General features: G+C 72.4%; 214 protein-coding genes, 2 tRNA genes and 2 pseudogenes (1 of these 218 cut by a window edge). 96 read left to right on the plus strand and 122 right to left on the minus strand.

Going from position 1 to position 226,346, the window contains the following annotated elements; all coding sequences use genetic code 11:
- The 4 genes from P696_RS43730 to ctaC form a co-directional block, all read right to left on the minus strand.
- Window positions 1-1,030, minus strand: the 5' portion of a protein-coding gene (locus tag P696_RS43730) for a L,D-transpeptidase (protein ID WP_245627576.1). The gene continues 263 nt to the left of window position 1, outside the view; the window shows 1,030 of its 1,293 coding nt (coding positions 1-1,030); its start codon is at window positions 1,028-1,030; its stop codon lies beyond the left edge, outside the window.
- 330 nt (window positions 1,031-1,360) lie between these two features.
- Entirely contained in the window at window positions 1,361-1,771 is a 411-nt protein-coding gene (locus P696_RS0106650; protein WP_026411715.1) for a cytochrome c oxidase subunit 4, read from the minus strand.
- Window positions 1,772-1,774: 3 nt separating this feature from the next.
- Window positions 1,775-3,418 carry an aa3-type cytochrome oxidase subunit I gene (ctaD, locus tag P696_RS43735; RefSeq protein ID WP_245627577.1) on the minus strand — a complete coding sequence of 548 codons (1,644 nt, stop codon included), beginning with the start codon at window positions 3,416-3,418 and terminating at the stop codon, window positions 1,775-1,777.
- Window positions 3,419-3,492: 74 nt separating this feature from the next.
- On the minus strand, window positions 3,493-4,320 hold the full coding sequence (ctaC, locus tag P696_RS0106660) for an aa3-type cytochrome oxidase subunit II (protein WP_483756975.1): 828 nt from the start codon (window positions 4,318-4,320) through the stop codon (window positions 3,493-3,495).
- 237 nt (window positions 4,321-4,557) lie between these two features.
- Here ctaC and P696_RS0106665 point away from each other — a divergent pair, with 237 nt between their 5' ends.
- Window positions 4,558-5,700 carry a cysteine desulfurase family protein gene (locus P696_RS0106665; RefSeq protein WP_034483355.1) on the plus strand — a complete coding sequence of 381 codons (1,143 nt, stop codon included), beginning with the start codon at window positions 4,558-4,560 and terminating at the stop codon, window positions 5,698-5,700.
- Between the two features lie 40 nt (window positions 5,701-5,740).
- Window positions 5,741-6,058, plus strand: coding sequence for a sulfurtransferase TusA family protein (locus P696_RS57915; RefSeq protein WP_084336894.1), 318 nt, complete (start codon window positions 5,741-5,743; stop codon window positions 6,056-6,058).
- A 61-nt stretch (window positions 6,059-6,119) separates the two neighbouring features.
- Here P696_RS57915 and P696_RS0106675 read toward each other — a convergent pair whose 3' ends face one another.
- Window positions 6,120-7,094 carry a carbohydrate kinase family protein gene (locus P696_RS0106675; RefSeq protein WP_026411719.1) on the minus strand — a complete coding sequence of 325 codons (975 nt, stop codon included), beginning with the start codon at window positions 7,092-7,094 and terminating at the stop codon, window positions 6,120-6,122.
- Between the two features lie 347 nt (window positions 7,095-7,441).
- Window positions 7,442-7,804, minus strand: coding sequence for a HesB/IscA family protein (locus tag P696_RS0106680; RefSeq protein WP_026411720.1), 363 nt, complete (start codon window positions 7,802-7,804; stop codon window positions 7,442-7,444).
- A 259-nt stretch (window positions 7,805-8,063) separates the two neighbouring features.
- Between P696_RS0106680 and nadA the strand changes: the two genes are divergently transcribed.
- On the plus strand, window positions 8,064-9,218 hold the full coding sequence (nadA, locus tag P696_RS0106685; protein WP_026411721.1) for a quinolinate synthase NadA: 1,155 nt from the start codon (window positions 8,064-8,066) through the stop codon (window positions 9,216-9,218).
- A gap of 103 nt (window positions 9,219-9,321) precedes the next feature.
- On the opposite strand, the gene P696_RS43740 is transcribed toward nadA, so the two are convergent.
- From P696_RS43740 to P696_RS0106710, 5 genes are all read right to left on the minus strand, one after another.
- A complete protein-coding gene (locus P696_RS43740) occupies window positions 9,322-10,089 on the minus strand; it encodes a maleylpyruvate isomerase family mycothiol-dependent enzyme (RefSeq protein WP_051466982.1) in 768 nt (255 codons plus the stop codon).
- 177 nt (window positions 10,090-10,266) lie between these two features.
- Complete coding sequence (gene pspAB, locus P696_RS0106695) at window positions 10,267-10,836, minus strand: PspA-associated protein PspAB (RefSeq protein WP_026411722.1); 570 nt, start codon at window positions 10,834-10,836, stop codon at window positions 10,267-10,269.
- A complete protein-coding gene (gene htpX, locus P696_RS0106700; RefSeq protein WP_026411723.1) occupies window positions 10,836-11,753 on the minus strand; it encodes a zinc metalloprotease HtpX in 918 nt (305 codons plus the stop codon). Before htpX ends, pspAB begins: the two co-directional genes overlap by 1 nt.
- An 83-nt stretch (window positions 11,754-11,836) precedes the next feature.
- Entirely contained in the window at window positions 11,837-12,115 is a 279-nt protein-coding gene (pspAA, locus tag P696_RS0106705) for a PspA-associated protein PspAA (RefSeq protein WP_026411724.1), read from the minus strand.
- Window positions 12,112-12,942, minus strand: a complete 831-nt coding sequence (locus tag P696_RS0106710; RefSeq protein ID WP_034483356.1) for a PspA/IM30 family protein — start codon at window positions 12,940-12,942, stop codon at window positions 12,112-12,114. Before P696_RS0106710 ends, pspAA begins: the two co-directional genes overlap by 4 nt.
- A gap of 133 nt (window positions 12,943-13,075) precedes the next feature.
- Between P696_RS0106710 and P696_RS0106715 the strand changes: the two genes are divergently transcribed.
- Both P696_RS0106715 and P696_RS0106720 read left to right on the plus strand, forming a co-directional pair.
- Entirely contained in the window at window positions 13,076-13,663 is a 588-nt protein-coding gene (locus P696_RS0106715; RefSeq protein ID WP_026411726.1) for a DUF3043 domain-containing protein, read from the plus strand.
- Between the two features lie 69 nt (window positions 13,664-13,732).
- On the plus strand, window positions 13,733-14,734 hold the full coding sequence (locus P696_RS0106720) for an aldo/keto reductase family protein (RefSeq protein ID WP_026411727.1): 1,002 nt from the start codon (window positions 13,733-13,735) through the stop codon (window positions 14,732-14,734).
- Between the two features lie 319 nt (window positions 14,735-15,053).
- Here P696_RS0106720 and P696_RS0106725 read toward each other — a convergent pair whose 3' ends face one another.
- Entirely contained in the window at window positions 15,054-15,248 is a 195-nt protein-coding gene (locus tag P696_RS0106725) for a hypothetical protein (protein ID WP_026411728.1), read from the minus strand.
- Window positions 15,249-15,533: 285 nt separating this feature from the next.
- Between P696_RS0106725 and P696_RS0106730 the strand changes: the two genes are divergently transcribed.
- The 8 genes from P696_RS0106730 to P696_RS43750 all read left to right on the plus strand — a co-directional run bounded on the left by P696_RS0106730 (window position 15,534) and on the right by P696_RS43750 (window position 23,269).
- Entirely contained in the window at window positions 15,534-16,271 is a 738-nt protein-coding gene (locus P696_RS0106730) for a bifunctional adenosylcobinamide kinase/adenosylcobinamide-phosphate guanylyltransferase (RefSeq protein WP_245627536.1), read from the plus strand.
- Window positions 16,268-17,029, plus strand: a complete 762-nt coding sequence (locus P696_RS43745) for an adenosylcobinamide-GDP ribazoletransferase (protein ID WP_034483359.1) — start codon at window positions 16,268-16,270, stop codon at window positions 17,027-17,029. The genes P696_RS0106730 and P696_RS43745 overlap by 4 nt, the downstream gene beginning before the upstream one ends.
- A 59-nt stretch (window positions 17,030-17,088) precedes the next feature.
- The gene (locus P696_RS0106740) at window positions 17,089-18,558 is read left to right on the plus strand and encodes a leucyl aminopeptidase (protein ID WP_026411730.1); all 1,470 of its coding nucleotides are present in this window, start codon (window positions 17,089-17,091) and stop codon (window positions 18,556-18,558) included.
- Window positions 18,559-18,705: 147 nt separating this feature from the next.
- Window positions 18,706-20,097, plus strand: a complete 1,392-nt coding sequence (gene lpdA / locus P696_RS0106745; RefSeq protein WP_026411731.1) for a dihydrolipoyl dehydrogenase — start codon at window positions 18,706-18,708, stop codon at window positions 20,095-20,097.
- A gap of 46 nt (window positions 20,098-20,143) precedes the next feature.
- Complete coding sequence (gene sucB / locus P696_RS0106750; RefSeq protein ID WP_026411732.1) at window positions 20,144-21,595, plus strand: 2-oxoglutarate dehydrogenase, E2 component, dihydrolipoamide succinyltransferase; 1,452 nt, start codon at window positions 20,144-20,146, stop codon at window positions 21,593-21,595.
- Between the two features lie 158 nt (window positions 21,596-21,753).
- A complete protein-coding gene (locus P696_RS0106755; protein WP_026411733.1) occupies window positions 21,754-22,152 on the plus strand; it encodes a hypothetical protein in 399 nt (132 codons plus the stop codon).
- A complete protein-coding gene (locus P696_RS0106760) occupies window positions 22,152-22,487 on the plus strand; it encodes a PadR family transcriptional regulator (protein WP_026411734.1) in 336 nt (111 codons plus the stop codon). Before P696_RS0106755 ends, P696_RS0106760 begins: the two co-directional genes overlap by 1 nt.
- Window positions 22,484-23,269, plus strand: coding sequence for a hypothetical protein (locus P696_RS43750; RefSeq protein WP_051466986.1), 786 nt, complete (start codon window positions 22,484-22,486; stop codon window positions 23,267-23,269). The genes P696_RS0106760 and P696_RS43750 overlap by 4 nt, the downstream gene beginning before the upstream one ends.
- A gap of 23 nt (window positions 23,270-23,292) precedes the next feature.
- Here P696_RS43750 and P696_RS0106770 read toward each other — a convergent pair whose 3' ends face one another.
- Complete coding sequence (locus P696_RS0106770) at window positions 23,293-23,595, minus strand: hypothetical protein (protein ID WP_026411735.1); 303 nt, start codon at window positions 23,593-23,595, stop codon at window positions 23,293-23,295.
- A gap of 81 nt (window positions 23,596-23,676) precedes the next feature.
- On the opposite strand from P696_RS0106770, the gene P696_RS43755 reads away from it, so the two are divergent.
- The 3 genes from P696_RS43755 (at window position 23,677) to lipB (ending at window position 26,180) form a co-directional block, all read left to right on the plus strand.
- A complete protein-coding gene (locus tag P696_RS43755; RefSeq protein WP_051466988.1) occupies window positions 23,677-24,591 on the plus strand; it encodes a TIGR01777 family oxidoreductase in 915 nt (304 codons plus the stop codon).
- 26 nt (window positions 24,592-24,617) lie between these two features.
- Window positions 24,618-25,355 carry a Type 1 glutamine amidotransferase-like domain-containing protein gene (locus P696_RS0106780; RefSeq protein WP_026411736.1) on the plus strand — a complete coding sequence of 246 codons (738 nt, stop codon included), beginning with the start codon at window positions 24,618-24,620 and terminating at the stop codon, window positions 25,353-25,355.
- A 156-nt stretch (window positions 25,356-25,511) separates the two neighbouring features.
- Window positions 25,512-26,180: a lipoyl(octanoyl) transferase LipB gene (lipB, locus tag P696_RS0106785; protein ID WP_034483757.1), complete on the plus strand. Its 669-nt coding sequence runs from the start codon at window positions 25,512-25,514 to the stop codon at window positions 26,178-26,180.
- A gap of 18 nt (window positions 26,181-26,198) precedes the next feature.
- On the opposite strand, the gene P696_RS0106790 is transcribed toward lipB, so the two are convergent.
- A complete protein-coding gene (locus P696_RS0106790; RefSeq protein WP_245627537.1) occupies window positions 26,199-26,657 on the minus strand; it encodes a DUF1877 family protein in 459 nt (152 codons plus the stop codon).
- A gap of 243 nt (window positions 26,658-26,900) precedes the next feature.
- Here P696_RS0106790 and lipA point away from each other — a divergent pair, with 243 nt between their 5' ends.
- Both lipA and P696_RS0106800 read left to right on the plus strand, forming a co-directional pair.
- Window positions 26,901-27,830 carry a lipoyl synthase gene (gene lipA, locus P696_RS0106795; RefSeq protein ID WP_026411739.1) on the plus strand — a complete coding sequence of 310 codons (930 nt, stop codon included), beginning with the start codon at window positions 26,901-26,903 and terminating at the stop codon, window positions 27,828-27,830.
- A gap of 23 nt (window positions 27,831-27,853) precedes the next feature.
- Window positions 27,854-28,549: a DUF4191 domain-containing protein gene (locus P696_RS0106800; protein ID WP_026411740.1), complete on the plus strand. Its 696-nt coding sequence runs from the start codon at window positions 27,854-27,856 to the stop codon at window positions 28,547-28,549.
- 183 nt (window positions 28,550-28,732) lie between these two features.
- Here P696_RS0106800 and P696_RS0106805 read toward each other — a convergent pair whose 3' ends face one another.
- Window positions 28,733-29,218, minus strand: coding sequence for an RDD family protein (locus P696_RS0106805; protein WP_026411741.1), 486 nt, complete (start codon window positions 29,216-29,218; stop codon window positions 28,733-28,735).
- Between the two features lie 177 nt (window positions 29,219-29,395).
- On the opposite strand from P696_RS0106805, the gene glnA reads away from it, so the two are divergent.
- Window positions 29,396-30,820, plus strand: coding sequence for a type I glutamate--ammonia ligase (glnA, locus tag P696_RS0106810; protein ID WP_026411742.1), 1,425 nt, complete (start codon window positions 29,396-29,398; stop codon window positions 30,818-30,820).
- 131 nt (window positions 30,821-30,951) lie between these two features.
- Window positions 30,952-31,356 carry an OsmC family protein gene (locus P696_RS0106815; protein WP_026411743.1) on the plus strand — a complete coding sequence of 135 codons (405 nt, stop codon included), beginning with the start codon at window positions 30,952-30,954 and terminating at the stop codon, window positions 31,354-31,356.
- 80 nt (window positions 31,357-31,436) lie between these two features.
- Here P696_RS0106815 and P696_RS0106820 read toward each other — a convergent pair whose 3' ends face one another.
- The gene (locus tag P696_RS0106820) at window positions 31,437-32,906 is read right to left on the minus strand and encodes an alpha/beta hydrolase (RefSeq protein ID WP_051466991.1); all 1,470 of its coding nucleotides are present in this window, start codon (window positions 32,904-32,906) and stop codon (window positions 31,437-31,439) included.
- 339 nt (window positions 32,907-33,245) lie between these two features.
- Between P696_RS0106820 and P696_RS43760 the strand changes: the two genes are divergently transcribed.
- The gene (locus P696_RS43760) at window positions 33,246-34,217 is read left to right on the plus strand and encodes a phosphatase PAP2 family protein (protein WP_084336900.1); all 972 of its coding nucleotides are present in this window, start codon (window positions 33,246-33,248) and stop codon (window positions 34,215-34,217) included.
- Between the two features lie 12 nt (window positions 34,218-34,229).
- Window positions 34,230-35,054: a phosphatase PAP2 family protein gene (locus P696_RS43765; protein ID WP_051466993.1), complete on the plus strand. Its 825-nt coding sequence runs from the start codon at window positions 34,230-34,232 to the stop codon at window positions 35,052-35,054.
- A gap of 30 nt (window positions 35,055-35,084) precedes the next feature.
- On the opposite strand, the gene P696_RS43770 is transcribed toward P696_RS43765, so the two are convergent.
- Window positions 35,085-38,450: a bifunctional [glutamine synthetase] adenylyltransferase/[glutamine synthetase]-adenylyl-L-tyrosine phosphorylase gene (locus P696_RS43770; protein WP_245627538.1), complete on the minus strand. Its 3,366-nt coding sequence runs from the start codon at window positions 38,448-38,450 to the stop codon at window positions 35,085-35,087.
- Between the two features lie 155 nt (window positions 38,451-38,605).
- On the opposite strand from P696_RS43770, the gene P696_RS0106840 reads away from it, so the two are divergent.
- On the plus strand, window positions 38,606-40,066 hold the full coding sequence (locus P696_RS0106840) for an FG-GAP-like repeat-containing protein (RefSeq protein ID WP_084336904.1): 1,461 nt from the start codon (window positions 38,606-38,608) through the stop codon (window positions 40,064-40,066).
- 95 nt (window positions 40,067-40,161) lie between these two features.
- Here the strand turns inward: P696_RS0106840 and P696_RS0106845 are convergent, their stop codons facing one another.
- The 5 genes from P696_RS0106845 to P696_RS0106865 all read right to left on the minus strand — a co-directional run bounded on the left by P696_RS0106845 (window position 40,162) and on the right by P696_RS0106865 (window position 45,155).
- Window positions 40,162-41,523, minus strand: a complete 1,362-nt coding sequence (locus tag P696_RS0106845) for a glutamine synthetase family protein (protein ID WP_026411746.1) — start codon at window positions 41,521-41,523, stop codon at window positions 40,162-40,164.
- 366 nt (window positions 41,524-41,889) lie between these two features.
- On the minus strand, window positions 41,890-42,654 hold the full coding sequence (locus tag P696_RS43775) for an amino acid ABC transporter ATP-binding protein (protein ID WP_034483364.1): 765 nt from the start codon (window positions 42,652-42,654) through the stop codon (window positions 41,890-41,892).
- Window positions 42,651-43,487, minus strand: coding sequence for an amino acid ABC transporter permease (locus tag P696_RS43780; protein ID WP_051466995.1), 837 nt, complete (start codon window positions 43,485-43,487; stop codon window positions 42,651-42,653). Before P696_RS43780 ends, P696_RS43775 begins: the two co-directional genes overlap by 4 nt.
- Window position 43,488: 1 nt before the next feature.
- The gene (locus tag P696_RS0106860) at window positions 43,489-44,292 is read right to left on the minus strand and encodes an ABC transporter substrate-binding protein (RefSeq protein WP_026411747.1); all 804 of its coding nucleotides are present in this window, start codon (window positions 44,290-44,292) and stop codon (window positions 43,489-43,491) included.
- 53 nt (window positions 44,293-44,345) lie between these two features.
- Window positions 44,346-45,155 (minus strand): ABC transporter substrate-binding protein, encoded by an 810-nt coding sequence (locus tag P696_RS0106865; protein ID WP_026411748.1) that lies wholly within the window; start codon window positions 45,153-45,155, stop codon window positions 44,346-44,348.
- A 196-nt stretch (window positions 45,156-45,351) separates the two neighbouring features.
- On the opposite strand from P696_RS0106865, the gene P696_RS43785 reads away from it, so the two are divergent.
- A complete protein-coding gene (locus P696_RS43785) occupies window positions 45,352-46,389 on the plus strand; it encodes a terpene synthase family protein (protein ID WP_211245648.1) in 1,038 nt (345 codons plus the stop codon).
- A 16-nt stretch (window positions 46,390-46,405) separates the two neighbouring features.
- Here the strand turns inward: P696_RS43785 and P696_RS0106875 are convergent, their stop codons facing one another.
- Window positions 46,406-47,389: an ArsR/SmtB family transcription factor gene (locus P696_RS0106875; protein WP_026411749.1), complete on the minus strand. Its 984-nt coding sequence runs from the start codon at window positions 47,387-47,389 to the stop codon at window positions 46,406-46,408.
- Window positions 47,390-47,459: 70 nt separating this feature from the next.
- Between P696_RS0106875 and P696_RS43790 the strand changes: the two genes are divergently transcribed.
- Together P696_RS43790 and P696_RS0106885 are read left to right on the plus strand one after the other, a co-directional pair.
- Window positions 47,460-48,770 carry an MDR family MFS transporter gene (locus tag P696_RS43790; protein ID WP_245627539.1) on the plus strand — a complete coding sequence of 437 codons (1,311 nt, stop codon included), beginning with the start codon at window positions 47,460-47,462 and terminating at the stop codon, window positions 48,768-48,770.
- Window positions 48,771-48,846: 76 nt separating this feature from the next.
- Window positions 48,847-50,634, plus strand: coding sequence for an NAD+ synthase (locus P696_RS0106885; RefSeq protein WP_026411750.1), 1,788 nt, complete (start codon window positions 48,847-48,849; stop codon window positions 50,632-50,634).
- Between the two features lie 99 nt (window positions 50,635-50,733).
- Here the strand turns inward: P696_RS0106885 and P696_RS0106890 are convergent, their stop codons facing one another.
- From P696_RS0106890 to P696_RS0106900, 3 genes are all read right to left on the minus strand, one after another.
- Window positions 50,734-52,821: a SpoIIE family protein phosphatase gene (locus P696_RS0106890; protein WP_026411751.1), complete on the minus strand. Its 2,088-nt coding sequence runs from the start codon at window positions 52,819-52,821 to the stop codon at window positions 50,734-50,736.
- A gap of 136 nt (window positions 52,822-52,957) precedes the next feature.
- Entirely contained in the window at window positions 52,958-53,587 is a 630-nt protein-coding gene (locus P696_RS0106895; protein WP_026411752.1) for a TetR/AcrR family transcriptional regulator, read from the minus strand.
- 14 nt (window positions 53,588-53,601) lie between these two features.
- A complete protein-coding gene (locus tag P696_RS0106900) occupies window positions 53,602-55,200 on the minus strand; it encodes an MFS transporter (RefSeq protein ID WP_026411753.1) in 1,599 nt (532 codons plus the stop codon).
- 267 nt (window positions 55,201-55,467) lie between these two features.
- Here P696_RS0106900 and panB point away from each other — a divergent pair, with 267 nt between their 5' ends.
- Window positions 55,468-56,340: a 3-methyl-2-oxobutanoate hydroxymethyltransferase gene (gene panB / locus P696_RS0106905; protein WP_051466997.1), complete on the plus strand. Its 873-nt coding sequence runs from the start codon at window positions 55,468-55,470 to the stop codon at window positions 56,338-56,340.
- 24 nt (window positions 56,341-56,364) lie between these two features.
- Here panB and P696_RS0106910 read toward each other — a convergent pair whose 3' ends face one another.
- The 3 genes from P696_RS0106910 to npdG all read right to left on the minus strand — a co-directional run bounded on the left by P696_RS0106910 (window position 56,365) and on the right by npdG (window position 58,542).
- Entirely contained in the window at window positions 56,365-57,111 is a 747-nt protein-coding gene (locus tag P696_RS0106910; protein WP_026411755.1) for a hypothetical protein, read from the minus strand.
- 49 nt (window positions 57,112-57,160) lie between these two features.
- Window positions 57,161-57,526, minus strand: a complete 366-nt coding sequence (locus P696_RS0106915) for a hypothetical protein (RefSeq protein ID WP_157429545.1) — start codon at window positions 57,524-57,526, stop codon at window positions 57,161-57,163.
- Between the two features lie 314 nt (window positions 57,527-57,840).
- On the minus strand, window positions 57,841-58,542 hold the full coding sequence (gene npdG / locus P696_RS0106920) for an NADPH-dependent F420 reductase (protein ID WP_026411757.1): 702 nt from the start codon (window positions 58,540-58,542) through the stop codon (window positions 57,841-57,843).
- Window positions 58,543-58,641: 99 nt separating this feature from the next.
- Here npdG and P696_RS0106925 point away from each other — a divergent pair, with 99 nt between their 5' ends.
- Complete coding sequence (locus P696_RS0106925) at window positions 58,642-59,229, plus strand: hypothetical protein (protein WP_026411758.1); 588 nt, start codon at window positions 58,642-58,644, stop codon at window positions 59,227-59,229.
- 47 nt (window positions 59,230-59,276) lie between these two features.
- On the opposite strand, the gene P696_RS0106930 is transcribed toward P696_RS0106925, so the two are convergent.
- Window positions 59,277-59,462: a hypothetical protein gene (locus P696_RS0106930; RefSeq protein WP_026411759.1), complete on the minus strand. Its 186-nt coding sequence runs from the start codon at window positions 59,460-59,462 to the stop codon at window positions 59,277-59,279.
- A gap of 65 nt (window positions 59,463-59,527) precedes the next feature.
- Between P696_RS0106930 and map the strand changes: the two genes are divergently transcribed.
- Window positions 59,528-60,379 (plus strand): type I methionyl aminopeptidase, encoded by an 852-nt coding sequence (gene map, locus P696_RS0106935; protein ID WP_026411760.1) that lies wholly within the window; start codon window positions 59,528-59,530, stop codon window positions 60,377-60,379.
- A 154-nt stretch (window positions 60,380-60,533) separates the two neighbouring features.
- Window positions 60,534-61,151 (plus strand): ComEA family DNA-binding protein, encoded by a 618-nt coding sequence (locus P696_RS0106940; protein ID WP_245627579.1) that lies wholly within the window; start codon window positions 60,534-60,536, stop codon window positions 61,149-61,151.
- A 36-nt stretch (window positions 61,152-61,187) separates the two neighbouring features.
- Here P696_RS0106940 and P696_RS0106945 read toward each other — a convergent pair whose 3' ends face one another.
- Entirely contained in the window at window positions 61,188-61,811 is a 624-nt protein-coding gene (locus P696_RS0106945) for an NAD(P)-dependent oxidoreductase (protein WP_026411762.1), read from the minus strand.
- A gap of 80 nt (window positions 61,812-61,891) precedes the next feature.
- On the opposite strand from P696_RS0106945, the gene P696_RS43800 reads away from it, so the two are divergent.
- Both P696_RS43800 and P696_RS0106955 read left to right on the plus strand, forming a co-directional pair.
- Window positions 61,892-62,299 (plus strand): winged helix-turn-helix transcriptional regulator, encoded by a 408-nt coding sequence (locus P696_RS43800; protein ID WP_051466999.1) that lies wholly within the window; start codon window positions 61,892-61,894, stop codon window positions 62,297-62,299.
- A gap of 165 nt (window positions 62,300-62,464) precedes the next feature.
- On the plus strand, window positions 62,465-63,181 hold the full coding sequence (locus P696_RS0106955) for a metal-dependent hydrolase (RefSeq protein ID WP_211245649.1): 717 nt from the start codon (window positions 62,465-62,467) through the stop codon (window positions 63,179-63,181).
- A 28-nt stretch (window positions 63,182-63,209) separates the two neighbouring features.
- On the opposite strand, the gene P696_RS52105 is transcribed toward P696_RS0106955, so the two are convergent.
- Genes P696_RS52105 through P696_RS0106970 form a run of 3 tightly spaced genes read right to left on the minus strand, consistent with a single transcriptional unit; the run spans window position 63,210 to window position 66,000 of the window.
- The gene (locus P696_RS52105) at window positions 63,210-63,755 is read right to left on the minus strand and encodes a GerMN domain-containing protein (RefSeq protein WP_051467001.1); all 546 of its coding nucleotides are present in this window, start codon (window positions 63,753-63,755) and stop codon (window positions 63,210-63,212) included.
- Window positions 63,752-65,329, minus strand: coding sequence for a sensor histidine kinase (locus P696_RS0106965; RefSeq protein ID WP_084336908.1), 1,578 nt, complete (start codon window positions 65,327-65,329; stop codon window positions 63,752-63,754). The genes P696_RS52105 and P696_RS0106965 overlap by 4 nt, the downstream gene beginning before the upstream one ends.
- Entirely contained in the window at window positions 65,326-66,000 is a 675-nt protein-coding gene (locus tag P696_RS0106970) for a response regulator transcription factor (RefSeq protein WP_026411765.1), read from the minus strand. Before P696_RS0106970 ends, P696_RS0106965 begins: the two co-directional genes overlap by 4 nt.
- 101 nt (window positions 66,001-66,101) lie before the next feature.
- Here P696_RS0106970 and P696_RS43810 point away from each other — a divergent pair, with 101 nt between their 5' ends.
- Window positions 66,102-67,856, plus strand: coding sequence for a hypothetical protein (locus P696_RS43810; RefSeq protein ID WP_051467003.1), 1,755 nt, complete (start codon window positions 66,102-66,104; stop codon window positions 67,854-67,856).
- A 72-nt stretch (window positions 67,857-67,928) separates the two neighbouring features.
- On the opposite strand, the gene P696_RS0106980 is transcribed toward P696_RS43810, so the two are convergent.
- The gene (locus P696_RS0106980; RefSeq protein WP_026411766.1) at window positions 67,929-69,029 is read right to left on the minus strand and encodes a baeRF3 domain-containing protein; all 1,101 of its coding nucleotides are present in this window, start codon (window positions 69,027-69,029) and stop codon (window positions 67,929-67,931) included.
- 210 nt (window positions 69,030-69,239) lie between these two features.
- Between P696_RS0106980 and P696_RS0106985 the strand changes: the two genes are divergently transcribed.
- Window positions 69,240-70,352 (plus strand): S1C family serine protease, encoded by a 1,113-nt coding sequence (locus P696_RS0106985; protein ID WP_084336910.1) that lies wholly within the window; start codon window positions 69,240-69,242, stop codon window positions 70,350-70,352.
- A gap of 51 nt (window positions 70,353-70,403) precedes the next feature.
- On the opposite strand, the gene P696_RS0106990 is transcribed toward P696_RS0106985, so the two are convergent.
- The 7 genes from P696_RS0106990 to P696_RS0107020 form a co-directional block, all read right to left on the minus strand.
- Window positions 70,404-71,102 carry a response regulator gene (locus P696_RS0106990; protein ID WP_211245650.1) on the minus strand — a complete coding sequence of 233 codons (699 nt, stop codon included), beginning with the start codon at window positions 71,100-71,102 and terminating at the stop codon, window positions 70,404-70,406.
- Window positions 71,060-72,292: a sensor histidine kinase gene (locus tag P696_RS0106995; RefSeq protein ID WP_034483373.1), complete on the minus strand. Its 1,233-nt coding sequence runs from the start codon at window positions 72,290-72,292 to the stop codon at window positions 71,060-71,062. Before P696_RS0106995 ends, P696_RS0106990 begins: the two co-directional genes overlap by 43 nt.
- Window positions 72,293-72,374: 82 nt before the next feature.
- Window positions 72,375-74,405: a bifunctional copper resistance protein CopD/cytochrome c oxidase assembly protein gene (locus P696_RS0107000; RefSeq protein WP_034483377.1), complete on the minus strand. Its 2,031-nt coding sequence runs from the start codon at window positions 74,403-74,405 to the stop codon at window positions 72,375-72,377.
- Between the two features lie 6 nt (window positions 74,406-74,411).
- Entirely contained in the window at window positions 74,412-75,017 is a 606-nt protein-coding gene (locus tag P696_RS52110) for a copper resistance CopC family protein (RefSeq protein ID WP_051467006.1), read from the minus strand.
- A gap of 164 nt (window positions 75,018-75,181) precedes the next feature.
- A complete protein-coding gene (locus P696_RS0107010) occupies window positions 75,182-76,870 on the minus strand; it encodes an AMP-binding protein (protein WP_026411771.1) in 1,689 nt (562 codons plus the stop codon).
- 60 nt (window positions 76,871-76,930) lie between these two features.
- Window positions 76,931-78,364: a DUF5685 family protein gene (locus P696_RS0107015; RefSeq protein WP_026411772.1), complete on the minus strand. Its 1,434-nt coding sequence runs from the start codon at window positions 78,362-78,364 to the stop codon at window positions 76,931-76,933.
- 133 nt (window positions 78,365-78,497) lie between these two features.
- A complete protein-coding gene (locus P696_RS0107020) occupies window positions 78,498-79,820 on the minus strand; it encodes a helix-turn-helix domain-containing protein (RefSeq protein ID WP_026411773.1) in 1,323 nt (440 codons plus the stop codon).
- A gap of 231 nt (window positions 79,821-80,051) precedes the next feature.
- Between P696_RS0107020 and uraH the strand changes: the two genes are divergently transcribed.
- The 9 genes from uraH to P696_RS43820 all read left to right on the plus strand — a co-directional run bounded on the left by uraH (window position 80,052) and on the right by P696_RS43820 (window position 89,264).
- A complete protein-coding gene (gene uraH / locus P696_RS0107025; RefSeq protein WP_026411774.1) occupies window positions 80,052-80,447 on the plus strand; it encodes a hydroxyisourate hydrolase in 396 nt (131 codons plus the stop codon).
- Between the two features lie 150 nt (window positions 80,448-80,597).
- Window positions 80,598-82,034 carry an NCS2 family permease gene (locus P696_RS0107030; RefSeq protein ID WP_026411775.1) on the plus strand — a complete coding sequence of 479 codons (1,437 nt, stop codon included), beginning with the start codon at window positions 80,598-80,600 and terminating at the stop codon, window positions 82,032-82,034.
- 73 nt (window positions 82,035-82,107) lie between these two features.
- Window positions 82,108-83,331: a glycerate kinase gene (locus P696_RS0107035; RefSeq protein WP_245627540.1), complete on the plus strand. Its 1,224-nt coding sequence runs from the start codon at window positions 82,108-82,110 to the stop codon at window positions 83,329-83,331.
- Window positions 83,332-83,471: 140 nt separating this feature from the next.
- Window positions 83,472-84,587, plus strand: a complete 1,116-nt coding sequence (gene ald / locus P696_RS0107040) for an alanine dehydrogenase (protein WP_026411777.1) — start codon at window positions 83,472-83,474, stop codon at window positions 84,585-84,587.
- A gap of 230 nt (window positions 84,588-84,817) precedes the next feature.
- The gene (locus tag P696_RS0107045) at window positions 84,818-85,261 is read left to right on the plus strand and encodes an RrF2 family transcriptional regulator (protein WP_026411778.1); all 444 of its coding nucleotides are present in this window, start codon (window positions 84,818-84,820) and stop codon (window positions 85,259-85,261) included.
- A 76-nt stretch (window positions 85,262-85,337) separates the two neighbouring features.
- The gene (locus tag P696_RS0107050; RefSeq protein WP_026411779.1) at window positions 85,338-86,528 is read left to right on the plus strand and encodes a globin domain-containing protein; all 1,191 of its coding nucleotides are present in this window, start codon (window positions 85,338-85,340) and stop codon (window positions 86,526-86,528) included.
- A 16-nt stretch (window positions 86,529-86,544) separates the two neighbouring features.
- A complete protein-coding gene (locus tag P696_RS0107055; RefSeq protein WP_026411780.1) occupies window positions 86,545-87,135 on the plus strand; it encodes a histidine phosphatase family protein in 591 nt (196 codons plus the stop codon).
- Window positions 87,136-87,216: 81 nt separating this feature from the next.
- A complete protein-coding gene (locus P696_RS0107060; RefSeq protein ID WP_026411781.1) occupies window positions 87,217-87,516 on the plus strand; it encodes a metal-sensitive transcriptional regulator in 300 nt (99 codons plus the stop codon).
- A gap of 140 nt (window positions 87,517-87,656) precedes the next feature.
- Entirely contained in the window at window positions 87,657-89,264 is a 1,608-nt protein-coding gene (locus tag P696_RS43820) for a DHA2 family efflux MFS transporter permease subunit (RefSeq protein ID WP_084336914.1), read from the plus strand.
- Between the two features lie 32 nt (window positions 89,265-89,296).
- On the opposite strand, the gene P696_RS0107070 is transcribed toward P696_RS43820, so the two are convergent.
- From P696_RS0107070 to ggt, 3 genes are all read right to left on the minus strand, one after another.
- Window positions 89,297-90,232 carry an oxygenase MpaB family protein gene (locus P696_RS0107070; protein ID WP_245627541.1) on the minus strand — a complete coding sequence of 312 codons (936 nt, stop codon included), beginning with the start codon at window positions 90,230-90,232 and terminating at the stop codon, window positions 89,297-89,299.
- Between the two features lie 158 nt (window positions 90,233-90,390).
- Entirely contained in the window at window positions 90,391-90,738 is a 348-nt protein-coding gene (gene cutA, locus P696_RS0107075; protein ID WP_026411783.1) for a divalent-cation tolerance protein CutA, read from the minus strand.
- Window positions 90,739-90,785: 47 nt separating this feature from the next.
- Entirely contained in the window at window positions 90,786-92,693 is a 1,908-nt protein-coding gene (gene ggt, locus P696_RS43825; RefSeq protein ID WP_245627542.1) for a gamma-glutamyltransferase, read from the minus strand.
- Between the two features lie 316 nt (window positions 92,694-93,009).
- On the opposite strand from ggt, the gene P696_RS0107085 reads away from it, so the two are divergent.
- The gene (locus P696_RS0107085) at window positions 93,010-95,214 is read left to right on the plus strand and encodes an APC family permease (protein ID WP_026411784.1); all 2,205 of its coding nucleotides are present in this window, start codon (window positions 93,010-93,012) and stop codon (window positions 95,212-95,214) included.
- Between the two features lie 113 nt (window positions 95,215-95,327).
- Here P696_RS0107085 and P696_RS0107090 read toward each other — a convergent pair whose 3' ends face one another.
- The 3 genes from P696_RS0107090 to P696_RS0107100 are packed head-to-tail and all read right to left on the minus strand — an operon-like array spanning window position 95,328 to window position 96,435.
- Window positions 95,328-95,609 carry a hypothetical protein gene (locus P696_RS0107090; protein WP_157429546.1) on the minus strand — a complete coding sequence of 94 codons (282 nt, stop codon included), beginning with the start codon at window positions 95,607-95,609 and terminating at the stop codon, window positions 95,328-95,330.
- Between the two features lie 38 nt (window positions 95,610-95,647).
- A complete protein-coding gene (locus P696_RS43830; protein WP_051467008.1) occupies window positions 95,648-96,124 on the minus strand; it encodes an ATP-binding protein in 477 nt (158 codons plus the stop codon).
- On the minus strand, window positions 96,124-96,435 hold the full coding sequence (locus tag P696_RS0107100) for a hypothetical protein (RefSeq protein ID WP_026411786.1): 312 nt from the start codon (window positions 96,433-96,435) through the stop codon (window positions 96,124-96,126). Before P696_RS0107100 ends, P696_RS43830 begins: the two co-directional genes overlap by 1 nt.
- Window positions 96,436-96,727: 292 nt before the next feature.
- Between P696_RS0107100 and P696_RS0107105 the strand changes: the two genes are divergently transcribed.
- The 3 genes from P696_RS0107105 (at window position 96,728) to P696_RS0107110 (ending at window position 98,099) form a co-directional block, all read left to right on the plus strand.
- Window positions 96,728-97,582 (plus strand): helix-turn-helix domain-containing protein, encoded by an 855-nt coding sequence (locus P696_RS0107105; protein ID WP_026411787.1) that lies wholly within the window; start codon window positions 96,728-96,730, stop codon window positions 97,580-97,582.
- 18 nt (window positions 97,583-97,600) lie between these two features.
- Window positions 97,601-97,804 carry a DUF397 domain-containing protein gene (locus P696_RS54035; RefSeq protein WP_084336920.1) on the plus strand — a complete coding sequence of 68 codons (204 nt, stop codon included), beginning with the start codon at window positions 97,601-97,603 and terminating at the stop codon, window positions 97,802-97,804.
- 88 nt (window positions 97,805-97,892) lie between these two features.
- Entirely contained in the window at window positions 97,893-98,099 is a 207-nt protein-coding gene (locus P696_RS0107110; protein ID WP_026411788.1) for a DUF397 domain-containing protein, read from the plus strand.
- Here P696_RS0107110 and P696_RS57335 read toward each other — a convergent pair.
- Window positions 98,074-99,072: a DUF6082 family protein gene (locus P696_RS57335; RefSeq protein WP_281174924.1), complete on the minus strand. Its 999-nt coding sequence runs from the start codon at window positions 99,070-99,072 to the stop codon at window positions 98,074-98,076. The genes P696_RS0107110 and P696_RS57335 overlap by 26 nt on opposite strands.
- A gap of 301 nt (window positions 99,073-99,373) precedes the next feature.
- On the opposite strand from P696_RS57335, the gene P696_RS0107120 reads away from it, so the two are divergent.
- Window positions 99,374-99,730 (plus strand): hypothetical protein, encoded by a 357-nt coding sequence (locus P696_RS0107120; protein WP_026411790.1) that lies wholly within the window; start codon window positions 99,374-99,376, stop codon window positions 99,728-99,730.
- Window positions 99,731-99,833: 103 nt separating this feature from the next.
- On the opposite strand, the gene P696_RS0107125 is transcribed toward P696_RS0107120, so the two are convergent.
- From P696_RS0107125 to P696_RS57345, 8 genes are all read right to left on the minus strand, one after another.
- Window positions 99,834-100,982 carry a methyltransferase domain-containing protein gene (locus P696_RS0107125; protein WP_064743915.1) on the minus strand — a complete coding sequence of 383 codons (1,149 nt, stop codon included), beginning with the start codon at window positions 100,980-100,982 and terminating at the stop codon, window positions 99,834-99,836.
- A gap of 149 nt (window positions 100,983-101,131) precedes the next feature.
- Window positions 101,132-101,383, minus strand: a complete 252-nt coding sequence (locus tag P696_RS0107130) for a hypothetical protein (RefSeq protein WP_026411792.1) — start codon at window positions 101,381-101,383, stop codon at window positions 101,132-101,134.
- 167 nt (window positions 101,384-101,550) lie between these two features.
- On the minus strand, window positions 101,551-102,201 hold the full coding sequence (locus P696_RS0107135; protein ID WP_026411793.1) for a response regulator: 651 nt from the start codon (window positions 102,199-102,201) through the stop codon (window positions 101,551-101,553).
- The gene (locus tag P696_RS43835) at window positions 102,198-103,370 is read right to left on the minus strand and encodes a sensor histidine kinase (protein ID WP_170026335.1); all 1,173 of its coding nucleotides are present in this window, start codon (window positions 103,368-103,370) and stop codon (window positions 102,198-102,200) included. Before P696_RS43835 ends, P696_RS0107135 begins: the two co-directional genes overlap by 4 nt.
- 19 nt (window positions 103,371-103,389) lie before the next feature.
- Window positions 103,390-105,891, minus strand: coding sequence for an ABC transporter permease (locus P696_RS0107145; protein ID WP_051467010.1), 2,502 nt, complete (start codon window positions 105,889-105,891; stop codon window positions 103,390-103,392).
- Window positions 105,888-106,658, minus strand: a complete 771-nt coding sequence (locus tag P696_RS0107150; protein ID WP_051467011.1) for an ABC transporter ATP-binding protein — start codon at window positions 106,656-106,658, stop codon at window positions 105,888-105,890. Before P696_RS0107150 ends, P696_RS0107145 begins: the two co-directional genes overlap by 4 nt.
- A gap of 151 nt (window positions 106,659-106,809) precedes the next feature.
- Window positions 106,810-107,160, minus strand: a complete 351-nt coding sequence (locus tag P696_RS57340) for a VOC family protein (protein ID WP_245627543.1) — start codon at window positions 107,158-107,160, stop codon at window positions 106,810-106,812.
- Between the two features lie 122 nt (window positions 107,161-107,282).
- Entirely contained in the window at window positions 107,283-107,738 is a 456-nt protein-coding gene (locus tag P696_RS57345) for a helix-turn-helix domain-containing protein (RefSeq protein ID WP_245627544.1), read from the minus strand.
- 105 nt (window positions 107,739-107,843) lie between these two features.
- Here P696_RS57345 and P696_RS0107165 point away from each other — a divergent pair, with 105 nt between their 5' ends.
- Window positions 107,844-108,647 (plus strand): nucleotidyltransferase domain-containing protein, encoded by an 804-nt coding sequence (locus P696_RS0107165; RefSeq protein WP_026411797.1) that lies wholly within the window; start codon window positions 107,844-107,846, stop codon window positions 108,645-108,647.
- 201 nt (window positions 108,648-108,848) lie between these two features.
- Window positions 108,849-109,184 carry a hypothetical protein gene (locus P696_RS0107170; RefSeq protein WP_026411798.1) on the plus strand — a complete coding sequence of 112 codons (336 nt, stop codon included), beginning with the start codon at window positions 108,849-108,851 and terminating at the stop codon, window positions 109,182-109,184.
- 55 nt (window positions 109,185-109,239) lie between these two features.
- Here the strand turns inward: P696_RS0107170 and P696_RS0107175 are convergent, their stop codons facing one another.
- The 3 genes from P696_RS0107175 to P696_RS55700 form a co-directional block, all read right to left on the minus strand.
- Window positions 109,240-109,917: a peptidase inhibitor family I36 protein gene (locus tag P696_RS0107175; protein WP_157429548.1), complete on the minus strand. Its 678-nt coding sequence runs from the start codon at window positions 109,915-109,917 to the stop codon at window positions 109,240-109,242.
- 106 nt (window positions 109,918-110,023) lie between these two features.
- A complete protein-coding gene (locus tag P696_RS0107180) occupies window positions 110,024-110,536 on the minus strand; it encodes a hypothetical protein (protein WP_211245651.1) in 513 nt (170 codons plus the stop codon).
- Window positions 110,533-110,673, minus strand: a complete 141-nt coding sequence (locus tag P696_RS55700) for a hypothetical protein (RefSeq protein WP_157429549.1) — start codon at window positions 110,671-110,673, stop codon at window positions 110,533-110,535. The genes P696_RS0107180 and P696_RS55700 overlap by 4 nt, the downstream gene beginning before the upstream one ends.
- A 235-nt stretch (window positions 110,674-110,908) precedes the next feature.
- Here P696_RS55700 and P696_RS0107190 point away from each other — a divergent pair, with 235 nt between their 5' ends.
- Entirely contained in the window at window positions 110,909-111,868 is a 960-nt protein-coding gene (locus P696_RS0107190; protein ID WP_026411801.1) for an ATP-binding protein, read from the plus strand.
- Window positions 111,869-111,974: 106 nt separating this feature from the next.
- Here the strand turns inward: P696_RS0107190 and P696_RS0107195 are convergent, their stop codons facing one another.
- Window positions 111,975-112,361, minus strand: a complete 387-nt coding sequence (locus P696_RS0107195) for an SCO5389 family protein (protein WP_026411802.1) — start codon at window positions 112,359-112,361, stop codon at window positions 111,975-111,977.
- A gap of 247 nt (window positions 112,362-112,608) precedes the next feature.
- Between P696_RS0107195 and P696_RS43845 the strand changes: the two genes are divergently transcribed.
- Complete coding sequence (locus P696_RS43845) at window positions 112,609-114,294, plus strand: AMP-binding protein (protein ID WP_051467013.1); 1,686 nt, start codon at window positions 112,609-112,611, stop codon at window positions 114,292-114,294.
- Here the strand turns inward: P696_RS43845 and P696_RS0107205 are convergent.
- Entirely contained in the window at window positions 114,272-115,351 is a 1,080-nt protein-coding gene (locus P696_RS0107205) for a bifunctional NAD(P)H-dependent oxidoreductase/GNAT family N-acetyltransferase (RefSeq protein WP_084336924.1), read from the minus strand. The genes P696_RS43845 and P696_RS0107205 overlap by 23 nt on opposite strands.
- Before the next feature lie 31 nt (window positions 115,352-115,382).
- Between P696_RS0107205 and P696_RS0107210 the strand changes: the two genes are divergently transcribed.
- A complete protein-coding gene (locus P696_RS0107210) occupies window positions 115,383-115,853 on the plus strand; it encodes a MarR family winged helix-turn-helix transcriptional regulator (protein WP_026411804.1) in 471 nt (156 codons plus the stop codon).
- Between the two features lie 59 nt (window positions 115,854-115,912).
- On the opposite strand, the gene P696_RS0107215 is transcribed toward P696_RS0107210, so the two are convergent.
- The 4 genes from P696_RS0107215 to P696_RS0107230 all read right to left on the minus strand — a co-directional run bounded on the left by P696_RS0107215 (window position 115,913) and on the right by P696_RS0107230 (window position 119,928).
- Entirely contained in the window at window positions 115,913-116,857 is a 945-nt protein-coding gene (locus P696_RS0107215; protein WP_211245652.1) for an ABC transporter substrate-binding protein, read from the minus strand.
- A gap of 17 nt (window positions 116,858-116,874) precedes the next feature.
- Window positions 116,875-117,732 (minus strand): ABC transporter ATP-binding protein, encoded by an 858-nt coding sequence (locus tag P696_RS0107220; protein WP_051467014.1) that lies wholly within the window; start codon window positions 117,730-117,732, stop codon window positions 116,875-116,877.
- Window positions 117,729-118,766 carry a FecCD family ABC transporter permease gene (locus P696_RS0107225; RefSeq protein WP_026411807.1) on the minus strand — a complete coding sequence of 346 codons (1,038 nt, stop codon included), beginning with the start codon at window positions 118,764-118,766 and terminating at the stop codon, window positions 117,729-117,731. Before P696_RS0107225 ends, P696_RS0107220 begins: the two co-directional genes overlap by 4 nt.
- A gap of 166 nt (window positions 118,767-118,932) precedes the next feature.
- A complete protein-coding gene (locus P696_RS0107230; protein WP_211245653.1) occupies window positions 118,933-119,928 on the minus strand; it encodes a FecCD family ABC transporter permease in 996 nt (331 codons plus the stop codon).
- Window positions 119,929-120,121: 193 nt separating this feature from the next.
- Between P696_RS0107230 and P696_RS0107235 the strand changes: the two genes are divergently transcribed.
- The 5 genes from P696_RS0107235 to P696_RS52115 all read left to right on the plus strand — a co-directional run bounded on the left by P696_RS0107235 (window position 120,122) and on the right by P696_RS52115 (window position 125,500).
- Window positions 120,122-120,943: an NUDIX hydrolase gene (locus P696_RS0107235; RefSeq protein ID WP_026411809.1), complete on the plus strand. Its 822-nt coding sequence runs from the start codon at window positions 120,122-120,124 to the stop codon at window positions 120,941-120,943.
- Complete coding sequence (locus P696_RS0107240; RefSeq protein WP_026411810.1) at window positions 120,940-121,947, plus strand: molecular chaperone DnaJ; 1,008 nt, start codon at window positions 120,940-120,942, stop codon at window positions 121,945-121,947. The genes P696_RS0107235 and P696_RS0107240 overlap by 4 nt, the downstream gene beginning before the upstream one ends.
- On the plus strand, window positions 121,940-122,914 hold the full coding sequence (locus tag P696_RS0107245) for a hypothetical protein (protein ID WP_026411811.1): 975 nt from the start codon (window positions 121,940-121,942) through the stop codon (window positions 122,912-122,914). Before P696_RS0107240 ends, P696_RS0107245 begins: the two co-directional genes overlap by 8 nt.
- The gene (locus P696_RS43850; protein WP_051467015.1) at window positions 122,914-124,329 is read left to right on the plus strand and encodes an adenylosuccinate synthetase; all 1,416 of its coding nucleotides are present in this window, start codon (window positions 122,914-122,916) and stop codon (window positions 124,327-124,329) included. Before P696_RS0107245 ends, P696_RS43850 begins: the two co-directional genes overlap by 1 nt.
- Window positions 124,330-124,441: 112 nt before the next feature.
- On the plus strand, window positions 124,442-125,500 hold the full coding sequence (locus P696_RS52115) for a neutral zinc metallopeptidase (RefSeq protein WP_051467016.1): 1,059 nt from the start codon (window positions 124,442-124,444) through the stop codon (window positions 125,498-125,500).
- Between the two features lie 38 nt (window positions 125,501-125,538).
- Here the strand turns inward: P696_RS52115 and P696_RS0107260 are convergent, their stop codons facing one another.
- Entirely contained in the window at window positions 125,539-125,925 is a 387-nt protein-coding gene (locus tag P696_RS0107260; protein WP_026411812.1) for a DUF7715 family protein, read from the minus strand.
- Between the two features lie 153 nt (window positions 125,926-126,078).
- Here P696_RS0107260 and P696_RS0107265 point away from each other — a divergent pair, with 153 nt between their 5' ends.
- Window positions 126,079-126,885 carry an SAM-dependent methyltransferase gene (locus P696_RS0107265; protein WP_051467145.1) on the plus strand — a complete coding sequence of 269 codons (807 nt, stop codon included), beginning with the start codon at window positions 126,079-126,081 and terminating at the stop codon, window positions 126,883-126,885.
- Between the two features lie 44 nt (window positions 126,886-126,929).
- Window positions 126,930-128,780, plus strand: a complete 1,851-nt coding sequence (locus tag P696_RS43860; protein WP_157429550.1) for a translation initiation factor IF-2 — start codon at window positions 126,930-126,932, stop codon at window positions 128,778-128,780.
- On the opposite strand, the gene P696_RS0107275 is transcribed toward P696_RS43860, so the two are convergent.
- A complete protein-coding gene (locus P696_RS0107275; RefSeq protein ID WP_026411814.1) occupies window positions 128,777-130,846 on the minus strand; it encodes a tetratricopeptide repeat protein in 2,070 nt (689 codons plus the stop codon). The genes P696_RS43860 and P696_RS0107275 overlap by 4 nt on opposite strands.
- A gap of 80 nt (window positions 130,847-130,926) precedes the next feature.
- Window positions 130,927-132,321: an MFS transporter gene (locus P696_RS0107280; protein ID WP_026411815.1), complete on the minus strand. Its 1,395-nt coding sequence runs from the start codon at window positions 132,319-132,321 to the stop codon at window positions 130,927-130,929.
- 127 nt (window positions 132,322-132,448) lie between these two features.
- Between P696_RS0107280 and P696_RS0107285 the strand changes: the two genes are divergently transcribed.
- Window positions 132,449-133,024: a TetR/AcrR family transcriptional regulator gene (locus tag P696_RS0107285; RefSeq protein WP_026411816.1), complete on the plus strand. Its 576-nt coding sequence runs from the start codon at window positions 132,449-132,451 to the stop codon at window positions 133,022-133,024.
- A 64-nt stretch (window positions 133,025-133,088) separates the two neighbouring features.
- On the opposite strand, the gene P696_RS0107290 is transcribed toward P696_RS0107285, so the two are convergent.
- From P696_RS0107290 to P696_RS43870, 4 genes are all read right to left on the minus strand, one after another.
- Window positions 133,089-133,514 carry a hypothetical protein gene (locus P696_RS0107290; RefSeq protein WP_051467019.1) on the minus strand — a complete coding sequence of 142 codons (426 nt, stop codon included), beginning with the start codon at window positions 133,512-133,514 and terminating at the stop codon, window positions 133,089-133,091.
- Window positions 133,515-133,610: 96 nt separating this feature from the next.
- Window positions 133,611-134,468, minus strand: coding sequence for an ABC transporter permease (locus P696_RS0107295; protein WP_026411818.1), 858 nt, complete (start codon window positions 134,466-134,468; stop codon window positions 133,611-133,613).
- A complete protein-coding gene (locus P696_RS43865) occupies window positions 134,465-135,427 on the minus strand; it encodes an ABC transporter ATP-binding protein (RefSeq protein ID WP_034483383.1) in 963 nt (320 codons plus the stop codon). The genes P696_RS0107295 and P696_RS43865 overlap by 4 nt, the downstream gene beginning before the upstream one ends.
- Window positions 135,420-138,191 carry a bifunctional YncE family protein/alkaline phosphatase family protein gene (locus tag P696_RS43870; protein WP_051467020.1) on the minus strand — a complete coding sequence of 924 codons (2,772 nt, stop codon included), beginning with the start codon at window positions 138,189-138,191 and terminating at the stop codon, window positions 135,420-135,422. The genes P696_RS43865 and P696_RS43870 overlap by 8 nt, the downstream gene beginning before the upstream one ends.
- 174 nt (window positions 138,192-138,365) lie before the next feature.
- Here P696_RS43870 and P696_RS52120 point away from each other — a divergent pair, with 174 nt between their 5' ends.
- Both P696_RS52120 and argG read left to right on the plus strand, forming a co-directional pair.
- Window positions 138,366-140,474, plus strand: a complete 2,109-nt coding sequence (locus P696_RS52120) for a WD40 repeat domain-containing serine/threonine protein kinase (RefSeq protein WP_051467021.1) — start codon at window positions 138,366-138,368, stop codon at window positions 140,472-140,474.
- Window positions 140,475-140,572: 98 nt separating this feature from the next.
- Window positions 140,573-142,012, plus strand: coding sequence for an argininosuccinate synthase (gene argG, locus P696_RS0107315; protein WP_026411819.1), 1,440 nt, complete (start codon window positions 140,573-140,575; stop codon window positions 142,010-142,012).
- 185 nt (window positions 142,013-142,197) lie between these two features.
- Here the strand turns inward: argG and P696_RS0107320 are convergent, their stop codons facing one another.
- Complete coding sequence (locus P696_RS0107320; protein ID WP_026411820.1) at window positions 142,198-143,193, minus strand: helix-turn-helix domain-containing protein; 996 nt, start codon at window positions 143,191-143,193, stop codon at window positions 142,198-142,200.
- A gap of 163 nt (window positions 143,194-143,356) precedes the next feature.
- Between P696_RS0107320 and P696_RS0107325 the strand changes: the two genes are divergently transcribed.
- The 4 genes from P696_RS0107325 to P696_RS0107340 all read left to right on the plus strand — a co-directional run bounded on the left by P696_RS0107325 (window position 143,357) and on the right by P696_RS0107340 (window position 150,341).
- Window positions 143,357-147,055 (plus strand): S8 family serine peptidase, encoded by a 3,699-nt coding sequence (locus P696_RS0107325; RefSeq protein WP_026411821.1) that lies wholly within the window; start codon window positions 143,357-143,359, stop codon window positions 147,053-147,055.
- Between the two features lie 250 nt (window positions 147,056-147,305).
- A complete protein-coding gene (locus P696_RS0107330) occupies window positions 147,306-147,674 on the plus strand; it encodes a DUF6542 domain-containing protein (protein ID WP_026411822.1) in 369 nt (122 codons plus the stop codon).
- Between the two features lie 379 nt (window positions 147,675-148,053).
- A complete protein-coding gene (locus tag P696_RS0107335) occupies window positions 148,054-149,505 on the plus strand; it encodes an LCP family protein (RefSeq protein ID WP_026411823.1) in 1,452 nt (483 codons plus the stop codon).
- An 86-nt stretch (window positions 149,506-149,591) separates the two neighbouring features.
- Window positions 149,592-150,341 (plus strand): DUF3109 family protein, encoded by a 750-nt coding sequence (locus P696_RS0107340; protein WP_026411824.1) that lies wholly within the window; start codon window positions 149,592-149,594, stop codon window positions 150,339-150,341.
- A gap of 17 nt (window positions 150,342-150,358) precedes the next feature.
- On the opposite strand, the gene P696_RS0107345 is transcribed toward P696_RS0107340, so the two are convergent.
- A complete protein-coding gene (locus tag P696_RS0107345; protein WP_026411825.1) occupies window positions 150,359-151,474 on the minus strand; it encodes a zinc-binding dehydrogenase in 1,116 nt (371 codons plus the stop codon).
- A gap of 53 nt (window positions 151,475-151,527) precedes the next feature.
- Window positions 151,528-151,827, minus strand: a complete 300-nt coding sequence (locus P696_RS0107350; RefSeq protein WP_026411826.1) for a hypothetical protein — start codon at window positions 151,825-151,827, stop codon at window positions 151,528-151,530.
- Window positions 151,828-151,975: 148 nt separating this feature from the next.
- Here P696_RS0107350 and P696_RS0107355 point away from each other — a divergent pair, with 148 nt between their 5' ends.
- On the plus strand, window positions 151,976-152,272 hold the full coding sequence (locus P696_RS0107355) for a MazG-like family protein (protein WP_026411827.1): 297 nt from the start codon (window positions 151,976-151,978) through the stop codon (window positions 152,270-152,272).
- A 118-nt stretch (window positions 152,273-152,390) separates the two neighbouring features.
- Window positions 152,391-153,566, plus strand: a complete 1,176-nt coding sequence (locus P696_RS0107360) for an NAD(P)/FAD-dependent oxidoreductase (RefSeq protein WP_026411828.1) — start codon at window positions 152,391-152,393, stop codon at window positions 153,564-153,566.
- A gap of 70 nt (window positions 153,567-153,636) precedes the next feature.
- Here the strand turns inward: P696_RS0107360 and P696_RS0107365 are convergent, their stop codons facing one another.
- A complete protein-coding gene (locus tag P696_RS0107365; protein ID WP_245627545.1) occupies window positions 153,637-155,112 on the minus strand; it encodes an MFS transporter in 1,476 nt (491 codons plus the stop codon).
- Window positions 155,113-155,274: 162 nt separating this feature from the next.
- On the opposite strand from P696_RS0107365, the gene P696_RS43880 reads away from it, so the two are divergent.
- The 4 genes from P696_RS43880 to P696_RS0107385 all read left to right on the plus strand — a co-directional run bounded on the left by P696_RS43880 (window position 155,275) and on the right by P696_RS0107385 (window position 158,568).
- Window positions 155,275-156,126 carry a TetR/AcrR family transcriptional regulator gene (locus tag P696_RS43880; RefSeq protein ID WP_245627546.1) on the plus strand — a complete coding sequence of 284 codons (852 nt, stop codon included), beginning with the start codon at window positions 155,275-155,277 and terminating at the stop codon, window positions 156,124-156,126.
- A gap of 153 nt (window positions 156,127-156,279) precedes the next feature.
- A complete protein-coding gene (locus P696_RS0107375; protein ID WP_026411830.1) occupies window positions 156,280-156,636 on the plus strand; it encodes a hypothetical protein in 357 nt (118 codons plus the stop codon).
- 44 nt (window positions 156,637-156,680) lie between these two features.
- The gene (locus P696_RS0107380; protein WP_026411831.1) at window positions 156,681-157,388 is read left to right on the plus strand and encodes a GntR family transcriptional regulator; all 708 of its coding nucleotides are present in this window, start codon (window positions 156,681-156,683) and stop codon (window positions 157,386-157,388) included.
- 31 nt (window positions 157,389-157,419) lie between these two features.
- The gene (locus P696_RS0107385) at window positions 157,420-158,568 is read left to right on the plus strand and encodes an acyl-CoA dehydrogenase family protein (protein WP_026411832.1); all 1,149 of its coding nucleotides are present in this window, start codon (window positions 157,420-157,422) and stop codon (window positions 158,566-158,568) included.
- A gap of 144 nt (window positions 158,569-158,712) precedes the next feature.
- Here P696_RS0107385 and P696_RS0107390 read toward each other — a convergent pair whose 3' ends face one another.
- Together P696_RS0107390 and P696_RS43885 are read right to left on the minus strand one after the other, a co-directional pair.
- A complete protein-coding gene (locus P696_RS0107390) occupies window positions 158,713-160,077 on the minus strand; it encodes an FtsX-like permease family protein (RefSeq protein ID WP_170026337.1) in 1,365 nt (454 codons plus the stop codon).
- Between the two features lie 117 nt (window positions 160,078-160,194).
- Window positions 160,195-160,902 (minus strand): PhzF family phenazine biosynthesis protein, encoded by a 708-nt coding sequence (locus tag P696_RS43885; RefSeq protein WP_051467022.1) that lies wholly within the window; start codon window positions 160,900-160,902, stop codon window positions 160,195-160,197.
- Window positions 160,903-160,989: 87 nt separating this feature from the next.
- Between P696_RS43885 and P696_RS0107400 the strand changes: the two genes are divergently transcribed.
- Together P696_RS0107400 and P696_RS0107405 are read left to right on the plus strand one after the other, a co-directional pair.
- Window positions 160,990-161,934 (plus strand): TIGR01777 family oxidoreductase, encoded by a 945-nt coding sequence (locus P696_RS0107400; protein WP_026411834.1) that lies wholly within the window; start codon window positions 160,990-160,992, stop codon window positions 161,932-161,934.
- Window positions 161,935-162,007: 73 nt separating this feature from the next.
- Window positions 162,008-162,775, plus strand: coding sequence for an SDR family oxidoreductase (locus P696_RS0107405; protein ID WP_026411835.1), 768 nt, complete (start codon window positions 162,008-162,010; stop codon window positions 162,773-162,775).
- A 92-nt stretch (window positions 162,776-162,867) separates the two neighbouring features.
- On the opposite strand, the gene P696_RS0107410 is transcribed toward P696_RS0107405, so the two are convergent.
- A complete protein-coding gene (locus P696_RS0107410) occupies window positions 162,868-163,701 on the minus strand; it encodes an alpha/beta fold hydrolase (protein ID WP_026411836.1) in 834 nt (277 codons plus the stop codon).
- Window positions 163,702-164,137: 436 nt separating this feature from the next.
- Here P696_RS0107410 and abc-f point away from each other — a divergent pair, with 436 nt between their 5' ends.
- The 5 genes from abc-f (at window position 164,138) to P696_RS0107435 (ending at window position 169,665) form a co-directional block, all read left to right on the plus strand.
- Window positions 164,138-165,772: a ribosomal protection-like ABC-F family protein gene (gene abc-f, locus P696_RS0107415; RefSeq protein WP_026411837.1), complete on the plus strand. Its 1,635-nt coding sequence runs from the start codon at window positions 164,138-164,140 to the stop codon at window positions 165,770-165,772.
- Window positions 165,773-165,922: 150 nt separating this feature from the next.
- Complete coding sequence (locus tag P696_RS0107420; RefSeq protein ID WP_245627547.1) at window positions 165,923-167,041, plus strand: sensor histidine kinase; 1,119 nt, start codon at window positions 165,923-165,925, stop codon at window positions 167,039-167,041.
- The gene (locus P696_RS0107425; protein WP_026411839.1) at window positions 167,038-167,688 is read left to right on the plus strand and encodes a response regulator; all 651 of its coding nucleotides are present in this window, start codon (window positions 167,038-167,040) and stop codon (window positions 167,686-167,688) included. The genes P696_RS0107420 and P696_RS0107425 overlap by 4 nt, the downstream gene beginning before the upstream one ends.
- Before the next feature lie 88 nt (window positions 167,689-167,776).
- Window positions 167,777-168,643 (plus strand): ABC transporter ATP-binding protein, encoded by an 867-nt coding sequence (locus tag P696_RS0107430; protein WP_034483389.1) that lies wholly within the window; start codon window positions 167,777-167,779, stop codon window positions 168,641-168,643.
- On the plus strand, window positions 168,640-169,665 hold the full coding sequence (locus P696_RS0107435; protein WP_026411841.1) for an ABC transporter permease subunit: 1,026 nt from the start codon (window positions 168,640-168,642) through the stop codon (window positions 169,663-169,665). The genes P696_RS0107430 and P696_RS0107435 overlap by 4 nt, the downstream gene beginning before the upstream one ends.
- A 22-nt stretch (window positions 169,666-169,687) precedes the next feature.
- On the opposite strand, the gene iolD is transcribed toward P696_RS0107435, so the two are convergent.
- The 6 genes from iolD to P696_RS0107465 are packed head-to-tail and all read right to left on the minus strand — an operon-like array spanning window position 169,688 to window position 176,093.
- Window positions 169,688-171,517, minus strand: a complete 1,830-nt coding sequence (gene iolD / locus P696_RS0107440; protein ID WP_051467023.1) for a 3D-(3,5/4)-trihydroxycyclohexane-1,2-dione acylhydrolase (decyclizing) — start codon at window positions 171,515-171,517, stop codon at window positions 169,688-169,690.
- On the minus strand, window positions 171,514-172,374 hold the full coding sequence (gene iolB, locus P696_RS43890) for a 5-deoxy-glucuronate isomerase (protein ID WP_034483391.1): 861 nt from the start codon (window positions 172,372-172,374) through the stop codon (window positions 171,514-171,516). The genes iolD and iolB overlap by 4 nt, the downstream gene beginning before the upstream one ends.
- Entirely contained in the window at window positions 172,371-173,261 is an 891-nt protein-coding gene (locus P696_RS0107450) for a Cgl0159 family (beta/alpha)8-fold protein (RefSeq protein ID WP_034483394.1), read from the minus strand. The genes iolB and P696_RS0107450 overlap by 4 nt, the downstream gene beginning before the upstream one ends.
- Entirely contained in the window at window positions 173,258-174,208 is a 951-nt protein-coding gene (iolC, locus tag P696_RS0107455) for a 5-dehydro-2-deoxygluconokinase (RefSeq protein WP_051467151.1), read from the minus strand. The genes P696_RS0107450 and iolC overlap by 4 nt, the downstream gene beginning before the upstream one ends.
- 17 nt (window positions 174,209-174,225) lie before the next feature.
- The gene (locus P696_RS0107460; protein WP_026411845.1) at window positions 174,226-175,104 is read right to left on the minus strand and encodes a TIM barrel protein; all 879 of its coding nucleotides are present in this window, start codon (window positions 175,102-175,104) and stop codon (window positions 174,226-174,228) included.
- Window positions 175,101-176,093, minus strand: coding sequence for a Gfo/Idh/MocA family protein (locus tag P696_RS0107465; protein ID WP_026411846.1), 993 nt, complete (start codon window positions 176,091-176,093; stop codon window positions 175,101-175,103). The genes P696_RS0107460 and P696_RS0107465 overlap by 4 nt, the downstream gene beginning before the upstream one ends.
- Before the next feature lie 178 nt (window positions 176,094-176,271).
- On the opposite strand from P696_RS0107465, the gene P696_RS0107470 reads away from it, so the two are divergent.
- Window positions 176,272-176,994 carry a GntR family transcriptional regulator gene (locus tag P696_RS0107470; protein ID WP_170026339.1) on the plus strand — a complete coding sequence of 241 codons (723 nt, stop codon included), beginning with the start codon at window positions 176,272-176,274 and terminating at the stop codon, window positions 176,992-176,994.
- Window positions 176,995-177,174: 180 nt separating this feature from the next.
- On the opposite strand, the gene P696_RS0107475 is transcribed toward P696_RS0107470, so the two are convergent.
- From P696_RS0107475 to P696_RS0107515, 9 genes are all read right to left on the minus strand, one after another.
- Complete coding sequence (locus P696_RS0107475; RefSeq protein ID WP_026411848.1) at window positions 177,175-179,856, minus strand: sugar-binding protein; 2,682 nt, start codon at window positions 179,854-179,856, stop codon at window positions 177,175-177,177.
- Window positions 179,857-179,877: 21 nt separating this feature from the next.
- A complete protein-coding gene (locus P696_RS0107480; RefSeq protein WP_026411849.1) occupies window positions 179,878-180,669 on the minus strand; it encodes a carbohydrate ABC transporter permease in 792 nt (263 codons plus the stop codon).
- Entirely contained in the window at window positions 180,666-181,640 is a 975-nt protein-coding gene (locus P696_RS0107485; protein ID WP_084336938.1) for a carbohydrate ABC transporter permease, read from the minus strand. Before P696_RS0107485 ends, P696_RS0107480 begins: the two co-directional genes overlap by 4 nt.
- A 92-nt stretch (window positions 181,641-181,732) precedes the next feature.
- A complete protein-coding gene (locus tag P696_RS43895) occupies window positions 181,733-183,091 on the minus strand; it encodes an extracellular solute-binding protein (protein WP_034483396.1) in 1,359 nt (452 codons plus the stop codon).
- A 160-nt stretch (window positions 183,092-183,251) separates the two neighbouring features.
- The gene (locus tag P696_RS43900; protein WP_084336940.1) at window positions 183,252-184,451 is read right to left on the minus strand and encodes a carbohydrate kinase family protein; all 1,200 of its coding nucleotides are present in this window, start codon (window positions 184,449-184,451) and stop codon (window positions 183,252-183,254) included.
- 106 nt (window positions 184,452-184,557) lie between these two features.
- Window positions 184,558-185,682 (minus strand): glycoside hydrolase family 76 protein, encoded by a 1,125-nt coding sequence (locus P696_RS0107500; RefSeq protein WP_026411851.1) that lies wholly within the window; start codon window positions 185,680-185,682, stop codon window positions 184,558-184,560.
- Window positions 185,679-187,049, minus strand: a complete 1,371-nt coding sequence (locus tag P696_RS0107505) for a 6-phospho-beta-glucosidase (RefSeq protein ID WP_026411852.1) — start codon at window positions 187,047-187,049, stop codon at window positions 185,679-185,681. Before P696_RS0107505 ends, P696_RS0107500 begins: the two co-directional genes overlap by 4 nt.
- Complete coding sequence (locus P696_RS0107510; protein WP_026411853.1) at window positions 187,046-187,810, minus strand: DeoR/GlpR family DNA-binding transcription regulator; 765 nt, start codon at window positions 187,808-187,810, stop codon at window positions 187,046-187,048. The genes P696_RS0107505 and P696_RS0107510 overlap by 4 nt, the downstream gene beginning before the upstream one ends.
- A gap of 663 nt (window positions 187,811-188,473) precedes the next feature.
- Window positions 188,474-188,547: transfer RNA gene (locus P696_RS0107515), tRNA-Ile, on the minus strand.
- A 156-nt stretch (window positions 188,548-188,703) separates the two neighbouring features.
- Here P696_RS0107515 and P696_RS0107520 point away from each other — a divergent pair.
- The 5 genes from P696_RS0107520 to P696_RS0107540 all read left to right on the plus strand — a co-directional run bounded on the left by P696_RS0107520 (window position 188,704) and on the right by P696_RS0107540 (window position 194,600).
- Window positions 188,704-189,387: an LppX_LprAFG lipoprotein gene (locus P696_RS0107520; protein WP_034483399.1), complete on the plus strand. Its 684-nt coding sequence runs from the start codon at window positions 188,704-188,706 to the stop codon at window positions 189,385-189,387.
- Window positions 189,384-190,958 (plus strand): MFS transporter, encoded by a 1,575-nt coding sequence (locus P696_RS43905; protein ID WP_245627548.1) that lies wholly within the window; start codon window positions 189,384-189,386, stop codon window positions 190,956-190,958. The genes P696_RS0107520 and P696_RS43905 overlap by 4 nt, the downstream gene beginning before the upstream one ends.
- Window positions 190,959-191,234: 276 nt before the next feature.
- On the plus strand, window positions 191,235-192,266 hold the full coding sequence (locus P696_RS0107530) for an alpha/beta hydrolase (RefSeq protein ID WP_245627549.1): 1,032 nt from the start codon (window positions 191,235-191,237) through the stop codon (window positions 192,264-192,266).
- A 99-nt stretch (window positions 192,267-192,365) separates the two neighbouring features.
- The gene (locus P696_RS0107535) at window positions 192,366-193,733 is read left to right on the plus strand and encodes a WS/DGAT/MGAT family O-acyltransferase (protein ID WP_034483402.1); all 1,368 of its coding nucleotides are present in this window, start codon (window positions 192,366-192,368) and stop codon (window positions 193,731-193,733) included.
- A 216-nt stretch (window positions 193,734-193,949) separates the two neighbouring features.
- On the plus strand, window positions 193,950-194,600 hold the full coding sequence (locus P696_RS0107540) for an Rv1733c family protein (protein WP_026411857.1): 651 nt from the start codon (window positions 193,950-193,952) through the stop codon (window positions 194,598-194,600).
- Between the two features lie 81 nt (window positions 194,601-194,681).
- Here the strand turns inward: P696_RS0107540 and P696_RS43910 are convergent, their stop codons facing one another.
- From P696_RS43910 to P696_RS43915, 5 genes are all read right to left on the minus strand, one after another.
- The gene (locus P696_RS43910; RefSeq protein ID WP_051467025.1) at window positions 194,682-195,197 is read right to left on the minus strand and encodes a MarR family winged helix-turn-helix transcriptional regulator; all 516 of its coding nucleotides are present in this window, start codon (window positions 195,195-195,197) and stop codon (window positions 194,682-194,684) included.
- A complete protein-coding gene (locus tag P696_RS0107550; RefSeq protein ID WP_026411858.1) occupies window positions 195,194-196,696 on the minus strand; it encodes an MFS transporter in 1,503 nt (500 codons plus the stop codon). Before P696_RS0107550 ends, P696_RS43910 begins: the two co-directional genes overlap by 4 nt.
- Window positions 196,697-196,774: 78 nt before the next feature.
- Entirely contained in the window at window positions 196,775-197,599 is an 825-nt protein-coding gene (locus P696_RS0107555; RefSeq protein ID WP_026411859.1) for an ABC transporter ATP-binding protein, read from the minus strand.
- A complete protein-coding gene (locus P696_RS0107560; RefSeq protein ID WP_084336942.1) occupies window positions 197,596-198,663 on the minus strand; it encodes a FecCD family ABC transporter permease in 1,068 nt (355 codons plus the stop codon). The genes P696_RS0107555 and P696_RS0107560 overlap by 4 nt, the downstream gene beginning before the upstream one ends.
- Entirely contained in the window at window positions 198,660-199,646 is a 987-nt protein-coding gene (locus P696_RS43915) for a FecCD family ABC transporter permease (RefSeq protein WP_051467026.1), read from the minus strand. Before P696_RS43915 ends, P696_RS0107560 begins: the two co-directional genes overlap by 4 nt.
- Window positions 199,647-199,768: 122 nt before the next feature.
- Between P696_RS43915 and P696_RS0107570 the strand changes: the two genes are divergently transcribed.
- Together P696_RS0107570 and P696_RS0107575 are read left to right on the plus strand one after the other, a co-directional pair.
- Window positions 199,769-200,797 (plus strand): ABC transporter substrate-binding protein, encoded by a 1,029-nt coding sequence (locus tag P696_RS0107570; protein ID WP_026411861.1) that lies wholly within the window; start codon window positions 199,769-199,771, stop codon window positions 200,795-200,797.
- 4 nt (window positions 200,798-200,801) lie between these two features.
- Complete coding sequence (locus P696_RS0107575) at window positions 200,802-201,599, plus strand: siderophore-interacting protein (RefSeq protein ID WP_026411862.1); 798 nt, start codon at window positions 200,802-200,804, stop codon at window positions 201,597-201,599.
- Window positions 201,600-201,655: 56 nt separating this feature from the next.
- Here P696_RS0107575 and P696_RS43920 read toward each other — a convergent pair whose 3' ends face one another.
- Window positions 201,656-202,666 (minus strand): WD40 repeat domain-containing protein, encoded by a 1,011-nt coding sequence (locus tag P696_RS43920; RefSeq protein ID WP_026411863.1) that lies wholly within the window; start codon window positions 202,664-202,666, stop codon window positions 201,656-201,658.
- A gap of 102 nt (window positions 202,667-202,768) precedes the next feature.
- Here P696_RS43920 and P696_RS0107585 point away from each other — a divergent pair, with 102 nt between their 5' ends.
- The gene (locus P696_RS0107585; RefSeq protein ID WP_026411864.1) at window positions 202,769-203,326 is read left to right on the plus strand and encodes a GNAT family N-acetyltransferase; all 558 of its coding nucleotides are present in this window, start codon (window positions 202,769-202,771) and stop codon (window positions 203,324-203,326) included.
- Here P696_RS0107585 and P696_RS52125 read toward each other — a convergent pair.
- A complete protein-coding gene (locus tag P696_RS52125) occupies window positions 203,321-203,761 on the minus strand; it encodes a hypothetical protein (RefSeq protein ID WP_157429552.1) in 441 nt (146 codons plus the stop codon). The two genes, P696_RS0107585 and P696_RS52125, sit on opposite strands and share 6 nt — an antisense overlap.
- A 165-nt stretch (window positions 203,762-203,926) precedes the next feature.
- Here P696_RS52125 and P696_RS52130 point away from each other — a divergent pair, with 165 nt between their 5' ends.
- Window positions 203,927-204,319: a hypothetical protein gene (locus tag P696_RS52130; RefSeq protein ID WP_051467028.1), complete on the plus strand. Its 393-nt coding sequence runs from the start codon at window positions 203,927-203,929 to the stop codon at window positions 204,317-204,319.
- Window positions 204,320-204,383: 64 nt separating this feature from the next.
- On the opposite strand, the gene P696_RS43940 is transcribed toward P696_RS52130, so the two are convergent.
- The 4 genes and pseudogenes from P696_RS43940 to P696_RS57920 all read right to left on the minus strand — a co-directional run.
- Window positions 204,384-204,653 (minus strand): DUF397 domain-containing protein, encoded by a 270-nt coding sequence (locus P696_RS43940; protein WP_342669002.1) that lies wholly within the window; start codon window positions 204,651-204,653, stop codon window positions 204,384-204,386.
- A gap of 149 nt (window positions 204,654-204,802) precedes the next feature.
- Complete coding sequence (locus P696_RS0107605) at window positions 204,803-205,072, minus strand: DUF397 domain-containing protein (RefSeq protein WP_064743917.1); 270 nt, start codon at window positions 205,070-205,072, stop codon at window positions 204,803-204,805.
- Window positions 205,035-205,664: a DUF5753 domain-containing protein gene (locus P696_RS0107610; protein WP_245627580.1), complete on the minus strand. Its 630-nt coding sequence runs from the start codon at window positions 205,662-205,664 to the stop codon at window positions 205,035-205,037. Before P696_RS0107610 ends, P696_RS0107605 begins: the two co-directional genes overlap by 38 nt.
- Window positions 205,665-205,712: 48 nt before the next feature.
- Window positions 205,713-205,892: pseudogene (locus tag P696_RS57920) on the minus strand (helix-turn-helix transcriptional regulator); the annotation flags it as partial.
- A gap of 189 nt (window positions 205,893-206,081) precedes the next feature.
- Between P696_RS57920 and P696_RS43945 the strand changes: the two are divergent.
- Together P696_RS43945 and P696_RS43950 are read left to right on the plus strand one after the other, a co-directional pair.
- Complete coding sequence (locus tag P696_RS43945; protein WP_157429553.1) at window positions 206,082-206,282, plus strand: hypothetical protein; 201 nt, start codon at window positions 206,082-206,084, stop codon at window positions 206,280-206,282.
- Complete coding sequence (locus tag P696_RS43950; RefSeq protein ID WP_034483411.1) at window positions 206,279-206,884, plus strand: hypothetical protein; 606 nt, start codon at window positions 206,279-206,281, stop codon at window positions 206,882-206,884. The genes P696_RS43945 and P696_RS43950 overlap by 4 nt, the downstream gene beginning before the upstream one ends.
- Window positions 206,885-206,938: 54 nt before the next feature.
- Here P696_RS43950 and P696_RS0107625 read toward each other — a convergent pair whose 3' ends face one another.
- Complete coding sequence (locus P696_RS0107625; protein ID WP_026411867.1) at window positions 206,939-207,175, minus strand: hypothetical protein; 237 nt, start codon at window positions 207,173-207,175, stop codon at window positions 206,939-206,941.
- 292 nt (window positions 207,176-207,467) lie between these two features.
- Between P696_RS0107625 and P696_RS0107630 the strand changes: the two genes are divergently transcribed.
- Window positions 207,468-208,505, plus strand: a complete 1,038-nt coding sequence (locus P696_RS0107630) for a TolB family protein (protein WP_026411868.1) — start codon at window positions 207,468-207,470, stop codon at window positions 208,503-208,505.
- 95 nt (window positions 208,506-208,600) lie between these two features.
- Window positions 208,601-210,229, plus strand: coding sequence for a long-chain fatty acid--CoA ligase (locus P696_RS0107635; RefSeq protein WP_245627550.1), 1,629 nt, complete (start codon window positions 208,601-208,603; stop codon window positions 210,227-210,229).
- A 16-nt stretch (window positions 210,230-210,245) separates the two neighbouring features.
- On the opposite strand, the gene P696_RS43955 is transcribed toward P696_RS0107635, so the two are convergent.
- On the minus strand, window positions 210,246-210,827 hold the full coding sequence (locus tag P696_RS43955) for a TetR/AcrR family transcriptional regulator (RefSeq protein ID WP_034483414.1): 582 nt from the start codon (window positions 210,825-210,827) through the stop codon (window positions 210,246-210,248).
- Window positions 210,824-211,396, minus strand: coding sequence for a TetR/AcrR family transcriptional regulator (locus tag P696_RS43960; RefSeq protein ID WP_034483416.1), 573 nt, complete (start codon window positions 211,394-211,396; stop codon window positions 210,824-210,826). Before P696_RS43960 ends, P696_RS43955 begins: the two co-directional genes overlap by 4 nt.
- A 117-nt stretch (window positions 211,397-211,513) precedes the next feature.
- Here P696_RS43960 and P696_RS43965 point away from each other — a divergent pair, with 117 nt between their 5' ends.
- Entirely contained in the window at window positions 211,514-212,953 is a 1,440-nt protein-coding gene (locus P696_RS43965) for an MFS transporter (protein WP_051467029.1), read from the plus strand.
- Between the two features lie 4 nt (window positions 212,954-212,957).
- On the opposite strand, the gene P696_RS57925 is transcribed toward P696_RS43965, so the two are convergent.
- The 4 genes and pseudogenes from P696_RS57925 to P696_RS0107665 form a co-directional block, all read right to left on the minus strand.
- Entirely contained in the window at window positions 212,958-213,500 is a 543-nt protein-coding gene (locus P696_RS57925; RefSeq protein ID WP_026411870.1) for a hypothetical protein, read from the minus strand.
- A 258-nt stretch (window positions 213,501-213,758) separates the two neighbouring features.
- Window positions 213,759-213,854, minus strand: a pseudogene (locus tag P696_RS59215) (DUF2510 domain-containing protein); the annotation flags it as partial.
- A 51-nt stretch (window positions 213,855-213,905) separates the two neighbouring features.
- A complete protein-coding gene (locus tag P696_RS0107660; protein ID WP_026411871.1) occupies window positions 213,906-214,889 on the minus strand; it encodes a phosphodiester glycosidase family protein in 984 nt (327 codons plus the stop codon).
- A 119-nt stretch (window positions 214,890-215,008) separates the two neighbouring features.
- Window positions 215,009-215,084: transfer RNA gene (locus P696_RS0107665), tRNA-Asn, on the minus strand.
- 153 nt (window positions 215,085-215,237) lie between these two features.
- Between P696_RS0107665 and P696_RS52135 the strand changes: the two genes are divergently transcribed.
- Window positions 215,238-215,645, plus strand: coding sequence for a hypothetical protein (locus P696_RS52135; RefSeq protein ID WP_051467031.1), 408 nt, complete (start codon window positions 215,238-215,240; stop codon window positions 215,643-215,645).
- 28 nt (window positions 215,646-215,673) lie between these two features.
- On the opposite strand, the gene P696_RS0107675 is transcribed toward P696_RS52135, so the two are convergent.
- The 9 genes from P696_RS0107675 to dnaG form a co-directional block, all read right to left on the minus strand.
- Window positions 215,674-216,174: a hypothetical protein gene (locus tag P696_RS0107675; RefSeq protein ID WP_026411872.1), complete on the minus strand. Its 501-nt coding sequence runs from the start codon at window positions 216,172-216,174 to the stop codon at window positions 215,674-215,676.
- Window positions 216,175-216,206: 32 nt separating this feature from the next.
- Window positions 216,207-217,535: an MGH1-like glycoside hydrolase domain-containing protein gene (locus P696_RS0107680; RefSeq protein WP_026411873.1), complete on the minus strand. Its 1,329-nt coding sequence runs from the start codon at window positions 217,533-217,535 to the stop codon at window positions 216,207-216,209.
- A 116-nt stretch (window positions 217,536-217,651) separates the two neighbouring features.
- Window positions 217,652-218,866 carry a DUF475 domain-containing protein gene (locus tag P696_RS43975; protein WP_084336950.1) on the minus strand — a complete coding sequence of 405 codons (1,215 nt, stop codon included), beginning with the start codon at window positions 218,864-218,866 and terminating at the stop codon, window positions 217,652-217,654.
- 115 nt (window positions 218,867-218,981) lie between these two features.
- On the minus strand, window positions 218,982-219,548 hold the full coding sequence (locus P696_RS0107690; RefSeq protein ID WP_026411874.1) for a TerD family protein: 567 nt from the start codon (window positions 219,546-219,548) through the stop codon (window positions 218,982-218,984).
- Between the two features lie 191 nt (window positions 219,549-219,739).
- Window positions 219,740-221,038: an iron uptake transporter deferrochelatase/peroxidase subunit gene (efeB, locus tag P696_RS0107695; RefSeq protein ID WP_026411875.1), complete on the minus strand. Its 1,299-nt coding sequence runs from the start codon at window positions 221,036-221,038 to the stop codon at window positions 219,740-219,742.
- Window positions 221,035-222,180: an iron uptake system protein EfeO gene (gene efeO / locus P696_RS0107700; RefSeq protein ID WP_026411876.1), complete on the minus strand. Its 1,146-nt coding sequence runs from the start codon at window positions 222,178-222,180 to the stop codon at window positions 221,035-221,037. Before efeO ends, efeB begins: the two co-directional genes overlap by 4 nt.
- A 123-nt stretch (window positions 222,181-222,303) precedes the next feature.
- Entirely contained in the window at window positions 222,304-222,771 is a 468-nt protein-coding gene (locus P696_RS0107705) for a YbjQ family protein (RefSeq protein WP_026411877.1), read from the minus strand.
- Window positions 222,772-222,936: 165 nt separating this feature from the next.
- Entirely contained in the window at window positions 222,937-224,082 is a 1,146-nt protein-coding gene (gene rpoD / locus P696_RS0107710) for an RNA polymerase sigma factor RpoD (RefSeq protein ID WP_026411878.1), read from the minus strand.
- Window positions 224,083-224,159: 77 nt separating this feature from the next.
- Entirely contained in the window at window positions 224,160-226,334 is a 2,175-nt protein-coding gene (gene dnaG / locus P696_RS57930; protein WP_026411879.1) for a DNA primase, read from the minus strand.
- Between the last annotated feature and the right edge of the window lie 12 nt (window positions 226,335-226,346).

Below are 226,346 nucleotides of genomic sequence, written 5' to 3' on the forward strand. Positions count from 1 at the left end.
TCTTCCACGACTCCTGCCAGAAACCCCACCCGTTGTCGGGCTCCAGCTCGCGGGACGTGCCGGTGACCCGCACCGGGTCGCCGCGGTAGGACAGGTTGTAGAACCAGCGCGCGTTCTCCGGGCTGGCGTTCACACAGCCGTGGCTGACGTTCGAGTTGCCCTGGTCCCCCACCGACCACGGCGCGCTGTGCACGTACTCGCCGCTGTTGGAGATCCGGACGGCCGCGTACACCGTCTCCCGGTAGTACCCCGGGCACCCCGGCCCGCACCCCGTCGTCGCGGAGTCCATGATAACCGGGTCGTCCTTCTCCATGGTGAGGTGCACGCCGTTGGTGGTCGTGTACTTCTCCACCCCGCCCCGGCCCATGCTCACCGGGATCGTCCGGACGAGCCGTCCGTTCCGCCGCACGGACATCATGTGCGTGACGGCGCTCGCCTTGCTGATGTGGGAGTCGCCGACGCGGAAGTCGGCCCTGACGTCCTTGGCGCCCCACAGGCCCTTCCCGGCCCGGACCCCGGTCAGGTGCGCGCGGAACGACACCTTGGTGTGGGCGGGCCAGTACTCCCTGGTGCGGAACACGACGGTCTGGTCGTCGAACCAGTGCCACGCGCCCTCGACCGGCTTCGCCGACCTCACCTCGAAGGAACGCTCCACCGCCGCCCGGTCACCGACACCCTGCTCGAACCGCAGGACGATCGGGATCCCCACCCCGACGGTCTCCTTGTCGTAGGGCGCCTCGAGCGCCGCGTCCAGGGTCTTCTTCACCTTCGCGGTGCTGAAGTCGCTGGTGACCGTCCGGGTCCTGCCGTCACGGCCGAGCCCGGTCGCGGTGACGGTGTAGCTGCTGTCCGGGGCGAGCGTCCAGCGCGCCTTCCAGCGCGTCCGGTCGGCGCTCAGGTCGCCCTCGACCGGCGCCCCCCTGTGCGTGACGGTCACGTTCTCGACCGTCCCCCGGTCCGCGGCGACCTGGATCACCGAGTCCGGGCGAAGCCCGTCGCCGCCGTTCGCCGGTGAGACGTCCAGCCGCACCGCGTTCAAGTTGAGATCCGTACCGCCGCCGTCCGAGCAACCCGCCGGTCCGGTGACGGCGAGCGCGGCACACGCCACCGTTCCTCCGACGAGCTCCAGTGTGGCCCGGCGGCGCCGGCCCGTTTGTACAAGCCTGCCGACCCGCACCGTAACCCCCGCATGTCACTGTCCGTATACGATCTTGTCCATAGAGTGTCGTACCCCGGACGACGCTCATTATGTAAGGGCCTGTGCCTGCGAAATCGCAGGCACAGGCCCCTTTGAAGATCGCTTTACCGGAACCGAGCCCCGGGTCGCGTGACCGGCGCGGCCGGTCGTGTTATCGGCGGGTCAGTGGGCGAAGTGGCCCCGGTAGTACTCGAAGACCAGGCCGACGGTCGACAGCAGCAGGCCGGCGACGCCGAGCAGCACCATCCACCAGCCGAACACCATGCCCATCGAGGTGAGCGCGGCCGAACCACCGATGTACAGCGGCCACCACGAGTGCGGGCTGAAGAAGCCCAGCTCGCCGGCGGCGTCCGCGATCTCACCCTCCGGGTCGTCCTCGTACAGCGGGCCGCCGTTGGCGCCCTCGAGACGACGGATGGTGAAGTGGACGTAGAACCCGATCAGCCCCGACAGGCCGACCGCGAGGGCCAGCGCCGTGGTGCCGGTCCAGTCCTTCGACCAGAGCCAGTAGACGACGTCGGTGGCGAGGAAGAAGACCGCACACCCGTAGAACATGAACGCCTGAACGCGCATCGGCTACTCCTCCGTTTCCTTGGCCTGCCCGGCGGCCGGCTCTTCCTTGGCGAGAGCCACCCTGCTGGACATATTGACCGGCTCGCCCTTCGCACCCACGTGCGGGTGGTGCAGGTCGAACGCCGGACGCTCGGAACGGATCTTCGGGATCGAGTTGAAGTTGTGCCGCGGCGGCGGGCACGTGGTCGCCCACTCCAGGGACGAGCCGTAGCCCCACGGGTCGTCGACCTCCACCCGCTTGCCCTTCTTCCACGTGATGTACACGTTGTAGAAGAACGGCAGCATGGAGGCGCCCAGGATGAACGAGAAGATCGTCGAGACCTGGTTCAGGCCCGTGAACTCGCTGGCGTAGTCGGCGTACCGGCGCGGCATGCCCTCGGCGCCCAGCCAGTGCTGGACCAGGAACGTGCCGTGGAAACCGACGAACAGCAGCCAGAAGTGAATCTTGCCGAGCCGCTCGTTCAGCATCTTGCCGGTGAACTTCGGCCACCAGAAGTAGAAGCCCGCGAACATCGCGAACACGACCGTGCCGAACACCACGTAGTGGAAGTGCGCCACCACGAAGTAGGAGTCCGACAGCTGGAAGTCCATCGGCGGGGACGCCAGGATGACGCCGGTCAGACCACCGAAAAGGAAGGTGACCAGGAAGCCCAGCGACCACAGCATCGGCGTCTCGAACGTGAGTTGCCCCCGCCAGATCGTTCCGACCCAGTTGAAGAACTTCACACCCGTCGGGACGGCGATGAGGAACGTCATGAACGAGAAGAACGGCAGCAGCACCTGCCCGGTCACGAACATGTGGTGCGCCCACACCGTGATCGACAGACCCGCGATCGAGATGGTCGCGAACACCAGGCCGATGTAACCGAACACCGGCTTACGGCTGAACACCGGGAGGATCTCGGTCACGATGCCGAAGAAGGGCAAGGCGATGATGTACACCTCCGGATGGCCGAAGAACCAGAAGAGGTGCTGCCAGAGCAGCGCGCCACCGTGCGAGGCGTCGAACACGTGCGCGCCGAACTTGCGGTCGGCCTCCAGGGCCAGCAGCGCCGCGGCCAGGACCGGGAACGCCAGCAGGACCAGGATCGAGGTCAGCAGGATGTTCCAGACGAAGATCGGCATCCGGAACATCGTCATGCCGGGGGCCCGCATGCACAGGATCGTGGTGATGAAGTTGACCGCGCCCATGATCGTGCCGAAGCCCGACATGGCCAGGCCCATCACCCACATGTCGCCGCCGATGCCCGGCGAGCGGACGGCGTCCGACAGCGGGGAGTAGGCGAACCAGCCGAAGCTGGCCGCGCCGCCCGGGGTGAGGAAGCCCGCGAGGGCGATCAGCGACCCGAACAGGAACAGCCAGTACGCCAGCATGTTCATGCGCGGGAACGCGACGTCCGGCGCGCCGATCTGCAGCGGCATGATCACGTTGGCGAAGCCCGCGAACAGCGGCGTCGCGAACATCAGCAGCATGACCGTGCCGTGCATGGTGAACAGCTGGTTGAACTGCTCGTTGCTCACCAGCTGCAGGCCCGGCTTGTACAGCTCCCCGCGCATGACCAGCGCGAGGACTCCGCCGATGAGGAACATCACGAACGAGGTGATCAGGTACAGGTACCCGATCTTCTTGTGGTCGGTCGTCGACATCCAGTCGGCGACCAGACGACCCTTGCGGGTCCTACCCGCGGCGACCGTCGCGGTCGGCGCGTGGGTGATCGCGGTCACTTCACACCCCCCGCGGCCTTGGCCTTCTGGCCGGCGAGCCACGTGTTGTATTGGTCGGGCGAGACCACCTGGAGCTGGAACAGCATCCGGCTGTGGTCGACGCCGCAGAGCTCGGCGCAGCGGCCCTCATAGGTGCCCTGCTTGCGAGCGGTGAACTCGAACTCGTTGGTGTAGCCCGGCATGACGTCCTTCTTGTACAGGAGCGCCGGAACCCAGAACGAGTGGATGACGTCGTTGGCGTGCAGCCGCACGCGGATCGTCCGGTCCGAGGGGACGACCATGACGGGCTTGGCGCCCGACGGGGCGTTCGGAGCGACCGGGGTGCCGACCACCGAGGCGACGGTCTTCTCCTGACCGGCCGCCTTCTCCTTGTAGTCGAACTGCCAGCTCCACTGGAAGCCCGTCACGTCGACCGTGACCGCCGGGTTCTTGGTGGTCTTCTCGACGTACGACTCGTCGCGCGCGGTGAAGTAGAACAGCACACCGATGATCACGAACGGCACGGCCGTGTACAGGATCTCGATCGGCATGTTGTAGCGGACCTGCGGCGGCAGGTCGTCGGAGCGCTTGCGGTGGAACAGCACCGCCCAGATGATCAGGCCCCAGACGACGGCGCCCACCGAGAACGCAGCGATCCAGGAGCCCTGCCAGAGCTTCAGCATGCGCTCGGCCTGGTCGCTGATCGGCTCGGGCATACCCAGGCGGGACGCCTGACCGCTGCACGCGGTTGCGGACAGCGCCAGCAGACCTAGCGCGCCGGCGCTTTTGATTGCGCGGCGACTGCGCACAGGCGTACGCCGCTCCCCAGAGCGGGTCGGACTCACGGAATGCCTTCCCCACGGATGAGAGCCCAGGGAACTCCCGGGCGGTGAGATCAGTTGTTACACGTTTGGGGGACACACTAGCGCGAGGGTCCGGGAGTCCCCTCCCGGGGTGCCCGGTTAGTGTTCTGGCGTGGCCCGAGCATGTGCTGACCGACCCCTCGTCCGCTCCGGACGGGAGATTCCGGTGTCCGGCGCCGTCCAGACGGCGCGCCCCCCGCTGCGCGACCGGTGCGCGCCATGAGCGGCGGCTACTTCGACGCGGCGTCGGCCGAGCCGCTCCACCCCGCCGGACGATCGGCGCTGATCAGCGCCCTGGACTCGGCCTGGGCCGACCCGGCGCGACTCTACGGCGCGGCGCGCTCGGCCCGACTGGAACTCGACCGCGCCCGCGCGCGCGTGGCGGCCGTCCTCGGCGTCCGCGCCGACGAGGTGGCCTTCACGACGTCCGGTACCCAGGCGGCGCACCTGGGAATCCTCGGCTCCCTGCGGTCACGTCGGCGTGTCGGACGGCACCTGGTGGTGAGCGCCGTCGAGCACTCCAGCGTCCTGCACGCCGCCGAGGCCCACGAGCGGGACGGCGGCGAGACCACGGTCGTCGGCGTGGACGAGACCGGCCGCGTCGACCCGGCCGAGTTCGCCGCCGCGCTCCGCCCCGACACCGCGCTCGCCTGCCTCCAGTCCGCGAACCACGAGGTCGGAACCCTCCAGCCGGTCGCCGAGGCGGCCGAGGCGTGCCGCGCGGCCAAGATCCCGCTGCTGGTGGACGCGGCCCAGTCGATCGGCCGGACGCCCGTCCCGGACGGCTGGTCGCTCCTCACCGCGTCCGCGCACAAATGGGGCGGGCCGCCCGGCGTGGGCGTCCTGGTCGTCCGGAAGGGCACGCGCTGGCGCTCCCCCATGCCCGACGACGAACGCGAGGGACGCCGCGTCCCCGGCTTCGAGAACGTCCCGGCGATCGTCGGCGCCGCCGCCGCGCTCGAGGCGTTCGCCGCCGACATGTCCGAGGAGGCCGCCCGGCTGTCCGAACTGGTCACCATGATCAGGGAACGGGTGCCCGCGACGGTGCCCGACGTCCAGGTCGTCGGCGACCCCGTCCGGCGCCTGCCGCACCTGGTCACGTTCTCGTGCCTCTACGTGGAGGGCGAGGCGCTCCTGACCGAACTGGACAGGCTCGGTTTCGCCGTCTCGTCCGGCAGCTCCTGCACGGCCGATACGCTGCGTCCGAGCCATGTTCTGGAGGCGATGGGCGTGATTACGCACGGGAACGTCCGGGTATCGCTGCCGCGGGGCGCGGAGCCGTCCGCCGTGGAGCGGTTCCTCGCCGTCCTGCCGGACGCCGTGGCCCGCCTGCGCGCGGCCGCCGGGGTGACCGGCGCATGACCCCCATGTTCACCGCGAGGACGGGAAGGCGGACGCGCCGATGAGGTTCCGAGGTCGTTCGCGCAAGGACGAGGCGCCCCCGCAGGACACCGTCCCGCCGCCCCCCGCCGCGCCGCCCGGCGCCACTCCCCCGCTCCTGGTGATCGACGCCCTGGGCCGCAAGTGCCCCATCCCGATCATCATGCTCGCCGAGCGCATCCGCGAGATCCCGGTCGGCCAGATCATCGCCGTCCTGGCCGACGACCCCGCCGCGCACACCGACATCCCGGCGTGGTGCCGCATGAAGTCCCAGGAGTTCGTCTGGGAGGAGACCCTCCCCCAGGGCGGCTGGGGCTTCCACGTCCGCCGTTCCTACTAGAAAGCGGCGTGCCGCGCCCCCTGGAGGAGAGTCGCGGCACACCGCCTCGGCACGGCCGCGCTCAGGCGAGGTGGACGGCCACCTCGGCGGCGGCGTCCTCGCCGTAGGCGCCGGAGAAGCGGGCCAGGAAGCGCTCCCTGACGACCGTGTACTCCTGGCCGCCGGGCACCTCGAGGGCGTGGGCGGCGATCAGGTTGCCGACCTGGGCGGCGCGCTCGAGCGGCAGGCCCCAGGCGGTGGCGGTCAGGAAACCGGCGCGGAACGCGTCACCGCCGCCGGTCGGGTCGACGACCTTGTCCACGACGACGCCGGGGACGTGCAGCCCCTCCTCGCCCTTGCGGTCGATCACGGTGCCCTTGGCGCCGAGGGTGGTGATGCGGACGCCGACCCGGTCCAGGATCTCGGCGTCGGACCAGCCGGTCTTCTCCTCGCAGAGGGCCTTCTCGTACTCGTTGGTGAACAGGTACGCGGCGCCGTCGAGGAGGCGGCGGACGTCGAGGCCGTCCATCCGGGCGAGCTGCTGGGACGGGTCGGCGGCGAACGCGATGCCGCGGGTGCGGCACTCGTCGCTGTGCCGGAGCATGGCCTCCGGGTCGTTCGGGCTGACCAGGACCAGGTCCAGCCCGCCGACGCGCTCGGCGACCGGCCGCAGCTCGATCTCGCGGGCCTCGCTCATCGCGCCGGTGTAGAAGCTGGCGATCTGGTTCTGGTCCTGGTCGGTGGTGCACAGGAAGCGCGCGGTGTGGTGCAGCTCGGAGATGCGCACCGAACCGCAGTCGACGCCGTGCCGCTCCAGCCACGAGCGGTAGTCGGCGAAGTCGTCGCCCGCCGAGCCGACCAGGTAGGAGGTCAGGCCGAGGCTGCCCATGCCGAAGCAGATGTTGGCCGCGACGCCGCCGCGGCGGATCTCCAGCTCGTCCACCAGGAACGAGAGCGACACCCGGTCGAGCTGATCGGGCATCAGCTGGTCGGTGAAGCGACCCGGGAAGGTCATCAGATGGTCGGTCGCGATGGAGCCAGTTACGGCGATGCGCACGGCGTCGCTCTCCTCGTGGTGTGGCGTCCGGCTTGTCACCGGCTGTAGGACAACCCCAAGAGGCTACTTCCCGCGGCGGCGGGGCGCGCAACCGAAGCGACCCGTCCGGACGGGGTCACGCGAACGGGACGCGCGGGACCCGTGTGATGGGCGGGCGAAGGGCGCGCCAGAGCCACGCCAGGGACGCGCCGAGGAGGCACGGGGGACGTGAGGGAACCCGTGTGGCGGACGTGAGAGGACCCCGTGCGGACATGCGGAAGGGCCCGTACGGACATGCGGAAGGGCCGGTGCGGGCATGCGGAAGGGCCGGTGCGGTCGATCACCGCACCGGCCCTTCGAGGCACGTTCTAGTTGAACGAGTCGCCGCAGGCGCAGGAGCCCGAGGCGTTGGGGTTGTCGATCGTGAAGCCCTGCTTCTCGATGCTGTCGACGAAGTCGATCGTGGCGCCGGTCAGGTACGGGGCGCTCATCCGGTCCACCCGGACGTTGAGGCCCTCGAACTCCTGGACCATGTCGCCGTCCATCTCGCGCTCGTCGAAGAACAGCTGGTAGATCAGGCCCGAGCAGCCGCCCGGCTGGACCGCGACGCGCAGGGCGAGGTCGTCGCGCCCCTCCTGCTCCAGCAGGCCCTTCGCCTTCTCGGCCGCGGCGTCGGTCAGCACGACGCCCTGCTGCGTGGTCTCCTGCGTGGTCTCGCCCGAAACCGTCATGTGATGTGCTCCCGGGTCTCACTGCGCCGCCGAGGCGACGGTTCACTTCACCAGTTCATGGAGGACGGCCGGCGGAACCGCCTCGGCGCTTCCGCAGACTCCTGTTCTGAGGAACAACGTACCTCGGCTCATGCCCATTCCATCTCCGGCCAGTCATTCGCGGCGAGACCTCGCTCACACCCGGGTCGCACCGGGCCCCGGGTGTGCGACCATTAGTCGTCAAAGCGACGATAAGGTCCGTCGCAGGAGGGAGCATCCCGTGACCACCCCCGTACGCGATCTTCCGTTGCTGCTGCTCGGCACGGGTTCCGACCCCGCCAGCGAGCGCGGCGTGGACTGTCCCGGCGAGCTGCCGCCCGCGTCCGACCCCGAGCTGGTGGAGCGCGCCCGCGCCGCCAAGGCCGCGCTCGGCGACGAGGTGTTCGTGCTCGGCCACCACTACCAGCGGGACGAGGTGATCGAGTTCGCGGACGTCACCGGGGACTCCTTCAAGCTCGCCCAGCAGGCCGCGGCCCGGCCGGACGCCCCGTACGTCGTGTTCTGCGGCGTGCACTTCATGGCCGAGTCCGCCGACATCCTGACCGCCGCGCACCAGCAGGTCGTCCTGCCGGACCTGGCGGCGGGCTGCTCGATGGCCGACATGGCCACCTTCGACCAGGTCGAGGAGTGCTGGGAGGTGCTGGAGGACGCCGGGATCGCCGATGACGTCGTCCCGGTGACCTACATGAACTCCTCCGCCGACATCAAGGCGTTCGTCGGACGCCACGGCGGCGTGGTCTGCACCTCGTCCAACGCCAAGCGCGCGCTGGACTGGGCCTACAGCAGGGGTTCGAAGGTGCTGTTCCTTCCAGACCAGCACCTCGGGCGCAACACGGCCGTCCTGGAGATGGGCTTCTCCCTGGACGACTGCGTCGTCTACAGCCCGCACCGTCCCGAGGGCGGCCTGAGCGGGCAGCAACTCCGGGACGCCCGGATGATCCTCTGGCGTGGGCACTGCTCGGTGCACGGCCGGTTCAGCCTCGACTCGGTGGAGGACGTCCGGCGCCGGGTGCCCGGCGTGAACGTCCTCGTGCACCCCGAGTGCAAGCACGAGGTGGTCACCAACGCCGACCAGATCGGCTCGACCGAGTACATCATCCGGGCGATCGAGAACGCCCCGTCCGGGTCGTCCTGGGCGGTCGGGACCGAGCTGAACCTCGTCCGGCGGCTGGCGAACGCCCACCCGGACAAGAACGTGATGTTCCTCGACAAGACGGTCTGCTTCTGCTCGACCATGAACCGCATCGACCTGCCGCACCTGGTGTGGTCGCTGGAGTCCCTGGCGCGCGGCGAGGTCGTCAACCGGATCGCGGTGGACCCGGACACCGCCCACTACGCCCGCGTCGCCCTCGACCAGATGCTCGCACTCCCCTAACCCAGGCTGGCGCGCCCCTGGCGCGCGTGATCTCGACGGCCACCGGCAACGGGCCGGTGGCCGTCCGCGTCTCCCCGGACGGATCAGGGGCGCGCAGGACGGGTCAGATCTCGGAGTTCTCCACCCAGAAGGCCAGCAGGTCGCGGTCGCCCGCGACCGAGATGCCGGGATCGCCGGTCCTGCGGCGTCCCCAGAGGAAGAGGAACAGCTCGGACGCGTCCGCCCGGACGGCCGCGTCGGCGTGCACGTCGTCGGACGTGCTGGAGCGCCGCGAGCCGAAGCGGTCCTTGTCGAGCCCGACCGTCCAGCGGTCTCCGGTGTCGGCGGCGGTGAAGGCGAGCGTCGCGCCGTCCCCACGCAGGTTCTCGACCTTCGGCGCGAACGGCGTCGCGTACGGCAGGATCGCCAGCATCTCGTCGACGCCGTCGGCGGCCTCATCGGCGGACAGCGAGAAGTCGCGTCCCAGGGCGAGGTGCAGGTCGGCGCGGTGGACGGCGGCCTCGAAGGTCATCCGGCGCGACCAGAACCGGGCGTGCTGGTCTTCGCCCCAGGACCACATCCGCGCGTCGGGATCGGACGCCCGCAGGGCCGCGACCAGCGCGGCGCCGCCCTCGGCGAACCAGGAAACCAGGTCGGCGTCGGCCTCGGGCACCTCGTCGGCGTGCCGCCGGGGGCTGCTCGCCCGCGGCGAGAGCGTGCGGACCAGGCGCTCCGCCCAGCGCTGCGTGACGCCGAGGTGATGGGCGAGGTCACGGACCGTCCAGCCGGGGCAGGACGGCACCGGCGCCCCCGGATCCGCGTCCCGCAGCGCCGCCGTGAAGGCGGCGACCTCCCGCTCGGTCGCGTCGCAATACCGCTCGTGCGTCCACATGGCGTCCTCCGGAGAAGGAACGGATCGGATGAACCGGATCAGGCGGGCGGAGCGCGTGGGGCGGATCAGGCGGAGCCCATCGGACGGGACGGGCCGGGGCCGGGCGGTGTCAGAGGGCGGGCGGTGTCAGAGGGCGGATGGCGTCGAAACTCGGGTGGTGCCGAGGGGCGGACGGCGTCAGAGGCCGGGGGCTCCCCAGACCGCGAACCAGCGGCCGAGGTCGTCCTCGAACTTCAGGTCGGCGCCGACCGCGCCGCGCGCCTGGATCTCCAGGGCGTTGTCGCGGCGGTCGCCGGGCAGCGGCGCGAACGGGTAGAACGTGCCGCGCTTGTACAGGTAGACGAGCGCGAGGCGCTGGCCGTCCGGGCCCTTGAAGCCGACCAGGGAGCACAGCAGGTGCGGGCCGAAGCCTCCCGCCTCCAGCGTCGAGTTGATCGCGTGGAGGTCGGTGACCAGGCCGGGCAGGTCGTCCGGGCTGTGCCTGCAGAGCAGCCAGGTGTAGCCGAAGGAGTCCTGGCTGGCCTCGACCTCCGGGGTGTCGCCGGAGTTCAGCAGCTCCACCGCGTCCTTCTGGAGCTGGGCGAACGCGCCGCCCTCGGCGGCCCGGAAGCACACCGAGCCGAGCCCGGTGGGGGTGAACCCGGCCGCCGCCTCCAGGGTGACGGCGGCGGTGGTGAGGCCGAACAGCGCGTCGAGATCCGGTTTGACCGGCTTGGACCGTCCGAGCAGGGTGTCCAGGAACCCCATCACACTCCCCTGCTGAGCTCGCCGGAGATCTTGTTGAGCTGCTCGAGCCGCTTCTCCAGCGTGGGGTGCGTGGAGAACAGCTGCGAGACGCTGAAGCCCTTGCCGAACGCCGGGGTGAAGAAGAAGGCGTTGAACGGCTGGGCGGCGCGCAGGTCGTTGGTCGGGATCCGGGCGATCTCGCCGGTGACCTTGGTGAGCGCGCTGGCCAGCGCGGACGGGCGGCCGGTGAGCAGCGCGGCGGCGCGGTCGGCCGACAGCTCCCGGTACCGCGACAGGGCGCGGGTGAGCAGGAAGCTGATCGCGTAGGCGACGGCGCTGACCGCGACCACGGCCATCAGCATCACGGCGGCGTTGTTGTCGTTGTTACGGCGGTTGAACCCGCCCCACAGGCCGAACTCCAGCCCGATCCGGGTGAGCAGGCCGGCGCAGATGCCGAGGAAGGAGGCGATCGTCATGACCGCCACGTCCTTGTGCGCGACGTGGGCCATCTCGTGCGCGAGCACGCCCTCGAGTTCCACCGGGTCGAGCCGGCGCAGCAGCCCGGTGGTCACGCAGACGACCGCGTTCTTCTGGTTGCGGCCGGTGGCGAAGGCGTTCGGCACGTCGGTGTCGGCGATCGCGACCCGCGGCTTGGGCGAGTCGGACATCGCGCAGATGCGGTCGATCACACCGTGCAGCTCGGGGGCCTCCTCCGGGGAGACCTCGCGGGCGTGCATCGCGAACGTGGTGATCTTGTCGGAGAAGAAGTACTGGACGAACAGGAAGACCAGCGCGATCACCAGTCCGATGGCGCCCAGCTTCGGAGAAATAACGAAGAACGCCGTCACGAACGCGACGTAGACCAGCCCCAGCAGGAACATCGTCACGAGCATGCGCGACGTCAACCCCCGGTCGGAGGCGTAACGCGTGCGGGCCATCTCTCCTCTTCTCCCATCCCCTGTGGTTCTCACCGGTACAACGTCCGGACCCCGACGTTTGTGCCGGGGACCGGCACGCCGCACTAGTCGGGGATGAGCCCCTCGTCGCCGAGCATGGCGCTCACCTCGTCGATGCTGGCGTCGGCCGGCGGCAGGATCAGCTCCGACGGCTCGAGGCTGTCGGCGGGCAGCGCCTTGCCGACCTTGCGGACGTTCTCCAGCAGGCCGTGCAGGGCGCTGCGGAACTCGTCCTCGTTCCCCGACTCGATCGCCGACTCCAGCGCGTCGTCGAGGCTGTTCAGGACGGCCAGGTCGTCGTTCGAGACGTCGAGCTGGCCCTCGCCCATGATGCGGACGATCACTGGTGGCCTCCAGGCTGCTGCGGCCACTGGCCCTGGGGCTGGGCCTGCGGCTGGGCCTGGGGGGCGGCCTGCGGGCTCTGCTGCTGCGCGGGACCGGCCTGGCCGGAGTTCAGCTGCTTGGGCGCGGGACCCTGGCCGAGTTCGGCCTTCAGCGCCTCCAGCTCGGCGTCGACGCCGGTGGTGGCGCCCATGCGGTCGAGCTCGGCCTGGATGTCGTCCCGGGGGCCGGAGAAGTCCTCGAGCGCGCCGGACGCCAGGAGCTCGTCGATCGCCCCGGCGCGGGCCTTCATGTTCTCGGTCTTCTCCTCGGCGCGCTGGATCGCGAGGCCGACGTCACCCATCTCCTCGGAGATGCCGGAGAACGCCTCGTTGATCTTGGTCTGCGCCTCGGCCGCCGTGTAGGTGGCCTTGATCGTCTCCTTGCGGGTGCGGAAGGAGTCGACCTTCGCCTGCAGCCGCTGCGAGGCGAGGGTGAGCTTCTCCTCCTCACCCTGGAGCTGCTGGTACTGCGCCCGCAGGCCGGCGAGCTCGGAGTCCAGGCCGCCGCGGCGCGTCAGCGCCTCGCGGGCCAGGTCCTCACGGCCGACCTGGAGGGCCTTGCGGCCCTGGTCGGTCAGCTTGCTCTGCTGCTGCTCCAGCTGGTTGATCTGGAGCTCCAGGCGCTTGCGCGAGGTCGCGACGTCCGCCACGCCCCGCCGGACCTTCTGCAGCATCTCCAGCTGACGCTGGTAGGAGTAGTCCAGGGTCTCCCGAGGATCCTCCATCTTGTCCAGGGCTTTGTTCGCCTTGGACTTGAAGATCATCGACATTCGCTTCATCACGCTCATCGCGCGGCGCCGGTCCCTTCGTGCTGGCTGGCCCGGTCAATACCGGGCTCAATGACCACTGCTGGGGTTCTTATCACCCTACGCGTTAACGCGCGAGGCAGCCACGATGTTCGCAGCCGGTAGGCTGAGTTCCGTGTTCCGACGTCGTACGCAGGATGCCCCTGAGGCTCCTCCCGAAGTAGTGGCCAAGCCGGGGGGCAAGGGCCGTCCCACGCCCAAGCGCAAGGAGGCCGAGAAGCGGCGGCGCCAGCCGATCACCGCGCCCGCCAACCGCAAGGAGGCGTACAAGCGACTCCGCGACAAGCAGTCGACCGACCGCGCCAAGGCCCGCGAGGGCATGGCCAAGGGCGACGAGAAGTACCTCCTCAAGCGCGACAAGGGCGCCGTCCGCCGGATGGCCCGCAACTACGTCGACTCGCGCCGCACGGTCGGCTCGTACCTGATGTACCTGCTGCTGGCGCTGGTCGTGCTGAACTTCCTGCCGATCCCGGCCGTCCGGCTGGCGATGCTGTTCGCGCCGCCGGTGCTGCTGCTCGTGGTGTTCGTCGAGGGCCTCCTCCTCGCGCGCGGCGTGAACAAGCTGGCCGCCGAGCGCCACCCGGACGACGACCGCAAGGGCCTCGGCCTGTACGCGGCGATGCGCGCCATGCAGATCCGGCGGCTCCGCGTCCCCGCGCCCCAGGTCCAGATCGGCGACACCAGCTGGAAGGACAAGGCCTGACCGGGCCGGGCCCTTCGCGGGCGAACTGCGGAGTGCCCGGAGACCGGGCGCGTCGTAGGGTTCCAGATCATGGAGTTCCGACGCCTCGGCCGCAGCGGCCTCAAGATCAGCGAAATCGCCTACGGTAACTGGCTCACCCACGGCTCCCAGGTCGAGGAGGACGCCGCGCGCGCCTGCGTGGCGGCGGCCCTCGACGAGGGCGTGACCACCTTCGACACCGCCGACGTGTACGCCGGGACGCGGGCCGAGGAGGTCCTCGGCCGGGCCCTGAAGGGCCAGCGCCGCGAGGGCCTGGAGATCTTCACCAAGGTCTACTGGCCGACGGGGCCCGGCCAGAACGACCGCGGCCTGTCGCGCAAGCACGTCTTCGAGTCGATCCACGCCTCCCTGAAGCGGCTCCAGACCGACTACGTGGACCTCTACCAGGCCCACCGGTTCGACTACGAGACCCCGCTCGAGGAGACCCTCCGGGCCTTCGACGACCTCGTCCGGCAGGGCAAGGTGCTCTACGTCGGCGTGTCGGAGTGGCGCGCGGAGGAGATCGAGCGCGCCCTCAAGATCGCCGACGAGATGGGCTTCGACCGGATCGTGTCCAGCCAGCCGCAGTACAACATGCTGTGGCGGGTCATCGAGCCCGAGGTCGTCCCGCTGTGCGAACGCGAGGGCATCGGGCAGATCGTCTGGTCCCCGATCGCCCAGGGCGCCCTCACCGGCAAGTACCTCCCGGGCCAGGCCGCCCCCGCCGGCTCCCGCGCCACCGACGACAAGGGCGGCGCGCGCATGATCTCCGAGTTCGTGCGGGACGACGTCCTGCGCCGCATCCAGGAGCTGAAGCCCATCGCGGACGAACTCGGCCTCACCATGGCCCAGCTCGCCATCGCCTGGACCCTCCAGAACCCCAACGTGTCCGCCGCGATCGTCGGCGCGTCCCGCCCCGAACAGGTCCGGGACAACGTGAAGGCCGCGGGCGTGAAACTGGACACCGACGTCCTCAAGCGCATCGACGAGGCCCTCGCCCCCGTCATCGAACGCGACCCCGCGAAGACGGTGAGCCCGAAGACGCGGCCGTAACCCTGTGGGGGGGCGACCCCCCACACCCCCCGCGCCCTCGGGGAAGACCTCCTCGCTTCGCTGCGGGGCCATCCCTCCGGGGTGCTTTTGCGCGCCGCCTCCGCTAGCGCTCCGGCGGCGCGCAAAAGCATGGCAAACCCCCACACCTTCCGTAGGTGTGGGGGTTCGGCACAACCTCCACGGGGCTGGAGCCCTCGCTCACGTTGGGCCCATTACTGGCCCCTGCTCAGAGGGCCCGCAGTACGCACCTTGACCTGCGGAGAGCGGGGCCCTCGGGCTTGCCGGAGTCCGTGGGCGTTCCAGGTGGGCCCTCAGGTGTTCAGGTGGGGTCTTCGAGGCTCATGGTGTAGATGGTGTCTTCGCCGTCGAGGAGGACGACCTTTTCGACGCCTTCGGTGCGGAGGTCGCGCCAGTGTTCGCCGAGCCAGGTCTCGGCGGCGGCCTGGGTGCTGAAGGTCTCCTCCGCGCCGATCCGGTTTCCGCCGGACTTCTCCAGCTGCCAGTTCCACGCCATCGTCACTGCCCTTTCGCCGCTTCGACCTGCCCGGTAGCGGTGAGCGTAACCGGTCGGGCCCATAAGGTCGTGGGCAGGATGAAGATCGAACTGCCTGGAAGCGGGGGGCCGCAGGGCTGGCCCGCGCCTGATTGCCGTTGTGCCTCCTGCGCGCGGGCGCGCGCGGCCGGGGTGTCGCTGGAGCCCACGCGTGTGGTCATCAATGGCGTGCCCTTGGAGGACTGTCCGCGTTTCGCCGTGCCGGGGGGCTGGGATGTCCATGTTCCCTTCGGGGAGCGGGTGCTGGTGTCCGGTGGGCCCGGGCAGCGGCCGGAGGCCGCGCCTGGCGTGGTCTACTCCGCGGCGCTGCTCGACCTCGTGGGGTGTCCGGACCACCTGGGGTGGCTTCGGCGTGAGGGGGCGGTGTCGGACGACACGGACGTCCGGGCCATCTACGTGGATCACCGGGTCGGTTCGCCTGGTGAGCTCGAGCGGCGGCTGGCGTTCTGGACGTCCTCGTCCTCCGGGCCTCATCGGACGTTGCTGCTCGGCGGGTCGCGGTCGGGGAAGTCGGCTGAGGCCGAACTGCGGCTGATGGCGCATCCGGACGTGACGTACGTGGCCACTGGGGTCGGTGACGCGTCCGATGCGGAGTGGACGGCCCGGATCGAGGCGCATCGGCGGCGGCGTCCGGACTGGTGGGAGACCTTGGAGACGTCCGACCTCGCGGACGCGTTGGCGTCCGCGACGGGTGCGGTGCTGGTGGACGGCGTCGGGTCCTGGGTGGCGGCGGTCATGACGGAGACGGACGCCTGGGACGAGCCGTCCCGTGTCCAGGGACGGATCGAGGAGCTGGTCGCGGCGTGGCGCGGGACGTCCGCGCGGGTGGTCGCGGTCAGCGACGAGGTGGGGATGTCCCTGGTGCCGACGACACCCGTGGGACGGGCGTTCCGTGATGTCCTCGGGAGTGTGAACCAGCGGCTGGCGGCGGAGTCCGAGGACGTCGCGCTGGTCGTCGCGGGCCGCGTCATGGAGCTTCCGTGAGCTGGGGCGCGGGGGCGCGGCTGGCCGTGACGCTGCTCAGCGTCGTCCCGCTGCGGGCCGAGCGGGTGGACCGGGAGGCCGCACGGCGGGCGATGGTGCTCGCGCCCGCGGTGGGAGTGATCGTCGGCGGCGGCTCGGCGGTCGCGCTGGTCGTCGCGGACGGGCTCGGGTTCAGCGGGCTGCTCGGCGCGGCGCTGGCCGTGGCGGTGGGCGCGGCGCTGACCCGCGCTCTGCACCTGGACGGCCTGGCCGACCTCGCGGACGGTCTCGGCAGCCGCAAGCCCGCCGAGGGCGCGCTGGAGATCATGAAGAAGTCGGACATCGGGCCGTTCGGCGTGGCCACGCTGGTCCTGACGCTTTTCGTCCAGGTCGCGGCGCTGTCGTCGGCGCCCGTGCCGTGGGCGTCCGCGCTGGTCGCGGGGGTCGCCGGACGGCTCGCGCTGCCATGGGCGTGCCGGGCCCGGGTGCCGTCGGCGCGTCCGGGCGGGCTGGGCTCGCTCGTCGCGGGGTCGGTGTCGGTCAAGGCCGCCGTGGCGGTCACGGTCGTGGTCGTGGCGGCGTCCGCAGGGCTCGGTCTCGAGGCGGACGGGCCCGTCGGCGCGGCGCGGGCCGGGGCCGCGGTGCTGGTCGCGCTGGCGGTCGCGCTGGCGACACTGCGACACGCCGTCCGGAGGCTCGGCGGGGTCACCGGGGACGTCCTGGGCGCGCTCGTCGAGGTCGCGACGACGGCCGCCCTGGTGACGCAGGCCGTCCGATGAGGGCAATGCTTGATCCAAAAGGGCGAAACCGGTCACCTGGAGGATTAACATCGGTGGACGTGACGACCATCAGTCTTGACAGCGTAGTCCTGACCGCCCTCGACGCCGACGCGATCGTCGTCGGCGTCCATCCGGCCGAGGACGGCGTCCGTCCGGCCGGCGCCGACGACCTCGACACCGCCCTCTCCGGGCGGCTCGCCGACTCCCTTGCGGCGCTGGGCGCCACCGGCAAGGCCGGTGAGGTCGTCAAGCTGCCGACCCTGGGCGCCCTGCCCGCCGCCCTCATCGTGGCCGTCGGCCTCGGCGACTCCGCCGACGCCGAGGGCCTGCGCCGGGCCGCCGGCTCCGCGCTCCGCGCGCTGGCGGGCAAGAGCAAGGTCGCGGTGGCGCTGCCCGCGACGTCCGCCGACGAGGTCGAGGCCGTGGCGCTGGGCGCGCTGCTCGGCAACTACGGCTTCGCCAACTACCGCACGTCCGAGAAGCCCGGCCCGGTCGAGGAGATCGTGGTCGTCGGCTCCGGCGACGACGCGCCGGTGCGGCGCGCCGAGACCCTGGCCTCGGCGATCTTCCTGGTCCGCGACCTGGTGAACACCCCGCCGTCCGACCTGTCCCCCGAGGACTTCGCCGGCGTGGCCACCAAGGTCGCCGCCGAGGGCGGCCTCGGCATCGAGGTGCTGGACGAGAAGGCCCTGGTGGACGGCGGCTACGGCGGCATCGTGGGCGTCGGGCAGGGCTCGGCGAACCCGCCGCGCCTGGTCCGCCTCGCCTACACCCACCCGGAGGCGTCCAAGACCCTCGCGCTGGTCGGCAAGGGCATCACCTTCGACTCGGGCGGCCTCTCGCTGAAGCCCGCCGAGGGCATGGACTGGATGAAGTCCGACATGGGCGGCGCCGCCGCCGTGCTGGGCGCGCTCGCCGCGATCGCCGAGCTGAAGCCGGCCGTGAACGTCGTCGGCTACCTCGCGCTCGCCGAGAACATGCCGTCCGGCACCGCGCAGCGCCCGTCCGACGTGCTGACCGTCTACGGCGGCAAGACCGTCGAGGTGCTGAACACCGACGCCGAGGGCCGCCTGGTGATGGCCGACCCGATCGTCCGGTCCGGCGAGGACGAGCCCGACCTGCTGATCGACATCGCCACCCTGACCGGCGCCCAGCTCGTCGCGCTCGGCACCCGGACGACGGGAGTCATGGCCAACGACGACGACGTCCGTGAGAAGGTGGTGGCGGCGGCCGTCCGCACCGGCGAGCCCTCCTGGGGCATGCCGCTGCCGGAGGAGCTCCGCAAGGGCCTCGACTCCGCGGTCGCCGACATCGCCAACATCAGCGGCGAGCGCTGGGGCGGCATGCTCGTCGCGGGCGTCTTCCTGAAGGAGTTCGTGCCGGACGGCGTCCGCTGGGCGCACCTCGACATCGCCGGCCCGTCCTACAACAAGGGCGAGCCCCACGGCTACACGCCGAAGGCGGGCACCGGCGCGGCCGTGCGCACGCTGGTCGCGGTCGCCGAGGACATGGCCGCCGGCGAGCTCTGACGTGTTTCACCGCCGGGCGGACCCCGACCGGGCCCGCCCGGCGCACAAGGGAATAGGTTTTCCCTGGCGGCGGGGCGTCACCCCGTGCCGCCGCCGGGTGCGCGAGGCACACCAGCCGTAGGCGCGTAGGGCGGAAAGGGAGCGACATTGGCTGACAGCGGCCCCTTCGACATCGTGGTCCTGGGAGGCGGGAGCGGCGGCTACGCGTGCGCGTTGCGCGCGTCCGAGCTCGGCATGAGCGTGGCGCTGGTCGAGCGCGACAGGCTCGGCGGCACCTGCCTGAACCGCGGCTGCATCCCCACCAAGGCACTGCTGCACGCGGCGGAGATCGCCGACCAGACGCGCGAGGCCGCGACGTACGGCGTCAAGGCCGACTTCGTCGGCATCGACATCGACGGCGTCCACGCCTACAAGGACAAGGTCGTCTCCGGGACGGTCAAGGGCCTCACCGGGCTCATCAAGGCGCGCGGGATCGAGGTCGTCGAGGGCGAGGGGCGGCTCGCGTCCCCGACGTCGGTCGAGGTCCGCGCCGCCGACGGCTCCACCCGGACGCTGGAGGGACGGCACGTCCTGCTGGCCACCGGCTCCGCCCCGCGCACGCTGCCGGGCCTCGAGGTGGACGGCGAGAAGGTCATCTTCAGCGACCAGGCCCTGACGCTCGGACGCGTCCCGTCGTCGGTGGTGATCCTCGGCGGCGGTGTGATCGGCGTCGAGTTCGCCAGCGTCTGGCGCTCCTTCGGGGCCGAGGTCACCATCGTGGAGGCTCTCCCCCACCTGCTGCCGCTGGAGGAGGAGAGCAGCTCCAAGCGCCTGGAGCGCGCCTTCCGCAAGCGTGGCATCAAGTACGAGCTGGGCGTCCGTTTCCAGGGGGTCAAGGGCACCGAGGCGGGCGTTTCGGTCACCCTGGAGAACGGTAGGACCCTGGACGCCGAGCTGCTGCTCGTCGCGGTCGGCCGCGCGCCGGTCTCGTCCGGGCTCGGGTTCGAGGAGGCCGGGGTCGAGCTGGAGCGCGGCTTCGTCAAGGTGGACGGGCTGTGCCGCACGTCGGTGCCGTCCGTCTCGGCTGTCGGCGACCTGGTCGACACCCCGCAGCTGGCGCACGTCGGCTTCGCCGAGGGCATCCTCGTCGCCGAGCGGCTGGGCGGGCTCGACCCGGCCCCGATCGACTACGACGGCGTGCCCCGCATCACCTACTCCGACCCCGAGGTGGCCTCCGTGGGCATCACCTCGAAGGTCGCCGCCGAACGCGGGTACGAGATCGACGAGGCGGTCTACGACCTGGCGGGCAACCCCAAGAGCAAGATCCTCGGAACGCAGGGCGAGGTGCGGGTGATCGCCGAGCGCGGCGGTCGCGTGCTCGGCCTGTCCATGGTCGGCGCGCGGGTCGGCGAGCTGATCACCGAGGGGCAGCTGATCTACAACTGGGAGGCCCTGCCGAGCGAGGTCGCCCAGCTCATCCATCCGCATCCGACCCAGTCCGAGGCGGTCGGCGAGGCGCACATGATGCTCGCCGGCAAGCCACTGCACGTGCACGGCTGAACTGCCGCGCCGGGAATATGAGATCTCGAAGGAGTATCTGAGAGCCATGCCGGTCTCCGTCACCATGCCCCAGCTCGGCGAGAGCGTCACCGAGGGCACCGTCACCCGCTGGCTGAAGAAGGAGGGCGAGCGCGTCGAGACCGACGAGCCGCTTCTCGAAGTCTCGACCGACAAGGTCGACACCGAGATCCCCTCTCCCGCGTCCGGCATCCTGACCAGCATCACCGTCGCCGAGGACGAGACCGTCGAGGTCGGCGCCGAGCTCGCGGTCATCGGCGACGAGGGCGACGCCCCCGCCGCCGCGCCCGCGGCCGCGCCCGTCGCCGACACGGCCCCGGCCCCGGCGCCCGAGCCCAAGCCCGAGCCGGCTCCGGCCCCCGCGCCGCAGGCTCAGGCCCCGCAGGGCCCGCCGCCCGCCGCGTGGCCGCCGCCCGCGCCGCAGCAGCCCGCAGCCCCGGCGCCCGCGCCCGAGCCCGCCCCGGCCGCGCAGGCCCCCGCCGCCCCGCAGGCCGCTCCGGCCGCGGAGGGCGCGGGCACCGACGGCCCGTACGTCACGCCGCTGGTGCGCAAGCTCGCCACCGAGCACGGCGTCGACCTGGGCTCGGTCAAGGGCACCGGCGTCGGCGGCCGGATCCGCAAGCAGGACGTCCTGGAGGCGGCCCGCACCGCCCGTGAGGCCGCCGCCGCCCCGGCTCCCGCCGCCGCGCCGTCGTCCACCCAGGCCCGTCCGGCGGCCCCGGCCCCGGTGTCGTTCGCGGCTCCGGCCGAGCAGCTCGCGCTGCGCGGCAAGACCGAGAAGATGTCCCGGATCCGGCAGACCATCGCCCGCCGCATGGTCGAGTCGCTCCAGGTCTCGGCGCAGCTCACCACCGTCGTCGAGGTGGACCTCACCAAGGTCGCGCGGCTGCGCGGGCTGGCGAAGGCCGACTTCGAGTCGCGCGAGGGCGTGAAGCTGACCTTCATGCCGTTCTTCGCGCTGGCCGCCATCGAGGCGCTCAAGCAGCACCCGAAGGTGAACGCGGTCATCAACGGCGACGAGGTCACCTACCACGACGTGGAGAACCTCGGCTTCGCCGTGGACGTCCCGGAGCGCGGCCTGATGGTCCCGGTCATCCACAACGCGGGCCAGCTGAACCTGGGCGGCCTCGCGCAGCGGATCGCCGACCTGGCCGACCGCACCCGCACCAACCGGGTGAGCCCGGACGAGCTGTCCGGCGGCACGTTCACGCTGACCAACACCGGCAGCCGCGGCGCGCTGTTCGACACGCCGATCCTGAACCAGCCGCAGGTCGGCATGCTCGGCACCGGCGCGGTCGTGAAGCGCCCGGCTGTCATCGACGACCCGGAGCTGGGCGAGGTCATCGCCGTCCGGTCCATCGCCTACCTGGCGCTGACCTACGACCACCGGCTCATCGACGGCGCGGACGCGGCCCGCTTCCTGGGCACCATGAAGCACCGTCTGGAGGAGGGCAACTTCGAGGCCGAGCTCGGCCTCTGACGCGCTCTTCCCCGCCTTCCGGCAGGCTCGAAGCCCGCCGTCCCGGTTCCGGGACGGCGGGCTTCGCCGTTTCCGAACCTCGGGCCGCTACATAGGTTGCGTTCCTAACTAGGTGGCCTTATCGTCTAGGTGGCCACGACGACCTCCAGGGAGCGAGCATGAACGGACCGTCCGCCGGGAACCGGCCCCCGAGCGTGGGGAGCGCGGCCGTGCTGCCGCTGCTGGGCATGTGGATCGTCCTCGGCGCCACGCTGTTCCACGGGCCGGTCGCGGCCGTGATCACGGGCGGCGGGACGGTGGCGGCGGCGGTCGTGCTCCACCGGACGGTCCGGCGGGCGGACGAGTCGCTGCGGCGGACCGTCCGGCGCGCCGCGTTCCGCGCGTGCGCCGCGGGTCTGGCGGTGTTCGCGGTCGCCGGGGCCGTCTACGCGGCGGGCGCGGCGACCGGCGGGGGCGACGCCTCGGCGACCGCCTCCGGGGTGTTCGCCGGGCTCGGCGCGGTCGTGCTCGTCATCGCCGCCACGCTCGTCGCGGCGACACGGGCCGGACGCCGCTGATGGCCGCCGACCGGCGCGCGAACTGGCTGAAGGGCGTTCTCGACCTGGCCGTCCTGGCCTGCCTGCGGCACGGCGAGAGCTACGGCTACGAGCTCGCCAGGGCCCTGGACGCGGCGGGCCTGGGCCAGATCAAGGGCGGCACCCTGTACCCGGTCCTGAACCGGCTGGAGGAGGCCGGTCTCGTCGAGGCCGAGTACCGGGTCGCCGAACGGGGCCCCGGACGCCGCTACTACCGCCTGACGGACGCGGGACGGGCGGCCCTCACCGAGCAGGGCGCGTCCTGGCTGGGCTTCCACGAGGCCGTCCGGACGCTGCTCACGGGAGGCGGGGCGTGACCTACTTCGAGGAGCTGGCGGACGGCCTGCGGCGGCTCGGCGTCGCCGAGGACCGGATCGGGCCGCTGGTCGACGAGCTGTCCGGCCACGTCGCCGAGTCGGGCGCGGACCCGGAGGAGGAGTTCGGCCCGGCCGTGCGGTTCGCGGCGGAGTTCGCCGAGGGCGCGGGCGGCGGGGCCGCGGCGGACGGCCCGGCGGCGGACGCCGAGCGCTGGGTCTGGTCGGCGGACGCGTCGGTCGACCAGGCGATGATGAACCGGTTCGGCGCGCAGGGCTGGGAGATCGAGCGGGTCGACCACCTCGGCCGCTTCGTCAGCCGCCGCGACCTGGCGTCCCCCACGCAGTGGGAGTACCGGCGGGACGTCGTGGACCGCCGCGAGCGCGCCGCGCACGCCGAGGCGCTCGCGCCGGACGGCTGGGAGCCCTGCGGCCACTGGCTGTTCCTGGCGTACTCCAAGCGTCCGCTCGCCGCCGTCGCCGGGCCCGCCGCCGACATCGAGACGCCGGCCGGACGTCCCGGGCGGAGTTACTACTTCACGCGCGAACTGTGGGTCCCGCTGGCCGTCTCCGCCGCATGCCTGGGCGTCGCGGGCGGCCTCCTCGCCGTCGCGTTCACGACCGGCGGCGGCGGAAACGCTCTCCGGGGCATGCTCTTCGGCCTGCCCGTCGGCCTCGTCCTCGGCGGCGTCGGCGCGTTCGTGGCCTACCGCAGGAAGCGCGCCGAATACGCACGCGCTTCCCGCCGTCCGCACGAATCCCGGCGTCCACGCGAAGGCGCCTGACCCGCGCGGGCGCCCCGGTCGGGTCAGTTCTTGCGGTCGGAGAGAACGTAGGCGGAGCCCGCCGACACGGCCGCGACGCTCAGGACGGACGGCCACGCACCGATCTTCTTGGCCAGGGGGTGCGAGCCGCCGAAGCCCGCCAGGTAGACGGTGAGCAGCGCGGCGGTGCCCTTGGGGCCCGCGGTCTTGTGCCACTCGCGCGCGCAATAGGCCCCCGCCGCGGCGAGGACGGCGCCGCCGAGCGGACGGCGGCGGGTGAAGCGGGCGGCGGCGTAACCGCCGACGAGACCGGTGGCGGCCACGGCCGCGGTGGGGATCTTTGCCATGCCACGGAGGTTATCGCCGCTCCGACCACGCCGGGACCTCGGGCGTGCTCTATAAGAAGCCCGCCTGGCTAGGGTGGGTCCATGAAGGTCGCGGTGACGGGCGCTTCGGGATTCGTCGGCTCCGCCCTCGTCCGCTCGCTGGCGGACGACGGGCACGCGGTGGTCCGGCTGGTGCGGCGCGAGCCGTCCGGCCCGGACGAGCGGCGCTGGGACCCGTCCGGCGGTCCCGTGGACCTGGCGGGCGTCGACGCGGTCGTCCACCTCGCGGGCGCGGGCATCGGCGACCGGCCCTGGACGCCCCGGTACCGCCGCACGATCCTGCTGAGCCGCGTGCAGGGCACCTCGACGATCGCGCGGGCCGTCGCGAAGGCGGAGGTCCCGGTGCTGGTGTCGGGGTCGGCGATGGGCTTCTACGGCGACACGGGCGATCGCGAGGTCGACGAGGAATCGCCCAGCGGCGCGGGCTTCCTCGCCGGGGTCGTCCGGGCCTGGGAGGACGCAGCAGCCCCGGCCTCCCGCGCGGGCGCGCGAGTGGCGTTCGCGCGCACGACGCACGTCCTGGGCGCGAGCGGCGGACTGCTGGGCAAGCTCCTGCCCCTGTACAAGCTGGGCCTCGGCGGACGGCTCGGATCGGGCCGCCAGTACTGGAGCTGGATCTCCCTCACGGACGAGGTCGCGGCGCTGCGCTTCCTGATCGACACCGACCTGTCCGGGCCGGTGAACCTGGCGTCGCCGAACCCGGTCACCAACGCCGAGTTCACGCGGGCGCTCGGGCGGGCCCTGCACCGGCCCACTCCCCTGCCCGTCCCGGCGTTCGCCCTGCGCACGGTGCTGCCGGGGTTCGCGGCCGAGGCGATCCTGCCGGGGCAGCGGGTCGTCCCGAGGCGGCTCACCGAAGCCGGTTTCCATCACACCGACCCCGAACTGGGCGCGGCCTTGCCAAGAATCTTCAAAAACACGTCCCGCGACGATCGCGGGCCTTACGGTGATCGTTGACGCGCGTCCACTGGGAGGGGCAGTAGATGAGCACCGACGGCCAGCCGCACATCCTCGCGATCGGCGGCGGAAGCTTCGTCCGGGACGACCGGGGCGGCATCGCGCCGAGCCCGCTGCTCCGCTACGCCTGCGACCTGACCGGGCAGGACCGGCCGCGGCTGTGCTTCCTGACCACCGCGATGGGCGACTCCGCGGAGATCATCGCCCGGTTCTACGCGGCGTTCGCCACACTCGACGCCGAGGTCAGCCACCTGGCGCTGTTCCCGATGCCGAATGTCGCCGACATGCGCGAGCACCTGCTCTCGCAGGACCTGATCTACGTCAGCGGCGGCAGCGTGGCCAACCTCATGGCACTGTGGCAGGTGCACGGCCTCGGGGAGATCATGCGCGAGGCGTGGCACGAGGGCGTGGTGCTGTCCGGGCAGAGCGCCGGGGCGCTGTGCTGGCACATGGGCGGCAACACCGACTCGTTCGGGCCGGAGCTGCGGGCGTTCACCGGCGGGCTCGGCCTGCTGCCCTACTCCTGCGGCGTCCACTACGACAGCGAGCCGCAGCGGCGTCCGCTGCTCCAGCGGCTGGTCGGCGAGGGCGCGCTGCCCGGCGGTTACGCGGCGGACGAGGACACGGCGCTGCACTACGTCGGCACCGAGTTCGTCCAGGCCGTCACGTTCACCGACGGCAAGGGCGCCTACCGGATCGACGCGGACGGCCCGGGCCGGGTCAAGGAGACCCCGATCGACCCCCGGCTCCTGACCCGCGAGTAGGGACATAGGCTGGCCGTCGTGAGCGATGTTGACGTACGTGGCGCCGCCCGTGACACCGACCGTCCCGCCGAGCCCCTCCCCTCAGGTGAGCGTTCCCCCGCCCCGGCGGTCGCGGACGGTCCGGCGGCGGCCCTTCCCGCATTCGACATCGACGCGCTGACCGTCGTCCACGCCGGGTTCGGCACCGCGGCCGTGGACTACGAGGCGGGCTGGGACCTCCAGCGCCGCACCCACGCGCGCCGCGCGGACGGTGAGATCGGCGACACCGTCCTGCTTCTGGAGCACCGGCCGGTGTACACCGCGGGCAAGCGCACCGAGCCGCTGGACCGCCCGTTCGGCGACCCCGGAGCGCCGGTCGTCGAGGTGGACCGCGGCGGCAAGATCACCTGGCACGGGCCGGGGCAGCTGACCGGGTACCCGATCCTGCGGCTGCCCGACCCGGTGGACGTGCTCGCCTACGTCCGGCTGCTCGAGCGCATGATGATGGCCGTCTGCGCCGAGTTCGGCCTGGCCACGACCACCGTCGAGGGACGTAGCGGCCTCTGGGTGCCGGGCGCTCCGGACCGCAAGATCGGTTCCATCGGGATCCGGGTCTCGCGCGGCGTGACCATGCACGGCTTCATGCTCAACTGCGACTGCGACATGTCATGGTTCGACCGGATCGTCCCGTGCGGCATCCGGGACGCCGGCTCCACCAGCCTCAGCGCCGAGGTCGGCCGCCCGGTGACCGTCGCCGAGATCGTCCCGCTGGTCGAACGGCACCTGGGCGACCTGCTCGGCGCGGACGAGGTGCTGCACCGCACCACCGCCCAGCTCTCGGTCTAGGACCTGGCCGAGCCCCGGCTAGGAGTGGTCGCGGAGGACCTTGAAGACGGCTTGGCCCTCGCCCGCCGCCGTCCGGAAGAAATCGGACAGGCGTGCGTAGGCGGGGGCCAGCCGGGCCCCGGGGTCCGGGAGGTCCGCGCCCTGGACGCCCGCCTCCCTCATCGCCGCCGCGTTCATACGACCGGAAAGCGACGCGAAACCCACGGTGTCGAGGTGCGCGGCGGCGGCCTTGACCCGGTCCGGGGCCAGGTAGATCACATCCGCGCCGCTCGCGTCGGCGCCGTCCTCGGTCAGCAGCCGCCCGCCGCACACCACGTCCGCCTCGGGTTGGCGTCCCTCCCACGCGTCGCCGGTCAGCGCCCAGTGCAGAACCTGCCAGTCGCCGCCGAGATCGAGACCGCGGCCGTCCCGCGGGCCGCCCGGCGCGCCGAACAGCGCGGCCGCGATCCGCGCGGGGTCGCTCTCCCCCTCGACCACGGGCGGCACCCTCAGATACGACAACGCGAGACCCACGGCGGTCCTACTCTCCACGTGCGATTCGTGCGACAACAGGCAGTCACCTTAAGAGATCCACAGCTACACAGGGTGGAAACACGAGAATCCTCTTCAGGAGAGCTTGCGCACCTTTCACCGTCGTTCCGCCGCCCCGGGCGGACCGGCCGGGGACGGCCGGGGGCGGCCGGGGTGCGGGCCCCGGAGATCGGCACGTACCCTGTGGGGGTGACGACGGCGACACCCGAGGGGCGCAAGCTCCTCCGCATCGAGGTACGGAACAGCCAGACCCCCATCGAGCGCAAGCCGGACTGGATCAAGACCCGGCTGAAGATGGGCCCGCAGTACCGCGAGCTGACCCAGCTGGTGAAGTCCGAGGGTCTGCACACGGTCTGCCAGGAGGCGGGCTGTCCCAACATCTTCGAATGCTGGGAGGACCGCGAGGCCACCTTCCTCATCGGCGGCGACCAGTGCACGCGGCGCTGCGACTTCTGCCAGATCGACACCGGCAAGCCCGCCGAGTTCGACCGGGACGAGCCGCGCCGGGTCGCCGAGTCCGTGGCGACCATGGAGCTGCGGTACGCGACCGTCACCGGCGTCGCCCGCGACGACCTGGAGGACGGCGGGGCCTGGCTGTACGCCGAGACCGTCCGGCAGATCCACGCGGCCGTCCCCGGCTGCGGCGTCGAGCTGCTGATCCCCGACTTCAACGCCGACCCGGACCAGCTCGCCGAGGTGTTCTCGTCGCGGCCGGAGGTCCTGGCGCACAACGTCGAGACCGTCCCGCGGATCTTCAAGCGGATCCGCCCCGGTTTCCGGTACGAGCGGTCGCTGGAGGTCATCACCCGGGCCCGCGAGGACGGCCTGGTCACCAAGTCGAACCTCATCCTCGGCATGGGCGAGACCCGCGAGGAGGTCTCCGAGGCCCTGCGCGACCTGCACGAGGCGGGCTGCGAGCTGATCACGATCACCCAGTACCTGCGTCCGTCGCCGCGGCACCACCCGGTCGAGCGCTGGGTGAAGCCGGAGGAGTTCGTCGAGCTGTCCGCCGAGGCGGAGGAGATCGGGTTCGCCGGAGTCATGTCCGGCCCGCTCGTCCGGTCGAGCTACCGGGCCGGGCGGCTCTACAAGCAGGCCATCGAGGCGCGAGAGCGCTGACCGCGACCATTATCCTTAGGAACATGTCGAAGAAGCCCACGGACGGGGCCCAGGAGCGTCCGGGCCGCCTCAAGCAGATCCGCATGGTCGCCCAGGTCCTCCACCAGGCGAACCCCAAGGCCCTCCCGATCGTTTTCGCCTCGGCGCTCGCGACGCTGGTCGTCGTCATCGCCGTGGGCTGGCTCGTCGGCAGCCTGTGGTTCTTCGTCCCGCTGGCCGTCCTGGCGGCGGTCGCGGTCGGCATGATCGTGTTCGGCCAGCTCGCGCAGCGCGCCCAGTACTCGGTGATCGCCGGGCAGCCGGGCGCGGCGGCGGCGGTGCTGAAGAACGTGCGCGGCGGCTGGACGGTCACCGAGGCCGTGTCCGGCAACCGCAACCTGGACATGGTGCACCGGGCGGTCGGCCGTCCCGGCGTCGTGATCGTCTCGGAGGGCCCGCGCAGCCGCGTCGGCCAGCTGCTCGGCGCGGAGAAGAAGCGCATCTCGCGCGCCGTGCCGTCCGTCCCGATCTATGACATCCAGGTCGGGGACGAAGAGGGTCAGATCCCGGTGGACAAGCTCCAGCGGCACCTGATGAAGCTGCCCCGCAACCTGACCAAGGCGCAGGTCAACGACGTGAACAGCCGTCTGGCGGCGCTCCCCCGCGCGATGCAGATGCCGAAGGGCCCGATGCCCAAGGGCGCCCGCATGCCGAAGGGCCCGAAGCCGAAGACGCGCTGACCGGCCCCTGGGCCGTCTCGCGGCGGCCACCCCTCATCAGTAACGGGAGGGCTCCCCATGCCGGGGAGCCCTCCCGTTTTTCCTGTGTCCGAGTTGTTCTGACTTCGGGCGGTCCTGTGGTTCGCCTCGGCCCGCGGTGTCCTCTGCTCGCGTCGTGTCGCGTCGTGCCGTGGTCGCGGGCGGTCAGGCGCGGACGACGACGGTGTTGGAGGCGCGGTCGTGGAGGCCGCGGTGGTCGCGGTCCCAGAGCAGGGCGGGGACGACGAGGACGAGCAGGACCGTCCGGGCGAGGGACCAGCCGAAACCGATCGGACGGCCGTCCAGCCGTGCGACGCGCAACCCCACCAGGCGCTTGCCGATGGTCGTGCCGAGCGTGGCGGTGAGCAGCCACACCATCAGCGCGAACACGGCGGTGTTGGCGAGCGACCGGGTCGCGGGGCTCCAGTCCAGGGCCGAGGCGAGCGCGGCGCCGACCAGGGCTCCGGCGAGCAGGTCCAGCAGGAGGGCGACGACGCGCCGCCCGTAGGTCGCGACCGAGCCGGGCCCGTCCTTGGGCAGCCCCAACCGGGCCCCCGGCGTGCCGAGGTCGACCCCGGCGGACGCCGCGCCGCCGAGCCACGTCTGCGTCCACCTGGGGCTTGTGGACTCCCGCTGCTTACCGCTTGCCATGGCTCTACGCTATCCGGTTCCCGGACCCGCCCGGATGCGGGTCGGGGCGGGCGGATTAGGGTGGGGTGACGGACATCACCCAGTGAGCCGTAACACACTCGAAACACATGGGACACGGCCGGGAAACGGCCCGTTGAGACTCTTCCGGAAGCTCGAGAACGCCCCCAAGGAGGCTGGATGTTCGGCAGCGCCAAAGAGGTCCTGGACTTCATCGACCGCGAAGGCGTCCGCTTCGTGGACTGCCGGTTCGTGGACCTGCCCGGGAAGATGCAGCACTTCACGTTCCCGGTGGAGAGCTTCGGCGAGAACGTCTTCACCGACGGGCTGATGTTCGACGGCTCGTCCGTCCGCGGCTTCCAGGAGATCCACGAGTCCGACATGCTGCTGCTCCCGGACCCGGGCACGGCGGTGCTCGACCCGTTCCGGCAGCACAAGACGCTCGTCCTCAACTTCTTCGTGCACGACCCGCTGACCGGCGAGCCCTACAGCCGCGACCCGCGCAACGTGGCGCGGAAGGCGCAGGACTACCTGCGCGGCACCGGCATCGCCGACACCTGCTACTTCGGTCCCGAGGCCGAGTTCTACATCTTCGACGACGTCCGGTTCGAGACGAAGGCGAACGCGGGCTACTACTACCTCGACTCGGTCGAGGGCGCCTGGAACACCGGACGCGAGGAGGCGGCGGGGAACCTGGGCGCCAAGCCCCCGTACAAGGGCGGCTACTTCCCCGTCCCGCCGATGGACCACTTCACCGACCTGCGGTCGGAGATGGTCGAGCAGCTGCTGCGGTCGGGCATCCACGTGGAGATGCAGCACCACGAGGTCGGCACGGCGGGCCAGTCGGAGATCGACTTCCGCTTCGACACGCTGCTGAAGACGGCCGACCAGCTGATGCTCTACAAATACATCGTGAAGAGCGTCGCGCGGGCGGCTGGCAAGACCGTCACCTTCATGCCGAAGCCCATCTTCGGCGACAACGGCTCGGGCATGCACTGCCACCAGTCGCTGTGGAAGGACGGGTCGCCGCTGTTCTACGACGAGGTCGGCTACGCGGGCCTGTCCGACAGCGCCCGGCACTACATCGGCGGCCTGCTCCGGCACGCGCCGTCCCTGCTCGCCTTCACCAACCCGACGGTGAACTCCTACCACCGGCTGGTGCCGGGCTTCGAGGCCCCGGTGAACCTGGTGTACTCGCAGCGCAACCGGTCCGCGTGCATCCGCATCCCGATCACCGGCTCGAACCCGAAGGCCAAGCGCGTCGAGTTCCGCGTGCCCGACCCGTCCTGCAACCCCTACCTGGCGTTCTCCGCGATGCTCATGGCGGGCCTGGACGGCATCAAGAACAAGATCGAGCCCGCCGAGCCGGTGGACAAGGACCTCTACGAGCTTCCGCCGGAGGAGGCCCGCGCGATTCCGCAGGTCCCGGGCTCGCTGGAGGCCGTCCTGTCCGCGCTGGAGGCCGACCACGAGTACCTGCTGGAGGGCGGCGTCTTCACCCCGGACCTCATCGAGACCTACGTCGCGATGAAGTACGAGCACGAGATCGACCCGATCCGCCTGCGCCCGCACCCGCACGAGTTCGAGCTGTACTACGACGTGTAGGCCGACGGCGTCCTGATTCTTCTGTGACGTCTGGTTCGTCGTAGTTTTAGCGATACGGAGCGCCCCCGGGAACTTCTCGGGGGCGCTCCGTGTTGTGATGGACGAACGGTGCGACGATCAAGGAGAACGCCATGGCCGAGGTGCGGGTCGAGCGGACGGCGGACGGCGGCTTCGTCGGGACGAACGGGCGCGGCGCGTCCGTGCCGATCGGGGGCGCCGACCAGGACGGGGTGTTCTCGCCGGTCGAGCTGCTGCTGGTCGCGCTGGCCGGGTGCGAGCTGGTCACGGTCGAGCCGCTGACCGCCAAGCGCGGGCACCGGATGGTGAAGCTCGCCGCCGACGTGAAGGCCGACAAGGTCGAGACCAGCAAGCTCGGCACGATCACCGTCACCTACGACGTCGAACTGCCCGAAGGGGACGACGAGGCCGCCGAGGTGCTGCAGGCCGTCGCCAAGCGGGTGCACGAGAAGTACTGCACGGTCGGGAACGCTCTCAAGGAGCCGATGACCGTCGAGCAGGTCGTCCCGGTCCAATAGCCACCCGGGGTGAGTGAACGCCCATGGGCGGGTGAGCGAAGGCTCTCCGTCCATGGGCGTTCCTCGTTCCAGGGGGTGGTTCAGGTGCATCTCGTGCCGTTCTTCGGGACCTTGCCGTCCAGGAGGTAGGCGTCCACGGTGTTCACGACGCAGCGGTTTCCGGTCAGGTAGGCGGTGTGGCCCTGGCCTCGGAGGCTGAGGAGGACGGCCTTCCCGCCGATCTCCCGCGTGAGCGCGGGGGCCCAGGCGTACGGGGTGGCCGGGTCGCCCTCGTTGCCGACGACGACGATGGGCGCGGCGGACGGCGCGGACACCTCGTTCCCCGCCTCGTCGCCCTTGTAGGGCCAGCCGGTGCAGGTGAGCAGGCCCCAGGCGAGGCCCGGACCGAAGATCGGCGAGGCGTTGCGGAACCGGGGCAGCTCGTGCCGGACGTCCGCGACGGTCGCGCGCCCGGTGGTGTCGGCGCAGCTGATGGCGGTGTTGGCGGCGAGGAGGTTGGCGTAGTGGCCGTCCTCACCGCGGCCGTTCTGCAGGTCGGCGAGGGCGAGCAGGAGGGTGCCGTCGCCCTTGGCCGCGTCGGCGAGGGCCCGCGCGAGGATCTTCCAGGTCGTCTGGTCGTAGAGGGCGGCGGAGATGCCGGTCACCCCGAGGTTCTGGGTGAGCGGCCTCGCCGGTTGGCCGGTTCGGAGGGGGTGGTCGTCCAGGCCGTCCGCGAACCTCTGGACGGAGGCGAGGACGGTGCTCCTGTTCCGGCCCATCGGGCAGGAGGCGGCTCCGAGGCCGGCGCAGTACGAGGCGAAGTTCCCGAGGGCGCGCTGGAAGGCGGCGGCCTGCTGGAGCGACAGGTCGACCGCGCCGATCTTGGTGTCCACGGCGCCGTCCAGGACGAGGCGTCCGACGTTCCCAGGGAGCTGGTGGGCGTTGTTCGCGCCGAGCTGGGTGCCGTAGGAGAGGCCGAAGTAGTGCAGTCTCGCGTCGCCGAGGACGGCGCGGATGACGTCCATGTCGCGGGCGGCGGGCGCGGTTCCGACGTGGGGCAGGAGTGCGCCGGAGTGCTTCTCGCACGCGCGCGTGAAGGCGGCGTCCATGTCCTCGACGGTCTTGACCTCGGCGGCGTCGTCCGGGGACGAGTCGAGCGCGAGGAACCTGTCGAGTTCGGCGTCGTCCAGGCAGGTGACGGCGGTGCTCTGGCCGACGCCCCGGGGGTCGAAGCCGACGAGGTCGTAGCGTCCGGCGAGGTCCTGGAACCGTCCGGCGGACTCGGCGAGGGACTCGGTGCCGGAGGCGCCGGGCCCGCCGAAGTTGAAGAGCAGCGAGCCGATGTGGTGGGCCCGGTCGGTGGCGGCGAACCTGAGCAGGGCGAGATCGATGGTCCTACCGCCCGGCTTGGCGTAGTCGAGCGGCACCCTGACCGAGGCGCACTGCGGCGTGCCGGTCCGTCCGGTGGTGAGCGGGGGGTTCGTGGACAGCCCGGTGCAGGGTCCCCAGGAGGGGCGCTGGCGGGTGATGGAGGCGGGCAGCCCGGAGAGGAACGAGACGCCGCGTGTCATACCTGAGACCGTCTCGGACGATGGCCTGGACGGTCCCCGACCCCCGCATCCGGCCGGGCCGGAAACGGTCAGAACGACGGCGATTGCCACCCTGGCATGCCTCAGTGGCCCCGTATGCAACATTCGTCCCCCCGGTCGTTCCGCGGGGGGCGATCCATGATCTACCCGTGGCCTCCTATGCTGACTCCCGATCTCGTCGAGTTCACGCCATCTCCGGGTGCTAGGGGGACTCACCCTGAAGTCCGGATTTCCCCGCCGGGGCGTACTACTCAAGACTGAGATGAAGACCCTTCGTCGCGGTGATCTCAAACAGGTGGCCGCGCGGCAAAGATAGGTAGCATGGCCCAAACCGCCCCAGCAGCTCCCCGCGGCCAGACCGAGGAGTCCGACACCCCCACCGCGCGTGTCCCGCTCCCCCGGCAGGAACCGTCGGACGAGGTCCGCCGTCCCGCCGGCCGCGTCGTCCGGTTCGCACGCGCCGTGCGCACGTTCTCCGGCTCCCCCTCCGCGCCCCCGCTCTGGCGCGAGCTCGCGCTGATCGCCCTGTTCTACACGGCCTACACGCTGACCCGGATCATCCTGGTCCAGGACGGCACCGGCCCGGCGTTCCGGCACGCGCAGGACATCCTGTCCCTGGAGCGGTCGCTCGGCATCGACGTGGAGCTCGACCTCAACCGGTGGCTGCTGGACGTGACGTGGCTGGCCAAGGCCGCGAACCTGTTCTACATGAGCATGCACTTCGTGGTGACGCTGAGCCTGGTGGTGTGGCTCTACCGGTACCGGCCGCTGGAGTACCGGTGGCTGCGCGCGGCGGTGATGATCGCGACCGGGCTGGCGCTGATCGGGTTCTGGCTGTACCCGCTGGCCCCGCCGCGCTTCCTCGGCAGCGTCGGGTTCATCGACCCGGTGACCGCGCTGCACTCGGTGGGGCTGTACTCGGGCGACTCGTCCGGGGCGATGACCAACCAGTACGCGGCGATGCCGTCGATGCACGCGGGCTGGTCGCTGTGGTGCGGGTTCGTGCTCGTCCGGCTGGGCACGCAGAAGTGGGTCAAGGCGCTGGGCGTGGCCTACCCGGTGACGACCGTGCTGGTGATCCTCTCCACCGCGAACCACTACATCCTGGACGCGGTGATCGGGAGCGGGCTGATCGTCGGATCGCTGGCGCTGTCCTGGCTGCTGTACCGGCGCACCCCGGAGTCCCTGCTGCGGGCGGGCGAACGGGTGCGGAGCAGGGCGCGGACGGGTCGCACGAGGGTAATGGTTCGTATTCGGACCGTGGCCGGTGCCAGGTCGGCGGAGCGTGTCTGAGATGCTCGGTCCATGGCCAGGACGGCGGACCTCTCCGGGACCGGTCCGGGCCCGGCCGGGGATCCCGGCCCGGGCGCCCGGGCCGCCAGGCCGCGGCTGTGGGCCGAGCTCGCGATCGTCCTGATCTGCTACGTCGCCTACGAGTTCATCCGCAACCTGGTCCCCACCGAGCGCGCGCTCGCCCTCCAGCACGGCCATGAGCTGCTGAACGCCGAGGCCCTGGGCGGCATGGACGTCGAGTACTCGCTGAACCGGCTGTTCCTCGCCCACTCCTGGCTCGCCGTCCCGGCGAACTACTTCTACGCGACCATGCACTTCATCATGACGATCGGGGTGCTGGTCTGGCTCTACTGGCGGCATCCGGGCACCTACCGGATGCACCGCGCCGCGTTGTTCTTCCTCACGCTGATCGGGCTGCTCGGCTTCTGGCTCTACCCGCTGGCGCCGCCGCGAATGCTGGCGGGCTTCACCGACACCGTGATCACCTTCGGCACCTGGGGCATCTACACCACGGGCCCGACCGCCTCGGTCTCCAACCAGTTCGCGGCGATGCCGTCCATGCACACCGCCTGGTCGCTGTGGTGCGCCGCCGCGATCATCGCCATCAGCCGCCGCCGCTGGGCGGTCGTCCTGGCCGCCCTCTACCCGGTCGCGACCATCATGGTGATCATGGGCACCGCCAACCACTACCTGCTGGACGCCGTGGGCGGCGCGACGGCCTCGGCCCTGGGCCTGGTCCTGGCCTACGGCGGCGCCCGCGTCCTGCTCCCCTGGTTCAGGCGCTCCCCGGCGCAGGAGGAGTACGGCTGGCCCGGCGGGCCCGGCCCTCGCCCCTAGCCTTGGCACGTTCCAGGACGCCGGGAGGCGTCAGGACGCGCCGTAGAAGGCGCGTTCCACGACGGCGCGGGCGCGGCGGGCGTGCCGGTGGTAGTCCTCCAGCAGGTCGCCCGCGGCCGGATAACCGAGGACCTGCGCGACGGCGCTGCGCTCGTGGTGGTGGTCGGTCGGCAGCAGATCGGACGGACGGCCCCTGACCAGCACGATCGCGGCCCGGATCCGGGTCGCCAGGCACCACGCCTCGGCGAGCTCGGCGGCGTCGCCGGAGTCGAGGAGGCGGGCCTCGACGGCGGCGTCCAGCGCGGCGAGGGTGCGGGTGGTGCGCAGGGCGGGGATCTCGTAGGCGTGCCGGAGCTGGATCAGCTGGGCCACCCACTCCACGTCGGACAGGCCACCGGGGCCGAGCTTGAGGTGGAGCCGGCGGTCCACGCCGCGCGGCAGCCGCTCGGACTCCATCCGGGCCTTGAGCCGCCGGATCTGCCGGACGGCGTCCTCCTTCACGCCGTCCTCGGGCCAGCGGACGGGGTCGATCACCTCGCGGAAGCGCTCCCGCAGGGCGGGGTCCCCGACCAGCGGGTCGGCGCGGAGCAGCGCCTGGCTCTCCCACGGCTCCGACCAGCGGGCGTAGTAGGCGGCGTAGGACGCGAGGCTGCGGACGAGCGGCCCGGCCTTGCCCTCGGGACGCAGGTCCGGGTCGATCCTGACCGGCGGGTCGGCGGCGGGCAGGGCGAGCAGCCGCCGGAGCTCCTCGGCGACCGCGGACGCGGCGGACGCGGCGTCCCGGTCGTCCGCGCCGGGCCTCGGGTCGTGCACGAACATCACGTCCGCGTCGCTGCCGTAGCCGAGCTCGTGCCCGCCGAACCGGCCCATCGCGACGACCGCCATCGCGGTCGGCAGCGGGCCGCGCCGCTCCGCCTCGACCTTGCCGACCGCCGCGTCCAGGGCGGCCTCGATCGTGACGGAGGTGATGTCGGTGAGCGCCTCGCCGACCGCGCCCGGCTCGAGCGTGCCGAGCAGGTCGGCGACCGACACGCGGAACAGCTCCCTCCGCCGGACGGCCCGGACCGCCGTCACCGCGTCCTCCACCGACACCCCGCCCGGGCGGCGGCGGACGGCGGCGAGGGCCTCGGTGCGCAGGGACGCCGCGGGCCGCGGCCTCAGCTCGCTGTCGCGGCCGAGCATCGCGACGGCCTCGGGGGCGCGGAGCAGCAGGTCGGTGGCGTACCGGCTGGCCCCGAGGACGTGCGCCATGCGTTCGGCCACGGTCACGTCGTCGCGGAGCAGCCGCAGGTACCAGGGGGTCGTGCCGAGGGCGTCGCTGACCTGGCGGAAGCCGAGCAGGCCCGCGTCCGGGTCGGGGGCGTCGGCGAACCAGCCGAGCATGACAGGGAGCAGCGTCCGCTGGATGGCGGCGCGGCGGGACACCCCGGCGGTGAGGGCCTGGAGGTGCCGGAGCGCGCCGGACGGGTCGCCGTAGCCGAGTGCCTCCAGGCGGACGCGGGCGGCGTCCGGGGTGAGGCGGGCCTCCTCCTCGGGCAGGCGCGCGACGGCCTGCAGGAGCGGCCGGTAGAACAGCTTCTCGTGGATGCGGCGGACCTCGCGCGCGTGCCGCCGCCACAGCGTGGTGAACTCCCCCACCGGGTCGGTGCGCAGGCCGAGGGCGCGGCCGAGACGGCGCAGGTCGGCGGGGTCGTCCGGGACCAGGTGGGTGCGGCGCAGCCGGTGCAGCTGCACGAGGTGCTCGACGCGGCGCAGGAACCGGTAGGCGGACGCGAGCGCGGCGGCGTCGTCGCGTCCGACGTAGCCGCCGCGGGACAGCTCGGCGAGCGCGTCGAGGGTCCCGCGGGCGCGCAGCGACTCGTCCGACCTGCCGTGGACGAGCTGGAGCAGCTGGACGGAGAACTCGACGTCGCGCAGCCCGCCCGGCCCCAGCTTGAGCTGCCGTCCGGCCTCGGCGGTACGGCGGTTCAGGTCGGTCTCGACGCGACGGCGCATGGCCTGGACGTCCTCCACGAAGCTCACTCCCTCGGCCGCGTGCCACACGATCGGCCCCATCGTGCCGGCGTACCGCGCGCCCAGCTCGCCGTCCCCGGCGACCGGACGGGCCTTCAGCAGCGCCTGGAACTCCCAGGTCTTGGCCCAGCGCTCGTAGTAGGCGCGGTGGCTGGCGAGCGTCCTGACCAGGGGCCCGGCCTTGCCCTCGGGACGGAGCGCCGCGTCCACCTCCCACAGCGCGCCCTCGGGGGTGCTCGCCGAGCACGCCCGCATGGTCGCGGCGGCGAGCCGCGTCGCGGTGCGCAGTGCGGCGTCCTCCGGATGCCCGTCGCGCGCCTCCGCCACGAAGATCACGTCCACGTCGCTGACGTAGTTCAGCTCGCGTCCGCCGCACTTGCCCATGCCGATCACGGCCAGGCGGCACGTGTCGTGCCCGGGGACCTCCGCGCGGGCGATCGCCAGCCCGGCCGCGAGGGCGGCGGACGCGAGGTCCGCCAGCCTGGCCGCGACCTCGGCGACGTCCAGCTCCCCGGTCAGGTCGCGCCCGGCGAGCATGAGCACCCGCCTGCGGTAGGCGACCCGCAGCGCCACCAGCGTCCGCGTCGAGGCGTCCCGCGCCACCGGCTCGTCCGCCTCGGGATCCGCTCCCACCGCCCTCAGGAACTCGGCCCGCGCCGCCGCCCCGATCCCGTGAGCCAACGCGTCCACTTTCTCCGCATACGCCCGCTTAGCCCCGTCCGCGCCATCCGCGCCATCCGCGCCATCCGCATCCGACGCGCCCGGCGCGCCTTCCACGCGCTGCGCGCCTTGCGCGTCCTTCGCACCCGGCGCGACCTGCGCGCCCCTCGCGTCCTCCGCGCCCGGCGTGGGCTGTGCTGCGCGCTGGGCGTCTTTCGCGTCCGCGCCGTCGTTCGCATGCCGGGCGGCCCGGGGGTGGTCTTCGCCCTGCGCGACCTCGGTGGCCTGTGCGGGTTCCGCGGGGGCCTCCGGCTTCGGGTGGTCGGCGCCGGGCGGGGTATCGGGGGGCGGTTCCGGGTCGTCCGAGGAGCGGCGGAGGGCGCGCCAGTGGGACGGGTGGCGGGCGAGGTGGTCGGCCAGCGCGGACGAGACGCCGAGGACGGCCAGGAGGCGTTCGCGGACGGTCGGGTCGGTGGCCAGGGCGGTCGCGAGGGCGGCGGCCTCGCCGAGCCGTTCGGCACCGGTGAGCAGGGCGAGCAGGCCGCGCAGGGCGAGGTCGGGGTCGGCGGTGGCGCCCAGGTCGTCCAGGAGCTCGGCCGTGACCGCGGGCCCCGCCTCGGCGAGCAGGCGTTCGGCCCCGGCGGGGTCGTCGAAGCCCAGCCGGGCCAGCCTGGTCGGCAGCGAGGGTGAGGGACGGCGGTCACGTGCGCTCGGCGTGCTCACCCGACCACCGTAATCCGACGGGGCCGCCTGAGCACGGAGAGCCATCCAAGATCACGAATCGGCCACGGCGTGAACCGAAGTCGATCTTGAATCGACTCACAGGTCGGGGGCACACACCGTTTCCCCGAATTCCCACCGTTCCCGGAGGAACACTCATGAGAAGACGCACTCTCGCCGTGGTCGGCTCCCTGGCCGCCGGAGCCGTGGCGGCCGGATCCGCCGTGGCGCTCACCGTGGGGGACACCTCCCATGTCTCGGCGGCGCAGGTCGCGGACACATCGGCGCGCAAGCCCGCGAGGCCCGGCGATTTAAACGGTGACGGACGCCGCGACCTCATCCTTCCGAACGAGAGCGCGGAGGACGGCAGCGGCCACAACGGGCGGGTCGTCATCGTGCCCGTCGGCCCGCGCGGTCCGCTCACCGCCCAGCGTGACCTCGTGACCCGCGGACGCGCCGGGCTGCCCGCCCAGCCCGACCGGAAGGAGACCTTCGGCGAACACGAGGCCAGCGCCGACTTCGACCGCGACGGGTATGCCGATCTCGCCGTGAGCACCACGTCCGGCGACGGGAAGAGCACCGGCGTGCTGGTGTTCTACGGCGGCCCGAAGGGCCTGACGGGCAGGCACGTCCTGCTCCCCGGCCCGGAGGTCGGGGCGATGGCCATCGGGGACTTCGACGGCAACGGCAGGCCCGACCTGGCCGTCGTGGAACTCGACGCGGCGAGGGCCGACCACTACTACCACTACCGGCTCTACGCCAACGTCGGCTCGGTCGCGGTGAAGCCGACGGTCACCAAGATCAACAAGTTGACGGCGGCCGACATCGCGGGCTTCAGGGCCGTGGCGGCCGACGTCAACGGCGACGGTAAGGCCGACCTCGCCCTGACCTTCACGTCGCTGTACGAGCGCGGCGGGCGCGGGCCCGCCTTCGGGGAGGTCCGGTACGGCACCGCCAAGGGGCTCGGCGCGCCGCACCGCTTCGCCACGGGCTGGACGGAGCGCAGCATCGCCGCCGGAGACATCAACGGCGACCACCGCGCCGATCTCGTCGTCCGCCGCTACACAGGGAAGAAGCCCGCGCAGATCAGCGTCCTCTACGGCGGGAAGACCGGGCTGAGCAAGCCCGTGTCGTTCTCCAAGGACACGCCGGGCGTGCCGGGCAAGGGCTCGGCCGACGACGACTTCGCTCACGAGGCGATCGCCGTCGGCGATCTCAACGGCGACGGACTCGGGGACGTCGCGGTCGGCGCCCCCAGGACTCCGATCGGCAAGCTCCACGAGACGGGTGCGGTCACCGTGCTCTACGGCACGCGCAAGGGCCTCACCGGCAAGGGAGCGCGCTCGATCAACCTGTCCCTCCCCGGGGCGCCCGACCGTCCGAGGACCGAGGACTACTTCGGCGGCGCCGTCGTCATCCAGGACCTGAACGGCGACGGCAGGCCGGACCTGGTCGTCGGAGCGGGCAACCACCCCGCCCCCAAGCCCGTCTACCGTGGGGCGATCTTCGCCTTCCCCGGCGGCAAGGGCGGCCCGCTGCTCAAGGGCAGCACCTGGATCACCCCGCAGACCCTGAACGTCAAGGAGGAGATCCAGCTCGGCGAACGCATCATGCCGTGACCCGGCATGAGGGCGTGCTGAGAAGGCACTGAGAAAAGGTGGTGGCCGGGAGCCCGGACGGGCTCCCGGCCACCCCGAACGGCCGGGCGAACGTCCTACAGGACGGGCATCAGGCGCTTGCGTTCGAACTCGGTGACCTGGCGGCGGTACTCCTCCCACTCCTGGCGCTTGTTGCGCAGGAAGAAGTCGAAGACGTGCTCGCCGAGGACGTCCGCCATCAGCTCGCTGCGCTCCATCGCGCGGATCGCCTCGTCCAGGCTCTGCGGAAGCGGCTCGATGCCCATCGCGCGGCGTTCGGCCGAGGTCAGCGCCCACACGTCGTCCTCGGCGCCGGGGGGCAGCTCGTAGCCCTCCTCGATGCCCTTCAGGCCAGCGCCGAGGATCGCCGCGAACGCCAGGTAGGGGTTGGCGGCGGTGTCCAGGGAGCGGAACTCGACGCGGGTCGAGTGGCCCTTGGCGGGCTTGTACATGGGGACGCGGATCAGCGCGGACCGGTTGTTGTGGCCCCAGCAGATGTAGGACGGGGCCTCGCCGCCCGCGCCCGCCGAGAAGCCGACGCCGCCCCACAGCCGCTTGTAGGAGTTCACCCACTGGTTGCAGACGGCGGTGATCTCGGCGGAGTGCCGCAGGACGCCCGCGATGAACGCGCGGCCGACCTTGGAGAGCTGGAACTCGGCGCCCGGCTCGTAGAAGGCGTTCCTGTCGCCCTCGAACAGCGACATGTGGGTGTGCATGCCCGAGCCGGGGTGCTCGGTGAACGGCTTGGGCATGAACGAGGCGTAGACGCCCTGCTCGAGGGCGACCTCCTTCATGACCAGCCGGAACGTCATGATGTTGTCGGCGGTGGTGAGCGCGTCGGCGTACCGCAGGTCGATCTCCTGCTGGCCGGGGGCGCCCTCGTGGTGGCTGAACTCCACCGAGATGCCCATCGACTCCAGCATCATGATCGCGTTGCGCCGGAAGTCGTGCGCGGCGCTGTGCGGGGTGTGGTCGAAGTAGCCGCCCTGGTCCACCGGCACGGGCTCGCGGCCGTCCTCGGGACGGTTCTGGAGCAGGAAGAACTCGATCTCGGGATGGGTGTAGAAGGTGAACCCGAGGTCGGCGGCGCGGGCCAGCGCCCGCTTGAGCACGAAGCGCGGGTCGGCGAAGCTCGGCGTGCCGTCCGGCATGAGGATGTCGCAGAACATCCGGCCGGCGCCGGGCGTCTCGCTGCGCCATGGCAGGATCTGGAAGGTGGACGGGTCGGGCTTGGCGATCATGTCGGCCTCGTAGACCCGGGCGAAGCCCTCGATCGCCGAGCCGTCGAAGCCGATGCCCTCGCCGAACGCCCCCTCCAGCTCGGCGGGCGCGACGGCGACGGACTTCAGGAAGCCGAGCACGTCGGTGAACCACAGCCGGATGAAGCGGATGTCCCGCTCCTCCAGCGTGCGGAGCACGAACTCCTGCTGTCGGTCCAAAGCCCTCTCCCTCGTGCGACGCCGTCCCCGGCAGGCGGTGGTGGACACCGGGTCCGGCACTTTGCAGTATGACCGGCCGCTGTTACCGCGACGTTACGTCGCGGGGGCGCCCCGGCGGGGGCTTACCCAGCGAAAACGCCACCGATGCGAGCATTCTCGAGCGTCACGGACATGGTGCCCCGCGCCGCCAACTCTGCCACATCGGGGACGAACGGAACACGCCGACGTCTCCGCACCTCATGCTTACCCGCGTTTACCTGACGCTTACCCTAGCCCCCGGCCAACGCCCAGGTCGGGGGCCTGTTCCACGGGTTCCTCGGACCCCGCGGGATTCGCGGGGATCCGCCCCGGTTCGTTCGCCCGGGTTCAGACGTCCACTTCGCCGACCCGGGCCGCCGCCGGATCCAGGACGCGGGCGAGGAAGGTCCGGGTGCGCTCGTGCTCCGGACTCGCGATCACCCGGTCCGGCGGGCCCTGCTCGACCACGACGCCGCCGTCCATGAACACCACCCGGTCGGCGACCTCGCGGGCGAAGCTCATCTCGTGCGTGACCACGACCATGGTCATGCCCTCGTCCGCGAGACCGCGCATGACGCCGAGGACGTCCCCGACCAGCTCGGGGTCCAGCGCGGACGTCGGCTCGTCGAACAGCATGACGGCCGGGTCCATGGCGAGCGCGCGGGCGATCGCCACGCGCTGCTGCTGGCCGCCGGACAGCTTCTCCGGGTACTCCTCCACCTTGTCGGCCAGGCCGACCCGCTCCAGGTTCGCGCGGGCGACCCGCTCGGCCTCGGCCCTGTCCCGCCTCAGCACCTTGCGCTGAGCGACCGTCACGTTCCCGAGGACGGTCAGGTGCGGGAACAGGTTGAACGACTGGAACACCATGCCGATGCGCCGACGCGCGGCGTCGATGTCGACGTCGGGGTCGGTGAGCTCGACGCCGTCCACCGTGATCGTCCCGCCGGACGGCTCCTCCAGCAGGTTCACGCAGCGCAGCAGGGTGGACTTGCCCGAGCCGGACGGCCCGATCACGCACACCACCTCGCCGGACTCGATGCTGAGGTCGATGCCGCGCAGGACCTCCAGCTCCCCGAACGTCTTGCGGAGGTCCCTGATCTCGATCGCGCTCATCGCCGTCCCCGCTTCTGCCGTGCCTCCAGCCGCCGGGCCAGGTAGCCGAGCGGGATCGTGATCAGCAGGTAGCAGAGGCCCGCGACCAGGATCGGGGTGGTGTTGCCGAGCTGGCTCGCCGCGTCCCGGCCGAACTTGGTGAGCTCCCGCTGGCTGAGGAGTACGCCGAGGAACAGCGCCAACGACGAGTCCTTGAACAGCAGCACCAGCTCGTTGGTCAGGGGCGGGATGACAACCCGGAGCGCCTGCGGGATGACGATCGTCCGCATCGCGCGGAACTGCGACATGCCGAGCGAGCGCGCCGCCTCGGTCTGCCCGCGCGGCACCGCCTCGATGCCCGCCCGGATCGTCTCGGCCATGTACGCCGCCGCCACCAGGCCGAGCGACACCGCCGCCTGCCCGTACACGCCGCCGGGCAGTTCGAAGCCGGGGAACGCGAGCGGGATCCCGGTGCCGACGAAGATGAAGATCAGCAGCGCCGGCAGGCCCCGGAAGACCTCGATGTAGGCCATCGCGAACCAGCGGAACGGCAGTGCCGACGACAGCCGCATCAACGCGATGACCAGCCCGCCGACGAGGCCGAGCACGAACCCGCTCACCGTGAAGGCCACCGTGTTGCGCAGGCCGATCGTGATGATGTCCGGGAACAGGTCCCTGGCGACCGACCAGTTGAGGAAGTTGATGTGCAGGGCGTGCCAGTCGGCCAGCGCGATCGCAAGCCCGACGGCGATGACGAAGACGCCGTACTCGCCGCCGAGGACGAGCCGCCTGCGGCGCCTGCGGGTCAGCCCGCCGCCGCGCGCGGCGGCGGCGGGCTCGGAGGTGGACGCCACGTCAGTGCCCCTCGGGCATGGGCCCGATCCACTTTTCGTAGATCGCCTTGTAGGAGCCGTCCGTGCGGGCCTGGGCGATGACGGAGTCGATGACGTCCTTCAGCCCGGTGTTCTTGTCCTTGCGGACGGCGAAGCCGTACTGCTCGCCGGTGTTGTAGTTGCCGTCGATGGCGTAGGCGGAGTTCGCCGGGTCCTTCAGCCAGCCCTGCACGACCGGGTAGTCCTCGACGATGACGTCGACCTTGCCGGTGCGCAGGCCGTTGAGCAGCGCCGCCGAGTCGTCGAACGAGACCGAGTCGATCTTCGCGGCGTGCACGAACTCCTCGCCGGTGGTGGACGCCTGCGTGCCGACCTTCACCTTCTTCAGGTCGTCGACGGACGCGAACGCGGCGCCCTTCTTGCCCATGGCCGCCTGGGTGGCGTCGAAGTAGGGCTTGGTGAAGTCGATGAACTTCGCGCGCTCGGGCTTGATCGTCATGCCGGCGGCGGCGACGTCGCACTTGCCCGCGTTCAGGGCCGCGCCGGTCTTGATGGTCTCGAACGGGGTGTCCACGACCTTCTGGGTGACACCGAGCTTCTTGGCGACCAGGTCCATCACGTCGACGTCGAAGCCGACGACCTTGCCGTCCTTCACGAACTGGAACGGCGGGTACGGCAGGTGCGTGCAGGTCGTGAGCTGACCCTTCTTGACCAGCTTGGCGCCCTGCACCGTCACGCCGTCGCCGCCGCCGCAGGCCGAGGCCGTGGCGAGCACCGTGACGGCGACCGCCACGAGCGCCGAGAGTCGGGGAATGCGTCCGGACACGTGATCCTCCAGGGGGTTTCTGATGCACGTGGAGACGATTTCTACCATGGTCGTCACCGCCGGACGCCAGGTGACCGGCCGATCCACTTCTCGTAGAGGCGCTGGTAGGAGCCGTCCGCGCGGGCCGCGTCGAGGGTCTGGTCGATCGTCTGGACGAGCGCGGGGTCGCTGTTCCTGGTCACCATGAACCCGTACTGCTCGCCCGTTCCGAACCGTCCGCGGGCCGTGAACGCGGCGTTGGCGGGGTCGCGGAGCCAGCGGAGGGCGGTCGGATGGTCCGCGACGACGACGTCCACCCGGCGCGTGCGCAGGCCGTCGAGCAGCGCGTCCGGGGTCTTGTACGAGACGGTGTCGAGTTCGGCGTCGCGCAGGTAGCGCTCGCCTCCCGTGAGCCCCAGGGTCCCGACGCGGACGTGCGCCGACTTGAGCGCGGCGGGGCTGGTGAGGGCGCGTCCCTTGCGTCCGACGACCATCTGGTAGACGTCGAAGTACGGCTTGGAGAAGCCGATCTCGGCGGCGCGCGCCTGGGTGATCGTCATGGCCGCCGCCACGACGTCGCAGCGGGTCGCGGTGAGCGCCGAGCCGGACTGCATCGGGTCGTAGGCGGTCTCCCGGACGTTCAGCGGCACGCCGAGCCGCTTGCCGACGAGCCCCATCAGGTCCATGTCGAAGCCGACGACCTTCCCGTCGCGGCGCTCCTCGAAGGGCGGGTTCGGGACGTGCGTGCAGACGGTGAGCCGGGTCCGGTCGACCAGCGCCACGCCCTTCACCTCGCCCTCGCGCACGCCGCAGCCGGCGGCGAGGGACGCCGCGAGGACCACGGCGGCGACCGGAGAGAGGCGGGAGAGGGGACGTCGGATCACGCTCTGCTCCTTGTGCGCAAGGGGTTTCGACCGACTATCCCACGCCCGCGCCCCGCCTCGGGCGGCCTGCCGACCCCGCCGCGAACGGCCTGCCCGCCCCGCCCGGGGACGGCCTGGAGCGGAGCGTCCCGTTTCCGAGATTTGACGTGGCGGTCGTCCGGCCGCGGCACCGATGATCACTAGCGTGGGGCGGACCGTGGACGTTCCAACGCTGCTGTCGCTGACCGAACGGGTGGAATCGCTGGCCGCCCCGTCCGGCGTGCATCCGGGCGCGTCGCCGCTCGGCGCGCGGCTGGACGGCTGGACCCGCGCGCAGGGCCTGGTGCTAGGCGATCCGGACACCTCGCCGCTCGGCCGGGCCCGCTGCGACCGGCTCGCCGCGCGACTGTTCGCGACCGCCGACATCGACCGTGTCGAGCTGTTCGGGCACTGGCTGACCTGGACGTTCGCACTCGACGACACGCTCGACCGGCCGCCGATGTCGGCGAGCGCGACCGCCGTCTGCGCCCTGTACGACGACCTGCTGCGAGCGCTGCGGCGCGGCGCCGCCCTGCCCGGCGCCCGTCCACTGGAGAACGCGCTCGTGGAGCTGTGGCGGCGGACGTCGCCGCGCATGAGTTCGCGCTGGCGACGCCGGTTCCTGGTGCATCTGGAGGTGCACCGGACGGCGTGCGCCGAGGAGGCGGTGAACCGGCGCACCGGGCAAACCCCCACACTGCGGGGATACGCCGCGGGACGGCGCGGCGCGTGCGGGCCCCACCTGTTCGACCTGGTCGAGACGGTGCTCGGGGTGGAGCTTCCGCCCCGTGTCCTGGACTCCCCGCCCTGGACGGCCCTGACCGAGGCCACCGCCGACGTGGTGGCCTGGTGCAACGACCTGGCGTCCTTCCGGCGCGAGCAGGCGGACGGCGACGCGCACAACCTCGTCGCGGTGGCGGCCGACGCCCACGGCCTGACGGATGAGCAGGCCGCGTCCTGGACGGTCGAACGGCTCGTCCAGCGGGCCGCCGACCAGGCCGAGGCCGGACGCCTCCTGTCCGAGGCGCTGGACCGGCTCGCGCTGCCCGAGCCGGATCGGGCCGCGACCGCGCGGGTCGCGTCCGTGCTCCTGAACGCGCCGCGCGCCCATCTGGACTGGCTCGTCGAGTCCGGCCGCTACGACCTGCCGCACCCCGACGTCCACCGCCCGCCGCGCCGCCAGCTGGGCCTCCGGGACATCCTGGCGAGCCGCTGACCTCCGGAGACGGGGGTCAGACGATGCGGGCCAGGTCGTCGCCCATCGGGGTGCGGACGTAGACGACCCGGCGGCCCATGCGGTGGCCCGTCACGAGGTCGCAGGAACGCAGCACGGAGAGGTGCTGGCTGACCGCGCCGGGGGTGACGCCGAGGCGGCGGGCGAGCTCGGTGGTCGAGGACGGGGCGTCCAGCGCGTGCAGGATCTCCGCCCGGACGCGTCCGACCAGGGCGCCGAGCGAGCCCGCGCGCGGGCCCGGACGGGTCTCCCACACCGTGGCGACGCCGGACACCGGGTAACTCAGCATCGCCTGGTAGGGCGGCGGGAGGACCTGGACGCGCGGCCAGGTGAACACGCTCGGCACGAGCAGCAGGCCCCGGCCGTCCAGGCCGCCGTGGAAGGTCCACGGCCGGTCGATACGCAGGATGCCGTTGTCCCATTCGACGGTCTCGTGGAGGTCGGCGAACACGCCCGCCGCGCCGCGCTCGCTGAGGGCGCGGGAGCGGCGCAGGACGTCCCCCTCCAGCAGTTCGCGGATGCGGCCCCAGAACGGCCGGACCGCCGCCCGCCAGAACGCGTCGAGCTGGTCGGCGACCGCCGTGAGGGTCGCGTCCGGGTCGGCGACCAGGCGCGTGAGGGCGGGCCCCCCGGGGGCGATCGGGTACAGCGACCCCTCGGTGCCCGACCAGGCGAGCTCGTCGACGACGACGTCGCGCGGGGTGGCACGGATCGTCGCCAGCTCGGCGTCGAAGTCCGGCAGCGGGGTGGTGGGCGGCGGGGTGAGGAAGTCGGCGACGTAGCCGGTGGCGGGCACCAGGGCGCGCAGCAGGTCCAGGTCGAGCCCGGCGAGGCGGGGCCGGACGGCGCGCAGCCACGGCAGGTGCAGGGCGCGCCGGGACGGGTCGGCGAGCACCCGCAGCGCCCCGACCGCCTCCCATGCGGGCGAGAACGCGAACCGGACGCGGGCGGCGTCGTCCGGGGTGAACACGAACCGGATCATCGCCCCTCCGACCTTTTAGCCCAGCCTAAATGAATGTCCTGACCGGTTCGGCGGCCCGACCATCGTCAGCGTGACCACGCTCGACGAATCCCTGCGCGAACCCCCGCTCTCCGCTCCCCCGAACCGGCTCGGCTCCTTCTTCGCCACCCGCCTCGGCGGCCTGCCGCGCGCCTTCTGGGCGCTGTGGACGGGCACGCTGATCAACCGGCTCGGCACGATGGTCGAGCCGTTCCTCGGCCTGTACCTCACCACCGCGCGCGGGCTGTCGCTGGCGCAGGCGGGCGCGGTGATGACCGTCCTCGGGGCGGGCTCGCTCGGCGGCCAGTTCCTCGGCGGGCTGCTCGCCGACCGCATCGGACGGCGGCGGACGCTGCTGCTGTCCACGTTCGGCACCGGCGCGGCGATGCTCGCCCTCGGGTACGCGCAGGGCATCCTCGCGCTGGTCGCGGCGGCGGCGCTGCTCGGGCTGCTGATCGACATGTTCCGGCCCGCGTCCCAGGCGATGGTCGCCGACATCGTCCCGGCGGACGACCGGGCGCGCGCGTTCGGCCTCAACTTCTGGGCGGTGAACCTCGGCTGGGCGATCGCGATGGTGTCGGCCGGGACGCTCGCCCGCACCGGGTTCCACACCCTGTTCTGGATCAACGCCGCCACGGCCACCGCGTTCGGGATCCTGGTCTGGCGCGCGGTCCCGGAGACGCGTCCTTCGGTTCCCGGCACGGGTGCGGACACAGGTGCGGACGCGGCGCCGCGCGGCGGGATGCTGGACGTGCTGCGCGACCGGGTCATGATCGGCTACACCTTCACGGCGATGGCGTACGTGTTCGTCCTGCTGCAGTCGATGTCGACGATGCCGCTGGCGATGCGCGAGCAGGGCCTCGGAGCCGGCACCTACGGCTGGGTCATCGCGCTCAACGGCCTGGTGATCATCACCGTCCAGCCGCTGGTGAGCGCGTGGCTGACGCGGCGCGACCACTCGCTGGTGCTGGCCGCGGGCATGGCGATCGTGGCGGTCGGGATCGGCGCCACCGCGCTGGCGTCCGAGCCGTGGCAGTACGCGGTCATCGTGGTGTTCTGGTCGTTCGGCGAGATCATCGCCGCGTCCGTGCTGCAGGCGATCGTGGCCGGGCTGTCCCCCGAGCACCTGCGCGGACGCTACAGCGGGCTGTACGGGCTCTCCTGGTCCGGCGGGTTCATGCTGGCGCCGCTCGGCGGGACGCAGCTGCTCGGCCTCGGCGGCCCGGCGCTGATGTGGCCGGCCTGCGGGGCGCTCGGGCTCGTGGCGGCCGTCGGGCAGCTTGCCCTCACCCCCGCCATCCGGAGGCGGACGGCCCCCGCCCCGGCCTCTGCTCCGGCCACCGCTCCGGCCGCCGCCTCTTGACCCCGGAGGGCTATTATCGTCATAGTGACGATACCCGGTCGGTGATCGGGATCCGGCGACCTCCTAGGGTGGAGACGTGGCACAGCTCAGGATCGCGCTCGCGCAGGTGAACCCGACCGTCGGCGACCTCGGCGGCAACGCCGCGCTGATCGTCGACTGGACCCGGCGCGCCCGGGACGCGGGCGCGCACCTGGTCGCGTTCCCGGAGATGGCCCTCACCGGCTACCCGGTCGAGGACCTCGCGCTCCGCTCGTCGTTCGTCGACGCGTCCCGCGACGCCCTGGAGCGGCTCGCCCGGCGGCTGGCGGACGAGGGCCTCGGCGACCTGCCCGTGGTCGTCGGCTACCTCGACCGCCGGACGGACGGCCCCGTCCGTCCCGGGCAGCCCGCCGGATCCCCGCTGGACGGCGCGGCCTGGCTGCACGGCGGCGAGGTGCTCGTCCGCTCGGCCAAGCACCACCTGCCGAACTACGGCGTGTTCGACGAGTACCGCATCTTCGTGCGCGGCGACACGCTGCCGGTCGTCCGGGTGAACGGCGTGGACGTCGCGACCGTCGTCTGCGAGGACCTCTGGCAGGACGGCGGCCCGGTCAGCGTCACCGGCGCCGCCGGGGCGGGCCTGCTGCTGGCCGTCAACGCGTCCCCCTACGAGCGGGCCAAGCAGGACACCCGGCTCGACCTGTGCGCCCGCCGCGCCCGCGAGGCGGGCTGCGCGCTCGCCTACGTCAACATGGTCGGCGGCCAGGACGAGCTGGTCTTCGACGGCGACTCGGTCGTCGTCGGCGCGGACGGCGCGCTGCTCGCCCGCGCGCCGCAGTTCACCGAGCACCTCCTCGTCTCCGACCTCGATCTTCCCGCCGCCGACCCGGCCGCCGAGCCCGGCCGCGAGCCGGTCGACGCCCTGGACGGCACGACCATCACCGTCGAGCGGCTCGTCCTGTCCGGCGAGCCCGCGCCCGCCTCCCCGGCCCGTCCGCTGGAGGTCGCCGAGCGGCTGGACGACCTCGGCGAGGTGTACGCGGCGCTGGTCACCGGCACCCGCGACTACGTCCGCAAGAACGGGTTCCGCTCGGTCATCATCGGCCTGTCCGGCGGCATCGACTCGGCGCTGGTCACCACCATCGCCTCCGACGCCATCGGCCCGGAGAACGTGCACGCCGTCCTGCTGCCGAGCCGCTACTCGTCCGAGCACTCGGTCACCGACGCCGAGGAGCTGGTCAAGCGGCAGGGCGTGCACTCCCGGATCGTCCCGATCCGCGGCATGGTGGACGCGTTCGAGGCCGAGCTCGACCTGCACGGCCTCGCGTCGGAGAACCTGCAGGCCCGGATCCGCGCCAACATCTGGATGGGCCTGTCGAACGAGCACGGCCACCTCGTGCTGACCGGCGGCAACAAGAGCGAGCTCGCGACCGGCTACTCCACCCTCTACGGCGACTCGGCGGGAGGCTTCGGCCCCATCAAGGACCTGGTCAAGACCATGGTCTGGGCGCTGGCCCGGTGGCGGGACGAGCAGGTCGGGTCGGACCTGCCGTTCCTGCACCCGTTCGAGGAGCCGCCGATCCCCGACGCGATCATCGTCAAGGAGCCGTCCGCCGAGCTGCGCCCGGACCAGCGGGACTCCGACTCCCTGCCGCCCTACGACGTCCTCGACCCGCTGCTGGTCGACTACGTCGAGCGCGACATGGGCCGCGACCGGCTGATCGCGGCCGGCCACGACCCTGACCTGGTCGACCGCGTCATCCGCCTCACCGACCTCGCCGAGTACAAGCGCCGCCAGTACCCGCCGGGCCCGAAGGTCACCCCGAAGAACTTCGGCCGCGACCGCCGCCTGCCCATCACCAACCGCTGGCGCGAGAACCCGTAAGCCGCAGGACGCGGGCTGAGCCTGTGACCCGCAGGTCACGGGCTCAGCCGTGTCCCGCGGTCGGCGCCCGCGGCGGTCACGTGGCTTTCGAGCCGCGCCCTAGCGGTGGTGGTTCTCGCCGGGCCAGCTGGGGATCGGCTCGTCCGGCTCGGGCGGGACGCCGGGGACGACCTGCTCGCACCAGACGACCTTGCCCGCCTGGGTGCGGCGGGTGCCCCACCGGTGCGCGAGCTGGCTGACGACCAGCAGGCCGCGGCCGTTCTCGTCGTCGTCGAGGGCGTGGCGCAGGCGCGGCAGCGCGGCCGAGCGGTCCAGCACCTCCAGGGTGAGGGTGCGCTCGAGCAGCAGCCGCAGCTCGATGCCGCCCGGCGCGTAGCGGAGCGCGTTGGTGACCAGCTCGGACGCGAGCAGCTCGGTGGTGTAGACGAGGTCGGACAGGCCCCACTCGGTCAGCTTGCTGCACACCAGCCCGCGCGCCCGGCGGACGGACGCGGGGTCGGTCGGCAGCGGCCAGGACGCCATCCGGTCGGCGGGCATCCGGTGCAGCCGGGCCAGCAGGACGGCGATGTCGTCGCGGTGCTCGTCGGCGTACACGCCCGCGAGGGTGGCCTTGGCCAGGTCCTCCATCGGGCGGCCGACGGTCTCGGCGGTGAACAGCGAGCGGAGCCGGGCCAGGCCGTCGTCGATGTCGCGGCCCCGGTTCTCCACCAGGCCGTCGGTGTAGATGACGAAGACCGAGCCGTCCTCGACGGCGAACTCGCGGCTCTCGATGGCCGCGCCGCCGACCACGCCGAGCGGCGGCGCGGGCGGCACCTCCAGGTAGGCGTTCGCGCCGTCCGGGGCGGCCAGCAGCGGCGGCAGGTGCCCGGCGGACGCGACCTCCAGCTTTCCGGTCGTCGCGTCGTACACGGCGTACACGCAGGTGGCGAAGTGCGGCTCCTGCTCGCCGAGCTCGATCATCAGCTCGTGCATGACGTGCAGCGCGTCGGCGGGCGGCAGCTCGAGGTTGGCGAGGGTGTGCAGGGCGGTGCGCAGCCGTCCCATGGTGACCGCGGCGCGCACGCCGTGCCCGGCGACGTCCCCGACGATGAGGGCGACGCGCGCGCCGGGCAGCGCGATCGACTCGTACCAGTCGCCGCCGACCTCGACGAGCTTGCTGCCGGGCAGGTAGCGGTGCCGGACCTCGACGGTCGCGGGCGCGGACAGCCGGTTCGGCAGCAGGCTGCGCTGCAGCGCGAGGGCCGTGGCGCGCTCGCGGCTGAACAGCCGGGCGTTGTCGATGACGATGGCGGCGCGGGCGGCGAACTCCATGCCGATCTCGACGTCGTAGGCGTCGAAGCGGCGGTGGCCGCCGACGCGGGTGCAGGCGATGAAGCCGAGCAGCGTGTCCCGGGCGATCATCGGCAGCAGCACCATCGACACGTCCGATAGCAGGTGCCCGACCGGGTTGCGCCGCCACTTCTCGGCGATGGCGCCCGCGTCCCTGCGCTCGACGTGCCGCAGCAGGACGGGCCGGGCGGTGTCGAGCACCTCGCGGTAGGGCGTGCCCTCGGGGAACACCAGGACCTCGCCGACCGGGAACGTCGCCGTCCAGGCGGGGTCCTCGTCCTCGGAGGCGACCGAGATGCGGCGCATCACCGCCGAGCCGGTCTCCTCGTGCACCTCGTCCGCCGCGACCAGGCTCTCCAGGATCAGCACGGACGACACGTTGCAGTAGTGCGGGACGACGACGTCGACGATGCCCTTGGCGGTCTGGTCCAGGTCGAGGGACTGGCCGAACCGGGTGAGCGCGTCGTCCATCAGCGCGCGGCGCATGAGGGACGGGTCCTGGAAGCGCTCGCTGGGCGGCAGCGCGACCCGGACGTACAGCAGCCCGGCGGTGCCGTCGCCGACCATGGGCTGCGCGGTGACGACCGCGTCGACGCCGCGGCCGTCGGCGTGCCGCGCGGTGAGCACGGCCGTGCGCTCCTGCCCGGCGGCGGCGGCCTCGAGCAGCCCCTCGAGCTCGGCCTTGGCGTCGTCGGCGACCAGGTCGGTCGCCGGACGCCCGATCAGTCCGCCCGGGTCATGGCCGAGGACGGCCGGGCAGTTGGGTCCGCACTGGACGATCACGCGGTCGGCGTCGAAGCCGAGCACCAGTGTGCGGGACGGGGAATCGCCGACGGGCGCGTCGCCCCGTGGCGCCATGACGGATCTCACCTGACGCTCCAGTCAGCCGGTCCTGCATCCACTCCCCCAGCCCAGTATGGAGCATGCATGCCGGGGTTTGGGAGAAGATCACGGCCTGCGCGACGAAAACGGCATGGAAAAACAGACTTCCCAGTCAATCCGCCGAAATACCTCGGAGGATGGTGTCCACCAGCTGCTCGGCGAACCCGTCCGGCAAGGGCTCCGGAGGCTTGTGGAACGAGAAGGCGCCGACGAGCATCGCCACCGCCACGTTCACGTCGACGTCGCGCCGGACCTCGCCGCGCTCGACGCCGCGCCGCAGCACGTCGCAGTACACCTCGCGGCGCGGGTTCATGACGTCCTGCCGGTAGCGGGCGTACAGCCCGGGGTACTTCTCCGCGCCGCCGACCACGTTCCAGAAGCATCGGGACGCCTTGAACCCGCGCTCGACCGACATGTGCCGGGCGAGCGTGAGCAGGTCGTCCCGGACGCCGGTGCCGGGCAGCTCGGGCAGCGGCCCCTTGAGCGAGCTCAGGGCGCCGACGATCAGCGCCTCCTTGTTGGGCCAGCGCCGGTAGATGGTCGTCTTGGCGACGCCCGCGCGGGCGGCCACGGCCTCCATCGACACGCCGTCGACGCCGGACTCCTCGGCCAGCAGGTCGATCGTCGCGTCCAGGATCGCCTTCTCGGCGCGCTCGCTGCGGGGGCGGCCCGGGCGCGCTGCGCCCGGGCGGCTCTCGTCGGTCTCCGCCGGCCGCCGCGCGGTCGGCTTACTCTCGGTCATCGCGGTTCACATTCTCACACGCCGGCCCGCTCCTGGTTCCCGTCCGCCGGTTCGGCCGTCGCGTCCTCGGACGCGGCGGGCGAACCGGCGACGAGTTCGTCCTCGACGGCGGCGCGGCCCGGCATCCAGCGCAGCACGACCAGCGCGCTGACCAGCGCGATCAGGGCCGCCGCGCCCGCGGCGACGTGCACCGCGTGGACGAACGCCTCGTCGGCGGGGCCGATCAGGGCCCGGGCGCCGGGGATGACCGCGCCCGCCTGGTGCGCGCCCGCGATCGACTGGCCGACGGCCTCGCGCGCCGACTCGGGCAGCGCGGTCAGCCTGTCCCGCAGGTCCGAGCGGTAGATCGAGGAGATCACCGAGCCGAGGACGGCCACGCCGAGCGCGACCGCGACCTGGCGGGCGGTGTTGTTGAGCGCGGAGCCCGCGCCCGCCTTCTCCCGCGGCAGCGCCGACATGACGGCCTCGGTCGCGGGCGGCATGACGTTCGCCATGCCCGCGCCCTGCACGAAGAAGATCACCCCGAGCACCCAGAGCGGGGTGTCGACGCCGAGGAACTGGTAGCCGAGCAGGGCCCCGGTCACCGCGAGCAGGCCGACGGTGCAGACCATCTTGGCCCCGAACCGGCGCACCATGGACGCGCTGCGCGGGGAGAACAGCAGCTGCGCGACCGCGAACGGCATGACCATCGCGCCCGACTCGAGCGGGCTCAGCCCGCGCACGGACTGCATGTAGAAGTTGGAGAAGAAGAACACGCCGCCCGCGGAGAAGAAGCACAGCGCGATCGCGGCCACCGACGCCGACAGGCGCGGGTCGCGGAACAGCCGGACGTCGAACGCGGGGTGCTCGGTGCGGGCCTCGTGCCAGACGAACGCGGCCAGGACCAGGAAGCCGAGCGCGATCGGCGCCAGCACGTCCACCGCGGTCCACTGGCCCTTGTCGCCGCCGCGGATGATGCCGTAGGACAGCGCGACCAGGCCGATGATCGACAGCAGCACGCCGAACGGGTCGAGACCGCCGCGCTCGGGGTTGCGGGACTCCGGCACGAGGAACACGATCGCCGCCGCGCCCGCGACGATGACCGGGACGTTGATCAGGAAGACCGAGCCCCACCAGAAGTGGGCCAGCAGGAGGCCGCCGGTGATCGGGCCGATCGCGACGCCGAGGCCGACCGCGCCCGCCCACAGGGCGATGGCGCGCGGGCGCTCCTTCGGCTCGAACACGTTGGTGATGATGGACAGCGTCTGCGGCATGACCGCGGCCCCGCCGAGGCCCATCAGCGCGCGGGCCCAGATCAGCTGGGTCGGGGACTGCGCGTAGGCCGAGGCGAGCGAGGCGATCGCGAAGATCACCATGCCGCCGAGCAGCACCCGCTTGCGGCCGAGCCGGTCGCCGAGCACCCCGAAGGTGAACAGCAGCCCGGCGAACACCAGCGTGTAGGAGTTGATCGACCACTCGAGCTGGCTCTGGGTGGCGCCGAGGCCCTCGTGCGGGTCGGCGATGGTCTTGAGGGCGACGTTCAGGATGGTGTTGTCCAGGACCACGACGAGCAGGCTGACCGTCAGCACGCCGAGGACGTACCAGCGTCGCCGCTGGATGGTCTGGGGATCCACGGAACTCCTTGGAGGGATCGCTTGGGGAGGCGGGAAGAAAATTGCGCTACGGAGGCGTTGCGCAATGAGCGTACGCCGGAGAATTCAGATACGCAACCGTAGCGTTTCGAAATGCTCCCCCCGCACGTTCCGGAGGGGGAACCGGGCATCGCGGCAGGAACGGGAATCGGCGGGGGTTCCGTGGCCGTTGTTCTGGTGGGATCATCGGTCCCGTCCGGGTACGCCACCGTGGCGCCTCGAGACTGGAGGTACACCGTGTCTTCTGACGTGTCCGCTTCCACGCCGAAGTCCCCCGCTGGACAGCAGGGATCCGCCCAGCCGACCGCTCTGTACGGCGGCAAGGGCACCCGACGGGTGACCGTGCGCGACATCGCCGCCGCCAAGGCCCGGCATGAGAAGTGGCCCATGCTCACCGCCTACGACGCCCTCAGCGCGCGCGTCTTCGACGAGGCGGGCATCCCCGTCCTTCTCGTCGGCGACTCGGCCGCGATGGTCGTCTACGGCTACGACTCCACCATCCCCGTCACCGTGGACGACCTCGTTCCGCTGGCCGCCGCGGTCGTCCGCGGGGCCAAGCGCGCGATGGTGGTCGCCGACCTTCCGTTCGGGTCCTACCAGGCGAGCGTCCCCGAGGCGCTCGCGAGCGCGGCCCGGTTCATGAAGGAGGCGAACGTCCAGGCCATCAAGGTCGAGGGCGGGCGCCGGATCCTGCCGCAGGTCGAGGCCATGGTCGCGGCCGGGATCCCCGTCATGGGCCACCTCGGCCTCACCCCGCAGTCGGTGAACGCCTTCGGCGGCTACCGGGTGCAGGGCCGCGGCGAGGACGGCGAGCAGCTGCTGGCCGACGCCAAGGCGCTCGAGGCCGCGGGCGCGTTCTCGGTCGTCCTGGAGTGCGTCCCGGACGAGCTGGCCCGCCGGGTCACCGCCGCGCTGTCCATCCCGACGGTCGGGATCGGCGCGGGCGAGGGCACCGACGCACAGGTCCTGGTCTGGCAGGACATGGCCGGGCTCACTCCCCACACCGCCAAGTTCGTGAAGAAGTACGCCGACCTCTACTCCGTCCTCGGGGACGCTGCGCGCGAGTATGCCGAAGAGGTCGTCGCGGGCGCCTTCCCGACGCCCGAGTACAGCTACAAGTAAGCCGTCCGGCCCTCGGTCGGACTGTCAGGCCCTGTCGGCGCCCGTCTCAGTGCGGGCCTCGGCGGGGCCTTGGCCGTTGTCGGGCGTCCGCGGCGCGGGGATGCCGGGCCGCTCCTCGCCCGCCTGGTCGCCCTCGTCGCGGATCTCCTTGTGGAGGGTGCGGACGGCGGCGTCCAGGACGTCCGGACCGGCCACGTTCATCAGCAGCAGGCCGAGGTTGAGCGTCTTCTGGCCGTCCGACATGTCACTGCCCGCGAGCGCGTCCACGGCGGTGCGCAGGTCGGCCTGGTCCTCGGCGGAGACGTTCTGCAGCAGGCCCAGGCAGTAGGTCGGCAGCGCCAGCCGGGCACGGGGGAACGAGACGCCCTCCATGATGCGGCCGACGTCCTGCGCGCGGCTGCGCGCCTGCACCCGGTCGACGCCCCGGTCGGCGGCGGCGAGCAGCGAGGTCAGCAGGGTGGACGGGCCGACGGCGACGTCCTCGTCCCCGACCCGGACGGTGAACACCGCGCTGCGGAAGATCATCATCGAGCCGAGGCTGGCGGCCAGCACCTGCGCGGCGCCGAGCATCTGCGGCGACTTCACCCCGAACTCCCAGTGGAAGGTGCGCAGGAGCAGCAGCGAACCGGCGCCCGCGGCCCCGTTGATCAGCACGTACGCCCAGGTGCTCGGCACCCGGACCAGCGTGATCGGACGGTCCCGGTACCGGCTCACCAGTTCGGCGACGCCGACCAGGCAGGCGAGCGCGACCGTGATCAGGTACCCGGTCACCGGCCGTCCCCCGTCCGCGCTCCACCGGCGACGATCGCGCGGCGGACGCTCACCGGTCCCCGGGGGGCGCGAGGCGGACGATCTCGTCGATCTCGCGTTCCACCGTCACCAGGCCCCGGTCGCGCAGGCTCTCCACGGCGTCGGCGATCTCCAGCAGCCCGAGCCCGGTGCCGTGCTGGAGCTGCTCCAGCGACTGCGGGCGTCCGGCGGCGCCGAGCCGCGCCAGGACGCGGCGGCACACGTCCGGCAGGTCGGTGTCGTCGGGGTCCGGGTCGCCGCCTCGTCCGGTGACGGGACCGCCGCCTCCGGGATCCGGGGTCGCGCGCGACGCGGTGCCTCCGTAACCGGTGTCGAGCGGGCGTCCGGGCGGACGCAGGAAGGCGCTCCACGGGTCGGCCGACCGGATCTGCCTCATCTTCACCTGCCCTGTAGTACGGCGATCATAGGACGCGGCCCGTCCACGGCGGAACCACCGCAGCACATCCCAGGATGCCCGCGCCACACCGCTTTCCGCGCCGTCTTCGGCACGGTGCCGGTCAGAGTCGGCCACCCGTCCACGTCAGCACTTGGACGTCCGTGCGTCAGCTACCGCTCCAGTGACTCTCCCCATGTCCGCATCGCGCCGCGTGGGCCGCCCCCTCCCCCATCTCCACGGAACGCGACCGCGGCAGCGCCGACGGTCACGTTCCGTGAACGGGGGACGGGGTTCGGGAAGGTGGGAACGCGGGGTCAGACGTCGGTGACGCGCAGGCCCGCGTGCGCCTTGTAGCGGCGGTTGATGGAGATCAGGTTCGCGGTGAACGCCTCGACCTGGCGGGCGTTGCGGAGCCGTCCGCCGTACACGCCGCGCATGCCGGGGATGCGTCCGGCGAGGGCCTGGACGGTGTCGGTGGCCGCGCGGTCGTCGCCGAGGACCAGGACGTCCAGCTCGGTCTCGTCCACCTCGGGGTCGAGCAGCAGGACGGCCGACACGTGGTGGAAGGCGGCGACGACGCGGACGCCCTCGGTGTTCTGCAGGACGGCGGCGGCCTGCTCGGCGGCGCTGCCCTCCTCCACCGCGAGCGCGAACGCGCCCTTCTTGTCGAACCCGAGGGGGTTCACGCAGTCCACCACGATCTTGCCCGCGAGGGCGTCGCGCAGGGACGACAGGAGGTCCCTGTGGCCGTCGTAGGGGACGGCCACGATCACCACGTCCGACCCGGACGCGGCCTCGGCGTTCGCCGCGCCCTGGATCCCCAGGTCCGCGCCGAGGTCGGCGGCGGCCTGCCGCGCGCGCTCGGCGCTGCGCGAGCCGAGGGTGACCTTGTGTCCGGCGAGCGCGAACCGGCGGGCCAGGCCCTTGCCCTGGTCCCCGGTCCCGCCGAGGATCCCGATGCTCAGTCCGGAGACGTCGGGCAGGTCATGGGGGCTCTTCTTCGGCTGATCAGTCATGGCGTCGAGTCTGCCAAACCGGGCGGACCCCTCCGCGCACGGACCCGTCCCGTCCGAAACCGCGCGTCCCGGCCCGGTTCTTGGGCCACGATGGAACGCATGGACGCCGAGCACGTCATGATGCTGCGCGAGGTGCTGGCCGCGACCGGATGGCTGGAGCGCACCGGGGAGTTCGGACGGGCGCTGCGGGTCAGCGCGCGCACCCCCGGCGGGCTGCTGCTGGTCGGCACCCCCACGGGCGAGCCCTGGCACCTCGCCGCCCACCTGGACGACGAGAGCAGCCTGAACGCGCTGCCGGGCCTGTCCCCCACGCTCGTCCGCTGGTCCCCGCCCGCGGACGCGCCCGCGCACCTCGCCGTGGGCCTGGAGCGGATCGAGGACGCCGGACGGGGCGAGACCCTCCTCGTCGTCGCCGAGGACGAGGCGCCGGTCCCGCTGCTGGAGCGGGTCGACGACGCCCGCCGCGTCGGGGCCACGATCCTCGCCCTGGACGGCGGCGACCGCGAGCTCCAGGGTCTCGCGCACGAGGGCCTGACCATTCCGTCCGCCGATCCCCTGGTGAGCTTCGACGGTGCCCAGCACCTGGTCAGCGCCGCCGCCGGGCAGGACCTCACCCGTCCCCGCCGCGGCCTCCGCGACCGCCTCGCCCGCCTCCTCGACGCCGTCACCGGCCCCGTCATCGACTGACCCGGCCGACAGCCGGCGCGAACCGGCCGGCCGCCGGTCCGCGTCGGTCAGTCGTCGTCCTGGGCGTCCCAGGCCTTGTTGCGCTCGCGGGCCTCGGCCAGGGCTCCCGCGGCCTCGGCCTCGGTGGCGTAGGGGCCCATGCGGTCCTTGTCGGGGCAACCGGGGCCGTGCTCGACGCGCAGGTGCTTCAGGCAGAACCACCAGGCGTCGTCGATGTCCTTCTTCGCGTTCATGTGCCCTCCCTTTCGATCACGCCTCTGGAGTCGTCCCCCGCCGGGGCTGACTACACTCGCTGACCATGACGACCCACCTCCTCCGGCCCGGCCGTGTCTCGCCCATGCGCAAGGTACCCGCGAACATCCACCGTCCGGAGTACGTGGGCAAGAAGACCCCGAAGACGGGCGAGCCGGACGTCAAGACGCCGGAGACCATCGAGCGGATGCGGGTGGCGGCGAAGATCGCGGCGCGGGCGCTGGAGGAGGTCGGCAAGAACGTCCGGCCGGGGATCACCACCGACGAGCTGGACGTGATCGGGCACGAGTACATGCTCGACCACGGGGCCTACCCGTCCACGCTCGGGTACCGCGGGTACCCCAAGTCGCTGTGCACCTCGATCAACGAGGTGATCTGCCACGGCATCCCGGACGACACCGAGCTGCGCGACGGCGACATCGTCAACGTGGACATCACCGCGTTCGTGGACGGCGTGCACGGCGACACCGACGCGACGTTCCTGGTCGGGGACGTGGACGAGGAGGCGCGGCTGCTGGTCGAGCGCACCCACGAGGCCATGATGCGCGGGATCCGGGCCGTCCGGCCGGGACGCGCGATCAACGTGATCGGACGGGTGATCGAGTCCTACGCCAAGCGGTTCGGGTACGGGGTCGTCCGCGACTTCACCGGGCACGGCATCGGCACCACCTTCCACTCGGGCCTGGTCGTCCCGCACTACGACGACCCGGCCGCGACGACCGTGATGCAGCCCGGCATGACGTTCACGATCGAGCCGATGCTCACCCTCGGCACCCCCGAGTGGGACATGTGGCCGGACGGCTGGACCGTCCTCACCAAGGACCGCAAGCGGACGGCGCAGTTCGAGCACACCCTCCTCGTGACCGACGACGGCCATGAGATCCTGACGCTGCCGTAGCCGGAATCCGGGAAGCACGTCACAGAGGACGCTCCACCGCGGAGGCATCCGTCGCCGGACGTCCGGGAAGAGCTCCCTCATGAACGCTCCCGCACCGTACGAACCTCCGCGAGTGCCGTCGGACAGCATGCCGCCCGGGAGGGCGGCGTTGAGCGTGACATGGGCGGCGCTGCCGTTCCTGACGCTGGGCTACGCGACCCCGTTCACCTTCGCGGCGGCGGCGCTGTGGCGCCGGCGGATGCACCTGGTGTGGGCGACCGTGGTGTACAGCGGCCTGTTCGCGGGGCTGCTGCTGATCGCGCCGAACCTCAAGAGCGACGGCGGGGCGCAGCGGGCCGCGGGCATCCTGATGTCGGTGCTGGCGCTCGTGGGCTGCGGGCACGCGTTCCTGGTGCGGCGCCAGGTGTTCGATCCGGACGGCCTGTCCGGCGTCGGGAACGACGCGGTGGTGGAGCGGGTCCGGCAGCAGCGGCTGCTGCGCGCCAAGGCCCGCGACCTGGCCGCGCACGATCCGGGACTCGCGCGGGAGCTGCGGATCGGCCGTCCGGACCTGCCCCGCCAGTTCCACGACGGCGGCCTGGTCGACGTCAACCACGCCCCGCCCGAGGCCCTGACCATGCTGCCCGGCATCACCCCCGAGCTGGCCGGACGGATCGAACGGGCGCGGGCCGAGACCGGCGGCTTCGTCTCCGCCGAGGAGCTGTCCGCCGTGGCGGGCCTCCCCCCGGCGATCACCGGCGAGCTGTCCGAGTTCGCCATCTTCATCCGCTGACCGGCCGAACACCCGGGGACGCTCGCGGACCGGCGCTCAGTAGGCGACGGTGATGCGGCGGCCGACGGCCTTGGGATCCTCCAGCTCGTCCACGAGGGCGACGGCGTAGTCCTCGGCGCTGATGCGGCTGTTGCCGTCGGCGTCGGAGAGGAGCTGGTCGCCGCCGAGGCGGAACGTGCCGGTGCGCTCCCCGGGGCCGATCTCGGCGGCCGGGGAGATGTAGGTCCAGTCGAGGTCGCCCGCCTCTTCGCGAACGGCGTCGAGGAGGGCCCCCTGCGCGAGGGCCTCATTCTTGTAGAGCGCGGGGAAGTCCGGGCTGTCCACGAGGCGCTGTCCGGGCGCGATCTCCAGGCTGCCCGCGCCGCCGACGATCACCACGCGCCGCACCCCCGCCTTCCGGGCCGCGGCGAGGACGCCGCGTCCGTCGGCGAGCAGCGGGGCGACGGTCTCCGAGCCGTCGCGCGGCGGGGCCACGGCGACGACGATCGCGTCGTGCCCGGCGGCGAGCTTCGCGATCGCGTCGGCGTCGCTCGCCTGGGCCCGCGCCGTGCCGTCCTTGCCGCTGCGGGTCACCCCGGTGACCTCGTGGTTCCGGGCGCGCGCCTCGGCGGCGACGCGGGAACCGACCATGCCGGTGGACCCGACGATCAGGATCTTCATGCTTGTCTCCCTTCGACGTGGCGTACGGTATCCATCGGATACTGGTTACTACAACGATCCATAGGTACCCTTTGGAAACCATGAAGGACTCCATGCGTCCCGGGGACGCCTTCGACCCGTCCTGCCCGACCCGGATGGTGCTCGACCGGATCGGCGACAAATGGTCGGTGCTGATCGTGCTGACCCTGCTGGACGGACCGCGGCGGTTCACCCAGCTGCGCGACCGGATCGGCGGCGTCACCCCCAAGGTCCTTACCCACACGTTGCGCGGGATGGAACATGACGGTCTTCTCGTCCGCCGGGTGTTCGCCGAGGTCCCGCCGCGCGTCGAGTACGAGCTGACCCCGCTCGGGCACTCCCTGCGGGAGCCGATCCAGGCCGTCGCCGACTGGGCCGAGGCCCACGTCCAGCAGGTCATGGCCGCCCGCGACCGGCACGACGACGACACCACCGGCCGGACGCCCGCCGAGAGCGCCGCCACGCGGTGAACCTGCGGGGTTCCGGCTTGGCGCTGGAACGGCCGCCGGGTCGGGGGGATGCTGGACGGAACGGGCAGGCGCGACCTTCGGCGTGCCGCCCGCTAAAACGATCACTAACGGGATAGTGTCCCGCCGTACCTGGCAAGACGGGACGGACGGGGCGGGGATGCGCGCATGATGGGGCACACGCACGCGCTGAGCGGGGCACTGGCATGGCTGGCCGTCGTCCCCGTGCTGGGGCGGACGGACCTGATGCACCAGTACGCGTTCCACCTCGACACCAAACAGCTCGCGGCCGGGACGATCGTGGCGGCGGGGGCCGGGCTGCTGCCCGACATCGACCACCACAACGGGCGCATCGCCAACACGCTCGGCCCGCCGTCGCAGCACTTCTGCAAGTGGGTCGGGAAGATCTCCGGCGGGCACCGGCACGGCACCCACTCGATCCTGTTCGCGGTCGGGATGGGCTGGGGCATCGACTGGCTCGCGTCCCACCAGCGCTACGCCTGGTGGGCGGTGCTGTTCATCATCGTGGGCTTCGGGCTGCGGGGCATCGGCCTGGACTTCGAGGGCAAGGAGCCGCAGTCCGCGCTCGCCGACTGCGCGCTAGCCGCCATCGCCGTCTGGTGGATGCACGACCTGAACATGGACTTCGTCGGGTGGGCGATCACGGTCGGCTGCCTCGCGCACATCATCGGCGACTGCCTGACACCCCAGGGGTGCCCGGTGCTGTGGCCGATACCCTGGCGGGTCGCCGTACCGGTCGTGCCGAAGACGAACGGCAAGGTCGAGCACGCCGTCATCGTCCCGCTGCTGATCCTGGGGACGGCGATCCTGGCCGTCCGGTCGGCGCTCGGGGACACCGCGACGCAATGGCTGAACAAGGGTTGACCGGCGGCGTCGGCGGCGGGCTGGTCTCTCAGTTCGCCATGAGGTCGGCGAACTCGTCGCACTTGTAGCGGGTCGCCATCTCCTTGAACAGGTCGTCCACCTTGCGGGAGTCCTCGGGACCGGTGCCGCCCTTCTCCCGGACCCTCACGGCGATCGGGTAGTCGAGCCTGACCTGCTTGATGCCGGGGGCGGCGTTGGCGGTGCAGACCACCTGGCCGAGCAGCAGCCGCGGCCAGCGCACGTTCGCCCTGTTGACGCGGACGGTCAGCAGGCCGCTGGAGTCGTAGGCCATCAGCGTGACGCCGCCGGGCAGGAGCGTCCGGTAGCCCAGCTGCCGTTCGGCGTCGGTGGGCGCGACGGTGAGCTGCTGGAGGCCGAGGTACGGCTGGTTCAGCAGGCCCGGACGGGAGACCCGCGCCAGCCTGTCGCCCCTGACCAGGTAGACCGCGACCGGGTTGGGTTGCGCGGTCGGCCGGGGGATGTCGCCCGCGCCGACCGGACCCGTCGGGCGGACGCCGCAACCGGTCAGCGCGAGCAGGACGCCCAGGCCCGCGAGAAGGCATCTCGGTCTCATGCCTCGTCCTCCTCGTCCGCCGAGGGCAGCCACAGGGTGAAGACGGCGCCGCCGTCCGGTCCGTTGGCGACCGCCAGCATGCCTCCGTGCAGACCGGCGTTCTCCAGCGCGATGGACAGGCCGAGCCCGCTGCCCTCGCTGCGGGACCGGGCCGCCTCCGCCTTGACGAACCGGTTGAAGACCAGGGGAAGCAGGTCCTCCGGGATGCCGGGGCCCGCGTCGGTCACGGTCAGCTCCACGCCGTCCTGCTCGGGCCGGAACGCCACGCTCACCGGCGGGCCGCCGTGCCGCAGCGCGTTGCCGACCAGGTTCGCCACGATCACGTCCAGCCGCCGGGGGTCGAGCCGGACGATCAGGTCCGCCGGGCCGTCCACGGCGACCTCGCCGGTCCAGCCGCGCGCGTCCAGGGTCGCCTCGACGGCGTGGGCGACCACCACGTCGTCCAGGACGAGCGCGGCGGCCCCGGCGTCGAACCGGCTGATCTCGATGAGGCGCTCGACGAGCGCGCCCAGCCGCCGGGTCTCGACCGCGACCAGCCGGGCGGCGTCGTCGCCCTCCTCGGCGAGGATCTCGGCCATCGCGACCATCGAGGTCAGCGGGGTGCGCAGCTCGTGCGAGACGTCCGCGACGAACCGGCGGGACGCGGCGTCCTTGGCGCGCAGCTCGCCGACCATGTGCTCCAGCTGGTCGGCCGTCCGGTTGAAGGTGCGGACGAGGTCGGTCAGCTCGTCCCGTCCGCGCTCGCCGATCCGGGTGGAGAAGTCGCCCTCGCCCAGGGCGCGCGCGGCCCGGCCGAGGACCCGGACCGGACGCAGCACGCCGCGCGTCGCGGCGAGGGCCATCGTGAGCGCCAGCAGCACCGCGAACCCGTCCGCGATGAGCAGCGCGCGGGTGAACTGGGCGAGTTCGGTCTCCTCGCGCCGCAGGCTGACCGACACGAACACCAGCGGACGTTTCTGGCCCTCCTGTTCCCTCTGCTCGGGCTGCGCGGCCAGCATTCCGATCAGCAGGTAGGCGTGGCCGCGCACCCGGACGCGCTGGAAGACCGTCTCCGAGAGCATGCGGTAGGAGAACATCACGCTCACCGGGACGCCCACGCCCGCCGCCGCGGCGTTCCGGACGCGGTCGTCCAGCGCGGCCGGCTGGTAGGCGGGCAGGTTCATCACCCACACCCGACGCTCGGAGGTGTAGAGCGCGGCGAGGAGCTGCTGCCGGACGAGCTCCTCGCCGCCCGGGGGCGTGGTGACCGGGACGTAGCGCGCGACGGTCTGCCGGATCTCGATGATCTCGGTGTCCTGGACGCGCTCCAGCAGGGCCCGGCGGACGAGCACGTAGGAGATCCCGGACGCCAGCAGGGCGGCGACCAGCGCCACCGCCACGAACGCGGCGGCGAGGCGGGTGCGCAGGCCCATCGGGCGGAGCCGCATCGTGTATCGCGCCGAGTACCCCCTGAGCAGGCGCACCGCGCGCGCCACCGGACGGGGGACCACCCGGCGCGCCGCACGGGCCGCCAGGCGGCGCGGCGAGCCCGCCTTCGGAATGCGCGCCTTCAGGGAGCGCGGCGGGCGGGTCACGGGGCGGTGAAGCGGTAGCCGAAGCCTCGGACGGTCTGTATGAGGCGGGGGTCGGCGGGCTCGTCCTCGATCTTGGCTCGGACGCGCTGGACGCAGGCGTCGACGAGCCGGGAGTCGCCGGGATAGGTGTGCTCCCAGACGGCGGCGAGCAGGTGCTGGCGGGTCATGGCCTGCCCCGGACGGCGGGTCAGCTCCAGCAGCAGCCGCAGCTCGGTCGGGGTGAGCCGGACGTCCTGCCCGGCCTTGGTGACCTTGAGCGCGGAGCGGTCGACGACCAGGTCGCCGTAGGCGGACCGGTCGGTGTGGGACTGCTCGGCGCGACGCAGGACGGCCCGGATCCGGGCGTCCAGGACGCGCGGCTCGACGGGCTTGGTGACGTAGTCGTCCGCGCCCGCCTCGAGGCCGAGGACCACGTCCAGGTCGTCGCCGCGCGCGGTGAGCAGGATGACCGGGAGGGTGTCGTCGCGGCGGATGCGCCGGCAGACCTCGATGCCGTCGACGCCGGGGAGCATGACGTCCAGCACGGCGATCTCGGGCCTGCGGGCGCGCAGCGCGTCGAGACCGTCCTCGCCGGTCGCGCGCGCGGTGACCGAGTGCCCGAGGCGGCTCAGGGCCAGCTCCAGCGCGGCGCGGGCGGAGGGGTCGTCTTCCACGAAGAGAATGCTCGCCACGTCACCATTATCCGTCCTTGTCGATCTTCAACCTCCTTGTGTCACGAAATCCAGACATCACACGAACATGATCACAACGGTCCGCCGGAACGGTGGGCCGTATGTCCCAGGTCATCGCACCCCCGGCCCCGTCCGCCCCACGGGCCGCCGCCGCACCCCGCCGCGACCCGCTGCCGTGGCTGCTGCTGTTCGGCGCCGTCGCGCAGGTCGTGCTGCGCCTCTGGCTGGCCCGCGCCCGCACCGGCCCGGTCGCCGACCCGGACGAGACCAGCTACCTCGCGATCGCCCGGTGGCTGGCCGGCGGACCCGGTGCCGACCTCTCGGGCAACACGTTCTACCAGGCCGGATATCCGGTGCTGCTGAGCCCGCTGCACTGGTTCACCGACGCCCCGGGAACCGTCTACACCGGCGTCATCGTCATCAACGCGCTGGTCGGGGCGGCGCTGTTCCCGATGGGGTACGCGGCGCTGCGCCGGTTCGGCGCCCGGCGACGCGCGGCCCTGCCGCTGTCGTTCGCGGCGTCGCTGCTGCCCGCGTCGACGTTTTTCGGAATGTTCGCCCTGACGGACGCACTGCTGCCCACGCTGATGCTCGGCTGGCTGCTGCTGCTCGACCGGTTCGTCCGGACGCGGCGTCCCGTGGACGGCGCGCTGGCGAGCCTGGTGGCCGTGTACGCGTGCTTCACGCACTCGCGCGGCGAGATCGTGCTGGCCGTCCACCTTCTGGCCCTGCTGGCGACCCGTCCGCGCGCGATGTGGGCGGGGCTGGTCACGACGGCGGGCGGGTACCTGGCGGCGTCCTCGGTCAACGACGCGCTGCGGCGCTCGTTCTACCCGGACGGCGCGCGGGACATGGCGGGTCTTCTCCAGGAGCGGCTGACCGGCGCGTCCGGGCAGGCGTGGTCGCTGTCGGGGATGTCCGGGCAGATCTGGTACCTGGTCGTCGGGACGTGGGGGCTGGCCGGGATCGGGCTCGTCGCGACGTTCGCGGCGCTCGCCCGCAAGGAGACGCGGCTGATGGCCGGGGTGCTGCTGACGACCACGTTCGGCGTCGCGTACGCGTCGGAGGCGGCGCTGCCGGACGAGCACCGCGTCGGGAACTTCGCCTACGGCCGGTACCTGGCGATGCTGGCGCTGGTGTACGTCCTGATCGCGCTCGCGGTGCTGACGAGGGCGTCGGCGCGGAACGCCGTGCGGGCGTCGCTGGCGGGCTTCCTCATCGCCGCCGAGGCGGGCGCGACGGTGCTGCTGTACGCGGGCGCGCGGTTGCGGACGCACCAGTTCATCGGGTTCGACTTCCCGGAGACGAACTTCCTCACCCAGGACCGGACGCAGTTCCGGCTCGTCCTCGCGACGCTCATCGCCACCGGGCTGCTCGCGGTGCTGGTCGCGTCGCGCCTGTTCGGCGGCGCGCGGACGGTCGCGCTCGTCCTGCTCGCGGTGAACACGGCGGCGATGGTGCACATCATGGGCGACGGGAAGCGCGTGTTCCCGCCGCCGCCGCTGCCCGCCGCTTCCGAGCGCGGTGGCGTGGTCGCCGACCGCTCGCTGAACTGGGTGGCGCGGACGAAGCTGACCAATCCGGTGTGGTGGACGCGGATCGGCTGGATCGACGCGGCCCACCAGGCGCCGGGGCCCGGCGTCTGCACGGTCGTCGTGCCACCCGGGACGGACGGGACGCCGCCCGAACAGACCTGGCCCCGCCATCCGGCGGGCTGGCTCACGCGCACGGGCGGCGCGGGCACGGCCCGGTGGGTCGCCTGGTACGACCCGCGCTGCGGAACCGCCACCGCCGATCCCGGGCCCGCGTCGGGCCGTCCCGGAACCGTCCGGACCTCGCTCAAAGCGCCACGCTGACGGCTAGGACGGTCCCTCTGAACGGACGAGCCCGCCCCGGAGACTTCGGGGCGGGCTCGGTCCGTTTCCGATTCAGAACCTGGTGACCAGGGCGATGCGGTCGTGGTCGACGAGGAAGCCGTCGGAGACGAAGGTGACCTCGCCGCCGTAGTCCAGCTGGGCCTCGATGAGGTTGTCGACGACGTCGTCGACGACGCCCTCGCCCTTGACGTAACCGGGGCTGGTGTCGTCCAGCGGGTCGATCACGCCGTCCGCGCCCCGCAGGCCGGGCAGGTGGTAGCCGCGCTCGACGACCAGGTGCTCGCCGCGGCCCTCCTTCACCAGCGACAGCACCTCCTTGACGCCCGCCGCGTACCGCTTCAGGCCGCGCGCGGCCTCCAGCTCGGTGAGCACGCCGACCTCACGCAGGTCCTCGTAGGCGTGCAGGACGGGCCGGGCCAGGTCCATCAGGACCGAGGCGGGCGCGTCCTCGTAGGCGCCGTCGATCCGTCCGGCGACGGTGAGCTTGCCACCCGCCTCCTCGTCGAACCACGCCTGGGCGCGGACGACGCCCGCGATGATGACCGGACGGCGGTCCCGCGCGTTGATCTTCTCCAGCGCCTCCACGGTCCGCCGGACGAACAGCTGGTGCGGGGCGTTGGCGTCGCGGATGCTCGGTGGCGCCGCCTTGCCGACGACCGCCTCGTCGAGGCTCTCCGGCGACATCGGGAAGCCCTCGCGCTCGACCTGCGTGAGCGTCTCGCCGCGTCCGTCCCACAGCCGGGTCCTGTTGTCGGACAGGACGAGCAGCCAGTAGCGGGTGCGGCGGGTGAAGGCGGCGACGAGGTCGCGCGTCGCGAAGGTGGTGTCCAGCACCACACGCTCCTCGACCGGCTGGTCGATCGTGAAGGTGTGCACCTCCCCGCCCGGAGCGGCGAACAGGACCAGGCCCTCCTCGGCGTCGGCCGGGTCGAGGCCCTGCACGGCCTTCTCCAGGCCGTCGTAGAGCGCGTGCGCCTCCTGGGACGGCACCTCCGGGTCGTCCCGGAGCCGCCGCTTCACCTCGGCCAGCAGGTTGCGGAGCCGGATGGGGTCCTGCTGGTTGTCCGGCGCCCGGCGGTTGGTCGGCATGAGGACCGACACCGCCGGGTACGAGCGTGGCCTGCGCAGTTCGGACAGTGTGGCAGCGTCCATGATCCCCCGATCGACGCGATGTGAGCTTGCCTGTGCCTCTTTTCTAACGAACCGCAGGTAAACCAGGTATAAGCGGCACATCATGATCCCGTCGTGTCAAGCGCGGGACAGTCTCCGATCAACCGCGGATCAACTCTCGGTACCGGCTCCACGCCCCACGGTCACGGCCCTTCCGGGCGGGGGACAACCCCTCCGGGAGGTCGGTACGCAATGCAGATCAACGGCAAAGGACGGGCGGGGACGGCCGTGGGGGCGCTCACGGCGGCCGGGGTGCTGGTGCTCGCCTCGTGCAGCGGCGGCAACGACATCGGCAACGGCGGCGGGGAACGGGAGAACGGCCGGGGCGGGAACGAGGCGACCAGCCCGCCCTCGACCGTGTCGGCGGGGAACGCCGCGTCCGAGGTCGAGGCGCAGTACGAGAAGGTCGTCCGGACCGTCCTGCCGGCGGTGGTGCAGATCACCACGGACACGGGCGAGGGCTCCGGCGTCGTGTACGACTCCAGCGGCGACATCGTGACCAACGCGCACGTGGTCGCGGGCGCGCACAGGATCCAGGTGACCGCGGCGTCCGGCGGCAAGACCCTGGACGCGAAGCTCGTCGGCCAGTTCGCGCCGGACGACATCGCCGTGGTGAAGGTGAGCGGCGGGTCGCTGCGTCCGGCGAGGTTCGGCGACTCGAACAAGCTGAGGATCGGTCAGATGGTGCTCGCGATGGGCAACCCGCTGGGACTGTCCGGGAGCGTCACCCAGGGCATCGTGTCGCAGCTCAACCGCGAGGTGTCCACCAGGCGGGAGGGCGCGTTCCCGGGCGCGACCATCGGGGACGCCATCCAGACCAGCGCCGCCATCAACCCGGGCAACTCCGGCGGCGCGCTGGTCACGCTGAACGGCGAGGTGATCGGGATCCCGACCGCCGCCGCGTCCGACCCGCAGATGGGCGGCTCGGCGGTCGGCATCGGGTTCGCCACGCCGTCCGGCACCGTCCAGCGGATCGCGCCGCAGCTCATCAGGGACGGCAGGGTCACCAACTCCGGACGGGCCGCGCTCGGCGTGATGGTCCGCACGATCATCGACCCGACCAGCCTCCAGCAGACCGCCGTGGGCGTGGTCAGCGTGACCCGGGGCTCGGGCGCGGACAAGGCCGGGATCGTCCCCGGCGACCTGATTCTGCAGGTCAACGGCACCGCCACGCCGAGCCAGACCGAACTGGCCGAGGTCCTCGCCAAGCTGAAGCCCGGCGACACGGCCAAGGTGGAGGTGCAGACCGCCGACGGCTCCAAGAAGTCGGTGGACGTCACGCTCGGCGAACTCCCCGGCTCCTGACCTCGCGGCCCGCTCGGCGAGTTCCCTGCTCCTGGCGGTGTGGTCGGCGGGTTACGCGCCCGGGGAGATGAAGCCGGTCTCGTAGGCGAGGATGACGGCCTGCGTGCGGTCGCGCGCCTGCAGCTTCGCCAGGACGTTCCCCACGTGCGTCTTCACCGTCTGCGGGCTCACGTACAGCTCGGCCGCGATCTCGGCGTTGGAGTGGCCCCGCGCGACCAGGCGCAGGACGTCCGCCTCGCGCTCGGTGAGCCGCGCGTGCCAGTCCGCGCCGCCGCCCGGCCCGCCGCCGGGCGCGTGCTCGGCGGCCAGCGTGCGGATCGCGCTCGGGAACAGCAGGCTCTCGCCGTGCACCACGGTCCGGATCGCCTGGAGGATCTCCTCCGGGCGCGTCCGCTTGAGCAGGAAGCCGTCCGCGCCGGCCTTCAGCGCGTCGTAGACGTACTCGTCGTTCTCGAACGTCGTCACGACGATGATCTTGGGCGGGGTCCCGCCCGCCGCGAGCAGCCGCCGGGTCGCCTGGATGCCGTCCAGGCGGGGCATCCGGACGTCCATCAGGACCACGTCCGGGGCGGTCCGGGCGACCGCGTCCGGCACGTCCGCCCCGTCGGCCGCCTCCCCCACCACGGTCAGGTCGGGCTCGGCGTTGATGATCGCGGCCAGCCCGGCGCGGATCAGCCGCTCGTCGTCCACCAGCAGCACCTTGATCGTCACGCACCGGACATTAGCGGCAATGACACCTCCATGCGCCATTCGCCCCCGGCCGGGCCCGCCGCCATGTCGCCGCGCAGCACGGTCACGCGCTCCCGGATGCCGCCGAGACCGCGTCCGCCGCCGTCCCGGGTCCGGCTCGGCGTCCCGCTCAGCGGGTTGGCCACCAGGACGTTCAGCCGGTTCTCCGCGACGGTGATGCGCAGCGTCACCGGCACCTTCCCGGCGTGCCGCAGCGCGTTCGTCAGCCCCTCCTGGACGATCCGGTACGCCTCCCGCGACACCGCCGCCGGGACGCCCCCGACGGCGTCGTCCACGCCGTGGTCCAGCTCGACGCCCGCGAGCTTGGTCTGCTCGACGAGCCGCCCGAGGTCGGCGAGGGTCGGCTGCGGGGTCGTCCGGGCCTTGTCCTCGCGGAGGAGGCCGAGCACGTGGTCGAGGTCGGCCAGGGCGGCCCGCGCGCTCTCCTCGATCGCGGTGAGCGCCTCGCGGGCGAAGTCCGGATCCCTGTCCAGGACGCGGGACGCGGCGGCCGCCTGGAGCGTCACGACGCTCAGCGCGTGCCCGACCGAGTCGTGCAGCTCGCGGGCCAGCCGGTTCCGCTCGGCGAGTTTGGCGGCCTGCTCCTCCAGCTCCACGACGCGCTCCTCGGCGGTGGGGCCGAGGAAGCGGGGCGCGAGCGCGGTGAGGGTCCGTCCCGCGACCACGATCAGGCCGAGCAGCGCGACGACGCAGGCCAGCCCGGCGGGCGGCGCGAGCCACTGGTAGCCGCTGTGCTTCCAGGCGTACAGCGGGCTGCGCGGGTCGTCCAGGACGCCCCAGCCGAAGAGCGGGAAGGTCGTCAGCACCGCCGCGAACGGCGGCACCGCCAGGCTGGCCGCGCCGATCACGACGCCGACGTGCAGGTGCAGGCTGAACCAGAGGCCGGTGCCGAGGCGGGCCCGCAGGGACCGGGCGACCGGCACGTTCATCTCGGCGAGCCGTCCGCCGAGCAGCTCCTTGACCGCCGTGCCCTCCACCTGCCGCACCCCGGGGACCATCCCGGTCACGACCGCGGCCGGGATCGGCAGCAGCAGCATCGCCGTCACCGACCCCGGCCCCTTCAGGGGTGACAGCCCGACGAGGACCATCAGCAGGAACCAATACGGCATCAGCAGCGCCGCGCCCATCACCAGATAGGCCCAGCGCCGCCAGGTCGTCCGGTCGGAGACCGTGCGCAGGAGTCGAACCACGCGACGATCCTTACAGACCCGGTGACCTGCGCGCCTCCCCCGTCCGGGGGGCTTCTGCCGCGCGTCCGGAGGAACGCGGCGGTCAGTCGCCGCGTTCCTCCTCGCGCCGGGCGAGCCGGGCGAGGCGGTCGTTGTAGGCGGCGAGCTCGTCGTCGGCCGCGGAGCGCTCGCCGCGCGCGGCGGCGCGGTCGGCCCGGCGGTCCTCCCGGCGGGCCCGGCGCTGGTCGTCGAAGAACCACTGGAAGGCCAGGAAGATCAGCACGATGAAGGTCGGGATCTCGCCGAAGCCCCAGGCGATCGCGCCGCCGGTGTGCTGGTCCTGGAGGATGGAGGTGCCCCAGTCCGGGTGGACGGCGGTGTACCAGGCGCGCGCGAGCGGCGCCCCGAGGTTCATCAGGGCGATGCCGAAGAACGCGTGGAACGGCATCGTGACGAACAGCAGGATCAGCCGTCCCGGGTAGGGCAGCTTGTGCGGCGCGGGGTCGACGCCGATCAGCACCCAGTAGAACAGCGACCCGGACAGCAGGAAGTGCGACATCATCGCGATGTGCCCGAGGTGGTTGCGCATCGCGGACTCGAACAGCGGCGTGAAGTACAGCGCGAACGTGGACGCCACGAAGATGATCGTGGCCACGCCCGGGTGCGCGAAGAACGACACGTACCGCGAGTGCAGCAGCGCCGTCAGCCACTCGCGCGGGCCCCGGTCCCCGCGCACCCTGGCGGGCTTCAGGGCGCGCAGCGCCAGCGTCACCGGCGCGCCCACGACCAGGAAGATCGGGGTCAGCATGGACAGCACCATGTGCTGCACCATGTGGACGCTGAACAGGATCGGCGCGTACTTGGCGACGCCGGTCTCGGTCACCGCGACGATCGTCAGCAGCCCGACGAACCAGGACACCGTCCGGCCCATCGGCCAGGAGTCGCCGCGCCGCCGCAGCCGCAGGACGCCCGCGACGTACACGAAGCCGAGGACGATCACGAGCGCGGCGAAGAAGAAGTCGAACTGCCACAGCGTGGCGAGCCGCGCCGGGCCGACCTCGGGCGGGAGGTCGTAGCCGATCAGCGACTTGACCGTGCTCTCGATCTCCGAGGGCGCGGGCGGCGCGGTGCGCGCGAGCGCGACGGCCAGGCCCATGGCGGCGGCCATCACGGCGGCCTCGACGGACGCGAACCTGGCGAACGCCCTTGCCTCGCCCTTCTCGATCCGGGTCAGCGTCCGCTCGCGGTGCCACCAGCCGAACCAGCCGAGGACGGCGAACGCGACGATCTTGCCGAGGGCGAGCCGTCCGTAGTCGGTGTCGAGCAGCTGGGCCGGGTCGGGCAGCCGGGCGATCACGTTGACCAGCCCGGACGCGCCGACGATCACGTAGCACCAGAGCGCCATCCGGCTGAACCGGGCGGCCATGACGCCGAGCCCGTCGCGTCCGGCGAGGGCGTGCGCGGCGAGGATCGCGAGCCCGCCGACCCACGGCGCGACGGCCCCGACGTGCAGCGCGACGCCGGTCACCGCGACCGAGTGGTTCGCGGCGGACGCCGAGTGCCCGGTCAGCGGCGCGGGCAGCAGCGCGACGATCGCGAGCGCGAGCAGCCCGAACGCGGCGGCGGGCGTGGTCGTCGTCCGCGACAGCAGCGCGACCACGACCGTGATCAGCACGACCAGCATGAGGGCCGTGCCCTGCGGGAGCTGCCCGACGTACGAGCTGAGCTCGCTGCCGGTGACGATGTCGCCGACCGGCTGCCCGAGGACGTCCGAGACGGTGAACACCAGGTTCGCGGCGGCCGCGGCGGCCCAGAGCGCGGCCAGCCAGGACGCACCGCGCAGGTAGCCGAGCGCGGAGGCCGACAGCGACGGCTTGCCGGAACCGCCCGCGCCGGTCATCGGCAGCAGCGCCGTGGCGGCGATCAGCGCGCCCACGGTCAGCGCGGCGGCCAGGTCCATGACCAGGCGGGAGAAGGGCAGGCCCCACCGGGTCAGCGCGCCCGCGTCCCCCAGCCCGGGGATGATCTTCTCGGTGACGGCGCCGCCGAGGACCAGCGCCGCGACGAGCACGGCGACGGCCGCCACCAGGGCGGCCAGGGCCGCGCGGGCGACCCGGAGAGTGCTTGCGTTCACGATCTCCTACTCACCGGAGGAGGGGTGCTTGCGCTTGGCGCGGGAGACGATCAGGACGCCGATGCCGATCCCGAGCAGCGCGCCGACACCGATCATCACCCAGCGGGCCGCGCCGTTCGAGGACTCCTTCGCCTCGGCCTTGGGCGAGCTCCGCACGCTCGCCCCCACGGGCGGGGTGCCCGGGGACGCGGCGTTCGGAGCGGCCGTCGGGGCGCCGCCGGTCGGCTGGGCGCCCACGGCCGTGAAGGTCAGGTCGGAGCCCTCGATGCGGTGGCCGTCCGCGCCGACGACGGCGTAGGAGACGGTGTAGTCGCCGGACGGCAGCGGCCCGGTCAGCTTCTGCGTGACCTCGGCGCCGCCGCGCCGGGCGTCCCCGGCCTGGTACTCCTTGCCCGCCTTGTCCTTGACCAGGACCTTCGCGAAGCCGATCCGGTCGCTGAACACCAGCTTCACCTCGGTGACCGAGGCGGCGGTGGCGTTCTTGCCCGGGGTGCTGCCCACCAGGCGGGTGTGGGCCAGCGCCGGTGTGGTCAGCAGCGCGCCGAACGCCGTCGTCAGCACCGTGACCAGCGCGGCGAGCAGGCCGAGCCGGCGCGGGATGGAGGTCTTCATGGCGGGACCGGAGTTCTCCAGAGTCGAATCGATATGAGCCTCCACCACCCTACTGACGCTCCGCGATGGCCGTGCTCCGGGTCGTTGATCAACGTCCCGGAGCGCGCCGGGTCACACGCCGCCGCGCAGGCGGACCGCACGCGGTCACACGACGCCGGGCTCGGTCAGACGGTGCCGAGGACGTGGGCGCGGCCGTGGCGGGCGAACTCGGCGCGGACGGCCTCGGCGGTCGCGGCGTCCAGGGGCTCGTAGGCCAGGTCCCGGCCCGGACGCCACCAGACGCCGCCGCTCGCGTCCGCAGCGCCGCCCGTGCCTGCGGGGCCGTCCCAGCGTTGGCGGCGGAGGGGCCGCTTGTCGACCTTGCCGGTCGCGGTGAGGGACATGGCCGGGACGATCCGGACGAACTTCGGGGCCCACTTCGTCCCCAGGTCGGGCTGGGCGGCGAGGAAGGCGGCGAAGGCGTCCGGCTCGAAGGGGCGTCCGTCCGCCAGTTCGAGGGCGGCCATGACCTGGTCGCCCGTCCGGGGGTCGGGGACGGGGTAGACGGCGCACATGACGACCGGGTCCCAGCGGGCCAGGACGCGTTCGACCGGCGCGGCGGCGAAGTTCTCGCTGTCCACGCGGAGCCGGTCGGCGGTCCGTCCGGCGAAGTAGAGGTAGCCGCCCGCGTCGCGGTAGCCGAGGTCCCCGCTCCAGTAGAGGCCGTCGCGGACGCGCTCGGCGTCGGCCTCGGGGTTGTTGTAGTAGCCCTCGAAGGACGCGGCGACGTTGAGGCCGACGAGCTCGCCGATGGCGTCGTCCGGGTTGCGCAGGGTGCCGTCCGGGGCGAACCGGGCGGGCGGGCACTCCGCGCCGGTCCCGGGGTCCAGGACGGCGACCTCGATGCCCGGCCGCGGCACGCCCAGGGCGTCCGGCGGGGTGCCCGGGACCTTGTGGATCGCGATCGCGCCCTCGCTGGAGCCGTACCCCTCGATGATCCGGCAGCCGAAGCGCGCGCCGAACCGGGCCATGTCCTGGGCGGACGCCTCGGTGCCGAACGCGGAGACCAGCGTGTTCTCGGCGTCGTCCGGGCGTTCGGGGGTGGCCAGGACGTAGGCCAGGGCGCGTCCGACGTAGTTGAAGTAGGTGACGCCGTACCTGCGGACGTCCGGGAGGAAGCCGGACGCGGAGAACCGGCGGCGCAACGCGACCGCCGCGCCCTCGTGGACGGCCATCGCGAGGTTCGCCATGACCGAGTTGCCGTGGAAGAGCGGCATCGCCGCGTAGGTGACCGAGTCGGGTCCGATCCCCATGTTGGACGCGTTGGCCCCGATGTCCGCGAGTCGTCCCTGCCCGCACGAGACGGCCTTCGGCGCGCCCGTCGAGCCGGACGTGAACAGCAGGAGCAACCGGTCGGACGGGTCGGCGGGCTTCACCGCCTCGTCCTCGTCCGCGCCCGCGGGAAGCGCGTCCCGGTAGGCGGCGGAGTCGACGCGGTGGACGGGGACGCCGAGGTCCAGGCCGTCCAGCAGCGGGGCGTGCGCGGCGTCGGTGATGATCAGGTCGCAGTCGGTGTGCCGGATGTCGGCGGCGAGCCCGGCGCCGCGCCGGGTCGGGTTGATCCCGACGAGGGTGCAGCCCGCGAGCGCGGCGGCCCCGATCCAGAACACGAACTCGGGGACGTTCTCCAGCAGCACGCCGACGTGCCGGGCGCGGCCGTCCGGGGCCGGGCGGAGGCCCGTCGTCCAGGCCGCCCGGGCGCGGGCCGCCCGGACCACCTCGTCCCAGGTGTACGCGTCGTCCTCGAAGAGCAGGCCCCGGCGGGGGTCCCCGGACCGCGCGAGCAGCGTCTCGGCGAAGGTCGCGTGCGGCACGCCCCGAGCGTGTCACCAAGCGATCGCTTGGTCAACAGCGTGCCGGAGGACCCCGCGTCCTCACCCGCAGTCGCAGCACCCGCAGTCGCAGTCACAGCCGCAACACCCGTCGTCACAGCAGTTGCAGCAGTCGCCGCAGCCGCCGCAGCCCGAGCAGTCGCAGTTGTCACAGCAGTGCCGGGTGCACCAGCAGCGTTCCTCGCACGGATGGCCCGCGTACTCGGCCCACTCCGGCTGGAACACCCCGCAGGTCACGCAGACGAGCGTCCCGGTGAAGCAGGGGATCGGCAAGCCCGGACGCGGCGGCTTCGGCTTGTGCCTGCCGCGCCCGAACCCCGCGCCTCCGGGGAACCAGCCGCCCCCGCCTCCCCCGCCGCCACCGTGCGGCGGCTGGCCGGGCGGCGGGCCGTACCCCTGGCCGAAGCCCGGCTGCGGCGCCTGGCCGGGGTACTGAGCCTGCGGGTACTGCTGCGGATACTGCTGCCCCTGCGGGTACGGCTGCTGTCCGCCGGGCGGCGGGTACTGGCCGGGCGGCGGGGGCGGGTACTGACCGTGGACGGACTCCGGGCCCTTCTGCGGGGCCTTCTGTGGGTCCTTGTGCGGGACCTTGCACGAGCGGGCGTGCTTGCGCCGCGCCTCGGGGTACGGGTCGAAGACGCTGTCGACCGTGCGCCCGATCTCCCGGTTCAGCAGGGCCCGGACGAGCTGCGGCTTCTCCATCTCGACGTCCGCCAGGGCCAGCCGCAGGCCGCGCAGGGCGTCGTCGCAGACGCGGCGCGCCTCGGCCGGGGACGTCCCGGTCGCGAGCAGCGGGTTGAACGCGCCGGTGGCGGCGTCCTCGCCGATGTCCTCGACGGCGTCGATCAGGTGCGCGAGACGTCCGAAGAAGCGTCCCGCCTCCGACAGCGCCTCGGCGTTGCCCTCGCGACCGGCGATGACGGCCGTGTGCGCGAACACCGCGGCGGTCGCGGTCTCGGTGGGCTCGGTCAGCTCCAGCAGCCCGAGCCCGGCCGCGCGCTCCAGCTCGGGCTGGCGGGCGACGGCGTCGCGCAGCACGGACGGATCGAACCCGACCGCCGCGCCGGTCCGCCCGCCCGCCTCGTCCCAGCGGTCGGCCATCCGGGACGCCGCCGCCGCGACCAGGCGGCGCGCGTACGGGCCGTCCCCGTCCGCCACGTGGTCACGGGTCTTGCCCGCCGCGAGCAGCAGGGACGCGGCGGCGGCCAGCCGCGCGCCCTCCGCCTGCGCCCGCACGACCCGCGCGCCCCGCATCCCGCGCAGCGCGCACGGACCGGCGGCGCGGCGGGGCGAGGTCTCCGGGGCCTGCGCCTCGACCAGCACCGAGACGATCAGCCCGTCGTAGTTGGTGACGACGCGGGCGGCCTGGCCGTGCTCGCGCCGCAGGGTCAGGCACAGCCCGCACAGGTGCGCCATCCAGTCCTCGAACAGCCTGCCCCGCAGCACATGACGACAGGGCCGCACCACACCGAACATCCCCGGACCTCTTCCCCCGCGGCCGATTTCCCCCACGGCCGAACGCCTCACGACATGCGTCGCACCACGCATGTCGCGCGACATTATGCCGGGAAGGGGACACCAGAGATCAAGACCCGGAACCGGCCGGGAATCAGACTCCGGCGCAGGCCAGCGCGCGCCCGTAGGCGGCGATCCGGTCGTCGTCCGGGGAGCCGTTCTCGGCGAGCAGCTCGGCGAGGTCGAACCAGGTCTGCGCGGCCTGCCGGGACGACTCCATCCGCTCCAGGCAGGACGCCGCCCGGGCCAGCGACGCGGTCGCCCGCCCCCGCTCCCCCAGCCGGACGCACGCCTCGCCGAGGACGGTCAGCGCGACCGCCGTGGCCCGGCGCGGCGCGTCCCCGAGCAGGTCGAGGGCCTCCTCGGCGCGGGCGACGGCCTCCGCCGGACGGCCCGTCGCGGTCTCGGCGCGGGCCAGCTCGGTCAGGCACCACGCCACGTCCAGCTCCCCGGCGGCGCTGGCGTTGATCTCGCCGCGCACCCGGGCGAGCAGGTCGCGGGCGCGTCCGGCCTGGTCGGGACGCGCGCGCAGGAGCAGCCCGGCGTAGTTGACCCGCAGCCGGGCCAGGTTGCGCAGGTCGCCGTCCGGCGCGCCGTCGGTCTCGCCGAACTCCCCGGCGATCTGCAGCGCGCGCTCGGCCAGCTCGACGCCCTCCTCGTAGGCGCCGCGCACCTCGGCGACGAACGCGGCCTCCCAGTACGCGGCGACCCGCGCGGCCGGGCCCGCGCCGCGGTCGGCGCGCTCGACCAGCTGCGCGGCGAGCTGACGCGCGCGCACGAGGTCGCCGCGCTCGATGAACGCCGCCAGCAGCGCGGCCCCCAGGTGGACGGCCGAGTCGGTGGTGTCGGCGCCGGTCGCGGCGAGCTGGCGCAGCGCGTCCTCGGCGACGCGGACGCCCTCGCTGATGTCGCCGCGCTCGCGCAGGCACCGGCTCAGCGCGACGTGCACGCGGGTCCACTGGTCGGGGTCGTGCTCGGCGGACGCCTTGCCGCTCAGCGCGCGCAGCTCCCCGATGGCCTGCTCCAGGTCGCCGGACGCCTCCAGCGCCAGCGCGTGGCCCCACCGGGCCTGGTGCAGCATGTCCGGCAGGGCGACCGCGTCCGGGCTGGCGAGGACGTCGGCGAACCGGGCGCGGGCCTCGGCCGCGGCGCCGTTGCGCAGCGCGATCTCGGCGTAGTCCAGGGTGACCCGCAGCTCGTCCACCACGTCCTCGCCGACCCCGCTGACCAGGTACGTCGGCGAGCAGCTCAGCTTGGTCGCGAGCAGGTCCACCACGCTCGGCGCGGGCACCCGCTTGTCGCTCTCGATCAGCGAGATGTAGCTGTCGGACAGCTCGGGGTACGCGAGCTGGGCCTGGCTCATGCCCTGCCGGATGCGCAGCGCCCGGATCCGCTGCCCCAGTGTCTCCCGATCCATGTTCGAACCACCCGCCTGCCAGGTCCCCCCCGCGCCGTGCGCCGCACGTCGCATGGGAAGAAAACGTGTCGATCTTCCAGTCTGCCCGGATCGCGCCCGGTCAGGGTCCGGATTCAACGGATCCGGACCCTCCCGTTCCGCCTCACGGCAGGCTATAGCGGACACCCCCCTCCGCGCCGCCCCCGCGCGCCCCCTCGGCCGGACGCCCCGGCTCCTGCTGTACTAGCGGTCATGAGCGTGTCCACCCATGTCCTCGACACCGGCAGCGGGACGCCCGCGGTCGGCGTGCCCGTCCGGCTCGACCACTACGACGCGGAGAACTGGCGACTCGTCCGGGAGGGCGAGACCGACCCGGCGGGCCGCTGGGACCTGTCGTCCCCCCTGCCGGGTGAGGAGGCCGTCCCGGCGGAGGAGGACGAGCCCGGCCGGGCCCCGGAGGAGGTCCCGGAACTGGCTCCGGGGACCTACCGGCTGCGGTTCGGGTCGGGCCGCTACTACGCCGCCCGGGACGCCGAGTCGTACTACCCCGAGATCACGATCATCTTCCTCGTGACGGGGACCGGGCAGCGGCACCACGTCCCGCTGGCCCTCGGGCCGTTCGGCTACTCCACCTACCGGGGCGCCTGACCTGGCGGAACACGGCGTGCGCCCGTTTCTCGAAGGGGACGTTCAGGTAACCTTCCCGTAACACCGTTCCGACTAATCTGTGCAGGCCGCAGACGTGATTCTGTGCGCACCGAATCCATCCAGCCCGATCCCCGCACCGGAGCACGCCTGATGTCGCAAGCCACCCTCCATGACACGCCGCCTCCCGGCGGGCGCGGCCCGCTGGACCGCGTCTTCGACCTGACCGGACGGCGGACGACGGTCGCGCGCGAGCTGCGCGGCGGTGTCACCACGTTCTTCGCGATGGCCTACATCATCCTGCTCAACCCGATCATCCTGGGCGGGGCGAAGGACGTCACGGGCGCGCAGCTGTCGATCCCGCAGCTCACCACGATGACCGCGCTGTCGGCGACGATCGCGACGATCATCATGGGCCTGGTCGGGAACGCTCCGATGGCGGTGGCCTCCGGGCTCGGCATCAACGCGGTCGTGGCCTTCCAGGCCGCGCCGGTGATGACCTGGGCGCAGGCGATGGGCCTGGTGGTGATCGAGGGCATCGTGATCGTGCTGCTCGCGGTCACCGGGATCCGGGAACGGATCATGCACGCGATCCCGCTCGCGCTCAAGCACGCCATCGCGGTCGGCATCGGCGCGTTCATCGCGCTGGTCGGCCTCTACGACGCCAAGTTCATCAGCTCCAGCGCGACGAGCCCGCCGCTGGCGCTCGGCACCGGCGGCAAGCTCATGGGCTGGCCCGCGGTGGTGTTCGCGATCGCGCTCGTCCTGATGATCGTCCTTTACGTGCGGCGGGTGCCGGGCGCGATCCTCATCGGCATCGTCGCCGCCACCGTGGTCGCGGTGATCGTCCAGGCCAACGCCAAGGTGCCCGCGGAGGGCTGGGGCGTGGTCGTCCCGGACGTCCCGGAGAAGTTCTTCGCCACCCCCGACTTCGGCCTGCTGTTCAACGTGGACGTGTTCGGCGGCTTCGGGCGGGCCGGGTTCATCACCGCGCTGGTCGTCCTGTTCACCCTGGTGCTGTCCGGGTTCTTCGACGCGATGGGCACGATCCTCGGCCTCTCGGACGAGGCGGGCCTGGTGAACGAGAAGGGCGAGGTCCCCAACCTCGGCAGGATCCTCACCATGGACGGCCTGTCCGCCGCGCTCGGCGGCCTGACCAGCTCGTCCGCCAACACCGTGTTCGTCGAGTCGGCGGCCGGCATCGGCGAGGGCGCGCGCACCGGCCTGGCCAACATCGCCACCGGCGCGCTGTTCGCGGTCACGCTGTTCCTCACCCCGCTCGCCGCGGTGGTCCCGGCACAGGCCGCCGCGCCCGCCCTGGTGCTGGTCGGCGCGCTGATGATGACGCAGGTCGCGAAGGTCACCTGGGACGACCTGGACATCGCGATCCCGGCGTTCCTGACCATCGTGTTCATGCCGTTCACCTACTCGATCACCAACGGCATCGGCGCGGGCGTGGTCGCCTACACCCTCATCAAGCTGGCCCGCGGCAAGATCCGCGAGACGCACTGGCTGATCTGGGTGATCGCGCTGATCTTCCTCGCCTACTTCGGGCTGCACCCCATCGAGGAAGTGCTCGGCGTCAAATAGTGGCGTCCTGACGTGCACAGGGGGTAGGGAAGTAACGAAGCGCTGACCCCCGGCGTGAAAGGCGTGGCTGCCCGTGTCCCTGCCCGAGCCCCCCGGTGAGCCTCCCCCGCGCGGTCACGTGCTCCTCGCGCCCGACCGGTTCCGGGGGGCGCTCGGCGCCGTCGAGGTGGCCCGGCGGCTCGCCGCCGGGCTGCGCCTCGCCCGGCCGGACGTCCCGGTCGTGGAACTGCCCGTGTCCGGCGGCGGGGACGGCACCGTCGAGGCCGCCGTCGCCGCCGGGTTCCGCCGGATCGAGGTGAAGGTCTGCGGCCCGGCCGGACGGCCCGTCACCGCCGCGCTGGCCTTCGACGGCCGGTGCGCGGTGGTCGAGATCGGCGAGGCGGCGGGCCCCCGGGGACTCCCGGACGGCCCGCCGCGCCCGTTGTCGGCCACCAGCCTCGGCGCCGGGCAGCTGATCGTCCACGCGCTCCGGCTCGGCGCCCGCCGGATCGTCCTCGCCGCGGGCTCCAGCGCCGCCCCGGACGGCGGCGCGGGTCTCTTCCAGGGCCTCGGCGGCCGGCTGCTGGACGGCCTCGGCCGCGAACTCCCGCTCGGCGGGGCCGCGCTGCGCTCCCTGCACGCGCTCGACCTGCGCGGCGTGCCGGACCTCTCCGGCGTCACCATCACCCTCGTCGGCGACACCGGCCGTCCGCTGCTGGGCCGGGCGGGAGCGGTCGCGTCCGTCCTGTCGAGCGGGTATCCGGGCGGCGCGGTGGGCGGGGTCCCGGCCGGGGGCGGGTCCGCGCAGGGGCTGGGACGGGCGCAGGCGCGGATCCTGGAGGCGGGGCTGCGGCGGTGGGCCGACCTCGCCGAGTCCGTGACGCGCCGCCGGGCGCGGGAACTGCCCGGCGCGGGCGCGGCGGGCGGGGCGGGGTTCGCGGCGCTGGCGCTGCTCGGCGCGACCGTCGAGTCCGGGCCCGGGACCGTCCTCGACCTGGTCGGTTTCGCGGGCCGGGCGCGCGGCGCGCGGCTGGTCGTGACCGGCGCGGAGACCATCGACGCCGGAACGCTGCGCGGCGGGGTCGCCGCCTCGGTGGCGCGGGCCGCGGCGCGGGCGGGAGTCCCCGCCGTCGCCGTCGTCGGACGGCGCGGACTCACCGGCGAGCGCCTCCGCCGGGCCCGGATCCAGGCCGTGTACGCGCTCACCGACATCGACCCGGCGCTCGCCCGCACCCCGAACGCCGCGGGCCCCCTCCTGGAGCGCCTCACGGTCGCCGTCGCCGACGAGTGGCTGCCACCCCGGGGTTCACGCCTCTGAGCGTGCGGAGTAGCGTTTACATACTGTCAGCGGATTCGGGAATGACTATACAGACTGGACATGGCAACCAGGTGTCGGCTGCCCCCACTCTTGAGGCGTACCAGCTGGTCACATACCTGTCAGCGTTGACGGAGGGCAACATGAAGGTCGGCGTTCCTCGCGAGATCAAGAACCATGAATACCGCGTCGCCATCACTCCCGCCGGGGTGCACGAACTGACCCGGCACGGCCATGAGGTGTTCGTGGAGCGCGGCGCCGGCGAGGGTTCGGCGATCCTCGACGACGACTACACCTCGGCCGGGGCCAAGATCCTGGAGAGCGCCGACGAGGTGTGGGCCGAGGGCGACCTGATCCTCAAGGTCAAGGAGCCCATCGCCGCCGAGTACCATCGGATGCGGCAGGGCCAGACCCTGTTCACCTACCTGCACCTCGCCGCGTCCCGCGAGTGCACCGACGCGCTGCTGTCGGCGGGCGTCACCGCGATCGCGTACGAGACCGTCCAGCTGGCCGACCGGTCGCTGCCGCTGCTCGCCCCGATGTCGGAGGTCGCGGGCCGCCTCGCCCCGCAGGTCGGCGCGTACAACCTCATGCGCTTCAACGGCGGCCGGGGCGTGCTGCCCGGCGGCGTCCCGGGCGTCTCCCCGGCCAAGGTCGTCGTCATCGGCGGCGGCGTGTCCGGCATCAACGCGGCGCAGGTCGCGGTCGGCATGGGCGCGGACGTCACCATCCTGGACGTCAACGTCGACCGGCTCCGCCAGATCGACGCGATCTACCAGGGCCGCCTGAAGACCCAGGTCTCCAACGCGTACACGATCGAGCAGGAGTGCCGGGCCGCCGACCTGGTGATCGGCGCGGTGCTGATCCCGGGCGCGAAGGCCCCCAAGCTGGTCTCCAACGCGCTCGTCGCGCACATGAAGCCCGGCTCGGTGCTGGTCGACATCGCGATCGACCAGGGCGGCTGCTTCGAGGACTCGCGTCCCACCACGCACGCCGACCCCACCTTCAAGGTGCACGAGTCGATCTTCTACTGCGTCGCGAACATGCCGGGCTCGGTGCCGAACACCTCCACCCACGCCCTCACCAACGTGACGCTGCCCTACGCGGTCGCCATCGCGAACAAGGGCTGGAAGGACGCCCTGATCGCCGACCGCGCGCTCGCCCTCGGCCTCAACACCCACGCGGGCAACCTGATCTACGAGCCGGTCGCCGAGGCGCACGGCCTGAACCACGTGACGCTGGAGTCCGTCCTCGCCTGACGCCTCCGCCGCACGTGCTCGTCGAGCACGACCCCGCGCCTCACGCGCCCGCGCGTAGTGGCGTCCCGACGGCCCGCGCCCGCACGCCTCCTCACCCGAGGCGTCCGGACGCGGGCCGTCCCGCGTCCGGGTGGGCGCGGGGGGTGATGGCGCGGGTGCGGATGGTCATGTGACGGCCCACACGGGCCTAAAAGGCGCATCCAGGATGCAAGTTCTCCTACGCTTTGACCATGCGGCTGACGAAGGCGACCGACCTCGCGCTCCGCGTGGTGATGAGCCTCGCGGCGACCGACCCCGAGCCGAGCACGGCCCGGCGGATCGCCGACGAGATGCGCGTCCCGTACAACCACCTCGCCAAGGTGGTGGCGCGGCTGCAGCGGATGGGGATCGTCGAGACCCGGCGCGGACGCGGCGGCGGGCTCTGCCTGACCGACGCGGGTCGTGACGTGTCGATCGGACGGCTCGTCCGCGACCTGGAAGGGGTCGGGGACGTCGTCGACTGCGAGGGCGACGTGCCGTGTCCGCTCCGGCAGGCGTGCCGGCTGCGGTCCGCGCTCCGCCGGGCGCAGGAGGCGTTCTACGCCTCGCTGGACGCGGTCACGCTCGCCGATCTGGTCACCGCGCCGACCGGCCCGGTCCTGCTCGGACTCGTCGGCCGTCCCCCCTCCGGATAGCCCGATCCCGGGCGCCCCGCTCCCCCGCCCCCGCACGCCGTTGAATCAGTAGATCAAATACCAATTTGGAGGCGCCATGCTCTCCCCCCGGTCCACCGAGGTCGTCCGCGCCACGCTCCCCGTCATCGGCGGCGCGATCAACGACATCACCGCCGTGTTCTACCCGCGGATGTTCGCCGCGCATCCCGAGCTGCTGCGCGACCTGTTCAACCGGGGGAACCAGGCGGCCGGCACGCAGAAGCAGGCGCTGGCGGGGTCGATCGCGGCCTTCGCGACCGCGCTGGTGGAGCACCCGGACGTCCGCCCGGACGCGATGCTGGGCCGGATCGCGCACAAGCACGCGTCCCTCGGCGTCCTGCCCGAGCAGTACCCGATCGTCCACGAGCACCTGTTCGCCGCGATCGTCGAGGTGCTCGGCGACGCGGTCACCGAGGAGGTCGCCGCCGCCTGGGACGAGGTCTACTGGCTGATGGCGAACGCGCTCATCGAGATCGAGCGGCGGCTGTACGCCGGGCAGGGCGCGACGTCCGGCGGCTCCTGGCGGCCGTGGGTCGTCGCCGAGCGCGTCGAGGAGACCGGCGCCGTCGCGACGTTCCGGCTGCGTCCGGCCGACGACGCCGAGGTCGCCCCGTTCCGGGCGGGCCAGTACGTGTCGGTGCGGGTTCCGCTCGAGGACGGCGCGCGCCAGATCCGGCAGTACAGCCTGACCGACGCCCCCGGCGCCCGGGAGCGGACGATCACCGTGAAGCGGGAGGAGGGCGACCCGGCGGGCGAGGTCTCCAACCGGCTGCACGACACCGTCCGCGTGGGCGACACGCTCGAGCTGTCGGCCCCCTACGGCGACCTGGTGCTGGACGACGCGGACGGCCCGGTGCTGCTCGCGTCCGCGGGCATCGGCTGCACCCCGATCGTCGCGATGCTCAAGCGGCTGGTCGAGGACGGGCACGAGGCCCCGGTGATCGCCGTCCACGGCGACCGGACGCGCTCCGGGCACGCCCTGCGGGACGAGCGCGCCACCCTGATCGGCAAGCTCGCCGAGGGCTCGGACCTCACCTGGTACGAGACCCCGGAGCAGCCCTGGCCGGCCGAGCGCACCGGCCTCGTGGACCTGTCCGGCGTCGAGCTGCCGGAGGGCCTGCGCGCCTACCTGTGCGGGCCGCTGCCGTTCATGCGGGCCGTCCGGACGCAGCTGATCGACGCGGGCGTCCCGGCGTCGGCGATCCACTACGAGGTGTTCGGCCCCGACCTGTGGCTCGCCTCCGCCTGACCCTAGGCTGTCCCTTATGGGGGAACTGATCATCCTTAGGCACGGCGAGACCGAATGGAGCCGGGACCTGCGGCACACGGGACGCACCGACATCCCGCTGACCGCCAGGGGCGAGGAGCAGGCGCGCGCCCTGGTCCCGGCCCTTTCGGAACTGCGTCCGGTGCGGGTCGTCGCCAGCCCGGCCGAGCGGGCGCGGCGCACCGCCGTGCTCGCCGGTCTCACCGTCGAACAGACCGACCCCGACCTGTGGGAGTGGGACTACGGCGGCTACGAGGGGATCACCAGCACCACGATCCGCGAGACCCGTCCCGGCTGGTACCTCTGGGACGACGGTGTGATCCCCGGCGACTCCGCGCACCCCGGCGAGACGGTCGGGCAGGTCGGCAAGCGCGCCGACGACGTCCTCGGCCGGGTCCGTCCGCTGCTGGCCGAGGGCGACGTCGTCCTCGTCGCGCACGGGCACGTGCTGCGCGTCCTCACCGCCCGCTGGCTCGGCCTGGACCCGGCCGAGGGCCGCCTGTTCGCGCTGGCCACCGGCACCGTCTCCACCCTCGGGGCCGAACACGGCCGTCCGGTGATCACATCCTGGAACGTCCCTCCGAAGTAGCGGGTAAGATACCCCTCGGGGGGTATCCCCTCGGGGGTATCGTGGCCGAACCCCCGCACCGCCGGCGACTGTGAGGACGAGATGGCGACGAGCGAGACACCCACCCGCGGCTACACCGCCACCAAGGACCAGCTGGGAACGCGGCTGCGCCGCATCGAGGGGCAGGTGCGCGGCATCGAGCGCATGGTCGAGGACGACCGGTACTGCATCGACATCCTGACCCAGATCAGCGCGATCCAGGCCGCCCTGGACAAGGTGGCCCTCGGACTACTGGACGGACACGTCCGGCACTGTGTGGCCGAGGGTTCACACGAGGGCAAGTCCGAGGAGATGTCCACGGAGCTGATGGCCGCCGTGGGTCGCATCATGCGACGCGGGTGACCCAGTTTTACCCTTTTCATCATTAAGTAGGCGAAATATCCCTTGAAGTTCGGCATCTGAAGTGCTGCCCTGAGGGGAGCGTGTGAACTTCGACGGGTCCCGGGATCCCTCCCGGGACCCCGACCAGGGGGCCTTTCGCCATGGCCGACGACCGGCTGACCGGCGCCGCGCGACCCGACGCCTCATCCGACACCTCGTCCGACGCTCCGCCTGACGGGAAGCCGGGCGGCGCGTCCGGAGGCCCGGGCGCTCCGCCCGGCGACCGGCTGGACCGCCAGACGATCATTCTGGGCCTGGTGGTGGTCTGCGGCACCGTCATGGCGATCCTCGACACCACCATCGTCAACGTCGCGCTGCGGACCCTCGGACGGGACTTCCACGCCGACCTCGGCACGATCCAGTGGGTCGTCACCGGCTACCTGCTCGCGCTCGCCATGGTCATCCCGCTGACCGGCTGGGCCATCGACCGGTTCGGCGGACGCCGCGTCTGGATGACGTCGATCGTCCTGTTCGTCCTGGGGTCGGCGCTGGCCGGACTGTCCTGGAACGTCGGCTCGCTGATCACCTTCCGGGTGGTGCAGGGCCTCGGCGGCGGCATGCTGATGCCGACCGGGATGGCGATCCTGACCATGGCCGCCGGGCCGAGCCGGATGGGCCGCGTGATGAGCATCGTCGGCGTCCCGATGCTGCTCGGGCCCGTGTTCGGGCCGGTCATCGGCGGCTACCTCGTCGAACGCGCCGACTGGCGCTGGATCTTCTTCGTGAACCTGCCCGTCGGGCTCCTGGCGCTCCTGCTGGCCTGGTGGAAGATCCCCGGCGGACGGCCCCGGGAGGACGGCGCGGCCCTCGACGTCCGCGGCATCCTGCTGCTGTCGCCCGGGTTCGTCCTGCTGATCTACGGGCTGTCGACGGCGAGCGGGAACGGCGGGTTCGGACAGGCGTCCACGATCGCGTGGCTGACCGCCGGGGCCGTGCTGGTCGCCGCGTTCGTCGTGCACGGCGCGCTGCGCGGCGGCAAGGCGCTGATCGACGTCCGGCTCTACCGGAACCGGACGTACGCGACCGCGTCCGCCGTGGCGTTCCTGGTCGGGACCGTCCTGCTCGGCTCGATGCTGCTGATCCCGCTGTACTACCAGATCGGACGCGGCCAGGGCGCGCTCGAAGCCGGGCTGCTCATGGCCCCGCAGGGCCTCGGCGCGGCCACGTCCATGCCGTTCGCCGGGATCCTCACCGACCGGCTCGGCGCGGGCCGGGTCGTCCCGTTCGGGATCATCCTGCTGACGCTCGGGACCGTCCCGTTCACCCAGCTCCACGCCGACACCTCGTTCTGGCTGCTCGGCATCGCCATGTTCGTCCGCGGTCTCGGCATCGGCGCGACGATGATGCCGTCCATGTCCGCGGCCGTCGCCACCCTCGCGCGGACGGCCGTCCCCCGGGCGACCAGCGCGCTCAACATCGTCGTCCAGCTCGGCGGCTCGTTCGGCACGGCCCTGCTCGCCGTCGTCCTGTCACGCCAGCTCGCCTCGAACCTCCCGGCCGCGGCGCGCGGCGCGTCCGGCGGCACCACCATGGGCGGCGACATCCCGCCCGCGGTCCGGCACCTGCTCGCCCCGCACCTGGCCACGGCCTTCTCCACCACGTTCTGGGTGGCCCTCGGCCTCGGCGCGGCGCTCATCCTCCCCGCGCTCCTCCTCCCCCACCGGGGACGGCGAAGCGGCGACGACGCCCCGCCGGTGATCGGAGGCTAGGAGGCCGGCCGCGAGGTCAGGAGGCGACGCGGCTAGGAGGCGACGGCCCACAGGGACGGGTCGGTGGCGTGTTCGCGCGTGAGTTCCCGGGCCCGGCGGGCGTCGGGGCTGTAGCGGTACCGCTCGGGGACGACCCGGGTCGTCCGGTAGAGGCCCTTGAGGGTGAGGGTGGCGGCGAGGTCGGACGTCGGGAGACCCGGCAGCCCGTACTTGCGGCGGGCCCAGCGCGGCAGCGTCGAGACGACGAGGACGCCGAGGGCGGGCGCGGCGAGCTTGAGGGGCATGAGCCTGCTCGGGAGGGCCGGGTTGAACATGCGCCGGAAGCCGTCCTTCGCCTCGTCGCAGGCCCAGACGCGGCGGCGCATGCCGGCGTAGTAGTCGCGCATCTCGGCGACCGAGGACGGGACGTCCGCCGGGTCGAGGCCGACGACGGCGGCGGCGCGGCGCTGCTCGTCCACGAACCGGTCGGCGTCGGCGCGGCTCAGCGGGACGCCGGAGCGGCGCGCGACGTCCAGGTAGGAGTCGACCTCGCCCATGTGCACCCAGAGCAGGCTCTCCGGCTCGTCCACGGGGAACACCTCGCCGGTGCGCGGGTCGGCGCCGGTGAGCCTGGAGTGGATCTTGCGGACGCGGCGTCCGACCCGTTCGACCTCGTCGTGCGTGCCGTAGGTGCGCACCCGGACGAACTCGACCGTCCGGCCGAGCCTGGCCCACGCGGTGGCCGGGTCCATGAGCTCGGAGTTCTGCGCGGTGCCCCACATCGAGTGCGGGTGCAGCGCCTGGAGCAGCAGCGCGCGGATCCCGCCGACGATCAGCACCGGCTCGCCCATCACCCGCCAGGTGACCGACCCCGGCCCGAACAGCCCGAAGTCCTCGCGAGGCGCGTCCACCACCATGCCGGACGCGGTTCCGGTCGCCGTCTCAGGTGCCACGTCGGGTGCCGCGCCGGATGTCGCGTCGGGTGCCATCGCCCGCTCCTCTCCGCGCCGTCCTCGAGCCGGGCGGCGCCGCTCGCACGCCTTCGAGGAAACCACGTCCGGCGGTGCAAGTACTCACTTATTTCCCGGATATGGCGGGACTCACACCGACCGGGCGATCACGGCGGACGGGCGGGAAGGAGGAGGGTTCAGACCTCTTCGGGCTCGGGTTCGGGCGGGCCGGTCTGCTCGGCGACCCAGGCGAGGTAGTCCATGCTGCCCGCGACGACCGGCGTGGCGATGATCTCCGGGGTGTCGTAGGAGTGCTCCTCGGTGATGAGGCTGGCGAGCTCGTCGAACCGGTCGACGGTGGTCTTGAAGACCACCATCCACTCCTCGGCCGCCTCGATCTCGCCCTCCCACCAGTAGGTGCTGGCGACCGGGCCGACCAGCTGCGCGCAGGCGGCCAGCCGCTCCGAGACGGCGGACTTCGCGAGTTCCGCCGCCTCCGAGCGTGAGTCGGTGGTCGTGGTCACCTGGACGTACGCATCGGCCATGACCTGCTCCTTCCCCCGTGCACCGATCGTAGCCGGACGACTCCAGATCACTTCGCCGGCCTTACCACCAGTGCGCTTCCGCCGTGCCTGCGGACGGGCTCGGCGACCGCCCGGACCAGCCCGGGCGACAGGAACTCCAGGCCCGTGGCAGCGCCGATCTGCCCGGCCGGCGGACCCGGCCACAGCACGATCTGGTGACCCTTGGCCGACAGCGCCTGCCCGTACCGGTCGATGAACGCCTGCTCGGCGAACACCTGCGGCGTGTTGCGGTCGGTCGCGCGCGGCGCGGCGAGCGCGTCCGGGAGGTTCATGCCGAGGTCGAGCCGGTTCAGCAGGATCTGCAGGACGGTCGTGATGATCGTCGAGCCGCCGGGGGTGCCGACCGCGAGCAGCGGGCGGCCGTCCTTCAGCACGATCGTCGGGGACATGCTGCTGCGCGGACGCTTCTCCGGGCCCGGCACGTTCGGGTCGGCGGGCTTGCCGGGGGCGGGCGGCTGGAAGCTGAAGTCGGTCAGCTCGTTGTTGAGCAGGAACCCGCGTCCGGGGACGGTCAGCGCGCTGCCGCCGAACTGCTCGATCGACAGCGTGTAGGACGCGACGTTCCCCCACCGGTCGGCGACGACGAGGTGGGTGGTCTGCGGCCCTTCCTGCGTGAGCGTCCGGATTGGTGCGGCGGGCTGGGCACACGGGTGGTAGTCCCCGTCCGGGCTGCCCGGCGCGACGGGAGCGGGCGCGGCGGCGTCCGGCTTGATCTGGCAGGCGCGCTCGCGGGCGAAGCCCTTCGAGAGCAGCTCCCTGACCGGGACGTTCACCTTGTCGCTGTCGCCGATGTAGGCGCCCCGGTCGGCGTAGGCGAGCTTGGACGCCTCCAGGTAGTAGTGCAGGGCGCTGACCGGGTCCTTCGGGCTGAGCTTGTAGTTGCCGAGGATGTTCAGCGCCTCGCCGACCGTGATCCCGCCGGACGAGGACGGCGCCATCCCGTACACGTCCACGCCCCGGTACTTCACGTGCGTCGGGTCGCGCCACACCGGCTTGTAGGCGGGCAGGTCGGCGTCCGCCATCAGGCCCGGCCGGACGTTGCGGGTGGCGTTCGGGTCCTTCGGCGGATGCTGGACGGTCCGGACGACCTCCTTGCCCAGCTCGCCGCCGTACAGCCAGGACGGCCCGCGCTTGGCGAGTTCCTTGTAGGTCCGGGCGAGGTCGGGGTTGCGGAAGGTGGAGCCGACCGCCGGGAGCTTCCCGCCGGGCAGGAACAGCTCGCGCGTCGGGACGATGTCGCGGAACCGCGCCTCGTTCGTGGCGGTCTGGTCCTGGAACTCCTGGTCGACCGTGAAGCCGTGCTCGGCGACGCGGATCGCGGGCCGGAGGAGGGAGGCCATGGAACGCGTCCCGAAGCGGCGCAGCCCGGTGTCCCACTGCGCGAACGTGCCGGGGACGCCGACCGAGAGTCCGCTGGTCACGGCCTCGTCGAAGGACAGCGGCTTCCCGGTGTCCGGGTCGATGAAAGAAGTGTCCCTCATCGCCTTGGGGGCCTTCTCGCGTCCGTCGATCGTGGAGACACGGCGAGTGCGGGCGTCGTAATAGGTGAAGAAGCCGCCGCCCCCGATCGCCGCGACGTAGGGCTCGGTGACGCCGAGGGTCGCGGTGGCCGCGACGGCGGCGTCCATCGCGTTGCCGCCCTTGCGCAGGACCTCGAGCGCGCTGCGGCTGGCGTCCAGGTCGACGGTCGAGACCGCGCCGCCGTAACCGGTCGCGACGGCCTGCTTGCCGTCCGACGGACGCTGCGTCTTCGCCGGGGCCGTGGGCGCGGGCGCGGCGGTGGCCTGGCCGGGTGCGGCCAGCGCCGCGACGACCGCCGCGACGGCGGTGACCGCGACGACCTGGCGCCCGTGACCGGCCGGGCGGACGCGCGCGAACACGGCGTCGTTCAGAGGACGGAACGGACGCGCGAACACGCGGGTGCTGGGACGCGGACGTGGGCGTACGCTGCGACGAAACGGCGCGGGGAACGACACAGGACCTCCTCCGGAACCGGCGTTCCCAACCGTGTCACCGATCTCGCCCGAATGCCAGCGTCCCGACCGACCCTGGACGTACCACCCGTCCGCCCGGTGGTCGCGCCGCTCTCGTCCCACCTCACGAATCTCAGGGAAATCATTGCGGTTTCGCCTGTTCGTGGTGAATTGTGGGCCCTTCAAGCAGTGCTGTCTCGCGAACAGCGGCGCGGGTTCAGGCCCTGGGGAAACATCGCCTAAGACCTGGGACTTCGCCATGCCCAACAACATGTTCCGCCGGCTTCCGGTGGAGCGCGCGACCGGAGAGATGCACGGGGGCCGCCACCGGCTCCGCGTCGTGTACCGCACCCGCGACCTGATCGTGCTCGGCCTCGGTGTGATGGTCGGCTCCGGCATCTTCAAGATCTCCGGACAGCTCGCCGCGCAGACCGCCGGACCCGCCGTGATCGTCTCGTTCGTGGCGGCCGGGATCGTGTGCCTGCTGGCCGCGCTGTCCTACGCCGAGCTGTCGTCGATCATCCCGGTCGCGGGCAGCGCCTACTCGTTCAGCTACGTCGCGTTCGGCGAGGTCTGGGCGTGGGTCGTCGGCTGGTCGCTCATCCTGGAGCTGCTGCTCGCCGCGTCCGTCATCGCGCGCGCGTGGTCGCTGTTCGCCACGCAGACGCTGCACGACTTCAGCGTCCCGATACCGGGCGCGCTCGGCGGCGTCATCGGGCAGGAGAAGGGCTTCGACGTCTTCGCGCTCGGCATCCTGCTGCTCATCGTCGCGATGCTGGCGATCGGGGGCCGGATGAGCATCCGGTCGCTGTGGTTCATGGTCCTGGCGAAGCTGATCGTCATCGGGCTGCTCATCGCGACGGGCCTGAAGTTCTTCGCCCCGCACAACCTGACGCCGTTCGTCCCGCCCACGAAGGCCGCGCCGGACGACAGCGCCCAGACCGTCCTGGACGCGCTGACGGGCGCGGTCACGGGCAGTTCGCCGCACGTGTTCGGCATCTGGGGCATCCTCGCCGCGACCCCCGCGATCGTGTTCGCCTACATCGGCTTCGACCTCATCGCGACGGCCGCCGAGGAGACCGACGACGCCCCGCACCGTGTCCCGCGCGGCATGATCGCGTCGCTGTGCATCGCGGTCGTGCTGTACCTGGGCGTCGCGGTCACGATGCTCGGCATGGTCCACTACAACCGCCTCGACCCGGCCAAGCCCGCGCTCAGCAACGCGTTCGGGATGGTCGGGGCCAGCTCCATGGGCAAGATCGTGGATGTGGGGGCCGTCCTGGGCCTCACCACGGTCATCCTGGTGGTGCTGATCAGCCTCACGCGCGTGCTGTTCTCGATGTCCCGGGACGGCCTGCTGCCCCGCCAGATCTCCGGCATCGGACGGTACCGGGTGCCGACCCGGGCGACGCTGGTCGCCGGGGCCGCGGCCGTGCTGATGTCGCAGACCATCAACGTCCTGACGCTGGAGCACATGGTCGTCATCGGGACGATGTTCGCGTTCCTGTTCGTGGCCGCCTCCGTGCTGCGGCTGCGGCGCGACCAGCCCGACCTGCACCGTCCGTTCCGGGTCCCGGCGGCGCGGCTGACGGCCGTGGTCACGATCATCCTGGTGGCGTGGCTGATGCTGAACCTGGAGCTGCGGACGTGGGCGTACTTCGGCATCTGGATGGCCGCGGGAATGGTGCTGTACCTGGTCTACGGACGACGTCGCAGCCAGCTGAAACTCCTGCTGGAGCAACCCCCGCCCGCCCGCATCTCCATGCCGTACCCGGTCCCGGCACCTTCGGGCGCCCCCATGGCCGCGCCCGCGCCGATGGGCGGCCCTGCCATGCCCCCCATGTCATCTGGGGCTGGGGCTGTGCCTGGGCCGTCCGGGCCAATGGCGACGGGGCCGATGGCGACGGGGTCCTACCCGTCCGACGCGATGGCCGCCGCGTCCCCGCACGGTTCCTTCAACGCGCCACCCCCGCAGTACGAACGGCAGCAGTACGACCGTCCGGCGGTCGAGACTCCGCCGAGCCGCGACCCGTTCGAGGTCCCGCCGCAGCGGCGGGCACAGCAGGAGAACTACGGATCGCAGGGCGGCAACTACTACCAGGACGGTGAGGACGTCATCGGCCTCGGCTACGGCCACCCGTCCACCCCCAACCGCCGCCCTCCCACCGACCCGCGCGGTGCGAGTGACCCGCGCCCGTCGGGACGGTATGCGACCGGCGGCCAAACCGGCGGATATCCGATGCCTCCGCAGACGACCGGCCCCTACCCTGCCCCGCATCACCAGACGGGCGAGAACCCGTCTCCTTCGGGACCGCACGGAACGGGTGGGTACGCCATGCCGGGGGACGATCCGTACAGCTCAGGCTCCGGACGGCATCGCAGCGGTGGCGCGGACGCGGACCGCCCCGACCCGTCCGCCGAGGACCCGAACCTCCCACCCAACGGTGGCCGCTACCGCCGCTGACGCTTTGTCAGCACCGTCTCCGGACGAGGCGGAGACCCGCATCGCCTGGTGCGCGGGTCTCCGCCTGGATCCGGACTCCGCCGAACGCCGGACGACACCGTCCTCTCTGACCTTCACCGAGGGACGAGCCGTGCCCTCCACTCCTCGAACATCAACGTGGCCTCCAACTGGGCGGCGGCCCCGACCACGAACCTGCAGTCGCCCAGCTCAACCCCACTCCGCGCATGCACGTACACGTCGGAGGACGCAGCCGGACGACGCACGACGACCTCTTCGACCGCACCCCGGCGCGACACCACGACCAGCACCGGAACCCCGTCCCGCGACTCCAGCCGCACGAGGTGTCCGGCGTCCTGAGCCAGCAGGCCCAGCCGGACGAGCCGCCGCCTCGTCACCCACCGATCACGGCACGCCCGCATCCCGCCCGTCCACCTCACCGGCGTGCCTCCCGCAGGTCAACGGCCATCTCGAACCACACCGACCACCGCTGGACGGCCCGTGCGTCCGAGACCCGGCAAGCACCTGCCCGGCAGGCCAGACCAGCCACGATGGCCAGCCCCCGCCCCGACTCCTCCCACGACTCCAGCGGATCGGTGTCCACCGGAAAGCGAGGCACCCCGCTCGCCCCACCGTCATCCAGGATCTCGACCCGCACCCGACTCGCCGATGCCTCCGCCCGTCCCGCCAGCAGCCGGACGGACACCTCCACTCCGCCGCCCGGACGCCCCGACGCCGTATGCCGAACCGCGTTGGTGACGATCTCGGTCGTCACCAGCTCCAGGTCATCGACGTCGGCGACGCCCAGCGGCTCGACCCACTCCCGAACCTGCGCCCGCACCTCCCGGACGTCCAGCACGCCCTCCCGCTGAGGCGCGAGCCGCTTCGGCCCCACGACCACTTCCCAGGCCATCACCGCGTCGCCGCCGCGATCTGGTGAGCCGCCCGCATCGTGCCGTCCACGGAAGCCGTCCGCCCCCCGTCCCAGCAGTACGACCACCCACCACCAGCGTCCTGGACCCCGAGAACCGCAAGGCGACGCTCACCACCTCCGTCCCGGACGTACAGGACGGGCTCCCCGTGCAAGGGATACGCCAGCCACGACGCCCGATCGATCGCGTGCAGGTCAGCCATGAGATCGGTCAGAACCCGCAGCCGCATCGCCGTCAGGCTCGCGTCCTCACAGGGACGTGCCGCCCCCACCATGCCCGGTAGGTTGTGCATTGGTCCGACTCCTTCCAGTCGGGCAAGGCCCCGGCACGGTGTGACCGCACCTTGTGTCGGGGCCGCCTGCGTTCATGGGCTGTTCCTCAGGACACCTGACCACGCGTGAACGGCGCAGCCCTGCGGCCGTCCTCCACGCATGCGACAGCGCGAGCGAGGGTCAGAACCCCGATCCGCACCACGCCGCACCTCACGCTGTGTCATGCTCCTGTCACTCAGCAACATGAATAGCACGAGATTGCAGGGCTGCACACCGCAGTGCTGTAAATCCACTCGCTCGGGAGGTACTTCCGTGACAGGGAACAGCCCCACGGCGCGGCGCCGCCAGCTCATCACCGAGTTGAAGCAGCTCCGCGAACGCGCAGGTCTCACGCAGGGACAGGCCGCCGAGCGCCTCGACTGGCACCACACCAAGATCTTCCGGATCGAGACCGGACGCACCGGCCCGCACCCCAACGACGTCCGCCTCCTCGTAGAGGTCTATGGCGTCGAGGACACGGCCCAGCGCGATGCCCTGGTCCAGCTGGCGAAGGAAGCGCGCAAGCGCGGGTGGTGGTACTCCTACCGGGACGTCCTGCCGAGCAAGTACGAGTTCTACGTCGGCATGGAGTCAGAAGCCTCGACCATCAATAGCTTCGAACTTGCCGTGATCCCCGGGCTCCTTCAAACCGAGGACTACGCCCGCGAACTCATCCGCTGCGGTCCCCTGGAGCTGGATCCAGAGGAGATCCAGCGCCTCGTGGAGGTTCGGATCACCCGCCAGCAGGTGCTCGCCAAGCAGAACCGTCCCCAGTTGTGGGCGATCCTCGACGAGGCCGCCATACGACGACAGGTTGGAGGCAAGTCGGTCCTGAGGGCTCAGCTCGAGCACCTGGTCAACAGCAGCGACGGCAAGACGACGGTGCAGGTCGTGGAAAGCCGCGTCGGTGCGCACCCCGGCACCACCGGCTCGTTCATCGTGCTCGAGTTCCCCGATCCAGCGGACGTGGATGTCGTCTACATGGAGACCATCGGGGGCGATCTCTGGGTGGACAAGCCTGAGGACGTTGCCCGATATACCACCGCGTTCGATCACCTGCGAGCGGTCGCCCTGAGCCCCGATGACACCCGCGTTATGCTGAATGCAGCGATCCGCGAACTTCGTTGACCGCAGAGGGGTTGCGGGATGAATGCTCTAGGTCTGTCCCCTGCAGTCTGGCGCACGAGTCGGCGCAGCCAACAGAGCGGGGCTTGCGTCGCCGTAGCACGCCTGTCCCAGGTCATGGCCGTCCGAGACAGCAAGAACCCCGGTGGCGGAAACCTCGTATTCACGCTCCAGGCATGGCAAGCATTCAGCCAGGACGTCAAGCACGGCACCCACGACCTCTGAACACCCGAAAGGCATGCCGTCCGCCTCGTCAGCCCCAGTCGGAACCTGCCGATCAGGCCTGCCGAGCACCTCTGGAGGAGGGTGCAAGATGACCACGCCCAACCTGTCCCACGCCGAGTGGCGCAAGAGCAGCCACAGCAACGGATCGGGCGGCGCATGCGTCGAAGTCGCATGCGTCCCCACCGTGATCGCGGTCCGCGACAGTAAGAACCCCAGCGGCGGGAACCTCGCATTCACGCTCGAGGCGTGGCAGGCGTTCAGCCAGGACGTCAAGCACGGCAGCCACGACCTCTGACCACTCGACGCATCTCGTCCGCACCGCAGGCCAGAACACCTTTACGTACGGCAGAGACAATCGCCGCATGAGCACGCCAAGCCGTCCACCCGACAGCGAACGCCGATGGCCCGCCGACAAGTTGAACGCTTTGCGGCTGGGGCAGCGCGTGGTCGCCGAAGTGCCCGCGTCCCAGCCTGGTCGGCGGGCATTCATCGCCATCACCCCGGTTGCCAGCCACGCCGACGCTGAAGCGCACCGACAAGGCTGGAAGCGAAGCGACCGCGCTCGCGCGTTTCGCCTGGAGCACTGGGAGTACGAGGCCGACCGCATCAGCGGTTTCGACTACGACATCGACGCCGTCCTGATCCGGTCCGCGACCGCCGACGACGAGCCAGAACTGATCGCCGCCCTCGACGCGTGGGAGCTGCGCCCCGACCAGTTCCTCTACCCCTGGCAGACCGATGACCCGGTATAGGCCGCCGACGCACCCACTGAGCGGGCCCTCAAGGGCAGTGAACCCCGCGCCGTAAGCCCACCATGACGAACCGGCAGGTGCTGTGCCGCCCCATGGGGTGATGGTGTATGCCGTGTCCACCTCTGCTGTGAAGGTGTCCTCAGCGTCGTCGCCGTCGGTGATGGAGACGCGTGACTGACGGCTTCGAGACCAGAAGGCGCGCATGTCCGGGCTGGTCATGAGAAACCGCAGGGCGTTGCGGAGTTCTGGGAGCTCGATCGTGTGAGTCTCGTAGGCGACCTTCTGAAGGTTGAGGATCAGATTGCAGTAGTGGTACTTGCGGGTCGTCTGCTCACCAGGAGCGGGGGCGGGCCAGACCGAGCGGAGCTCGCCGTCCTCGATGGCCATCTTGATCAGATCGGTGTGCAGCTCACGCATCACGAGTTCGCCGCTGCGCGTCTGTTCCTCCTGGGTGATCCTCAGCTCCTCGCGCTGGTTTCGCAGCTCGCGGCCCTGCATGAGGAGGGCGGCGGCGATGCCTCTTGGGGAGGGCGCTCCTCATTCCATTTGTCACGGCACCGCCCTGCTAAGCACGGAATGTGTCCGGATCGCTTTCCAGCGGCTGCACCTGTTCGCCGTGGGTGCGCAATTCGGTAGCGATGTCCGCCAGGGCATGAAGCACCTTCGGGGACCGGGTGAGCCAGCCGCCGGTCTGGTAGCCGACGGGCCCGGCCCCAGCTCACCCGCTAAGGGCTGGCTGCGTTCAGCGGCATGGGCAGACTCGCGGAGGCTTTCGCGGGCGAAACGGAGGGGTGTCGCAGGGGATTCGATCGCGCCTATGTCGGACGAAGAGCTGGACTCTATCGAGGAAGGCGCTGAGGCGGCGACTCCCGGCACCTGGTACATCAGGCAGCTCGATGACGTCAATGCGATGTGCCTGGTGGCGGTCAGCACCGTGCCCGACACCGGTCGGGGTGAGCGTTGGCCGGCCTTTGACCACGGCCAGATCGTGGCGGCCACCCTCGTCCAAGAACCGCGCTACGTCGATGCGGCGGACGACCTTTGGGACCAGAACGCCCAGTTCATCGCGGACGCCCGTCGCGACGTTCCCCGGCTGTTAGCCGAGGTCCGACGCTTGGGCAGGCTCCTGGAGACTGTCAGCGATGAGCGCAGCTCCAACACCGGGTCCCTGTGAGCCTCAGCCATGCGCGGAAGCCGTTCCACGTGGTTCGGCCCGTCCTCGCGGGTGCGCGTGTTGATGGGCCGCCCCATCGGGGACGGCCCGGGACGGGTGGCTCTTACCTGTCGATGCGGTTGGCTTCGGCGTCGAGCCAGACGTGCTGGTCCTGTGGAGTGACGGTGAGGCCCCATCGGTCGGCGGTGGGACGGTCGAGGTCGTCCCACCAATGGTAGGCGTCCTCCACTTCCTGCCACAGGTCTCGGTCGCCGGACTGGCGAACCGGGAACTTCTCCGCGCCCGGCTCGACCTCCAGGCTGGCCCACGAGCCTGACCATGGATCGACCAGCCACACCGTGTACGCGCCGTCGTCCTGGTGCTGGACGACGAGCTTGCATCGGGGGACCTTGAGCCCGACCGCCAGCGACACGTCGTACTCGCCGACCACGTCGTAGGGGTGCGGTTCAGTGAACGACCGGCGCGCATTGGAGACCTCGCGCACGTCGCGGGCCAGCCTGGGCCGCTTGCCGCGCTGGTCGCGGAGCCTCATGAACGCCACGTTCCCCACGATCCGGCCACGCATCGTGGCGTCTCGGTTCACTGTGAACGACACCAGTGCGCCGTTGTGGAAATCGGTGGCCCACGGCACCAGTACCCGTCCGCCCGGCCGCGTCTGGGCCGCCCACGCAGGCGGCACACGGTCGGCCGCCACCGTGGCGATCACACGGTCGAAGGGCCCGCGTTCCGGGTGCCCCAACACGCCGTCCCCGGTCGTGACCGTGACCTGATGGCCCGCGTTCCGCAGCACGTGGCGGGCGCGGTCGGCCAGCACCGGATCCACCTCCACCGAGGTCACCCGGCCGGCCCCGAGCCGTTCGGCCAGCAGCGCGGCGTTCCACCCCGTCCCCGTGCCGATCTCCAGCACGTTCAGGCCCGGCTCGGCATCCAACGCCGCCAGCATCGACGCCACGACACCGGGGCGGCTGGCCGAGCTGGTGATCTCATGGCCTACCTGCCCCGGCTCGGCCGGAACTCCATCGTCCACCTGGGTGATCCGCGCTTCGTTGGCGTAGCACAGCTCCAGCCATGCGGCCTCGTCGTCGGCACGCCGCACCGGCACCAGCCGGTCACCGTCCTCGATCCACACGGTGTCGGGCACGAACCGGTGCCGGGGCACCGCCTTGAAGGCCGGACGCCAGTCCGGGGTGAGTGCTCCGGCATCGGCGAGGCTCTCGATAAGCCGGGCCGACAACTCCGTGGCGCCGGCCACCTACTTGCCCTTCTCGTGTCTGCCGCCGCCAGGCGGGTCCTTGGGCTCCTTCGGCGGGACCGGCTTTGAACTCCGATTCCTCTCCGTCCACGGCGTACACGTCGCGCATTTCCAGGTGGACAGCGCTGGCCCGCGCCGACCCCAGCAGGTCAGCGGGTGTCTGGCCCGTCGTCATTCATCAGCTCCTTGAGTAACGGCAGGAGGCGGCCCGGAATCCGGACGACGGCCTCGTTCGACGGGATGTGGTCACGACCGGAAGTCGTCAGGAGCTCGGCCACCACCGCCGGGTCCTCCACCGTCCACCCTTGCACCACCAGGCTGCCGTCCGCGTCGTCGTGCCAGAACGAAGGCGAGTCGCCGTCCTTGCTGTCCGGGTCCTTGCCGAGGAAACGCAGTGCCATGACGCCCTCCCGAGTCGGGGGTGCCCCAGGCGTGGCACGCCGGGAGCACCACCTTCCCGCCGCACAGGTGAGCCGAGCAAGATATCTGCGCGCGCGACCTTGGCAGCTGGGCAGCACGAGTGTGCAGCACCACGGTAAGTACGCGGCCGAGGGCTGGGCTGGGTGGGTCAGGGTGGGGTCAGGTCGGCGTGGAAGGCGAGTCTGGCGGCCTGGGTGCGGTTGGTGCAGTCGAGTTTGGTCAGCATTCGGGAGACGTAGGTCTTGATGGTGGTCTCGCTGAGGTGCACGCGTTCCGCGATCTCGGCGTTGGACAGGCCCGCTCCGATGCAGGCCAGGATCTCCAGTTCCCGCTCGGTGAGGTCGGCGATTCTCGCCTGGGCGCGGCGGAGGGTGGCCTGGTGCTGGGCGGACGCGGCGGCCAGTCGTTTGGTGGGGCCTGGTGACAGGACAGTGTGGCCCTGGGCGGCGACGCGGACGAGGGCGATGAGGTCTTCGGGAGGGGTGTCCTTGAGGAGGAAGCCGGCCGCGGCCGCGTCGATCATCTGGACCACGTACCGGTCGAGGTCGAAGGTGGTCAGGGCGATGACCCTGGGCGGATCGGCCAGGCGTGCGATGCGCTCGGTGGCGGTCAGCCCGTCCACGCCCGGCATGTGCAGGTCCATGAGCACGACGTCCGGGGCCAGCCGGACAACGGACTCCACCGCCTCGGCACCGTCGTGCGCCACGCCCACCACCGTCAGGTCCGGCGCGTCCTGGAGGATGATCCGCAGGTGCGCGCAGACCAGCCGGTCGTCGTCGACGATCAGCACCTTGATCATGGTCGTCCGTCCACGGGCAGCGCCGCCTTGAGCTCGAATCCGCCGTCGGGGTGCGGGGAGGCGTGCAGGCGGCCGCCTACCAGGTCGACGCGCTGGCGCAGTCCCTCCAGCCCGGTTCCGCCCTCGCCCAGCTCGACGTCGGGCCCGCCGGACGAGGCCGTGTTGCGCACCGCGATGTGGATCCATCCGGCGTCGTAGCGCACCTGAACGCGGACGTCGGCTTCGGGCGCGTGCTTGTGCACGTTGGTGAGCCCCTCCTGGACGATCCGGTACGCCGTGCGCCGGACGGCGGGCTCGGCGGGGAGCGGCTCCCCGTGGGTGGCCAGTTCGACGCCGATCCCGGCGGATCGGGAGTCGGCGACCAGGTCCGACACATCCAATACGTCGGCCTTGTCGTCGAGCACGGTCCCCACCTGATCCTGCGAGCGGAGCACTCCGACGAGTTCTCGCAGCTCCCTCATCGCCTGCCTGCCGACCACGCGTATGTCCTCGGCCGCGGCTCTCACCTCCTGGTCGGGGGCGCGGGTACGCAGCGACGTCGCCTGCAGCACCATCAGGCTGACCCGGTGGGTGACCACGTCGTGCATCTCCCCCGCCAGCCGGGCCCGTTCCTCCAGCCGGGCCTGATCGGCCCGGAGCTCCTGCTCGATCTCGGCCCGCTCGGCCCGTTCGGCCAGGGCCTCGATCAGCCGCCGCCGCGACCTCTGGTGAAGGCCGAGCAGTATGGGCACCACTACGACCGCCACGATGCCCGAGGCCACGACGCCCGCCATCTCGGCCCAGGTGGGGTCCCCTCCCCAGGCGGTTCGCGCGTAGTACAGGTGGACGCCCGCGGCGACCAGCAGGACGGCCCCGACGGCGGCCCATCCCGGCAGCGTGCGACGACGGCCGTAAAGGGCCAGGGCGTACAGGCTGAAGGGCAGCGCGAGCGGAGAGGCGAGCACCGCGGCGACCGAGCACGCCAGGGCCACCGAGAAGGGGAACCGGCGCCGGAACGCCAGCGACAGCCCGGCGAGGCCCGCCACGATCACGGCGGGCAACGGCACACCCCGGCCGGGGGACAACGGGCTGGGGCCCAGCCCGAGCCCACCACCGGCGATCGTGACCGCGGCCGCGAACCCGACGTCGGACAGGGGGAGGCGGATCCGCGGCGGAAAGGACCACGTCACCCTGCTCACGGTACCCATGTCACTCGTGCGCGATCGCTGTCAGGACGTCCATCCGCCCGGCCCGCCGGGCCGGCCAGACGGCGGCGGCCACGCCGATCACCCCGGCCAGGACCGCGCAGAGCGCGAGCGGGACCACCGGGACCACCAGCACGTCGAACCCCAGACCGGCCATGGCGTGCTGGAGGGCGATGCCGAAGCCCAGGCCGATGAGCAGTCCGAGCACCGCGCCGAACAGGGCGATCAGGATCGACTCCAGGCGGATCATGCGGCGCAGCTGACCCCGGTCGACGCCGACCGCGCGGAGCAGGCCGAGCTCCCTCGTCCGCTCGAACACCGACAGCGCCAGCGTGTTGGCCACCCCGATCGCGGCGATGACGACCGACAGCGCCAGCAGCAGAGTGATCTGGGTGGTCATCTGGTCCAGGCTCTGAACCTTCTCCTTCTTCCACCCCGAACGGTCATAGATCCCCAGGTCGGGATATCCGGCCAGGGACCGGCGGAGGGCCCGCAGGGTGGCCGCGTCCGCGGTCCTGACCTTGAGGCTCAGCGAGTGGGCGGCCGGAAGCGGAGTGTGGGCCTTGTAGAGGGACTCGGGAAGCATGACGTTCCCGAGACCGACCAAGGGGTAGATGCCCGCGACGCGCACGTCCTGCCCCCCGCCGTCGGGGAACCGCGCCGACAGGATCGTCCCCACCTTCCAATGGTGGGCGGAGGCGACATCGCTCTCGACCAGTACCCCGTCGGTTCCAGCGTTGAGATCGCCGGCCGCCATCCGGTGCGCGACGGGCGCCATGATCGTGGGCAGGTCCCCGGCGCTGTACTCGAGCCTGGATCCGTTGAGGTCGACCGTGCCCGTGTAGGTCGGGGTGGTCCGCTCGATGCCGGGCGTCGAGGCCGCCCGCCTGATCGCGTCCGCGTCGATGGAGCTCCCCCGGACGGGGAGGACGAAGTAGTCGTCGACGAACGAACTCTCGATCTGCCGGCTGACGGACGCCTTCATCGAAGCGCCGAGCACGTTGACGGTGCCGACCAGGGCCAGGCCGACCATCAACGCCCCCGCCGTGGCGGCCGTCCGCCTGGGGCTGCGCTGGGCGTTGCGTCTGGCCAGGAGGCCCGGGGTTCCGAACCATCGGGGAAATCCCTTGCCGAGCAGCTCGATGACGGGGCCGCTGATGACCGGCGAGAGCGCCGTGACTCCCAGGAACACCAGCGTGGCTCCCAGACCCACCAGGGCCTTCGCCATCAGGCCGGCCCCCAGCTGCCCCGCCAGGACGGCCAGCCCCCCGAGTGCGGTGAGGACGGTCCCGGTGACGACGCGTCGGCCGAGTGCCCGCTGCGGCGGGGCGACGTCGTCGCGAAGCGCCGCGATCGGAGGGATCCGGGCGGCGCGGCGGGCGGGTACGTAGGCGGAGACGACGGTGGCCGTCGTGCCGACGACGTAGGACGCGGCGACCGCGGTGCCGGAGAAGGCCGGCGCGCTCGTGGCACCGCCGTTGAGGATCACCTGAAGGAACGCGGCCATCCCCGTCCCGGCCGCCAGGCCGAGCGTCGAACCGACGACACCCACGGCGAACGCCTCACCCAGGACCGCCCGGGACACCTGCTTGTTCGAGGCGCCGAGGGCGCGCAGCAGCGCCAGCTCCCTCGTCCGCTGGGCGACGAGCATGGAGAAGGTGTTGAAGATGACGAAGGCGCCGACGAACACCGAGATCAGCGCGAAGGCCGTCAGGAAGCCGCCGACGTACGACAGGGTGGCCAGGTCGTTCCTCAGTTCGGTCCGCAGTTGCGTGCCGGTGATCGCTTCGAGCCGGCCGGGCAGCACGGCGGCGACCCGTCCCCGCAGGACCGACTCGCTCACCCCGTCCGACGCCATCCGTACAGCGGTGAAGTCTCCGGGGCGCAGCAGCAGCCGCTGCGCCGTCGGGGTGTCGAAGAGCGTCAGCGTCCTGCCCGCCAGATCTCCCGAACCGACCAGCCCGACGATCCGCATCGGCCGGTCGGCGCCCTTGAACCGCACGGTCGCCTCGTCGCCGGTCCGGAAGCCTCCGCGCTTGGCGGTGGCCTCGTCGACCACCATCTCCGCCGGTCCGTTCGGCGCGCGCCCGGTCTTCAGCGGGTGGTCGCCACCCGGGATCCAGTTGCCGCCCGTCTGCGAGACCGAACCGGGGTTCTGAGCCCCCTGCGCGGCGACCGCCGTCCCGTCCTTGCCCACCAGGGCCGCGTATCCGGTGACGACGCCCACCGGCTCCCGCACCCCGGCGACCCCGCGGACGCCGTCCAGGACGGACTCCGGCACGGGGACCGAGACCCCCTTGGTCCTCCCGCCCGGATCCTTCGCCCGAACCTCGACCGCGACGTTCCGGCCCAGGTGCCCGGCGATGTCCCCGGCCTGGCCGTCCATCGTGTCGGTGAAGATCAGTGTGCCGGCGACGAACGCGACACCGAGGACCACCGAGACCGCGGTCAGCAGCAGCCGCAGGCGGTGCGCCGCCAGACTCCGCAGCGTGAGCCGGAGCATCATCGCGCCCCTTCGGCGCGCTTCATCCGCTCCAGCACCTTCTCGGCGCTCGGATCGGCCATCTCCTCCACGACCCGGCCGTCGGCCAGGAACAGCACCCGGTCGGCATAGGAGGCGGCGACCGGATCGTGGGTCACCATGACGATCGTCTGGCCGAAGGTGTCCACGCCCAGCCGCATCAGGTCCAGGACCTCGGCCCCCGCCCTGGAGTCCAGGTTCCCGGTCGGTTCGTCGGCGAAGACGATCCGCGGTCGGGCGACCAGCGCCCTCGCGCACGCGACCCGCTGCTGCTGGCCGCCCGACAGCTCACTCGGCCGGTGCCCGAGCCGGTCCCCCAGCCCGACCGCGTCGACCACCCGCGTGAACCAGCCCGGCTCCGGCCTACGGCCGGCGATGTCCAGCGGCAGCGTGATGTTCTCCAGCGCGGTCAGCGTCGGCACCAGGTTGAACGCCTGGAACACGAAACCGATCCGGTCCCGGCGCAACCGGGTCAGCTCCCGGTCGTCCAGCGCGGTGATCTCGGTGTCGCCGATCCAGATCTCACCGCCGTCGGCCGAGTCCAGCCCGGCCAGGCAGTGCATCAGCGTGGACTTGCCGGACCCGGAGGGCCCCATGATCGCGGTGAGTTCCCCCGCCCGGACCGCCACGTCCACCCGGTCCAGCGCGACGACCCGCGCCTCCCCCACGCCATAGGACTTGCACAGTGCCGTCGCACGCGCGACGACGTTGGAGGCGTCCACGGCGGGAGCCGGTCTCAACTCTCGTGTCATGCTCCCAGCGTCCGACGACGGCGCTCACCCCCGAAAGCCCGTGACGTTGTCGACCGCGTCAACCAAAGTAGACACCCGAGCCGGGACGCACGCCCAAGGCCACTCGGGTTCGGAAGTGGCCTTGACCTTTGAGCTCGTGGCTGGGGGCGGGTCAGAGGTTCACGGCTGATGCGGTTTCCTGGAGTTCGTGGGCGTTCATGTCGGCGACGCGGGTGGTGAGGAACCAGGAGTGGCCGAAGGGGTCTTCGAGTTCGGCTTGCAGGTCGCCGTGGAACTGCATTTCGACTGGACGGATGACCTGTGCTCCGGCGGCGGTGGCGCGTTCGGTCAGGGCCTCGACGTCTGGGACGAAGACGAGGAAGTTGACCGGGGTGCCGCCGATCGTCCTCGGGCTGCGGAAGCGGTACTCGGGGTGTTCGTCGCGGAGCATGAAGACCGCGTCGCCGATCCGGAACTCGGCGTGGGCGATCTTGCCGCCCTGGCGGGGGATCTCGATGCTCACCTCCGCGCCGAAGGCGTCCTTGGAGGGCGACGAACGTGCGCACGCGGCTGGTCAGGCCGCCGGACGGCCAGACGGGTCCGTACTTGATCGGCGGCAGGTCCGTGACGGGCACGTAGGCGATGTCAGGACGGGCGTGGTACCGCGCGGCCTGGCTGCCCACCAGGGCCATCCCCGCGCCACCGCTGACCAGCGTCAGCAACTCCTGCCGCGAGGTCAGCACCCGCTCGCGCGTGATGGGACGTCCGCTGGGCGCCTGGGCGGGGATGAGGGCGTCCAGCAGGTAGTCGGGGGCGGACGCGGGCGCGAGCAGTGAAGCCCCGCCCGGCGGCGACGGCCTTGGCGATGCCGTCCTGGATGCGCTGGTATCCGGCCTGGACGTCGTCGCGGAGCGCGCTGCCGACCAGGGTGAGCGTCACCTTGCGGCTGGTCCGCTGGAACAGGTCCACGCCGAACCGGCGCTCCAGTCGCTTGATGGTCTGGCTGACCCGGGCACCGCTGACTCCCAGCCGTTCGGCCGTCCGGCCGAAATGCAGCTCCTCGGCCAGGGTCAGGAAGATCTCGATGTCACGCCGTTCCATGTCCCACACGGTAGCGATCACTACGAAACGGCGGCGTTGTGAGTCGGTCGCCGGACTGGCGGGGTGTTACGTTGATCGGCTTTGCTCCGATCGGAAGGAAAGCGGATGGACGTTCCCTCCCTGCACAGCGGGTTCCTCAGCGACGTGCTTCCCCGGATCCGTCAGGACGCGCGCGTGGCCGGTGTGGCGGTCACCGGGTCGATCGCGACGGGCCGCCCCGATGAGTACTCGGACGTGGACCTGGTCGTGGTCGTCGACGACGAGGCGTACGACGCGGTCATGCGGGAGCGGCTCGCGCTGATCGGGTCCTGGGCCTCGCTGGTGGCCGGATTCACCGGGGAGCATGTCGGGGAGCCGCGGCTGATCATCACGCTCGTCGGGCCGCCGCTCCTGCACGTCGACTTCAAGTTCGTCCGGGTCTCCGACTTCGGCGAGCGGACCGAGGACCCGGAGGTCCTGTGGGAGCGGGACGGCCTCCTGAGCGGGGCCCTCTCCCGGCGGGCTCCGGACGCTCCGGGGTTCGACCTCCAGTGGATCGAAGACCGGTTCTGGATCTGGGTGCACTACGGCGCGACGAAGCTCGGCCGGGGCGAGCTGTTCGAGACCATCGGCTTCCTCACCTACCTGCGCGAGACCGTGCTCGGCCCCCTGGCCGCCCGCCGGGTGGGGGCTCCCCCTCGCGGTGTTCGCCACCTGGAGGCCGTCGCGCCCGAGGAGGCGCGCGCCCTTCAGGCCACGCTGTGCGGTTACGACCGCGACGACGCCGGACGAGCCGTCCTCGCGACCGTCGATCTGTACCGCCGGTGGTCTGAGGCCGACGAGGCGACCCTCGAACGGCGCCACCGCGCCGAGGAGCTCGCCGTGCGGTACCTGCGCGAGGTCATCGAACGTGGCGACCGTCCGGCGTGACATTTTCGCAGGTCACATTGTCCTGACGTGTCCGCGGACATGCCCGGACACGTCGTGACACCGCTTCTTCTGGTGCCTGCCGTCCACGCTCTGCTGTCGTGGTCTCGCAGGTCGTCGGCGCGCTGGATGTGCGGAGGGAGACCGCCACCGCCGTGCCGTCGCGGACCTGCCGGTCATCAGATCCACCAGAAGGAGAACGACATGCGGAACACGCTGCGCGGTACGGCGACCGTCATCGCCGGGGCAGCCGCGATGAGCGGCTCGCTCCTGTTCACCGGGGTCGCCCAGGGGGCGGTCGGCGGGACGGGGAGCCCGGCCGTCTCTTCGGCCGGTCCCCACGGGTGCGTCCAGATCAGGCCCCTCGGCCACAACAACGGTGTGCAGGCGACGAACGTGAGCTGCGGACGCACCGTCCAGGTCCAGGTCATCTGGAGCACTCCCCCGAACAGCCGGTACTACGCGATCGCTCAGGGCGGGAAGCGGGACTACTACCCGCACTTCTCCTGGCAGAGCTACTCCACGTACGACGTCGTCTGACGGCTGCGGCCGGGTGCGATGCCCCCCGCGTACGGTGGCGGCGGGGGCGTCGTCCTCAGCTGTGGTGGTAACTCAGCACCGCGACGGACGGCAGCGGGGCCCGGTTGAGGTGCTGCAGGATCGTCACCTGGCCGGTGCAGCCCGTCCCGGCGAAGAGCCGCTGCCGTTCCTTGCTGGTGTTCTGGACCGAACGGGCCACGAACGGCAGGGGCTGGCACCTGCTGTCGCTGAAGTAGTCCGGTGGCAGCGTGATCTTGCGGCCGAGGAAGTTCGGCTCCGGCCAGAAGCAGACGCTGCCCTCGACGCAGTCCGGAACACCCGCCGCAGCCGTGCCTTCCGATGCCCTGCCGCCCATGAACCAGCCCACCGCGACGCCGGTCACCGCCGCGGCCGTCACGGCGGCGGCCACCGACACCGCCAAGCGCCGGGGGACGCGACGCCGCGCGCCTGCCGGGTGGACGGCGTCCTTCGCGGGGGCGGCGGACGCCTCGATCCGCCGCCGCACGGGCTCCAGTTCGTCCAGGAGGTCGAGCCGGCCGCATCCGTGCAGGTAGCAGCGGAGTTGCTGCGCCGTGGGGACCGCGCCGTTCTCGATGTTGGAGACGCGCTGGCGGGTCAGCGCGGCCCGGTCGACGTTCGAGCGTCTGGCCACGGCCTGCTGGGTGAGCTGTCCACGCAACTCCCGCAGGTACGCCCCGAACTCCTGAGCCGAGACGATCTCCACAGCGTCCACCCGCACTCCAGCGCACACGACGATAGACACTCATCGTAACCGGGCGAACACTAATGCGAACGGCGTCAACGCCGACCTTCGCCGCGACGTGTGCGACATGCCGTGGTCACCCGTGACGATGGCGGCGGACGGCATAGGCGACGGTGACGGCGGCCAGGAGAGGGCCCCAGGCCACGAGCGGCAGGTAGCAGAGGTAGAGGACGACCAGCTTGCCGCCATGAGGCAACTCCGGATCCGACGTCTCGAAGCCGAACACCAGGCCGCTCCAGAGCGCCATCAGGGCCGCGGCACCGAGGGCGGCGGGGATGATCGCCGCCAGAGGGTGGACGCGACGGCCCCGCAGGAACGGGATCCAGCGCGGCCAGATCTCACCCCAGGACCGGACGAGGCCCATGCTCAGGAACGCCGCCGCCTCGGACAGCAGGGTCAGCGCGCTCACGTAGCCGAGCAGGAAGAAGAAGTTCACATGGTCCGGGTCGCTGCTGCCGGTGAACCCGGCCGGAAGGCGGAGCGCGAACAAGATGCGCCAGATCCCCGACGGAATCGCGCACCACATCGTCGCCTGCGCCGCCCACTCCGCCCACCGCGGCACCGGCCCTCGCATGGACGTCGCACTCATCGCGCCCCTCCCACGGCAACGCGCCCGGCGCCGGACGGGGGTGGCTCCTTGTCGGGGCCTGTGGCCAGGAGGGCGGCGGCGATGAGGGCCGTCAGCGCTGCGACGATGAGCAGCTTGACCTTCAGGTGTTTCGTCATGGCAGCAAGATCTCGTCCGGCCCGGGCGCGACACCTCCCCCGCGCGGCCGATCGGCGTCGTCCTCGCGGGGGAACCGAGGTGCGCGGGGTGCCGGGGCGGTCGCCGCCGACCGGCAAAACGCGTGATCGGGGACGGATCGGCATGGTCCGCGTTTCGGCAGCGCGCGGACGGACGGGAGTGTCAGACTCGGTACCTTCGGAAACGGTTTTCAGTTTCAGGACGGGGGCATCGCTCGTGAAGGTCGCGTTCGTCGGCAAGGGTGGGAGCGGCAAGACGACCACCTCTTCGCTCTTCATCCGCCACCTCGCCGCCGAGAGGGCGCCGGTCGTCGCGATCGACGCGGACATCAACCAGCATCTCGGGGTAGCGCTCGGGATGCCGGAGGAGCAGTCCGCCGACGTCCCGGCGCTCGGCGCGCACCTGGCGGAGATCAAGGAGTACCTGCGGGGCGACAACCCGCGGATCGCGTCCGCGGACGAGATGGTCAAGACGACCCCGCCCGGACGGGGGTCGCGGCTGCTGCGGTTCGACGGGCACGACCCCGTCCACGCGCTGTCGCGGCAGGTGGACGGCGTCACGTTCATGGCGACGGGGCCGTTCGACGAGGACGACCTGGGCGTGTCGTGCTACCACGGCAAGACCGGCGCAATGGAGATGTACCTCAACCACCTGGTGGACGGTCCGGGCGAGTACGTCGTGGCGGACATGACGGCGGGCGCGGACACGTTCGCCTCGGGCCTGTTCACGCGGTTCGACGTCCTGTTCCTGGTCGTCGAGCCGACGCGGAAGGGCGTCGCGGTCTACCGGCAGTACACGGGCCACGCGTCCGACTTCGGCGTCCGGATCGCGGTGGTCGGGAACAAGGTCCAGACGGCCGAGGACGAGGCGTACCTGCGCGAGCACGTCGGTCCCGACCTGCTGGCGGTCATCGGCCACCAGCCCGCGGTGCGGGCCATGGAGCAGGGCCGCCCGTTCGACCTGGACTCGCTGGACGACGCCGCGCGGAAGGCGCTGAGGTGTCTTCAGGACGAGGTGGACGCCCAGCCGAAGGACTGGGCCAGGTACCAGCGCCAGGCCAACGAGTTCCACGTGAGGAACGCCGAGAGCTGGGCGAACAAGGCGGTCGGCGTCGACCTCACGCGCCAGATCGACCCCGGTTTCGTCCTCGGACCGGACGCGCCGATGGGCGCCTAGCCCGGAGGCGCGCAGGGACCGGACCGCGGAACCCCGCGGTCCGGGCGCGACGAGGCCCCCACGATCAGGGCGGAGCGTGGGGGCCTCGTTCGTGCCGGTCGGGGGTTCAGCAGTTCAGTAGCGTCGGGTCCTGGTTGAGCAGCTGCGCCTCGGGCGAGACGAACCGCTGGTAGGCGGTCTCGGCGTCCTTCTTGAACACGGCGGGCTTGCAGCAGTTCTGGAACGCCAGCCGCACGCCGAAGTGCTCCTGGATCGCGTTCCGCATGGAGTCGCTGGAGAACATGCGGAACATCTGCCCCCATTCCTCCTCGGTCTCGGGGACGAGCGTGTTCTGGACGCTCTCCGCGTCCGTGCTCTTCATCTCCTCCACCAGCCGCGTCACCATGGCCCACGCGAAGGGCAGCGAATCGGCGACGCACTTGAGGAACTCGTCCTGCTCGACCTTGCCTGCCTCGGCCTTCGCGAGAAGCTCGGGCGATACGTTGAGCGACATGTCGCACCTCCGCCTTGGACGCTAGGCAGGCTGTCACTGTCCGTCCATCCCCGGTCGCACAGAACTAACCGAAGGGACAGGCGAGGGATGCGCCGGGGTTACTTGGCGGTATCGCGGTGGGTCCACCCTCGCGGAGTGCCGGGTCGTGATCTGCTGAGCGTCAATGTTCGTCCGCGTTCGCCCGAGAGCGAGTCGGACGATCTTCGTTCGCAGCCATCCTGCCCGGGGGCGGCGGAAGGGGGAGCGCATGCCGGAGGACCGCGAGAGCGCCGGGCGGGCGGGTTCCGGCCGGGGCCTTGAGGCGGTGATCGCGTCCCTGCGTCCGCCGACGCCCAGGGCCGCGAAGTACCACGCCGACGGCTGGTGGCGGACGGAGACGTTCGTCGACGACCTGCGGGCGGTGGCCTCGTCCGATCCCGGCCGGACGGTCTTCGTCAACTGGCGCCGGGATCTGGGACGCGAGGTCGTCGTGTCGTACGGCGAGCTGGCGGAGCACGTGGGGCGGCTGTCGGCGGGGCTGCGGGGGCTCGGGCTGGCGCGCGGCGACGCCGTGGCGTTCCAGTTCCCCAATTGGTGGGAGGCGGCGGCGCTGCTGCTCGCGTGCATGGACGCCGGGCTGGTCGCCGTGCCGGTCCTGATGACGATGGGCGGACGCGAGGTCGAACGCGTCCTGACGGGGACCGGGGCGAAGGCGTGCGTGGTCGTCGACTCGTGGGAGGGCACTCGTCCTGACCGGCTGCTGGCCGATCTGGACGAGCGGCTGCCGCAGCTCCGGCACCGGATCGTGTTCGGCGACGCGGCGGCGACCGGCGCGGTCGCGTTCGCGGACCTGGTCGCGTCCTCCCCGTCCCCGGGACCGGCGCGGGGGCGGCCGGACGAGGTGTCGGTCGTGCTGTTCACGTCCGGGACGACGGGCGAGATGAAGGGCGTCCTCCACACCCCGAACACGCTGCACGCGTCCTTCCGGTGGAAGGGGTCGGACCGCCGGGCGGAGGATCGTCCGGCCGCGATGGCCCACCTGATCCACGGGGCGGGGCTGCAGACCAACCTCCTGCGTCCGATCGCGACCGGCCGCTCGTCGGTGTTCGCGGACACGTTCGACGCGGACGTGTGGCTCGGCCTGCTCGCCCGCCACCGGGTCACGTACCTGCTCGGCTCCCCGCCCCCGTTGTTCACCCTCGTCCAGGCGCAGCGGCGCGAGCGCCGGGACCTGCCGCGGTTGCGGACGATCGCCAGCACGGGGACGTCACTCCCGGCCGCCTTCGTCGGGCCGATCCGCGAGGAGCTGTGCGCGGGGCTGACGAACACCTTCGGAATGACCGAGATCGGCGGATTCTCCGCGACCGATCCCGACGATCCGCCCGAGCTCACCGTCCACAGCATCGGCCGTCCCCTTCCTGGCCGCGAGGCTCGCCTCGTCCCGGACGACGGGGCGTTGGAGGTGGGGGGCGTGTTTCGGCTTCATGTGCGAGGGCCTTCGGTGTGTCTGGGGACGTTCCGGCTGGATGGCGGAGGGGTGGCTTGGGACCCGGCGGACACGGACGGCTGGTACGACACCGGTGACCTGGTCCGCGAGGACGGGCGTGGCGGTCTCCGGTACCTCTCCCGGGTCGCCGACCGGATCGGGAGTCCGCTGACGATCCCGGTCCTGGAGGTCGAGGACGAGCTGCTGCGTCATCCGTCCGTCGCGGATGCCGCGATCGTCGGGTCCCCTGACCCCCGCGACGGGACCGAGACGGTGTGCGCCTTCGTCGTCCCGGACGGTGCGGCGCCCACGCTGGACGGGCTGCGGCGGTACCTGCTCGCGACGGGCATGACCGAGTGGTACCTGCCGACTCGCCTGGAATGTGTCGACGCGCTCCCCCGCAACCACATGGGCAAGGTGCTCAAGAACCTGCTCCGCGACCGGCTCAGGGAACAGGGGCGGCCGTGAGGTCCTTGGTGAGGCGGACGGTTCCGTCGGGGGCGGGCGACGGCACGAGGCGGTACCCCTGGCGCTGGTAGAGGGCGATGTTGCCCTCGCTCCTGGCACCGGTGAAGAGCAGGACGCGGCGGCTGTCCGGGGCGGCCGAGTCCTCGGCGGTCCGGAGGAGCCATCGGCCAAGGCCACGGCCTCGCAGGTCGGGGACGACGGCGAGGCGTCCGAGGTGCCAATCGGTTCCGTCGGGACGGGTCCGGATCATGCCGAGAAGGCGTCCGTCGAGCCAGAGGCCCGTGGTGTCCCAGGTCGCGAGCCACGCGCGCACGTCGTCGGGCGTCTCGTGCAGGGCCGGGAGGGCGAGGGTGTCGTTGACGATGGCCTCGTCCGCCCAGCAGGCCCGCTGGAGGACGGTGACCTCGGGCGCGTCGTCCGGGGTGAGCCGCCTCGCGTAGGAGCCGGGCAGGGGGCCGGGCACGGTTCCGGGGCGGATGCGGTCGCGCATGGGGCGTAGGGCATGGGTGAGCCGGGTCAGTTCGTCCAGAAGGGTGACGGCGGCGGCGTCGCGGGCGGCGTCCGGGCGGAGGTGTCCGTCCTGGACGGCCTCGGTGAGGCGGATCGCGACGGTGGCGCCCAGGGGCACCATGCGGAGCGTGGTCACGACCTGCTTGGAGTGCTGGACGGACCGGGTGCCCGCCGACGTGTTGCCGTAGCTGACGAAGCCGATCGGCTTCCACGCCCACTCGGCGCCGAGGTAGTCCAAGGCGTTCTTCAGGGTCGCGGGCATGCCGTAGTTGTACTCGGGGGTGACGGCGATGAAGCCGTCCGCCGCGTCCACGGTCGCGCTCCAGCGGCGGGTGTGTTCCCGCTGGTAGACGCCCGAGGACGGGTGTTCCTCCTCGTCCAGGAAGGGGAGGTCGAGGTCGCCCAGCGCGAGCGGGACGAGCTCGACGCCGAGCTCCGCGGCGCGCGGGGTCACCGCGTCGACCAGCCAGCGTCCGACGGCGGGGCCGAACGCGCCGGGACGGGTGCTGCACATCAGGACGAGGACGCGGAGCGGTTTCGTTTCCATGGAAACGAAAGGTACGTGCTAGTTTGATGACATGTCAACGAAATCCCCGGACGGGCACGTGCGCTGGCTGGACGCCGACGAGGAGCGGGCCTGGCGGGCGTTCCGGCGCGTCCTGGTCGCCGTCCAGGCCGGGACGGCGCGCGACCTGGCCGCGGTCGGCCTGTCCGAGCCCGACTACGAGGTGCTGAGCACGCTGTCGGAGCGTCCCGGGAACACCAGCACGCTGGGAGAACAGGCCGACAAGATGGGCTGGTCGCGCAGCCGGCTGTCCCGGCACGCGACCCGCATGGAGGCCCGCGGGCTGCTGCGGCGCGAGCCCGACCCGTCCGATGGGAGGGGATGCCTGCTCGTCCTCACGGCGCAGGGGCTGGAGGCTCTGGAGAACGCCGCGCCCGCGCACGTCGCGTCCGTGCGGCACCACTTCATCGACCGCCTCGACCCGGACGACCTCGCCGCCCTCGAACGGATCGCCGCGAGAGTCGAACGTCCCCCCGCCGGATAGGGCCGGGCAAAGCAGAGGCCCGGGCGACCGGGGTGGGTCGGCCGGGCCTTCGTGGGTGGCTACTTCTTGGCGAGGGGGCCGAGGTTGGCCGTCAGGTCGTCGAGGATCTTTCCGGCGGCGGTGACGCCGATGCCGGTCATCCAGATCTCGTCGTCGACGACCTTGGTGTGGCCCGCCTTGACGGCGGAGAGGCGCTGCCAGAGGGGCCCGGTGGTGGTCTTGGCCTGCGCGTCGGCGGCCTTGGCGCCGTAGGCGGCGACGAAGACGAAGTCGCCGTCGGCCTGGTCGACGCGCTCGGGGCTCAGCGGCGCGAAACGCTTGTCGGACTTGTCCTTGAGCATCTGCGCGTCCGGACGGGACAGGCCGGTGTCGCGCAGGACGATCCCGGAGAACGAGTCCGGGCCGTACTGGCGGATCTCGTCCGGCATGAAGCGGATGACGCTGACCTTCAGCTTCGCCGGGTCGCCGAACGACCGTCCGACCTGGCGGGCGCGGTCCTCGTACTCCTTGAGCCTCCGCTCGCCCTCGGCCTTCTTGCCGACGGCCTCGGCGTCCAGCAGGAAGTTCTGCTTCCAGGTGATGCCGACCTGGTCGGTGAAGACGGTCGGGGCGATCTTGCTCAGCTGGGAGTAGTACTTCTCCATCCGGAACTTCGAGCCGAGGATCAGGTCCGGCTTGAGCGCGGCGATCGCCTCGACGTCCGGCTGCTGGGTGGTGCCGACGCTCTTCACCTTGGCGAGCCCGGGGCCGAGGTACTTCGGCATCCCGGCCTGCTGGTCCGGGACGGTCGCGCCCGCCGGGGTGAGGCCGAGCGTGGCGAGGGTGTCGACCTTGTCGGTGTCCAGCACGACGATCTTCTTCGGGTCGTCGGGGACCCTGGTCTCCCCCATCGCGTGCTTCACCAGGTGCGTCGCCCCGGACGCGGACGAGTCGCCCGATCCGCCGCACGCGCTCAGCGCCAGTGCCGCCGCGGCGGCGACCGCGAATCCCTTCATGAGTCTCATGTGGTTCTCTCTCTCGTTCAGGCCGGGGCGTCCGGCACGACCATGGGCGCGCCCGTGACAGGGCAGGGGACGACCACGCCGCCGAGGCCGAAGACCTCCGACAGGCACGCGGCGTCCATCACGTCGGCGGGGGCGCCCTGCCGCACGACCGCTCCGTCCTTCATGACGACCAGGTGGTCGGCGTACCGGCACGCCTGGTTCAGGTCATGGAGGACGGCCACGACCGTGTGGCCCCCGTGACGGTTCAGCCGCCGCAGCAGATCGAGGACCTCGATCTGGTGGGCGAGGTCGAGGTAGGTGGTCGGCTCGTCCAGCAGCAGGGCGTCGGTGTCCTGCGCGAGGGTGAGCGCGATCCAGACCCGCTGCCGCTGGCCGCCGGACAGCGCGTCCACCGGGCGGTCCCGCAGGCCGGTCAGGTCGGTGAGCGCGAGGGCGCGCTCGACGGCCTCGGTGTCGGAGGCGCTCCACTGCCGGAACCAGCGCTGGTGCGGCTGGCGTCCGCGCGCGACCAGGTCGGCGACCGTGAGGCCCTCGGGCGTGACGGGCGACTGCGGCAGGACGCCGAGGCGGCGCGCCAGCTCGCGGGTGTTGATGCCGTGCACGTCCGCGCCGTCGATCAGGGCCGAGCCGGAGCGCGGGGACAGCAGCCGGGCGAGGGTGCGCAGCAGCGTCGACTTGCCGCACGCGTTCGGGCCGATGACCACGGTGAACGCGCCGCCGGGCAGCTCCAGGTCGAGGCCGGACAGGATCGTCCGGTCGCCGTACCCGACGGTCAGGTCGCGGGCGGCGAGCGTGACCGCCGGACGGCCCGGCGCCGTGGCGGCCGCCGGGGCCGTTTCGGGGGCGTCCGCCAGCGGTTCGGAGACGTCGGTCATCGGGTCTTCCTCCGGACGAGCAGCCAGAGCAGGTAGGGGCCGCCGAGCGCGGCGGTGAGGACGCCGACCGGGAGCTGGACCGGCGCGAACGCGGTCCGGGCGATCAGGTCGGCGACGACGGTGAGCAGCGCGCCGGTGAGGGCGGCGCAGAGCAGCGGCGGACGGTCGGAGCGGAGCAGGCGGCGGGCGAGCTGCGGCGCGGCGAGCGCGACGAAGTCGACGGCGCCCGCCTGGGACGTCGCGAGCGCGGCGAGGACGACGGCGACCGCGCCGAGCAGCAGGCGCCGCGCGCCGACGCGGACGCCGAGGCCGCGCGCGAGGTCGTCGTCCAGCCCGGCGGTGTCGAGGGCGCGGCCCGCCCAGAACAGCACCGGCGACAGGACCAGCAGCGGGACGAGCAGGGTGAGCGTCTCGCGCTGGCCGAGTCCGGCGAGGCTGCCCGACAGCCAGACGCGGGCGCGCTCGCCGTCGGCCGGGTCGGAGCCGATGATGAAGACCTCGGTGAGGGCCCGCAGCGCGAGCGCGACCGCGATGCCGGACAGCACGAAGCGGTTGGCGGTCAGGCCCGTCCGCCCGGCGAAGGCGAACACGGCGGCAGCGGCGGCGAGGCCGCCGAGCAGCGCGGCCGGGCCTAGCCAGGACGCGCCGAGGCCGGCGGTCATCACGGCGGTCGCGGCGAGGCCCGCGCCCTGGGTGACGCCCATGACGTCCGGTCCGGCGAGCGGGTTGCGGGTGACGGACTGGAGCAGCGCGCCGGACACGCCGAGCAGCGCCCCGACGGCGAGGCCGACCTCGACGCGCGGCAGCCGCAGGTCCTGGACGATCAGGGACGCGGGGCCCTCCCCGCCGAGCGCGCTCAGCACGTCGGCGGGCGCGACGAAGGTGCTGCCGATCGCGAGCGAGGCCAGCGCGGCGACGGCGGTGAGGACGGCGAGCACGACCCCGAACACCAGCGCGCGCCGTCGCACGGTCACCGCGACCGGCCCGAACCCCACCACGAGCACCCCCGCCCCCGGATGCCGAACGGCGGTCACGCGGCCACCTTCCAGGTTTCGGGCGCAGAGACGCGGGGCGCCGGGCCGCAGGGCGCGGGAACGCGGAGCGCGGGAACGCGGAGCGCGGGAACGCGGAGCGCGGGAACGCGGAGCGCGGGAACGCGGAGTGTGGGGGCGTGGGGGGCGAGTGGGTGGTGGGTGGGGGTCATGTGGCGACCGTTCGGGCGCGGCGGACGAGGATGAGGAGGAAGGGGGCGCCGAGGAGGGCGGTGACGACGCCCGCGCGGACCTCGGCGGGCGGGGCGACGAGGCGTCCGAGGACGTCGGCGGTGAGCAGGAGCGTGGGGCCGAGCAGGAGGGACACGGCGAGGGTCCAGCGGTGGTCGGCGCCGACGAGGGCGCGGGCGAGGTGGGGGACGGCGAGGCCGACGAAGCCGATCGGCCCGGCGGCGGCGACGGCCGCGCCGGTGAGCAGGATCGCGGCGACGGCGGCGGCGAGCCGGACGCGTCCGACGTTGCGGCCGAGGCCGCGGGCGACGTCGTCGCCGAGGGCGAGCGCGTCCAGGCCGCGGGCGGCGGCGAACGCGACCAGGACGCCGAGCACGACGAACGGGATCACCCACGTCGCGACCTCGGGCGGGCGTCCGGCGAGCGAGCCGACGGCCCAGAACCGGAAGGTGTCGAAGGTCTGCTGGTTGACGGTGAGGACGCCGACGACCACGCCGGTGAGCGAGGCGTCCAGGGCCGTCCCGGCGAGGGCGAGGGTGACCGGGGACGCGCCGTCGCGGGTCCGCGCCGACAGGGCGTAGACGAACGCGCCCGCGAGCGCCGCGCCCGCGACGCCGAACCACAGGAAGGACGGCAGGGAGGTCAGCCCGAACACGCTGATCGCGAGGACGACGCCGAGCGACGCGCCGGACGTGACGCCCATGATGCGGGGGTCGGCGAGCGGGTTGCGGGTGAGCGCCTGCATGAGCACGCCCGCGACGGCGAGCGCGGCTCCGGCGGCGAGGCCGACGACCGTGCGCGGGACGCGCAGCGAGCGGACGATGACGTCCTCGTCGGTGCCGCCGTGGTCGAGCAGCGCGGAGAGGACGTGGCCGGGGGCGATGGCGCGGCTGCCGAGGGCGAGGCTGGCGAGGACGGCGACGAGCAGTGCGAGCGCGGCGACCGCGAGCACCGTCGTCCGCCTGCGGAGCATGCGTCGCCCACCGCCGTTCATAGGATCAAGGAATCAGTTAGGTAAACCTAACCTTATTGACCTGGCCGATCGTAAGGCACGGCAGGCATTCCTCTCAAATCCCCCTAGACGAGCGCATCCGGCGCGGGTTATGTTCTTCTCAAGTCGAGATTGACTCAGATTGAGAAGGACATGCCGGGATGGAGCAGCCGAGATGAACCAGCCGCCCCAGGACGAGCGCGAGTTCCTCGCCTCCTACGACCCGCGCGCCTACGACCCCGTCTCGGTGACGGTGGACGTCGTCGCGCTGACCATCCGGGACGGCGCGCTGAACGTCCTGCTGGTGCGGCGCGGCCAGGCGCCGTTCGCGGGGATGTGGGCGCTGCCGGGCGGGTTCGTCCGGGGCGTGACCGACGCCGAGGACCTGTCGTCCGCCGCGCGTCGCGAGCTGGCCGAGGAGACGGGACTCGACCCGTCCCAGCCCGGCGGCCCGATGGAGCGGATGCACCTGGAGCAGCTCGCCACCTACGGCACGCCCGGACGCGACCCCCGGATGCGTGTCATCTCCGTCGCGTACCTGGCGTTCGCGCCCGAGCTGCCCGACCCGCGCGCGGGCGGCGACGCCGCCGAGGCCGCCTGGGCCCGCGTGGACGGGCTGGGCCTGAGCGAGGCCGGGGCGCAGCATCCCGGCGTTACGCGCAAGCTCGCGTTCGACCACGCGCGGATCCTCGCGGACGGCCTGGAGCGGGCGCGCGGGAAGCTCGAGTACACGCCGCTCGCCACCGCGTTCTGCCCGCCCGAGTTCACCGTCCCCGAGCTGCGCGCCGTCTACGAGACGGTCTGGGGCGAGGAGCTGCACGCGGGCAACTTCCACCGCAAGGTGCTGTCGGTCCCCGGGTTCGTCGAGGCGACCGGAGGCACCGCCGACCGCGAGGGACGGCGCGGCGGCCCCCGGCCGAAGCTCTACCGCGCGGGCGACGCGCGGCTGCTGCACCCCGCCCTCCTCAGGCCCAGCCGGGAGGAGGAGATCAGATGACCCACGAGGAGGCCGTGGCCCTGCTGGAGCGCGCCGTCTCCCCTGCGGACCTGTTCGGCGGGGACGAGGCCGAGGCGGCGCGGCTGTACCGGCGGCTGGCCCGGCTCGTCCACCCGGACGCGACCCCGGCCGGATCGTCCCGGGACTTCGCCCGGCTGTCGGAGCTGTGGCACGCCTACAACGCGGCGAACGCGCCGGTCATCGAGGTCGGGACGCACCGGTTCCGGCTCGGCGAGACCATCGCGAGCGGCGACCTCGCCGAGCTGTACCTGGCCGACGATCGGGGGCGGGGCGTGGTGCTCAAGATGCCGCGCGACCCGTCCGACAACGACCTCATGTCCCGCGAGGAGGAGGCGCTGCGCACGCTGCGCCGCGACGGCGAGCGGAAGTTCCGCGCGTACGTCCCGGAGCTGGTCACGGCGTTCCGGCACCGCGATCCGGACACCGGCGAGACACGCCGGGTCAACGTGCTCGCGCCGCTGGACGGGTTCGTCTCGTTCGCCGAGGTCCGTGCCGCCCACCCGGACGGGCTCGACCCGCGCGACGCGGCGTGGATGTGGCGGCGGCTGCTCGTCGCGCTCGGCTTCGCCCACCGGGCGGGCGTCGTGCACGGAGCGGTCCTGCCCGAGCACGTGCTCATCCACCCCGGGAAGCACGGGCTCGTGCTCGTGGACTGGTGCTACTCGGTCACCCGTCCCGGCGGACGCGTCCCCGCGATGGTCGACCGGCGCTCCGGCATGTACGCGCCCGAGATCCCCGCCCGCGAACCCGCCGTCCCCGGGACGGACGTGTTCATGGCGTCCAAGTGCGTCGCCCGGCTCATGGGCGACCGCGCGCCCGCCGCCATGCGCGCCTTCGTCGCCGGGTGCGTCCTCCCCGCGCCGCACCGGCGTCCACGCGACGCCTGGCGGCTGCTCGCCGAACTCGACGAGCTGCTCGACCGGCTGTACGGCCGCCGAACCTTCCGCCCCTTCACCATGCCCCCAGGAGGAACCCATGGGTAGTGGAAACTGGTCCACGAACGTCTACGCCGCCAACCAGGCCTACCAGAACGCCAACGGCATCAGCGCGTTCGCCTACAGCGACGGCGGCGCGACCTCCGTCCACGCCGACCTCGACCCGAAGGACGTCGCGCTGCGCGAGGCGCGCGACTCCGACGAGCACCCCGAGTCGCTGGCGATCTCGGTGCTGTTCGACGTCACCGGCTCGATGGGGACGGTCCCGCGCACGCTCCAGACGCGCCTGCCCGACCTGCTCGGCCTGCTGCTGCGCAAGGGCTACGTCACGAACCCGCAGATCATGTTCGGCGCGATCGGCGACGCGCACTGCGACCGCGCGCCGCTGCAGGTCGGGCAGTTCGAGTCCGACAACCGGATGGACGACGACCTCGGCAAGATCCTGCTCGAGGGCGGGGGCGGCGGGCAGATGAGGGAGTCCTACGAGCTGGCCATGTACTTCATGGCCCGGCACACCGCGATCGACTGCTACGAGAAGCGCGGCAAGCGCGGCTACCTGTTCATGATCGGCGACGAGCTGGCCTACCCGTCGGTCCGCAAGGAGCAGGTCCGCTCGCTGATCGGCGACGACCTGCGGGAGAACATCCCGCTCGAGGCGCTCCTGGACGAGCTGCGCCGCGCCTGGGACGTGTACTTCATCATCCCCGAGGGCGCGTACCACACCGCCGACGGGCGGCTGCGCGACTTCTGGCGCGAGCAGCTCGGCCAGAACGTCCTCTACCTGGACGACCTGGACGCGGTCTGCGAGACGATCGCGCTCACCGTCGGACTCGGCGAGGACGCCATCGACCTCGACGAGGGCCTCGCGCACCTGGACGAGGTCGGCTCGGACGCCGGGAAGGCCGTGTCGAAGGCGCTCACGCCGCTGCGCAGGGCGCGTGGCTCGGTCGCCGAGTCGTCCGCGCCGTCCGGCCTGCGCGGAGACGGACACGGTCCCCGGAACCGGCGGCTCTGATGCCGCACACGCCGGACGTGCGGCACGCCGTCGTCGTCGACCTCGGGTTCGGCGACGCCGGGAAGGGCACCGTCGTGGACCGGCTCTGCGCGCTCGGAGCGCGCGGCACAGGGGCCGAGCCGGTCCACACGGTCGTCCGCTTCAACGGCGGCGCGCAGGCCGCGCACAACGTCGTCACCCCGGACGGACGGCACCACACGTTCGCGCAGTTCGGCTCCGGGACGTTCACGCCCGGCGTCCGGACGCACCTGTCCCGGTTCATGATGGTCGACCCGCTCGCGCTGGCCGCCGAGCACGAGCACCTGCGCGCGCTCGGCGTCCGCGACGCGTTCGCCCGGCTGACCGTCAACTGGGACGCGCCGCTCACCACCCCGTACCACCAGGCCGCCAACCGCGCGCGCGAGACCGCCCGCGGCGCGGCCCGGCACGGATCCTGCGGAATGGGCGTGGGCGAGACCGCCGCCTACGCCCTCACCCACCCCGACCTCGCCCCACGCGCGGGCGACTGCCTCACACCCGCCCGACTACGCCGCCGCCTCACCACCCTGCGCGACTGGTACCACGACACCTTCCCTGCCGCCGAGCAGCCCCTCTCACGACCTGCTCCGAGCGCTGAGCCTGCTCCGGACACCGGGCTTGCTCCCGCTGCGGCTGTTCCGAGCGCTGCGGCTGTTCCGGACGTCGAGCTTGTTCCGGACGTGGATGACTGTGTGGCGGCGTTCCTGGCGTTCGGGGCGAGCGTGCGGATCGTGGACGACGGGTACCTGCCGCGCGTCCTGCGGACCGGACGCGTGGTGTTCGAGGGGGCGCAGGGCGTCCTGCTGGACGAGTGGCACGGCTTCCACCCGTACACGACGTGGTCGACGACGACGTTCGCGAACGCGGAGACGCTGCTCGCCGAGGCGCGCGAGCCGGGGTTCCGGCTGGGCGTCCTGCGCGCCTACGCGACCCGGCACGGGCCCGGGCCGTTCGTGACCGAGGATCCGGCGCTCACCGCCGACCTGCCCGACCCGCACAACGGCACCGGCCCGTGGCAGGGCGCGTTCCGCGTCGGCCACCTGGACACCGTGGCGCTCGACTACGCCGTCCGGGCCGCCGGAGGCGTGGACGGTCTCGCGGTCACCCACCTCGACGTCGCATCCTCGCGGCCTGACCTGCGGATCTGCCGGGCTTACACGATGGACGGCGCGACCGTGCGGCACCTGCCGTTCGACGCGGCGCACGACCTGGAGCGGCAGGGCGCGCTCACGGAACGACTGCTCGCGGCGCGTCCGGTGCTGGAGCCGCTCGGCGATCCGGTGGCCGCGGTCGAGGACGCGCTCGGCGTCCGGGTCGTCCTGCGCTCGCACGGCCCGACGTCGAACGACAAGGCCGGAACCCTTCTCGGAGAGCACGAATCCTCGTACTCACTGTGACCGATCGGGAAGAACTCGATCACCGCGCCGTGACGCCCGTGACACCGCGTCCGCGCCGGGGGCCGGGGTGACGTCGGATGGTCCCCTGACCCCCTGATCACTGGAGGCGGACATGCCGCTCCCCCGGCCCTCGCGCGCCCGCACCCACATCCGCGCACGCTTCCCCACACAGCTCCGCCCTCCCACGCACCTCCACCTTCCCGCGCGCGTCCAGCTTCACGCGCGTGTCTGCTTTCGCGGGCTGCGGTGCCTGGTCGTCGTGGCGCTCGTCGTCCTCGGCGTGGTGGCCGCGCCCGTGACGGCGTCCGCGTCCCCCGCGGCACCGGCCTTCATGGCGGCACGGAGGCTCACCGTGGCACCGACGTTCACAGCGGTGCCGACGCTCGTCTCGACGCCGATGTTCATCGCGACGCCGGGGGACGGGCCGGTCGTCCCGAGTCCCGGATCCCTCACGCCCGGCTCCCCCACCGGCGTGTTCCCGGCGTCCGCGCGTGTCCCGGTACCGGCGTCCGTCCGGGTCTCCGGGGCGAGGCTCGCGCCTGGTTCTGGGACGTCCATGCGCGCGCTCGACGCGGGCGCGTCCCTCGTGTCCGGCTCGGCCGCCGAGGAGACCGCGTCCCTCCAGCAGGACCTCCAGGACGCCCAGGACATCGTCGACGGCTTCTGGCGGCGGCACTGGACCGAGACCTTCGGCGGACGCTACGCCCCGCCCGCCGTCCTCGGCCCGTACGACGGCGCGAACACCGCGACCATCCCGCGCTGCGGCGCCCGCCGGCTCGAGCGCGACAACGCCGCGTACTGCCCCGACGGCGACTACCTCGCCTGGGACGAGGACCTGATGCGCGACGGCTACGGCACCGGCGACGCCTGGGTGTTCATGGTCATCGCGCACGAGTGGGCACACGCCGTCCAGCACCGGATGCCGTCCGCGCTGGTCTCCGCCCGCGGCGAGCTCCAGGCCGACTGCCTCGCGGGCGCCGCGCTCTCCGGCGCCGCCCGGGACGGGGCCCTGCGCGCCGAGACCGGCGACCGGATCGAGATCGACGCCGCGTTCCACCAGATCGGCGACGGCGCCCCATGGGCCCGCCCCGGCGACCACGGCACCGCCGCGCAGCGCATCGCCGAGTTCGCCCGGGGCGGCGCCCGGGGCGTCCGCACCTGCCTCCCCTGACGAACCCCGCCCACATCCGGCTGACGGGCGGCGCGGGGTCAGGGCTGGAGGACCTGGCGGACGACGATCTCGTTCAGGCGGCGTTCGACGATGGCGCCGACCGGCCAGTCGCGGACGAGCGTGCGCAGGCCCGCGGCCTCGTGCTCGGCGTGCGAGCCGTCGTAGCCCTGCTGCTCCAGGCTGCTGCGGATCGCCTCCACGTAGTCGGCCTCGGTGAAGCCCGGCACCTCGCGGACCATGGCGGTGGTGGTGGCGCGGTGGGAGTTCAGCCCGGCGAACGCCCGGGCGCAGCCGCAGCCGCCGTCCGGGTCGCCCGCGTCGCGGTCGCAGATCACGCCGATGTGGACCAGCTCGCCCTCCACGCACCAGGCGAAGTCGTTGTCGCGGTAGCCCTGGGTGAGGTTGGTTGCGGTGAGCAGCTTCACTGGCCGAAACCCCTTCCGTGACCCGCCCACCGTACGACGCCGGTCGGACATTCCACCGGCGAACGTCCCCCATGCGACCGGGTTCCCAAACGTGATCGCGACCTGTTGGATGGGGCCTGACAAGAGATGATTCCGGCTGTGAAGCTCCCCCAGGTGAGGAACCCCGTGACGGACGAGACCCCGGCGATCCAGCACGACGTCCCGCAAACCGCTCGGATCTGGAACTACTGGCTCGGCGGCAAGGACCACTTCCCCGTGGACCGGCACGTCGGCGAGGAGATCCTGACCGTCATCCCGGACATGGCCCTGATGGCCCGCGCGACGCGCGAGTTCCTCAAACGGGTCGTGCACCACCTCGCGGCCGACCTCGGCGTGCGGCAGTTCCTCGACGTCGGCACGGGCCTGCCGACCGCGGACAACACCCACCAGGTCGCGCAGCGGGCCGCGCCCGAGGCCCGGGTCGTGTACGTGGACAACGATCCGCTCGTCCTCGCGCACGCGCGGGCACTGCTGACCAGCTCGCGCGAGGGCGCGACCGCCTACCTGGACGCCGACCTGCACGACCCGGAGGCGATCCTGCGGGGAGCGGCGGAGACGCTCGACCTCGACCGTCCGGTGGCGCTGCTGCTGATGGGCATCCTCGGGCACATCACCGACTACGACGAGGCGCGGTCGATCGTCGCGCGGCTGACCGCGGCGCTGCCGAGCGGGAGCTACCTCGCCCTCTACGACGCCACCGACGTCGTGGACCCGGCGACCGCCGAGGCCATCGAGATCTGGAACGCCAAGGCCGAGCCGCCGTACGTCCTGCGGAACCCGGCGAAGCTCGAGGGCTTCTTCGAGGGCTTCGAGCTGCTCCCGCCCGGCGTCGTGTCCTGCCCGCTGTGGCATCCGCCCGCCGCGCGGATCGGCACGATCACCCCGATCGACGAGTTCGGCGGCGTCGGCCGCAAGCCCTGACCTGCTCCGGAGGCCGCCGGTGACGCGCGGGTAGAGTGCGCCCGATGAGACGGGTGTTCGGCAGGCGGGCCACCCCCGCCCCGCGGAACACCCGCCACCAAGGAGGCGACGACCGACCGCGCGGCGCGGCGCGCAATCCGTCGCAGGACGCGATCTTGGGCTCGTCGCGGGACGCGATGTCGGACGCGGTGCAAGGTCCCTCGCCGGACGCGGTGCCGGACGCGGCGCAGGGCTTCTCGTCGGACGCGGTCCTGGGCTCGTCGTCGGGCGGGGCGGTGGGGGAGGCGGTGTGGGACACGCATCGGCCTCGGCGGCGGGTGCTGGCGGTGGTGCGTAATCTGGCGTCCGCCACGCGGATGCTGGACGTGCTGCCGGTGCTTCACGGCGATCCGAGGATCGGCGTGGAGTTCACGGTCAGTGAGGGCTCGGCGTTCGGGCGTGAGCTGCCGGAGCTGCTGCGCGACATCGACGCGCGGGTCGTGCCGTGGCGCGCGGCCGTCCGGGGCGGGTACCACCTGGCGCTCGCGACGTCCGCGAACGGCGGGCTGCACCGGCTGCGGCCGACGCCGGTCGTGGTGATGCCGCACGGCGCCGGGCACAACCGGCTCGTGGAGGCGGCGAGCGGGAGCGCGGACGTGGCGTCCGGGCTGGCCCCCGGGCAGCTCCTTCATCGCGGACGCGTCGTCCCGGCGAGACTCGTCCTCGCGCACGAGGAGCAGCTGGCGCGGCTGCGGAGGAGCTGTCCGCCCGCCGCGCGGGTCGCGCTGGTCGCCGGGGATCCGTGCTTCGACCGGATGACGGCGAGCCTGCCGCTGCGCGACCGGTTCCGGCGCGCGCTCGGCGTCCGGGCGGGGCAGCGGCTGGTGGTGCTGACGTCCACGTGGAACGGCGGGTCGGTGTTCGGCCGGATGCCGCACCTGCTCGCCCGCCTGACCGCCGAGCTCCCGGTGGACGAGTACCGCGTCGCGATGGCGCTGCACCCGAACGTGTGGGACCGGCACGGCGCGTACCAGATCGAGGGCTGGCTCGCGGAGGCGCTGAACGCGGGGCTGCTGCTCGTCCCGCCGCGCGACGGCTGGCGCGCGGCGCTCGTCGCGGCGGACGCCGTCGTCGGCGACCACGGCTCGGTGACCTACTACGCGGCGGCGCTCGGCCGTCCCACGCTGCTCGCCGCGTTCGCGGACGACGAGGTCGACCCGGCGTCCCCGATGGCGGAGCTGGGGTGCGTCCTGCCGAGGTTCCGGCCGTCCGAGGGGTTGCGCGGGCAGCTCGAGAAGCTGACCGTCCCGGTGGACGTGCCCAACGCGATCGGCATGCGCGGGCAGGCGGCGGAGAACCTGCGCGAGCTGCTGTACGAGATGTTGTCGCTGGAGCCACCCGCGAACCCGGCTCGGCTGCGTCCAGTCCCGCCGCCCGTGCCGCGCGGGGCGCGTGCCGTGACGGCGCTGAACGTCCAGGGCGAGGTGCGGGACGGCCACATCCGGCTTGACCGCTACCCGGCCATCCTCGACGATCACGCCCCTGACCTGCTGGACGATCCACACCTCGTGGTGGACGAGGGCGAGGCCGACGAACGCCTGCTCAGCTCGGCGGACGTCTTCGTGCGCACCGAGCCGCCCGAGGATCCGGAGGCGTGGGGCGTGGACGTCCTCGCGCGGTACCGGGGCGCCGAGGTCGCGGCGGCGGCCCTGGAGGACGGCGCGACGCTGGTCGTCCTGCGCGATGGCACGCAGGCCCGTTTCGAGGGCGCGGACGCGTCGCTGTGCGCGTCGGCCGCGTATGTGCTGCTGGTGTCGGGGCGTCCGCTCGCCGGTTCGTTCACCGTCGCGGCGGGGCTGAGGGAGTTCCGCGTCCACGTCTCCCCCCCCCCGCCACGAAATAGAGGGTCGCGCTAGGCCTCCGGCTCCGGGCGACGCAGCGCCTTCGCCCGTCGCAGGTACCCTGCCGCCTTCTCCTCGTCCTCGGTCGCTTCGGCGAGCAGCTCCAGGGCGCGGGCCTCACGCGCGGGCATGTCCCGCGTCGCCAGGGTCGCGAGCGCCCGGGTCAGCTCCTCGGCCGCGTCACCGGGCCGTCCGAGCGCGAGGTACGCCTCCCCGAGCCGGGTGCGGATCTTCGCGTCGGTCAGCGGATCGGGCCCGCCCTCCTGCACCCGCAGGCTGAACTCCAGCTGCGTGACGGCCTCGCCGTGCCGTCCGGCGGCGATGAGGGCCCCGCCCAGCAGGTAGCCGTGGACGGCCACGCCGCGCAGGTTGATCAGGCACGCGTTGATGTCCCGCGACCGGTGGAAGGCGGCGATGGCGGCCTCGTGGTCGCCCTGCCGCTGCCGGACGATCCCCACGGCCTCGATCACGCCGCCCAGGACGCGTTGACGCCTCGCGTCCGTCGCCAGGCTGCCCGTCCTCACGGTCACGATCGCGTCGCCGAGTTCGGTGAGGGCGGGGAGTTCGGCCGCGGCCTCGTCCAGCCTGCCGCCGCGCAGGAGCGCGCGGACGAGGAGCGTGTGCATGCGGGCCTCCGCCACGTCGTCGTCAACGTGCCGGGCGGAGGCGAGGCCGAGGCGGGCGATCTCCAGCTCGTCGGTGGGGTGGGCGTGGCTGTCGAACAGCGCCCACAGAGACTCGGTGAAGCGCCAGACCAGGTCGTCCCAGCGTTCGGCGGCGGCCATCCGGACGACGGCGAGGATGTTGGCGTGCTCGCGTTCGAGCCACCCGAGCGCGTCGTCCCTCGTCTCGGACGGCTCGGGCGGCGCGGCGACCCGGAGCCGTTGCCCGAGGACGGCCCAGTCGCACGCCCGCACCTCCTTCAGATACCAGCCGACGAAGCGTCGTCGCAGGTCACGGGACTCGTCCGCGACCGACTGGGCGTGCAGGCGGACGAGGTCGTGGAACCGGTAGCGGTCCTCGTCGACCTCCTCCAGGAGGCTCGACTCCAGCAGGGCGTCGAGCGCGTCGTCGGCGCCGGTGACGAGGTCGCAGAGTTCGGCGGAGAAGTCGGGGCCGGGGAACGCCCCGAGTCCCCGGTAGAGGGCGGCGGCGCCCGGCGGGAGGTCGGCGTAGGCGGCGTCGAACACGGCTTCCACGACGGGCTTCCCTTCCGCGGTCAGCCTGGCGAGCCGCCGCTCCTCGTCGGCCAGTTCCGCCGACAGCCTGCCGATGCCCTGCCTGCGCCGGGTGACCAGGCGCGCGCCGCAGACGCGCAGCGCGATCGGCAGGCCGCCGCAGATCCGGGCGAGTTCCGCCGCCGCGCCGGGTTCGCGGGCGACGCGCTGGTCGGCGACCATCCGCTCGATGAGGCGTCCGCCCTCCGCCTCGTCCAGGGGACCGAGGTCGAGCGGGACCGCGCCGCGCATGACCAGGCCGGTGAGTCGGCGGCGGCTGACCGCGACGACGACGCTGCCCGGCGCGCCCGGCAGGAGCGACTCGACCTGCCCGGCGTGGGCGACGTTGTCCAGGAGGACGAGCATCGGGGAGCGGCTCGCGGTGAGCGTCCGGAACAGCGCGGTGCGCGCGTCGAGCCCGGGGTCGATCCACTCCTCGCGGGCTCCGAGCGCGCGCAGGAACCCGCCGAGCACGTCCGCGACGTCCGTGCCGCCGCCGTGCCGGAGCCGGGCGAGATCGGCGTAGAGCTGGCCCCCGGCGAACCGGTCGCGCGTCCGGTGCGCCCAGTGGACGCCGAGGCCGGTCTTCCCGACCCCGCCGATGCCGCTGACGACCACGACGGCCGGGCCGCCCGTCCGGGAGGACGCCGCCGACTCCAGCAGCGCCAGTTCCTTCACGCGGTTGACGAAATCGCCGGGCTCGTGGGGGATCTGGCGTGGAACGACCGACACCGGCTGCGCGACGGGTGGCAGGTTCGCGGTGACCGTGTCGGCCTGGATGACGACGCCCGCGACCGCGTTGTGCATCGTGTTGACCGCCGCGTCGGCGGCAGCGTCCGGCGACGTCGTCTCCCCGTCCGGCATCAGCGCGCCACCCCGTGTGCTCGGCCTCACTGGTCGCGCCGAATCTACGGGAGGCCCGCGCCCGTCACCAGTCCCCGCGCTCACTCGCGCGCGCCCGGGCCGAACCAGGCCAGGAGCTGGATCGCGAGGGCCAGGACGAGCCCGGCGGACGACCAGGCGAACACCCCGGAGACGTCCTCCCCGCCGTGGGTGAACGGGATGAGCAGGACGGCCAGGCCGAGGGAGCCGCCGATGGTCAGGGCGGTCTGCAGCACGCCCGCGGTGACTCCGGCGAACTCGGGTGGCGCGGTGGTCAGGACGATCATGTTCATCGGGATGATCGCGAGGCCGACGCCCGCTCCCATCAGGACGAGCGCGGGCAGGACGTCCGCCGTGTAGCCGCTCGTGCCGGAGAGGCGGGTCAGCCACAGCACGCCCGCGAGGACGAGGACGAGGCCGCCGGGCGCGCGCACCCTCATGTCGATCTTGGCGACGTGCCGGGTGAGCAGCTGTGTGGTGACGAGCACCGCGACGCCGTAGGGCAGCATCGCCAGGCCGCTCCTCAGCGCGTTCATGTGCTGGACGTCCTGGAGGTACAGGACGAGGTAGACGAGGAAACCGGTCAGGACGGCCGCGAGCAGCAGCAGGCTGAGCACGGCGCCCGCCCGGCTCCGGTCGGCGAAGAGGGCGACGGGCAGGAGCGGTTCGTCCGTCCGGCGGTCGAGGACGAACAGGGCCGTCCAGAACGCGGCGGACACGCCGAGCGCGGTCAGGGTCGGCGCGTCGCCCCAGCCCTTCTCGGCGGCGTGGACGAGCGCGTACACGGCCGTGACGAGCGCGCCCGTGACCAGGAGCGCGGACGGCACTCCGAGCGCGCGCGACCGGACGTTCTCGTCCCGGACTCCCAGAACCCGCGCGGCCACCGCCAGCAGGACGAGCCCGACGGGAACGTTCGCCAGCAGGCTCCAGCGCCAGTCCCCCAGCCAGGTGAGGACGCCGCCGACGACCATCCCGGCGGACGCGCCGAGCCCGCTCACCGTCGAGTAGAGCCCGAACGCGCGCTGCTGCCGCGCGCCCTCGAAGAGGGTGGCGAGCAGGGCGAGGCCGGTCGGCCCGGCGAGCGCCGCGCCCGCGCCCTGGAGGACCCGGCCGGTCAGCAGGACGGGCAGGTCCGGCGCGAGCCCGGCGACGAGCGACGCGGCCACGACGAGGCCGATCCCGGTCAGGAACACGCGCCGGTGGCCGAGGACGTCGCCGAGCCGTCCCGCGAGGAGCAGCAGGCCGCCGAAGGCGAGGAGGAACCCGTTCGGGACCCAGGACGCCGAGGCCGCCGTGAGGCCCAGGTCGTCCTGGAGGGTCGGCAGGGCCACGTTCACGATCGTGCCGTCCAGCTGGAGCATGAACTCCGCGCCGACGATCGCGACCAGGACCAGGGCCCACGCCCGGTCCCGGACGCCTCCGGCCGGGACCGTGTCCCGCACCGTCTCCGTGCTCATCGACCCTCCAAAGGGTGAGGATGCCTCAGGTTAGATCCGCGGACAGAACCTGAGGCTGACTCGACTTGAGGGGCCCCAGCTAAGCTGAGGTATCCTCAGCTTGTCAATCGGAACCCGTGGAGGAGCCTTGCCGCACCCGCACATCGCGCAGCGTCCGAAACGCGCGGACGGCCAGCGCAACTACGACGCGATCCTCGGCGCCGCCCGCCGGGCCTTCGAGCGGCACGGCTCCGAGGCGTCCCTGGAGGACGTCGCGGCCAGCGCGGGCGTCGCGATCGGCACGCTGTACCGGCACTTCCCCAGCCGCGCGTCCCTCGTGGAGGCCACGACGCGGGACGGCCTGTCGCTGCTGGTCCGGCGTGCCGAGGAGCTTTCCGCAGGCGACGATCCGCTGGCCGCACTGACCGCCTGGATGGACGACGCCGTACGGCACTTCAGCACGTTCCGCGGGCTGGTCGGAATCCTGACGCAGAGCTGGTACGACGAGGGCACGCCGTCCCACACCATGTGCGACGCCATGCACGACAGCGGCGCCGAACTGCTGCGCGCCGCCCAGGCGGCGGGCCGGGTCCGCGCCGACCTGACGCCGGAGGAGCTGTTCGACCTGCTGCTCGCCGCCGCCTGGCTGCGCGAGAACGCCACGCCCGACCGCGACGGCAGCACGCGCTTCCTGACCCACATCCTGGAAGGCATCGCCCTCTAGGGCGTGTCTCGAAGTCGGCACCCGTGGCGAGCGGCGTCCAGGTGGCTTTGAGACACGCCCTGGCTCAGGAGATGTCGAAACAGCCGTCGAAGCGCCAGAGGGGGTTGGTGACGGTCGCGCCGTCCGAGGCGGTGAGGGTGGGGGTGCCGTTCAGGTCGGACGGGCCGTCGCCGTCGGCGGTGTAGCAGCCGTCCGGCTTGACGTGCAGCTGGTAGTTCGCGGTCGCGGTGACGGCCGGGCCCGCGTTGAACCAGGACAGCGTGCACGTCCAGTCGTCGCCCGCGCCGCGCGTGGACGCGTTGGGCCCGGTTCCCCGCGCGCAGTCGGCGCGGGCCTTGAGCGTGGCGGCGGCGACCTTCCGTCCGCGCAACTGCTGCTGGAGGACGTACAGGTTCGCGAACGTCGGGGCGACGGCGGCGTTCACGCGGTCGCGGTCGACGGCCGTCGTGTCGCATCCGGCGAGCGCGGGCAGCGCGACAAACGCGGCCACTGCGAGAGCCACGCCCCGGCGCACAGCGGCCCTGCCGCCGCGCGTGGAGCCGTTTGCGCTGCGCGCGGAGCCCCTGCTCCGGTGAGTTCGCACGGGTCATCCTCCGGTGATGTCGCGGCGGCGGAGCAGGGCGTACGCGCCGCCGACGGACACGAGCAGGTAGGCGGCGCTGACGAGCGCGCCCCACAGGAGCGGGCCTCGGAAGGGCGGGTCGGCGAACAGGCCGTGCCAGGCGGCGAACGGGGTGCTGAGCAGCAGCGTCCGGACGGGGACGGGCAGGTCGACCATCGCGGCGAGCTGCATGACCAGGCCGATCACGACGGGGCCGCCGATGCCGAGCGCGCCGTTGCGGCCCGCGACCGACAGGAGCAGGCCGAGTCCGGTGAAGGCGAGCACGGGCGGCAGGGCCGACGCCCAGGCCGCCAGGACGAGCGCGGTGGCGTGGCCGGGCCCGATCAGCGTCCCGGACAGCCCGACGAGCGGCTGGCGGCCGACCACCAGGACGCCCGCGAGCAGGCTGGACGCCCCGAGCAGGACGGTCACGACGACGGCGTAGGTCAGCGCGGCGAGCGTCTTGCCCGCGAAGACCTGCGCGCGGCTGCGGGACCGGGTCAGGATCGTCCGCCAGGTACCGTGCCGGTCCTCGCCGGCGAAGATGTCCCCGGCGACGACGCTGGTCAGCGCGGGCAAGGCCCACTGCCCGGCGAAGCCGAGCACCACCAGCGGGACGGCGAAGCCGCTGTCGTGCACCCACCGGCCGAACAGGGTGTCCTGCGGCGTGGTGGTCTGGATCTCCAGCGCCGCCGCGAACAGGAACGGCGCGACGACGCAGGCGAGCGCGACCAGCCGCGTCCGGACCTGCCGGACGAGCTTGGCCGTCTCCCAGCGGTACACGACCAGCGTCCCGCCGCGCGCCGCGACGGGGGTGGCGGGACGGACGTCGAGCGCGGTCATGCGGGGACCTTCTCGAGGGTCGGGGCGTCCGCCGCCGGCGCGCCGCCCGTGAGGTCGAAGAACAGCGAGGTCAGCGCGGACGTGCGGAGGGTCAGGGACCGGACGGGGATCCCGGCGCGGCCGAGGTCGACGACGTACTCGTCCAGGCGGTCGCGGGTCGCGCGCACCGACAGCGGGCCGCCGCCGTCCCCGGTGATCTCGATGCCCGGCGAGCCGGACGCCAGCGCGAGCGCGGCGTCGTCGTCGCCGGTGGTCAGGCGGAACTCGGGCGCGGGCGCGCCGTCGCGCAGCTCGGCCATCGTCCCGTCGAACACGGCCGTGCCCGCGTTCATGATGGTGACGTCGTCGCAGAGGTCCTCGACCTCGTCCATGTCGTGGCTGCTCAGCAGGATCGCGACGCCGTCCGCGGCGAGCCGCCGGACGAGGTCCGCGACGTCCCGTATGCCCGCCGGGTCGAGGCCGCTGGTCGGCTCGTCCAGGATCAGCAGGCGCGGGGCGCGCAGCAGCGACGCGGCGATGCCGAGCCGCTGCCGCATGCCGACCGAGTAGCCGCCGACCTTGGCCTTCGCCGCGTCCCCGAGCCCGGACGTCTCCAGCGCCGCCGCGATCCGGTCGCGGGCGTCGCCGCCGTCCAGCCCGGCGAGCAGTTCGAGGTTCGCGCGGCCGGTCATGTACGGGTAGAAGCGCGGGGCCTCGACGAACCCGGCGACGCCGTCGAGGGCGCGGGCGCGGTGCTCGGCGTGCGTGCGGCCGAACAGGCGGAGCGTCCCGGCGTCCGGGCGGACGAGGCCGAGCAGCATCGACAGCAGCGTCGTCTTCCCGGCCCCGTTGGGCCCGACGAGGCCGTGCACCCGGCCGGGCCCGACCGTGAGGTCGAGCCCGGCCACGGCGACGGTCCCGTCGAAGCGCCTGGCGAGGCCACGCGCTTCGACGGGGGCCGCGGAGGGGGCGTCAGCCATGGTGCGGGACCTGCGCCCGGTTGCGCGGCAGGTCGGTGTCGCCGGTGTCCTGGGGGGCGTTCTGCGGGAACCGCGTGAGCACCTCGTCCGGCGTCATGACCTTGGGGTCACCCGGGTAGGGACGCTTCCACCCGGTGCTGGCGTACCAGGTCAGCCGGTTGAACGGGGCGAACGCGAGGTTGTCCTCGGACTGGAAGTCCTGCTTCTGCGACCAGGTCAGCCACGCCTTCTCCATCGGGTCGCCGACCTGCGCCGCCGACTTGTTCATCGTGTCCAGCGGGATCTGGTTCGGCACCGCCGTGTACGGCGTGAAGTCCGGCTTGTCGGTGAACGCGTCGTACATCGGCACCGCGGCGAGGTCGAGCTGGTTCATCGGCGGCAGGCCGAGGATCTGCTCGATCGTGCGGGTCACGTTGATCTGGCTGTAGTAGGTGTGGTCGACCGCGCCGCGCTTGGCGTACGGGCTGGCGATCATCGTGACGTTGCGGTGGCCGTCGACGTGGTCGACGCCGTTCTGGGAGTCGTCCTCGACGACGAAGACCGCGCTGTCCTTCCAGAACTTGGAGTGCGAGATGGAGTCGATGATCCGGCCGGTGGCCAGGTCGTTGTCGGCGACCATCGCCGACGGCGTCGGGTAGCCGGGGGTGACGCCGTTGGTGTGGTCGTCCATCACCCAGAGCATGTTCAGCGCCGGGAGCTTGCCGCTCTTCTCGAATCCGGCGAGGTCGCGCTGGAAGATGTCGGCGCGGTACTGGTCAGGGATGTAGGTCTGGAAGTTCGGGAAGTCCGGCGACAGGATCTTGGCGAGCGACGGGACGTCGGTCCTGGTGGCGCAGGTCCCCATCGGGATGTGCGGGTCGCCCTGCGCCTTCCCCTCGAGGATCTTGGAGTCCTGGTACCACTGCTGCCAGCTGCCGCCGCAGTCCTTGCCGGTCTCCTTGTTGGTGAACCACTCGGCGTACTCGCCCCAGACCTTCGCGTCCAGGCCGTGCGCCATCGCGTTGTCCCACAGGAACCCGGATTTGGGGTACACCATCGCGTCCGGCTGGCCGTAGTCGCGGACGTAGTTGGCGTACGACCGCTCCAGGTAGTCGTTGACGAACGCCGCGTCCAGCCAGGTGTGCCCGGACGCCGAGTTCGTGCCGTCCGAGTACAGGTTGTCGATCAGCGGGAACCGCTTCGACAGCTCGTGCGCGTTCGGCGTGACCTTCTGCCCGAACTGCGCGAGGTCGGCCCTGCCGTTGCCGCGCGGGTCGTCCCCGAAGACCTGGTCGTAGGTCCGGTTCTCGCGGACGATCACGAACACGTGCTTGATCTTGGACGGGGAGCCGGTGCGCACCGGGACCGCGACGGGCCGCGCGTTCCTCGAGCCCTTCCTGTTGCGCTCCTTCAGCCCGTGCCACTGGTTGTTCGCGAACACCTTGGAGGTGTAGGCGGCCATCTCCTTCGGCGTCGGCCGGTCGATCAGGCCGATCGTGCCGACGTCGGCGTACACCTGGCGGCCGGTGGCCGGGGTGGTGCCGGGGCCCTGGCTGATCGTCCGGTCCGGGCCGAGCGCGCCGACGCCCGCCTGGCTCGCGACGACGAGCTTGCCGAGCGCCGCGTCCCAGTGGAGCGTTCCGGGATACCAGCCGGTCGGGATCAGGCCGTCGAACGCGGGCTCGCGGTGGCCGCCCGCGTACTTGTAGACGGCGACCGCGTTGTTCCGGCCCAGGCTGACCGCCAGGTGCGTGGAGTCGAGGAACTCCAGCGCGTTGGGTGAGCTGCCGTACGGCTGGCCGGGCAGCGGGTTGACGTTGAACGTCCGGACGACGCGTCCACGGGTGGTGTCGAGCACCGAGACCGTGTCGTCGCTGGAGTTGGTGACCAGCACCTCGGTGCCGTGCGCGAGCAGGCTGGACGGGTCGAGCCCGACCTTGTAGGTCCGGACGACCTCGCCGGACGCGATGTCGACCTCGGACACCGTGCCGTTGTTCGCGCGGCCGTCGCGGGCGTCGGCGACGACGGGCGAGTCGTAGCTGAGGTTGGTGTGGTCGCCCGCGCCGGGGACGCGGCCGCCCTCGTTACCGACGAACGCGTGCTGCCCGACGATGACCACGTCGCGCGGCGCGACCCCGACCTTGGTCGGAGCGCCGAACGTACCGGTCTCCGGGTCGAGGACGGCGATCCGGTCCCAGCCGCTGAACGCGACGACGATGTGCTTGCCGTCGGGGGCCCAGGCGAGGCCGGTCGGGAGCGGCTGCGCGGCGCTGCCGTCCGGGCCCTTCGGCACGGACGCGTCGGCCGGGATCGCGACGCTGACCGGCGCGCTGAGCCTGCCGTCGGCCGCGACCGTGAACCGCAGGATGTTCTTGGCCTGCGTGGCCCACAGCGTGTCGCCGTCCCGCGAGTACAGCAGGCCGGTCACGCCGATGTTGCCGCTGCCCACGCCCTTCGGCGGGGTGTACTGCTGCAGGACCTTGTGGTCGGCCAGGTCCACGACCGTGAACAGGCCGCCGCCGGACTTGGTGAGGTCGACGGCGGTCCTGCCGTCGGGCCGGACGGCCATGTCCATGGGCCGTCCGGACTGCTCGATGCTGACTCCGGCGGGGGTGACGTACTGGTTGTTCGAGGTGAGGACGGAACCGTCCGACTGGCGTCCGACCAGGTGGTCGGTCAGCGGCTTGTTCGCGCCCCCGGAACCGGCCGCGTACGCGGCCGTCGACACCGCGAGCACGGCGGCCGCGGTGCCGAGGAGGGGGAGGGGGAGGGACTTCCGGCGCATCAGGGTCTCCGGATCTTGGGCGGACTGCCCCGTGAAGGTAGACCCGCCTCCGGGACGCCCCCCGCAACGCCGCGTGAAGTCCCGGTGAACTCCCCCACTCGCCACCGAAGCCCCCAGATCACCCCATATCCCCGGGCGTCTCGGACAACCAGAAGAACGCTATCGTCCCTTTGCATGGAGTCGTTGGGACCGGAAGATCCGGAAAAGGTCGGCCCGTATCGGGTCCGGAGCCGCCTCGGCGCGGGGGGCATGGGCCAGGTGTACCTGGCCGAAACCCCCGCCGGACGGCGGCTCGCGGTAAAGGTCATCCGCGCCGAGCACGCCGCCGACCCGCGGTTCCGCGCGCGGTTCGCCCGCGAGGTCGAGGCCGCGCGCAAGGTGAACGACTTCTACACCGCGTCGGTCGTGGACGCCGACCCGGAGGCCGCGTCGCCGTGGATGGCGACCGCCTACGTTCCGGGGCCGTCCCTCCAGGCGCTGGTCGCCGGGCAGGGCGCGCTGCCGCCGGACCGCGTCCGCGAGCTGGGCGCGGGCCTCGCCGAGGGGCTCGCCGCGATCCACGCGTGCGGGCTCGTCCACCGCGACCTCAAGCCGGGCAACATCATCGTCGCCGAGGACGGCCCCCGGATCATCGACTTCGGCATCGCCCGCGCGCTCGACGCGAGCGCGATGACCGCGACCGGCGCGGTGATCGGCACGCTCGCCTACATGTCCCCCGAGCAGATCGAGGCGGACGAGGTGGGCCCGCCCAGCGACGTCTTCTCCCTCGGCGGCGTCCTCGCGTTCGCGTGCACCGGGCGCGGGCCGTTCGACGCGTCCAGCCCGGGCGCGATCGTCCACCGCGTCGTCAGCCGCGACCCGGACCTGGACGGCGTCGACCCGTTCCTCGCCGGTGTCATCACGCGCTGCCTCACCAAGAACCCGGCCGGACGTCCCACCCCCGCCCAGCTCCTCGCGGAACTCCGGATCGTCCAGAGCCCCGTCCCCCCACCCCCGCTCGCCCCACCGGTCGTCCAGCGCGCGACACCGGTCCACCCACCCGCCGCACCCCCACCCCAGCCCGGCATCCAGGGCCCCCAACCCGCCATGCCCCCGGCGGCCCCGGTCCCCGCACAGGGGGTGATGGACGCTCGGCCTGGTGTGGCGCCGACCGTGCCCGGGGCTCCGGTTGCGCCGGTGACGGTGCCGCCGCTGGCTCGGTCGGGGGCCGGGCAGCAGCAGGTGCGGCGGCGCGCGGTGCTCGCGGCCGTCGCGGGGACGCTGGTCGCGGGCGGCGTGGGGGTCCTCGGTTGGAAGGAGCTCGGCGGCGGGGGTTCGGCGGCCAACGCGTTCAAGAAGGCCACCGGGCTCGGGGAGGGCGATCCGACCGGCGGCACGTGGAAGCTGCTGGAGGGCGTCGACGTCTACGAGCTGCGCAGCACCAAGTTCTCCCCCGACGGGAAGTACATGGCCGTCGCCGGGTGGTCGTCCGGGACGGGCTCCCAGTGCGCGGGGATCTATGACGGGACGTCCGGCGCTCGGCTGGCGCGGCTGGACGGCGGCAAGGACGGCGCGAACGAGATCGCCTTCTCGCCGCACAACCGCGTCGTCGCCCTGGCCTGCACGGACGGGAAGGTGCGGCTCTATTCCGTCCCCGACGGAAGGGCGGTCGCCACGCTGACCGGGCCGGCGAAGCGGGCGATGGGCGTGGCGTGGTCGACCCGCGACCGGATCGCCGCCGCCGGCCAGGACGGCGGGTTCCTCTGGGATTCGTCCGGCCGCCTGGTGACCCGGCTCGCGCGCAAGGACAAGTACCCCGGCGAGCTGTACTCGACCGCGTTCGCGCCGGACGGGCGCATGGTCGCCACCTGCGGCGCGGACCAGTTCGTCCGGCTGTACGACGGGGTGACCGGGGCGCGGATCGCCGACCTCGGCACGCCCTCGGCCACCTCGGTGGCGTTCTCCCCCGACGGCCGGACGCTCGCGGTCGGCGAGTACGGCGGCACGGACGGGAACATGGTCCGGCTCTGGAACGTCCAGACGCGCACCGAACTGGCGCAGCTCCCCGGCCACAAGAGCGTCACGGCCGTGGCGTTCTCCGGGGACGGCAGGCGGCTCGCCAGCGGCGGGGACGACGGGGGCTCCAACTACCAGGGGACCATCCGCGTCTGGGACGTGGCGTCGAAGACCCAGCTCAAGCTGCTCACCACGCCGCACCACTGCATGAGCGTGGCGCTCAACGCGGACGGGACGAAAATGCTCAGCTCAGGGGCCGCAAAGCCGGTTCTCTGGACGGGTCTGTAACCCCGCTCACACCGCCCGCGGACGGGTTTGAGGAAAAACACAGACGGGAAATCGCGGAACGCGTTGAATGTTCATGCAGAGCAGTGCATACTCTTCCTATGTCCAAGGTGCTCTCCTCCCTGCCCGTCGGTGAACGCGTCGGGATCGCCTTCTCCGGCGGCCTCGACACTTCGGTCGCGGTGGCCTGGATGCGCGAGAACGGCGCGGTGCCCTGCGCGTACACGGCCGAGCTGGGCCAGTACGACGAGCCCGACGTCGCGTCCGTGCCCGGCCGCGCCACGCTCTACGGCGCGGAGGTCGCGCGCCTGGTCGACTGCCGCGCCGCCCTCGTGGAGGAGGGCCTGGCCGCGCTGGCCTGCGGCGCGTTCCACATCCGGTCCGGCGGTCGCGCCTACTTCAACACCACCCCGCTCGGGCGGGCCGTGACCGGCACCCTGCTGGTCCGCGCCATGCTCGAGGACCGGGTGCAGATCTGGGGCGACGGCTCCACCTTCAAGGGCAACGACATCGAGCGGTTCTACCGGTACGGCCTGCTCGCCAACCCGTCGCTGCGGATCTACAAGCCGTGGCTGGACGCGGCGTTCGTCGGCGAGCTCGGCGGCCGGCAGGAGATGTCGGAGTGGCTGACCGAGCGCGAGCTGCCCTACCGGGCCAGCGCGGGGAAGGCCTACTCCACCGACGCCAACATCTGGGGCGCCACGCACGAGGCCAAGGCCCTGGAGCACCTGGACGCGGGCGTCGAGACGGTCGAGCCGATCATGGGCGTCCGGTTCTGGGACCCCGCGGTCGAGATCCCCGCCGAGGACGTCACCGTCGGCTTCGAGCAGGGCCGTCCGGTCACGATCAACGGCAAGGAGTTCGGCTCGGCCGTCGACCTGGTGCTGGAGGCCAACGCGGTCGGTGGACGGCACGGGCTCGGCATGTCCGACCAGATCGAGAACCGGGTCATCGAGGCCAAGAGCCGCGGCATCTACGAGGCTCCCGGCATGGCGCTGCTGCACGCCGCCTACGAGCGGCTCGTCAACGCCGTCCACAACGAGGACACGATCGCCACCTACCACAGCGAGGGACGGCGGCTCGGGCGGCTCATGTACGAGGGCCGCTGGCTCGACCCGCAGGCGCTGATGCTGCGCGAGGCGCTCCAGCGCTGGGTCGGCTCGGCCGTGACCGGCGAGGTCACGCTGCGGCTGCGGCGCGGCGAGGACTACTCGGTCCTCGACACCACCGGACCCGCGCTCAGCTACCACCCGGACAAGCTGTCCATGGAGCGCACCGAGGACTCGGCGTTCGGCCCGGTCGACCGGATCGGCCAGCTGACCATGCGGAACCTGGACATCGCCGACTCCCGCGCCCGGCTCGAGCAGTACGCCGGGATCGGCGTGGTCGGCGCGTCCCACCCGGCCGTCCCGGGCGGCGCGGGCACCGCGCTGATCGGCCCGATGCCGGAGGGCGGCGCGGAGTCCATCGCCTCGCGCGGCAAGGCCACCGGCGGGGACGAGCTGCTCGACAGCGCCGCCATGGAGTTCGGCACCGACTGACCCGCGAGGCCGCCCCTTCAGAACCTGCCCACCCAGGACGACCGGTGCCACGTTCCCGCCCCGCGGGAACGTGGCACCGTCGTGTTCCAGGTCGCCGTCCAGGCGCGTTCGGGTAGCCGCCCCGGCGCGTCCGGGGTGCCGTGCAGGCGGGTTCGGGTCGGCGGTTCCGGGCGCGTTCGGTGGCGTCAGTTCGGGGCGGGGTCGAGCCAGCCCTGCGTGGCGGCGTGCCAGCCGAGTTGCATGCGCGTCTGGACGCCCGCGAGGGCCATCAGCCCGGCGATGCGGCGCTGGACGGTCCGCAGCGAGATCCCGAGCTGCTTGGCGACGGCGTCGTCGGTGTAGCCCGCGAGCAGCAGTTCGAGGAGTTCTGCGTCGGTCTCGTCCAGCGGGGTCGCGGCGCGGGCGCCGGGGGCGTCCTCGCCGTGGGCCGGGGTGCGGATCGGGGTGGCCCGCATCCACTCGGCCTCGAAGAGCGCGAGCAGGGCGTCCAGCAGCGCGGACTCGTGGACGACGAGCGCGCCCGCGCCGTCGGGTCCGGGGGTGGCGAGGATCGGCAGGAACGCGGCGCGCCGGTCCACGATGATCAGCTTGAGCGGGACCGTCCCGACGAGGCGGACCCGCTCGCCCTCCGGGATGGTCGCGAGCGCCGCCTGGATCCCGCCCTGCTCCTCCAGCGCGGCGCGCTCGGCGACCACCCGGTAGCGGACGCCCCGCGCGAGCGCGGCCTGCTCGGCGGCGGTGTTCTCCGCCGCGCTGACCGCCGTCGCGGGCGCCTTGACGAACGCCAGCACCTCGCTCTCGGCGCCCATCTGCAGCAGCCGGAACCGCTCGGCGACCTGCCGCTGCCCCTGCACCACGTCGATCAGGCCGGAGATGCCGCGGCGGGCGGAGGCGGCCTGGTAGACCTCCTGCAGCGCGTCGATCTGGAGCTCGGCGCGCTTGATCTCGTTGCGCTGCTCGACCAGCAGCGCGCCGAGCGCTGCGGCGGGCGGCGCGGCGACGAACCGGGCGAGGTCCTGGCTGTCGTGGGAGGCGAGGCCGCGCCGTTCGAGGGTGGTGAGCAGCGCGCGGGTCTCGGCGGCGGAGAGCCGCAGCCGGACGGCCAGCTCGGCCGCGGACGCGGAGGGGACGGCGATCAGCTCGCGGTAGGCGAACGTCTCGTCGGGGGTGAGTCCGAACACGCGGTCAGCATCGCAGGTGTCCCTGGCGCGTCCGCGCCAAACCTGGCCAAGGCGTGATGACGGGAACACGCCATGACGCATAACCGCCACGATCTCCGTATTGAGGGTGTCGGGGTCCCGCCATGATCCTCGGGGTGATCACCCGTAGCCCCCGGAGGTTCCCTTGAGAACACCCTCCCGCGGCCTGCCGGCGGCCCTGCTGCCGGTCGCGGTCGCCCTCGGGGTCGGCGTCGCGTCCCCCGCGCTCGCCGCCACACCCGCCGCACCCACCCCCTCCCCCGCCCCCACGACCCCGAAGACCGCCGACGCCCGCGCCACCGCCTCGGTCACGCTGATCACCGGCGACGTCGTCACCCTCGGCGCCACCCCGGACGGAAAGGCCGTCACCACCGTCGAACCCGCGCCCGGCTCGACCGGCGGATCCGAGACGCAGTCGGTCGGCCGCGACACCTACGTCATCCCGGACGCCGCCCGTCCGCTGCTGGCCGCGGGCAGGCTCGACCGGGAGCTGTTCAACGTCAGCAAGCTCGTCCGGTTCGGATACACCGACAAGGCGGGCGCCGGACTGCCGCTGATCGCCCTGTACGGCGGACGGGCCGCCCGGTCCGTCCCGGCGGGCGCGGCGAAGAAGCGCGACCTGCCGAGCATCAACGGCGCCGCGATCCAGATCGGCAAGGGCCAGGCCAGGGCGTTCTGGACGTCGATCGCCCCGGCCGCGAAGGGCGTCGCGCCACGCGCTCTGGCGGGCGGTCTCGGCAAGGTCTGGCTGGACGGCAAGGTGAAGGCGTCCGACGAGGTCGGCAACCCGCAGATCGGCGCGCCCGAGGTGTGGCAGAAGGGCCAGAAGGGCTCGGGCGCGACGGTCGCCGTCCTCGACACCGGCCTGGACGTCACGCACCCGGACATGGCCGGACGTGTCGCCGACGGCAGCACCTCGTTCGTCCCCGGCCAGGACATCACGGACAGGATCGGGCATGGCACGCACGTGTCGTCCACGATCGCCGGGACGGGCGCGGCCTCGGGCGGCAAGCAGTCCGGTGTCGCGCCCGAGGCCAGGGTCGTCATGGGCAAGGTGCTCGGCGACGACGGCTACGGCCAGGACTCGTGGATCATCGCGGGCATGGAGTGGGCCGCGTCCAAGGCCCGCGTCGTCAGCATGAGCCTCGGCGACCCGAGCGTCACCGTCGCGGGCGACCCGATGGCGCAGGCCGTGGACCGGCTCAGCGCGCAGACCGGCTCCCTCTTCGTCATCGCCGCGGGCAACAGCGGCGGCGAGGGCACGGTCAGCAGTCCCGGCTTGGCCGACTCGGCGCTGACCGTCGGGGCCGTGGACGCGAACGATGAGCGCGCCTACTTCTCCAGCATGGGCCCGCGCGGCGGCGACCACGGCATGAAGCCCGACATCGCCGCGCCCGGCGTGGACATCATCGCCGCACGCTCCAAGGACTCGCCCGGCAGCGGCAGCTACGTGCGGATGAGCGGCACGTCCATGGCGACGCCGCATGTCGCGGGGGCCGCCGCGATCCTCGCCCAGCAGCATCCGGACTGGAAGGCCCCGCAGCTCAAGGCTGCCCTCATGTCCACCTCGACCGAGCTGAAGGGCGCCTCCGCGTTCGAGCTCGGCTCCGGGCGGCTCTGGCTGCCCGGCGCGGTCGGGGACGTGTCCGCGACCGGCTCGCAGTTCTTCGGCTTCGACGCGTGGCCGCACACCGGCGTGGACCCGGTCACGAAGACCGTCACCTTCACCAACGGCGGCGACACCGCGCGGGACCTCAAGCTGAGCGCCCACGCGACCGGCGCGGACGGCAAGGACGCCGGGGACCTCTTCAAGCTGTCCACGACGCAGGTGACCGTCCCGGCGCACGGCACCGCCGACGTGAACGTCACGGCCGACGCGGACGACGCGCCGGGCACCGGGAACTTCACCGGCCAGGTGGACGCCGCCGACCAGGACGGCAAGGTCGTCGCGCACACGGCCCTCGGCCTGGTCAGGGAGGACGAGCGCTACAACCTGGACATCAGGCTGACCGGCCGCGACGGCAAGCCCATCGGCGGCGACCTCGCGCTGTACCGGTACGGCGACCAGTTCGTCCAGATGGTCACCGCCGACCCGGCCACGGGCGCGGTGCCCGAGTTGCGGCTCGCCCCGGGCGTCTACTCGGTGAGCGGGAACGTCGCGGTCGCGGGCGACCACGGCCCCGGCTCGCAGGGCGTCGCGTTCCTGAGCGCCCCGCACCTGAACCTGGCCAAGGACACCACGCTCACGCTGGACGCGCGCAAGGCGGCGCACATCACCGTGAGGACGCCGAAGCGGTCGGTCGCGGACTACCGGCGGATCGGGTCATTCCACGACTCGGGCATCGGTGGACAGTTCGCCACGTTCTCCACGACCTACACCGCCCCGCCCAGCGTGGACGACCTGTACGCCCTGCCGACCGGCAAGGTCGGGGGCGGGAAGTACGACTTCGCGGTCCGCTACCGGATGACCAAGCCGTACCTGGCCGTGTCCGGAACGGCCGGGATCGGCGGACTCGACCCGCTCTACTTCCAGGGCTCGGTGCGCCTGGACGGCAAGGTCGACCTGCCGGTCGTGTCCGCGGGGAAGGGCGGCGCGGACGAGTACAAGGGCGTCCAGGCCAAGGGCGCGGCCGTCGTGATCACCCGGAGCGACACGGTCGGCCCGGACGAGGCGGTGGCTGCCGCGCAGGCCGCCGGAGCGGCGTTCCTGCTGGTCGCGAACGACCGTCCGGGGCGGTTCACGAACTACCTGGGGTCCGGGCTCCCTGTCGCGTCGGTGACGCAGGCGGAGGGCGCGCGGCTGCTCGCGGGCGCGGCGAAGGGCGCGCGGCTCGTCGGCTCGGCCGTGGAGTTCGCGCCGTACAAGTACGACCTGAGCAGGTCGTATCCCGGTGGCATCCCGTCCGGGCTCGGGTGGGACGTCCGTGACGAGACCCTCGCCCGGGTGGACGAGCGGTTCGTCGGCGACCCGAAGAGCGTCGCGTTCGAGTCGCGCGGCGACTGCCGCGACTACCAGTGGCCGCCGTGCCAGGGACCGTTCGACCCGCAGGGCCTCGGCCGCGCGCGCGTGAGCTACCTGTCCACCGAGCAGGGCAACACCTGGTACGACGACGCGCAGACCGCGGACGGCTGGGGACAGCGCTACGAGAACCGCGCCTACACCCCCGGCACGTCGAAGCTGGACTGGTTCGAGCCGGTCACCCGGCCGCGCCTCGGCCAGGGCTTCTGGGGCCCGTTCCAGAGCGCCGACTTCTTCCAGGTGAACGTCCCGACCGACGGCGGCACGCTCACGACGGGCGCCGACGACCGGTCGCAGATCGCCTCGCGCCTGTTCCAGAACGGCACGCTGGTCGCCAAGTCCAGCTCGCAGGCGATCCAGAGGTCCGTCCCGCACGTGGACGGACCGGCCCACTACCGCTTCGAACAGGACACGACGAACACGTCCCGGCGTCTCTCCACCGCCACGCACAGCGCGTGGGAGTTCGCGACGACCAGCACGGACGCCAAGACGCTGCTGCCGCTGCTCCAGCTCGGCTACAACGTCGGCACCGACCTGGGCGGGAACGCGAAGGCGGGGACGCGCGGCGCCCTCGGCCTCACCACCTGGCAGCAGCCGGGCGCGGTCGGCGCGGGCAAGAAGGCCACCGAGGCCACGCTCGAGGTGTCCTTCGACGACGGCGGGACCTGGCAGCGGGTACCGCTCGCCCGCAGCGGCTCCGCATGGCAGGGCAGCGTCTCCTACCCGAGGACCCCCGGCGCGTTCGTGTCGCTCCGCGCCACCGCGCGCGACGACGCGGGGAACACCGTCAAGCAGGAGGTGATCCGCGCCTTCGGCCTGAGCTGATCCCTGAGCCGGTCCTCTGAGCCGGTCCTCTGAGCCGGTCCTCTGAAGCGCGCGCAAAGCCCGGTCGGACTTCCCCCCAAGTCCGGCCGGGCTTCGCCGTGTCGGCGGGCGGACGCGCCGGGGCGTCGGTCAGAATGATCACATGTATGTTTGCGCTCATGCTTAAGCGTTGACAGGCTGGACGGCGCGGCCCGGACGAGCACCACGGGCCACAGGGACGGCGGGGAAGCCACGTGAACGGATCGATCCGATGCTGACCGGGCTCGGCGCGGGGGCGCTGCTGGGCGGGCTGACGCTGGCCGGGGCGCTGGTGGACGGCCTCGGACGCGGCGGCCCCGGCCTCGTGCTCGGGATCTGCCTGGTCGTCGGCTCGCTGCTGGCCGTGTCCCTGGTGGACCCGCGGTTCGTCCGGCTCGTGCTGCCCATGCCGCCGCTCGCCTACGCGGTCGCGGCCCCGTTCGCGGGACTCGTCGGGGACGCCGGGCAGATGGACGACCCGGTGGGCCTGGCGACCGCCGCGGGCCGCTGGCTCAGCGCCGGTTTCGTGGCGATGGCGTCGGCGACGCTGCTGGTCGCGGCGGTCACCGTGGTACGGACGACCACCACGCGGGCACGCTGAGGACACGGGCACACGACGCACGCACGGGCGCGCCGCCGTCGACAACCGGCCGTCGGCCGTCGGCCACAGGTCGTCGGCCACAGGTCGTCGGCCACAGGTCGTCGGTCAACGGCCAACGGCCAACGGCAAGCGGCAAGCGGCAAGCGGCAAGTGGCGCGAGCCGACCGGGAGGGGAACAGTGGGACCGACCGCGCACCGGGGCGGCCCGGACCGTCCGCCACGACGCGGGTCGGCGGGACGCGCGTCCGCGAGCGGATCACGGACGGGGCGTTCCGGAGGCGGCGCGCCGCCGCGGGGACGTCCGGACGCGCCCCGGAGGCGTCCACCGGACCGTCGCCGCCAGACCCCGCGGGAACGGGCGCTGAGGACGGCGGGGAACGTGGCGTACGCCGTCGCGTGCGCCGCCGCCGCCGTGATCCTACTGGCGGGCGGAGTGTCCTACTTTGTCCTGAACGGCCTGCGCGGGCTCGGCTCGTCGCACGCGATCGGGAACGGCCCGAAGTCCACCGACGGCGCGACGAACATCCTGCTCATCGGGCTCGACTCGCGGAAGGACCAGAACGGCGACCCGCTCCCGAAGGCCGTCCTGAGGCAGCTGCACGCGGGGAGCGCGCGCGGCGTGAACGAGGAGGGCGTGGGCGGCTACAACACCAACACCCTGATCCTGCTGCACGTCCCGGACGACGGCGGCAGGGCGACCGCGTTCTCCATCCCGCGCGACGACTACGTCGAGTACGCCGACGCGGTCGGGCCGCAGCAGCGCGGCAAGATCAAGGAGGCGTACGGCGTCACCAAGGCGTTCACCGAGGAGAAGCTCCAGGCCAGGGGCGAGACCGGGAGGCACCGGCTGGAGCACGACGGGCGCGAGGCGGCGCGGAAGGCCACGATCTCGACCGTCCGGCGGCTGGTCGGCGTCCCGATCGACCACTTCGCCGAGGTCAACCTCGCCGGGTTCTACGACCTCGCCACCACGCTCGGCGGCGTGGACGTCTGCCTCAAGCACCCCGTCCGGGACCACTACTCCGGCGCGGACTTCCCCGCCGGACGGCAGCACCTGAACGGCTCGGAGGCGCTGGCGTTCGTCCGGCAGCGCCACGGCCTCGCCAACGGCGACCTCGACCGGACGCACCGCCAGCAGGCGTTCCTCGCGGCGGTCGCGCACAAGCTCAAGCAGGACGGGATCTTCGGCGACCTCGGCCGCATGCGGGGCCTGTACAAGGTGGCCCAGAAGGACGTCGTCATCGACTCCGGCTGGGACGTCCTCGCCTTCGCGCAGCAGGCCAAGAGCCTGACCGGCGGGAACGTCGAGTTCCACACGCTGCCGATCGAGGGCTTCGACACCATCAACCAGCAGTCGGTCAACCTGGTGAACCCCGGGAAGATCCGCGCGATGGTGCACGACACGCTCGACCCGCCGAAGCACACCCCGGTCCCGGCCGCGAGCGACGTCGGCGGCGCCGCGAAGGCGACCGTGGACGTGCTGAACGGCGGCGCTCGCGCCGGGCTGGCCGCCCAGGTCGCGGGCGCGCTGTCCCAGGACGGCTACACGACCGGGCAGGTCGGGAACGCCGCCCCGCGTGCGCGCACGAGCGTCCGGTACGGCGGGTCGTCGCGGGCCGCAGGCAAGAAGATCGCGCGGATGTTCGGGGTGAAGGCCGTCGCCGACCCGTCGCTCCCGGCGGGGACGGTGCGGATCGTCCTCGGACCCGCGGCCGACGTGCCGTCCGTGACGTCGTCGGGCGAGCACCGGCCCGCGCCGGCCGCGACGCTGCCGACGACCGGTGCGCAGGGCGGCGCGGTCCAGGGCGGCGGAATCCCCTGCGTCGACTGACACCGTGCCGAGCGCGGGCCCGCGCTTGACCCCGCCGTTGCCCACGGCACTGGCCAACAGGCCCTGACATGCGAGAACGTGGACGGATGGACGACGAGGCAGCTCCGGACTTCCCGCGCGCCTGGATCGAGTTCGCCGACCCGGCGGACGCCGAGCAGGTGTTCCGCTGCGACCTGACCTGGCTGACGTCCCGCTGGAACTGCCTGTTCACCGGCGGGTGCCAGGGCATCGTCGCGGGGCGCGCCAGCGACGGCTGCTGCTCCCTCGGCGCGCACTTCAGCGACGAGGACGACGAGAAGCGCGTCGCGGAGCACGCCGCGCGGCTCACCCCGGAGGCGTGGCAGTTCCACCGCACCGGGACGCGCGACGGGTTCACGGCGTCCACGCCGGGCGGCGGACGGCGCACCCGCGTCGTCCAGGGCGCGTGCGTCTTCCTGAACCGGCCGGGGTTCGAGGGCGGGGTGGGGTGCGCGCTCCACGCGCAGGCCGTCCGGGACGGCCGCGAACCACTGGAGTACAAGCCCGACGTGTGCTGGCAGCTGCCCATCCGGCGCACCTTCGACTGGCGGGACCGTCCGGACGGCACCCGCGTCCTCGTCGTGTCGATCACCGAGTACGAGCGGGGCACGTGGGGATCGGGCGGGCACGACCTGCACTGGTGGTGCACGAGCGCGCGGTCGGCGCACCACGCCGCCGACCCGCTGTACGTGACCTACCGTCCCGAGCTGGTGGAGCTCATGGGCGAACCGGCGTACAAGGTGCTGGTCGACATGTGCGAGAACCGCCTCGCCGCGCCCCTCCCCCTCGCCCCGCACCCCGCCGACCCCGCGACCTAGGACTGGCCGACGGCGGCCTAGGGCTGGACGACGGCGCGTCCGCGCAGGTCGCCCTTGTCGAGCCGGGCGTACGCCTCCTCGACGCGGTCGAGCGGGAACACCTCCACGTCGTTGCGCACGACGCCGCGTTCCGCGAGCGCGACGACCTCGTGGACGTCGGCGATGCTGGACCCCTGGAAGGTGAACACCTCGCCGTCGCGCGGCAGCCCGCCGAACCACGGCGCGCGCAGCCTCCCGCCGGACGCCCCGACCAGCCCGAACGCCCCGGCCGGGCGGACCATCGCGACCCCGGCCGCGATCGTGACGTCCACGCCGACGAAGTCGAGGACCGCGTCCGCGCCCCGGCCGCCGGTCAGCTCCGCGATCCGCGCGGCGGTGGCGTCGTCCACGCCGGGGACCGCGTCGTCCGCGCCGAGCTCGCGGGCGAGATCCAGGCGGGCCGGGTTCGCGTCGACCGCGACGACCCGCGCGCCGCTCAGCGCCCGGAGGAACTGCACGGCGAACGCGCCGAGCCCGCCCGCGCCGATCACGACGGCCGTCCCGTCCGGGTGGACGCGCGGCAGCGCCCGCCGGACGGCGTGGAAGGCGGTCGCGCCCGCGTCGGTGAGCGGCCCCGCCGTCGCCGGGTCGAGCGAGCGCAGCGGAACCAGCGCGCGGACGCCGTCCACGAGGACGTACTCGGCGAGGCCGCCGTCCCTGCCGTACCCGCGCCCGGCGAGGCCCTCCGGGCACGAGGCGTCCAGGCCGCGGGCGCAGTACCAGCACGTCCCGCAGGACGACGGCGACACCAGCGCCACCGCGTCCCCCGGCCTCACGCCCCCACCGGTCGCACCCGCGCCGCCTCCGGCCGCCGCACCCGCGTCGGCCCCGGCCGTCGTGCCCGCGCCGTGTTCGGCCGTCACGTCCGCGCCGAGTTCGACGACGTGGCCGGCGGTCTCGTGGCCGAGGGTGAAGGGCGTGCGCCAGCCGAGGGCCTCGCCGATCTCCGCGGGCATCCGCATCATCGTGAAGTCCGAGTGGCAGAGCCCGCATCCGGTGACCCGCACGAGGACCTGCCCTGGTCCGGGGCGCGGGACGTCCACGTCGACCAGGCGCGGGGGCTCCTGCGGGCCGGTGGTCCGGAACGCCCTCATCGGTCCCTCCCGGGGTGCGGCAGGCGGCCCAGCCTAGCGCTCGCTCGGGCGCGTCAGCACTCGGCGCAGGCCGGGCAGGGCGCCTCCGTCATGGTCGCGGGTCTTCCGCCGCGCACGTCCCCGCCGAGGCTGATGACGCGCCCGACGCCGAGGCAGGCCCGGCATCCGGGCATGATCTCCGCGCCGAGTTGGTCCCACACCGGGGTGTAGGCGCGTCTGGGGGCCGGTGGCCGCCCGCCGCCGTTCTCGTTGATGCGTCCGAAACCCCGACAGAAGAAGCAGGCGAGCCGGAACGGCCCGAGACGCTGTTCCCCGCCCCCGTCGCAGGCGGGACAGTCCTTCCGGTCATTCACACCCTGCACTTGCCCCGGTAATCCGTTGCGGGAACCGAAAATGACCATGGATGGGGAAACCCCTCTGCGTCGGTAGGGTCCCCTATCCCCCGCCCGGTCTCGCGTGGGGCCGTGAAGGGCCCGCGTCCGGCCCCTAGGCTCGGCGGTCATGTGGGAGCAGCTCGCACGACTGCACGACGAGTACCTCGCCGGGATTCCCGAGCAGACCCTCATCATGAAGATCGCGGAGGAGTTCGGCGAGGCCGTCCAGGCGTACATCGGCGTGACCGGCCAGAACCCCCGCAAGGGCGTGCACGGCAGCCGCGACGACGTCCGGCGGGAACTGGCGGACGTGCTGGTCACCGCCGGAATCGCGCTGATCGCGATGTCGGACGGCGACGCCGCCGAGGCACGCGCCGCCCTGGACGAACGCCTCGCCGCGGTCACCTCGCGCGCCGGCCTCTAGCCCCGAGCGCGGCAATTTCCGGTTCTCGACCCGACGCCACTGTGACACAGGACACCTTCCATACACCTACCCCCTATGGGTATTGTCCTCGGCAGTCATCCGAGCTGAGGAGCATGCAGTGGGTAATCAGGAGCGCATCGTCGTGGTCGGCGCGTCGCTGGCGGGGCTGCGCGCCGCGGCGACCCTGCGCGAGGAGGGGTTCGCGGGCGCGCTCACCCTCGTCGGGACCGAGCCGCACCGCCCGTACAACCGGCCGCCGCTGTCCAAGAGCGTCCTGGAGGGCGACGACGACGTCAGCCTGCCCGGCTCCGAGGAGATCGACGCGGAGTGGCGGGGCGGGCGCAGCGCCGTCCGGCTCGACGCCGAGGCCCGGACCGTCACGCTGGACGACCGCGCGGAACTCCCCTACGACGGCCTGGTGATCGCCACGGGCGCCCGTCCGCGCCGCCTGCCCGAGGAGCAGATGGCCCTCGCGGGCGTGCACGTCCTCCGCACCATCGACCACGCGCTGGAGCTGCGGAAGGCCCTCGCCGACGTCCAGGGACGCGTCGTCGTCATCGGCGGCGGGTTCATCGGCGGCGAGGTCGCCTCGACCATCCGCGCGGCGGGCCACGAGGTCACCATCGTGGACGCCGCCGAGCCGATGGTCCGCGTCCTCGGCCGGACGGTCGGCTCCTGGCTCGCGGACCACCACCGCGCCAACGGCGTCGAGCTCGTCACCAACACCCGCGTCGCCGAGCTGGTCGGCGAGGCGGGCCGCGTCACCGGCGTCCGGCTGGACGACTCCCGGGTCGTCGCGGCCGACCTGGTCGTGGTCGGGGCGGGCGTCGCGCCGAACACCGAGTGGCTCGAGGGCAGCGGCCTCCACGTGGACGACGGCGTCCTGACCGACTCCCGCCTGTTCGCGATCGGCCACGGCGACATCGTCGCCGCCGGGGACGTGGCGCGCTGGCCGCACGCCACGTTCGGGCACGAGACCGTCCGGATCGAGCACTGGTCGAACGCCAACGAGCAGGGCGCCGCCGCCGCGCGGAACCTGCTGCGCGGCCCGTCCGAGGCCGTCCCGTTCGGCCAGGTCCCGGCGCTCGGCACCCGCGTCCACGGCACCCGCCTCCAGTACGCGGGCCTCCCCCACCTCGCGGACGCGAGCACCGTCGTCACCGGCTCCCCCGAGGACGGCAAGTTCTCCGTCGCCTTCACCCGCGGCGACGTCCTCGTGGGCGCGGCCACGGTGAACTTCCCCAAGGAGCTGACCCGCCTCCGCAAGGCCATCGAGGCGGGCGAGTCCCTCTGACCGCCACACCCGGACACGGCGGCCAGACCGGGACAGCGGCCCGGTCTGGCCGTCGCCATGTCCGCCCTGGTCAGCGGCTCTCGGCGGCTTCGACCACCGCACGGGCGGGGGCCTCGGCCCGGACGGCGGCACGGCGGCGGGGCTCGGTGAGCATCACCGAGACGAGCACCGCTCCGAGCGCGCTGACGGCGGCGAGCCCCCAGAGGGTCAGGTGCAGGGCGTGGGTGAAGGCCGCCGCCAGCACGGCGCGGTCGCCGCCGCCCAGGTCCCCGGCGGCGACGCTCGCCGCCAGGTGGTGCGACGGGACGCGTGTCCCGACCAGGCTGACCAGGACGGCCCCGAAGACGGCGATGAAGATGGCCTCGCTGCCGAGGCGCATGGTGTTGAGGAACCCGGCGGCCATCCCCGCGCGGGCGGGCTCGACGATGCTCATCGCGAGCCCGTCGTTGATCCCGAAGGACAGTCCCGCGCCGAGCCCCACCAGGATCAGCGGCCCGGCGATGACCCACGTGGACGACCCGGGCTCGATCACGGTGAGCCAGGCGTCACCGGCGGCGAACATCAGCAGCGACGCGCCGATCAGCGCCCGCGCGGACGCGCCGCGCGTGACCAGCGCCCCCGCCACCGGCGGCGCGACCAGGACGGGCCCGGTGAGCAGCAGCATGACCGTCCCGGCGCGTCCGGCGGACATGCCGCCCGCGCCGACCAGGTACGTCGGCAGGTAGGTCAGCAGCGTCACGAACCCGAACGTCGTCACGACCGGGACGAGGCAGAGCGCGAGGAACCGCCGGTCGCGGACGAGCGTCAGGTCGAGCAGCGGCGACGCCTTCCGCGCCTGGAGCCTCGCGAAGAGGACCAGCAGGACCACGCCACCGGCGAGCAGCCCCAGCACGGCCGGGCCCGTCCACCCCCACTGCGGCCCCTGGACCGCGCCCAGCACCAGCGCGCCCAGCGCGGCGACGAACATCACCGCGCCCGTCACGTCCATCCGGGGACGCTCCGGCGCGCGCGACTCCGCCACGAACCCGACGCCGCACAGCGCCACGAGCAGGATCACCGCGTGCAGCCCGAAGGTCGCGCGCCAGCCGAGCCCGCCGACCAGCCACCCGGACAGCGTCGGACCGGCGGCGAGGCCGAGCCCCGCCGCGCTCCCCAGGGCCGCGAACGCCCGGGTGCGTGCCGCCCCGTCGAACGTGGTGGCCAGGATCGCGCCACCGCTGGCGAACACCCCGGCTCCACCGGCGCCCGCCACCGCGCGCGCCAGGTCCAGCGCCACGATCCCGGGCGCGAACGCGGCGGCGACCGACCCGGCCGCGAACAGCGCCGCCCCCGTGGCGAACACCCTGCGCCGTCCCACAAGATCGGCCGTGGTGCCCGCGACCAGCAGGAACGCGGCGAACACGAGGTTGTAGGCGTTCATCACCCACTGCAGGGGCGCGCCGGAGGTGTCCAGCGCCGTCCCGATCCTGGGCAGCGCGACGGCCGCTCCCGAGATCGACATCGGCACCGTGGCGAACGCCGCGAGGACCACCACAAGGGTGATCACCGGACGGGACGGTCGGTTCGGACTACTGGCCACAGACCCACTCCAAGCAGCTCCATCGGCGGCCCCTGTGGCCACCGAGGGGATAGTGCCACTGAGTGGCAAAAGCTGTCAAAGGGCGAAAGCCGTCCAAAGGCGAAAGCCTCCAGGTGGTACGCTGCTCGGGTGCCCCACGTCGCGACGAACACCACCCCCGCCGCCGTGTCAGACCCCGCGCCGAGGTCCTCCGAGACCGCGCGGGAGTCGGAGACCGCTCGGGAACCGGAACCCGCGCGGGAGTCGGAGACCGCTCGGGAACCGGAACCCGCGCGGGAGTCGGAGACCGCTCGGGAACCGGAACCCGCGCGGGAGTCGGAGACCGCTCGGGAACCGGAACCCGCGCGGGAGTCGGAGACCGCGCGGGACGAGCTCCGCGCCCTGCCGCTCCGGGAGCGCAAGAAGCTGCGCACCCGCCACGCGCTGGCCGAGACGGCGCTCCGGCTGTTCGTCGAGCGCGGCTACGACGCGACCACGCTGGACGACCTGTGCGACGAGGTGGAGGTGTCCAAGCGGACGTTCTTCCGCAACTACCCGTCCAAGGAGGACGTCGCCCTGGCCGCCGACAGCGACCTGTGGTCGGCCTACCTCGACGACGTCACCGCCCTGGATCCCGAGGGCCCGCTCCTGGACGTCCTGCACGCGGCGCTGCACACGACGCTCGCCGCCATGGAACCCGACTGGGACCGCCGCTTCCTCGCCACCCGCGACCTCTGCGACACCGTCCCCGCGCTCCAGGCGCACAGCCTGCGCTACTGCCACGACACGACGCAGGCCCTCGTCGACCAGGTCAGCGCGCGCCGCGGCGTCGCCCCGGGCGACGTCCACCTCCGCCTGGCCGTCGAGATCGTCGTCTCCGTCTGGCGCACCGCCTCCCTCACCTGGACGGCCCGCAAGGGCCGGGGCGGCCGCACCGCCCTGACGGACCTGCTGACCGCCACCTTCGCCGAACTCCCCGCCTCCCTCACCTTCGCCCCCTGACGCATCCCCCTGGGTGTCCTCCCCCGGCGCTCAAGGGGGGTTAGGTCCACCCGAAGCGGCGGCCAGGGCCCCGTGCCGGGCGGGCCCTCGAATCGCAGGATGAGAGCAGAGGCCACCGCACCGGCGGCGGCCGATCCCGCGAGGAGAGGCACCATGGGCGTCACCGACCGTCAGACCCCGACCGAGCCGCCGACCACGCCGCCGACCGCGTCACCGAGCACGTCGTCGGCCGCGACCGGCGGGACTTCTCCGGGCCGTCCCGCTCCCGGCGCGGGGACCGTGTCCTGGCTGGGGCCGGACCGGCCCGTCCTGCGCCTGGCCACCGCCGCGTGGCTGGTCGTCAACATGGTGAACGTGACGATCTGGGCGGCCATGTGCGTGACCGGCCTGCGCTGGGAGAACCCGTGGTGGCTGTGGTCCTTCGCCCCTCCCGGCGCGGCCCTCGCCGCCCTCTGGTGGATCACCGACACCGTCCGCCGGGGCCGTCCGGACCGGGGAGGGCACGTCTGATATATGAAGTACGGAAATCGTCGACGGTTCGGGTGTGTGTGCTCATGGCGGTGGCGGACGGCGCGTACGGGGTGCGGCGGCGCGAGAGGCGCAGGCAGCTTCCCGAGGAGGTCGCCGCGTACGTCCGCGAGCAGATCCTGGCGGGACGACTCCGGGCCGGGGACTTCCTGCGGATGGAACCGATCGCCGAGGCGGTCGGGGTCAGCAACACGCCCGTGCGCGAAGGGCTGCTGACGCTGCGGTCCGAGGGATTCGTACGGCTCGTGCCGCGGCGCGGGTTCGTGGTCGCGCCGTTCACGCGGCAGGACGTCCGGGACCTGTTCTGGGCGCAGGCCCGGCTCGCGGGCGAACTCGCCGCGCGGGCCGCGACGCGGATCACGCCGGAGCGGCTCCGGCGGCTGGACGAGATCGTCGCGGACCACGCGGAGGCGGCCGAACGGGGTGACGGCGGCCTCCTCGCCGACCTCGGGCACGCCTTCCACCGCGAGATCAACCTCGCCGCGAACGCGCAGCGGCTCGGGCTGCTCCTCGCGTCGACGGTGAAGCACCTGCCGCCGCACTTCTACGCCTCCCTCGCGGCGCAGGTGGAGTCCACGGGCAGGTGGCATCCGGCGCTGGTCGAGGCCCTGCGCGCGGGCGACGGCCACAGGGCGCGGACGCTCATGGAGGAGCACATCGGCGAGAGCGCCGACTTCGTCGTGGCGATGCTCGAACGCAACGGCCTCTGGCAGGACGCCGAACGCGAACCCTGACAGCCCGAACCCTGACGGAAGGGATCCGCGCATGGCGCTCAGCGAGGACGAGGCGCGGCTGGTCGCGCTCGTGTCGGAGTTCGTGGACGAGCGGGTGCGCCCGCGCGTGCGCGAGTTCGAGCAGGACGACCTCTACCCGGCCGAACTCATCGAGGAGATGAAGGAGCTCGGCTTCTTCGGGCTCCTCGCGCCCGCCGAGCACGGCGGCGCCGAGGTCGGCACGGCGTGCTTCGCGCGGGTGACCGAGGAGCTCGCGCGCGGGTGGATGAGCCTGGCGGGAGCGATCGGCGGCCACTCCGTCATCACCTACCTGATCAGGACGTTCGGCACGCCCGAGCAGCGGGAGCGGTACCTGCCGCGGATGGCGGACGGGTCCGTCCGGGCCACGATGGCGGTCACCGAGCCGGGTGGCGGCAGCGATCTGCAGGCCATGCGCACGCACGCCGTCCGGGACGGGGACGACTGGCTGGTCACCGGCTCGAAGACATGGATCTCGAACGCCGAGCACTCCGGGCTGATCGGCCTGCTGTGCGTCACCGACCGGGACGCCGAGCCCGCGCATCGCGGGATGAGCGTGCTGCTCGTGGAGCCGGGCGAGGGCCTCACCGTCTCGGCGAAGCTGCCAAAGCTCGGCTATCGCGGGATCGAGGCGTGCGAGCTCGTCTTCGACCGGCGGCGCGTGCCCGCGGACGCCGTCCTCGGCGGAGTCCCGCACCAGGGCTGGACGCAGATGATGCGCGGCCTTGAGGTGGGCCGCATCCAGGTCGCCGCACGCGCGCTCGGCGTCGGGCAGGCCGCGCTGGACGACGCGCTCCGCTACGCGCAGGAACGCGAGTCGTTCGGCAAGCCGATCTGGAAGCACCAGGCCGTAGGGAACCTGCTCGCCGACATGGCCACCAAGATGCGCGCTGCGCGCCTACTCACCCTGGACGCCGCCGAACGCCTCGACGCGGGCGAGCGCGCCGACATGGAGGCGGGCATGGCGAAGCTGTTCGCGTCGGAGACGGCGATGCAGGTCGCGCTCGACGCGATCCGCGTGCACGGCGGTTACGGCTACTCGAAGGAGTACGACGTCGAGCGCTACTTCCGCGACGCGCCGCTGATGATCGTCGGCGAGGGCACCAACGAGATCCAGCGCAACGTCATCGCCGCCCAGCTCATCGCCCGCCACCACATCTGAGACGACATGACCGAGGCCGTCCGCCGGGGTGGCTCCCGGCACACGACACGGCCGAGACCGTCGGCCGAGTGGTTCCGGCACACGACAGGACCGAGGCCGTCCGCCGGATGACTCCCGGCGGACGGCCTCGGTCGGACCGTGCGGTCAGCGTGGGGTGGACGTGGGGAGCAGCGGGCCGCGGCGGGCCTCGCGGGTCGCGGCGAGCGTTCCCGCCAGGCCCCCGACGACGCAGGTCGCCAGGAGTCCGGCGTACTGGACGAGCGACCCCGTGAACCACAGCTCACCGGTCATCGCCTTGCCCATCGCCGACAGCGACAGCGCGGCGATCGCGGTCCCGAGGACGACGCCCACACCGGTGGCGATGAGCGTCTCCCAGCAGACCGTCCGGACGAGCTGCGCGGGCAGCGCGCCGATCTGGCGGAGCAGCCGCAGGCTGTCGCGCTGGTCCGCCATCGCGACGGCCGCCGCGTTCACCACGGAGATCACCGTGAAGACGATCGCCGACCCCACCATCAGCGGGGCCACCCACGCGGCGGCCCCGGTGCGGGTGATGCCCTTGAAGGCGGCCTCGGTGCTGGCGGCGAACAGGAACGTGCAGGCCAGCGCCATCGTCAGCATCACGGGCGCGACCATCGGCCAGACGCGTCCGGGAGCGGTGAGCAGGGCCGCGCGGGCGAGCCGTCCGGGCGTCGGGTCGAGCCTGGTCAGCACCGGGCCGAGCATCCGGACCAGGCCGGTCAGGATCACCGGCCCGAGCGCGCCGACCCCGACGCACAGCGTCATCGTCGTCCCGAACGCCATCGGCTCGGCCTCCTTGACGGGCATCCGGGCCATCTCGTCCGCCATCCAGAGGCCGCCGAGCAGCGCCGCGCTACCGATGCCCATGCGCGGCAGCGACAGGATCCGCTGCTGGACGTGCGTCTCGCGCAGCACCTCCAGCGGCTTCAGCCGCACCGCCCGGCGCGCCGCGCCGAGCGCGGCGGCCAGCGTGACCGCCGGTCCGGCCACGAACGCGAGGACGAACGGCACGGGCGTGATCCGCAGCGGGACGTCCACCGGGGCGAGTCCGACCTCCCGGACGAACCCGGCCGCGACCCCCGCGTACGGGACGGCCAGCACCGAGCCGAGCGCGCTCGCCGCGAGCGCCAGGGTCAGCGCCTCGGCGAGGACGAGACGGCGCAGCTGCGGCGCGGTCATGCCGATCGACCTCAGCAGCCCCCACGTCCTGCGACGACGGACCGCGTGCAGGCCGAGCATGCCCGCGACGACGAACACCGAGACGAACCCCGACACGAACGCCGACAGGATGAGGATCCCGGTGACGCCGTCCAGGTCCTCCTCCCCGGCGCTGCCCGCGACGAGCAGGCTGTTCCCGCCCACCATGACGACTGCTGTCAGCACCGCGAGGAAACAGGCCGCGAACCCGAGCCGGTCGTTCCGCACGTTCCGCCAGGCCAGCCTCAGGATCAGTGGGGCCCTCGGGCCCCCGCACACTCGATCGCCTCTCATGTGCTTGATCATCTTTCGCGGGGCCGCGCCCCGGCTTCGACCGTTCGGGCACACCCCGCTCCGCCCGCCGGACGACGCGTCCCCGAGCCCGCCCTCGGGGTCTCCCTGAGCCGGACGTCAGGAGGTGTAGGCGGCGTCGAGCAGTTTCGCCAGGTCGGCGGGCAGGTCGTCGACGGCGCAGCGTCCGCCGAGCTCGACGAGCGTGTCGTCCACGGGCCGCACGTGGATGATCGAGCCGCGTCCGTGCAGGACGGTCAGCGGCCGTCCGAGCCGCTGCGCGAGGATCATCGACGCGCTGCCGCACGCCTCGTCCTCGGGCTTGTTGATGCGCGGCGCCCAGAGCCGGGCGCGGACCGTGCCCTCCGCCTCGTCCATCCACGCCCAGACCTGCGTGAAGTCCTCGCCCTCGGGGAGTTCCGTCAGCGCCTCGATCTCGGCGGCCGACGCCATCGGGTAGTGCCGCCACGGCTTGGACCACGCGGCCGGGGCGATGAGCCGGTTGACGCCCTCACCGTCCCGCGCGCACGCGACGGAACCGGCCTTGGTCCGGATCTCGCGCGGCGCGTGCCCGCGCCGGTGCAGCACGTCGATCGTGGCGAGCACCGGATGCCCGCCGAACGAGATCTCCGAGCCGTACGACCCGAAGATGCGGATCCGGCCCTCCGCCGCGTCCGAGACGAACACCGTCGCCGGGACGCCCAGCCGGACGGCCAGGTCGGCGCACTCCTCGTCGCTCAGCGGCGCGGGCTCGAACACCACCAGCGCGAAAGCACCGTTCCGGTCATCCGGCCCGATGAACGCACGTATCAGCTCACTCTCCACCACACCGGGCACCCTATCGGGGCCGTGATGCTCGGCACACGCGCGGCCGCCCCATATTGAACGCGTTCAAGGGAGGGCTACAGTGCGGCCATGAAGGTGGTCATTCCCGGAGGGACCGGGCAGGTCGGAGCGATTCTCGACCGGGCGCTGACGGCGGCCGGGCACGACGTGACGGTGCTGACGCGACGCCCCTCGAAACCGCGTGAGGTCGCCTGGGACGGGCGCGCCCCCGGCCCCTGGACGGACGCGATCGACGGCGCGGACGTCGTCGTCAACCTCGCCGGACGCAGCGTCGGCTGCCGATACACCCCGGCGAACCTCCAGGACATGATGGACTCGCGCGTCCGGTCCACCGAGGCCGTCGGCGAGGCGATCGCGCGCGCCGCCGTCCCGCCCAGGGTGTGGCTGCAGGCGAGCACCGCCACGATCTACGCGCACCGCTTCGACGCGCCGAACGACGAGGCGACCGGCGAGATCGGCGGCCACGAGCCCGGCGTCCCGCGCTACTGGGAGTACAGCGTCCGCATCGCGCGGAACTGGGAGGCCGCCCAGCTGCGCGCGGACACCCCGCACACCCGCCGCGTCGCGCTGCGCACGGCGATGGTGATGAGCCCCGACCGCGGCGGGATCTTCGCCCACATGCTCGGCATGGTCCGGCTCGGCCTCGGCGGCCCGGTCGCGGGCGGACGGCAGTACGTCTCGTGGATCCACGACCACGACTTCGTCAGGGCCGTCCTCCTCCTCATCGAGCGCGAGGACCTGAGCGGGCCCGTCAACCTGACGTCCCCCGCCCCGCTCCCCTACCGCGACCTCATGCGGGACCTCCGCGAGGCGTGGGGCGTCCCAATCGGCCTCCCGGCGACCGCGTGGATGGCGGAACTCGGCGCCATCGCCCTCCGCTCCGACACCGAACTCCTCCTGAAGAGCCGCCGCGTCACGCCCGGCCGCCTCCTCGACGCGGGCTTCACCTTCGACCACGAGCACTGGCCGAGCGCCGCACGGGACCTGGTCGGCCGCGTCCGGAGCCGCGCCTGAGGCGCCGATGTCACAGCCGAGGGGGTCTGCCGTGTCTCGGGTGCGAAACCGGTTCGAACGAACGGAGACGCACATGAGCGAGCACAACGGGCAGCGGAAGGTCGTCCTGGTCACGGGGGCCAACAAGGGCATCGGACGGGCCGCCGCCGAACAGTTCGCCGCGCTCGGGATGACGGTGCTCGTCGGAGCCCGCGACCCGGAGCTCGGCGAGCGGACCGCCGCGGAACTGCGTGAGGCGGACGGCGCGGACGTCCACGCCGTCACCCTCGACGTCACCGACCACGCCACCATCGAGGCCGCGGCCGAGTGGATCGAGGAGCGGTACGGACGCCTCGACGCGCTGGTCAACAACGCCGGGATCACCGGGTCCGGGCAGGTCGCGCCGCAGGACGCGGTCGACCAGCTGCCGAGCTCGGTGGACCTGGACATGGTCCGGGACGTGTTCGAGACCAACGTCTTCGGCGTGATCGCGGTGACCAACGCGATGCTGCCGCTGCTGCGCCGGTCGCCCGCGCCCCGGATCGTGAACGTCAGCAGCGGCGTGGCGTCCCTGGGCTACGCGTCGATGGCGGGCGGGCCGATCGCGTCGCTGCCCTCCGCGGCGTACGCGCCGTCGAAGAACGCGCTGAACGGGCTGACCGTCCAGTACGCCAACGAGCTGCGGAAGGAGGGCATCCTGGTGAACGCCGTCGCCCCCGGCTACGTCGACACCGACATCAACGACCACAACGGGTTCCTCACCCCCGCGCAGGGCGCGGAGATCCTGGTCCGCATGGCCACCCTCGAGACCGACTGGCCGACCGCGAGCTTCTTCGACATCAACGGCGCCCTCCCCTGGTAGGCGAGCGCCGCCGCCGGCGCGCATCGGCCGCCGTCCCTGCCCCCGAGCGGACGACGGCCGACGCGTGTCTCAGCGCCTCGGCGGGTGGCGCGTCAGCGGGTGGCGCGGGCGGCCTGTTCGATGACCGACGCGACCACGCCCGGGTGCGAGACCGAGACCGCGTGGGACGCGTTCACCTCGGTGACACGGGCGTGGGCTCGCTGGGCCATGAAGCGCTGGGCCGCGACGGGGATGTTCAGGTCCTGCCTGGTGACGACGTCCCAGGACGGCTTCTCCCGCCAGGCGGCGGTGGTGGCCTTCTCCGCGAGCGCGGCCTGCGTGACGGGCCGCTGCGCGGCGGCCATCAGCGCGGCCTGACCTGCGGGGACGTCGGCGGCGAACTGGTGGTTGAACTTGTCCTGCCGGATGTACAGGTCGGTTCCCTCGGTGCCGTCCGGGTTGGTCACCGGGACCGGTTCCACGGCGTCCCCAAGGGTCGAACCGGGGAACCGGTCGGTGATGTCCTGAGCGCTCTCGCCCGGGGCGGGCAGGAAGGCCGCCACGTAGACCAGGGCCTTGACCTGCGGGTTTCCGGCTCCGGCGGCGCTGATGACCGAGCCGCCGTAGGAGTGCCCGACGAGGATGACCGGGCCCTTGATGTGGCTGACGAGACCGCGCAGCGCGGACGCGTCGGACGCCGGGCTCCGCAGCGGGTTGGCCGCCGCGACGACCGGGTAGCCGTCGTGGCGCAGCCGCTTGATCACTCCGTTCCAGCTGGACCCGTCCGCGAAGGCCCCGTGCTCGAGGACGATCGTCGGCTTCGGGGTCCGGTCGGCGCGCGGCGCGGCGTCCGCGGCGTCCGCTATGGCGAACGCGCCGAGGGTCCCGACGGCGATGGCGGCCGACGCGGCGACCCGGCGTCCGTGGCCCTTCCTGATGCTGAACATGGCTGAAGCCCCCCAAATCGATCAGCGAATGTGCGAGCTCCAATCTCGCCCCCGCGAGGCCCCGGCGGCATCGGTCATTCAACGGAGAAATCAGGAATCGGCGTCGGCAGCCGAATGACTGAATCCGCTGCGGGGGCACCCGTCGATTGAGCGTCAGCCGACTGATGCGCGGGCGGTCGGGAATGCGTTGGCCGGACGGTCGGTTAGTATCGGTACGGGTCCGCTGCACGATGATCGTGCTAGCGTGCGGCCCGTCCTTGTGAAGGAGTTCCCGACATGGTGAGTGACGACGACATCTCGAGCTGAGAGGCCCGGGCGTCCGGGCGCGTTCTGATCATTCTCTGATCCGCGACCGGCTCAGCGTCGTCCCTGTTCACCTGTTCCCGCGTGTTCCAGCCGTTCCGTGCTGCGCGGGCGTTCTCCCGAGGACTCACGCATGTCCGTTTCTCCCATCGTCGTGTCCGGCCTGTCGTTCACGTGGCCCGACGACGTCCCGGTCTTCCAGAACCTCACCTTCAGCGTCGAGGCCGAGCGCGTCGGCCTCGTCGCCCCCAACGGCGCGGGCAAGAGCACGCTGCTGCGCCTGATCAGCGGCGGTCTCACCCCGTCCGCCGGGTCCGTCACCGTCGACGGCGTCCTCGGCTACCTGCCGCAGGACCTCCCGCTCACCGCGGGCCGCACGGTCGCCGACGTCCTCGGGATCGCCGAGGTGATCAGCGCGCTGGACGCCATCGAGTCCGGCGACACGGGCGAACACCACTTCGCCGCCATCGGCGACGACTGGGACGTCGAGGACCGCGCCCGCGCCGAGCTGGAACGGCTCGGCCTCGGCCACATGTCCCTGCGCGACCCGCTCGACCGGCTCAGCGGCGGCCAGATCGTGTCGCTCGGCCTCGCCGCGCTCCTGCTGAGGCGTCCCGACGTCCTGCTGCTGGACGAGCCGACCAACAACCTGGACGTCGCCGCCCGGCACAAGCTCTACGACCTGCTCGAAGGGTGGCGCGGCTGCGTCCTGGTCGTCAGCCACGACCGCGAGCTGCTCGACCGCATGGAGCGCATCGCCGAGCTGTCGGACGGCGAGGTCCGCTTCTACGGCGGCAACTACACCGCCTACGAGGAGGCCGTCGCGAACGAGCGCGAGGCCGCCGAGCGCAACCTGCGGAACGCCGAGCAGGAGCTCAAGCGCGAGAAGCGCGAGATGCAGCAGGCCCGCGAACGCGCCGAGCGCCGCGCCAGCAACGCCGCGAAGAACCTCAAGGACGCCGGGCTCCCGAAGCTGTTCGCCGGGAACATGAAGCGCGGCGCCGAGAAGGCCGCGGGCAGCGCCCAGACGATGCACGCGTCCCGGGTCGGCGACGCGAAGGAACGCGCGGACGAGGCGGCGCGGGCCGTCCGGAACGACCAGAGCATCACGCTGGAACTGCCCGGAACCCGCGTCCCGGCCGGACGCACCCTGTTCGTCGGCGAGAACCTGCGCAAGCGCCTCGGGGACACCGACATCTTCGCGGGCGACGGCGCCGACCTGACGATCCGCGGCCCGGAGCGCGTCGCGCTGTCCGGCGCGAACGGGGCCGGGAAGTCGACGCTGCTGCGGCTCGTCCACGGCGACCTCGAACCCGACTCCGGGACCGTCCGGCGCGCGGACGGCCGCGTCGCCTACCTCTCCCAGCGCCTGGACCTGCTCGACGACGACCGGACCATCGCCGAGAACTTCGCGGCGACCGCGCCGTCGCTGCCCGACGCGCAGCGGCTCAACGTCCTCGCGCGGTTCCTGTTCCGGGGGCAGCGCGTCCACCTGCCGGTGCGCGCGCTGTCGGGTGGTGAGCGGCTCCGGGCGACGCTGGCGTGCGTCCTGTACGCCGAGCCCGCGCCGCACCTGCTGCTGCTCGACGAGCCGACCAACAACCTCGACCTCGTCAGCGTCGGCCAGCTCGAGAACGCGCTGAACTCCTACGAGGGCGCGTTCATCGTCATCAGCCACGACGAGCGCTTCCTCGAACGGATCGGGGTCGCCCGGCGGCTCACCCTCGCGGACGGCCGCCTGACGTCGGTCGAGGACCTCGTGTCCTGACCCGCTCGAAGGGACGAGACGGGCGCCCAGAACGGTCCTTTCGGCCGGTTGCCGCCGGGGTGCCCGTCTCCGAACCTGGCCCACATGCAGGAAAAACGACCGATCGCCCCGGCCATGGCCTCGACCGCGCGGGCGCGTACCGTTGCCCCGGTGATCCTCTCGACGCGCTGGACGCGGCTCGCCACGGCCGCCGTGTTCGCGTCGGCCATCGCCTTCCAGGCACTCGCCATCGGGGTGAGCTGGGGGGCCGCGTACTGGCCGTTCATGAGCGTCGCCGCCTCGGCCGTCTGCGTCCTGGCGCTGCTGCGGGACCGGTGGCCCGTCGGAACGGCCTCCCTGGCGATCGGCATCGCGGCCGTCGCGATCCTCGTCTCGCGCGAGGCGCACCTGCCCGCCGAGCCGAGCCCGGCCATGACGCTGGGCCTGGCCCTCATGGTCGCCTCGGCGGTGCGAACCCTTCCCGTCACGGTCGCCGCCGCCGTGGCGGGCGGCGGGCTGGCCGTCGCCGTCGGCGGCGAGATCGCGGCCCGGACGACGTCCAGCGGCTCGTCCGTGGCCAACATCGGCGCGCTGGGCTGGCTCGCCGCCGTCGCGATCGGCCTCGCCCTGCGGCTGGGGGCCGTCCGGGCGCGGGCCGCCTCGGAGCGCGTGCGCCGGGAGGAACGCCTGGCGCTGGCCCGCGAGATGCACGACGTCGTCGCCCACCACATCGCGAGCATGCTGATCCAGACCCAGGCGGCGCAGGTCGTCGCGCGGCGGCGTCCTGAGGACATGCCCCGGACGCTCACCGACATCGAGACCACCGGCACCGACGCCCTCGCCGCGATGCGCCGCGCCGTCGCCCTCCTCCGCGACACCGGCGACGCCGCGCCCCTCTCGTCCGGCCCCGAGAGCCTGGACGACCTGGTGCACCGCTTCGGCCGGTCCGGGCCCGCGGTGCGCCTGCACATGCCGGACGACGGTGACGACTGGCCGCCCGAGGTGACCGGGACGGTCTACCGGGTCGTCCAGGAGTCGCTGACGAACGTCGCCCGCCACGCCCCGCAGGCCGGTTCGGTCACGGTGAGCGTCCGGCGGGACGACGACCGCGTCACGGTCGAGGTCGTCGACGACGCGCCTCCGCCCCGGCCGCACGGACGGGCCGGGTTCGGGCTGCTCGGCATGCGCGAACGGGTCGAGGCCCTCGGCGGGACGCTCGACGCCGGGCCCGGTGACGTCGGCGGATGGGCCGTCCGCGCCGTCCTTCCCGTCCCCCGGGAGGCGGAATGACCGTGCGCGTCCTGATCGCCGACGACCAGGCCATGATCCGCGGCGGCCTGCGCCTCATCCTGGAGGACGAACCGGACATCGAGGTCGTCGCCGAGGCCGCCGACGGCGTCGAGGCCATCGAGGCGGCCCGCCGCCTGCGTCCGGACGTCTGCCTGGTCGACATCCGCATGCCCCGCCTGGACGGCATCGAGGTCACCCGCGCCCTCGCCGGGCCCGGCGTCACCGACCCCCTGCGCGTCGTCGTGGTCACCACCTTCGACCTGGACGAATACGTCTACGGCGCGCTGCGCGGCGGCGCGGTCGGGTTCGTCCTCAAGGGCGCGGGACCCCGGCTGCTCGTCGAGGCCGTCCGCGCCGCCGTCGCCGGTGAGGCGCTGGTCTCCCCGTCCGTCACCATCCGCCTGCTCCGCCACCTGGCCGAGGGCGCGCCGCCCTCCCCCTCGACGTCCCCGCTCACCGATCGCGAACTGGAGGTCGTCCGGGCCGTGGCCCGGGGCCGCACCAACCAGGAGGTCGCCGCCGAGCTGTTCATCTCGCTGAGCACCGTGAAGGGCCACATGGCGAGCGTCCAGTCGAAGCTCGGCCTGCGCAACCGCGTGGAGATCGTCGCGTGGGCCTGGGAGAACAGGATCGTCAGAAGCACCTGAGCGGCACCGGCCGAAAGTACCGCCGCGCCGCCCCCGAAGCGTGCTTTGGGCCGATGGCCGGGACGACGCGTCCGCGAATGATCGGAGCATGCCTCACGACCACTCCCGTCCCCCCGTGCTGCAGGCCGAGGGACTGACCAAACGCTACGGACGCCGCCGTCGCCCCGCCCTGGACGGCGTCGACCTGACGATCCCGCCGGACCGCGTCATCGGCCTGGTCGGCCCGAACGGCGCGGGCAAGTCGACGCTCCTGCACCTGGCCTGCGGCCTGACCGAACCGACGTCCGGCAGCCTGCGCGTCCTCGGCTCCCGTCCCGCGGCGGACGCCGCCCACCTGTCCCGCGTCGGCTTCATGGCCCAGGACGCCCCGGTCTACCGCTCCTTCACCGTCGCCGAGCACCTGCGCCTCGGCGCGAGGCTGAACCCCGGCTGGGACATGGCGTTCGCCGAGCGACGCGTCCGCGAGGCGGGGCTGGACCCGTCCCAGAAGGCGGGCGGCCTCTCCGGCGGCCAGCGCGCCCAGCTGGCCCTCACGATCGCCGCCGCCAAGCGCCCCGACCTGCTCATCTTCGACGAGCCCGCCGCCGCCCTGGACCCCCTGGCCCGCCAGGGCTTTCTCCAGAACCTCCTGCGCTTCGTCGCCGACCTGAACGCCGCCGCCGTCCTCTCCTCGCACCTGCTGGCCGACGTCGAACGGGTCTGCGACCACATCATCGTCCTGAGCGACGCCCGCGTGCAGGTCGCGGGCGACGTCAAGGACCTCCTGGCCACCCACCGCAGACTCCCCACACCCCACGTCCCCGAGGACGCCGAACTGATCACCGGCTCCATAGCCCGCTTCACCACCCCACCCCCCGCGACAGCGGAGGCGGTCACCCTCGAAGAGCTGGTCCTCGCCTACATGACACGCGCCGACAAGGCCACCGCCCACGCCTACCAGGAGGCCGCACGATGATCTGGTTGGCGTGGCGCCAGTTCCGCTGGCAGGCCCTGACCGCCGCCGTGGCGACCGTCCTGGCCGCGGCCTGGCTGCTCTACCTCGGCGGCGACATCCGGGACGCCCACTCCGCGGCCCTGTCGTCCTGCCGGACCCGGCCCGGCTGTCCGCAGGCCATGGCCGACTTCCAGGCCCGCTACCGCGAGACCATGCTCTACATCGCCGCCGGGCTCGGCCTGGGCCTGGCCCTCCTCGGCACCTTCTGGGGCGGGCCCCTGGTCGCGCGCGAGCTGGAGGCGGGCACCCACCGCCTGGTCTGGAACCAGAGCGTCACCCGCCGCCACTGGCTGGCCACGAGGCTCCTGCTCACCGTCCTGGCGGCGGCGGTCGTGGCCGCCATCGTCAGCGCCCTGGTCACCTGGGCCGCGAGCCCCGTCGACAAGTCCGGCGGGAACCGCTTCGGCACCATCCTGTTCGGCTCCCGCGACATCGCCCCGATCGGCTACGCCGTCTTCGCCGTCACGCTCGGCACGGTGATCGGCCTGCTGGTCCGCCGCACCCTCCCCGCGATCGCCATCACCCTGGCCGCCTTCATCGCGATCCAGTTCCTGGTCCCCAACCTCGTCCGCCCGCACCTCATGCCCGCGAAGACCGCGACGATGCCCATGACCACCGAGGCCGTCAACCACGCCCGGAACCTGGGCAGCGTCACCGGCGGCCCGGTCATCGGCGGCATCACCCTCCCGGACGAGCCCGACGCCTGGATCAGCGCGACCAGCCCCCTGCTGACGTCCGACGACCGTCCCCTGAGCACCGCCCGCTTCAACCACTGCCTGAGCTCCCCGCCCAAGACCGGCACCCGCGGCACCTTCGGCGACACCGCCGCCTGCCTGGGAAAACTGAACCTCCACCTCAAAATCACCTACCAGCCGGCCACCCGCTACTGGACCTTCCAGCTCCTGGAGACCGCCTTCTACCTCCTCCTGAGCGCCCTCCTCGCCACCTTCGCCCTCTGGCGAATCCGCCGCCACCTGAACTAGCGCGGAGGGAGCCGCGCACGGATCAGATCAAGGGGCGTTGGGACTTGCGGTTCTCCTCGTAGCGGGCGCGGGCCTGGGTCGTGGAGTCCAGGGTGGAGACCTCGGCTACTGGGACGTCCCACCAGGCCTCGCTGTCCGGGGAGCCGGTGGAGGTGTCGGTCTCCACGTGGACGACCGTCGTGTGGGCGCTGTCGCGGGCCTTGACCAGGGCCGTGCGGAACTCCTCGGCGGTCGTCGCGCGCAGGACGTCGGCGCCGAGCGCGGCGGCGTTCGCGGCCAGGTCGCCGGGCAGCTCGAACCGGGTGCCGAGCCGCTGCGCGCCGACCGACTCCGACAGGTTGCCGATCGAGGCGAAGCCGTGGTTCTGCACCAGGACGACGACCAGCTTGATCCCGTCCGCGACGGCGGTGACGAGCTCCTGGGCCATCATCAGGTACGAGCCGTCGCCGACCATGACGAAGACCTCGCGGTCGGGCGCCGCGAGCTTCACCCCGAGCCCTCCGGCGATCTCGTAGCCCATGCAGGAGTAGCCGTACTCCACGTGGTAGCCCTTGGGGTCGCGTGTCCGCCACAGCTTGTGCAGGTCGCCCGGCATCGACCCGGCGGCGCACACCACGACGTCGCGCGGGCCGCTGATCTCGTTGACGATGCCGATGATCTCCGGCTGGACGGGGAGCGCCCCGCCGGACGGCGCGTAGGCCCGGTCGACCGCCTCGTTCCAGCGGGCGACGCGTTCGGCGATCTCGTCCCGGTAGGACGCGGCGACCGTGTGCCCGGCCATCGCCGAACGGAGGGCCTCCAGCCCCGCGCGCGCGTCGGCGGTCAGCGGCAGGCCCGCGTGCTTCACGGCGTCCGGCACCGCGACGTTGAGGTTGACGAAGCGGACGCCCGGACGGGCGAACACGCTGCGGGAGCCGGTGGTGAAGTCGCTGTAGCGCGTGCCGACGCCCAGCACGACGTCGGCCTCGCGCGCCAGGGCGTTGGCGGCGGTGGTCCCGGTCGCGCCGATCGCGCCCACCGAGGCCGGGTGGTCCCAGGCCAGCGTCCCCTTGCCCGCCTGGGTCTCGGCCACCGGGATGCCGGTGGCCTCGGCGAACGCCCGCAGCGCCTCGGTCGCACGCGAGTAGATGGCCCCGCCGCCCGCGACGATGAGCGGACGCTCGGCGCCGCGCAGCAGCGCGGCGGCCTCCTCGACCAGAGCGGGCTCGGGCACCGGGCGGGCGACCCTCCAGACCCGCTCGGCGAACAGCTCCACCGGCCAGTCGTGCGCCTCGGCCTGGACGTCCTGCGGCAGCGCGAGCGTGACCGCGCCGGTCTCGGCCGGATCGGTCAGCACGCGCATCGCGGCGAGCAGCGCGCTCGGGAGCTGCTCGGGCCGGTTGATCCGGTCCCAGAAGCGCGAGACCGGCTTGAAGCAGTCGTTGACCGAGACGTCGTAGGAGCGCGGGTCCTCCAGCTCCTGGAGGACGGGGTTGGCCACCCGGGTGGCGAAGACGTCGCCCGGCAGGAGCAGCACGGGGATGCGGTTGATGGTCGCGAGGGCGGCGCCGGTGACCATGTTGGTCGCGCCCGGCCCGACCGAGGTCGTGCAGGCGAACGCGCGGAGCCGGTCGTGCGTGCGCGCGTAGCCGACCGCCGCGTGCACCATCGCCTGCTCGTTGCGCGCCGCCCGGTAGGGCAGCTCGTCGCCGTACTCCAGCAGCGCCTGCCCGAGGCCCGCCACGTTGCCGTGGCCGAAGATGCCGAAGCACCCGGCGAAGAACCGCTGCCGCTCGCCGTCCCGTTCGGTCCACTGGTTCGCCAGGAAGCGGACGACCGCCTGCCCGACGGTCAGCCGCACGGTCTCGGTCATCGTTCCCCCTCGGGTCCGGCGGCCGAGCTCATCGGCAGCCTCGGGTCGGCGGGCAGGTCCGCCCAGGTGCCGCGGATCCAGGTGTGCGCCGGGTCGTCGCAGATCTTCCAGGCGCGTTCCTCGCCCGGTCCCGCCATCACGTTCAGGTAGTAGAGGTCGTGGCCGGGCACCGCCATCGAGGGCCCGTGCCATCCATGCGGGATCAGCACGACATCCCCGGTGCGGACCTCCTCCAGCACCTCGGTGGTGCCGTAGACCCGCTGGTATCCCATGCCCGCCCCGCCGTGCGGGGCGTCGGCGACCTCGAAGTAGTAGATCTCCTCCAGGACCGACTCGTCCTCGGTGTGCTCGTCGTGCTTGTGCGGCGGGTAGGACGACCAGTTGCCGCCCGGCGTCAGCACCTCGCACGCGATCAGCCGGTCGGCCTCGAACGCCTCGGGCGTGCAGAAGTTGTTCACCTGGCGGCTCATCTGCCCGGCGCCGCGCAGCTCCACCGGCACCTTCCCCGCGGGCCCGTAGCGGGGGGCGAGCCGCCGCTCACAGCGCGCGGACGGCAGCGCGAACCGTCCGCCGTCCTTGGACCACAGGACGATCGACGCGTCGCGCGGCGCGTACGCGAAGTCGGTGACGCGGGAGAAGACGTCGGGACGGCCCTGGAGCTCGAACGTCACGGCGATCTCGTCGGCCGGGACGCCGATCGTCGCCACGCACGATCCGGCGAGCGGGAGCACGAGCGTCTCCGACTCCCCCGTCTCCAGCGTGACCTCCTCCCCCGCGTCGAGCGTCACCACGCGCAGGCCGGAGTACTCCCAGCCCGCGCTCTGGGGTGTGACCTCCATGGACACCTCTCCGTTCACAGCAGCGCCACCGCGGCGTCGACGGCGCCCGCGACGTCGTCGCCGGGCGGGTAGAGCATGGACCTGCCGAGGACCAGTCCGCGCACCGTCGGCAGGTCGAGGGCCGCCTTCCAGCCTGCCAGCGTGGCCTCGGAGTCGTCGGACACCTCGCCGCCCAGCAGCAGGGCGGGCAGCGTCGAGGACTCCATGACCTCCTCCATCCGGTCGACCACGGGCACCTTCAGCCAGGTGTGGGCGGACGTGGCGCCGAGCCCGGACGCGATCGAGATGACCTTGGTCATCGCCTCGGGGGTGAGCACGTTCGTGATCTTCCCGCCTTCGCCCCGCGTGGACAGGAACGGCTCCACCATCGCCGGGAGCCCTCGTGCCGCGAGTTCGGTGACCGCGTTCGCGCAGTTCTCCAGCGTCGGGGCGGTCGCCGGGTCGTCGAGGTCGACGCGCAGCAGCATCTTGCCGCCGTCCAGGCCCGCGGCGTCGATCGCGGACGCGGTGTAGGCGGTGAACCGGTCGTCGATCTCGAACGACGCCCCGGCCAGGCCGCCCCGGTTCATCGACCCGATCGCGTACCTGCCGTCCAGCTCCCCCAGCAGGAGGAGCTCCTCCATGATGTCCGGGGTGGCCAGCACGCCGTGGACGCCCGGCCGGGCGAGCCCGACGCAGATCCGCTCCAGCAGGTCGCGGCGGTTGCCCATGGCCTGCGGGTCGGTCCCGGCGCGCAGCGCCCCGCGCGCCGGATGGTCGGCCGCGATGATCATCAGCTTGCCCGCGGCGCCGAGCGGGGCGGCGGGCCGCGCGCGGCGGGCGGCGGCCTCGGCGATCGCGCCGGGCCGGGCGGCCCGGGTCTCGACCAGCTCCGCGTGGCGTTCGGCGAACGTGCGGGTGCTCAAACCGTGCTCTCCTTGTCGTTGGCCGCGTCGTTCGCGGCGGTCGCGGCCAGTAGGCGTTCGACCTCGCCGGAGTCGGGCATCGCGTCCGCGCAGGCGAGCCGCGACGCGACGATCGCCCCGGCGGCCCCGGCGAAGCGGACGATCCGCTCGAGGTCCCAGCCGCGCAGCAGGCCATGGCAGACGGCGCCGCCGAAGGCGTCGCCCGCGCCGAGGCCGTTCACCACCTCCACCGGCGTCGGCGGGACCTCGACGATCCCGTCCGCCGACGCCGCGAGCGTGCCGCGCGGCCCCTGCTTGACGATCGCGACGGACACGCCGCGGTCCAGCAGCGCGCGGGCGGCGGCGTGCGGCTCGCGCTCGCCGACGGCGACCTCGCACTCCTCCAGGTTGCCGACCGCCACGGTCGTGTGCTCCAGCGCGCGGGCGACCAGGTCCTTGGCCTCCTCGGGCGACTCCCAGAACATCGGCCGCCAGTCCAGGTCCAGGACGGTCGTCCCGGGGTGCGCGGCGAGCGCGGTCAGCGTCGCCTCGCGGCTCGGCTCCTGGGACAGGCCGGTCACCGTCGCCCAGAAGATCCGGGCGGCGGCGATGGCGTCGAGGTCGAGCTCCTCCGGACGAATCTCCAGGTCGGGCGCCTTGGGATACCGGTAGAAGTAGAGCGGGAAGTCGTCGGGCGGGAAGATCTCGCAGAACGCCAGCGGCGTCGGCAGGCCGGGGACGCCGGTGACGAACCGGTCGTCCACCCCGTACTCCGCGAGCTTGCGGTGAATGAACCGGCCGAACGGGTCCTCACCGGTCCGGGTGATCACGGCCGTCCGGTTGCCGTGGCGAGCCGCCGCGACCGCGACGTTGGTCGGGCTGCCGCCGAGGAACTTTCCGAACGACTCGACGTCCTCAAGACCGACGCCGGTCTGGAGCGGGTAGAGGTCCACGCTCACCCGGCCCATGGTGATGAGGTCGAAGGTCACGGCGTCCTCCCGAGGAAGGCCAGACTCGTGCGCACGTCGCGGCGCGGACCCGCGTCCGGTGCGGGCTCGGCCTCCAGGATGGTGTCCTGTTCGAGGACGTACCAGCCCGCGTAACCGGCGCCTTCGAGCGCGGCGACGATGCCCGCGATGTCGATGTCGCCCTGGCCGAGCGGACGGTAGATGCCGTCACGGACCGCCTCGGTGTAGGTCGCGCGTCCCGCCTGGACGCTCCCGGCCAGCTCCGCGTCGACGTCCTTGAGGTGCACGTGGGAGATCCGCGCGGCGGCCGAGCGGGCCAGCGCCAGCGGGTCGGTGCCGCCGATCAGCAGGTGCCCGGTGTCCAGGCAGAGCGGGATGTGCGACCCCGCCAGCACCCGGTCGACCTCCTCGCGCCGCTCGACGACCGTGCCGACGTGCGGGTGCAGGGTCGCCCGGTGGCCGCGCTCGGCGGCGAGCACCGCGGCGCGGTCGAGGTTGCGGAACAGCGCCTTCCAGTTCTCGTCGTCCAGGACGGGCCGCTCGTCGTAGCCGTCCAGCCCGGTGACGGCGGCCAGGACCGCCGTGGCGCCCGGGTCGCCGAACGAGTCGAGCGCGCGCGCCAGCTCCGGCATCGGGTCAAGGCCCGGGTCGTGGAGCACCAGGGGGACGAAGCCGCCGACGGGCGCCAGCCCGTAGGAGCCCAGCAGCGCGGACCGGTCGCGCGGATCGGAGGGCAGGAAGCCGTCCGGGCCGAACTCGGTCGCGCTGATCCCGAGGTCGCGCATCTCGGCCAGCACCCGCCCGGCCTCCATCTGGTGGCCCCAGCCGGGGACCTCGCAGACGCCCCACGAGATGGGGGCGGCGGCGACCCGTCCGGCCGCGATCTCGATGCTCATCGGCGTACCTCCTCGATCGTCACGGTGCGCCGCTCGCGGCGGGAGATCTCGCATGCCTCGGCGACGTAGAACGCCTCCAGGCTCTCCTCGGGCGGGCACGGGCTCACGCCGCCGCCCTTGACCATGTCGGCGAAGGCGCGCAGTTCGGCCGCGTACGCCTCGGCGAACCGTTCGAGGAACCCGCCGTGCGCCGGGCCCGAGGGACGGAAGCCGTCGCCGGCCGGGGCCAGCGGGGTCCGGTCGTCCAGTCCGGCGACGACGCCGGCGATCGAGCCGAGCACCTCCAGCCGCACGTCGTAGCCGGCGGCGTTGTACCGGGTCGCGGAGACGACGGCGATCGTGCCGTCGTCGAGCATGAGCGTCGCCGAGCCGGTGTCGACGTCGCCGGCCTCGGCGAACGCCCCCGCTCCGTGATTCGCGCCGGTCGCGGTCACCTCGGTGACCGCGCGTCCGGTGACGAACCGCACGGCGTCGAAGTCGTGGACCGAGCAGTCCCGGAAGAGACCTCCGGAGGTCGGGATGTACTCGTCCGGCGGCGGAACGCGGTCGAGCGTCATCGAGCGCACGGTGTGCACCCAGCCGAGACGCCCGGAGCGCACGGCGTCGCGCGCGGCGACGTGGCCCGGGTCGAAGCGCCGCTGGAAGCCGATCTGCACCGGCACCTCGGAGCCGCGCAGCGCGGTCAGTGTTTGGATCGTTCCATCGAGGTCCGCCGCGAGCGGCTTCTCGACGAAGACCGGCAGCCCGGCCTCGACCGCCCTGATCACCAGGGCGGCGTGCGCGGAGGTCGGCGTGGCGACCACCATGGCGTCCAGGCCGGACGAGAACAGCTCGTCCACCCCGCCCGCGGCCTCGACGCCGAGCTTGCCGGCGACCTCCCGGGCGCGCCCGGCGTCCGCGTCGGCGATGACGACCTCATCGGCCAGATCCCTCAACGTCTCGGCGTGCGCGGCTCCGATCCGTCCCGCTCCCGCCAGTCCGACCCTCATGTGGCTGCGCCTCCCGTTCGCCTCGTACGCGCCTGCCGCATGCCATCGCCGGCGCCTTCGTCAACATGATCGAGTCTCATGGAACGCTCCAAGAGCTGTCAATAGTTTGTCCTGACATAAGGACTTCAAGGCCAAGCTATGAGCCGTCCGCTATCCTCCTCACGTGCAAGGACCCACCGTGACGCTCGATCGGGGCAGCCCGGTCCCGCTCTATTTCCAGGTCGCCCAGCAGCTCGAGGCCGCGATCCGCGCGGGCGAGCTGCCGCCGGGCGCCCGCCTCGAGAACGAACTCGACCTGGCGGCGCGCTACCGGCTCTCCCGGCCGACCGTCCGGCAGGCGATCCAGCACCTGGTCGACAAGGGCCTGCTGGTCCGCAAGAGGGGCGTCGGGACGCAGGTGGTCCAGTCCCAGGTGCGGCGGCCGATCGAGCTGTCCAGCCTCTATGACGACCTCACCGCCGACGGGCGCGAACCCCGCACGCGGGTCCTGGACCTCGAGACCGTCCCCGCCGACGCGGAGGCGGCCGAGCAGCTCGGCCTGGCGGCGGGAGCGGACGTGCTGCGGATACGCAGGCTGCGCCTCACCGGTGGCGAGCCTCTCGCGCTGATGACCAACGTCGTCCCCCTCCGGCTGATCGACGTCACCGCAGCCCATCTGGAGGCCCACGGCCTGTACGAGACGTTCCGCGGCGCGGGGATCAACCTGCGGATCGCCCACCAGACCATCGGCGCGCGCGCCGCGACCGCCGCCGAGGCCCGGCTGCTGGACGAGCGCCGGGGAACCCCCCTGCTCACCATGACCCGGACGGCCTTCGACGACAAGGGGATCGCCGTGGAGTACGGCACCCACGTCTACCGGGCCGACCGCTACTCGTTCTCCCACACGCTCGTGGGCAAGTAGTCCCACGCTCGTGGGCAAGTAGTCCGCCGCGGCTCCCGTGACGCCCGCGACGGGCGGGCGCCGCGGGCGCCACGGGAACCGCGGCCGTCACGCATACCGCGGCCGTCGGGCGAACCGCGGTCGCCGGTCCGGGCCTTCCCCCGGTCCGGCGACCGCGGCGTCATGTCAGCCGGTCACATCTCAGCCGGTCAGCTGCACGGCGCTGCTCGCCGTGCCTCCCTTCTGGGCCTCGAAGGCGACGGTCAGCGAGCCGCTCGCGCCCGGAACCGTCACCGTCTGGACACCCGCCCGGCCGATGACGACCTTCTTGGTTCCGAGCACCTTGCCGTCCCACACGTGGACGTTCGCCGTGCCCGGACCGGTCGCCAGCAGCTTGAAGGTGACCGAGCCGCCCGAGACCTCCGGCTTGCCCACGATCCGCGCGGTGTCGTCGGCGGGAGCGGCGGCGGTCGCCGCCAGCGGGACGCCGGTGCGCACCGACTGGAGGATCGACTCCGGCGAGTTCACCGACGTGGCCGCGTCGGTCGGCATGACCGGCGGAGGCGGCGTGGTCGGCAGCCCCGCGGGCGGGGTGTAGCCCGGCAGGGAGGTCAGGGTCCACCGGTACGGGTCGCCCTGCACGCCGCCCCAGGTCGACCAGCCGATACGGGTCTGGCCGGTCTTGTCCTGGGTGTCGGAGTCGTACACGAAGATGTTCAGGCCCATCCGCGCCGGGTCCACGGCGGTCGGGAGGTCCTTGAACGGGATCTTCGCCTCGATCGTGTAGCCGTCGTAGGGCTTGTTCACGACCGACGCGACCTGCATGCCGGGGGCGGTCTCCGCGCCGGTGCCCTGGTGGGCGTCGGCGTCCCGCTCGAAGCAGGGCTTGCCGTCCGACATCTGCGGGAAGATCCCCGTCTTGAACGTGGTGGAGGTGTTCTCGGAGTCGCCGCGCGGGTCGATCGCGATCTCGACCGAGTCCGAACGCCAGTGACGCTTGCAGTCATCGGCTCCGAGGATCGTGCCCTGCTTGTCGTCGCGGACCTTGACCAGCACGTTCAGCGCGTCGTCGGTCCAGGAGACCTTGCCGGTCGCCGAGCAGTCGGCGGCCGAGTCGCAGGCCGAGCCCTCCCACAGGCGGGACAGGTCGATCTCCTGGCCCGGGTACTCGCCGTCCGACTCCTTGCCGTCGATCGCCGGAGCGGTCGTCGCCTTGGACAGCTGCGCGGTCGGGACGAGCTCGAGCCCGCCCTTCTGCACGTCGGCCGCACCCGAGGAGGGGGTCGTGGTGACGGTGAGGTCGTAGTCGCCGCCGGTACCGCCCTGGTTGGAGGTCGGCAGGGAGGCGTCGGTGTTGGTGACGGTGAAGGTCGCCGCGCCCTTGGCCCCGGCCGCCAGCGTGAACGGCTTGGAGTCCTCGTCGGCCGAGAAGCCCTTCGGCAGGCCCAGCCTCACCGTGCCCGACTGCGCGGACGAGGTGGTGTTGGACAGGTCGATCCGCACCTTGCGCGACTTGCCGGACGCGAGCGTGAGCACGCGCTTCATCCGGCCCGTGAGCGCGGGCACGCCGTTCTTGCCGGCCCAGGCGTCGAAGTCCGCTACGCGCGGCAGCGGCTCCTGCAGCCCGGTGACGGGCGGCTGGACCTCGACCATCGAGACGGTCTGCCCCGAGGCGGTACCGGCCGTGAGCTTCGCGGCGATCTGCACGCGTCCGGTCGTGGCGCCCGCCGGGGGCGTCACGGTGAACGTGGTGGTGCTCTCCCCGGCCGAGACCGTGCCGAGCGAGCCCGAGCCTGTCACGTTCCAACCCGACGGAACCGTGAGCGCCGCCTTGGCGCCCTGCAGTTCGCGCGGGGACGAGGCGTGCGCGGTCACCTTGAACGCGCGCCCGGCGCCGACCCCGAAGTCGCTCGTCAGGTAGAACCGGCTGCCGAGCGGAAGCCCGCCCCTGGCCGGGAACACCGCGCCCTCGAGCATCGCCGTCGGGCCGGTGTTGCCCAGCGTGAACGGCACCCGGCCGTGGATCTGCGTGAAGAAGTCACAACCGATCTTGGACGGGTCCGCCGGGACGTCGGGGAAGCCGCCCCAGCCCTGGCTCACGTACATCCGCTGCGCCTCGCGCTCGACCTGCGCCCAGGGCTTGCCGCCGTTGCGTGTGGAGGCACGGCCTCCCCACACGCCGTAGGACAGCGTGGCGGGACTGTTCGTGGTCGGGTTGGCGGTACAGGTCTCTCCGGTGGGGCCGGAGGCTCCTCCCGTGCTGAACAGCCGGCCCGGCGACCAGGTCTTCAGCCTCTCCCCGCTGAGCTGCGAGGGGAAGGCCTTGGGGTCGGCCGCCGCGAAGTACGCCTCGGTCGCCAGGCGCGCCGCCTGCTGGTGGTTGCCGTGCTGGCCGGGCAGCGGCGCGGGCTCCATGGTCACGATGACCTTGGGCCGCGTCTCGCGCACGAGCCGTACGACCTTCTCCAGCGAGGCGTCGTGCCCCCACGTGTCGTCGGTCAGCGGAGCGCTCACCGTGTAGAAGAAGTCGACCTTGTCGAGATAGTGGATGTCGGTGACGCCGGCCTTGCCGACCGCGCGCCGCTCCTCGCTCTCACGGAGCAGGCCGAGCGGCGGGCCTTCCTCGTTGCCTGCGGCGTTGCCGCCGCCCTCACCGCGGGTGACGGTGAGGACGCCGGTCCGCGCCTTGTCGAACTCGTTCCATTGCCCCAGGGTCGACAGCGTGCCGGCCTCGTCGTCGGGATGAGCCCCGACGAAGAGCACGTCCAGTTGTCCCTTGTCGGGCCGTGCCGGTGCCGCCGCGTGCGCGGGCGCGCTGACCAGCGTGACCGCCGATGCGGCCAGGGCCGCGGTCAGGACGGCGGGCAGGGTGAGTCTGTGCAAACCAACTCTCCTTTTCGTTCCCTACTCCTTGATGGCCCCCGAGAGCATTCCTGCGATGAACTGACGTTGCAGGAAGACATAAACGGCGATGACGGGCGCCGCGATGATCAGCGCTCCCGCCATCAGCAGCGGGTAGTCGGTCTTGTGCGCGCCCTGGAAGAAGGACAGCCCGAGGGGCGCGGTGCGCAGCCCCTCGTCGGAGTTGACGATCACCAGGGGCAGCAGGAACTCGTTCCAGGTCCACATGCTGGTCAGCAGCACCATGGTGAGGATCGCGGGCTTGCCGACCGGGACCAGCACCCGCCAGAGCGTGGTCCAGCTGGACGCGCCGTCGATCCGGGCGGCCTCGAGCAGCGACGGCGGGACGCTGCGGAAGAAGGCGCGCATCCAGAACGTGCCGAACGCCACCGACATCGCCACCTGCGGCAGGATCAGCCCCGCGTAGCTGTTGTCCAGGCCCGCCGACCGCAGGTCGAAGTACAGCGGGACCACGATGGTCTCGGTGGGGATGGTGAGTCCGGCCAGGAACAGCAGGAACAGCACCGAGGCGCCGCGGAACCGCATGGTGCCGAGCGCGAACCCGGCCATGATCGACAGGACCCCGGAGACGACCACCGTGACCGAGGTGACGATCACGCTGTTGCGCAGGTAGGTGGCGAAGTGCCCGTCGCGCCACGCCGTGGAGAACGTGCTGACGTCCAGGCCCGGCAGCTGGAGGGCCTTCACCGCCACGCCGAGCATCGGGAACAGCGCGATGACCGCGAAGAGCGTCAGGATCGCGTGGTTGAAGATCAGCTCGCGCCGCGAACTCATGCGCCCTTCCCTTCCACCAGGCGTCCGATGGCCGTCGTGGCGGCGAACAGCAGCACCGCCATGGTGATGCCGATCGCGCAGCCGAGGCCGACCTCGCCGGTGTTGAACGTGCGGTTGTAGACCTCGTACGCGGGCACCTTGGTGGCGTTGCCCGGGCCTCCGCCGGTGGCCATGTAGATGAGGTCGAAGTTGCGGATGGACATGGTCGTGGTCAGCGTCAGCGCCACCGCGAGCTCGCGGCGCAGGCCCGGCAGCGTGACCGCGAAGAACTCGCGGACGGGGCCCGCCCCGTCCATGCGCGCGGCCTCGTACAGCTCACGCGGGATCCTCTGCACGCCCGCCATGAACAGCACGAACGCGAGGCCGATCTCGACCCAGGTGCCGACCAGCCCGACGGCCGGGAGCGCGAAGGTGAAGTCCCCCAGCCAGCCGTGCCGCCAGTCGGGCAGCCCGAGGTCGTGCAGCCAGCCGAGCACGGTGTTGACCGGGCCGTCGGCGGAGTAGACCCACTGCCAGGCCACGGCCACCGCGACCATCGCGATGACCTGCGGCAGGAACAGCACCGTGCGGAAGAACGTCATGCCGCGGATCTTCGTCCGCGACATCGCGGCCACCAGCACGAACGCGATGCAGCACGGCAGGATCGAGTAGAAGACGACCAGGATCAGCAGGTGGCCGAACGAGCCGCGCAGCGCCGGGTCGGTCCAGGTGGTGGTGTAGTTGGAGAGCCCGGCCCAGGTCGCGGTGCCGAGCCCGTCCCAGTTGTAGAACGAGAACTGGACGCCGCGCGCCAGCGGCCAGAGCAGGAACGCCCCGTACACCAGCAGCGCGGGCAGGGCGTACAGCCAGCCGATGTTGCGGGACTCGCCTGGGGCGCGGGTCCTCACCCGGCCCCCCGCCCGGCGTTCGGCGCGGGTGCCGGGCGGCTTCTCCCCGGTCTTGCGGGACTTCTGCCGCTCGACGGTCGTCATGGGCGGACTCCTTGGCTCTGCCGGTCGATCCTGATCTCGCCGCCGGGGCGCCGGTGTGGCTGTTCCGGGCGCCCCGGCGGCGAAGCCGCTCGTTACTTCTTCTTCTGGAAGGCGGTGGCGTCGTCCTGCGCCGCCTTCATGACGTCCTCGGCGGACTTCCTGCCGGCGACCAGCTCCTGCAGCGGACCGCCGAACCCGTCGGTGAACGTGGGCGAGGTGTAGTCGTTGTAGGGGGTGGTGCCGTCGTTCTTGCTCAGCTCGGCCCAGGCCGTCGACACCTCCTTCATCAGCGGCAGCGACGGCTGCTTGGTCGGCGCGGCGAGCACGGGCAGGTTCCCGGTCTCGACGGAGACGTCCATGGCCTCGGGCGAGGTGATGAAGTTGATGTAGGCCGCCGCCACGTCGGCGTGCTTGGACTTGGCGGTGATCGACCACGGCAGGCTCTCGCCGCCCATGGTCGCGGTCGGCTGACCGGCCTGGGCGGCCGGCGGCAGGACGAAGCCGACCTTCTCCTTCATGCGGTCGGCGAGGTCGGGGGCCCACCAGGTGCCGCCGAACATGAACACGCCCTCACCCTTCGCGAAGTCGACGGGGGTGTCGTCCCACTTGCGCGAGTTGGGGTCCTTGGTGAGGTAGCCCTGCTTGGCCCAGTCGGAGAGCTTCTTCGCGGCCTGGACGTTCGGCCCGTCGGTCCAGGAACCGCCCTTGCCGAAGACGAGATCGCGGACCGCCTGCTTGTCGGTCAGGCCGTCCTGGATGATGCCGTACAGCTGCATGGCGGGCAGCTTCTCCAGGTTGTTGAACGCGATCGGGAGCTCGCCCTTGCTCTTGGCGGTGGCGAGGGCCTGGTCGAACTCCGCCCAGGTCTTGGGCGGCTGGATGCCGAGCTTGGCGAGCTTCTCCTTGTTGTAGTACAGGCCGACGATCTCACCGTTCAGCGAGACGCCGTAGAGGTTGCCCGACCCGATGAGCTTGCCGTCCGGGGTGACGCTGTTCAGGTCCATCAGGCCCTTCGGGTAGCGCTTCTTCCACCCGTAGACCTGGTCGTAGGAGTCCAGCGGGAGCAGCATCCCCGCCCTCACATACTGGGCCATGTTGGCGTAGCCCTGGTTGGCCTCGACGACGTCGGGCGGGTTGCTGCCCGACAGCGCCAGCCGCAGCGTCTTCTGCAGGTCGGTGAACGACCGCGACACCCGGTTGATCTTCACGTTCGGGTACTTGGCCATGAACTGCTTGTTGAGCGTGTCGACCTGCTGCTTCAGCCCGCCCTGGACCTCCTGGTCCCAGACGGTGAGGGTGACGTTGCCGGCCTTGGCCACGTCGGTGCTGATGGCGCTCGGCGCCTTGTTCGCGGGCTTGTCGTTGGACGAGCCCGGAGCGCACGCGGCGGCGAACGTCATCGCGAGGGCCGCGGCCGTCGCGACCGCCCCCCGTGTCAATCGTGTCGGCATTTCAGCGGCTCCTTCCTGTGGTTCTGGTTCTGGTTCTGTGGTGCGGTGCTTCTGTGGTGCGGTACTGCGGTACTGCGGTGGTGCTGTGCAATTGTGGTGCTGTGCGAGTTCTGTGGTGCTCTGGGGTGCCCTGTAGTGCCGTGCGGTGTCCGATGCCGGGTCAGAACGGCTGCACGGGGTCGGCCCGGAGCGTCGGCTGGGCCCGGACGACGTTCTCGGTCGCCGGCTCGGGGAGGAAGTCCACCACGAAGGCGTACGGTTCGAGCGCGGCCTCGGGGATCTCGCCCGATTCGCCGAAGGCGGCGATCTCCCCCCAGCAGGGCGCTCCCAGCGACCCGCTGCGGTGCCGGACCGACAGGCCCGCGCAGAGGTTGGCGAACTTCAGCCGTTCGGGCAGCGCGAGGCCCGCCAGCGTCCCGAACATGAACCCGGCCCCGAAGACGTCGCCCGCGCCGGTCGCGTCGAGCGCCTCGACGGGCAGCGCCGTGGTCTCGGCGACCTCGCCCGTCCGGGAGTCGATCGCGATCGCGCCGTCCCCGCCGCGCTTCACGACGACCACCGGCACCCGCTCGGACAGCGCGCGGGCGGCCTCCTCGGGCGAGCCGGTGCGCGTGTAGGCCATCGCCTCGACGGCGTTCGGCAGGAACACGTCCACGTCCCGCAGCCGGTCCAGCACCTCGCTCGACCAGGTCCCGGTCGCGTCCCAGCCGAGGTCGGCGAAGACGAGCGCGCCCCTGCTCCGCATCTCCTTCGCCCAGTCGGGGACGGGGCGGTCGATGTCGATGAAGCAGGCCCGCGCGTTCGGCGTCGCCTCGCCCGCGGCGCCCGCGGCGTTCTCCGGGACGGGCCGCTCGTAGGTGACCATGCTCCGGTCGGAGTCGTAGGCCAGCGAGACCGTGACGGGCGTCGGCCACTCGGTGACCCGCTGCGACCAGGCGAGGTCGACGCCCTCCTGCTCGGAGAGCGTGCGCCACAGGTAGTTGCCGAACAGGTCGTCGCCGAACGGCGCGGCCAGGCCGACGCGCAGGCCGAGCCTGCTCATCGCCACGGCCATGTTGGCGATGCCGCCGGGCGCCGAGCCGAGTCCCTCGGTGAACAGCTCGGTGCCGGGGGGCGGCAGCCCGGGCAGCCCGGTGAAGATCATGTCCATGAAGACCTGGCCGCTCAGGAAGACGTCCAGGTCGGGCGCCTCCCCGGTGTCACGCCGTCCGTCCGCGCGGCGGAGCAGCGCGCCGCCGAGGTCACGCTCGGCGCACGGGTCCGCGAGCGACGGCTCCGGCGGACGGCCGGCGACCGTCTGCCCAGGGGTCTCCTGGGCGGACTCCGCCTGCGTGGTCCCGTTCAGGGTGGCTGCTGTCATGACGCCTCCTCTCGTGGGGGTCGGGTTGATGACGAACCAACTTGGTCCGAATGTCAGGACATTCTTCGGTCGAGTGAGATCGGGGCCGGTCAGGGGTGTGGTTCGGTCAGAGGACGGCTACCAGCAGGGACACGGCCGACTCCTGCCGGGAGATGTCCGCGCGGTCGAACGGCCCGGACCAGCTCAGTCCGTACCGGTCACGTCCGTCGCGTCCGTGGGTGTACAGGGAGGTCGCCTGCCTGCGCAGATAGTCGCGGTAGGGATGACCGGGCAGGACCCGGTCGAGCTCGGCGAGGTTGCGGGCGAAGATCCCCTTGAACGACGCCTGGTCGGCGTTGCACGTGCCCGCCGCCTCGCAGGGCTCGGTGAGGATCCCGCCCGGCGACAGCTTCGGGCTGTTCACGACGGCGTCGGCGATGCGGCGCGCCGCGACCAGCAGGGAACGGTCGTGGGTCGCCTTGTAGAGCTCGCTGAGCCCGCCGAGGACGACGCCCTGGTTGTAGGTCCAGGTCGTCCCGCCGTTGTTGGCGCACCCGCCGGACTGCGTGGCCAGGCCGTCGTTGACCAGGTTCTCGCCGTTGATCATGCCGCTGCGCTGGAACCACGTCCACGCCTCGCGGGCCCGCGCCAGGTAGACGCGGTCACCGGGGATGCGGTTGTGGAGCGACGCGAGCAGCGAGAAGTAGAGCTCCAGGCTGATCGCGTTCTTGTAGCTCTTGCCGGGGATGTCCCACCAGACGCCGCCGCCGCAGGTGTCGTCCCAGTACTCGCGGATGTAGGCCTCGTCGAGCTTGGCGATGTCGAGGTACCGGCCGTCGCGGGTGAGGTCGTACATCCGGACCATCGCGAGCGCCCACCAGCCGGTGTCGTCGGTGGAGTCGGCGCGGAACTCGCCGCCGCCCTCCGGCCACCAGGGCAGGGGCTTGCGCTGCTGGGTGATGGTGTTCTTCACCGCGTCCATGAGACGGCGGTCGCCGGTCTTGTCCATGTAGTCGAGCAGTGCCTGGAGGGCGTTGCCCGACTGCCACCACGGGGCGTCCGGATCCCAGCGGCCCGACTCGCGGTCGTAGAAGCGCATCATCGCGTCCACGGCCGCGCTCGCCCGCGCCCGGTCCTGGCGCGGGGAACCCTGCCGGGCCTCGGCCTGGGCCGGGACGACGCCGACGAGCAGCGTCATCACGAGCCCGGCGGCCAGCACGCCGAGCGTCCGGGACCGACATCGGCCGGTCATGTCGTCGGCCCCTTCGCGAAGACCGCGGCCACCTCGGGAATGCGGTCGATGTAGCCGTTCAGCAACTGGCGTCCCACCGAGGCCGAGTCGACCAGGGGGTGCAGCGCGAACGCCTTGGCGGCGTCGGCGCGCGAGCCGTTGCGGGCGGCGCTGATGATCAGCCGTTCGACGGCCTTGACCTGCTGCATGAGCCCGGTCTGGTGAAGGTCGGGCTGGGCGAGCGACAGCGGGTGCACGCCGTTCGCGTCGACCATGACGGGCACCTCGACGACCGCGTCGCCGGGCAGCGCCGTGACGGTCGAGCCGTTGCCCACGTTGAGGATCATCTGGGCGCGCTCGTTGCGGCTGATCGCGTTCATCACGCTCAGCGCGACCCCGGCGTAGCCCTGGTCGACCGGGTCGACGCCGGAGTGGTCCTCCAGCTCCTCGCCGGCGCTCGCGCCCTTCACCTCGGCCATGTAGCTGGCGCTGCGCGAGGCCACGGTCTCGCGCCACGTCTCCAGGGCGGCGCCGCCGGACGCGCCCGCGATCCGCTCGTAGAACGCGGCCTGCTGCTTGGCCAGGTACTCGCCGCGGGTCTGCGGCGCGTCCAGGGTGGCCCGCACCGCCTCGCGGTTGAAGTAGTAGTAGTACAGGTACTCGTTCGGGATGACGCCGAGGTCGCGCAGCCACTCGTTCCCGAAGACCACGCCCTCCTCCAGCGACCCGAGCACGTCGTCGTCGGCGAGCAGCGCGGGCATGATGTCGACGCCGTCGTGCAGGATCCGGCGCATCCAGCCGAGGTGGTTCAGTCCCACGTAGTCGAGCTGGATGCGGGCGGGGTCGAGGCCGAACGCCGCGGCCACGCGGGTGCCGAGTCCGGACGGGGTGTCGCAGATCCCCATCACGCGGTCGCCGAGCACGTCCCGCATCGCCTCGGTGATCATCCCGGCCGGGTTGGTGAAGTTGATGACGTAGGCGTCCGGCGCCAGCTCCTTCACCCGCCGCGCGATGTCGAGCATCACCGGGATCGTGCGCAGCCCGTAGGCCAGGCCGCCGGGGCCGGTGGTCTCCTGGCCGAGGACGTTCAGGTCGAGCGCGACGCGCTCGTCGCAGACCCGCCCGGCGAGCCCGCCGACCCGGATGGCGGCGAAGACGAAGTCCGCGCCTTCCAGGGCCTTGTCGAGCCCGGTGCTGGTGAACACCCGGGGCGCGTCGTCCACGCCGTCGGCGAGCGTCGCGAGCACGGCCGCCATGCCCTCGAGGCGCCCGGCGTCGGAGTCCTGCAGCCAGACCTCTTCGATGCGCGGGGAGCCTTGGTCGCGCAACAGGGCCTGGTACACGTACGGAACCCGGAACCCACCGCCGCCAAGAATGGCCAGCTTCATGCGATGATCACCTTTCCACCCGCCTGGCGGCAGAGCTCGAGAGTCTGGGGATCGGCACCGGCGGTCGTGATCAGCGTGTCGAGCTGCTCGACGGAGCAGACGCGCAGCGACCCGGTGCCGGGGAACTTGGTCTCGGACGCCACCAGCACGACCCGGTCGGCGGCCTCGATCATCGCCCGCTTGATCTGGGTCTCCACCTCCATGTCGTCCACGACATGTCCGTTGGAGCGCACCCCGGTGCAGCTGAGGAACACCAGGTCGGCGCTGACCTGCCGGAGCGCGGACTCGGTGAGCGACCCGACGAGCGAGAGGTAGTTGCGCCGCACCACGCCGCCCACCAGCACCAGCCGGACGGCGGGGTCGTCGCGCAGTTCGTCGAACACCGCCAGGTTGGCGGTGATGACGGTGACCGGACGGCCGCGCAGGTGACGGGCGATGAGCCGGGTGCTGGTGCCTATGTCGAGCACGACGACCATGTCGTCCTCGACGAGCTCCGCGGCCCGGCGGGCCACCGCCTCCTTGCCCTCGCTGTCGCGCTCGGCCGAGGCGGCGAAGGAGATCTCCGCCTGCGCCGCCTGCTGCGGCGAGGGCGCGGCCCCGCCGTAGGTCCGCACGAGCTCGCCGTTCCGGTCCAGCACGTCGAGATCACGACGGATCGTCGACTCGCTCACCTTGAGGCTCTCGGCCAGTTCCCTGACCGAGGCCGCCCCCTTCGTGCGGACCGACGAAACGATCTGCGCACGGCGCTTGCTCGATGTCACGCAGGTGAACGTAACACCCGTGCGTGATGTCAGTCACCAGCTGGGAAGAAGTTGCTCAAAGTCTGTCATCGCTCCTCCTGACGTGCCAAGACTCTGTCAAGCCGCCCCGGAGTCAGGCGCCCGCGTTAACTTCGGGAACGTTCCAAGACACACGCTGTTCACCGCCGCGCAAGAGATCACCCCACCCCGTCCCCGCCTCGGCGTCGCATTTGTCAGCACCGCCCGTCAAATCGCGCCCTGAGGTCGCCGAAAGTCAAGACACCGGGAAGGGGTGTCAGTTGACGGACCTGGTGAGACGAGCGCGCCACGCAGCGTCCCGGCGGGCGTGGCACGTCACGTCGGCGAAGCCGCGAAGGACGTGGCGGAGCACGCGAACCGACCGCGCGCCGACGCCGGGGACGGCTGAAGGCAGGGTGGCGTGCTCGACATGCACCACACCCCGGCGGCGGCGGGCGGGCGACCGGGCGGCGGGCGGTGACGGCTCAGCGTTGCACCGCACACCGGCGGCGGTGGTCGGTGTTCACCGGAGTGGTCGGCTGCTCCATCACGACGTCGTCGAGACCCGTCCGCTGTGGCTTCGGCGCGGGGTCGGGCTTGGGGAGCGACGACCGGTGGCCCCCTGTGGGGCGTCTGCGTTTGCGCAGGTCAGGGGGCGGTGATCTGTAGGGCGGGCGGGACTCGAACCCGCGACCCAGGGATTATGAGTCCCCTGCTCTGACCGGCTGAGCTACCGCCCCTTGAGCGACCCCCGTGATGGTGGATGTCCTGGGGGCGTGCCGGGGGTCATCTTAGCGGGGGGAGGTGGGCGGGGCCACTGTAGTTCTCTCGGGTGGGGGCGAATCATACCTTGTGCCGAGTGACGCGCTCGGTGACCGGTCGGTAGGGTCCGGGCTATGTCCAAGGTTGTTCGGCGGTTGGTGATCGTGGTGCTCGCCCTGCTCGTGGCAGGGGGATGCAAGGGGGGTGGCGGCTCCAAGGAGGCCACCGCCGACTTCGACGCCGGGCAGGTGGTGAAGCGGTCGGCGGACGCCATGGGGAAGGTGACCAGCGTCGGGGTGACGCTGAGGACCGAGGGCGATCCCGGGCTGATGGTGCACGGCGGTGATCTGAAGCTGCTGAGGAACGGGGACGGCGAGGGGACCGTCCAGCTGTCCCAGTCCGGGGCGACCGGGGAGATGCAGCTGGTCTCGGTGGGCGACTCGGTGTACATCAAGGGCGTGACCGGCAAGAACTGGCGGAAGGTGCCGAAGGTCCTCGCCGGGACGATGTACGACACGTCCGCGGTGCTCGACCCGGACCGGGGCGTGGCGAAGATGCTGACGTCGATCGCGAACCCGAAGGCGCAGGCCGAGGAGAAGGTCGCGGGCAAGGACTGCTACCGGGTCGGCGGGACGCTGTCCAACGCGTCCATCGGGAAGATCGTGCCGGGGGTGGACGGCGACCTGGCCGGTCAGCTGTGGATCGACAAGGCGTCGAACCGGCTCGTCCGGGTGAAGGGGACGATGCCCAAGGGCGGCTCGGCGACGATCGACTTCACCGAGTACGACCAGCCGTACAAGATCAGCGCGCCGCAGTGACCGTGACGGCCGAGGCCCCGGTGCGCGCGGAGGGCCGCCGCCGCACCGCGATCGGGGTCGGCGCGACGGTGGTGCTGCTGGCCTCGCTGGACGCCTACGTGATCTCCACCGTGCTGGTCACGATCGTGAACGACCTGGGCGTCCCGGTGAACCGGCTGGAGCGGATCACCCCGGTGATCACCGGGTTCCTGCTCGGGTACGTGGCGGCGATGCCGCTGCTCGGGCAGCTGTCGGACCGGTTCGGGCGGCGGGCCGTCCTCCAGGCGTGCCTGCTGCTGTTCGCGGTCGGCTCGCTGGTCACGGCGGTCGCCGGGAAGTGGCCGACGCACCTGGAGGGCACGGACGCGGTCTGGGCGCTGACGTCCGGACGGGTCGTCCAGGGTGTCGCGGGCGGCGCGCTGCTGCCGGTGACGATGGCGCTCGCCGGAGACCTGTGGCCGGAGCGGAACCGGTCGGTCGTGCTCGGCGCGGTCGGGGCGGCGCAGGAACTCGGGAGCGTCCTCGGACCGTTGTACGGGGTGGGGATCGCGGCGGCGCTGGGGTGGCGGGCGATCTTCTGGATCAACGTGCCGCTGACCCTGGTGGCGATGGTCGCGGTGCACTTCTCGGTACCGGGCGGGCGGCCCCGTGACCGGGCGCAGGGCGTCGACGTGGTGGGCGGCGTCCTGATGGCGCTCGGGCTCGGGCTGCTGGTCGTGGGCCTGTACAACCCGGATCCGCAGCATTCGGCGCTGCCGCCGTGGGGGTGGGCGCTGCTCCCGGCGGGGCTGGTGGCGCTGGTCGTGTTCGTCCTGTGGGAGATCAGGGCGCGGACGCGGCTGTTCGACCTGTCCGGCGTCCGGCGCGGTCCGCTGCTGGCGACGCTGGGCGTGAGCCTGCTCTCCGGGGCCGCGCTGATGGTGACGCTCGTGGACGTCGTGCTGATGGCGCGCACGCTCCTCGGCAAGGACGACGTGGGCGGCGCGCTCCTGCTGACGCGTTTCCTGGTGGCGCTGCCGGTCGCGGCCGTGTTCGGCGGGTGGCTCGCGCATCGCTTCGGCGAGCGCCGGCCGATGGTCGCCGGAATGGTGGTCGCGGCGGCCGGGTTCGCCCTGATCGCGTCCTGGCCCCTGGACGTCGTGGACGCGTCGTACGGCCCCCTCCCCCGCGTGGACACCGACCTGGTCGTGACCGGCGTCGGCCTCGGCCTCGTGATCGCGCCGGTGTCGTCGGCGGTGCTCCGGTTCGTCCCGGCGGCGCGGCACGGCGTGGCGTCGGCCGCGGTGGTCGTGGCGCGGATGATGGGGATGCTGCTCGGCATCGCGGCGCTGTCCGGGTGGGGTTTCTACCGGTTCGGGGTGCTGACCGCGCACCTGGAGATGCCGCTGCCGTTCGACGAGGGCTTCACGAAGAAGTTCGCGGCGTACAAGGTCGCGGTGAAGCAGGCCCTGCACACCGAGTACACGGAGACCTTCTGGATCACCGCGGGCCTCTGCCTCCTCGGCGCCCTCGTCGCCCTCGCCGTCCGCCCCACCCGCGAAGCCGTCCGCCCCGCAGCCGAAGACATCCACCTCGCGCCCGAAGCGGAGTGACCCCCGCAGGGAAGCGCCCGGCGCGCGGGCGCGCGGGGCTTGTTCTGGTGTGCGGCGAGGCGGAGTGAACTGGAACACAGTCGCGCGCGTCGAAATCAGTAGTCATGTGACAAGGCGCCGCCGAACGTCACGTTCATCGCGTCCGATCCCTTGACATGGTGATCGCCGCGGTGCGAGGTTGACGCGAGGTCGCCCGAGTGACCGCTTGGTCATGACGGTGTCCCCGACGGCGCCCGGTCACAGGGCGACCGCGTCCGCGCACCGTGGGGAGACGTGATGGACCCTCTCATGGAGTCCGAGCCCGCCGTGGGGTCCCAGTCGTGGCCCCGCGTGGAGTCGCGGCCCGGCACGACCGTGCGGGCGCGGCTGACGGCGCGCGGGCTGCGGCTGACGGTCGGGCCGCTGCTGTCGATGTGGCCGCTGTCCAAGCACGGGCTGCGTCCGGCGGTCGCGATCGACCTGGCCGCGCCGCTGGCGCTTCCGACGCCACGCTGGGCGGACGTCGAGTCCGTGCCGTTCGGGGAGTTCCACGGCGAGTGGGTGCGCGCGCCGCACGCCGCGTCCGACCGGGCGGTGCTGTACTTCCACGGCGGCGGGTTCTTCTCGTGCGGGCTGCGGACGCACCGCCGGATGATCGCGCGGATCGCGGCGGCGTCGGGCGCGCCCGTCCTGTCCGTCGCGTACCGCCAGCTCCCGGCCGCGCCGCTCGCGGTGTCCGTGGAGGACGCGGTGACGGCCTACCGGTGGCTGCTCGACCAGGGTTACTCCGCCGACCGGATCGTCGTCGCGGGCGACTCGGCGGGCGGGTTCCTCACGTTCGCCGCGACGCTGCGCGCGATGGCGGACGGCCTGCCGCGTCCGGCCGCGCTCGTCGCGCTCGCGCCGCTCACCGACCTCGACGACACCGCGAAGCTGGAGCACGCCAACGCCCAGCTGGACGCCTACCTCCCGGCGCGCCGGGTCCGCCGCCTCGCGTCGCTGCTCACCGAGAACGCCGGTCCGCTGGACCCGGCCGTGTCCCCGGTGAACGGCGAGCTCGGCGGCCTGCCGCCCACGCTGATCCAGGTCAGCTCCAGCGAGATGCTGTACCCGGACGCCGAGCTCATGGCCGAGCGCCTCACCGCCGCCGGAGTCCCCTGCCGCCTGCAGGTCTGGGAGAACCAGGTCCACGTGTTCCAGGTGTTCGCCGACCTCGTCCCCGAGGGCCTGGCCGCGCTCCACGAGGTGGGCGCGTTCGTCCGCGAGCACACCGAACCGCGCGCCGAGCAGTCCGGCTCCCGCCGCCGCGCCCGCACAGCCGCCGCCTGACGCCCGCCCGCCGCGCCGCCGGGCGGTTGGGCCGGGCGATTGGGGGAAGCCTTTATCGCACCCCTGGCGGCACAACACTGTGAGGCGACGGTGCAGCACATGTCCGGGCTCGACGCCAGCTTCTACCTTCTCGAGGACGAGAACACGCCGCTGCACGTGGCGTCGGTGGTCGTGTTCGAAGGGCCCGCGCCGTCGTACGGGGATCTCGTCCGGCACGTCGTGGCGCGGCTGCCGCTCGTGCCGCGCTACCGGCAGCGGGTCCGGAGCGTGCCGCTGCATCTCGGACGTCCGGTGTGGGCGGACGATCCGCACTTCAACATCCTCTACCACGTGCGGCACACGGCCGTGCCGGGTCCGGGCACGGACGAGCAGCTGCGGAACCTGGCCGGGCGGGTGCTCGGGCAGCGTCTCGACCGGGCCAAGCCGCTCTGGGAGATCTGGCTGGTGGAGGGCCTGGCGGACGGCCGGTGGGCGCTGATCGCCAAGGTGCACCACTGCATGGTGGACGGCGTCGCGGGCATGGACCTGGCGACCGTGATGTTCGACCTGTCCCCCGACTACCGCCCGCCGCACGAACCGGACCCGTGGGCGCCCGCGCCCGAGCCGTCCGCGCTGGACCTGGTCGCGGACGCGGCGCGCCGCGCGGTCACCCGGCCCGTCCGGCAGGGCGTGGACGTGGCGCGCGAGCTGGGCGTCGCCCGGGACATTCGGCGGATCGGCGCGTTCGCGCTGGGCGCGGGACGGGCGACGGCGCGGTTCGCGCGTCCGGCGGCGGCCTCGCTGAACGGGCCGATCGGGCCGCACCGGCGCTGGTGCTGGGAGACCGTCCCCCTGGACGAGGTGAAGACGGTGAAGCGCGCGCTCGGCGGAACGGTCAACGACGTGGTGCTCGCCGCCGTGACCGCCGGGTACCGGGACCTGCTGAACGCGCGCGGCGACCTCGCGCCGGACACGGTCGTCCGGTCGGCGGTCCCGGTGTCGGTGCGCGAGCCGGGCCGGCGCGGCGAGTTCGGCAACCGGGTCGCGGCCGTGTTCGTGAACCTGCCCGCCGGGGTGGACGACCCCCTCGAGCGGCTGCGCCGGATCCGCGAGCAGACCGACGACGTGAAGCGCAGCGAGCAGGCGGCGGGCACCCGGACGCTCACGCGCCTCACCGACACCGCCGTCGCGCCCGCGCTGCTGTCGCTCGCCGTCCGGTCGCCGGTGCGGCTGCGGCAGGGGCTCGTCCAGACGGTGACGACGAACGTGCCGGGCCCGGACTTCCCGCTGTACGTGATGGGCCGCCGCCTGCTCGAACTGCACCCGTACGTTCCGCTGACCGGCGGGATCCGGGTCGCGACGGCGATCATCTCCTACTGCGGGACGCTGTACGTCGGCATCACCGCCGATTTCGACGCGATGCCCGATCTGGACACCTTCGCGAAGGGCGCGTCCGCCGGGGTCGCCGAACTGCTGGCCCTGTCGTGACGCGATCCGGACAGTCCCTAAACCGGCGAAGTCAGAAAGGATCAACAGCGTCCCGGCCCGCTGGGAAAGGGGTGCAGGCTGGGCCGGAGGTGGAGTCGTGGCCCTAACGGACCTCCCGAAAAGGTTTCGACACTGTGCCTGCGGCCGTACTCGGGAATATCCTGGCAAAGGATGGCCAAGGGCCTCTTGCCGGGATCTCCCGGGGAGGTGACGACGATGAGCTGGTTCCGTTCCGGGGCGCGGCATGACGCCGCCGTGGACGGTGACGCGAGGCAGGCGGCCGGTGCGCGACTGCGCCGGTGTGCGCGCAGAGCGGGCCTGGCGCCCAGCGAGCTGCGCCGTCCGGTCGACCGCGTCCAGCGCGCCATCGCGTTCGTGCTTCTCGCGCTGGCTCTGATCACCGTCCCGCTGGCCGCGCTGTCGTGCGCCCGCTGGTCGTACCGGTCCGGGGTGAGGGCCGAGGGCGCCGAGCGTTCCGTCCGCGTCCGGACGGTCGCGACGGCGGAGGCGGTCGGCGTGGGCTCGACGGGCGACCGGTACGTCCACGAGACGTTGCGCGCGCACTGGTCCGCGCCGGATGGCAGCACCCGCACGGGCCTCCTGACCAGCTGGAAGGACGCCAAGCCCGGGTCGCGGCACACGATCTGGGTCGATCTGAAGGGCACGGCCACGACGCCGCCGCGTCCGCACGGCCGGACGGTCACCGACGCCGGTTACGCCGCGACCGGCGCGGGCCTGGCCGCCGCGCTGCCGCTCCTCGGGGTGTACCTGCTGGTCCGCCGCCGCTGCGACCGCCACCGCGACGCCCTGTGGGACGCCGGATGGGCCCGCATGGACGCCGACGCGGGCCACAACCGCCCCTCCTGACCGGCGAGAACCCGACGTCGGCCGCCCGAACTCAGAACTCGGCGTCGCCCGAACTCGGAACTCGGCGTAGGCCGAACGGGCTCAGAACTCGGCGGAGCTGCCGGGTGAGGGCGGTGTCGGCTGTTCGTCGCCGCCATCGCCGGGGTCGGCGAGGATGCGTCCGATGATGCGGTCGAGCGCGGCGAGGTCGTCCGGCGGGAGGTCGTACATCGCGGCGGGCGGGGTGCCGAGGATGTGCTCGGCCCGGGCGGCGGCGGCGAGGCCCGCCTCGGTCGCGCGGACGAGCTTGGACCGCCGGTCGGACGGGTTCGGGATGCGTTCGACCAGGCCGCGCTCGGTCAGGTCGTCCACCACGAGGGTCGTGTAGGGACGGTCGGTGAGCAGCTCGCTCGCCAGGTCGCGCAGGGCGACGGGCCCGCGCGCGACGCGACGCAGCGCCTTGGCGCGGAAGAAGCTCATGCCGAGTGCCTCGGTCACCTCGCGACGGCGGTCGCCGTGCGCGAAGAACAGCTCGTGCATCCTCTTCCAGGTGTCCCGCACCGGATCGGCGCCGGAGCCGGGGCGGCCCGCGTCACGGGCGGACGGGTCGTTGGTCATGCGGTGGTCACCGGGCTCCTGGAGGTGTCGGTCGCGGCGAGGGCCGCGGCCCGCTCCGCGGTGCGGACGGCGCGGCGGCCGGTGGTGATGGTACCCAGCAGCAGGACGGCGGCCGCGCATCCCGCCATGATCCAGTAGGCGGGTCGCGCCGCGTCCACGAACGCCGCGCTCGCGACGACCGCCCGTCCGCCTCCGTGGCCCGCGCCGCCGTCGCCCGTGGCTCCGTGGGCGGACGCCGCGCCCGCGACGCCGACGACCGCGCCGAAGACGGCGACGCCGAGGGCCTGCCCGATCTGGCGGCTGGTGGACGCGACGGCGGCGGCGACCCCGGCCTGCGCGCGCGGCATCCCGGAGACGGCGGTGTTGGTGATCGGCGAGTTCACCATGCCGAACCCGAAGCCGAACAGGGCGTAGGCGGCGAACAGGGTGCCGTCGCGCGTCTCGCCGTCGAACGCGGCGAACAGCAGCGCGCTGGCCAGCATCGTCACCCCGGCGAGCTGGAGCGGCAGGCGCGGGCCGCGCGATCCGGTGAGCCGTCCCGACAGCGGCGCGACCACGCCGGTCACCGCGGCCATCGGCAGCAGGTAGAGCCCGGCGTGCAGCGCGCTCAGCCCGCGGACGCTCTGCAGGTAGATCGAGTTGAGGAAGAGGAACCCGGCCAGCGCGGCGAACGCGCTGATCGCGATGAGGGTCGCGCCCGAGAACGGCAGGCTGCGGAAGAACCGGACGTCGATCAGCGGCTCGTCCGCGCGCAGGGCGTGCAGGACGAACAGGGCGAGCGCGACGGCGGCGACCGCCGCGCAGCCGAGCACGATCCCGGACGTCCAGCCGAGCGCCGCGCCCTCGATGATCGCGTACGTCAGCGTGCCGAGCGTCACGATCATGAGGAGCTGCCCGGCCGGGTCCGGACGGCGCGGACGCGGCGCGCGCGACTCCGGCACGAACATCCGGGTGAGGACGAGCGCGGCGAGCCCGATCGGCAGGTTCAGCCAGAAGATCGACCGCCAGCCGACCGAGTCGACCAGGACGCCGCCGACCAGCGGCCCGGCCGCCATGCTGATCCCGACGACGCCGCCCCACACGCCGATCGCGCGGGCCCGCTCGCGCGGCTCGGTGAAGGTGTTGGTGATGATCGACATCGCGACCGGGTTGAGCATGGACCCGCCGACCGCCTGCACCACGCGCGCCGCGATCAGCCAGCCGAGGGTCGGCGCGAGGCTGCACAGCAGCGACCCGATCGTGAACAGGGTGAGCCCGACCTGGAACACGCGGCGGCGTCCGAGCCGGTCCGCGGTCGAGCCGGACGTGATCATCAGCCCGGCGAGGACGATGAGGTAGGCGTCGATCGTCCACTGCAGCCCGGACATCGAGGCGTGGAAGTCCCGCTGCATCGCGGGGATCGCGACGTTGAGGACGGTGTTGTCGAGGCTGACGATGAGCAGGCTCATGCAGCAGATCGCCAGCACGAGCAGCCGCCTGCGGCGGCCTGTCTCCGGCACCCGGACCCCCAGGGAGATGGTTGTAGCCGTATAACCGTTGTAACGGTACAACCATGTTCTGGTCGGATCAGGTCATATTCACGTGACCTTCACAACATCGGACGCCGCCGGAATCGAGGGCGCGGCCGGGACGACCAGGGGCGTGCCGGTCTCCGGGTCGTCGATGACGCGGCAGCGCAGGCCGAACACCTCGGCCACGCGCTCGGCGGTGACGACCTCGGCGGGCGGGCCCTCCGCGACGATCCGCCCGTCCCGCATGGCGATGAGGTGGGTGGCGTAGCGGGCGGCCTGGTTCAGGTCGTGCAGGACGGCCACGACCGTGCGGCCCTCGGCGTGCAGGCGCGCGCACAGGTCGAGCACCTCGATCTGGTGCGCGATGTCGAGGAAGGTGGTCGGCTCGTCCAGGAGCAGGAGGGACGTCTGCTGGGCGAGCGCCATCGCGATCCACACGCGCTGCCGCTGGCCGCCGGACAGCTCGTCCACGCCGCGCGACGCGAGCTCCTCCACGCCCGTGGCCCGCATCGACTCGGCGACGACGCGCGCGTCCTCGCGCGTCCACTGGCGCAGGATCCCCTGGTGCGGGTAGCGGCCTCGCGCGACGAGGTCGGAGACCGTGATGCCCTCCGGCGCGACGGACGACTGCGGGAGGAGGCCGAGCGTCCGGGCGAGCTTGCGCGCGGGCCACGACGAGATCCGCTCCCCATCCAGCATCACGGTCCCCGCAACCGGACGCAACACGCGCGCGAGCGCGCGCAGGAGCGTGGACTTCCCGCACGCGTTCGGCCCGACAACGACGGTGAACGACCGATCCGGCACGGCCACATCAAGATCCCGCGTAATGACCCGCCGGTCGTACGCGAGCGTCAACCCCGAGGCGGTGAGTCGGGAGGCGGGGGCGGTCACAGGCGGCCTGCCTTTCGTTCGGTGGTGAGGAGCCAGATGAGGTAGCCGCCGCCGAGGAGGCCGGTGACGACGCCGACGGGCAGCTGGTGGCCGGGGACGAGGCGCTGCCCGGCGAGGTCGGCGGCGGCGAGGAGGGCCGCGCCGAGGCAGGCGGCGGGCAGCGCGTTCGGGCCGGACGAGCGGGTCAGGCGGCGCGCGAGCTGCGGCGCGGTGAGCGCGACGAACGAGACCGGACCGGCGGCGGCAGCGGCGAGGGACGCGAGCAGGACGGCGACCGCGAGCAGCGCGCCGCGCACCCGGTCCACGGGGACGCCGAGCGCGCGGGCGCCCTCGTCGCCGAGTTCGATCGTCCGCAGCGCGCGCCCGCACGAGGCGGTGACGGCGACCGCGATCGCGAGCATGACCAGCACGGGGGTGGCCTGCTTCCAGTCGCGTCCGTCCAGGCTGCCGGTCAGCCACAGGACGGCGCGCGCGGCGTCGGTGATCTGCGCCTTCGTCAGCAGGTACCCGTTCACGCCGGTCAGGATCGCCGCGACCCCGACACCCACGAGGACGAGCCGCTGCCCGTGCGCGCCGTTCCGCCCGACGAGCAGGACGATCAGGACGCCGGTCAGCACCCCGCCGGTCACCGCGCCGACCGCGAGCCCGAGGCCGCTCCCGCCCGCGAGGACGGTCGCGACCAGCACGCCGGTGGCCGATCCCTGCGTGAATCCGAGCAGGTCAGGGCTGCCGAGCGGGTTCCGCGACAGCGACTGGAACAGCGCGCCCGCGAGGCCCAGCGCCGCGCCCACGGCGAGCGCGGTCACAGCGCGCGGCAGACGCAGCTGGTTGACGATGAAGTCGGTGGACGCGTCGCCACGCCCAGCCAGCGCCCGCACGACCTCCCCGAAGCTCATCGGATAGTCGCCGCCCCCGATCGAGACCACGCTCACGACGACGGCCACCACCGCGAACACAACCGCGACCACCAGGGCACGCGGACTGACCCGCCACGAGAGTCCGCCCACGCGCAACCCGACCCCGCGTCCCCAGGGCGAGTCCGCCCGCGTCCTGATGGGGTTCACAGGGCCGCCGCCTTCCGCCGTCGGACGAAGTAGAGGAAGAACGGTCCGCCGAGGACGACCGTCAGCACGCCGACCTGCACCTCGCTCGGACGGGCGACGACGCGTCCGAGGACGTCGGCGACGAGCATCAGCACGGGCGCGGCGAGCGCGCTGTACGGGAGGAGAAGCCGCAGGTCAGGGCCGACGACCGCGCGGACGAGGTGCGGGACCATCAGCCCGAGGAACACGATCGGCCCGCAGGCCGCCGTCGCCGCGCCGCACAGCAGCGTGACCGCGACGATCCCCGCGCCGCGCACCAGCGCCGGACGCGCGCCGAGGGCACGCGCCGTGTCGTCCCCCATCGCGAGCGCGTTCAGCGGGCGGGCCAGCGCCAGCGCGAGCACCACGCCGACCAGGACGAACGGCGTGACCTTCTGCACGGTCGAGGTCTGCGCGGCGGCGAGGCTGCCGACCGTCCAGAAGCGCATGCGGTCGAGGGACGCGGTGTCGAGGAGCTCGACGGCGCTGACGTAGGCGTACAGCGCCGCGTTGACGGCCGCTCCGGCGAGCGCGAGCCGCGCCGGGGTCGCGCCGCGTCCGCCGCCGATCCCGTACAGCAGGACGGCGACGACGCCCGCCCCGGCGAACGCGAGCCACACGTATCCGGCGAACGAGGTCACCCCGAGGAACGAGATCCCGGTGACGACGGCCGCGGCGGCCCCGACGTTGATGCCGAGGAGTCCCGGATCGCCGAGCGGGTTGCGGGTGAGGGACTGCATGAGCGCGCCCGCGAGGCCGAGCGCCGCGCCCACGACGAGCCCGAGCAGCGTGCGCGGCAGGCGCATCTGGTGGACGACGGTGTACGCGTCCGTCCCCGGATCGGTGAGGCCGCGCCACACCTCGGGCGGTCCGAGCGGGCGCGCCCCGACGGCCAGGCTGAGCGCGGCGACCGCCGCCAGCAGGACGGCGGCCAGGGCGAACCGCCGCACGAAGGTGAAGGTCACGGGCGACTCCTCGGGGGGCCTGTCGGGGGCCTGGACAAAAACTTAGGTTAGGTTAACCTAAGTTCCGCTTATCGGGCCGATAGGCGGACCCGCACCCACCCTGATCTCGGAGAACGCACGATATGTCGAACCTCGTCTCCTCCCGCCTGTCCCGGCGCGGCCTGCTCGGCGCCGGTGGCGCGCTCGCCCTCGGAGCCGTCCTCGCCGCCTGCGGCGACGGGAAGAACGGCACCGCGAAGGCGTCAGGCGACGAAGGGGCGTGGTCGTTCACCGACGACCGTGGGCAGAAGGCGGAGGCGGCGTCCCGTCCGCGCCGCGTCGTCGCCTACGTCGGGGCCGCCGCCGCGCTCTGGGACTTCGGCGTCCGCGACCGCATCGTCGGCGTGTACGGCCCGGCCAAACTGAAGGACGGAAGTCGCGACCCGCAGGTCGGCGAGGTCGACATCAGCAAGGTCGAGATCATCGGCAACGCCTACGGCGAGTTCAACATCGAGAAGTACGCGGCGCTGCGTCCCGAGCTGCTCGTGGACCACATGTTCGTGAAGCCGGACCTCTTCTACGTCCCCGCCGAGAGCAAGGACAAGATCTTCAAGCTGGCCCCGAGCGTCGGTGTCCTCGCCGGTGACACGACCCTCACCACCCCGATCGAGCACTATGCCTCCCTGGCGGCCTCGCTCGGCGCGGACCTGAAGTCCGCCGCCAACACCGCCGCCAAGGATCGCTTCGACAAGGCCGTCACCGCGCTGCGCCAGGCCGTCGCGGCGAACAAGGGCCTGAGGGTGATGGCGGCGTCCGCGAGCCCCGACCTGTTCTACGTGTCGTCCCCGGCGAAGAACGCCGACCTGCGCTTCCTCACGGAGCTGGGCGTCGAGGTCATCGTCCCGGGCAAGCTCGACCAGGCGGGCTACTTCGAGTCGCTGAGCTGGGAGAACGCCGACAAGTACCAGGCCGACGTGATCCTCCTCGACGCCCGCACGCAGGCCCTCCAGCCGAAGGACCTCGGGTCGAAGCCGTCCTGGGGGAACCTGCCCGCCGTGAAGGCGAACCAGGTGTTCGCGTGGGAGCCGGAGCCGCGGTTCTCCTACGCGGGCTGCGCCCCGATCATCGAGAAGCTCGCCGAGACCGTGAAGAACGCGAAGAAGGTGGCGTAGCGCGATGTTCCGTTTCTTCGACCTGTCGGTCATCCGCACCGCGCGCCTCAGCCCGACCATGCTGCGCGTCACCTTCGCCGTCCCCGCCGACTTCGTGTCCGGCGGACGCGACCAGCGTTTCAAGCTGTTCTTCCCGCACCCGCACCAGGACCGTCCCGTCATGCCGGACGTTCCGGACGACGACTGGTTCGCCGCCTGGCGCGCCCTCGACCCGGACGAACGCGCCGTCATGCGCACCTTCACCGTCCGCGCGCAGCGCCCCGGCGAGATGGACGTCGACTTCGCCCTGCACGGCGACCTCGGCCCCGCGTCCCGCTGGGCGTCCCGGGCGCGCCCCGGCGGCCACCTCCTCGCCCTCGGCCCGACCGCCCCCGACAACGGCGGCGTCGAGTTCGCCCCGCCCGCGTCCGCCCGGACGATCCTGATCGCCGGGGACGAGTCCGCCCTCCCCGCGATCGGCGCGAACCTGGAGTCCCTGCCGTCCGGCGCGTCCGCGCACGTCTACGTCCAGATCGCCCACGACGACGACCGCCAGGACGATCTCCCCGGCCCGGTCACCTGGCTCGTCCGCAACCGGGACGTATCGCTGGCGGACGCCGTCCAGAACGCCCCGGTCGTCGACTACGCCTGGCTCGCGGGCGAGGCGGCGACCGTCCGCGCCATGCGCCGCCACCTCGTCCGCGACCGTGGCATGCCCCGCGACGCCGTCGAGTTCATGGGCTACTGGCGGCGAGGCTCCTCCGAGGAGAACCTCCTCGCCGAAACCCTCGCAGGCGGCACCCCCCACACCCCCGAAGACTGACCCGCCGCCTCGTCCTCGCGCCGCCCCCACCAGCGCCGCGAGGACGAAAGCGGGGTTCAGCGTTGAGGGGTCAGGGCCAGGACGCGGACGGCGCCGTCCTTGTCCGAGCTGATCACGACCTGGCGGCCGTCCAGTTCGGTGATGCGGAGGGCGGTGATGGCGTGCTCGCCGTGGAAAGGCTCGGCGAGGAGGCGGCGGGCGTCCAGGTCCCAGGCGCAGATCGTGCCGTCTTCGGAGCCGGTGACGGCGATCGCGCCGCCGTCCGCCACCGTCGTGTCCAGGCAGGTCACGGCGGCGCAGGGGACGGTGATCGGGGATTCCCATTCGCCCGTGGCGAGGTCGCCGACCAGGAGGTTACGGTCACCGGACGCCACGACGCGCGGGGCCCCGGCGTCCACCAGGGCGAAGTCGTGCAGATCAAGCTCGACGTCGTCGATTTCGAGGTGGAGCGCGTCGTTCTCGACGTCCCAGACGAACACGCGGGCGTCGCCGCCGGGCCCCACCAGGATGGGCCTGTCCTTCAGCGTTCCGGCGGCGATGGCGCTGGACGCGTAGGAGTACGACTCCAGCGCGTTCACTTCGATCAGGTCGTCGTAGGGCGAGGGGGCGTCGTCCGGAGCGTCCTGGGCCGGGTCGGCGACGGACGGATCCCAGAGCTGGACGGGCGGGCCCGACGAGACGCCCACGACGAACCACGTGCGGCCCCCGAGGACAGCGGCCGTTGCGGACGCCACCCCGCCGTCCTCGGCGGACATGCGCACCGCGCCGCTCTCCAGGTCCCACTGCGCGAACCCTTGGTGCTGTCCGCCCCCGCCGATCACGATCCGGCCGTCCACCACCGCCGCCGCGAGCGCGGTCAGCTCGGTGTAGCCGTCCCCTCCGAGCCACGGGTCGGCCAGCTCGTGCTTCGTCCAGGCGTCGCCGGACACGTCCCAGCTGAACGCCTGGAGGCTCCGGCCGTGCGACCCGACCATCAGTGGTCGGCCGTCACGCGCGACGACGTCGAAGTCCTGGATCCGCCCGTCGAAGGGAAGCCTGCTGACGAGCACGGTGGGGAGGGGAGGCATGCCCGGGATCGTAGGCGAACCGCCGCCTCACGATCACCGCTTTCAGGATCTTGACAGCCCCCGGTCACCGGGACGTCCAGGCGTCGCTGCGAGAATCCGCCGGTGACCTCCCCCAACGAACTTCCGCCTCCGCTGGTCGTCGGCCTCGGGCTCCGGCTGCGCCCGTGGGACGAGGCCGATCTGGACGCCATGGTCGGGCTGTTCGACCACCCGGATTTCGCCCTCTGGACACCCCTCGCGTCGCCGTTCGACCTGGACGCCGCGCGCAAGTACCTCGACCGCAGCCGGGAGAACCGCGAGAGCGGACGCGTCGTCCAGCTGGCCGTCACCACCGAAGGCCGGACGCCGCTCGGCGAGGTGTTGTTCATCCCCCGCTTGGACGAGCCGACCCCCACGGTCGAACTCGCCTACGGCATCGGCCCGCAGCATCGCGGGCAGGGCCTCGCCAACCGTGCCGTCCGCCTCATGACCGGGCACGCCTACGACACCCACCCGTCCACGCGGGTCGTCCTGCGAATCGCGCCGGAGAACGCCGCGAGCGAGGGCGTCGCGAAGTCCGCCGGTTTCCACCTCACGGGCGAGGAGCCCGTCACCCGCGAACGTCCCGGCCGCACTCCCGTCGTGCTGCGAACCTGGGCCCACCGGCCAGGGAACTCATGACGAGTCCCCCGGCGTGAGCTGGACGGTCGCCGCGTCCGAACGGATCAGCTCGACACGAATGGTCAGCATCGTCGGGCCGCTCCCCACCATGACCGAGCCGTTCGGACCGGCCTCCCCCGCCCCCGCGCCGCCGCCCTCGAACGTCCAGCGCATCGAGACGTGTTCGGGTTCGACGGCGGTCACGACCAGCGGCCCCGCCTCGAAGCGCGCGGCCAGCTCGATCTGATCCCCGGCGCGGACGCGTACCTCGCACCGCCCCTCCCGGCAGGCGGCCAGGTTCGTCCCGTCCCTGGGAGCGGTCGGCGCAGCGGACGGCCCGGACCTCAAGGGAGGCGTCGACTGCGAGGACGCGTCGTCGCTCCCACCCCCACACCCCGTGACCAGAGCGGCAACCGTCAGACCGGCGACACCCGCGCCAAGAGTTCCTGCCCGCATGCCCGCTTCCTTCGCCTGGACCCCTGCCGCATTCCCTCCCCGCCGCTTCCCCCTCCAACACGCCCCGTGACCGCATGGAGACCGGAACCCCGCCCGAACACCAGACGACCCCCACCGCCCCTGATCTGAGCACCTGGCCTGACCTGCGAATTCACGGTCTGAGTCGTGAGGATCGGGGAAGGTTCCAGGCGGGACGCCGGTCCCGTCGGCGGGGGCGCCGTCGCCCTCCCGCAGCACGTCCGAAATCGGGGGTTCGTGATGATGATTCGAGTGTGGCCGAGTGTGGTGGCCGCCGCCGCAGCGGGTCTGATGGTGACGTCTCTGCCGGGGTCGGCGAGTGCCGCCCATGGGACGCTGAGGGTGAGCGGCAGGACCTACAACAACCCGAGAAAGGGGTGCTACACGGGCATCTTCTGGCCCCTTGTCGTGTCGAACCAGACCAACCAGACCGTACTGGTCTACGACAACGCCACGTGCCACGGCCACGTCATGGGCACCGTCGCCCCGAGGCGCAGTGGAATCTTCGAGTTCGGCGAAGGCGTGAGAGTCCCCCGCTGACAGACCCGAGCCCTCGCCGCGCGAAAGCACGGCGAGGGCTCACCAGGTCACGGGAAGCGGAACGTCACCCCAGGTCGAGCGCCCCACTCTTCACGCGCCGCGCGAACGCCCCGAACACGGAGGCATCGAAGACCAACTTCGGCCCGTCCGGATCCTTGGAATCCCGAACCGCGACGTCATGCGCGCACCCGGCCAGCTCCACACACTGCCCGCCCGTGTCGCTGCTGCGGCTGCTCTTGCGCCAAACTCCCCTGAGCTCGACACACGACCCTCCGGAGGAGTCGCTGCGACTACTCTTTCGCCAGTTCACTGATGCCAGCTCGGACAAGTTCACCGGCCCTCCCAGACCTCGCGGATCAGGCGCTCGGACCCTTCAGGATCCAGGACGCCGGAGGACGAGAACACCCCGGTGACCGCATAAAGACACAGACGAGCCCTCACCGCGCGAACGCACGGCAAGGGCTCGTCAGTCGTAAGTAGGGGTCAGGCCAGGTCGAGCTCCCCGGCCTTCACTTGCTGAGCGAACGCCCCGAACACGGTGGCATCGAAGACCAGCTTGGGCCCGCCCGGGTCCTTGGAGTCCCGAACCGCGACGTCATGTGCGCACCCGGCCAACTCCACACACTGCCCGCCCGTGTCACCGCTGCGACTGCTCTTGCGCCACACTCCCCCGAGTTCGACGCAATCGCCGCCTGTCGATCCGCTGTAGCTGCTCTTACGCCACTGGACGCACGTCAGATCCGGCCTGCTCATAGCTCTCCAAGATCTCGTGAAGGAGCTTGAGGGAGTCGTCTGCGGACAGCGCGGCTCCTCTGATCAAGTCGAAACGTACCCCAAAGGCACGAACCGCGTCACGACTCCGGAAGAGCTGACCGCCCACATGCCCTTCCTCGTACGCGAGGATCTCTCCGTCCGCCAGCTCAAGGATGGTGAACGACCCCATGTCACCCGCATACGCCCCCTTCTGTTGCGGAACAATTTGGAGGGTGACCTCTGGACGCTTGGCCATGTTGATCAGATGCTGTATCTGGCCAATCATCACCTCGTCGTTCCCAACGGGGCGACGCAACGCAAACTCGTCGAAGATGACGACCAAGTGCACGGCATCTTCTCCCTCGAGGGCCTCCTGCCGCGCCATCCGGGTCGAGACAAGCTGACGGGCTTCTTCCTCGGAGCGCTCACGCCTGAGGACCTCGAAGGCGTACTCGGGCGTCTGGAACAGGCCAGACACCTGCATCGCCTCAAACTTATGGATAACGAGGGCATCCCCTTCGACGCGCAGGTACTGAGCGAAACCAGGGGGAAGAAGTTCAAGCTCCCCCACTTCCTGGATCCACTCCCACATCCGACGGAATGTCCCGTTCGTCGAGAAGAAGGAATCGCAGTCGTCCGCAAAGTCCACCGACGGCGCATCACCGCCTTCGACCTGGCCAATGCGCTGCCGCGTGTACCCGAGCTTGCGGGCCAGCTCAGCTCGACTGAGATCCGCTGCCTCTCTGTGTGCGCGCAGCTCCCTCCCGAAGTAGCCAGCCGGAGTTTTAGGAACGCCAGGGTCTCTTGGGCGGCGGGGCATATCTGGACCTCCGAGCGTGAAAACTGATCAGTTTTCCTGTGACCGACAGCGCCTTTCCCCCGTCGACCTTCCGACTCTTCCCGACCATAACTCGGTCACGGGATGCTGGGGAGTGATTACACAGAGAAACCCCGTCGTGAGGCGTTATCCATGTCGAAATCATCCACAAATCCCGATCACATGGCGCTCGTGGCGCTTCGGGTGGACTTTCCCGGGCACAGCATCTGGCGCGCGAACCGGTCCGACGGACGGCTCGGGGACTGGGTCGCCACGCTGCGCGATCCGTCCCAGGGGGTCGATCCGACGGTCATCGCGTCGGACGCCGATCGTCTCCGCGAGCTGCTCATCATCGAGCGGGGGCTCGCGATCGGCTCGGGGGACGGGCTGTGAGCGACCGGGCGCGCGGACGCTGGCGGCGGCTCCGCAAGCAGCCTCCGTCGCGCCTGGTCGCGCGCACTCAGAACGGCGTCGAAGTGCGGAAGGCGCGGCTGAACGTCCCGCCTCCGAAAGACGAGGCGCGGCTGCCGACCGGGCTCATGCGGCTGGACGAGGAACTGCACCGGCTCGGGTGGGCCACATCTCCGCGCTTCGGGGACACCCTTCCCTCACTCCTCGTCTACTGCGCGCAGACGCCGCACTTCGGCGAGACCGTGACCGTCCAGCCCGGGGTCCGTCCCGGGCAGTGGTGGTACGTCGCGAGCGGTGGCGAGCGGCTCGCCGACTACCCGAACGCGGCGCTCGCCGCCGCCAAGCTCACCTCGACGCTGCTCCCCTGGGTGAACGCGGCGCTCGGCCATCCGCCGTCGCCGCTCCAGCCGCTCACCATCTTCGAGCTGCGCCGCCGTCTCCCGGACGTCCCGTGCTGGTGGGGCAACCGGACGCGCGAGTGGTGGGCCATGGTCGGCAAGGGCGACGACTTCCGTCTCGTCCACGCGGCGACCGTGGACGAACTCGCCCAGGCCATCACCGCCGCCCAGCAGCGGGGACGCTGACGCGCGCTCGGCCGGAGCCCACCCTCCGGCCGCCGCACCCGGACGTTCCGGGGATCAGTCGCGGACGGGCCAGCCGTCGTACCTGCCTCCGACGCAGACGCCCGTGCCCTCGGCGTACCAGCGGACGTAGCCGCCCCCGGAGACGCAGGCCGCCTCGCCGATGAAGATGCCCACGGAGGCGTCGATGTCCGGCGCGGTGTTCGACGCGTCGTCCGGCGCGGTGGCCAGTGCGGTGGTCAGTGCCCAGGCGGCAGCGGCGGCGGCCAGTGCGATGACGATCAGACGGAGCATCCGGACACCCCTCCCTCGGCTCCGTAGGCGATTACTGCCGGAGTCGTCATCCCACCGGAACGGCCCGGCGAACCTTTCCGGGCCACCCCGCCACGCTGCCCTCACCCGGCCGCCCATCCCAGGCGAACATCGCGACGGAGCAGTGCCAGCGAGATGGCAGGCAACCCCGCCAGGGACGGCCACCGAGTTCGCGGCCGGATGATGCCAGCGCGTGTACAACGGCACGGGGCGCGTTGATCCTTGGGGGATGCCGCGTGATCGTGTCGGCCTGAGGGCTTCGAGATGGGTCGTCGTGAGCGTCGGCGTGCTGGTCATCGCCGCGGCGGGCACCTCGCTGGGCGTCGAGATCAGGCGCGAGCCCGCGCGGCACCGTCCGGTGGCGTCGCCCTCCCCACGGCCGGTGGCGGGCGTCGCCGGACGGCGTCCCGCTCCCGGCCCGGTGAGGATCAAGGGACGGCGGATCGCGGAGGTGGTCTCGGAACCGCCCGGGACGCTCACGATGACGTCCTTCAGCCTGCCCGGCGAGAGGGACCTCATGGACATCGCGGCCTTCGTCCTCGATCCCGCGACCGGCACGTTCGTCGCGACCCCCTACGCCGAGGCCGCGGTGTCGCCCGACGGACGCACGGTCGCGGGCACCGTGAACGCGTCGAAGAAGTCCAGCCAGGTGGCCGTGCGGGATCGCCGCACCGGGGCCGAACGCCGCGTCTCGCTGCCGTCCAGCTCGGGCTATCCGAAATGGGCCCCGCGCGGACGGCGGATCCTCGTCTCGCTCTACTCCAGGACGGTCAACGACGGCCTGCGGGGGTTCGCCGTCATCGACGCGGACACCCTGCGCGTGCGGATCACGTCCGTCACCGGCAAGGGGCGTCCGGCACGGGTTCAGCCTGCGGCCGAGTTCGCGTGGGACGCCACCGGCGCGGGCGTGGTCGCGCCCGGGAAGGGGTCGCGGCTCATCCGGTTCCCGGCGAATGGCGGCAAAGCCGGACCGGACGTGCCGCTGACCGAGTTCTACGACGCCCAGGAGATCCTCTACTCGCCGTCCGGACGGATGCTGGCGTGCAGCAACCTGCACAACGGCACCGCCCAGACCATCCTGTGGGACGTCACCGGACGCAAGCCCCGCGAGGTCAGGCGGCTGCCCGGCCTGATGCTTCTGGGCTGGTACGACGACGCGCGCCTCCTCGTCGCGCGGACGGTCGACGACAACCGCTGGGAGACCACTCTGACCGGCCTGGACGGGACGGTCCGCCAGATCCTCGTGCGTGACAGCGTCCCGGGGCCCGGCCCCGGGGTGATGGGCCGGTACAGCGCGATCCCGCGTTCCTAGCCCGTCCTGAGAGCACGATCGTTATTGCATACCGACCGGTCGGTATGGTGATATCGGGCACAATCGGCCAGGCCGGTCCCACCGGGAGGACGCTCGTGATCCCCAGCACCATGCAGGACTTCCCGCTCACCATCACCGCCCTGATGCGGCACGGACGGCTGATCTACCCGGGCAGCCAGTGCGTGACCTGGACGGGCGGTGGGACGCCCCCGAGGCGGGCGGGGTTCGCGGAGATCGCCGAGAACGCTGAGCGGCTCGCGGCGGCGCTGACCAGGCTGGGCGTGCGGCCGGGCGACCGCGTCGCGACGTTCGCGTGGAACAACCAGGAGCACTTCGAGGCGTACCTCGCCGTGCCGTCCATGGGCGCGGTGCTGCACACGCTGAACATCCGGCTGTTCCCCGAGCAGCTCGCGCACATCGTCAACCACGCCGAGGACTCCGTGGTCATCGTGGACGACTCGCTCGTCCCGCTGCTCGCCCGGATCGCGGACCGGATCCCGACCGTCCGGCACGTGATCGTGGTCGGGGACGGCGACGCGTCCGCGCTCGGACGGCCCGTCCTGCGGTACCGGGAACTCGTCGCCGCCGAGGAGCCCGGCTTCGCGTGGCCCGAGCTGGACGAGCGGTCGGCGGCGGCGATGTGCTACACGTCCGGGACGACGGGCGACCCGAAGGGCGTCGTCTACTCGCACCGCTCGACGTTCCTGCACGCGCTCGCCGCGAACTCGTCGTCGCTGGTGGGGCCGCGTGAGGACGACCGGGTGCTCGCGATCGTCCCGATGTTCCACGTGAACGCGTGGGGGCTGCCGTACGCGTCGCTGCTGTCCGGCGCGTCCCTGCACATGCCGGACCGGTTCCTCCAGCCCGAGCACCTGACCGCGTTCATCGCGTCCGAGCGGACGACGGTCGCCTCGGCCGTCCCGACGATCTGGCACGCGATCCTCGACCACGGCGAACGGCACGAGATCGACCTGTCGTCGCTGCGGCTGGCGAACTCGGGCGGGGCCGCCGCGCCGCGTGTCCTGCTGGAACGCGCGCAGGAGCGTCACGGGCTGCGGATCGTCCAGGGCTGGGGCATGACCGAGACCAGCCCGCTCGGCGGCATCGCGTTCCCGCCGCCCGGCGTGGAACCCGGCACGCCCGAGGACACCGACTGGCGGATGAAGTCGGGCCGGGTCGCGCCCGGCGTCCAGATGCGGATCGTCGACGCCGAGGGCCGTGAGCTGCCGTGGGACGGCGAGGCGGTCGGCGAGATCGAGGTCCGCGGCCCGTGGATCACCGGCTCCTACCACCTGGCGGACACGCCGGAGAAGTTCCACGACGGCTGGCTGCGCACCGGCGACGTCGGCACGATCGACGGACGCGGCTTCTTCCAGATCACCGACCGCGTGAAGGACGTCATCAAGTCGGGCGGCGAGTGGATCTCGTCCGTCGAGCTGGAGGACCACCTCATGGCGCACCCGGCCGTGGCCGAGGCCGCCGTCATCGGCGTCCCGGACCCGCGCTGGGACGAGCGTCCGCTGGCCTGCGTCGTCCTGCGCGAGGACGTGTCGGCGACCGCCGCCGAGCTGGCGGACTTCCTCCGGGGGCGCATCGCGAAGTGGCAGGTCCCGGAGTACTGGACGTTCCTGGACGAGGTTCCGAAGACGACGGTCGGGAAGTTCGACAAGAAGCCGCTGCGGGCCCGGCACGCCGCGTCCGAGCTGGAGATCGAACGCCTGTAGGCGCGGGCGCGGGCGGCTAGGCGGGGGCGCGGGTGGCGAGGAGGCCGTCGAGGAAGAGGCCGACGTAGTGCTCGCTGACCTCCTCGGCCTTCAGCCGCCCGCCCGGCCGGTACCACGCGCCGATCTGGTGGACGGTCCCGAAGAAGAAGTTCACGACGATGTCGGCGGGGGTCCCGGCCCGGAACGTCCCGTCGGCTTGGCCCTCCTCGACCAGGGCGCGGAACCGCTCGTGGTACCGCCGCCGCTCCGCCCGGACGGCCGCCCGCCGCTCCGGTGACAGCAGGTGCGTCGAGCGGAAGAAGACCGTCAGGTCCTCGAGGTTGCCGAACGAGGTGTTCAGCACGTCCACGGCCGCCGCGCGGACCCGCTCCTCGACCGTCCCGGGACCGTCCGCGATCTCCTCGAGCCGCCGGGTCTGCATGTCGAGCAGCCGGTGGTAGATCTCGTAGAGCAGCTCGTCCTTGGAGCCGTAGTAGTGGTACATCGCGCCCTTGGTGACGCCCGCCGCGGCCACGATCTCCTGGACGGAGGTCCCCTCGTAGCCCTTCTCGGCGAACAGCCGGGTCGCGACGGCGACCAGCCGCTCCTGCAGCGTCACTCGGACCCGCCTTCCCGGAAGAGCGGGAGCAGCACGTCGTCCGCGATCGCCTGGATCTCGGCGTCGGTGCGGCGCGGCTGTCCCGCGACGCAGTAGTAGAACAGCAGCGCGGGACCGGCGGACGCGGCGCTCGCGCTCGCCGTGCCGCCGTGCCGCCGGACGAGGTCGGCGATGCGCTCCTCGCACGGCCGCGTCACGGACTCGTGGAACAGGGTGCGCAGCTCGCCCGTGCCGTCCGCGGCCTCGGCGGCGACGGTCTGGAACGCCGTCCCCCGGGAGTCGTTGAGCGCGTGGTCGAAGTGCCTCAGGAGGGCGACCAGGCCGTCGCGCAGCGGGGTGCCGTCGGGGAGGTCGGGCGGCTCGGGCAGCAGGTCGCGCAGCGCGTCGCGGACCAGCTCCTCCTTGTTGCGCCAGCGCCGGTAGAGGGCCGCCTTGCCGGTACCGGCCGCCGCGGCGACCTTGTTGGTGCTCAGCTTCGCGTAGCCGACGCTGTCGAGCTGCTCGACGACCGCGTCGAGGATCGCCCGCCGCAGTTCCTCGCCCCGCCGCCGGGACGCCGTGACCGTCACCCGTCCCCCTTTCGGAACCCGGTCATCGTAGCGCGGTAAATAGTGGACCGCCTGGTTCCCTAAATCCGACATCCTCCTCTACAGTGAACCACCTGGTTCCCTATTGTGGAGGTCCGCGTGTCACGCGCCACGCTCACGCTCGCCGTGATCGTCTCCTGCGAGCTCATGCTCATGCTGGACGGGACGATCACCAACGTCGCGCTGCCCGAGATCCGGGACGGCCTCGGCCTCTCCCCCGGCGACCTCGCCTGGGTCAGCAACGCCTTCCTGCTCTCCTACGGCGGCCTCATGCTCCTCGGCGGACGCGCCGGGGACGTCCTCGGCCGCCGCCGCGTCTTCACCGGCGGCATGGCCCTGTTCACGGCCGCGTCCCTGCTCGGCGGCCTGGCCCAGGACCCCGCCTGGCTCATCGCCGCCCGCGCGGCCCAGGGCGTCGGGGCGGCGCTGGCCGCGCCCAGCACGCTCGCCCTGCTCACGACCAACTTCGACGGCCCCGCCCGGACGCGCGCGCTGAGCGTCTACTCGTCGGTCACCGCGTCCGCGATGACGCTCGGCCTGGTGCTCGGCGGCGTCATCACCTCCACGCTCTCCTGGCGCTGGGTGCTGCTGGTGAACGTCCCGATCGGCGTCCTGGTCGTCGCGCTCACCCCGCGCGTTGTCGCCGAGTCCCCGCGCCTGGGCGGACGTATCCACCTCAGCGGACGCCTCAACCTCAGCGGACGCCTCGACCTGACCGGAGCCCTCACCTCGGCATTGGGCCTCGCCGCCCTCACCCTCGGCCTCGCGCGGGTGGGGAACCGGCCGCTGGCGATCGGCCTCGGCGTTCTCTTGCTGGCGGCCTTCGTCCTGGTCGAGCGGCGTGCCGTCCAGCCGGTCACACCGCTGCGGCTCTTCGCCGACCGCTCCCGCTCGTCCGCGCTGCTGGCCCTGCTGCTCATCCCGATGACGACGATGAGCGCGCAGTTCCTGATCGTCCAGTACCTCCAGGAGGCGCTCGGGTGGGGCGCGCTGCGCGCCGGCCTGGCCTTCCTCCCCATGGCGCTCGGGATGTTCGTCACGGCCCGATACGCGCCGCGCGTCATGAGCGTCCTGTCGTGGCGGCTCGTCGCCGTGCTGGGGACCGTCCTGATGACCGGCGGCCTGGCCTGGCTGTGCTTCCTGCCGGAGACGAACGGCTACGCGACCGGCGTCGCCGGACCGCTCCTGCTCCTCGGCGCGGGGCTGGGATTCGTCGTCGTCCCGTTCAACATGGCGATCATGTCGACGGTCGCGCCCGAGGACTCGGGGGCCGCGGCGAGCCTGCTCCAGACCGCGATGCTGACCGGCGCGTCCATGGGCATCGCGGTGCTCTCCAGCGTCTACACCTCGTCCGTGGACGGGCGCGCGGCGACGGCGCCGGTCATCGCGGACGGCATGGGCACCGCGTTCACCGTGGCCACCGCCCTCGCCGCCGCCGCGCTCCTGGTCGTCCTGGCGGCCTTCCGGACGCCCGCTCCCCCGGTCCCGGACGCGCCGCGCGAGCCCGCGCCCGCCCGCGAGGACTCCCCGGCGGCCTGACCCGTCAGCCCTGGTGCCGGGCGACGATCATGTTCACCAGCGGGGCGATCAGGACCGCGTTCGGCTTCTCGTGGACGGCGACGGGTATCCCCTTCTCCTGCCCGCGGACGAACAGCCAGACCCGCCCGGCGTGGTCCTTCGCGCTCTGGATCTCCGACCACGCGAAGGACTGCCGGGCGACGTCGACCCCGCCGGGATGGACGTGCGCCCTCCGGCTGAAGTCGATCGGCTGACCGCGCCGGATCCGGGCGTCCATGCGCGCGAGGATGTCCGGCTCGACCCGCTCGCGCAGGAGCCGCCTCAGCGCCGTCCACGCCTCGGGATCCTCCTTGTCCCTGTGGCGGCGGTAGAAGCTCGCGCGCACGTCGCCCCGGCTCTGGGACGGATCCATGCCCGCCTTGAAGTGGTACTCGAAGTTGCCGCGCGTCGGGTCGTTCAGGCCCGAACTCCCGTGCACCTTCCGCACCACCCAGTGGGAGATCCACCGGATGTTCGCGATGGGGATCGTCCGGCCGTCCACGCCAAGCGTGTGCTGGTCGGCCCACACATGAAACCCCCGATACTCCAAATTGAACCCCGCCCCCGCCCCCGCCGCCGCTGCGGCGGGCGCCGCAGGCGCGAACCCGGGAGGCGGAACAGCCGCTGCGGGCGTCGGCGGCGCGGCAGGCGGCACAAACCCAGGCGGCGGAACCGCCACGGCAGGCGGCGTCGCAGCAGCGGGCGGCGGAACCGGCGCGGCGGGCGGCGTCGCCGAAGGCGTGGGCGGCGGCATCGGCACGGGGGCGGCGTTCGGGGGCGGCGGGGGCGGAGCGGGCTTGGCGTGCTCGGTCCAGACCGCGCCGTCCCACCAGCGGAGCCCTCCCCCGCCGTACGGATCGGAATACCAGCCCGGTTGACTCATGCCGACCTCCCACACATATCGGGGCACAGGCTACCGACGCCCCCACGTGCTTCAGCGCGGAACGGCCACCAGCGCCATCGCCAGCGCCCACCCCCGGTGGAGATCGACCAGCGGACGCAGCAGCTGCAACCGCCCACCGTGCACGGCCGTCTCGTACTCACCGCAGAAGTCACGCCGGTAGGTCCCCGCCGACACCTTCTGGCAGGCGACCGGACCGCCGTCCAGGTTCAGCGCCAGCCGCAGGCCGAGCCCCGTCCGGGGCAGGAACGCGGCGAGCGAACGCAGCGAGAAGTAGGCGTCCCTGGTCGTGCCGACGACGATGTGCCCCGCGCCGTCCTGCCCGAGGAAGCTGCGGTTCGCCAGCCAGCGCTCGTCCTGCTGGTCGGCCCGTCCCCGGCCGTCCGCACCGATCAGCATCGGGTAGGACACCATCGCCTGGTCCGCCCCGTCGAGGGCCCGCCGCCAGTCGCCCCTGGCCAGGTCCACCAGCCGGACGCCGTCCGCCCCGGACACGAACGCCCCGTGCGAAGCCTGGTAGGACGCGGGCCCCAGCCGATGCCCGTCGCTGACCACGGGAGTGTCCGGCTTACCGCGCCGGTCGAAGTAGCTGCCGTTGACGACCAACGCCGCCCCCGTGGCCTTCATCCACCCGCCGGTCCCGCGGTCACCGGCAGCACGGTTCAGGACACGGAAGCGGTACTTCGCCGGGTCGATCCGCGTGAGCAGCAGGGCGTCAACGGGCTTCCCGCCCACCCGGACGGGCAGCTCCGCGACGTCCATGCCCGGCGCCGCCTGCTGCCATCGCACCGGCTCCGGCACGTCCGGCGTCCGCCGCCCCGCCAGCGACAACCGGATCCCCTCCGACAGCCGCCCGTCGCCCGGCCCCACGTCGACCCACGTGCTGGCACCGCGCCGCAGCAACACGTTGACCCCGTACCAACGCCCCTGCCCGTACGCGACCGCCACCGCGCCCAGCGCCACCACCAGGACGACCACCAGAGGCGTCCCGGCAACCCACCGCTTGGTCAAGATCATGCCGTGTATGACGCCGCCCCGTTCAGGACAGTTCACCCACAACCGCCGACCCCGCCCCGACCACCCTCCGAAACCACGAGGGCCTCGCTCCGTGACACGGAGCGAGGCCCTCGACAAGCTGGCTCCCGCGATTGGACTCGAACCAATAACCTGCCGGTTAACAGCCGGCTGCTCTGCCAATTGAGCTACGCGGGATTGTCCCTGGTCTCCGGGGGTTTCGCCCCCTGGCGACAGGAATAGATTAGCGCATCCGGGGAGTGGTTCGCTCACCTGAAACGGGCGCGGGGGTGAGGCGGACGTGGGCGGGTATGGGTTCGGTCACGGTTCGTTGCGTCCTGTGGGGGTGGGATGAGGCACCGGGTTGTGTTCGTGGTCGGGGCCGCGGTGGGATACGTGCTGGGCACCAGGGCCGGACGCGAGCGGTACGAGCAGATCAAGAACGCGTCGCGGAAGGTCGCCGGGAGTCCGGCGGTCCGGGGGGCGGCGGGGGCCGTCCGGGAGCGGGCCTCGGACGCCGGGAAGCGGGTCGTCCGGAAGGCCCGCGAGCGTGGTGGCGCACGGGCCTCGGGCGGCGGGCACGGCCCTCACGGCTCGCATGGAGCCCACGGGTCGCACGGCGAGAAGGCGGGGTCGCAGAAGGGCAGGGCCCGGCGTGGGCACGGGCGGAGGAGCCGGAGACCGCGGAGGCACGCGACGGTCACTCCGGACCCCGGGACGCCCGGCATGGAAGCGGGGCGGGAGAACGCGGACTTCTGAGTGTCGAGGCCGGACTAAGGGACGCGCTCTAGAGGCCGGTCTGGCGGCGTAGGTCTTCGAGGACCTGTTCGGCCTGGGCGCGCAGGCCTGGGTCGTCGGGGTCGAGGCCCGGGTCGAAGACGAAGGTCCAGCGGACGGCGCCGCCGCCCGGGGGACGGCGGCCCGCGATGCGGACGCCGCCTCCGTTCGGGAGTTCGGCGTGGTGGGTGACGGCGACGGTCGAGGTGACGCGCTCGCGGACGGTCTCGGGGACCGATCCGGGCTCGGACAGGCGGACGTGGTGCTCCGGGCCGCCCATCGTCTCCTGGACGTGCAGCCAGCCGTCCTTCCAGGACGCCTGGTCGACCTGCTCCCAGGGGACGCGGCTCAGGCCGCCCCCCTCGGTCGGGACGTAGAGGGCCCGCGCCGTCGCGACGACGTGGGAGCCGCCGCGCGTCCCGGCGGCCGACAGCACGCGGTCGCCGCGCGGGAGGTCCAGGGCGGCGCGGACGTCGGCGGGGAGGGCTCGGTTCGACCGGAGCAGGCGCATGATCCCAGCGTAGTCGGCGATCCGCCGGACGGTCAGGCGGCTCTGGGGGCCCGGCGCGCGCCGAGGAGGTCCAGGACGAGGGCGGCGGACCAGCTGTGGTCGTGGCTGCCGCGGCCCGTCCCGTCGAAGGGGTCGAAGAACTCGCGGAAGCCGGACTGCCGGACGAGGCGGAGCGTGGAGCCGTACAGGAGGTCCGCGACGACGGTGTGGCCGTGGGCGAGGGCTCCGTGCCAGACGAGCCAGTTGGTGTTGATCCAGGTGGGGCCCCGGTAGTGGGCGGCGCGGTCGAAGGCGGGGGCCTGGATGTCGCAGGTCGGGACGGGGTATCCGGCCGCCCCGGCGAAGCGGGCCGACAGCAGCAGGTCGACGAGGCGGCGGACGGTCGCGGCCGGGAGGTCCGGGTCCAGGAGGGGCGCGAACGCCGCGATGGTGACGACCGGGAGGAGGCGGTCGTCGCGGAGGTCGCGGGCGCGGAAGCAGCCCTGGTCGGCGTCCCAGAGGCGGTCCAGGAGGGCCGTGTGGACACGGTCGGCGCGCTCGCGGTGCGGGGCCGGGTCGGCGCCGGCGAGCGCGGCGATCTCGGCTAGGGCGTGCTCGGACGCGAGGTAGGCGGCGTTGAAGAGCGGGTCCTCGATGGCGAACGGGTGATCGTCGCGCATGTAGGCGGGGTCGTAGTCACGCGCGCGCAGGAGGGCGACCAGGTGGACGTACCGGTCGTAGTCCTCGCCTGTGGGGAGGTCGCGTGGGGTGCGGTCCGGTGAGTAGGCGGCCGGTGGGAGCCGGAGGGCGCCCAGTGGACGGTCCCAGGCGGGGCTGTTGTCCAGGCCGGATTCCCAGGGGTGGCATATGGCCGCCAGGCCCGAGCCGGAGAGGTCACGGGCCTCGGCCAGGTAGCGGTGCTGGGCGGCCAGGCACGGGTAGAGCGTGCGGAGGAAGTCGCGGCTGCGGTCCGCGTCGGGCGGGGCCGCGCTCTCGTGCAGGCGGAGCGCGGCGAGGGCGTGCAGGGGCGGCTGGGTGAGGCCGGACGTCCGGACGCCGTTCGGGGCCCGGCGGGGGCGGCGGCCCCGGTGCCACAGCCCGGGGTCCGGGAAGTAGGCGTGCCGGGGCAGGACGTCGTTGAACACCAGGTGCGGGAGCAGGCCGTCCGTCCACTGGCCCCGGAACAGCGACAGCAGCTCGCGCTCGGCGCGGTCGCGGCGGTGCCGGGCGAGCCCCATCGTGACGAACGCCGAGTCCAGGCTCCACTGGTGCGGGTACAGGCCCGGTGAGGGGACGGTCGCCGTCCCCGTCCAGTTGGCGTCCAGAACCCGTGCCGCGGCCTGCCACAGCGCGGTCTCGTCGCCGGTGAGACGGGAGCTCATTGTCCTCCCGGGGCGGTGCGGTTACCGCGATTGTGAACGCTGGCGGACGTCCCGACGACCCCTTACGGCGCGTAGCTTGTCTTCGTTCGCCCCGCGCCGTCCGTGATCAGTCGCTGTCAGCGGTCGCCGACGCTCGGCCTCGGAGCCATCCGCCCTGGGTGGACGGCCTGCTCGGCGTCCTCGGCCTCGGCGATCCCCGCCCGCCCGGACGCCCCGGGGACCGCGTCGCCGCCCGCTTCAACGCCCAACTCGACGGTCTCGGGCGCGCCCTGGCGGCGGTTGCGGACGACCGAGGACGCGAACGACACCAGGATCAGGCCCGCGCCGATGCCGCCGGTCACCCAGTCCGGCAGCTCGTGGCCGATGCTGATCATCATGCAGACCGACAGGGCGCCGATCGCCCAGTGCGCGCCGTGCTCCAGGTAGACGTACTCGTGCAGGGTCCCCTTGCGGACGAGGTAGACCGTCAGGGACCGGATGTACATCGCGCCGACGCCGAGGCCGAGCGCGATGACGATCGGGTCGGTGCTGATCGCGAACGCGCCGATCACGCCGTCGAACGAGAACGACGCGTCCAGCACCTCCAGGTAGAGGAACAGGAAGAACCCGGCCTTGCCGACCGCGAGCGCGGCGCTGCTCGGGCCGCCGCGGCGCGCCGGGGAGCCGTCGGCCCCGGCCTCCTCGCCGTCACTCGCCTCCTCGTCGTCGCCCGCCTCCGAGAACATCTCGCCGAGGCCGTCCACCAGGATGTAGGTGATCATGCCGAGCACCCCGGCGATCATCACCTCGGCCGGGTCGTCGGCGACCAGCCCGGACACCAGCGCGAGCACGCCGCCGGTGACGACGACGGGCAGCTGGTCGAGCCGTCCCATCCGGGACAGGAAGCGCTCGACCGGGCCGAGCCAGCGCAGCTCGCGCTCCTCGAACACCCAGTTCAGGAAGAGCATGAGCAGGAACGCGCCGCCGAACCCGGCGATCATCGGGTAGGCGTCCCGCATGATCGTCTCGTAGCGGTGCGGCTCGGACAGCGCCAGGTCGAACGCCCTCACCGGGCTCAGCTTGGCCGTCAGCGCCACGATGACCAGCGGGAACAGCAGCCGCATGCCGAACACCGCGATCGCGATGCCGACGGTCAGGAAGATCTTCTGCCAGGTCGCCGACATCCGGTCGAGCACCTTGGCGTTCACCACGGCGTTGTCGAACGACAGCGAGATCTCCAGAACCGCCAGGATCGCCACCAGGGCGAGCGCCTCGGGGCCCTGGTAGACCAGCGCGGCGAGCAGCGCTGCCACCGTGAGGACGGCGGACCAGCCGAAGGTGCGAAGGATCATGCGCCCGGTTTCCGTGTCGAGGGTCGGTGTGAGGTGAAGCGTGAGAAAGAACGTGGGTCGGCGTGAGCGCCGTCGCGCGCGCGTGCGCGGGTTCGGGCGCGGGTGCGCGTTCGGGTCATCGGACCGGCAGGCCGTGGTCGTGGGCGATCTCGCGCAGCCCGCCGGGGTAGCCCCGGCCGACCGCGCGGAACGTCCAGCCCTCGGCTCCGCGGTCCAGCGCGCCGATGAGGACGGCCGTCGCGGGGTCGTCGTCCCGGCGGGCGGGGAGGTCGTAACGGGCCAGTTCGGGGCCGCCCGGCCGCCGGGTGACCCGGACGGACACCGCCCGGACCTGCCCGAGGCGCTGGGCCCGGTTGGCCGCGTCGAAGATCGAGACGGGGAAGGCGATGCGGGCGCAGCGGTCCGGGACGGCGGCGAGGTCGACGTCGATGGTCTCGCCGGGGCCGTCCGGGGCCGGTCCGCGGTGCTCGACCGAGCCGTCCGGGCTGCGCGGGTTGTTGAAGTGGACGAAGTGGTCCTCGGACAGGACGGCGCCCGCGTCGTCCAGCATGAGGGCCGCGGCGTCCACGTCGAAGTCGGCGCGGGACTCCTCGGGAGGCGTCCAGCCGAAGCCCACCGACAGCGCGGGCGGGGCGGATCCGGGAAGGGGGACGCCGTCTCCCCCGGTGAGCGGAACACCCATGACGGACCACTTCCTCGGAGTCTGCGGACCGGCCGCCACGGGCCGGACGCCGACGGCGGGACGTTCTTCGACGTACACGTGATGCTATCCGCTCGCGCGGATTCCGGCTCCTCCGCATGATCGTCCCGATCGCTGGACGATCATGCGGAAGGGGTTCCGGATGATCTCCCGGCCCCTTTTCGGACGACCGCTCAGGCGAACAGCGTCTCTCCCCAGTATCCGCCCTCGCGGACGCCCGGCGGGCAGGCGTAGACGCCCGATCCGACGTGCTGGAGGTACTCGTTCATGGCGTCGGTGGCCAGGTTGTTCTGAACACGGATGAAGCCGGTGCGCGGGTCCCGCTGGAAGGCGATGAAGAACAGGCCCGCGTCGAGGCGACCGAGGCCGTCGGAGCCGTCGGTGAACGAGTAGCCACGGCGCAGGATCCGGGTGCCGCCGTTGGCGTCCGGGTGCGCGAGCCGCACGTGCGCGGTCGGCTTCAGCTTGGCGAGGTCGACCGCGTCGTGCTCGCGCCGCTGCCCGATCGGCGCGCCCTCGTTCTTGTCCCGGCCGATGACGTCCTGCTGCTCGCCGAGGGACGTCCGGTCCCAGGTCTCGATGTGCATGCGGATGCGACGCGCGACGAGGTAGCTGCCGCCCGCCATCCACTCCGCGCCGTCCGGCTTGGCCGCCCAGATGTGCTGGTCGAGCGCGGCGGTCTCGGTGCCCGCGACGTTCCGCGTGCCGTCCTTGAAGCCGAACATGTTGCGCGGCGTCTGCGCGTCCGGGGTCGTGGAGGAGGTCTTGCCGAACCCCAGCTGCGACCAGCGGACCGAGACGACGCCGAACCCGATGCGCGCCAGGTTGCGGATCGCGTGCACCGCGACCTGCGGGTCGTCCGCGCACGCCTGGACGACGATGTCGCCGCCGCTGCGGTTCGGGTCGAGGTTGTCGCCGGGGAAGTGCGGCAGGTCGACGAGCGCGGCCGGACGCTTGGACCTGAGGCCGAAGCGGTCCTTGCCGTCCTTCTCGAAGAGGGTCGGGCCGAAGCCGACGGTCAGGGTCAGCCGGGACGGCGGGAGGCCGAGCGCCTCGCCCGTGTCGTCCGGCGGGGACACCGCGGGCCCGCCGACCGCGCCCGCGCCGACCGGCTTCCCGGCGGTCATCGCGGCGGCGGCGGCCGTCCACTCCTTCAGCATCCGGACGAGCTTGGCGCGATCGCCTGTGACGACGTCGAACGCGGCGAAGTGCAGCCGGTCCTGGACGGGCGTGGCGATGCCCGCCTGGTGCGCCCCGTGGAACGGGACGGCGGCCGTGGTGTCGCTCTTGCCGTCGTCGTCCTTGCCGGACACGACGCGGTCGATGCCCGCCCCGGCCGCCGCGCCGACGACCAGGCTCGCGCCGCCGAAGCCGAGCATGCGGCGGCGGGACATCCGGGCCGTCTCGGCGGACGGCGGAGTCTTCGTGGACGTGGTCGTGGACGTGGACGTCCGGCTGGTGTCGTCGGTCATTTGGCCACCGCTCCCGCGAGCTTCGACAGCGGCTCGCCGAGGGCGTTCACCGCGTCACCGAGGGCCTTGCGCTCGGGCGCTCCGACCTTGTCGTAGGAGACGTAGCCGTCGCCCTTCTCGTACTTCGCGAGCAGGTTCTCGACGGCGGTGAAGTTGTCGTCGAGGTCCTTGGCGAGCTGGGCGTCCTTCTCCTGGACGACCGGACGCAGCAGGTCGTAGACCTTCTTCGCGCCGTCCACGTTGCCCTTGAAGTCCCAGAGGTCGGTGTGGCTGAACGCCTCCTCCTCACCGGTGACCTTGCCGGTGGCGACCTCGTCCAGCAGCTCCTTGGCGCCGTGCGCCATGTCGTTGACCGGGTCGATCGTGAGCGTCGCCATCTGGCCCTTGAGGTTCTTCAGGTCGGCCATCAGGCGGTCGGCGTACTGCTCCTTGCCCTTGACCGAGCCGTCCTTCCAGAGGGCCTTCTCCAGCAGGTGCCAGCCGGACCAGTTCGCCTTCTCCTCGGGCTTCAGGTCCGCCTCGCGCGCGTCGACCTTCGGGTCGATGTCGCCGAACTTCTCGGCGACCGGCTCGATCGTCTCCCAGCCGAGCCGGGACGGCGCGTACAGCTCCTTGGCCTTCGCCACGTCGCCCGCCTTCACCGCGTCGGCGAACTTCTGGGTCTTGGCGATGGTGTCGTCCACCTGCGCGAGGACGAACGTCTTGTACTCGGACGCGGCGTTCGTCAGGCGCGCGTCGGCGGCCCCGGCCGCGCCACCCGCGCCGGTGACCTTGATGTCCTGGCTCGGGCCCTTGCCGGTCTGGCCCGCGCTGCACAGCGCCTTGTAGTCGCCGGCGGCGAGGCTGACCACGAAATTGACCGTGGTGCCGGGGCCGATGTTCTCGCGCTCGGCGATGATCTTTCCGTCCGGGCGGAGGATCTCGAACTCGTTGGCCTGCGAGCCCTTGTTGAACACCTTGAAAGTGATCTTGCCCGCCGGAACGTCCTTCTTGGCGACCTCGCAGGCGTTGTCGGACGCGGTCACCCTGATGGCGTCGCCGCCGCCCTTTCCGCCGCCGTCGTCACCACCGCCGCACGCCGCGAGCAGGGACGCCGAAAGGGCGGTGACGCCCGCGAGGGCGAGGACGGACGAGGAACGCATGCGGACTCCAGAGCGGACTATTTGGTAAGGCTTGCCTAAATTAGCTGAACCTAACCAGATGCCGTCAAGTCGCGCACCGGACAGGTGAGCAAGACCACCTCTCCCCGCCGCCCTTTCCGCCGGTCAGCGGCTCGGGTCGCGGAGGCCCATGGTGAGGTTGCGGGCGGCCATCGGCGGGCCGCCGGGAGTGGACTCCGGGTTGTACGGGGGGACCCCGCCGCCCTGCGGGTACTGCTGCGGCTGGTTCTGCTGGGGCTGGTTCGGGACGTTCTGGACGGGCTCGACCCACACGGCCGTCCCGTACGCGCACACCTCGTGGCCTCCCCCGGCCCCGAGCGCCACGGCGTCCAGGCGCATGCCGACGACGGCGTTCGCGCCCTTGCGGCGCGCGTCCTCGGCCATCCGCTCGACGGCCTGCCGCCGTGCGGCGAGGAGCCCCGCCCCCGTCTGCTCGCCGGTGTTCATCCGGAACGTCCCACTGGATCCGGCTCCGGGCGCCGCCTGATCGGTCTGGACGGCCACCCCGAGCGCCTCGCCGAGCATCCCGCGGATCGCGTACCCGGCCAGCGCGTCAGTCGTCACGATCAGCATGGAACCCCACGCTACCGTCCTCGTCCGACATGCGCGCCTCATCCCTGGTCGCGCAGATGAATCACCTTCGCGCCGACCACCCGGAGAACGGCCGCTCCGGACCGCGCCCGCCGAGGGGCGGGTCGCGGCCCGGAGCGGTCCGCCGGGCGTCCGGAAGGACGGGCGTCAGTCGAGATATTCGCGCAGCATCTGCGCCCTGGAGGGATGGCGGAGTTTCGCCAGTGTCTTGGACTCGATCTGCCGGATGCGTTCGCGCGTGACGCCGAACTCCCGGCCGACCTCCTCCAGGGTGCGGGGGTGGCCGTCGGTCAGGCCGAAGCGCAGCTGGATGATGCGCTGCTCCCGTTCCGACAGCGTGCCGAGGATGTCCTCCAGCTGGTCCTGCAGCAGGATGAACGCGGCCGCCTCGATCGGGACGACGGCGTCGGAGTCCTCGATGAAGTCGCCGAGATCGGAGTCCTCCTCTCCGATCGGGGACTGCAGCGACACCGGCTCCTGGGCGATCCGCTGGATCTCCACGACCCGGGTGGCGGTCAGTCCCATCTCCCGGCCGATCTCCTCGGGCACCGGTTCCCGGCCGAGGTCCTGGTGGAGCTGGCGCTGCACCCGCACCAGCTTGTTGATGGTCTCCACCATGTGCACCGGGATCCGGATGGTCCGGGCCTGGTCGGCGATCGCCCTCGTGATCGCCTGGCGAATCCACCAGGTGGCGTAGGTCGAGAACTTGAAACCCTTGGTGTAGTCGAATTTCTCGACGGCGCGAATGAGTCCGAGATTTCCCTCCTGGATGAGGTCGAGGAAGAGCATTCCCCGGCCCACGTAGCGTTTGGCGATCGAGACGACCAACCGCAGGTTCGCCTCGATCAGACGTTGCTTCGCCCGGATTCCCTCCCGGGAGAGCAGTTCGAGGTCGAGTCGCTGCGCCGGGGAGAGGATGGCGGTGTGCGCCACTTTCTCCTCGGCGAATAGACCCGCCTCGATCGATTTCGCCAGTTCGACTTCATCTTCTGCCGTGAGGAGCGGAACGCGACCGATCTCTCTCAGGTAGATGCGCACCAGGTCGCTCGTCGGCGCCCGCTTGCCGAGATCTGTCTCGTCTACTCGCGCGACGTCCTCGGTCTCCTGCGGAGACTCCAGGACCTCGACCCCCTGTTCCGCGAGCATTCGGACGACCCGTTCCAGGGAGTCGTCCGGCAAGTCCGAGCGGTCGAGTGCGGCAGCAACGTCCTCGACGGTCACACCGCCGCGTTCTCTGCCACGTGCGACGAGGTCCGCCACCTGGTCAACCGATGGCGCCTCGCTTGGCAGCACCGAAGGGCCCACGGGGACAGTCTGCGTTATGGAGGGGCTAGATCACAGGACCCATTTTGCGGTCTCTTGACTTACCGCTATCCAAGCCCGCGCTCCCGCAACACCCGTCTCTGCTGCTCAAGCGCGACAAGATCACCGAAGAGCCGGTGGTATTCCTCGGCCTGCTCGGCCGGATTCAGCCGTCCGAGTTTAGATTTCACGTCCCCGATCTGCCGGGTGAGCAGGCGCTCCTGGATTCGGGCCAGCAGTGCCGCGGCATATCGGTCATCCGATTCGGACGCGGACTGTGTCGGCTCGACTCCGAGCATGGTGATCAGGTCCCTGACCTGGGTGTTCGCGGCCTGCTCCAGAAGCCGTGAGATCCACTCGGCCGGGTCCGCCGCCGTCGCGACGCCTCCGACGGCCCCGACGACCCCCCGGACGGTCGCGTGCGCGGGCACCAGGAACGCCTCGCCCGGGACGAGGTCGAACTCCGGCCCGACCACGGCCGGACGCTGCACGACCAGCTTCAACAGCTCGCGCTCGAGCACGACGCCCGGATCGTGCGGATCGAAGGCCGGGGTTTCGGGCCGACCCGAATCCGCCATCTGCTCGTCCTGCCCGGGCGCGGACGGGCCGTATCCACCGTTCCCTGACGGCCCGTAACCGCCCTTGCCGGACGGACCGTTCTGCCTGCCGGACGCGGCGCCTCCGCCGTACCCCTGCCGTCCTCCGCCGCCGCCGGGACCGCCGCTGTAGCCCTCACGTCCGCCGCCGTAGCCGTCGCGTCCGCTGTTGTAGCCGCCCTGGCCGTTGCCGTAGCCGCCGTTGCCGTAGCCGCGTCCGCCCGCGCCGCCGCTGCCGCGCTGGCCGTTGTTGCCGTACTGGCCCTGCCCCTGCCCCTGGCCGTTGCCGCCCTGGCCGCCGCGCCGGGCCTGCTCGCGCTTGGACAGGTCGCGGACACGCTGGAGCACGAACCGCTCGTCCATGATGCCGAGCCAGCGGTCCAGGTTGACGGCGTACATCTGGCGGAGGGCGCGGTCCTTGATGCGGGCGACGATCGGGGCGGCGGCGTCGAGCGCGGCGAGCCGTCCCTCGGTGGTGTTCAGGTCGTGCTCGCCGATCCGGGACCGGACGACGAACTCGAACAGCGGGGTGCGCGAGGCGACCAGGTCGCGCACGGCCGCCTCGCCGTGCTGGAAGCGCAGGTCACAGGGGTCCAGGCCGTCGGGCTGGACGGCCACGAAGGTCTGCGTGACGAACTTCTGCTCGCCCTCGAACGCGCGCAGCGCCGCCTTCTGCCCGGCCGCGTCGCCGTCGAAGGTGAAGATCACCTCGCCGCGGAACTCGTCCTGGTCCATCAGCAGCCGGCGAAGGATCTTGATGTGCTCGTCGCCGAAGGACGTCCCGCAGGTCGCGACGGCCGTCGGGACGCCGGACAGGTGGCAGGCCATCACGTCGGTGTAGCCCTCGACCACGACCGCCTGCCGGGACCGCGCGATCTCCTTCTTCGCCAGGTCGGCCCCGTACAGGACGTTCGACTTGTGGAAGATCGGCGTCTCGGGGGTGTTCAGGTACTTCGGGCCGTCGTCGTCCTCGTAGAGCTTGCGCGCGCCGAACCCGACGACATCGCCGGACAGGTCGCGGATCGGCCACATCAGGCGGCCCCGGAACCGGTCCATCGGCCCGCGGCGGCCCTCCTTGGCGAGGCCCCCGGCGATCAGCTCGGCGTCGGCGAACCCGCGTCCGCGCAGGTGGCGGACCAGGCCCTCCCACTCGCGCGGGGCGAACCCGACCCCGAACCGCTCGGCGTCGGCGGCCTCGAACCCGCGCCCGGACAGGAACTGGCGGCCGATCATGCCCTCGGGCGAGCGCAGGTTCTCGGCGAAGAACTCCGCCGCCGCCTGGTGGGCCTCGACCAGCCGCGCCCGCTGCCCGGACTCCTTCCGGGGCTGGAACGCCCCGCCCTCCTCGTACCGGAGCTGGATGCCCGCCTTGGCGGCCAGGCGCTCGACGGACTCGGTGAACGTCAGGTGGTCGATCTCCTGGACGAACTTGATCACGTCGCCCCCGGCCCCACAGCCGAAGCAGTAGAAGAGGCCACGGGACGGGGTGACGTTGAACGAGGGGGACTTCTCGTCGTGGAACGGGCAGAGCCCCTTGAGGTTGCCGCCGCCCGCGCTCCGCAACTGGAGGTACTCACCGATCACGGCGTCGATCGATGACCGCTCACGTACGAGCGCGATGTCCTCATTGCGAATCCGGCCTGCCACAACGAACGAGTC

It is taken from the genome of Actinomadura oligospora ATCC 43269 (assembly GCF_000518265.1).
Lineage (GTDB): Bacteria > Actinomycetota > Actinomycetes > Streptosporangiales > Streptosporangiaceae > Spirillospora > Spirillospora oligospora.

Coding starts and splice junctions, on each gene's coding strand:
- P696_RS0107625 (WP_026411867.1), bottom strand. CDS start 207,175: ATGCTCCGTCTGATCGTCATCGCACTGGCCGCCGCCGCTGCCGCCTGG.
- P696_RS0107465 (WP_026411846.1), bottom strand. CDS start 176,093: ATGAGGGTCGGACTGGCGGGAGCGGGACGGATCGGAGCCGCGCACGCC.
- P696_RS0107280 (WP_026411815.1), bottom strand. CDS start 132,321: ATGAGCACGGAGACGGTGCGGGACACGGTCCCGGCCGGAGGCGTCCGG.
- P696_RS43830 (WP_051467008.1), bottom strand. CDS start 96,124: ATGGCCTGGGAAGTGGTCGTGGGGCCGAAGCGGCTCGCGCCTCAGCGG.
- P696_RS0106985 (WP_084336910.1), top strand. CDS start 69,240: ATGCAGATCAACGGCAAAGGACGGGCGGGGACGGCCGTGGGGGCGCTC.
- P696_RS0107045 (WP_026411778.1), top strand. CDS start 84,818: ATGCGGCTGACGAAGGCGACCGACCTCGCGCTCCGCGTGGTGATGAGC.
- pspAB (WP_026411722.1), bottom strand. CDS start 10,836: ATGGGGTTCCTGGACACCCTGCTCGGACGGTCCAAGCCGGTCAAACCG.
- uraH (WP_026411774.1), top strand. CDS start 80,052: ATGAGCGTGTCCACCCATGTCCTCGACACCGGCAGCGGGACGCCCGCG.
- P696_RS0107030 (WP_026411775.1), top strand. CDS start 80,598: ATGTCGCAAGCCACCCTCCATGACACGCCGCCTCCCGGCGGGCGCGGC.
- P696_RS0107215 (WP_211245652.1), bottom strand. CDS start 116,857: ATGAGACTCATGAAGGGATTCGCGGTCGCCGCCGCGGCGGCACTGGCG.
- P696_RS0107410 (WP_026411836.1), bottom strand. CDS start 163,701: ATGTTCAGCATCAGGAAGGGCCACGGACGCCGGGTCGCCGCGTCGGCC.
- P696_RS43775 (WP_034483364.1), bottom strand. CDS start 42,654: ATGAGCGCGATCGAGATCAGGGACCTCCGCAAGACGTTCGGGGAGCTG.
- P696_RS0107385 (WP_026411832.1), top strand. CDS start 157,420: ATGGCGCTCAGCGAGGACGAGGCGCGGCTGGTCGCGCTCGTGTCGGAG.
- P696_RS0106925 (WP_026411758.1), top strand. CDS start 58,642: ATGGACGCCGAGCACGTCATGATGCTGCGCGAGGTGCTGGCCGCGACC.
- P696_RS43850 (WP_051467015.1), top strand. CDS start 122,914: ATGCCGCACACGCCGGACGTGCGGCACGCCGTCGTCGTCGACCTCGGG.
- P696_RS0106780 (WP_026411736.1), top strand. CDS start 24,618: ATGAGCACCGACGGCCAGCCGCACATCCTCGCGATCGGCGGCGGAAGC.
- P696_RS0107435 (WP_026411841.1), top strand. CDS start 168,640: ATGATCTGGTTGGCGTGGCGCCAGTTCCGCTGGCAGGCCCTGACCGCC.
- efeO (WP_026411876.1), bottom strand. CDS start 222,180: ATGCGTTCCTCGTCCGTCCTCGCCCTCGCGGGCGTCACCGCCCTTTCG.
- P696_RS0106890 (WP_026411751.1), bottom strand. CDS start 52,821: ATGGCGCCACGGGGCGACGCGCCCGTCGGCGATTCCCCGTCCCGCACA.
- P696_RS0107060 (WP_026411781.1), top strand. CDS start 87,217: ATGGCGACGAGCGAGACACCCACCCGCGGCTACACCGCCACCAAGGAC.
- ald (WP_026411777.1), top strand. CDS start 83,472: ATGAAGGTCGGCGTTCCTCGCGAGATCAAGAACCATGAATACCGCGTC.
- P696_RS0107610 (WP_245627580.1), bottom strand. CDS start 205,664: ATGTGGGAGTGGATCCAGGAAGTGGGGGAGCTTGAACTTCTTCCCCCT.
- P696_RS0107205 (WP_084336924.1), bottom strand. CDS start 115,351: ATGGAAACGAAACCGCTCCGCGTCCTCGTCCTGATGTGCAGCACCCGT.
- P696_RS0107480 (WP_026411849.1), bottom strand. CDS start 180,669: ATGAGTTCGCGGCGCGAGCTGATCTTCAACCACGCGATCCTGACGCTC.
- P696_RS55700 (WP_157429549.1), bottom strand. CDS start 110,673: ATGACGAAACACCTGAAGGTCAAGCTGCTCATCGTCGCAGCGCTGACG.
- P696_RS0107100 (WP_026411786.1), bottom strand. CDS start 96,435: ATGCACAACCTACCGGGCATGGTGGGGGCGGCACGTCCCTGTGAGGAC.
- P696_RS0106915 (WP_157429545.1), bottom strand. CDS start 57,526: ATGAGGCAGATCCGGTCGGCCGACCCGTGGAGCGCCTTCCTGCGTCCG.
- P696_RS43755 (WP_051466988.1), top strand. CDS start 23,677: ATGAAGGTCGCGGTGACGGGCGCTTCGGGATTCGTCGGCTCCGCCCTC.
- P696_RS52115 (WP_051467016.1), top strand. CDS start 124,442: ATGCCGCTCCCCCGGCCCTCGCGCGCCCGCACCCACATCCGCGCACGC.
- P696_RS0107540 (WP_026411857.1), top strand. CDS start 193,950: ATGAGCTGGTTCCGTTCCGGGGCGCGGCATGACGCCGCCGTGGACGGT.
- P696_RS0106680 (WP_026411720.1), bottom strand. CDS start 7,804: ATGACGGTTTCGGGCGAGACCACGCAGGAGACCACGCAGCAGGGCGTC.
- P696_RS0107015 (WP_026411772.1), bottom strand. CDS start 78,364: ATGTTCGGTGTGGTGCGGCCCTGTCGTCATGTGCTGCGGGGCAGGCTG.
- P696_RS43895 (WP_034483396.1), bottom strand. CDS start 183,091: ATGCCGACACGATTGACACGGGGGGCGGTCGCGACGGCCGCGGCCCTC.
- cutA (WP_026411783.1), bottom strand. CDS start 90,738: ATGGCCGATGCGTACGTCCAGGTGACCACGACCACCGACTCACGCTCG.
- P696_RS0107660 (WP_026411871.1), bottom strand. CDS start 214,889: ATGATCTTGACCAAGCGGTGGGTTGCCGGGACGCCTCTGGTGGTCGTC.
- P696_RS43975 (WP_084336950.1), bottom strand. CDS start 218,866: ATGATCCTTCGCACCTTCGGCTGGTCCGCCGTCCTCACGGTGGCAGCG.
- P696_RS52105 (WP_051467001.1), bottom strand. CDS start 63,755: ATGAGACCGAGATGCCTTCTCGCGGGCCTGGGCGTCCTGCTCGCGCTG.
- P696_RS0107505 (WP_026411852.1), bottom strand. CDS start 187,049: ATGAAGCTGGCCATTCTTGGCGGCGGTGGGTTCCGGGTTCCGTACGTG.
- P696_RS0107690 (WP_026411874.1), bottom strand. CDS start 219,548: ATGGGTGTTCCGCTCACCGGGGGAGACGGCGTCCCCCTTCCCGGATCC.
- P696_RS0107425 (WP_026411839.1), top strand. CDS start 167,038: ATGACCGTGCGCGTCCTGATCGCCGACGACCAGGCCATGATCCGCGGC.
- P696_RS0107680 (WP_026411873.1), bottom strand. CDS start 217,535: ATGAGCTCCCGTCTCACCGGCGACGAGACCGCGCTGTGGCAGGCCGCG.
- P696_RS43820 (WP_084336914.1), top strand. CDS start 87,657: ATGGCCGACGACCGGCTGACCGGCGCCGCGCGACCCGACGCCTCATCC.
- P696_RS0107330 (WP_026411822.1), top strand. CDS start 147,306: ATGCTGACCGGGCTCGGCGCGGGGGCGCTGCTGGGCGGGCTGACGCTG.
- P696_RS0106820 (WP_051466991.1), bottom strand. CDS start 32,906: ATGACACGCGGCGTCTCGTTCCTCTCCGGGCTGCCCGCCTCCATCACC.
- P696_RS0107340 (WP_026411824.1), top strand. CDS start 149,592: ATGGACGACGAGGCAGCTCCGGACTTCCCGCGCGCCTGGATCGAGTTC.
- P696_RS43860 (WP_157429550.1), top strand. CDS start 126,930: ATGAGACGGGTGTTCGGCAGGCGGGCCACCCCCGCCCCGCGGAACACC.
- P696_RS43865 (WP_034483383.1), bottom strand. CDS start 135,427: ATGGCTGACGCCCCCTCCGCGGCCCCCGTCGAAGCGCGTGGCCTCGCC.
- P696_RS0107430 (WP_034483389.1), top strand. CDS start 167,777: ATGCCTCACGACCACTCCCGTCCCCCCGTGCTGCAGGCCGAGGGACTG.
- P696_RS43920 (WP_026411863.1), bottom strand. CDS start 202,666: ATGCCTCCCCTCCCCACCGTGCTCGTCAGCAGGCTTCCCTTCGACGGG.
- P696_RS0107135 (WP_026411793.1), bottom strand. CDS start 102,201: ATGATCAAGGTGCTGATCGTCGACGACGACCGGCTGGTCTGCGCGCAC.
- P696_RS43810 (WP_051467003.1), top strand. CDS start 66,102: ATGTCCCAGGTCATCGCACCCCCGGCCCCGTCCGCCCCACGGGCCGCC.
- sucB (WP_026411732.1), top strand. CDS start 20,144: ATGCCGGTCTCCGTCACCATGCCCCAGCTCGGCGAGAGCGTCACCGAG.
- P696_RS0107345 (WP_026411825.1), bottom strand. CDS start 151,474: ATGAGGGCGTTCCGGACCACCGGCCCGCAGGAGCCCCCGCGCCTGGTC.
- P696_RS0106895 (WP_026411752.1), bottom strand. CDS start 53,587: ATGACCGAGAGTAAGCCGACCGCGCGGCGGCCGGCGGAGACCGACGAG.
- P696_RS43765 (WP_051466993.1), top strand. CDS start 34,230: ATGGCCAGGACGGCGGACCTCTCCGGGACCGGTCCGGGCCCGGCCGGG.
- P696_RS0106650 (WP_026411715.1), bottom strand. CDS start 1,771: ATGCGCGTTCAGGCGTTCATGTTCTACGGGTGTGCGGTCTTCTTCCTC.
- P696_RS0107230 (WP_211245653.1), bottom strand. CDS start 119,928: ATGCTCCGCAGGCGGACGACGGTGCTCGCGGTCGCCGCGCTCGCACTG.
- P696_RS0107085 (WP_026411784.1), top strand. CDS start 93,010: ATGCCCAACAACATGTTCCGCCGGCTTCCGGTGGAGCGCGCGACCGGA.
- P696_RS0107055 (WP_026411780.1), top strand. CDS start 86,545: ATGGGGGAACTGATCATCCTTAGGCACGGCGAGACCGAATGGAGCCGG.
- P696_RS0107180 (WP_211245651.1), bottom strand. CDS start 110,536: ATGAGTGCGACGTCCATGCGAGGGCCGGTGCCGCGGTGGGCGGAGTGG.
- P696_RS43900 (WP_084336940.1), bottom strand. CDS start 184,451: ATGACAGCAGCCACCCTGAACGGGACCACGCAGGCGGAGTCCGCCCAG.
- P696_RS0107150 (WP_051467011.1), bottom strand. CDS start 106,658: ATGACACGAGAGTTGAGACCGGCTCCCGCCGTGGACGCCTCCAACGTC.
- iolC (WP_051467151.1), bottom strand. CDS start 174,208: ATGGGCCGGGTGAGCGTGGACCTCTACCCGCTCCAGACCGGCGTCGGT.
- P696_RS0107485 (WP_084336938.1), bottom strand. CDS start 181,640: ATGACGACCGTCGAGCGGCAGAAGTCCCGCAAGACCGGGGAGAAGCCG.
- P696_RS0107460 (WP_026411845.1), bottom strand. CDS start 175,104: ATGAGCATCGAGATCGCGGCCGGACGGGTCGCCGCCGCCCCCATCTCG.
- P696_RS0106990 (WP_211245650.1), bottom strand. CDS start 71,102: ATGGCGCATGGAGGTGTCATTGCCGCTAATGTCCGGTGCGTGACGATC.
- P696_RS0106875 (WP_026411749.1), bottom strand. CDS start 47,389: ATGATCCGGTTCGTGTTCACCCCGGACGACGCCGCCCGCGTCCGGTTC.
- P696_RS0106770 (WP_026411735.1), bottom strand. CDS start 23,595: ATGGCAAAGATCCCCACCGCGGCCGTGGCCGCCACCGGTCTCGTCGGC.
- P696_RS0106720 (WP_026411727.1), top strand. CDS start 13,733: ATGGAGTTCCGACGCCTCGGCCGCAGCGGCCTCAAGATCAGCGAAATC.
- P696_RS0107530 (WP_245627549.1), top strand. CDS start 191,235: ATGGACCCTCTCATGGAGTCCGAGCCCGCCGTGGGGTCCCAGTCGTGG.
- P696_RS0107500 (WP_026411851.1), bottom strand. CDS start 185,682: ATGACCGGCCGATGTCGGTCCCGGACGCTCGGCGTGCTGGCCGCCGGG.
- P696_RS0107120 (WP_026411790.1), top strand. CDS start 99,374: ATGTCGGACGAAGAGCTGGACTCTATCGAGGAAGGCGCTGAGGCGGCG.
- P696_RS0107240 (WP_026411810.1), top strand. CDS start 120,940: ATGACCCACGAGGAGGCCGTGGCCCTGCTGGAGCGCGCCGTCTCCCCT.
- P696_RS52120 (WP_051467021.1), top strand. CDS start 138,366: ATGGAGTCGTTGGGACCGGAAGATCCGGAAAAGGTCGGCCCGTATCGG.
- P696_RS0106945 (WP_026411762.1), bottom strand. CDS start 61,811: ATGAAGATCCTGATCGTCGGGTCCACCGGCATGGTCGGTTCCCGCGTC.
- P696_RS0106725 (WP_026411728.1), bottom strand. CDS start 15,248: ATGGCGTGGAACTGGCAGCTGGAGAAGTCCGGCGGAAACCGGATCGGC.
- P696_RS0106930 (WP_026411759.1), bottom strand. CDS start 59,462: ATGAACGCGAAGAAGGACATCGACGACGCCTGGTGGTTCTGCCTGAAG.
- P696_RS0107535 (WP_034483402.1), top strand. CDS start 192,366: ATGTCCGGGCTCGACGCCAGCTTCTACCTTCTCGAGGACGAGAACACG.
- P696_RS0107570 (WP_026411861.1), top strand. CDS start 199,769: ATGTCGAACCTCGTCTCCTCCCGCCTGTCCCGGCGCGGCCTGCTCGGC.
- abc-f (WP_026411837.1), top strand. CDS start 164,138: ATGTCCGTTTCTCCCATCGTCGTGTCCGGCCTGTCGTTCACGTGGCCC.
- P696_RS0107070 (WP_245627541.1), bottom strand. CDS start 90,232: ATGGCACCCGACGCGACATCCGGCGCGGCACCCGACGTGGCACCTGAG.
- P696_RS0107245 (WP_026411811.1), top strand. CDS start 121,940: ATGGGTAGTGGAAACTGGTCCACGAACGTCTACGCCGCCAACCAGGCC.
- P696_RS0107705 (WP_026411877.1), bottom strand. CDS start 222,771: ATGCTGATCGTGACGACTGACGCGCTGGCCGGGTACGCGATCCGCGGG.
- P696_RS0107675 (WP_026411872.1), bottom strand. CDS start 216,174: ATGCGCCTGCTCCGGTCGAACCGAGCCCTCCCCGCCGACGTCCGCGCC.
- P696_RS0107050 (WP_026411779.1), top strand. CDS start 85,338: ATGCTCTCCCCCCGGTCCACCGAGGTCGTCCGCGCCACGCTCCCCGTC.
- P696_RS0107130 (WP_026411792.1), bottom strand. CDS start 101,383: ATGGCACTGCGTTTCCTCGGCAAGGACCCGGACAGCAAGGACGGCGAC.
- P696_RS0107110 (WP_026411788.1), top strand. CDS start 97,893: ATGACCACGCCCAACCTGTCCCACGCCGAGTGGCGCAAGAGCAGCCAC.
- P696_RS0107220 (WP_051467014.1), bottom strand. CDS start 117,732: ATGACCGACGTCTCCGAACCGCTGGCGGACGCCCCCGAAACGGCCCCG.
- argG (WP_026411819.1), top strand. CDS start 140,573: ATGTCCAAGGTGCTCTCCTCCCTGCCCGTCGGTGAACGCGTCGGGATC.
- P696_RS0107170 (WP_026411798.1), top strand. CDS start 108,849: ATGCGGAACACGCTGCGCGGTACGGCGACCGTCATCGCCGGGGCAGCC.
- P696_RS0106710 (WP_034483356.1), bottom strand. CDS start 12,942: ATGAGCGTGATGAAGCGAATGTCGATGATCTTCAAGTCCAAGGCGAAC.
- map (WP_026411760.1), top strand. CDS start 59,528: ATGACGACCCACCTCCTCCGGCCCGGCCGTGTCTCGCCCATGCGCAAG.
- P696_RS0107275 (WP_026411814.1), bottom strand. CDS start 130,846: ATGCCGGACGGGGAGACGACGTCGCCGGACGCTGCCGCCGACGCGGCG.
- P696_RS0107295 (WP_026411818.1), bottom strand. CDS start 134,468: ATGACCGCGCTCGACGTCCGTCCCGCCACCCCCGTCGCGGCGCGCGGC.
- P696_RS0106760 (WP_026411734.1), top strand. CDS start 22,152: ATGGCCGCCGACCGGCGCGCGAACTGGCTGAAGGGCGTTCTCGACCTG.
- P696_RS52110 (WP_051467006.1), bottom strand. CDS start 75,017: ATGAAGACCTCCATCCCGCGCCGGCTCGGCCTGCTCGCCGCGCTGGTC.
- P696_RS0107145 (WP_051467010.1), bottom strand. CDS start 105,891: ATGATGCTCCGGCTCACGCTGCGGAGTCTGGCGGCGCACCGCCTGCGG.
- glnA (WP_026411742.1), top strand. CDS start 29,396: ATGTTCGGCAGCGCCAAAGAGGTCCTGGACTTCATCGACCGCGAAGGC.
- P696_RS0106665 (WP_034483355.1), top strand. CDS start 4,558: ATGAGCGGCGGCTACTTCGACGCGGCGTCGGCCGAGCCGCTCCACCCC.
- P696_RS43870 (WP_051467020.1), bottom strand. CDS start 138,191: ATGCGCCGGAAGTCCCTCCCCCTCCCCCTCCTCGGCACCGCGGCCGCC.
- P696_RS0106815 (WP_026411743.1), top strand. CDS start 30,952: ATGGCCGAGGTGCGGGTCGAGCGGACGGCGGACGGCGGCTTCGTCGGG.
- P696_RS0107355 (WP_026411827.1), top strand. CDS start 151,976: ATGTGGGAGCAGCTCGCACGACTGCACGACGAGTACCTCGCCGGGATT.
- P696_RS0107400 (WP_026411834.1), top strand. CDS start 160,990: ATGAAGGTGGTCATTCCCGGAGGGACCGGGCAGGTCGGAGCGATTCTC.
- P696_RS43910 (WP_051467025.1), bottom strand. CDS start 195,197: ATGACCAACGACCCGTCCGCCCGTGACGCGGGCCGCCCCGGCTCCGGC.
- P696_RS0107375 (WP_026411830.1), top strand. CDS start 156,280: ATGGGCGTCACCGACCGTCAGACCCCGACCGAGCCGCCGACCACGCCG.
- P696_RS0107405 (WP_026411835.1), top strand. CDS start 162,008: ATGAGCGAGCACAACGGGCAGCGGAAGGTCGTCCTGGTCACGGGGGCC.
- P696_RS57345 (WP_245627544.1), bottom strand. CDS start 107,738: ATGGAACGGCGTGACATCGAGATCTTCCTGACCCTGGCCGAGGAGCTG.
- P696_RS52135 (WP_051467031.1), top strand. CDS start 215,238: ATGAGGCACCGGGTTGTGTTCGTGGTCGGGGCCGCGGTGGGATACGTG.
- P696_RS0107235 (WP_026411809.1), top strand. CDS start 120,122: ATGAACCAGCCGCCCCAGGACGAGCGCGAGTTCCTCGCCTCCTACGAC.
- P696_RS0106980 (WP_026411766.1), bottom strand. CDS start 69,029: ATGGACGCTGCCACACTGTCCGAACTGCGCAGGCCACGCTCGTACCCG.
- efeB (WP_026411875.1), bottom strand. CDS start 221,038: ATGACCGACGACACCAGCCGGACGTCCACGTCCACGACCACGTCCACG.
- P696_RS0107210 (WP_026411804.1), top strand. CDS start 115,383: ATGTCAACGAAATCCCCGGACGGGCACGTGCGCTGGCTGGACGCCGAC.
- P696_RS0107605 (WP_064743917.1), bottom strand. CDS start 205,072: ATGAGCAGGCCGGATCTGACGTGCGTCCAGTGGCGTAAGAGCAGCTAC.
- P696_RS0107390 (WP_170026337.1), bottom strand. CDS start 160,077: ATGAGAGGCGATCGAGTGTGCGGGGGCCCGAGGGCCCCACTGATCCTG.
- P696_RS0107020 (WP_026411773.1), bottom strand. CDS start 79,820: ATGGATCGGGAGACACTGGGGCAGCGGATCCGGGCGCTGCGCATCCGG.
- iolD (WP_051467023.1), bottom strand. CDS start 171,517: ATGACCGAGACCGTGCGGCTGACCGTCGGGCAGGCGGTCGTCCGCTTC.
- P696_RS0107380 (WP_026411831.1), top strand. CDS start 156,681: ATGGCGGTGGCGGACGGCGCGTACGGGGTGCGGCGGCGCGAGAGGCGC.
- P696_RS43760 (WP_084336900.1), top strand. CDS start 33,246: ATGGCCCAAACCGCCCCAGCAGCTCCCCGCGGCCAGACCGAGGAGTCC.
- ctaD (WP_245627577.1), bottom strand. CDS start 3,418: ATGTCGACGACCGACCACAAGAAGATCGGGTACCTGTACCTGATCACC.
- P696_RS0106800 (WP_026411740.1), top strand. CDS start 27,854: ATGTCGAAGAAGCCCACGGACGGGGCCCAGGAGCGTCCGGGCCGCCTC.
- P696_RS52125 (WP_157429552.1), bottom strand. CDS start 203,761: ATGCGGGCAGGAACTCTTGGCGCGGGTGTCGCCGGTCTGACGGTTGCC.
- P696_RS0107165 (WP_026411797.1), top strand. CDS start 107,844: ATGGACGTTCCCTCCCTGCACAGCGGGTTCCTCAGCGACGTGCTTCCC.
- P696_RS0107575 (WP_026411862.1), top strand. CDS start 200,802: ATGTTCCGTTTCTTCGACCTGTCGGTCATCCGCACCGCGCGCCTCAGC.
- P696_RS0107520 (WP_034483399.1), top strand. CDS start 188,704: ATGTCCAAGGTTGTTCGGCGGTTGGTGATCGTGGTGCTCGCCCTGCTC.
- P696_RS0106755 (WP_026411733.1), top strand. CDS start 21,754: ATGAACGGACCGTCCGCCGGGAACCGGCCCCCGAGCGTGGGGAGCGCG.
- P696_RS43845 (WP_051467013.1), top strand. CDS start 112,609: ATGCCGGAGGACCGCGAGAGCGCCGGGCGGGCGGGTTCCGGCCGGGGC.
- P696_RS0106955 (WP_211245649.1), top strand. CDS start 62,465: ATGATGGGGCACACGCACGCGCTGAGCGGGGCACTGGCATGGCTGGCC.
- P696_RS43740 (WP_051466982.1), bottom strand. CDS start 10,089: ATGTGGACGCACGAGCGGTATTGCGACGCGACCGAGCGGGAGGTCGCC.
- P696_RS0107195 (WP_026411802.1), bottom strand. CDS start 112,361: ATGTCGCTCAACGTATCGCCCGAGCTTCTCGCGAAGGCCGAGGCAGGC.
- P696_RS57915 (WP_084336894.1), top strand. CDS start 5,741: ATGAGGTTCCGAGGTCGTTCGCGCAAGGACGAGGCGCCCCCGCAGGAC.
- P696_RS0106805 (WP_026411741.1), bottom strand. CDS start 29,218: ATGGCAAGCGGTAAGCAGCGGGAGTCCACAAGCCCCAGGTGGACGCAG.
- P696_RS54035 (WP_084336920.1), top strand. CDS start 97,601: ATGAATGCTCTAGGTCTGTCCCCTGCAGTCTGGCGCACGAGTCGGCGC.
- htpX (WP_026411723.1), bottom strand. CDS start 11,753: ATGGCCCGCACGCGTTACGCCTCCGACCGGGGGTTGACGTCGCGCATG.
- P696_RS0106840 (WP_084336904.1), top strand. CDS start 38,606: ATGAGAAGACGCACTCTCGCCGTGGTCGGCTCCCTGGCCGCCGGAGCC.
- P696_RS43800 (WP_051466999.1), top strand. CDS start 61,892: ATGAAGGACTCCATGCGTCCCGGGGACGCCTTCGACCCGTCCTGCCCG.
- npdG (WP_026411757.1), bottom strand. CDS start 58,542: ATGACTGATCAGCCGAAGAAGAGCCCCCATGACCTGCCCGACGTCTCC.